The 196886-nt window shown below is 46.3% G+C and carries 143 protein-coding genes, 4 pseudogenes and 1 riboswitch; of the genes and pseudogenes, 89 read left to right on the top strand and 58 right to left on the bottom strand.

The window, feature by feature from the left end; genetic code table 11:
- From QUA02_RS02615 to QUA02_RS02580, 7 genes and pseudogenes are all read left to right on the top strand, one after another.
- Nucleotides 1–415 (top strand): annotated as a pseudogene (locus QUA02_RS02615) (ISKra4-like element ISMae18 family transposase); the annotation flags it as partial.
- A 173-nt stretch (nucleotides 416–588) separates the two neighbouring features.
- Entirely contained in the window at nucleotides 589–1395 is an 807-nt protein-coding gene (gene pstB, locus QUA02_RS02610; protein WP_333025096.1) for a phosphate ABC transporter ATP-binding protein PstB, read from the top strand.
- Between the two features lie 747 nt (nucleotides 1396–2142).
- Nucleotides 2143–2289, top strand: a riboswitch (cobalamin riboswitch).
- A 387-nt stretch (nucleotides 2290–2676) separates the two neighbouring features.
- Nucleotides 2677–4922, top strand: a pseudogene (gene metE / locus QUA02_RS33530) (5-methyltetrahydropteroyltriglutamate--homocysteine S-methyltransferase).
- Entirely contained in the window at nucleotides 4906–5346 is a 441-nt protein-coding gene (locus QUA02_RS02595; protein WP_333025093.1) for a hypothetical protein, read from the top strand. Before metE ends, QUA02_RS02595 begins: the two are co-directional and overlap by 17 nt.
- A gap of 74 nt (nucleotides 5347–5420) precedes the next feature.
- On the top strand, nucleotides 5421–5984 hold the full coding sequence (locus QUA02_RS02590) for a porphobilinogen synthase (RefSeq protein WP_333025092.1): 564 nt from the start codon (nucleotides 5421–5423) through the stop codon (nucleotides 5982–5984).
- Between the two features lie 168 nt (nucleotides 5985–6152).
- Nucleotides 6153–6458: a hypothetical protein gene (locus QUA02_RS02585; RefSeq protein ID WP_333025090.1), complete on the top strand. Its 306-nt coding sequence runs from the start codon at nucleotides 6153–6155 to the stop codon at nucleotides 6456–6458.
- A gap of 152 nt (nucleotides 6459–6610) precedes the next feature.
- On the top strand, nucleotides 6611–7180 hold the full coding sequence (locus tag QUA02_RS02580) for a Crp/Fnr family transcriptional regulator (protein WP_333025089.1): 570 nt from the start codon (nucleotides 6611–6613) through the stop codon (nucleotides 7178–7180).
- A gap of 249 nt (nucleotides 7181–7429) precedes the next feature.
- Here the strand turns inward: QUA02_RS02580 and QUA02_RS02575 are convergent, their stop codons facing one another.
- Nucleotides 7430–7921, bottom strand: a complete 492-nt coding sequence (locus tag QUA02_RS02575) for a calcium-binding protein (protein WP_333025087.1) — start codon at nucleotides 7919–7921, stop codon at nucleotides 7430–7432.
- Nucleotides 7922–8126: 205 nt separating this feature from the next.
- Here QUA02_RS02575 and QUA02_RS02570 point away from each other — a divergent pair, with 205 nt between their 5' ends.
- From QUA02_RS02570 to QUA02_RS02555, 4 genes are all read left to right on the top strand, one after another.
- On the top strand, nucleotides 8127–9035 hold the full coding sequence (locus tag QUA02_RS02570) for a vanadium-dependent haloperoxidase (RefSeq protein WP_333025086.1): 909 nt from the start codon (nucleotides 8127–8129) through the stop codon (nucleotides 9033–9035).
- A gap of 428 nt (nucleotides 9036–9463) precedes the next feature.
- On the top strand, nucleotides 9464–10210 hold the full coding sequence (locus QUA02_RS02565; RefSeq protein ID WP_333025107.1) for an acyltransferase family protein: 747 nt from the start codon (nucleotides 9464–9466) through the stop codon (nucleotides 10208–10210).
- Nucleotides 10211–10660: 450 nt separating this feature from the next.
- Nucleotides 10661–12103 carry a hypothetical protein gene (locus QUA02_RS02560; RefSeq protein WP_333025085.1) on the top strand — a complete coding sequence of 481 codons (1443 nt, stop codon included), beginning with the start codon at nucleotides 10661–10663 and terminating at the stop codon, nucleotides 12101–12103.
- 558 nt (nucleotides 12104–12661) lie between these two features.
- The gene (locus QUA02_RS02555; protein ID WP_333025084.1) at nucleotides 12662–18160 is read left to right on the top strand and encodes a response regulator; all 5499 of its coding nucleotides are present in this window, start codon (nucleotides 12662–12664) and stop codon (nucleotides 18158–18160) included.
- A gap of 166 nt (nucleotides 18161–18326) precedes the next feature.
- Here the strand turns inward: QUA02_RS02555 and QUA02_RS02550 are convergent, their stop codons facing one another.
- Nucleotides 18327–19034, bottom strand: coding sequence for an ABC transporter ATP-binding protein (locus QUA02_RS02550; protein WP_333025082.1), 708 nt, complete (start codon nucleotides 19032–19034; stop codon nucleotides 18327–18329).
- A gap of 320 nt (nucleotides 19035–19354) precedes the next feature.
- On the opposite strand from QUA02_RS02550, the gene QUA02_RS02545 reads away from it, so the two are divergent.
- Complete coding sequence (locus QUA02_RS02545; protein WP_333025080.1) at nucleotides 19355–20209, top strand: PEP-CTERM sorting domain-containing protein; 855 nt, start codon at nucleotides 19355–19357, stop codon at nucleotides 20207–20209.
- 85 nt (nucleotides 20210–20294) lie between these two features.
- On the opposite strand, the gene QUA02_RS02540 is transcribed toward QUA02_RS02545, so the two are convergent.
- The 3 genes from QUA02_RS02540 to QUA02_RS02530 form a co-directional block, all read right to left on the bottom strand.
- The gene (locus QUA02_RS02540) at nucleotides 20295–21074 is read right to left on the bottom strand and encodes an ABC transporter ATP-binding protein (protein WP_333025078.1); all 780 of its coding nucleotides are present in this window, start codon (nucleotides 21072–21074) and stop codon (nucleotides 20295–20297) included.
- A gap of 2 nt (nucleotides 21075–21076) precedes the next feature.
- The gene (locus tag QUA02_RS02535) at nucleotides 21077–21898 is read right to left on the bottom strand and encodes a class I SAM-dependent methyltransferase (protein WP_333025076.1); all 822 of its coding nucleotides are present in this window, start codon (nucleotides 21896–21898) and stop codon (nucleotides 21077–21079) included.
- A gap of 150 nt (nucleotides 21899–22048) precedes the next feature.
- Nucleotides 22049–23614 (bottom strand): ABC transporter permease subunit, encoded by a 1566-nt coding sequence (locus tag QUA02_RS02530; RefSeq protein WP_333025075.1) that lies wholly within the window; start codon nucleotides 23612–23614, stop codon nucleotides 22049–22051.
- 257 nt (nucleotides 23615–23871) lie between these two features.
- On the opposite strand from QUA02_RS02530, the gene QUA02_RS02525 reads away from it, so the two are divergent.
- On the top strand, nucleotides 23872–24444 hold the full coding sequence (locus tag QUA02_RS02525) for a Uma2 family endonuclease (protein WP_333025072.1): 573 nt from the start codon (nucleotides 23872–23874) through the stop codon (nucleotides 24442–24444).
- 340 nt (nucleotides 24445–24784) lie between these two features.
- Nucleotides 24785–26431, top strand: coding sequence for an ArnT family glycosyltransferase (locus tag QUA02_RS02520; protein WP_333025069.1), 1647 nt, complete (start codon nucleotides 24785–24787; stop codon nucleotides 26429–26431).
- Nucleotides 26432–26897: 466 nt separating this feature from the next.
- Here the strand turns inward: QUA02_RS02520 and QUA02_RS02515 are convergent.
- The 5 genes and pseudogenes from QUA02_RS02515 to QUA02_RS02495 all read right to left on the bottom strand — a co-directional run.
- Nucleotides 26898–27113, bottom strand: a pseudogene (locus QUA02_RS02515) (transposase); the annotation flags it as partial.
- A 113-nt stretch (nucleotides 27114–27226) separates the two neighbouring features.
- Nucleotides 27227–28303, bottom strand: coding sequence for a branched-chain amino acid ABC transporter permease (locus QUA02_RS02510; RefSeq protein WP_333025067.1), 1077 nt, complete (start codon nucleotides 28301–28303; stop codon nucleotides 27227–27229).
- 294 nt (nucleotides 28304–28597) lie between these two features.
- On the bottom strand, nucleotides 28598–29992 hold the full coding sequence (locus QUA02_RS02505) for a branched-chain amino acid ABC transporter substrate-binding protein (RefSeq protein ID WP_333025066.1): 1395 nt from the start codon (nucleotides 29990–29992) through the stop codon (nucleotides 28598–28600).
- Between the two features lie 157 nt (nucleotides 29993–30149).
- Nucleotides 30150–30506 carry a type II toxin-antitoxin system RelE family toxin gene (locus QUA02_RS02500; RefSeq protein ID WP_333025063.1) on the bottom strand — a complete coding sequence of 119 codons (357 nt, stop codon included), beginning with the start codon at nucleotides 30504–30506 and terminating at the stop codon, nucleotides 30150–30152.
- Nucleotides 30499–30753 carry a hypothetical protein gene (locus QUA02_RS02495; RefSeq protein WP_333025062.1) on the bottom strand — a complete coding sequence of 85 codons (255 nt, stop codon included), beginning with the start codon at nucleotides 30751–30753 and terminating at the stop codon, nucleotides 30499–30501. The genes QUA02_RS02500 and QUA02_RS02495 overlap by 8 nt, the downstream gene beginning before the upstream one ends.
- 165 nt (nucleotides 30754–30918) lie before the next feature.
- Here QUA02_RS02495 and QUA02_RS02490 point away from each other — a divergent pair, with 165 nt between their 5' ends.
- The 7 genes from QUA02_RS02490 (at nucleotide 30919) to QUA02_RS02460 (ending at nucleotide 35388) form a co-directional block, all read left to right on the top strand.
- On the top strand, nucleotides 30919–31866 hold the full coding sequence (locus QUA02_RS02490) for an NAD-dependent epimerase/dehydratase family protein (protein ID WP_333025061.1): 948 nt from the start codon (nucleotides 30919–30921) through the stop codon (nucleotides 31864–31866).
- A 59-nt stretch (nucleotides 31867–31925) separates the two neighbouring features.
- Nucleotides 31926–32336, top strand: coding sequence for a hypothetical protein (locus QUA02_RS02485; protein WP_333025059.1), 411 nt, complete (start codon nucleotides 31926–31928; stop codon nucleotides 32334–32336).
- Nucleotides 32333–33211, top strand: coding sequence for an RNA polymerase sigma-70 factor (locus QUA02_RS02480; RefSeq protein ID WP_333025057.1), 879 nt, complete (start codon nucleotides 32333–32335; stop codon nucleotides 33209–33211). Before QUA02_RS02485 ends, QUA02_RS02480 begins: the two co-directional genes overlap by 4 nt.
- Nucleotides 33212–33248: 37 nt before the next feature.
- Nucleotides 33249–33626 (top strand): hypothetical protein, encoded by a 378-nt coding sequence (locus QUA02_RS02475; protein WP_333025056.1) that lies wholly within the window; start codon nucleotides 33249–33251, stop codon nucleotides 33624–33626.
- A 51-nt stretch (nucleotides 33627–33677) separates the two neighbouring features.
- Nucleotides 33678–34211 (top strand): GMC family oxidoreductase, encoded by a 534-nt coding sequence (locus tag QUA02_RS02470; RefSeq protein ID WP_333025054.1) that lies wholly within the window; start codon nucleotides 33678–33680, stop codon nucleotides 34209–34211.
- 119 nt (nucleotides 34212–34330) lie between these two features.
- Nucleotides 34331–34813, top strand: a complete 483-nt coding sequence (locus tag QUA02_RS02465; RefSeq protein WP_333025053.1) for a transposase — start codon at nucleotides 34331–34333, stop codon at nucleotides 34811–34813.
- A gap of 227 nt (nucleotides 34814–35040) precedes the next feature.
- The gene (locus tag QUA02_RS02460; RefSeq protein ID WP_333025051.1) at nucleotides 35041–35388 is read left to right on the top strand and encodes a nucleotidyltransferase family protein; all 348 of its coding nucleotides are present in this window, start codon (nucleotides 35041–35043) and stop codon (nucleotides 35386–35388) included.
- Nucleotides 35389–35396: 8 nt separating this feature from the next.
- Here QUA02_RS02460 and QUA02_RS02455 read toward each other — a convergent pair whose 3' ends face one another.
- The 4 genes from QUA02_RS02455 to QUA02_RS02440 all read right to left on the bottom strand — a co-directional run bounded on the left by QUA02_RS02455 (nucleotide 35397) and on the right by QUA02_RS02440 (nucleotide 38931).
- On the bottom strand, nucleotides 35397–35885 hold the full coding sequence (locus QUA02_RS02455) for a hypothetical protein (RefSeq protein ID WP_333025048.1): 489 nt from the start codon (nucleotides 35883–35885) through the stop codon (nucleotides 35397–35399).
- A gap of 108 nt (nucleotides 35886–35993) precedes the next feature.
- The gene (locus QUA02_RS02450; RefSeq protein WP_333025046.1) at nucleotides 35994–37445 is read right to left on the bottom strand and encodes an NAD(P)/FAD-dependent oxidoreductase; all 1452 of its coding nucleotides are present in this window, start codon (nucleotides 37443–37445) and stop codon (nucleotides 35994–35996) included.
- Nucleotides 37446–37531: 86 nt separating this feature from the next.
- The gene (locus tag QUA02_RS02445) at nucleotides 37532–38602 is read right to left on the bottom strand and encodes a glycosyltransferase family 2 protein (RefSeq protein WP_333025105.1); all 1071 of its coding nucleotides are present in this window, start codon (nucleotides 38600–38602) and stop codon (nucleotides 37532–37534) included.
- A 176-nt stretch (nucleotides 38603–38778) separates the two neighbouring features.
- Nucleotides 38779–38931: a hypothetical protein gene (locus QUA02_RS02440; RefSeq protein ID WP_333025045.1), complete on the bottom strand. Its 153-nt coding sequence runs from the start codon at nucleotides 38929–38931 to the stop codon at nucleotides 38779–38781.
- Nucleotides 38932–39219: 288 nt separating this feature from the next.
- On the opposite strand from QUA02_RS02440, the gene QUA02_RS02435 reads away from it, so the two are divergent.
- Nucleotides 39220–40320 (top strand): glycosyltransferase family 2 protein, encoded by a 1101-nt coding sequence (locus QUA02_RS02435; RefSeq protein ID WP_333025043.1) that lies wholly within the window; start codon nucleotides 39220–39222, stop codon nucleotides 40318–40320.
- A gap of 179 nt (nucleotides 40321–40499) precedes the next feature.
- Here the strand turns inward: QUA02_RS02435 and QUA02_RS02430 are convergent, their stop codons facing one another.
- Nucleotides 40500–41039, bottom strand: a complete 540-nt coding sequence (locus tag QUA02_RS02430; RefSeq protein ID WP_333025041.1) for a Dps family protein — start codon at nucleotides 41037–41039, stop codon at nucleotides 40500–40502.
- Nucleotides 41040–41187: 148 nt separating this feature from the next.
- Between QUA02_RS02430 and QUA02_RS02425 the strand changes: the two genes are divergently transcribed.
- The 4 genes from QUA02_RS02425 (at nucleotide 41188) to QUA02_RS02410 (ending at nucleotide 46178) form a co-directional block, all read left to right on the top strand.
- Nucleotides 41188–43125: a sugar phosphate nucleotidyltransferase gene (locus tag QUA02_RS02425; RefSeq protein ID WP_333025040.1), complete on the top strand. Its 1938-nt coding sequence runs from the start codon at nucleotides 41188–41190 to the stop codon at nucleotides 43123–43125.
- Between the two features lie 590 nt (nucleotides 43126–43715).
- Nucleotides 43716–44066: a slr0373 family blue light stress response protein gene (locus tag QUA02_RS02420; RefSeq protein ID WP_332984167.1), complete on the top strand. Its 351-nt coding sequence runs from the start codon at nucleotides 43716–43718 to the stop codon at nucleotides 44064–44066.
- A gap of 107 nt (nucleotides 44067–44173) precedes the next feature.
- A complete protein-coding gene (gene ycf46, locus QUA02_RS02415) occupies nucleotides 44174–45694 on the top strand; it encodes a stress-responsive protein Ycf46 (RefSeq protein WP_333025104.1) in 1521 nt (506 codons plus the stop codon).
- Nucleotides 45695–45824: 130 nt separating this feature from the next.
- Nucleotides 45825–46178 (top strand): DUF1257 domain-containing protein, encoded by a 354-nt coding sequence (locus QUA02_RS02410; RefSeq protein ID WP_006635781.1) that lies wholly within the window; start codon nucleotides 45825–45827, stop codon nucleotides 46176–46178.
- A gap of 419 nt (nucleotides 46179–46597) precedes the next feature.
- On the opposite strand, the gene QUA02_RS02405 is transcribed toward QUA02_RS02410, so the two are convergent.
- Both QUA02_RS02405 and QUA02_RS02400 read right to left on the bottom strand, forming a co-directional pair.
- Nucleotides 46598–47899, bottom strand: a complete 1302-nt coding sequence (locus QUA02_RS02405; RefSeq protein ID WP_333025039.1) for a glycosyltransferase family 4 protein — start codon at nucleotides 47897–47899, stop codon at nucleotides 46598–46600.
- 331 nt (nucleotides 47900–48230) lie between these two features.
- Nucleotides 48231–49244: a glycosyltransferase family 2 protein gene (locus tag QUA02_RS02400; RefSeq protein ID WP_333025036.1), complete on the bottom strand. Its 1014-nt coding sequence runs from the start codon at nucleotides 49242–49244 to the stop codon at nucleotides 48231–48233.
- A 167-nt stretch (nucleotides 49245–49411) separates the two neighbouring features.
- Between QUA02_RS02400 and QUA02_RS02395 the strand changes: the two genes are divergently transcribed.
- On the top strand, nucleotides 49412–50560 hold the full coding sequence (locus QUA02_RS02395) for a glycosyltransferase family 4 protein (protein ID WP_333025035.1): 1149 nt from the start codon (nucleotides 49412–49414) through the stop codon (nucleotides 50558–50560).
- A 470-nt stretch (nucleotides 50561–51030) separates the two neighbouring features.
- On the opposite strand, the gene QUA02_RS02390 is transcribed toward QUA02_RS02395, so the two are convergent.
- The 6 genes from QUA02_RS02390 to QUA02_RS02365 form a co-directional block, all read right to left on the bottom strand.
- Entirely contained in the window at nucleotides 51031–51546 is a 516-nt protein-coding gene (locus tag QUA02_RS02390) for a serine O-acetyltransferase (RefSeq protein WP_333025033.1), read from the bottom strand.
- A 139-nt stretch (nucleotides 51547–51685) separates the two neighbouring features.
- Complete coding sequence (locus tag QUA02_RS02385; RefSeq protein ID WP_333025031.1) at nucleotides 51686–52117, bottom strand: hypothetical protein; 432 nt, start codon at nucleotides 52115–52117, stop codon at nucleotides 51686–51688.
- Between the two features lie 43 nt (nucleotides 52118–52160).
- A complete protein-coding gene (locus tag QUA02_RS02380; protein ID WP_333025029.1) occupies nucleotides 52161–52739 on the bottom strand; it encodes a serine O-acetyltransferase in 579 nt (192 codons plus the stop codon).
- 195 nt (nucleotides 52740–52934) lie between these two features.
- Nucleotides 52935–53945: a glycosyltransferase family 2 protein gene (locus QUA02_RS02375; RefSeq protein WP_333025026.1), complete on the bottom strand. Its 1011-nt coding sequence runs from the start codon at nucleotides 53943–53945 to the stop codon at nucleotides 52935–52937.
- 239 nt (nucleotides 53946–54184) lie between these two features.
- Nucleotides 54185–55471: a glycosyltransferase gene (locus tag QUA02_RS02370; RefSeq protein ID WP_333025025.1), complete on the bottom strand. Its 1287-nt coding sequence runs from the start codon at nucleotides 55469–55471 to the stop codon at nucleotides 54185–54187.
- A gap of 152 nt (nucleotides 55472–55623) precedes the next feature.
- A complete protein-coding gene (locus QUA02_RS02365) occupies nucleotides 55624–56541 on the bottom strand; it encodes a histone deacetylase family protein (protein ID WP_333025024.1) in 918 nt (305 codons plus the stop codon).
- 80 nt (nucleotides 56542–56621) lie between these two features.
- Here QUA02_RS02365 and QUA02_RS02360 point away from each other — a divergent pair, with 80 nt between their 5' ends.
- The 5 genes from QUA02_RS02360 to QUA02_RS02340 all read left to right on the top strand — a co-directional run bounded on the left by QUA02_RS02360 (nucleotide 56622) and on the right by QUA02_RS02340 (nucleotide 65674).
- Complete coding sequence (locus QUA02_RS02360) at nucleotides 56622–57131, top strand: hypothetical protein (RefSeq protein WP_333025022.1); 510 nt, start codon at nucleotides 56622–56624, stop codon at nucleotides 57129–57131.
- 561 nt (nucleotides 57132–57692) lie between these two features.
- A complete protein-coding gene (locus QUA02_RS02355; RefSeq protein ID WP_333025020.1) occupies nucleotides 57693–62396 on the top strand; it encodes a PAS domain S-box protein in 4704 nt (1567 codons plus the stop codon).
- The gene (locus QUA02_RS02350; protein WP_333025018.1) at nucleotides 62362–64389 is read left to right on the top strand and encodes an adenylate/guanylate cyclase domain-containing protein; all 2028 of its coding nucleotides are present in this window, start codon (nucleotides 62362–62364) and stop codon (nucleotides 64387–64389) included. Before QUA02_RS02355 ends, QUA02_RS02350 begins: the two co-directional genes overlap by 35 nt.
- 264 nt (nucleotides 64390–64653) lie before the next feature.
- On the top strand, nucleotides 64654–65544 hold the full coding sequence (locus QUA02_RS02345; protein WP_333025016.1) for an alpha/beta fold hydrolase: 891 nt from the start codon (nucleotides 64654–64656) through the stop codon (nucleotides 65542–65544).
- Nucleotides 65545–65551: 7 nt separating this feature from the next.
- Nucleotides 65552–65674 (top strand): hypothetical protein, encoded by a 123-nt coding sequence (locus tag QUA02_RS02340; protein WP_333025014.1) that lies wholly within the window; start codon nucleotides 65552–65554, stop codon nucleotides 65672–65674.
- Between the two features lie 512 nt (nucleotides 65675–66186).
- On the opposite strand, the gene QUA02_RS02335 is transcribed toward QUA02_RS02340, so the two are convergent.
- Nucleotides 66187–67065 carry a Cof-type HAD-IIB family hydrolase gene (locus tag QUA02_RS02335; protein WP_333025011.1) on the bottom strand — a complete coding sequence of 293 codons (879 nt, stop codon included), beginning with the start codon at nucleotides 67063–67065 and terminating at the stop codon, nucleotides 66187–66189.
- Nucleotides 67066–67554: 489 nt separating this feature from the next.
- On the opposite strand from QUA02_RS02335, the gene QUA02_RS02330 reads away from it, so the two are divergent.
- The 7 genes from QUA02_RS02330 (at nucleotide 67555) to clpP (ending at nucleotide 77384) form a co-directional block, all read left to right on the top strand.
- Nucleotides 67555–73038, top strand: coding sequence for a trifunctional serine/threonine-protein kinase/ATP-binding protein/sensor histidine kinase (locus QUA02_RS02330; protein ID WP_333025010.1), 5484 nt, complete (start codon nucleotides 67555–67557; stop codon nucleotides 73036–73038).
- Between the two features lie 45 nt (nucleotides 73039–73083).
- On the top strand, nucleotides 73084–74496 hold the full coding sequence (locus QUA02_RS02325; RefSeq protein WP_333025008.1) for an adenylate/guanylate cyclase domain-containing protein: 1413 nt from the start codon (nucleotides 73084–73086) through the stop codon (nucleotides 74494–74496).
- Nucleotides 74497–74586: 90 nt separating this feature from the next.
- Entirely contained in the window at nucleotides 74587–75720 is a 1134-nt protein-coding gene (locus QUA02_RS02320; protein ID WP_333025005.1) for an acyltransferase family protein, read from the top strand.
- Between the two features lie 110 nt (nucleotides 75721–75830).
- The gene (locus QUA02_RS02315) at nucleotides 75831–75953 is read left to right on the top strand and encodes a hypothetical protein (protein ID WP_333025003.1); all 123 of its coding nucleotides are present in this window, start codon (nucleotides 75831–75833) and stop codon (nucleotides 75951–75953) included.
- Nucleotides 75954–76018: 65 nt separating this feature from the next.
- Nucleotides 76019–76264, top strand: a complete 246-nt coding sequence (locus tag QUA02_RS02310) for a DUF433 domain-containing protein (RefSeq protein WP_193976708.1) — start codon at nucleotides 76019–76021, stop codon at nucleotides 76262–76264.
- Nucleotides 76265–76369: 105 nt separating this feature from the next.
- Entirely contained in the window at nucleotides 76370–76564 is a 195-nt protein-coding gene (locus tag QUA02_RS02305) for a hypothetical protein (protein WP_333025000.1), read from the top strand.
- 202 nt (nucleotides 76565–76766) lie between these two features.
- The gene (clpP, locus tag QUA02_RS02300) at nucleotides 76767–77384 is read left to right on the top strand and encodes an ATP-dependent Clp endopeptidase proteolytic subunit ClpP (RefSeq protein WP_333025102.1); all 618 of its coding nucleotides are present in this window, start codon (nucleotides 76767–76769) and stop codon (nucleotides 77382–77384) included.
- Nucleotides 77385–77722: 338 nt separating this feature from the next.
- Here the strand turns inward: clpP and QUA02_RS02295 are convergent, their stop codons facing one another.
- Nucleotides 77723–78715 (bottom strand): slr1353 family protein, encoded by a 993-nt coding sequence (locus tag QUA02_RS02295; protein ID WP_333024998.1) that lies wholly within the window; start codon nucleotides 78713–78715, stop codon nucleotides 77723–77725.
- Between the two features lie 197 nt (nucleotides 78716–78912).
- On the opposite strand from QUA02_RS02295, the gene QUA02_RS02290 reads away from it, so the two are divergent.
- The 5 genes from QUA02_RS02290 (at nucleotide 78913) to QUA02_RS02270 (ending at nucleotide 84797) form a co-directional block, all read left to right on the top strand.
- On the top strand, nucleotides 78913–79035 hold the full coding sequence (locus QUA02_RS02290) for a hypothetical protein (RefSeq protein WP_333024997.1): 123 nt from the start codon (nucleotides 78913–78915) through the stop codon (nucleotides 79033–79035).
- An 811-nt stretch (nucleotides 79036–79846) separates the two neighbouring features.
- Complete coding sequence (locus tag QUA02_RS02285; RefSeq protein WP_333024995.1) at nucleotides 79847–82213, top strand: ribonuclease R family protein; 2367 nt, start codon at nucleotides 79847–79849, stop codon at nucleotides 82211–82213.
- Between the two features lie 228 nt (nucleotides 82214–82441).
- The gene (locus tag QUA02_RS02280; RefSeq protein ID WP_333024993.1) at nucleotides 82442–83062 is read left to right on the top strand and encodes a flavin prenyltransferase UbiX; all 621 of its coding nucleotides are present in this window, start codon (nucleotides 82442–82444) and stop codon (nucleotides 83060–83062) included.
- Between the two features lie 279 nt (nucleotides 83063–83341).
- Nucleotides 83342–84223 (top strand): LapA family protein, encoded by an 882-nt coding sequence (locus QUA02_RS02275; RefSeq protein WP_333024992.1) that lies wholly within the window; start codon nucleotides 83342–83344, stop codon nucleotides 84221–84223.
- Between the two features lie 22 nt (nucleotides 84224–84245).
- Nucleotides 84246–84797, top strand: a complete 552-nt coding sequence (locus tag QUA02_RS02270; RefSeq protein ID WP_333024990.1) for a shikimate kinase — start codon at nucleotides 84246–84248, stop codon at nucleotides 84795–84797.
- A 927-nt stretch (nucleotides 84798–85724) separates the two neighbouring features.
- Here the strand turns inward: QUA02_RS02270 and QUA02_RS02265 are convergent.
- Nucleotides 85725–86168 (bottom strand): hypothetical protein, encoded by a 444-nt coding sequence (locus QUA02_RS02265; RefSeq protein WP_333024989.1) that lies wholly within the window; start codon nucleotides 86166–86168, stop codon nucleotides 85725–85727.
- Between the two features lie 104 nt (nucleotides 86169–86272).
- A complete protein-coding gene (locus tag QUA02_RS02260; protein ID WP_293126164.1) occupies nucleotides 86273–86677 on the bottom strand; it encodes an NIL domain-containing protein in 405 nt (134 codons plus the stop codon).
- Between the two features lie 178 nt (nucleotides 86678–86855).
- Between QUA02_RS02260 and QUA02_RS02255 the strand changes: the two genes are divergently transcribed.
- Nucleotides 86856–87458: a thioredoxin family protein gene (locus QUA02_RS02255; protein ID WP_333024988.1), complete on the top strand. Its 603-nt coding sequence runs from the start codon at nucleotides 86856–86858 to the stop codon at nucleotides 87456–87458.
- A 76-nt stretch (nucleotides 87459–87534) separates the two neighbouring features.
- Here QUA02_RS02255 and QUA02_RS02250 read toward each other — a convergent pair whose 3' ends face one another.
- Entirely contained in the window at nucleotides 87535–87852 is a 318-nt protein-coding gene (locus QUA02_RS02250) for a hypothetical protein (protein ID WP_333024987.1), read from the bottom strand.
- Between the two features lie 392 nt (nucleotides 87853–88244).
- Between QUA02_RS02250 and QUA02_RS02245 the strand changes: the two genes are divergently transcribed.
- Nucleotides 88245–91472, top strand: a complete 3228-nt coding sequence (locus QUA02_RS02245; RefSeq protein WP_333024985.1) for an efflux RND transporter permease subunit — start codon at nucleotides 88245–88247, stop codon at nucleotides 91470–91472.
- Nucleotides 91473–91829: 357 nt separating this feature from the next.
- Nucleotides 91830–92963, top strand: a complete 1134-nt coding sequence (locus tag QUA02_RS02240) for a hypothetical protein (protein WP_333024983.1) — start codon at nucleotides 91830–91832, stop codon at nucleotides 92961–92963.
- Here QUA02_RS02240 and QUA02_RS02235 read toward each other — a convergent pair.
- Nucleotides 92960–93232, bottom strand: a complete 273-nt coding sequence (locus QUA02_RS02235; protein WP_333024982.1) for a hypothetical protein — start codon at nucleotides 93230–93232, stop codon at nucleotides 92960–92962. The two genes, QUA02_RS02240 and QUA02_RS02235, sit on opposite strands and share 4 nt — an antisense overlap.
- Nucleotides 93233–93353: 121 nt before the next feature.
- Between QUA02_RS02235 and QUA02_RS02230 the strand changes: the two genes are divergently transcribed.
- On the top strand, nucleotides 93354–94535 hold the full coding sequence (locus tag QUA02_RS02230; protein ID WP_333024980.1) for an RtcB family protein: 1182 nt from the start codon (nucleotides 93354–93356) through the stop codon (nucleotides 94533–94535).
- A gap of 118 nt (nucleotides 94536–94653) precedes the next feature.
- Here QUA02_RS02230 and QUA02_RS02225 read toward each other — a convergent pair whose 3' ends face one another.
- Together QUA02_RS02225 and QUA02_RS02220 are read right to left on the bottom strand one after the other, a co-directional pair.
- A complete protein-coding gene (locus QUA02_RS02225) occupies nucleotides 94654–95025 on the bottom strand; it encodes a DUF4278 domain-containing protein (protein ID WP_333024977.1) in 372 nt (123 codons plus the stop codon).
- Nucleotides 95026–95369: 344 nt separating this feature from the next.
- The gene (locus tag QUA02_RS02220; protein WP_333024975.1) at nucleotides 95370–95714 is read right to left on the bottom strand and encodes a BON domain-containing protein; all 345 of its coding nucleotides are present in this window, start codon (nucleotides 95712–95714) and stop codon (nucleotides 95370–95372) included.
- Nucleotides 95715–95899: 185 nt separating this feature from the next.
- On the opposite strand from QUA02_RS02220, the gene QUA02_RS33525 reads away from it, so the two are divergent.
- On the top strand, nucleotides 95900–96025 hold the full coding sequence (locus QUA02_RS33525) for a chemotaxis protein CheW (RefSeq protein ID WP_445305109.1): 126 nt from the start codon (nucleotides 95900–95902) through the stop codon (nucleotides 96023–96025).
- A 445-nt stretch (nucleotides 96026–96470) separates the two neighbouring features.
- Here the strand turns inward: QUA02_RS33525 and QUA02_RS02215 are convergent, their stop codons facing one another.
- From QUA02_RS02215 to purC, 8 genes are all read right to left on the bottom strand, one after another.
- Nucleotides 96471–97733, bottom strand: a complete 1263-nt coding sequence (locus tag QUA02_RS02215; RefSeq protein WP_333024972.1) for a DNA cytosine methyltransferase — start codon at nucleotides 97731–97733, stop codon at nucleotides 96471–96473.
- A 136-nt stretch (nucleotides 97734–97869) separates the two neighbouring features.
- A complete protein-coding gene (lpxB, locus tag QUA02_RS02210; RefSeq protein ID WP_333024970.1) occupies nucleotides 97870–99042 on the bottom strand; it encodes a lipid-A-disaccharide synthase in 1173 nt (390 codons plus the stop codon).
- 9 nt (nucleotides 99043–99051) lie between these two features.
- Nucleotides 99052–99654, bottom strand: a complete 603-nt coding sequence (locus QUA02_RS02205) for a Uma2 family endonuclease (protein ID WP_333024967.1) — start codon at nucleotides 99652–99654, stop codon at nucleotides 99052–99054.
- A gap of 41 nt (nucleotides 99655–99695) precedes the next feature.
- Nucleotides 99696–100490, bottom strand: coding sequence for an acyl-ACP--UDP-N-acetylglucosamine O-acyltransferase (lpxA, locus tag QUA02_RS02200; RefSeq protein WP_333024965.1), 795 nt, complete (start codon nucleotides 100488–100490; stop codon nucleotides 99696–99698).
- 243 nt (nucleotides 100491–100733) lie between these two features.
- Nucleotides 100734–101255 (bottom strand): 3-hydroxyacyl-ACP dehydratase FabZ, encoded by a 522-nt coding sequence (gene fabZ, locus QUA02_RS02195; RefSeq protein WP_333025101.1) that lies wholly within the window; start codon nucleotides 101253–101255, stop codon nucleotides 100734–100736.
- Between the two features lie 86 nt (nucleotides 101256–101341).
- Nucleotides 101342–102202, bottom strand: a complete 861-nt coding sequence (lpxC, locus tag QUA02_RS02190) for a UDP-3-O-acyl-N-acetylglucosamine deacetylase (protein ID WP_333024964.1) — start codon at nucleotides 102200–102202, stop codon at nucleotides 101342–101344.
- A gap of 211 nt (nucleotides 102203–102413) precedes the next feature.
- Entirely contained in the window at nucleotides 102414–104843 is a 2430-nt protein-coding gene (locus tag QUA02_RS02185; RefSeq protein ID WP_333024962.1) for a BamA/TamA family outer membrane protein, read from the bottom strand.
- Nucleotides 104844–105017: 174 nt separating this feature from the next.
- The gene (gene purC, locus QUA02_RS02180; protein ID WP_333024959.1) at nucleotides 105018–105746 is read right to left on the bottom strand and encodes a phosphoribosylaminoimidazolesuccinocarboxamide synthase; all 729 of its coding nucleotides are present in this window, start codon (nucleotides 105744–105746) and stop codon (nucleotides 105018–105020) included.
- 134 nt (nucleotides 105747–105880) lie between these two features.
- On the opposite strand from purC, the pseudogene QUA02_RS02175 reads away from it, so the two are divergent.
- From QUA02_RS02175 to QUA02_RS02145, 7 genes and pseudogenes are all read left to right on the top strand, one after another.
- Nucleotides 105881–107081 (top strand): annotated as a pseudogene (locus tag QUA02_RS02175) (RNA-guided endonuclease InsQ/TnpB family protein).
- 266 nt (nucleotides 107082–107347) lie between these two features.
- Entirely contained in the window at nucleotides 107348–107779 is a 432-nt protein-coding gene (locus QUA02_RS02170) for a response regulator (protein WP_333024956.1), read from the top strand.
- A 119-nt stretch (nucleotides 107780–107898) separates the two neighbouring features.
- Entirely contained in the window at nucleotides 107899–111318 is a 3420-nt protein-coding gene (locus tag QUA02_RS02165) for a hybrid sensor histidine kinase/response regulator (protein WP_333024954.1), read from the top strand.
- Nucleotides 111319–111484: 166 nt separating this feature from the next.
- Nucleotides 111485–113779, top strand: coding sequence for a DNA phosphorothioation-associated putative methyltransferase (locus tag QUA02_RS02160; protein ID WP_333024952.1), 2295 nt, complete (start codon nucleotides 111485–111487; stop codon nucleotides 113777–113779).
- 2 nt (nucleotides 113780–113781) lie between these two features.
- On the top strand, nucleotides 113782–114441 hold the full coding sequence (locus QUA02_RS02155; RefSeq protein WP_333024951.1) for a transglutaminase-like domain-containing protein: 660 nt from the start codon (nucleotides 113782–113784) through the stop codon (nucleotides 114439–114441).
- Nucleotides 114442–114704: 263 nt separating this feature from the next.
- Complete coding sequence (locus QUA02_RS02150; RefSeq protein WP_333024948.1) at nucleotides 114705–115001, top strand: BrnT family toxin; 297 nt, start codon at nucleotides 114705–114707, stop codon at nucleotides 114999–115001.
- Nucleotides 114991–115284: a hypothetical protein gene (locus QUA02_RS02145; protein ID WP_333024945.1), complete on the top strand. Its 294-nt coding sequence runs from the start codon at nucleotides 114991–114993 to the stop codon at nucleotides 115282–115284. The genes QUA02_RS02150 and QUA02_RS02145 overlap by 11 nt, the downstream gene beginning before the upstream one ends.
- A 158-nt stretch (nucleotides 115285–115442) precedes the next feature.
- Here the strand turns inward: QUA02_RS02145 and QUA02_RS02140 are convergent, their stop codons facing one another.
- Nucleotides 115443–116615 carry a TRC40/GET3/ArsA family transport-energizing ATPase gene (locus QUA02_RS02140; RefSeq protein ID WP_333024944.1) on the bottom strand — a complete coding sequence of 391 codons (1173 nt, stop codon included), beginning with the start codon at nucleotides 116613–116615 and terminating at the stop codon, nucleotides 115443–115445.
- A gap of 167 nt (nucleotides 116616–116782) precedes the next feature.
- Complete coding sequence (locus QUA02_RS02135) at nucleotides 116783–117163, bottom strand: C6orf136 family protein (RefSeq protein WP_333024941.1); 381 nt, start codon at nucleotides 117161–117163, stop codon at nucleotides 116783–116785.
- A gap of 69 nt (nucleotides 117164–117232) precedes the next feature.
- Here QUA02_RS02135 and QUA02_RS02130 point away from each other — a divergent pair, with 69 nt between their 5' ends.
- Entirely contained in the window at nucleotides 117233–117841 is a 609-nt protein-coding gene (locus QUA02_RS02130; protein WP_333024938.1) for a glutathione S-transferase N-terminal domain-containing protein, read from the top strand.
- 171 nt (nucleotides 117842–118012) lie between these two features.
- On the opposite strand, the gene QUA02_RS02125 is transcribed toward QUA02_RS02130, so the two are convergent.
- The 7 genes from QUA02_RS02125 to QUA02_RS02095 all read right to left on the bottom strand — a co-directional run bounded on the left by QUA02_RS02125 (nucleotide 118013) and on the right by QUA02_RS02095 (nucleotide 125854).
- Nucleotides 118013–119437, bottom strand: a complete 1425-nt coding sequence (locus tag QUA02_RS02125; protein ID WP_333024936.1) for an NADP-dependent isocitrate dehydrogenase — start codon at nucleotides 119435–119437, stop codon at nucleotides 118013–118015.
- A gap of 312 nt (nucleotides 119438–119749) precedes the next feature.
- Nucleotides 119750–120364 (bottom strand): DedA family protein, encoded by a 615-nt coding sequence (locus QUA02_RS02120; RefSeq protein ID WP_333024934.1) that lies wholly within the window; start codon nucleotides 120362–120364, stop codon nucleotides 119750–119752.
- A 429-nt stretch (nucleotides 120365–120793) separates the two neighbouring features.
- Nucleotides 120794–122071 carry an adenosylhomocysteinase gene (ahcY, locus tag QUA02_RS02115; protein ID WP_333024931.1) on the bottom strand — a complete coding sequence of 426 codons (1278 nt, stop codon included), beginning with the start codon at nucleotides 122069–122071 and terminating at the stop codon, nucleotides 120794–120796.
- Between the two features lie 343 nt (nucleotides 122072–122414).
- Entirely contained in the window at nucleotides 122415–123026 is a 612-nt protein-coding gene (locus tag QUA02_RS02110; RefSeq protein WP_333024928.1) for a DedA family protein, read from the bottom strand.
- A gap of 774 nt (nucleotides 123027–123800) precedes the next feature.
- Nucleotides 123801–124505: a PEP-CTERM sorting domain-containing protein gene (locus QUA02_RS02105; protein WP_333024927.1), complete on the bottom strand. Its 705-nt coding sequence runs from the start codon at nucleotides 124503–124505 to the stop codon at nucleotides 123801–123803.
- A gap of 405 nt (nucleotides 124506–124910) precedes the next feature.
- Entirely contained in the window at nucleotides 124911–125054 is a 144-nt protein-coding gene (locus QUA02_RS02100; RefSeq protein WP_333024926.1) for a hypothetical protein, read from the bottom strand.
- Between the two features lie 200 nt (nucleotides 125055–125254).
- Nucleotides 125255–125854 carry a sulfite oxidase-like oxidoreductase gene (locus tag QUA02_RS02095; protein ID WP_333024925.1) on the bottom strand — a complete coding sequence of 200 codons (600 nt, stop codon included), beginning with the start codon at nucleotides 125852–125854 and terminating at the stop codon, nucleotides 125255–125257.
- A gap of 207 nt (nucleotides 125855–126061) precedes the next feature.
- Here QUA02_RS02095 and QUA02_RS02090 point away from each other — a divergent pair, with 207 nt between their 5' ends.
- The gene (locus QUA02_RS02090) at nucleotides 126062–126295 is read left to right on the top strand and encodes a hypothetical protein (RefSeq protein ID WP_333024923.1); all 234 of its coding nucleotides are present in this window, start codon (nucleotides 126062–126064) and stop codon (nucleotides 126293–126295) included.
- Between the two features lie 140 nt (nucleotides 126296–126435).
- On the opposite strand, the gene QUA02_RS02085 is transcribed toward QUA02_RS02090, so the two are convergent.
- The gene (locus QUA02_RS02085; protein ID WP_333024921.1) at nucleotides 126436–127131 is read right to left on the bottom strand and encodes a potassium channel family protein; all 696 of its coding nucleotides are present in this window, start codon (nucleotides 127129–127131) and stop codon (nucleotides 126436–126438) included.
- A 140-nt stretch (nucleotides 127132–127271) separates the two neighbouring features.
- Nucleotides 127272–128606, bottom strand: a complete 1335-nt coding sequence (locus QUA02_RS02080) for a TrkH family potassium uptake protein (protein ID WP_333024920.1) — start codon at nucleotides 128604–128606, stop codon at nucleotides 127272–127274.
- Between the two features lie 251 nt (nucleotides 128607–128857).
- Between QUA02_RS02080 and QUA02_RS02075 the strand changes: the two genes are divergently transcribed.
- The 3 genes from QUA02_RS02075 (at nucleotide 128858) to QUA02_RS02065 (ending at nucleotide 140951) form a co-directional block, all read left to right on the top strand.
- Nucleotides 128858–129811 carry a methyltransferase domain-containing protein gene (locus tag QUA02_RS02075; RefSeq protein ID WP_333024918.1) on the top strand — a complete coding sequence of 318 codons (954 nt, stop codon included), beginning with the start codon at nucleotides 128858–128860 and terminating at the stop codon, nucleotides 129809–129811.
- A 99-nt stretch (nucleotides 129812–129910) separates the two neighbouring features.
- Nucleotides 129911–130906 carry a homogentisate phytyltransferase gene (locus QUA02_RS02070; RefSeq protein WP_333024916.1) on the top strand — a complete coding sequence of 332 codons (996 nt, stop codon included), beginning with the start codon at nucleotides 129911–129913 and terminating at the stop codon, nucleotides 130904–130906.
- Nucleotides 130907–131120: 214 nt separating this feature from the next.
- On the top strand, nucleotides 131121–140951 hold the full coding sequence (locus tag QUA02_RS02065; protein WP_333024913.1) for a tetratricopeptide repeat protein: 9831 nt from the start codon (nucleotides 131121–131123) through the stop codon (nucleotides 140949–140951).
- Between the two features lie 69 nt (nucleotides 140952–141020).
- On the opposite strand, the gene QUA02_RS02060 is transcribed toward QUA02_RS02065, so the two are convergent.
- Nucleotides 141021–144224, bottom strand: coding sequence for a glycosyltransferase (locus QUA02_RS02060; protein ID WP_333024911.1), 3204 nt, complete (start codon nucleotides 144222–144224; stop codon nucleotides 141021–141023).
- Between the two features lie 189 nt (nucleotides 144225–144413).
- Between QUA02_RS02060 and cobA the strand changes: the two genes are divergently transcribed.
- From cobA to QUA02_RS02015, 9 genes are all read left to right on the top strand, one after another.
- Nucleotides 144414–145994, top strand: coding sequence for a uroporphyrinogen-III C-methyltransferase (gene cobA / locus QUA02_RS02055; RefSeq protein ID WP_333024909.1), 1581 nt, complete (start codon nucleotides 144414–144416; stop codon nucleotides 145992–145994).
- 135 nt (nucleotides 145995–146129) lie between these two features.
- Nucleotides 146130–146321, top strand: a complete 192-nt coding sequence (locus QUA02_RS02050; RefSeq protein WP_333024908.1) for a DUF2281 domain-containing protein — start codon at nucleotides 146130–146132, stop codon at nucleotides 146319–146321.
- Nucleotides 146308–146700: a type II toxin-antitoxin system death-on-curing family toxin gene (locus tag QUA02_RS02045; protein WP_333024906.1), complete on the top strand. Its 393-nt coding sequence runs from the start codon at nucleotides 146308–146310 to the stop codon at nucleotides 146698–146700. The genes QUA02_RS02050 and QUA02_RS02045 overlap by 14 nt, the downstream gene beginning before the upstream one ends.
- A gap of 272 nt (nucleotides 146701–146972) precedes the next feature.
- On the top strand, nucleotides 146973–148163 hold the full coding sequence (locus QUA02_RS02040) for a trypsin-like peptidase domain-containing protein (RefSeq protein ID WP_333024904.1): 1191 nt from the start codon (nucleotides 146973–146975) through the stop codon (nucleotides 148161–148163).
- A gap of 87 nt (nucleotides 148164–148250) precedes the next feature.
- Nucleotides 148251–148829 (top strand): Uma2 family endonuclease, encoded by a 579-nt coding sequence (locus QUA02_RS02035; RefSeq protein WP_333024902.1) that lies wholly within the window; start codon nucleotides 148251–148253, stop codon nucleotides 148827–148829.
- 39 nt (nucleotides 148830–148868) lie between these two features.
- On the top strand, nucleotides 148869–149447 hold the full coding sequence (locus tag QUA02_RS02030; protein ID WP_333024899.1) for a Uma2 family endonuclease: 579 nt from the start codon (nucleotides 148869–148871) through the stop codon (nucleotides 149445–149447).
- 91 nt (nucleotides 149448–149538) lie between these two features.
- Nucleotides 149539–150159 (top strand): hypothetical protein, encoded by a 621-nt coding sequence (locus QUA02_RS02025; RefSeq protein WP_333024897.1) that lies wholly within the window; start codon nucleotides 149539–149541, stop codon nucleotides 150157–150159.
- A 45-nt stretch (nucleotides 150160–150204) separates the two neighbouring features.
- Nucleotides 150205–150843, top strand: a complete 639-nt coding sequence (locus tag QUA02_RS02020) for a restriction endonuclease subunit R (protein WP_333024894.1) — start codon at nucleotides 150205–150207, stop codon at nucleotides 150841–150843.
- Nucleotides 150833–150988 (top strand): hypothetical protein, encoded by a 156-nt coding sequence (locus QUA02_RS02015; RefSeq protein WP_333024892.1) that lies wholly within the window; start codon nucleotides 150833–150835, stop codon nucleotides 150986–150988. Before QUA02_RS02020 ends, QUA02_RS02015 begins: the two co-directional genes overlap by 11 nt.
- 110 nt (nucleotides 150989–151098) lie before the next feature.
- Here the strand turns inward: QUA02_RS02015 and QUA02_RS02010 are convergent, their stop codons facing one another.
- A complete protein-coding gene (locus tag QUA02_RS02010; protein WP_333024890.1) occupies nucleotides 151099–156261 on the bottom strand; it encodes a CHAT domain-containing protein in 5163 nt (1720 codons plus the stop codon).
- Between the two features lie 206 nt (nucleotides 156262–156467).
- On the opposite strand from QUA02_RS02010, the gene coaE reads away from it, so the two are divergent.
- Together coaE and patX are read left to right on the top strand one after the other, a co-directional pair.
- Nucleotides 156468–157088 (top strand): dephospho-CoA kinase, encoded by a 621-nt coding sequence (gene coaE, locus QUA02_RS02005; protein WP_333024888.1) that lies wholly within the window; start codon nucleotides 156468–156470, stop codon nucleotides 157086–157088.
- Nucleotides 157089–157476: 388 nt separating this feature from the next.
- Nucleotides 157477–157677, top strand: coding sequence for a heterocyst-inhibiting protein PatX (gene patX, locus QUA02_RS02000; RefSeq protein WP_333024887.1), 201 nt, complete (start codon nucleotides 157477–157479; stop codon nucleotides 157675–157677).
- Nucleotides 157678–158120: 443 nt separating this feature from the next.
- On the opposite strand, the gene QUA02_RS01995 is transcribed toward patX, so the two are convergent.
- Nucleotides 158121–159527 carry a TldD/PmbA family protein gene (locus QUA02_RS01995; protein ID WP_333025099.1) on the bottom strand — a complete coding sequence of 469 codons (1407 nt, stop codon included), beginning with the start codon at nucleotides 159525–159527 and terminating at the stop codon, nucleotides 158121–158123.
- A gap of 278 nt (nucleotides 159528–159805) precedes the next feature.
- Between QUA02_RS01995 and QUA02_RS01990 the strand changes: the two genes are divergently transcribed.
- Complete coding sequence (locus QUA02_RS01990; protein ID WP_333024886.1) at nucleotides 159806–161425, top strand: sensor histidine kinase; 1620 nt, start codon at nucleotides 159806–159808, stop codon at nucleotides 161423–161425.
- A 185-nt stretch (nucleotides 161426–161610) separates the two neighbouring features.
- On the opposite strand, the gene QUA02_RS01985 is transcribed toward QUA02_RS01990, so the two are convergent.
- From QUA02_RS01985 to QUA02_RS01975, 3 genes are all read right to left on the bottom strand, one after another.
- The gene (locus tag QUA02_RS01985) at nucleotides 161611–167142 is read right to left on the bottom strand and encodes a trifunctional serine/threonine-protein kinase/ATP-binding protein/sensor histidine kinase (protein ID WP_333024885.1); all 5532 of its coding nucleotides are present in this window, start codon (nucleotides 167140–167142) and stop codon (nucleotides 161611–161613) included.
- A 169-nt stretch (nucleotides 167143–167311) separates the two neighbouring features.
- Nucleotides 167312–168871, bottom strand: coding sequence for a UDP-N-acetylmuramoyl-L-alanyl-D-glutamate--2,6-diaminopimelate ligase (locus QUA02_RS01980; protein WP_333024883.1), 1560 nt, complete (start codon nucleotides 168869–168871; stop codon nucleotides 167312–167314).
- A 330-nt stretch (nucleotides 168872–169201) separates the two neighbouring features.
- Nucleotides 169202–169507, bottom strand: coding sequence for a glutaredoxin family protein (locus QUA02_RS01975; protein WP_333025098.1), 306 nt, complete (start codon nucleotides 169505–169507; stop codon nucleotides 169202–169204).
- Nucleotides 169508–169861: 354 nt separating this feature from the next.
- Here QUA02_RS01975 and QUA02_RS01970 point away from each other — a divergent pair, with 354 nt between their 5' ends.
- From QUA02_RS01970 to sbcD, 3 genes are all read left to right on the top strand, one after another.
- Nucleotides 169862–171139, top strand: coding sequence for an ATP-dependent DNA ligase (locus QUA02_RS01970; protein ID WP_333024881.1), 1278 nt, complete (start codon nucleotides 169862–169864; stop codon nucleotides 171137–171139).
- A gap of 88 nt (nucleotides 171140–171227) precedes the next feature.
- A complete protein-coding gene (locus QUA02_RS01965) occupies nucleotides 171228–171803 on the top strand; it encodes a Uma2 family endonuclease (RefSeq protein WP_333024878.1) in 576 nt (191 codons plus the stop codon).
- Between the two features lie 109 nt (nucleotides 171804–171912).
- Complete coding sequence (sbcD, locus tag QUA02_RS01960) at nucleotides 171913–173154, top strand: exonuclease subunit SbcD (protein WP_333024877.1); 1242 nt, start codon at nucleotides 171913–171915, stop codon at nucleotides 173152–173154.
- 84 nt (nucleotides 173155–173238) lie between these two features.
- On the opposite strand, the gene fmt is transcribed toward sbcD, so the two are convergent.
- Both fmt and QUA02_RS01950 read right to left on the bottom strand, forming a co-directional pair.
- Nucleotides 173239–174237, bottom strand: coding sequence for a methionyl-tRNA formyltransferase (gene fmt, locus QUA02_RS01955; RefSeq protein ID WP_333024876.1), 999 nt, complete (start codon nucleotides 174235–174237; stop codon nucleotides 173239–173241).
- Between the two features lie 37 nt (nucleotides 174238–174274).
- Complete coding sequence (locus QUA02_RS01950) at nucleotides 174275–174853, bottom strand: Uma2 family endonuclease (protein WP_333024874.1); 579 nt, start codon at nucleotides 174851–174853, stop codon at nucleotides 174275–174277.
- 51 nt (nucleotides 174854–174904) lie between these two features.
- On the opposite strand from QUA02_RS01950, the gene QUA02_RS01945 reads away from it, so the two are divergent.
- The 13 genes from QUA02_RS01945 to QUA02_RS01885 all read left to right on the top strand — a co-directional run bounded on the left by QUA02_RS01945 (nucleotide 174905) and on the right by QUA02_RS01885 (nucleotide 196821).
- Complete coding sequence (locus QUA02_RS01945) at nucleotides 174905–175225, top strand: hypothetical protein (protein ID WP_333024872.1); 321 nt, start codon at nucleotides 174905–174907, stop codon at nucleotides 175223–175225.
- An 810-nt stretch (nucleotides 175226–176035) separates the two neighbouring features.
- Nucleotides 176036–177517, top strand: a complete 1482-nt coding sequence (locus QUA02_RS01940) for an ABC transporter substrate-binding protein (RefSeq protein ID WP_333024870.1) — start codon at nucleotides 176036–176038, stop codon at nucleotides 177515–177517.
- Nucleotides 177518–178210: 693 nt separating this feature from the next.
- Nucleotides 178211–180724, top strand: coding sequence for an MASE1 domain-containing protein (locus QUA02_RS01935; protein ID WP_333024868.1), 2514 nt, complete (start codon nucleotides 178211–178213; stop codon nucleotides 180722–180724).
- Between the two features lie 715 nt (nucleotides 180725–181439).
- Nucleotides 181440–185192, top strand: coding sequence for a response regulator (locus QUA02_RS01930; protein ID WP_333024866.1), 3753 nt, complete (start codon nucleotides 181440–181442; stop codon nucleotides 185190–185192).
- Nucleotides 185185–185559, top strand: a complete 375-nt coding sequence (locus tag QUA02_RS01925) for a response regulator (RefSeq protein ID WP_333024865.1) — start codon at nucleotides 185185–185187, stop codon at nucleotides 185557–185559. The genes QUA02_RS01930 and QUA02_RS01925 overlap by 8 nt, the downstream gene beginning before the upstream one ends.
- Nucleotides 185556–186614 carry an adenylate/guanylate cyclase domain-containing protein gene (locus QUA02_RS01920; protein WP_333024863.1) on the top strand — a complete coding sequence of 353 codons (1059 nt, stop codon included), beginning with the start codon at nucleotides 185556–185558 and terminating at the stop codon, nucleotides 186612–186614. The genes QUA02_RS01925 and QUA02_RS01920 overlap by 4 nt, the downstream gene beginning before the upstream one ends.
- A 140-nt stretch (nucleotides 186615–186754) precedes the next feature.
- Nucleotides 186755–187273, top strand: a complete 519-nt coding sequence (locus QUA02_RS01915) for a Ycf51 family protein (protein ID WP_333024861.1) — start codon at nucleotides 186755–186757, stop codon at nucleotides 187271–187273.
- A gap of 146 nt (nucleotides 187274–187419) precedes the next feature.
- Complete coding sequence (locus QUA02_RS01910; RefSeq protein ID WP_333024859.1) at nucleotides 187420–188763, top strand: ATP-binding protein; 1344 nt, start codon at nucleotides 187420–187422, stop codon at nucleotides 188761–188763.
- Nucleotides 188760–190850 (top strand): tetratricopeptide repeat protein, encoded by a 2091-nt coding sequence (locus QUA02_RS01905; protein ID WP_333024857.1) that lies wholly within the window; start codon nucleotides 188760–188762, stop codon nucleotides 190848–190850. Before QUA02_RS01910 ends, QUA02_RS01905 begins: the two co-directional genes overlap by 4 nt.
- Nucleotides 190851–191069: 219 nt before the next feature.
- Complete coding sequence (locus QUA02_RS01900) at nucleotides 191070–191750, top strand: Uma2 family endonuclease (protein ID WP_333024855.1); 681 nt, start codon at nucleotides 191070–191072, stop codon at nucleotides 191748–191750.
- A gap of 314 nt (nucleotides 191751–192064) precedes the next feature.
- Nucleotides 192065–193267 carry a tetratricopeptide repeat protein gene (locus tag QUA02_RS01895; protein WP_333024853.1) on the top strand — a complete coding sequence of 401 codons (1203 nt, stop codon included), beginning with the start codon at nucleotides 192065–192067 and terminating at the stop codon, nucleotides 193265–193267.
- A 79-nt stretch (nucleotides 193268–193346) separates the two neighbouring features.
- Nucleotides 193347–194870, top strand: a complete 1524-nt coding sequence (locus QUA02_RS01890; RefSeq protein WP_333025097.1) for a carboxypeptidase M32 — start codon at nucleotides 193347–193349, stop codon at nucleotides 194868–194870.
- A 130-nt stretch (nucleotides 194871–195000) separates the two neighbouring features.
- A complete protein-coding gene (locus QUA02_RS01885) occupies nucleotides 195001–196821 on the top strand; it encodes a sucrose synthase (RefSeq protein ID WP_333024851.1) in 1821 nt (606 codons plus the stop codon).
- The last annotated feature ends 65 nt before the right edge of the window (nucleotides 196822–196886 follow it).

The raw sequence follows: 196886 nt of genomic DNA, 5'->3' as shown, positions 1-196886 counted from the left end.
TCTGTTTAAGCAAATTGGGACTATTGAGAAAAGAAGAGAGGTACTCGATTGGTATCATTTGATAGAAAATCTACATAAAGTAGGGGGGTCACTCAAACGACTCCGAAGAGTCGAGAGCCAACTGTGGCAAGGGTCAACAGTAGAAGCTATAGCCGAATTTGTAGGAGTCAGAGGTAAAGAAAGTAAAAATTTCCAGAATTATCTGAGAAAACATCAGTCAAGAATCCCAGATTACCAGAATTATCAAAATCAGGGTATTGATATTGGTTCGGGAGCTGTAGAGTCTTTAATTAAACAGATTGGAGCAAGAATTAAGATTGTAGGTGCACAGTGGAACGAAAAAAATGTGCCTCAAATTTTAAGACTGAGATGTGCATATTTAAATAATGACATCAGGCTAGGTGTTTCTGCTTAGTCAAAAAGTGGGATGCTCCCGTCCTGAACCGGGGTTTGCCAGTGCAGCCGCAGCGACGATTATTGTGCTGATTCTTTTGATTTTGGCGCTCAATGCTGTCGCTATCTATCTGCGCCAACGCTATTCCAGCCATTAATTCACTTGAGTTGTCAACATTAAGGAAATCGTTCTAGATGACTAACACTAATACCCACCTCAACGCGGACAATAGCGTGTTTGAGGCAGAAGGCGTAAAGGTTTATTACAGTGGCTTTTTAGCTCTTGTCGATGTCTATATCAAAATTCCCCGTCAAAAAATTGTGGCCTTTATCGGTCCTTCAGGCTGTGGAAAAAGTACGTTACTGCGTTGCTTCAATCGCATGAATGATTTAATTCCGGGGGCAAAGGTGGAAGGGAAACTCATTTACCGCGATCGCAATATTTATGACCCGCAAGTGAATTCCGTCAAATTGCGGCGACAGGTGGGAATGGTGTTTCAAAGACCGAATCCTTTTCCCAAGAGCATTTATGAAAATATTGCCTATGCCCCCAGAACCAACGGTTATCAAGGAAATCTGGATGAATTAGTGGAATCTTCCCTCAGACAAGCAGCTATCTGGAATGAGGTCAAGGATAAACTGCAAGAGAAAGGAACGGCGTTATCCGGGGGACAACAACAACGGCTCTGTATTGCCCGCGCGATCGCCATGAAGCCCGATGTCTTGTTGATGGATGAACCTTGCTCTGCTCTCGACCCCATTTCTACCCGACAGGTCGAAGAATTGTGCTTAGAACTTAAGGAACGATACACAATTATTACGGTGACTCACAATATGCAGCAAGCGTCAAGAATCGCAGATGCGACGGCATTTTTCAATACAGAAACGGACGATAAAGGCAAACGACGGGGCAAATTAGTGGAGTTTGGCACCACTGAACAAATTTTCCGTTCTCCCCAAACTAAAGAAACCGAAGAGTACATTAGCGGACGATTTGGTTAAATGCAATTGTCAGATTTAGGCGTTACGCATTGTCAGCAATGACATTACCTTCTCTTCACTGTAGCAATTTTACTATTAAATTAATGACTCGCAGGCCCACTAATCCTGCGGGTCATTGTTTATGCGGTGGCGAGATCGTTAATCTTCATCTGTTGCTCGCGCGCGCAACTCCTTAAACAGTTCTCGGACACAACGAGCGATCGCTCAGGCGATCGCTATCGCTCTTTATTTTTGTGAGGCGATCGCGAAAATAGAAATTTAAAGAAATACCGATCGAAGGGCGATCTCTCTTTTTTTGAGCTATTCCTTTACTATATAACAGTCACCTATGGCAGGAGGGAATTCAATCACAAGAATTTCCAAAGGAGTCTCACCTTCGATTGCCTGGTGTTTAACTCCCGGTTCTATTTTAATAACATCGCCTTTTTTAATAGGCTGTATCTTCTTCGCGGTTCATTAAAGAGGTAGATTGTGATTTACCGTTAGTCTATATAATCCTGACAGCGATCGCGTCCAATTTAAAACAGTGCATTATGGAGCAAAAAAAGGATTTTAATCATAGGATATTTTATCTCCTGGTTTGATTTGGTTAAGGGTCCTAATCGAACCAATAAAAATCCTGATGTTGTGTTAGTCAGCATTTTGGATGAGTCTTTTAGTTGACATTAAATGATTTTTAATTGAAAGGCTTGTTCACAAGGCGATCGCCCTATTTGTCTGAGGGGGTTGCAAATTTTCGGAAATGTGGTATTGTCAGAAGTAATCGGTTCTGGTGGAGATCACCCACTAGAGGAAACGGGGAAAGTCCGGTGCGAACCCGGCGCTGTCCCGCAACTGTGATGAAGCGTACAATCGTTTCTTAGTCAGGATGCCCGCCGATTGTATCGTTTCATTTAACCCATCTGCGAGGTACGGATGTATTCAGCATTTTGTTTTCAATTCGATTCTCTTTCAGAGACGCTGCGCGATCGGCGATTATCCCCCTTAACCTGTGAGAAACCTGTGCTGGAATTGGTTTCTAGGGCGAGATAGCAAGTTTGAAAAACTAGCATGAACAGCATTATCTAGTTTCAGATGCAAGGAATCTTGCTGGGCATTTGCCTGCTGTAATTTCTAACAGCTTTTTTATAGCTTTGTTGGAAATTCAGATGGTTTTGCCTTTGATGCGCCCTGCAATCTAATGGCATTGCTGTCGGAAATTCGGCATCGGATACCTCTTGGTTTCCGACAGAGTTTCTATGGACTGATGAATCAATTGACAACCCCAACTTAGGAGCAATTATGTCAATTTTAACGGCAACTCTTGGATATCCCCGCATTGGTAAAAACCGTGAAATTAAGAAAGCTTTGGAAGGTTTTTGGAGTGGCAAATTAGAGGCAGATACTTTACTGTCTACTGTTCAAACTGTAGAAATAGAAAACTGGAAAACACAGCTACAGACAGGCATCGATCGCATCGGTGCAGGCGATACCACACTCTACGATTGTGTGCTTGACTGGACAATTCGTTTAGGTCTAATTCCCAAACGCTTTCAGGGGTTATCAGGACTCGATCGATACTTTGCAATGGCACGGGGCAAAGAAGGAATTCCGGCCCTAGAGATGACCAAATGGTTTGATAGCAACTATCACTACCTCGTGCCTGAAATTCCAACCCAACTGCAACCAGCAGATTTCAGCGATTTTCTGGAGACGGTGCAGCGGGCAAAAGCGACGTTAGGGGAGCGGGCAGTGCCGATCGTTCTTGGCCCCTGTACCCTACTGCGGTTGAGTCGGTTAGATGGCGCAATGGACGATTCTCTAGCGCAATTGCTGCCGCGCTACATCGAACTCTTGACGCAATTAAAAGCCCTTGGGGTTGCCGAAGTGCAGATACATGAACCTGCCTTAGTTCTGGGAGATGCAAACAACTTCAAAACACACTATCAAACTGCTTATCAAGCCTTTGCTAAAGTCGATTTACCGCTGCATCTTGTCACTTACTTTGATGACTTGGGTGAAGCTTATTCTTGGGTGATGGCATTGCCTGTTACCGCGATTAGTTTAGACTTCACTCGCGGACGCAATTTAGATTTACTCAAGCAATATGGATTTCCCCCAGATAAGCATCTGGGCGTTGGCATTGTGGATGCCCGCAACATCTGGCAAATCCGTCCAGAACAATTGCTGCAGTGCTGCAAGACATTCAGAGAATTACGCCTAATATCGTCATTCAGCCGTCGGCATCATTGCAGTTTGTTCCCTACGATGCCAAACGGGAAACAAAGTTGCCAGAACCTCTCCGCAATGTGTTTAGTTTTGCAGAACAAAAACTGCAAGCGGTAAAGTTTTTGGCACGCAGTTTAGCAGGAGAAGAAACTGAGAGCGAGCGCGCCAAGATTACCGATGCCTGGACAAAATTCGAGCAATTTAGTCCAGCCAATCCTGCCGTGCAGTCGCGAATGAAAAGCATTACGACAAATGACTTTCTACGGGAATTATCCTACGGTTTGCGGCTGTCAAAACAGATTTCTCTGCCCATTTTTCCCACCACAACGATCGGCTCATTTCCTCAAACATCAGAAGTGCGACAACTGCGAGTACGGTATAAAAAGGGTGAATTGAGTCAGCCAGAGTATGAAGCAGCTATTGATACTGAGATTGCCGACAGCATTAAACTCCAAGAAGAAATTGGGCTGGATGTGCTAGTGCATGGCGAATTTGAACGCACCGATATGGTGGAATACTTTGGACAACAGTTAGATGGATTTGCCTTCACGCAAAATGGCTGGGTGCAAAGCTATGGCAGTCGGTACGTGCGTCCGCCGATTATTTACGGTGATGTCTTTCGCACTGCCCCAATGACGGTACGCGAGTTTAAAGTAGCGCAATCATTGACGCAAAAACCAGTTAAAGGAATGCTAACAGCTCCCGTAACAATTTTAAATTGGTCATATCCGCGCACTGATATTTCTCGACAGGAACAAGCGTTTCAAATTGCGCTGGCATTGCGCGATGAAGTGGCAGATTTAGAAGCAGCAGGAGCGAAGGTAATTCAAGTAGATGAACCGGCATTACGCGAAGGTTTACCTCTGAAGCTAGAGCGCTGGAGTGAATACCTGTCTTGGGCAGTAGATGCGTTTCGTTTGGCAACCGCAGTTGCTCATCCCCAGACTCAAATTCACACGCATATGTGCTACTGCGAATTCGGCGACATTATCAAAGACATTGAACGGTTAGATGCCGATGTGATTTCGATTGAAAATAGTCGCAGCAACAACCAAACGCTGCATGAAATCATCGCCGCAGGCTACACCTATCAAGTGGGTAACGGCGTTTATGACATCCACAGTCCAGTAGTGCCAACAACAGAACAGATTTTGCAGCAGTTGCGAACTGGAATTGCCAATTTACTTGTGCAGCAAATTTGGGTGAATCCCGATTGCGGCCTGAAAACACGGCGTTGGGAAGAAGTAATTCCGGCACTGAAAAATATGGTGGAAGCTGCCAAAACGCTGCGGGAGGAAGTAAATGCGACCGGAAAATAGCATCTGGCAGGGAAACTTTGGCTACTGGCAACATGGCTTTATTCACACAAATCTGCTGATGATTGGTTATACAGGATGGAAGGGATTTCAGTCTTTTGGACGGGGAGTTGTGGTTTGTGATGTGGATACTAAAGTTATTCATTCTACAGTTATACATTTTGAACCAATTCCGTTCGCAATCCAATTTATCCCCTCGAATTTGATGGGGTTTTACTTGCGATCGCTATCCCTTGACTCATCGACTATTTCATCGGTTCAGGCAGCAGTTGCCACCTACAATCCCGAGCAAGATATTCTGCTGGTGCTGAAAGTTAACCGTCAAATCGAGGTCAATTTATTAAGAAAAATGGCGATCGCACCTGCTGATTGTTACGAACAAGTCTGTAGACGCTGGGACGAATTCTCACCAAGCCCAAGTTCCTGAAACTTACCCAATTCTCGCAATGCCTAAACCAAATCTCTGTTATCCAATCCAGCTTTGGCAGTTGTTAGAAAAAGATGGACAGTGAAATGAACGGTTACGATTGGCAGCAAGACTTTATTGCTACTAATTTATTGGCGTTGGGTTACAACGCCTGGATAGGTTACTTAGGAGGTGAACGCGGAGCAGTTATTTGCAGTCTTAATTCTCCACTTTTAGGAGTAGCAGGTGAAACATTTAACTCCTATTTTGTTCCGCGTTCCCGTCTCGCCCCATTCCTAAATGCGTGGCTGGCCGCTCCTGATACGGTGATCCTCCAGCATCATCACATGAATGCTCATATCCTTACGAAGATATTTGCAAAAATGAGATGCACCTGGGAATATGTCCGATCGCCCTTTTACCAGGAATCTCAGAAAGCAAAAAAGATGACACCTGCACCGAAAGCTAACCCAGAAGGATTAATTCAACAAACAGTCAAAGCTATTAAACAAAACATTCCCGAAATAGTAGTAATTACCGACGTAGCCCTCGATCTTTTCACTTCAGACGGACACATGGTTTTGGAGAACCGGGAAGTGAGGCTGATACTTATTAGAAAATACTGGTTGCTAATACCCGGACAATTGTCGAAGGTTTAGGTGGTAAATATACTCCGTTTAAGCCTTGATGAAGGACGGGAGTAAGGTTGGTGCTGATGAGCTTACCCCGGAGACTCCGCCGCCTGCGATCTCAAATTCGGTAGCATTGGAATTATTAATATTACCGAAATCAGGACACGGCAGTGCCGTTTCCCTACAATTCATCGGGTGGTACATTTCAAGAGCCGTGTCCTCGGTTACTATCATGTCGCTCGTGCAACCGGAATTGATATCATGCTCGATCGCGCGATCCGCGCTGATGCCAATATTTTGTTTTGCGGGCGATCGGGCAAGGCGTTTGAGTCTCAATTACAGCCAACTTTTATCAATAACTTGGCAACCACAATTGATTTTCAAGAGCCACCTGCAACCGTGTCTGCAACTGCACGAAGGGCGATGGAGGCGGGAATAATGTGGGGCGACTCAGCGATCGAGCAACTTATGCTCTCTACAACCCAGGCACAGATACCGTGAAGTTCCGAAACGCCTCTTACAGCAAGCGCAAAGGGTTTCAACCTTCTTGAGTCCCCAGTTGCAATTCCTTCTCAAGCTAGTTGACATAAATTATCAATTATTTTACACTGTACGTTGTATCCAAAGTAGCGGTGGCGCTAAACCTAAATCCTATGACTTTTTCAACCTACACTCCAGCCTTGTACCCTCATCTCAGACAGCAGACGTTCACCTGCCGTCAGTTGGTACCCATGCCATTTAACGGGTTACTGCGGATTGAACGGGGAGCCGTCCGAACCGTGACTTGGAGCGAACAGGGAACACCAATAACCCTCGGATATTGGGGAGTTGGAGACGTACTCGGTCACTCGCTGTCAGGCGTTCTACCTTATCAAATTGAGTGCAAGACTCATGTAGAACTTAGTTACATTCCTCAAAATTTGTGCGATCGATCCTTAGATGAAGTTTTCAGACACCTTCAGCAAACTCAAGCATTTTTCTGCATTGTTCGCAGCGAATCTCTGCGGGATAGATTGTTGCAACTATTAGTTTGGTTGGGACAAAAATTTGGTCGGGAGGTGGCACAAGGAGTGTTAATAGATTTGAGATTGACTCACCAGGAGCTTTCAGAGGCGATGGGAATTACGCGGATTACGGTAACGCGGCTGATGTGTCGGTTGGAGGAAGAGGGAATTATCGATCGCTCGCGCCCTCAATACATTGTTTTAACTTCCCGTGTGTAACATTTTAAAGTTACTATATTTAGATAATTTTTTAACCGCAGACAAACGCAGATAAACGCAGATAAACGCAGATATTTTTTGGATATTTCCTCGTCCCTAGGCCGTCGGGGGTTTCAACCCCTGCCTCATACGTTAACTGAACCAACGCCTGCTTCGAGAACTATTCGATCGCTACCATTGCCGAGGGAAACTTTATCATTGCCAGTTCCCGGTTCGATCGGGTTGTTGCCGTCGCCTGCGTTGATGTTGTCATCGCCAAGACCTGTGTAGAACTTGTTTGTTGTTGGCGCTACCTGCGGTGACGAAATCGTTGCCGCTAGCTGTAATTACCCGGTTGTTGCCTTTGCCGGAGAAGACGGTGTTGTTGCCTTCTCCGGCATTGATGATGTCGTTGCCTGCTTGGGCGTAGATGGTATCGTCGCCGGGGCTGCCGGTGATGGTTTTATTGCCTTCGCCAGCGAAGATGTTGCTTGCTGTTTCTCCGGCATTAATAATGTCTTTGCCTGTGTCTGCAAAAAGTGTGCCGCTGCCGTCGCCTGCGATCGGGCTGTCATCATTTTGGAAATTAATTGTCTGGCTGGCGGTTCTTTCTGCATTCAGGCTGCTGGGTGAGCCGATCGATTTTGACAAAGCATCCAACCGTGATAAGTCGCTGGATATTCCTAAGTCTGCCAGTGCGGTATTGGAAAATAGGGAAGATGATGTATTCGATGATGTATTCAGCAAGTTATCGGAAACCATTTAGAATTCCTTTGATATTTACGTTTGAGCAGTATTTGAGGGCGTGCAAAACGACACCCGGAAGTCATAGTTTTGGAGCAAGATTGATCCACAATATCGAAAAAACATGATGAAAATTTAGTCGATTTATTGACAAATCAACAATAGTTTACCTGGAATATTTTTGTCGGTTATTTGGCCGCAAAATTCTTAGTCCGCAGCAGCGATGGTTCACGCTGCGATTTACGATGCGGCAAATGCGATCGGCAAAACTCAAAAAGTATACAAAGTACAAGTAGAATCACCCGCCTGTGCCTCGGCGGAAGCAGCAGCAGTAGTAGTAGCAGCAGCACACCGCGTCTTAACAAATTTGTACCCAAAACAAACAGCAACTTTAGATGCAGCAAAAACAGCTTCTTTGGTGGCAATAGCTGAAGGGAAATCAAAAACAGACGGGGTGCAATTGGGAGAATTTGTAGCGAACAAAATCTTAGAATGGCGAAAAAATGACGGCGCGACTGTCGAAGTGAAATATACTCCCGTTAATCAACCCGGTTACTGGCCGCCTATACCGCCGGATTTGAAACCAGCTTCCATGCCGCAGTGGAAAAATGTCAAACCTTTTGCAATGACTAAAAGTTCGCAGTTCCAGATAGCGAAGATGCCGAGTTTGACCAGCGAAGAATATACAGCAGAGTTCAACAAACTCAAAGAATTAGGAGCAAAAAATAGTAAAATTCGCACAGCCGATAAAAGTGCGATCGCCAAAATTTGGCTGGATAGTGCAGGTACGATTACTCCTCCCGGACATTGGAACCAAATTGCCGCAGATGTGGCGGTGCGCCGCGGCAATACTTTCGAGCAAAACGTGCGTTTATTTGCAGTATTGAATATCGCCCTCGCTGATGCCAGCATCATTGACGGCGATCAAAAATACACGTTCAATCGGTGGCGGCCGCTTACTGGAATTCAACAAGCAGATAAAGACGGCAATCCCAAAACAACAACCGATGCAAATTGGACGCCGTTACTGAATACTCCTTCTTCTCCTTCTTCTGTTTCGGGACACAGTACCTTTGGCGGTGCAGCGGATGCAGTTTTGACCAAGAATTTCTTGATGGTACCCGCCACGTGATTTATCCGTGGAATCAATCGAAAGCATCTCAAATCTAAAATCCTCAAGCCCCCGAATTTATCCGTGGGGTCGCCTCCAAAATCCAAAATCTAAAATCTAAAATCGAATGACACTTATGACATAGACTAGAAGTAGTGACGAATCCTAGGAGCGATCGAGTACGTCCTAGGCTTGGCATCCTCACCGTCCTGGCTGTTGCTATAAGTTTGAGTTAAAAGGATATTTTTTTTTAGGAAGTCTAATCGGTTTCAAGAATTAGATATGATGAGAGGCTTTGCTGCCTGCTGGGTACTTGGGGTTCATTTTTGGTACTTCAATTTCCTCCCTCCCTTTTTTGGATACAGCCACTTTTTCGAGTATGCAAAAGCAGTGGATCCAGCCTCGACGATTGCTAAGTTTTTTCCCTACCCTTTAATAGTGTAGGCAATATAGTTTTTGATTTAGTTAATATATTTTTCTTGCTTGGATATCAGGGAGTTCATATTTTTTTCATTCTAAGTGGTTTTGGACTGGCTTATTCAAGAATTTTAAAACCTGATGAAAGCTGGATAAATTTTATGAGTAAAAAATTCTTCCGGCTCTACCCTACCTACTGGATACTTTTAGCTGTATCTTGGATAATTCCTCGGTTAAGATCAGATTTGTTTTTTGGCTATTTTGATTGGTGGTCATTTTGGAGAAGTTTGATAATTCTTGATAAAGCAATACCATTTTCTTGGTTTATGTTTCCACTGATTCAATTTTATTTGTGTTTTTTATTATTATTTAGGCTTTTAGATAAATTTTTGATTTCACAGTTTATTTTCACTTCTTTTTTTATTAAATTAATCTATACATTTTCAGTTTTAATGTTAGGCTTTAACCTATTTCAGCCAATATTAGGCGATCTCAATTATCCAGGCTATTTGGCAATTTCAAGGTTATTTGAGTTTTGTTTGGGAATGGCAATGGCAAAGGTTTATGCAACTAATCCTACTCTATTAATTAATTACCTAACTAAGCCTGTCACAATAGCCACAGCGATAATTTTTGAAATATTGGGTATTATGGGTTCGTTCAATTTTACTAATGACATAAAAGTTTTAGGCGCAATTTTACCTTTTGGACTTTCTTTTTATGATGCTTTCATTGGATTTGGCATATTTGTAATTATTTTAATATTTGTAGGAATTTAATTAATTTTTCTGACTTAACAGCGAGATTTTTAACATGGATTTCTCAGATTTCCTATGAACTATATTTAACGCAGTTTATAGCCTTAATTGTTATACCAAAATTTTTTACTGTGGTTGTTCGAGGTGAACCTTCACTTTTGACTGCTAGCCGTGCTATTTTACTTTATGTATTATTTATTGAAATTTGTATAGTTAATGCTTTTTTATTACAACAGCTAACAAACTCGATCGCAAGTCGAGTTAGATTAGCAAGGGGTCTCTTTACCTCGGGCGGAAAATAACATACAGCAGATTCCACATTTATGAAGCACACCCGCCTATAGTGAGCTTCCCCGTAGGGACACGGCACTGCCGTGTCCCTACACTTCACAAACCTGGAATACGCTGTATAATCCGGCTGTAGGGGAATAGTCCACAGTCAGCAGTCAGCCGTCAGCAGTTATTAACCCAGTGTTATCAAAAACTATAATTCTGAATTTTTTTCTCGCCCTTTTAATTGCCCTCGGCATAGAGTTGTTCAGCGGAACGACAACTTTTGCTCAAAACATCGAAACAATTAGAATTTCCGGCACTGCTGCGGGTGTTAGCACTCGCTACATCGGTGCTGTCGAAGGCAATATCAATTTTGACCTCAAAGATTTACAAGATTTGGGAATTAATACCTACCGCATTTACGGCGGTATGTCTCGATGGGAAGCTGAAGACGACGACGGTAAATACGGTTGGCCGTCTATTGACGAAATTAAGATTAATCCCAATATAATTAATTGGGCGCACTGGGATCGGATTATGACCGATCCGCCCCAGGGTAGCGATTATTGGTGGTCGGGAGAACCCGGCACTGTTTGGCAAGGCAATGCCAGGACTATTTTCAATACTCTAAAACAAGCAAATATTCGCCCGGTTGTCAGCATTCGCAATGTGGACAATACCTGGAATCCGTCCTGGGCGCTGCAACTGAATCCGCCGCGCAATCAAGAAGATTGGAACGAGTGGTGGGAACACGTTTTTGCTACGGTTTATTGGCTGAACGTACGCAATGACTACCGCGTTGATGATTGGGAAATTCACAACGAACCGGACAATCGCGATCAGGGTTGGGGAGGGAATAGGGCTGATTATTTTGAGTTGGTTAAGGTGTCTAAGGATGCGATCGACTTTGTTTACAAAACTTATTTGCCTTCGCGCACTTACCGCATCCACGGCCCGAAAACCGCAGGCGGCAGCAATTGGCCGGCTAGTGCTTTGCAGGAAATACCTACTTATTTCGATACAGTCAATGTCCACAACTACGATGCAGATATTTCTAACTACACCCGCAAAGTGCGCGGCTGGATGAACGGTACTGTCCGCGCCCCCTCCCAGCTTTGGGTAGGAGAATGGGGAACTTACGAAATTAGCTACGGCGATTTATCTTTAGCTTTAAATTTGATTAAGAATTTGATTCGAGGTTCCCAGCCGGGGGATAATTATATTTACGGCAGTCACATATTCTGTTTGTACGACTGGGGAAAGCGGGGACTGGCAGAAGGTTTGCTGGGGCCATCCGGCCAGCGGCGCGCGGGCTACTATGCTTTGCGGATGGGAATTAGGGCTTTGCAGGGCGGGAAAACTACCTTTTTTCCTATCACTAACAGTTCGGATTTAATGGCAGTTGCCACTCTTGATGCTAGCAAGAATGTTTACTTGCTGGTTGTCAATGACCGAGCAACATCTTACACTGTTAATGCTGATATTTCGGAGCTGATAAAAACTGGTAATGGCACGGTGCGGGAGTTCAGTTCTAAAACAATGGATGAGGTTGTTGGTAGTTTAAGGCTGAAGGGCGGCAATGCGAGTTTTGCGGTGGCGGGGAACAGCGCTATTCTCATCAAGTTCGATCGCCAAAATTGAAGCTCAAATCCTCGCGGTCAGAATTGGGATAAGATAGAATTAGTTATGCTCGGAATTATTTATTTTCTGCCTGTTTGGCCCTGGAACCCTGGAACCCTGGAACCCTCGAACCCCTAATTGCACAGTTGCCATACCTAAGTCGTCCTGTTGTGATTCCCCTCCTGTCGCTGGTAAATTGGTAGGGTGCAGGTATCTTGCCTCAAACAGAATCCGAGCGAGAGTTCCGTTGAGGGCGAGAAAGTAGGGTGCAGTCTAGACAATCGCAGAAATTCTTGCTCGTAAACCCGCAGCAGTTAGGCCAGCCGAGGAATTGCCTGCCAGCCAAAAGTCCGCCAAGATGGGAGATAGCATTGGTTCTGACTTTCAGAACCCGTCAATTGTCAGGATTTGGCACGGAATTAATTTTAAATGCCAAGATGCTGGAAGTAGGCAGTAGGCGTGAGTGTAATCGTACAGAAACTTTGAGCGCGCTTGGAAACCTCGCTGGCAAAGCCTCTCAATCAACCTGCTGCCCGCTTTTCGGGGTTTTTCCAACAAATATCACTTTTATGCCCCCTGATGTTTATTCCCTCCCTCGGTCAGGTCATCAACCGCAATCCCCTCACCGTCACGCCTCAGACGCCCGTAGAAAAGGCGATCGAGCTGATGAGCAGCACAGGAGCCAGTTACGTCCTCGTGGTAGAACCGCGCGGGAATTCTCAACTCGGAAATCCTACGAACGGGACTTCCCCGCACTCGCGGGAACACTCGGGTTTCTACAACGGCGTACCGCGTGCGGTACCGCCCGGAGCCAACGGGATCCGTTTCAACGGCTCAAAAGCTCCCTATGCGGACGGCCAGACGGTGCTGGGGATTTTTACAGCGCGAGATGTCGTACAGCTAAATTCGATCGGCGCTGCTTTGAGGGGATTTGCGATCGAGCAAATCATGATCAGAACCGTAACGGTAGCCCGAGAATCGGAAATTCCCGACTTTTTTGCCTTAGCAAATCTGCTGGAGAAAAATCAGATAGGCCATTTGCCAGTCGTCAGCGACGCTGAAGAACTTGTCGGTTTAATTAGCACTCAAAGCTTGGTGCAACTGTTGCAGGAAATGGGGGAATCGGCACAAAAACCAATTAGCAGCGCTTCGCCACCTGCGCCGCCCTTCGCGTTCCCTCCGCCGCTGCCAATTTTGCATCCGAAATTAGAGCTGCCAGCTCATTTAATTAAACTTTATCAAATCCCTCAAATCGCAGCATCGCGAATTATTCACGCTCCTGCTACTTCTTCGGTTCGCTATTTGGCGCAATTGATGTTCAGACACAATGTTAGCTATGTATTAATCACTGAAACCCCGGAACAAAACTCGACTGGTGGTGCTACAAATTCCAAATTTACAAATCCCAACATCCACAAACTGGTTGGGGTGGTAAGTTCGCGGGACATCGTGCAGTTGCAGGCGCTGGGAAGAGACTCGAACAAAATTAAAGCGGCAGCGATTTGCAGCAGTTCGCCGCCGCTGATCCGATCGCACTCTACCCTCGAAGCAGCCCTCGCCCTGCTGCAAAAACACTACTGCCAGTTGCCTTTATTAGTCATCAACGAAACCAATCACCCGATCGGGATTGTCAATCCTAAAACTATCCTTTTACAAGCGCTGGATTCAAAATCTCTGCATTCAGGCTTGATCGCTTTGCAGCGCCAGCTAGAATCTAGCAACGCGCAATACAAAAAACTCTCGGCAGAAGTACAGCTTCCGGCAGCAAATCGCCACCTCGCTGCTGAAATTTCTCCTCACAGTTTCGTGCAGCGCCCAAATGTCCCCGCAGCAGTCAACAATCAGGGGATTTGGGATTGGAACCTCGAAACTGATGAATTTTTTTATTCGGCGCGGTGGCAAGAAATGCTGGGCTACCAAGAAGGGGAAATCTCGAATCGCCGATCGGAATGGTGGAGTCGCATCCACCGAGATGACATTGACGGAGTAAAGGCAGCTTTAGAAGATCACTTCGCCCTTCATACAGCGGATTTTGCAGCAGAATATCGGATGTACTGCAAAGACGGCAGCACTGTCTGGGTGCTGAACCGGGGTCAAGTTTTGCGCAGCCCAGCGGGTAAACCGCTGCGCTTGGTCGGAACTCAGACAGATATTACTCCAAACAAGCAGTTAGAACTCAAAAACCGCGAGAACGATCGGGAACAATTCCAAGTATTTGACTCTTTGAAAGCAACAGTAATTTTTCAGATGGATGCGGCGGGGGTTTGGACATTTCTCAACCGCGCTTGGACAGAAATTACGGGTTTTTCGGTTGCCGAAAGTTTGCAAACTAATTTTTTAGATTGGATACATCCAGATGAGCGCCAGCAGTGTGCAAATTTATTGGATTCTTTGCTGTCGGGGAAGTCGGAATTTTCGCGGCGAGAACTGCGATTTAGGTACAAGTTGGACTCGGGCAAAAACGAATTGGGAATTCGCAGTAATTCGGGGTTTATTTCAGTTGAAATATTTGCCCAAGTTAGGCTGAATTCCCAAGGTGAAATAGCGGGGATTTTAGGGACTTTGCACGATGTCGGCAACCGCGTCGAAGGAGTTGAGGAACTGCGGGAAAGCGAGCGGGCAATTCGATTGTTCTACGAGGTAATAGTGGCATCGTCCGGCTCTTTTGACGAACGAACGGCCCGGTTGCTGGCAATGGGTTGCAGTCAGTTTGGGATGGATATCGGGCTGTTGGGCAGGGTTTTGGGCGATCGCTACGAAGTGATCGCGGCTTATGTACCGGAAGATTTTCCCTTTGGATTTGCTAAAGGAGACGGTTTTTCTTTGAGCAGAACCTTCGAGCGAGAGGTTTTGCGATCGAGCGAACCTATTTCTATCGAATCAGCCGGCACTACGGAGTGGCGGAATCACCCCGCTTACGCCGTGCGCAGGTTGGAGGCCTTTGTCGGCACGCGGGTAATAGTGCAAGGACGCGTTTTTGGCACTTTGAGCTTTACTTCCCGCACCGCTCAACCTGCTTTGAAACCGCTGAATTTTGAAATTTTAAAGTTGATGGGCAATTACATCGGCACTGAAATTGCCCGGGAAGAGCGAGATCGCACTTTGCAGCGGCAGTACCAGCGCGTTTTGCTGCTGAAACAAATTACTCAAAAAGTGCGATCGACCTTAGATACTCAAGAAATTTTTCAGACTACGGCTACCCAAATCGGTCGCGTATTCGGCGTCAATCGCTGTACAATTCACACCTATCTTTCCCAACCTTATCCCCACCTTCCTTGCGTCGCGGAATACTTAGAACCGGGTCACGAATCGGCTTTGGATTTAGAACTTTCTGTCACTTACAACCCCTACACAGAAAAACTGCTCGCTGAAGATATAGCCCTGGCATCTCCCGATGTGTTTGCCGATCCTTTGCTCGAATCTTCCGTGCCGATGTGCCGCCGCATCGGATTAAAATCTATGTTGGCGGTTCGCACTTCCTATCAAGGAAAACCGAATGGAATAATTACTTTGCACCAGTGCGATGCAACTCGCCAGTGGACTCCCGACGAAATTGAACTGTTAGAAGATGTTGCCGCTCAAGTCGGAATTACTTTAGCTCAAGCACAACTTTTGGAAACGGAAGTTCAGCGACAGCGACAGTTGGCAGACCAAAATGAAGCTTTGGATCAAGCGCGACAAGCGGCGGAAGTTGCTAACAGAGCTAAGAGCGAATTTTTAGCCACTATGAGTCACGAAATCCGCACCCCGATGAATGCGGTCATCGGGATGACGGGTTTGCTGCTGGATATGGAACTAACTCCTGAACAGCGGGATTTTGTGGAGACAATTCGCACCAGCGGCGATGCTTTGCTGACTATTATTAACGATATCCTCGACTTTTCCAAGATTGAATCGGGAAAAATGGATTTGGAATGCAGCCCCTTCGAGCTGCAAAACAGTATAGAAGAATCTCTGGAATTGCTGGCTCCGAGAGCGTCGGAAAAAGGTTTAGAGTTGGCTTATTTTATTGACGATTCTGTTCCGAAAAAGATTTTAGGAGATGTCACGAGGCTGCGCCAAATCTTGGTAAATTTGCTGGGCAATGCAGTTAAGTTTACAGAATCTGGAGAAATTGTTGTCTGCTGTACGGCTAGGAAAATCGAGCAGGTAGCTGCTAAGACTTCCCCGGCAACAATTAATATTCTAGAGCCGCAACCGCTAGCAATTAAGCAGGGACAGTTGGCAGGTAGCAGACAATACGAGATTCAATTTGCTGTCCAAGATACGGGAATTGGCATTCCGCCAGACCGGATCGATCGCCTGTTTAAAGCTTTTTCGCAGGTGGATGCTTCGACAACGAGACATTACGGCGGGACGGGTTTGGGACTGGCTATCAGCCAGCGTTTGAGCGATCTTATGGGGGGTAAAATGTGGGTGGTCAGTCAGGTTGGTCCGGGAAGTTCCCAGTCTAAACCGGCAGTTTCTGCGATCGGACAAAGTACGGCAGGAACGCCGCCTGCGGGATTTGCTGGGCCGTCGATATCGGGTTCGGGTTCGATTTTTTATTTCACGGTGATTGCTGAAGCGACCCAGAGCCTGGGTGAGGAAAAACTGCCGGAATTTGCTGCTGGTAAGCGTTTGTTAATTGTCGAGAATCATGCCATTAACCGGCAAGTTTTGATCCGGCAGGCTGAGTCTTGGGGAATGATACCCGTGGCTGTAACTTCGGGTGTTGAGGCTTTGGAAATCATCAAAGAAAACTCGGCGATCGATTTGGCTATTTTGGCGATGAATCTACCAGATATGGACGGTGTGGCTTTGGCTGTGGAGATTCGGAAATTTGAGCTGAGCAATTTGTCTGGCGGCGACGGGTTAAATCCGAATGTCATCAAAGTTAAAAGCCCTCGCAAAGTTCCCCTGCCTTTGGTGCTGTTTACTTATTTGAGCAAGGCGGAAGTTTGGAAAAAACTTGAAACTACAGAAGTACACTTTTCTGCTTTTTTAACTAAGCCTCTCAAACAGTCACAGTTTTATAATGTGTTGCTGCAAGTTTTTGGATATGTTACGGGCAAAAGCGGCAGGGGAGAAGTTTCAAATGTGGCGACTTTGACTTCGGGATTGAAATATTTTGAAAATTCTCAAGAACAGCACCGCGTGCAGCGGACGCCTGCGGTTTTAAGGCAGATTGCGAGCAATTCTGCCGGACAGGATGCAGCTAATTCTGGTCAGATTCGGATTTTGCTGGCCGAGGACAATGTGGTGAATCAAAAAGTCGCTACGCATTTGCTCGACAGGATAGGCTATCGGGCCGATATTGCGGCTAATGGGTTGGAGGTTTTGGAAGCGTGCAAGCGGCAATCTTACGATGTTGTGCTGATGGACGTGCAGATGCCGGAGATGGACGGGCTGGAAGCTACGCGCCGGATTTGTCAGGAATGGCCCGCTAATAAGAAGCCGAGAATTATTGCGATGACTGCTAATGCGATGCAGGGCGATCGCGAAAAGTGTCTGGAAGCAGGTATGGACGATTATATTACTAAGCCCGTGCGCCGGGAAGAGTTGGCGATCGCCCTGAGCAAGTGCCAACCTCTGAATCGGGATGAATTGGCTGCCGTTACTGAGCCGAAAAATCCAGATATTTCTGACAAACTTGACAGTGAGGCTGCTGGATATTCTAGCGTAAAAACGGAAGCAGATTCGCCGATTGATTATCATGTTTTGGAGAATCTCCGCGAGCTAGACGATGAGGAAGACCCGGATTTTTTGGGGGAGTTGATTAAGATATATTTGTTAGACGCCCCGCAGCATTTAGAAACAATTAAGGAGGCTATTTTTCTCGGCGATGCTGATAGTTTGAAGCTGGCTTCTCACACGCTGAAGTCGAGCAGCGCCAATTTAGGAGCAGTGTCTTTTTCTGAAGTTTGCAAGGAGTTGGAGTATATGGGCCGCGTGGCGGTTGAGTCTGGAGGGGAACAGGTTTTTGATGCGAGTACGGCGCGCGATCGCCTGTTGGAAGCCCAAGCGGAGTGGGAAAAGGTGCGGGCGGCTTTTGAAATTGAATTGGAAACCGGGAAGTTGCGATCGCAAATGGACTAATGGGTAATTGGCAATTGGTAATTGCCAATTGGTAATTGGTAAGTAATATCATGTCCGGTTAATCAGTTATCATTTGAGTGCGAGCGTCTCGCTCGCTCGCGCAGAAGCTCGCACTCGCAAATAAATATAAGCGATCGCTCGGACTTGATATAACCTGTATAACTATTTAACTTTCACCTAAATACGCTTTGCGAACAGTTTCATTTGATTGCAAATCGCTAGCAGTACCGGCGACTACAACCTCACCAGTTTGGATGACATAGCCGCGGTGGGCTACACTTAATGCCATGCGGGCGTTTTGTTCCACCAGTAAAATTGTTGTACCTTCAGCGTTAATGTCGCGGACGATCGCAAAAATTTGACTGACTAACATCGGTGCCAATCCCATACTGGGCTCGTCCAACAATAGCAAGCGGGGGCGCGACATTAAAGCCCGGGCGATCGCCAGCATTTGCTGTTCCCCCCCGCTGAGAGTTCCCCCTTTTTGACTAATTCTTTCTCGCAAACGGGGAAATAAATTTAAAGCTTTTTCCATATCCGACTTGATACCGAGAGTATCTTTGCGGAGATAAGCACCCATTTCCAGGTTTTCTTGCACCGTCATTCGCGGAAAAATCAGCCGCCCTTCTGGACTTTGAGAAATCCCCAAACGGACGATCGCCTCTGTAGACAGCGATTCCAAAGGCTTTCCCTCAAACAGTACAGTACCTTGGCGCGGGCGCAGCAGTCCTTGAATCGTGCGGAGAGTTGTAGTTTTCCCCGCCCCGTTGCTGCCGATTAATGTCACAACTTCTCCCTGCGAGACTTTTAGCGATACTCCTTTGAGGGCGTGGATATTTCCGTAGTAGGTGTGAATGTCTTTGATTTCCAACATAATTGCTTTTTCTACTTTGTCCTTTGTTATATTATCCCGACTAATTATAAATTTTTATTGCATTTTGTGAAAATCAACCTTTTTTATAGTAAATGGTAATTTCACTTAAATCCACACCCAGCGGTAGCTCCGACACCATGTATTTTTAGAAGTTGTTGCTGCCAACTTTACAGAACTTTTAATCAAACAAATGATTTCTTGACGGTAGCTTTACAAAAATCTCTAAGTAAATAGATAGTATTAATACGTAAGGGAAACCAACCGCTACAAATTACAAAAACAACAGCACTTAAAATTATGCAAATTTAAGGAGATTCACCATGAAATTAAATCACAGTACCGGAGCGATCGCATTTTTATTAGCAACTCCTTTAGTAACCGGCTTGACTGTAGGTATAGCGCCCAGCAGTGCTGCCACAATAGCAGGTTCTGCGGCAGAAGTAACCATTGACAACTTCAGTCACAGACCGACTGAGACAGGTACATCTACTAACACTAACACTCAGACAACAGCTTACAGCGGTTTTGTTACTAGCGAAACGACTGCTAATGCAGTTTTTATATCTAACTGTCACGAATTGCTTGCAGCAAATCTCTCGAAGAGTGAAGTCGCAGGCAGCGGCAGCAAATATTCCAGTTTAGCCCAAAGTGAAGCAGCAGTTATCGGCGATTTCGATATTGATGCCGAAGAAACTTTTTCATTCAATTTCCAGACAGTTTTACATCTTTTAACATCAGTTGACAACCGCCAATCCGAACGCGCCACAGTAAGTGGAAATATATCTTTCTGGTTAATTGACACCATTGCTAACATTCTTTTAGACTCTTTTCAACTTGCTAGCACCTTAGACTCTTCTGTGGGAATTTCTTTGAATTTATTCGCCAGCAACAATTTTACCCCCACAAATATTAATTTTGGTTTTCTGACTCAAGGTAGTGCAACAAGCATGAGCTTCGATACTTATGGAGTGTATTCGCGGACTTTTGACAGCGCCACTAACTTAAGATTAGTAGAAGTTAAGAACAACATCGCAGTGGCAAAATCGGAATTAGTTTCAGAAGCAGAAGCAGTTCCAGAACCTACTACTGTATTAGGCACTGTCATGTTTTTAGGTTTTATAGCCAAGGGGAGAAAAGTTAAGAATAAATTATGTGAAGTAAAATCAAAAGTTTAAGAACGATCCAAAACATCTAAGTAGGTCAACTATCGCTGTTAGATACCCGACTTCTTAAAGAAGTCAGGTATCTGGTTATTTTGTATTACCCATTGCCATCTTCTTCTTTCCCCAAATAAGCCTCAATCACCCGAGGATCGGCGCGAACTTCATCGGGAGTGCCCTCAGCAATTTTAGTACCGTACTCCATAACACTAACGCGATCGCTAATTCCCATCACCACTTTCATATCATGTTCAATCAGCAAAATACTCAAATCCAACTCATCGCGAATCCGGTAAATAAAGCGCGTTAAATCGGCAGTTTCATTCGGGTTCATTCCCGCCGTCGGTTCGTCCAAAAGCAGCACTTTCGGATCGGAAGCCAAGGCCCTGGCAATTTCCAATCTGCGCTGGTCGCCGTAGGAAAGGTTTTTTGCCAACTCCGGCGCTTTCTTCACGCCTAAACCGACAAAATCCAGCATACTCAAGGCTTTTTTATTAGCTTCCCGTTCCTCCAAAATCACAGCCGGAGGGCGGAGGATTGCACCCAACAAACCAGCTTTTAAGCGGCAATGTCTACCGACTAAAACATTATCCAGCACAGTCATGTTGTTGAACAATCGGATATTTTGAAAAGTTCTAGCAATGCCGAAAGTTGTCAGGCGATCGGGCGGTAAACCTGTGATATTCTTATTTTCAAGTACCAACTGACCGGCACTCGGTTTGTAGATACCTGTCAGCATATTAAAAAATGTGGTTTTCCCGGCACCGTTGGGGCCGATCAAACTGGCGATCGATCCTTTTTCTAAAGTTAAGCTGACCTGATTTACCGCAGTCAAACCGCCGAATCGCATGGTAAGTTGCTGTGCTTCTAATAGTGACATTTTTATGCTTCTATACCTTCTAATGTACAAACAAAGTAGAATTTTAAAAGATTAAATTCTAGCGAACGATGAGGGCGATATTGTTGGTGCAACTCAGCAGTTGAGAAGTTGTCAATAATTTTGAGCTTGAGATCCTCAGCCAAAGTCTCAATACTTTCAAACCCAGTCATCCACGGTGCATACATACTTTCGTATTTATCTATGTAATCATTGATATCTTGGTAGCCCGTTGTTCTCGCAATCACCTTTTCCGACATATAATCAAAGGACAACTTAAAATCCTTAAAATTGTCGCGAATTTGTTCTAATACAAATATTACATCTTTATTGGCAATTAAGGTAGTGTTACCTTCCCACAAAAAATATGTAGGTTGGTCGAAATCTAATTTACTCTGTCTCAGTAAAGCTATTAAACCATCTTGCACGTAATCGCCTGGAATGTAGCGGACATTTGCCGTAACTTTGTTAGCTTTGAGAGTTTCTGCTTTTAATTCCAGTGTCGCGCGATCGTCTATTTCAAAATAATCCACTCCTTGTCCATTCATTCTAGCAGCGCGAGTATCCAAACCAGATCCTAAAATAACGATTTGCTTGCAGCCTGCTAAAATTTGATTGGACAAAACATCATCAAAATATTTAGTCCGCAACTTAATCATTTCTTTAGCAGCAGGAGAGTTTTGAGCTATTTCGCTGGCAATTCTTTTTGTTTCCTCATTGAGCCATATTTTTACTACATTATCAGTGTAAAGAGGGTCTGTTTCTGCATTTTCTTCGGCTCTAAATTCTGCCACAATAAAAGCAGTCCCAGTTACATTATTACTCATCGCTGACTTTCCCCCTTATCTTAACTTTGTTTGACGACACTGTATGGTGCGTCAGTCTTGAGATTAGTGCGAAAAATTAAAGTTTTCTGACTGACGCACCATACCTTATGCGATGGTTTAGTCCCGTCTATTTAACCAGACATAATATTACTATTGACTTCTGGCATCTGCTAAAGATTCATTACTGACCTCAGCATCCTCATGCAATTCAGCTTGATGAATTCGATCGGGAATCAGCCCTTCCGGCCGCACGATCATCATGACAACTAGAGTTAGACCAAATAGAAATAAGCGCATTTGAATAGGGTCTAAACTGGTTGCTAGAAAGTCTGCCAACTGGGGGATTGCAATCCTGGGGAGTACAAAAGTATTTAGAAAACCTTTGAGGACTTGCGCGAGTTGGGGTAGATAAAGTCGATCGGCAGACATGATAATGATACCGCCCAAAATCACCCCGGTCATGTTGCCCAAACCGCCTAAAATCACCATACACAAGATGATTACCGACACCGAGAAATCGAAAACACTGGGAAAAATCGCGCTGATATAAGCGGCGTAAAACGCGCCGGCAAACCCCGAAAACGTCGCTCCCATCGCAAAAGCCGAAAGTTTGGTTTTGACGAGGTTAATGCCCATTGCACTAGCTGCTAATTCATCTTCGCGCAGGGCATTCCAGGCCCGACCCAAGCGGGAATCTCTCAGCCGCGAAATCATGAAGTAAGCGAAGACAACTAACAGTAAAATCAGGTAATACCAGGGAAAGTAGTTGCCCGTAGTAAAACTGCCGATGATGGGGAGAGATGGACGACCGATGGGGTTTATTCCCGCTTCGCCGCCGGTGAGGTTGAAAGGTCGATCGCACCCAACGAGACACAGCACCAACTCTGGTTTACCCAAAACAGCAGCAACAATCTTCGAGACTGGTTCATCGATCCGAATCGCGGTTAAATTCCTAAATACAACCGGGATAATTTCGCCAAAACCGAGGGTGACGATCGCCAAATAATCGCCCTTGAGCCGCAGTGTCGGAATACCGAGGATAACGCCAGATAGGCCAGCTACACCGGCCGCGATCGGCAAAACTATCCAAAAATTCCAAGCAATATTTACCTGTCCAGAAGATAGCAAAGCCGTGGTGTAAGCGCCGATCGCAAAAAACGCCGCATATCCCAAATCCAACAAACCCGCAAAACCCACAGTAATATTCAAACCCAGCGCCAACATAATAAAGATTTGAATCTGTACTACCGTAGCAATCCAGCCGGTCTGAGCTTGAATGTCGATAAACGGAAACAGAATTAGAATAAAAGCTAATGTCACCAAAGTTGCCAGCCGCTGGCGTTCCCCCTGCAAACCCTGCAAAGCCCCCATTAACGTAGCTGTCAAAATTGCGATCGCCAAACTGCAAATTCCGTACAGCAAAGTAGTCGGCAAATCCACAGCAGATTGACCCGAAAAAGGTCTAATTATCACTCCTTCGAGCACGCTAGCAACTAATAACCAAACGCCCAATCCCAATCCCGCCAAACTGCCGATTGTTGCACCCATTTTCGGGTTGTAAGTCTTCTGTTCCTGACAGGCGATAAAGCCCGCCGCCGTACCCATCAGCCAGCCGATGACAGTGCCGCTCCAACCGCCGAATAAGAGGACAGTCAAAGAGCCGATCGCACCTAAAATACCACTCGATTTAATTGCTTGGATTATTTTGTTTGACATAGTAAGAAGTTATTAGTCATTAGTCAGCAGTCAGTAGTTAGATGAAAGAATGCTAGAAATCGCAGTTATAGATGCGACTAACGCGGGCCGTGCCAAATTCTGCCTCAATGAATGCGATCGAGTGCTTATCGTGGAAACGGTCGATCGGGCTAGCTACAGTTTAGAGTCTTTTGAGTTCGATTATTGCACCAAAAGTGACGAAACTTCAAATATACTGGAACTGTTACCCCAACACACTTCAAACGGGCGATCGCGATATGGTACAAGCTCCTCAAAAAACTATCACCCTAGACGAGTTTTTGCAACTCCCAGAAACCAAACCCGCTAGCGAATACATCAAAGGTGCGATCGTACAAAAACCTATGCCGCAAGGAAAACACAGCAAACTACAAGGCCGACTCGTAACAGTCACCAACGACATCGCAGAGAAACCGCAAATTGCCCTAGCCCTACCAGAACTTCGCTGCACCTTTGGCGGACGTTCTATTGTCCCCGATGTCGCGATTTTTGTTTGGAATCGCATTCCCCTAGACGCTGACGGCGAAATTGCCAATACATTCAATGCTCACCCAGACTGGACAATAGAAATATTGTCCCCAGCCCAAAGCCAAACCAAAGTCACAAACAATATTTTGCACTGTTTGAATGCCGGTTGTCAGATGGGTTGGTTGCTAGATCCCGATGAAAAAAACATTTTAGCCTATCCCGCAAGGCAGCAGCCGATTTCACTGCAAGAACCGACAGATATACTACCGGTTCCCGAATTTATGGGGGAAATGCAGTTGACTTTAGGCGAAGTTTTTGGCTGGCTCAAACCAGGGAATATTTAAAACGTATAACTAAAACGTAAAACGCTATCGCTTGGGGAGAACCTTTCACATAGATGATAAAGCTGTTGACTCTTCCTATTTCTTTTTTGCAGTTATAAATAGAAATTTTTAAGCACAACTCGATATCAGACAATTAAAACAAGAATTACGCAGGAGAGAACCAGCAAAGAGGGGGAGCAGGCTGTGAAGGCTCCCCCTCTTTGCTGGTTAGCGTACTCCACTTGACCAAGATATCTTCCAAGGTGTAAAGTTAGTTAGCTATCGCTGCCCTTGTCTAGGTTCCACTACCTTACTGCCTAGCTTTACAGGTCAGATATTTTTTTATATCATCAGAGGCAAGATGAAAATTCCAATTTATAGGAACACCACTTATCTCCTGATATCAATTTTGGTAGTGGCCGCTATTGTGCGATTGATTCATATCAATCAGCCATTTATTGATAGCTTTAGTTGGCGTCAGTCAAGCACAGCCATGATGGCCGAAAATTTCTATCGCAGAAATGGGAATATCTTCTACCCTGAAGTTAGCTGGGATGGGCCAGGGCCTAGCTATAATGGACGCGAATTTCAAACAGTTACTTATATTACAGCCCTTCTCTATACTTTATTGGGACAGCATGATTGGGTGGGACGCAGCGTCGTTGTCCTGTTTAGCTTGTGGGGAATATTTGCCTTCTATCAGTTAGTTTCTCGTATTTGGGATCGGGATCGCGCTCTTATGAGTGCTGCAATTATCGCAATTTTTCCCGGAAATATATGTCTCGATCGGTCTTTCCTTCCAGACCCGGCAATGATTGCATTAGTTGTCACAAGTTTCTGGATGCTGGTTGCTTACCTACAAACTGACCGCTGGTACTATTTATTACTTGCCACCCTCTTTGCAATTTGGGGCTTTTTAACCAAACTACCAGGTTTAATGATTGGCATTCCGATGCTCTATACAATATTTGTTGTCCTGCGTCATCGAGGATTACTGCGCCCGAAAAAGCTGATAGTAATTGGAGTAGCTGCCATTTCCATCCTCCTGCCAGTAGCTGCCTATTATTTGTGGGCGAGGCATATTGCTCTCACCTATCCGCCTTACCACTTTGCTGGCAGCGGGAACTGGCTCTGGGATCCTGCTTCACGTGATTGGTCGCAACAAAAATATTTCTTTCCTCAAGTATATAATCATATTTATAACTGGCTTTGGACATATCCCATTATGCTCCTTGTTGCTATTGGTTTGTTCCTTCCTCCTGATTATAAACTTCCTACCAAGGAATCGGAGGATCAGTCAAGTAATGTAGCTGTACCAGTACCAGGGATGTTTCATGCGTGGATACTTGGTTTTGCCATTTATTACTTCATTGGCGCTCAACAGCTCGTCCTAAATCCCTCTAACTTAAATATTATCAACCCAGCAGCCGCAGCTCTAGCAGGAAATGGTTTGATAGCACTTGCTTCATTCGCCAAGCGAGTCGGAGGTTCATCTTCAGCATTAGCACTCATAACGGCAATACTACTAATAATTTCTGGAATTGGTTATACACAGTTAAACTTATGGTGCTATTATCCTTGGGCAAAAGATGGTTACGAACTAGGGATAGCTTTGCAGCAAATAACTCAACCAAGTGACCTTCTTGTTACTATAGCTAATCGTGGAGGTGGCGATCCCGTCGCTATCTATTATAGTCGCCGACGTGGCTGGGTTTTTCCTCCTTCTATTTATTCGGGTTTTCCTCCTTCTAGTCCTCAAGAGAGGATGAGAAAGAATAGTATTGATTGGAAATATCCCATAACAGATGATACTTTAATTGCCATCTTGAAAGATTTGATTACCCAGGGAGCCGATTGGATGGGAATTGTTAAATATGACAATAATCAAATTGCAAGAGATAACCCTAAATTAGTTGCATACATTAAAAAAACATTGGAACTCTATCAAGAAACACCCAACTGGGTGATTTATCGAATTCCTCCCAAACTTAAAAAAACCAAGCGCTAGAACCATGAGACTTTGGGGGCTTCTTTGTCGGGAGTAGATTGTTGAGATGGCATGAGTGAGTGGGTCACTGGACAATCCATATAAGCTGTTGTGCATTTAAACTGTGATACAAGCATTACCCATGAGGGGGTGACAACAAGAGTCAAAACATTTATATAATCAAGGACATAGCCCTCATACCCCTCTGAAAAAATCGTAGTTTATTGCGCCTAATTCCGATTAATGAGCGTAATAAAGTCTTGACTTGCTTTCCCTGCCAACTCCCTCCGCTTCGCTGCGCCCAACATTGACCATATAATCAAATTCAAAAACTACTAGGGCGACGTATCGAGCGCCAGTATTCAGTTAACCTACCCACCTATTTTTGAATTCCCATTGTCTTGATTTTTTGACCTTGAATCACAGCACAACTTTAAGCAATCGCTATCAATAATATCAAATTGCTGACGGGTTGACAACCGCGTCAGGGCGCGGCAGTTAAAAAATGGTGTAATTTGTGGTAAATTACTCCGACGGCGTTTGTCGCCATCTGCGAGAGGTTTTTTCGCTACCGAGCTCCCAATAATCCGCCTAAATAGTTCCTAAACTCCCGTTTTTGGGCTTGATGACCAAAGATATCGTCAAATCTTTGACACCATTTATCAAAGCAGGGGGGCATCGCGGCGGAGGTCGTCTCTTTCATTGCTCATTCTTTAACGTTATATGCTTGCTCTTCAAGCATTAGAACTGATTTAGCTCGTATTTTTTGTTTAAGTCCCGATAAATGTCTTTTGCCATTTTTTCAACCCAGCACCTTCAAACCTTCTCCTGAACGTTTTCGCCCAACAAACCCCCTGGCCGAAAAGCCAAAATCACCACCAAAACCCCAAACACCCAAGCATTAGTCCAGCGACTCGACAAATACTGGTCGCTCAAAGACGACAGCAACCCAATCAAAACCCCTCCTAACATCGCCCCGACAATATTACCAATCCCCCCCAAAACCGCCGCCGTAAAAGCCCTCAAACCCGCCGTAAACCCCATCGTAAAAACGATCGTATTGTTGTACAAACCCACCAAAATTCCCGCCGAACCAGCCAAAGCCCCACCAATCAAAAAAGTCAGAGCAATAATCTGATCGACATTAATCCCCATAATTTTAGCAGCATCGCGGCTTTGAGCAGTTGCCCGCATCGCCTTTCCCAGACGGGTGTACTGCACGAAAACATGAAGCAAAACCATCAATACTACAGCCACCACCAACACAATTAAATCTTTCGTAGTAAATACAATACTCGTTTGAATTCCCAAAAACTTGAGAATATCAACTCGCGGCAACAAATCGGGGAAGCTTTTCGGAGCGGCAGAATTAGAACCCATCACGGGAATAAAAGCTTTCAATCCTCCCCAAAATAACCCCATATTTTGGAAAATAAAAGAAACTCCGATCGCCGAAATTAAAGGAGCCAAACGGGGAGCATTTCGCAAAGGTCGATAAGCGTACTTTTCGACCACAATATTCAGTCCAGCACAAAACAGCGAACATACAACCAAAGCGACTAACATCACCGGTATTGCGATACCTAAAGGTGCGCCGTCTTGAATCCCAAAAGCTCCGAACACAGTGAGCGAAGCAAAAGCACCCAACATATACAAATCGCCGTGAGCAAAATTGATTAACTCAATAATGCCGTAAACCATCGTGTAACCCAAAGCAATAATTGCAATCAGCGCGCCGTTGACCAAACCCACTAACAATTGTTGAATCAGAACTTCGGGACTGCGGAATATTTCGCCAATAATTGTCGGCAAATCAAATCCTGCGATCGGCCCTAACAACAAAACTATATAAGCTACACCTAGATATAGAAGAATACTCGGCCAGTTTTTCATAATTTTCGGTAATTGGTAATCGGTAATCGGGAATTGTGCATCGAGGCAGAAACCGGGTTTTTTTCCGAAACAACTCGATCGAAACCTTAAATCCAGTAAAAACCCGGTTTCTTTAGTATGAATGCGTCCTAGACTGCGATCGGTAATCATATAGTGGGTAGTCGCCACTAATGAATCACCAATCACAACTGACAACTGACAACAGTCAACTGACAACTGACAACTGACAACAGTCAACTGACAACAGTCAACTGACAACAGTCAACTGACAACAGTCAACTGACAACAGACTAATTATTCAGTCTTGAGTGCGCTCACAAACTCCCACTTGCCACCTTTAACAACATTTCCTGACATTGTAGTCAAGCTCGTGTCGCCGTTGGCGTCAAAACTCCAAGTGCCGAGTACCCCGTTAAAATCTTTAGTTGCCAAAACAGCATCGCGGATCGCGGCGCGGTCATTTTTGCAGACCTTATTAATTGCGCCGATAATCACCTTAGCAGATTCAAAAGCATAAGCTGCATAAGCTTCTGGTTCAGCATTATATTTTGCCTTGTAGCTTTCGTACCACTTCGCGCCAGCTCCAGTCAATTCTTTAGGAGGCAAGCCACCAAAAGTAGCATAAACGCCTTCGGCATCTTTGCCTCCAGCATCAATTAAAGCTTGATCTTTAATGCCGTCCGGGCCCATTAATTTAACTGCATTAGCGGCCATTCCGACATTTCTCATGTCTTTAATTATTTGTCCGGCATTGCTTTGGGTAGTGCCCCCAAAGTAAATCATGTCTGGATTTAAAGCTTTAATCTTATTCATTAAAGCTTTGTAATCACTGGCTTTGATATCAATTCCCTCGCGACCGAGGACTTGAATTCCCAACTTTTTAGCAGTTGCTTCAAAAACGTCAGCAACGCCTTTGCCGTAGAGTTCTTGATCGTCGAGGATGTAGACTTTTTGGACTCCTAAAGATTTCGCCCAGTTGGCCGCTACAGCACCTTGGAGGTCGTCAGCGGGGACAACGCGGGTGAAATTGCGAGTGCCTGCGGGGTAATAAACATTGGGTTCTTTGGCTTCGCCTTTTCCTGGTTTGGTCAAGCCCGGATAGGTGTTTGCCGGACTGACCATCACTACATTAGCTTGGTTGAGTACCGGAATTGAAAGTTTGGCAGCGCCTGAGTTGTAGTGACCGATCGCAGCAACTACCGAACCGTCGGCGGCGACTTTGTTAGAGTTGGATGTTACCTGGCTTGGGTCCCATTTACCGGCCGCGGCGGTGGCGTCATCAAGAACTTCGTATTCAATTTTGATTTTGCCGTCGCAGGCTTTGGAGTCGGTTTCAGCAAGTGCTTGTTTGATGCCGTTGACCATTGTTTGAGATTGACCCAAGGCGCTACCTGTCATCGGCAGCATGGAGACTATTTTGACGGTATTTGGGTCTCCTGGGCTGCTGACTGCGACGGGAGAGGCTGCGGGACTGGTTCCGGGACTGGCTCCGGGAGTTGTGGCGGTGGGTGCTGGAGGATTTTGACAGCTAGCGCACAGAGATGCTATCCCGGCGGCGAGGAGTAATGTCCGCAGCCCTCCGGTGTTGAGATTTTGTGTTGGGTTGGTTTTTGTGGGTGTGGGACTTTTGCCCCCTGATTGCTGTGAAAAGTTCATAGCTTGGTTGGTTTGTTGCTGGCGTTTTTGCATATTTTTCACTCTAATCAGTATGTAGTCAAGAGTTAGCACAAGTTTAAAAAATTTGTGTCAACTCTCAAAGATACACTGCTGCCACAAGAAGGTCGGGACTTGGGCCATATGTGATATCAATGTCGGCGATATCCAAAGTTGAGATTTGAAAAATGGCTTATTCGCCTGGTTCTGCTTGGTATTGTGCGATCGCAGTTTGGATTTCCTCGGCCGAGACGTTTGCTTGTTCTGATTTCGAGTAAATCAGGTGTAAGACAACCTGAGTCGGTGATTCAACTTGATAAATCAAACGATAACCACCGCTCTTACCAACTTGGGCATCACTGTTTTTAGCCCGGACTTTGTAAACGGTGTATTGGGTTCCTGCTATCTGGTTTCCGATGAAGTTCCCTTGGATAATCTCATTGAGGACGGGCTGAACATCGGTTTGAATTTGACGATACTTTTTGGCGAGTCCCTTGAGGCGACGTTTGAAGAGTGCCGTGAATTTGAGTTGGACTGGCATATCAGACATTGATGCCGTCCCAGAGTTCCTCGATGGGGAAAGTTTGTCCAGCTTTGGCTTGGTGGAAGGAGGCTTTCAGGTCAGCGAGGATTTGGTCGTTGGAATCGGTGTCTGAATCAAAATCTGAGTCAAAGTCTGGGGCGAGATCGGTTTGTGTCCGACTGGTCAAAAATTCCAGGAATGTCAGGGTTTGCTCTAAAATCGATTCAGGAGTTCGATCGATCGCTTCTAGAAGGCGTTGTTTGATCGGCGACATAAGATGACCTCTAAATCTAGCTCCTCTGAATCTTATCAATAATTCTATGGCGTGTTTCCTATTGATAACCTGTTCGATCGCCCGCGATGCACGACTTGTCACAACTAACGATGCTCTTTCGTCTTATCTATAAATACCTCAAAGGCTTCAACAGGAGGTTCCTAGATGAGAATTTTTGTGGCAGGTGCAACGGGGGCGATCGGTCGTCCGCTGATCGCCCAATTGCACAGCGCAGGACATGATGTAGTTGCATTGACCCGCACTCCCGAAAAAGCACGGATTTTAGCAGAACAAGGTGTGGAACCTGCGATCGCAGATGTCTTCGATGCAGATGCTGTCAAAGCTGCTGTGATTCGCGCTCAACCGTCCGTTGTAATCGAACAACTCACCTCTCTGCCTAAAACCTACACCCCTGAGACAATGCAGGCGGCAGCAGCACTGAACGATCGCATCCGTCTCGAAGGAGGTGCAAATGTCCTAGCGGCAGCGCAAGCGGCTGGTGTGCGTCGTTACATCAGGCAATCGATCGCATTTTGGGCAATTCCCGGTACAGGATTGGCCGATGAAGAAACACCCCTAGCCTTAGATGCTTCGCCCGCAGTTGCAGACGGAACCCGCACCCTAAAAGAGATTGAACATCGCTTGCTAGGGAACCCCAATCTAGAAGCAATTGTCCTGCGTTACGGCTTCTTCTACGGGCCCGGCACTTGGTACGCAACCGATGGAGACGTTGCCGAACAGGTGCGGCAGCAACAATTCCCGATCGTCGGAAATGGCGAAGGTGTATGGTCTTGGGTTCACATTGAGGATGCGGCCTTGGCGACGGTTGCGGCAGTCGATCGGGGAAATCCCGGTATTTACTTGATTGCGGACGATCGGCCCTTAGAGGTGCGCGTGTGGCTTCCTGCTTATGCCCAGTGGCTCAATGCTCCACCGCCACCGCAGGTATCAGTTGAGGATGCTCTGCGAATCAGTGGTGCAGATGCTGTCTACTATGGCACCCAGATACGAGGTGTCTCCAATGGTAAGGCAAAACGCGAACTCAATTTTCAACCGCGATCGTTGGAATGGCTTGTTAAAACTGCCGTTGAAGAGGGCCAACTGACTATTTAATCTCGATCGGGCTAACACTAGGAGTTGTCTGGAAAGCTTTCTAATCAGGGAGAAATAAAATGAAGATTGCTCAATATGGAACAACGATCGCGGTCATCCATGCGATCGCAAACGGACTGCATGGTTTAGCGCATTTGCAAATCCCAATTCCCCTCTCTCTCCTTCAGAGTTTGTTTGTGGGTATTGTGATTTTTCTAATGCCCATCATTGCAGCCGTTTTGCTTTGGACACAGTTCTATCGCATTGGTAGCTGGCTCTTACTCAGTTCAATGGCTGGATCGCTCCTGTTTGGGCTTTACAATCATTTCATCGAGATCAGTCCCGATCATGTGTCTCAAGTTGCCTCTGAAGGCTGGGGTTTGGTGTTCCAAGTCACAGCCATCCTGATATTAATTGTGGATGGATTAGGATCTGGAATTGGCTTCTGGGCATTGAGAACTATTCAGCAACAAGAGCAGGGGGCTTTATGAGTTCTCTGGATGACTTTAACCACCATCGTCCGTTGCTGTTCTCGATCGCCTACCGAATGCTGGGAACTGTCACAGATGCCGAGGATATGGTACAAGAAACCTTTCTGCGCTGGCAACAGACGGCAAGCGAAACCGTGCGATCGGCAAAGACTTATCTAGCAACTATCATCACGCGCCTCTGCATCGATCATTTGCGATCGGCGCGTGTCCAACGAGAACAATACGTCGGTACCTGGCTACCAGAACCGATGTTAACGCCACAATCCGAAAATTCAACCGATATAATGGAATTAGCAGACTCGCTCTCGATCGCATTTTTAACTGTAATGGAGCGTTTATCTCCGATCGAACGGGCAGTATTTCTACTCCGCGATGTCTTTGACTACGACTATGACGAAATTGCTCAGATGGTTGGCAAGAGTTCCACTAATTGTCGCCAAATCCTGCGACGGGCGAAGCAGCATCTTGCCGACCAACGTCCTCGTTTCCCAGTTTCCAGGCCGCAGCAAGAGCAGATTACAGCCCAATTTTTAGATGCCTCCACCAAGGGCGATTTGCAAGACTTGTTGCTGTTACTGGCGAAGGATGTGACGTTTTGTTCAGATGGTGGAGGCAAAGTGATTGCAGCCATCAAGCCGATACACGGGGCAATGAAAGTAGCTCGAATGCTATTAGCTATTCGTCGCAAATGGATGCTCAATGCTGTATCTAGCTTAGCCGATATCAACGGACAACCCGGCATGATCCAATATCTGGATGGCCACATTCACAGTGTGATGACGTTTGAGATTTTTGATGGCTATATCCAGTCTATTTACAGTGTGCGGAATCCAGAAAAGCTAGAGCGGATTTGCCAGGATATATCTTTGGAGTAATAGCCTAAAACTAGCGGTTTCAACCCCCAAATTATCTATGAAAACACTACTGAAAAAATCCGCATTACTGCTTGCTCTACCAATCTGTGTCTTAGCTAATTTTTCCTTACCTGCATCTGCTGATTCTACTGCTGACCTCATACTCAGTATGAAATGCCAGGGTGGTTACAACATCAATCTTTGGAAAAAGAAGGCTTCAGGTGAACTGCTCTATCGCTCGATTAGTTCCAAGGGTAATTTAAGTTTGGGCGGAGGTACTAGCAAAGCGACAGAAGGCGTTCGAGTCTATAAGTTTCGGAAGGGTAATTATGAATATTGGGTGTGGGATGGCACGTTGGACAGTCAGCAGTCGGGAACTTTAGAAGTGTATAAAAACAACCGTATCTTGATGCAGAAATCTTGTAGGAAAAGTTGAATTCTCTAGCCTGACTAAATTAATCCATTACAGTTGATCTTCAGCCCTGTTGTGTTGACATTCCCTCCTAGTTCTGATTCGGGATTCACTGGTTTAGTATGTTTGATCCATCCTGAGAGTATTGGTAGTGTATCTTTACGATCGCCCGATCCGAAAGATGCACCAATGATTCGGATGAACTATCTCCAAAGTGAATCTGATATGCAAAAGGTGGTTGCAGGAATTAAATTACTCCGCAAAGTGTTTCAGACAAGTGCCTTTGATGAGTTTCGGGGTGATGAAGTCGCTCCCGGTGCCGGTGTTAACAGCGATAAAGCCCTCGAAGCCTACATCCGGGAAACGTGCAGTACGGTGTTTCATCCTGTCGGCACCTGCAAGATGGGAACTGACTCAATGGCGGTTGTAGACTCCGAATTACGGGTACATGGAGTTGAGGGATTGCGTGTGGTAGATGCGTCAATCATGCCAACAATCACCACAGGAAATACGAATGGGCCGATAATTGCGATCGGCGAAAAAGCAGCAGATTTAATTAAAGCCGCAGGTTGCGTTTCACAGCAAGTACAGGAAGCAATGGCAAATTAACAGGGAGTGCGATCGATTAAATAGCCTTGACTATTTTTTTTCAATTATGAGCTAGCTCATAGCAGTTGTTGATAAAAACTGTCAGAATAAAGGTAGTTCAAGGTTAGGAGGGGAGCGATATGACTCTCACAAAAGCAAACATAACCGCATTAAAAGTAGAAACTCTCGCCAAACTCTATTTGGAAAGTAAGCCAGCCGAAATTTCAGATCAAACCATCGCCCAACTCTGTGATTGGCTAATGGGTGAGTTCCAGCAATTGCCTTTAAATCTACAATTTTCAGATTATATCCGTTACGAAAACGCAGAAGAAATGTTTGCAGATATCAAACAAGGGCAACTTTGGGTATCTGCTGAAAGTTACGATTCTTCGGTTTATCCCAATCCTATTTACGGGTTTATTTTTCAGGGAATGCACGATTACGACCACTACTTGACGGATAGTGAATTCAGTTTGGAAGGGGAAATCGTGGCTTACAACTTCACTGCAAAACGTGCACCGAGTTTAGACATCCAAAAAATTCTCTATTCCGAAATTGTGCTGCGCTCGGCTGCCTATCTTTATTTAGGACATATGGCTGCTCCTAAAATAGTTTTTCCCTAATTAATTATATAGGTAAAAGAGAATGCAGGAATGTCCTTGTTGTTCTGAGCCATTGTTGCGGCACATTCACCAACAAAAAGTTTGCTGGTTTTGTCCCAAATGTCGGGTAATGATGCCAGCTATTTCCGAAGTAAAAGTTACTTCAAATATTAGTATTAGAATGTCAATCAGACCTGGGATGTTACAATTAAAAGACGTTAGCTACAAGATAGGAGGTTGGCTCGCGCATGGTTGAGTTGCAATCAGATTTAGAATATGTGGTGAACGATCGCCTAAAAGTCTCTCTAGATGCGATCGCACAATTTTGCCAGCGCTGGAACATTATCGAGTTTGCCCTGTTTGGCTCGGTGCTGCGGGATGATTTTCGCCCTGATAGTGATGTGGATGTATTAGTTACTTACGAACCCTCGCACCGCCTCACGCTGTCTCATTTATTGGGTATGCAGGAAGAGATAGAGAATTTATTTCACCGTCCTGTAGATTTGGTGGAAAAAAAGCTGTTAAAAAATCCCTATCGGCGATCGAACATTTTGAAAACACATCGAGTGATTTATGCAAGCGGGCGATCGGGATAGTGCTTCACTTACGCTAGGCGATCTAATTTTTGAGTAAGAATCGCTACAGCCACTTCGTAATCCTTTCCGAGGAGGTAAGCGAAATGATAATAGCTGGCAAGATAGAAATCGCAGCCAAACTTCTGGTAGCGATCGCAGATCGCCAGAAATCCATAACGGGCATCGCTGGGCTTTGTGAACCAATCGCGATGGTAAGAGTCCTGAAGAAACAGCGTGAGTGTCTGTCGATCGGCACTCGGAATCAATCGAATGGGATAAATACTGGCATGGTGCGATCGCGGCACTGGCAGCAGCAGGTTATACTCTTCAACTGTGAGGAAATCTGCCAGACTATCTTCGGTACGAGGAAAATAGGATTCCTCCGGTAACTTGAGAAAATGGTGCCACGCCATCCAAAATTCGTGTTTGCTGTCAAATCCTGGATCGATATCTAAACGCCACTGTTGATCTTGACATAAATCATCAAGAACATTTTGGGGTAAATCCGTAAGTTTCATAATAGTTTCCCTGATTGTAAATTATTAGATTCTTAGGGTTAGAGAGTGTTGAGCGATCGCCCGCAAACAAAAGATGGGTTTTCGCTTAATTGCCCGCATTGCAATATATCAACTAGACTGCGAAATCAAATCCGAATCCTTTTTTTCTTTCGATCGATCGACACTAAAATCTTCATAGTACGATCGCTCAGTATTCACATCCCACAAATCGTGCTTTTCGCCGAGAATATTTCTCACAGCCAGAATTCCAGTCAGCATGGAATGGTCTTGGTTGTTGTATCGGTGCATACCGTTTCGCCCGATCGTCTGCAAATTCTCCATTCCCTTCAAAAAATTTTCAAGTACCTGCAAGTGTCCGCGATATTCGGCATCATAAACTGGATAAGCTTTCGGTTGCCGTATGACAACTCCATCCTCAACATCCGCAATTTTTGCTAAACCCAAGCCAACCAACTCGCGAGTTGCTAATTCCACAAGTTCAGCGTCCGACATTTCCCAAACCTCGTCGCCTACGCTACAGAAATATTCCATTCCCAAACAACTTTTGCTGGCGTCGGGAACTAAAGCGGCACTCCAATTCTTAAAGTTTTGAATTCGTCCAACTTTGACTTCGGGGGAGTGAATGTAAATCCAGTTGTCTGGAAACAAATCCTTGCGATCGACAATCAGCGACACAATCAAAAAATCTCGATATTTGAGCGAGCTCGCGGCGTGCAACACCTCTTCTGGCGGCTGCGGTTTCAGTCTTGCTACCAGCGCCGATATCGGCATACTCGTAATAAAATTATCCGCCGAATATTGAACTAATTCTCCGTTATGCTCAGCAGTAATACTTTTAATTTTATTCCCTTCACGTTCAAAGCTAATCACTTTAGTATCGAGATAAACTTTGCCGTCTTTATTTTCCACAGCTTCCGCGAACTTTTCCCACATCATCCCCGGCCCCAAAGCCGGATAGTCAAACTCTTTGATTAATGTTTTAGTGTCGTTGCTGCCAAACAAAGCATTAATAATTGCTGTCGTCAGGGACAATCCTTTAATCCGCTGCGCCGCCCAATCTGCTTGAATTTCCGAACAGGGAATTCCCCAAACTTTTTCAGTGTAAGTCTTAAAAAATGTTTTATACAAGCGTTCCCCAAAACGATTGATCACCCACTGTTCAAAAGTTTTTTCTTCCTTAAGCGGCCAAATTCTAACTTTCAGATAACTCAAAATAATTAGCGTACTCTCAATTATGCCCAAATTAAAAAGAGTATTGAAGGCACTGATCGGATAGTTAAAAAATTTACCTCGATAAAAAATTCGCGACAATCGCGGCACTTTAATAAACTCATTTCCCAGTACCTCTTGCCACAACTGCTGCACGGCTGCAACTTTAGTATAAAAGCGGTGGCCGCCAATGTCGAAACGATAGCCTTTGTAGGTTTCGGTGCGAGCTATTCCCCCAACTTTATCACCTTTTTCTAGTACAACAGGGATGATGCCTTCCTTGACTAGCTCGTAGGCAGCAGTCAAGCCCGCAGGGCCTGCACCGACGATCGCAACAGGATAATGTTTCACTCAGCCTACCTCCAGCTTTTTTCTCAACTATACAATTATTTATAACTTCTAAAATTGATAGATGCACCCGCGAACACCCTAAGAAACTATCGATCGACCTGATGTTGAAGGATAATTTGCCTTGATTTATTCAGCGATACTGGCAAGCTAGCTTTGCCAGTCCAGGACTTTTTTTGGTATAAGTGGCGACCCGTGCCGATCGCAAACGCCAGTCCGCTGTAAAAGTAGAAAAGCCAGTGCCAGGGAATTGTTTTTAGGGCAAATAGGAGACCGTGTTTTTGCCTAAAGAATCGGTAAAGCGGTGCATTAATTGCTACTAGCGGTATTGCCAGCAAGCTAGCCAGTACCAGACAGCTCAGCGACCAGCACGTCCCCAAAATTGCCAGCAGCACTGCATAAGTTAAAATCACGCTGATGCGGTTTGAAACTTGCAAGTTGAGGTCGTTATTCAATTTGCGATCGCGCCAAATCAGTTCTGTCCAAGGCAGCGCTCGGTAGAAAAAGTCAGCTTTCACCATCCCCATCGGTTCCCAGCGCTTTAAATGCTTCACCTGCAATGTTTTGCACAGCAGAATTTTATAACCGGCTTGTTTCAAACGGTAGCCGAGCTCAATATCTTCGATCGAAGCTTGGCGGTAACTCTCATTAAATCCGCCCATCTGCAAAAAAATTTCCCGGCGAATCACTCCGCAAGCCCCCCAAAAAGTCGAAGCTTCTTCGTTACCTGTTTGGTGCACGTAGTGGTGCAGCAAGTTCCTGTACTGCGATAGAAAATCGGGATCTCCCGGAGCATCATCGTAAGAGCCAATGAAAGCAGCTAAGTAGGGATTATTTTTGAACACCGAGCTCGCATAACCCACAGCTTCAGGACAAATTGCCACATCAGCATCCACAAAAAATAGAATATCTCCCTTTGCGGCCTGGGCACCCAAATTCCTTGCCCGCGCTGGCCCCCCGCATTCGGGAATTCTGATGACTTTGGCGCCGAATTCTTTAGCCAGACGCCAAGAACCATCGCTTTCGCCATCGGCTACTACAATAATTTCCATCGGTCTCGGTACAGCTTGAGCCAGTTTTGACAAACAGGTGCGGAAGTAAGCGCCCCCGTTGTGGACTGGGATAATCACGGATACAGTCGGGTCGGCGGTAGAAATCATCACCTAAATTATTTAATAAATTTCCCGGGGACAAAATTGCTGGAATTTTACTGGTGCTACTTTACGAAGGGTAAAATCAGCTCTGCTTTTTTGTTTATAACCCGATTTCTGTTTCAATTCAACTAAATTTTTTGCTGGCATTCTCGACTGCATTTTTTCCCATTCCTACCTGTATTCTACGCCACATCTTCCTGAGACTGACCTGATGCAGACAACAGCTTTATTAAATCTTTAAATATATGATTGTTTTTGTAAACCTTAGAAAAAGCCCCACCAGCTATTGTGTCTGAAATTGTTCCACCGCACCCGACTTTGATTTTATCTTGCATAAGCAGTATAAAATCCAACCTATTTTCTTAGTATATACGGAGATACGCCGGCTGTCAGGACTTGGTCGGTACAGTTTCTTTTACAGAGTTCATCCGCGAGTGACTCCTGGACCAAGCCTGTATCCCTACTGCCCAGTCAATCCACATTTTATGAGTTTTGGCAATATATTTAAAATATACATCTTAAAATTTCCCACGGTGTACGATCGAGCTTTAGTGATTTGCTAACATAGCGTTAGCCCAGAGTCCTCGAACCCAAATTTTACACGCAACTGGCGATCGTCGTGCATGAACACCTCCCAAAACAATTTAAATCAGCCATTAGTTTCAGTCATTATACCAGCCTACAACGCTGAAAAATTTATCGCTAAAACATTAGAGTCCGTCTTATCTCAAACTTATCAAAACATAGAAGTTTTAGTAGTAGACGACGGCTCTACAGATACAACTGCCGAAATCGTCAAATCTTGTGCCAAAAAAGATAGCAGAGTAAGCTTATTGCAGCAATCAAATGCAGGCGTAGCCGCTGCTCGCAACCTAGCAATTGAAAAATCTAGCGGCGAATATATTGCTCCCATCGATGCCGACGATATTTGGTATCCACAAAACTTAGAAAAACAAGTGAAGTGCCTGACTTCCTCAGCACCATCTGTCGGAGTTGTCTATTCCTGGTCAGTTGATATAAATGAACAAGACTTGCTCACAGGTGGATTTTACAACTCCACCGTAGAAGGAGAAGTTTACACAGCATTAGTTTATAAATATTTTATAGGCAATGCCAGCTCATCTCTGATCCGCCGCCTTTGTTTTGGAAAACTCGGCGGTTACAACTGCAAATTAAAAGCAGAAAACGCTCAAGGCTGCGAAGACTGGGAACTTCACCTCCGCATCGCCGAACATTATCAATTTAAAGTAGTGCCAGAATATTTAGTTGGCTACCGGCAGATTGCCAGCAGTATGTCTTGTAACTTTGGAGAAATGGCAAAATCTCAGTCTTTGATTATGGCAGATGTTCGGCAGCAACACCCCGAAATTCCCAGCAGTATTTATCGCTGGTCTAGCAGCAATTTTTATATTTACTTAGCAGTTAAAAGCAACCGCAGCGGCAATCACCAGAGTACATTATCTTGGCTGTATCGAGCTTTCAAAGAAGATTTATTTATGGCCTTATTGCGGCACAATCTGTACTTGTTGTCAATAGAAAGTATATTAAAAATTATAGTTTTACCGCCCACTAAATCCGGCTTAGAATTAAAACAAACATCACAATCAAGTGAAGAAACGACACTTGCGACCATTGAGAGCAGGATGAAAATTCACAGAATGTTGCCGTCCCAAGTTTATGAAAGAATGCGATTCAACAGTTTAACAAATCGAAAATCTAAATAAACCCAACCTTGAAAAACCCGGTTTCTTGAAGAAACCGGGTTTTTGAGGAAGCTAGAGGGCGCTTAATTTTGCCTGGTTGCTCGATCGAGAATCAGGAAAGAGGGTTAAATAAAAAAATATAATTTTCCCTTCTTTTTTCTTCCTTCTTCCTTCTTCATTCTTCCTTCTACTTAATCTCTCTAAGCGTGAGAAGCTGTAGGAGTTTTAGCTTGTGGCTGCTGGCCGTCTGGCGAAAGGGATTCCCCTTCAATAAACGATCGAAGCATCCAAGCCATTTGTTCGTGCTGTTCCATTAAACCAGTCAAAAAGTCTGCGGTTCCATCATCCTTAAACTCTTCACCGCACTGTTCGACGTGTGTGCGGAGATTGCGGATCACCAACTCGTGATCGTCAACTAAACGCGACACCATCTCAGTCGCCAAAGGCAAATCGCCGATATGTTCTTTAATCGAACCATACTTCAGAAAACCCTCAGCAGTACCAATTGGATAGCCACCTAAAGTTCTCACCCGTTCAGCCATAGCATCGATATTTAGTGTTAACGCCTGATAGTGTTCTTCCCACAACTGGTGGAGCGATCGAAACTGCGGGCCCACTACATCCCAGTGATACTTTTTGGTTTTGATTAACAGCAGATAAGCATCTGACAGGTCGTGATTCAATAGTTCGATAACGCCTGCACGTTGCTCGTCAGATAGACCTATGTTTAACTTACGCATTGAAACTGTTCCCTTAACTCTCTGTTTACATTTATTAAAACAAATTTCCCCAGCCACTTACATCAACCCAGAGGACGATCGAACTTTAGTAAAATATCTGCATTTCAGGTTAAAGTAATCACAATATAGATACCTTTAGATAGATGCGATGAAACTTTTTATTCCTGGTCGCCTTTGTTTGTTTGGCGAACACAGCGATTGGGCCGCCGGTTATCGCCCGCTGAATCCCGCTATAGAAAAAGGCTGCACTCTGATTGCGAGTACAAATCAAGGAATTTATGCCGAAGTTAAGCAGCATCCCACACACTTGATTTTGCGGGCTGCTTTAAATGACGGCACAAAAATTGAAGCTGCACTCCCGATGGAAAAAAATGCTCTGCTTGCTGAGGCAGAAACAGGAAGTTTTTTCAGTTATGCAGCCGGTGTTGCGTATCAATTTCTCTCGCACTCCGGCGTGGGAGGACTAGAAATTGAAAATTATTTAACAGATTTGCCAATTCAGAAAGGCTTGTCTTCAAGTGCCGCAATTTGCGTGTTAGTAGCCCGCGCTTTCAATCGGTTATACGATTTAAAAATGAATGTCCGCGCCGAAATGGAAATGGCTTATCTAGGCGAGACTGCAACACCTTCGCGCTGCGGCCGCATGGATCAGGGTTGTGCCTATGGAAATCGCCCGATTCTGATGATTTTTGACGGCACTGACATAAATGTTGTTGAGCTAAAAGTTGCCAAAGATTTGTTTTTTGTAATCGTAGATTTGGGCGCTAGCAAAAATACTCAAGAAATCCTGGCAAGCCTCAATCAGGCTTACCCTTTTGCTGCGAATGAAGTTCAAGAAAACGTGCAGAAATATCTCGGTGCGATTAGTTATCAAATTACGCAAGATGCAGCCTCCGCTTTACAGCAGGGAGATGCGGTAAAAATCGGCGAGTTGATGAAAGTTGCCCAGAGGGAATTTGATAGGTATTTAATCCCGGCTTGTCCCGGGCAATTAAGTGCTCCAGTTTTGCACGAAATCCTGAATTATCAACCAATTGAGCCTTATATTTTGGGCGGTAAGGGAGTAGGTTCTCAAGGAGAAGGCACGGCGCAGTTTATCGTGAAGGATGAGGACAGCCAGCAGCAAGTTATCGATATTATCAACAGCGATTTTCCCCAGATGGAATGTCTGAAACTGACAATCGGTTCGCAGTACAAAGTCCGCAAAGCCGTTATTCCGGCTGCTGGTTTCGGCACTCGGATGTTTCCGGCTACTAAGGCAGTGAAGAAGGAATTCATGCCAATTATCGATCGCGAGGGTCGCGCTAAACCGATAATTTTGGCGATTGTTGAAGAAGCTTTGAGCGCGGGAATCGAAGAAGTTGGTATAGTTGTGCAAAAGGGCGATCGCACTTTTTTTGAAGATTTCTTTAAAACTCCCCCGTCTCCCGAACTTTTCCAAAAACTGTCTGGGCAAAATCAGGAATACAGCCAGTATTTACAAGATTTGGGACAGAAAGTTACAATTCTGACTCAAGATGTTCAGGAAGGATTCGGCCACGCGGTATTCTGTGCTAAAGAATGGGCTAACAGCGAGCCTTTTCTCCTGCTTTTGGGCGACCACATTTACTCGTCCCAAACTGAAAGCTCTTGCGCGCGCCAGCTATTGGATATTTACTCGCAAGTGCAGCAAAGCGTAATTGGTTTGAGAGTAACACAAGCTGAGGTAATTCATCACTACGGCTGTGCGGCGGGAGTTTGGCATAAAAAAGATTCTATTTTGTCTGTGACGCAACTTTACGAAAAGCCGAATATGGAGTATGCGCGGCAGAATTTAAGGGTAGAAGGAATGGCGGAGGATTTATTTTTATCGATTTTTGGAATGTATGTCCTTGAGCCTAAAATTTTTGATTATTTGGAAGAACATATTAATGGCAATTTTCGAGAAAGAGGCGAATTTCAGTTAACTTCGTGTTTGGATAAATTGGGCAAGGTAGAGGGAATTGCAGGTTATGTTGTGCGAGGGCGGTGTTTTGATACGGGATTGCCTGAGGTTTACCGGCAGACGCTGATTGATTTTGCCATATCTGGTGAGTCGATCGGCTAATCAGCCTTAAAATTGAGCCTGACACCTCGCCACTCTCAAAAATCCCCATATAAGCCTAATTTGGCGCTGCTGGGCGCCCAGACACCGGATTTTGACCCGCAACGCCATCAAAAAAGTCTAACCGTAGGGTGCGCCGTGCGTACCGAGACCCAGATGGCGGCTCAAAGGATTTGTTGGCCTTAGTCCTATATATGTGTTGTTCATAAGCTGTACTGCATTTAAATTGTAAATTTCAATCCGTATCAAAACTCCTCAAATCCTCTTCCCTCTCTCCCCTTGTGCCCCTCTCCCTCTCTCCCTCTCTCTCCCTCTCTCCCCGAATCCCCCTCTCCCCCTCGGACATCACAGACCATCTAGATGCGCAGCAGCTTATTTATAATTGGTCGATCGTCCTTGAGGCTACCCATAGCTGCCGCTGCACCGCTGCCTCATCAGCTACATCCCTCTTTTTTCCGTTGTTGACCGCCCCCAAATCACAATAATTGTAACGAAATATTACAAACTGACGCTAAAGCAGCATAGAGGCTTGACAGCAAAGAATTAAGTGGCTAATCTGATATACATACCCGGGTAAGTCAATTCACTGTCATATGCAAGAAAAGCAAAAAGTTACACTGTATCTTCCACCTGAACTGCATCGCCAGCTCAAAATCAAAGCCGCAGTCGAAACAGAACCGATGTCATCAATTGCAGAAAGGGCAATAGTCTTTTACCTAGGAAACCCCGAACTGGTTGACGAAGTAGAAGCCTCCTACGGACAAACCCATCGGGTATACAACTGTCCAGAATGCACGGGTTCTGTAGTAATGCGAGATGGAGAACTGGCATCCCTCAAAAGTCAGCCGAGCTTATTGGCTGAGCAGGATCTTCCAGTAAAGCAAGTGTCGGGCGTCAGTGCCAGCACAGCCCAACCGGGAGAGGAAGAATTGGTTCCCTGCTAAGAATGCCTTGCTTTCCCAAAAAGCCAGAACTGAAAATTTCAGCAAGATGGTTAATGGCAGCATTGAGATTCAGCAAAGATAGCACCGTCTCTAGTGGGTCGAGGAATATGCAAGAAGAGATCAGTATTCTAATCCAAGCTCAATATCCTCTGATCTACCTCGTGACATCCGAGGAAGAGCGGTGTGAGCAAGCAATTTCGACAATAGCTCAAGCCAAACCACAGCGACGAGTATTTATCTGGACTGTAACTCACGGCATTGTAGAGTACGGTCAACCCCGCACCACCACCCAGCACAACACAGTCTCGCCAGAGGCAGCAATTGAATGGGTGATCAGGCAGCGAGAACCCAACAGCAACGCTAGCATCTACATTTTCAAAGATTTGCATCCTTTTATAGATTCTCCTCCGGTAACGAGGTGGTTGCGCGATGCGATCGCCAACTTCAAAGGAACGCAAAAGACAATTATACTGATGTCTCCTTTGCAGCAAATTCCGATCGAGCTAGAAAAGGAAGTAGTGGTATTAGACTTCGCGCTCCCAGACATGAAGGAACTAAACCAAGTATTGTCTGGCCAGTTGGAGCAAACAAAATCGCGACGCATTACCACAGAAGCACGAGAAAAACTTTTAAAAGCAGCCTTGGGATTGACCAAGGACGAAGCTGAAAAAGTTTATCGCAAAGCCCAAGTTTCCACGGGGCGCTTGACGGAAGAGGAAGTAGATATCGTTCTTTCCGAGAAAAAGCAGCTAATTCGGCGCAACGGCATTCTAGAGTTCATCGAAGAAGACGAAACCCTGGATGCAGTCGGCGGTTTAGAAGAGCTGAAGCGGTGGCTCAGGCAGCGTTCCAACGCCTTTACAGAAAGGGCCAGAGAATACGGCCTGCCCCAACCAAAAGGGATGTTAATTCTCGGCGTACCCGGATGCGGAAAATCGCTGATTGCCAAGACTACCTCCCGCCTCTGGGGACTGCCCCTGCTGAGGCTAGATATGGGTAGAGTCTACGACGGCTCGATGGTGGGTCGATCGGAAGCTAACCTCCGCAACGCCCTCAAAACCGCAGAATCCATCTCTCCAGCCATCCTCTTCATCGACGAACTAGACAAAGCCTTTGCAGGAGGAACTGGTTCGGCCGACTCAGACGGAGGCACCTCCAGCCGGATTTTCGGTTCCTTCCTCACTTGGATGCAAGAAAAGACTTCCCCAGTCTTCGTAATGGCAACAGCCAACCGAATCGAGCGGTTGCCGGGGGAATTCTTGAGGAAAGGCCGATTCGACGAACTCTTCTTTGTTGACCTGCCTACAAAAGAAGAACGCCAAGATATATTCAAGATTCACCTGTCAAAGCGTCGTCGGGACATCTCTCGCTTCGATTTAGAGCAACTTTCCAACGTTTCCGACGGATTTTCAGGTGCAGAAATTGAGCAAGGGCTAGTAGCAGCAATGTACGAAGCCTTCGCTCAAGATAGAGAATTTACGCAGCTAGACATCATTGCGGCCATTAAATCTACATTGCCACTGTCTAAAACCATGACCGAACAGGTGACTGCCCTGCGGGATTGGGCTAGACAGCGCGCACGGCCCGCTGCGTCTTCCGTCGCTGAATACCAGCGAATGGAATTCTAAAAGCTTTCTCCTGGTCCAAACAGGAGCAAAGGCTAGCAACAGCTAGCAGTTCGATAGAAGAGCCGCCCAGCGGCACCGTTAAATCCAGACCGTTGTTGTTTCTCTCTCAGTTTTATTAGGAGGAAATCCAATGTCTCACTTTAGCACTCTGCGTACCAAAATCACCGATGCCGAAATCCTGAAAGCTTCCCTGCGCGACTTGGGCATTTCAGTCAAGTCCGAAGCTGATGTTCGTGGCTATAACGGTCAGCGCGTTCGCTCCGACATCGTGGCGATTCTGGAAGGCGAATACGACTTGGGTTGGTCTCGCAATAGCGACGGTTCTTTCGACCTGATTGCTGACTTGTGGGGCGTCGCCAAAAAGCACAATCAAACCGAGTTGATCAACTCGATCAACCAGAAATACGCAGTGAACAAGACCTTGGCAGCAGTCAAGCAGCGTGGTTTGCAAAACGCCAACGTTAAGCTGGTAGTGCAAAACTAATTGATCTGCGCGTTTCCAAGCTCGCGGGTTAACCTCATACGGGTTAACCCGTTTTTTGTTGGGAGATTTTTTACAGTCCCAATCAGCAACTTTCATGGGTTGAAACGCTGGGGGGTGACAAATATAGCTAGGAATCATGCCGCTCGCAAGCTTGCAACTGTGAGACCGCGTTGATAAAAGTGACGCTTATTACGAGTTAACTTCATTAAGTCTTCCACAGGTTTAGCATATTTTTCGAGATAATTAATGCATTGTATTATAGCCTCCTGTTTTACAATCACGAAACATTTCTTCGATACCCATCCGTTGCTTAATCGTTTACGGTTGTTTCTGAATGATTAAACCGCAGAGGGCGCTATTGGCGCAGAGGAAGAGAAGAGAGAGATGAATAATTCCCATACCAACGGATTTGATATGATTTAGTGATTGTTATGTTGAGAAACTTTTTTTTTGTCAAGCATTTTTTGGTAAATTTCAACAATTTTTTCTGCCTTTTTATCCCAGGCAAATTCTCTGGCTTTTTCGATCGCCTTAGCTGACATACTTTCCCGCAGCTTATCATCTTCGACCAACAGCTTAATTTTACTTGTCAACTCCTGGGTGAGATATTCTCTAGAATTTGGCTCGATCTTAAAACCAGTTTCTTCATTCACGTATTCACCAATACCGCCGTTATTGGCAACTATGCAGGGAAGTCCGCAAGCCATAGCTTCCATTACCACTGCGCCGCCAAACTCTCTGATCGAAGGGAAACAAAAAATATCTGCTTTCCTGTAATAATCCAGAGTTTCTTGTTGATTAACCCATCCTGCAAAGCTGACTATTTCGCTTAAATTAAGCTCCTTTACTCGGTTTTCCAAATTATTTCTTTCCGAGCCATCTCCTACGATTGTTAAGCGTATTTTACTTTGAATTGCCTGGTCTAATTTCCCAATAGACTCTATGACAATATCGGCGCATTTGTAAGGAACCAATCTTCCTACAAACAGTAGATTGATGTGGCTGGCATCTTTATTTTGGATATTTGTATGATTTAAAAATTCTTCAGAAATGCCATTTTCGTAAAACAAATCAATTCTTTGGTCGGGGATTGCAAACAAATCCTTTAGCATATTCAAAGTATAGGTTGAACCTGCTAATATTTTGTCGGCTTTTTTGTAAGTTTCTACATAACCTGGAATTAATGCGCGACCAACTGCTCTCAAAAAGTTGAATTGAGCAAATTCTTGTTTGGCCGTTTCTTGAAAGCCTGGTGGAAAGGGAATGCCCCCATTCACAGGCCCTAGAATAAAAGGAGTCTGCTGGCACACACTGACTACCTTAAACGGATACCGCGGCATCATCGGGGTAATTGCATGAACTATGTCATAATCTCCGTTGAGGATTTGTGAGTGAAATTTTTGATATACTTGCTGATTGAATTCTTCATAAATTGGGTAGCTCAGCGCATTATAAAGAGGCCAATTTACTCGCCCGTTTGCCGTAATCTTTGCGACTATTTTATAATATTGTTTGTTAAAATTTCCTTCCTCAAGGTAGAAAACTTTTTCGTATTCGGGGTGTTTTTCAAGCGCTGGTTTATTTCTAATATGGGTAACGAGTGTTGCATCAACTAAATTGTTGATTTTATGAAAAAAATTGTACCCCACTAAAGGTACAGATGCCCAGTCAGGATTGCACTGCTCTACAATTAGTAAAACTTTTAATTTTTTATTAGTCATTTGTTTGTTACCTGTGCTTGTGAGTTAATTTTAAGGTTGTGTTTACCAGAAGAAGGCGGGGGCTGTTACCAAATGATAGGATTCCACCGATATATCCTATAAAGTTGGCAGTAGGAATTGCTTTTCAAGCAACTCATACTGCCAACTTTTTCTTCCTGTCAATTTCGCTTCTAGTACCAACATGGATATTTCACTCAGGTGGAGAATTAATCATAACATTAACTCAAACAACATTATCAACCAAGTCTAAATTATCACTGCCCAGATCGGGGGCGCCTCATTTATCCCAACCCCGATCGGGGTTGGAATTTCTGGGACGTTAGCTATAATTCTAGCTTGCTGAATTAATAGAGTTGGTTGTTTTGTATTCGATTAGCTTGCTCTGCTGCCCCAGCAATCGGCGCTGGTGAAACTGGATTTGACCTTGTAGCTGGGGAAATTTGGCTAATACACATGACAAAGCGTAGATGGCAGCGTCTTTAGTTGTGAGATCCCGCTGCTTTGCATAATAGTTATATGTGCGATAGGTTGCTAAGGGGTAGCCAGTCAATAGTAACAGGCTCCAACCTTGTGTCGGCAATGCCATTGCCAAGGCTAGCACTGGCAAGATCAATCCCCACAGCCAGGTGCTTCGGGTTTCTTTGACCCAATGGCGTTCCGGTTCGCTTCCGTGCATCCAGGAACCCTCGGCGTAGGCGTAACCCGCTCTTTGGGCGCGCTTCCACCACTGAGCAAAACTGGTCATTTGCGCGTCGTGCAGGGTCATTTCTGCATCTAAACGGAGGATTTTCCAATTTTTTTGGCGCAACCGCACGCACATTTCTGGTTCTTCGCCGGCTATTAGTGCGGGATTGAAACCCTGGACTTGCTGAAATGCTGCGGCGCGCATCATGGAGTCGCCGCCGCAGGCTTTGGCTTCGCCGACGGGGGTGTCCCACTCGATGTCGCACAATTGGTTGTAGATGCTTGCTTCGGGGTATCGTTCGCGCCTCCGCCCGCATACTGCTGCTACGTTGGGTTTGGCTGCGAGTTCGCTGTAGGCCCGATCGAGCCAGCCGTCAACTACTTCACAGTCACCGTCTACAAATTGGACAAATTCGATGTCTGGAACTAATTGCAGCAAGCGGGCAAAGCCTTCATTTCTGGCGCGGGCGGCGGTAAAGGGTGTGGATAGGTCGAGTTCTACTGTATCTGCTCCGAGCGATCGGGCTAATTCCAAGCTGCCGTCTGTTGAGCCGGAATCAACATATACAACCAGAGCTATTTTTCCGATCGCCGATCGCAAGCACTGGCGAAGCCGTGAGCCTTCATTCCGCCCGATCGCGACTAATCCAACTTGTTTCAAGTTCTACCTCTTTTATTCGAGTGGCGAGCTGTTCTTTTAATATTTTACTAACACTCTAGGTAACTTCACAATATCTTTATATTATAACTTCAATTGAGTTCCGGTTTTCGGTGTTAAACTGCCGATAGCTTATGTAGCTTATTCTGTATTAAACCACACCAATCATTTTGAGTGAAGCTCGGTCAAAAATGCTGCATATAAGTTCTTTGTTCACATTTTACTGTGCCGATCGCGGAGTCAGCCATACATTTTTTTCACTCTGCCAACAGTGGAATTACCCAGACTCTCAAGTCCGCATGGTTGTTCCGAATTGCGAGCAGTCATGTCGCGGATCGAATCTTGTGGAAGCTATACCCCAATACCTCAAATGGCTGTATTACCGCAGCGCTGACAGACCTAGAGATTGTACAGAAAAGCGTTTCCTCAGAGATTTCAAGGATTTTGATGTAATTTACTTGTGGCCTAACACTTCGATCGAAACTTTTAGGAAAGTAAAGCAGGAGAACAAACCCATTTTTTTGGAGCGCATCAACTGCTATACAAAGGAGGCAAAATTTATTCTTGATGATGCTTACCGCCGCTTGGGAATCGCTCCGCAACACCAAATTAATGCTGGTATGATTCAGGAAGAGGATGCAGAAATTAGTTTGGCTGATTTCATTTTTTGTCCGGGTCCCGAAGTAAAAAAATCTTTTATAGAAGCGGGAGTTCCCGAACATAAACTGATCCTTACCAGTTACGGGTGGTCTCCCAAGCGCTTTCCGCCTTTTTCGATCGACAAGCCACTGTCAGACACGATTACTGTTGTTTTTGTGGGCAGCGTCTCTGTCAGAAAAGGAGCTCATTTGCTGTTGCGGGCTTGGGAAAAAGCGGGAATTAAAGGCAGACTGCTGCTTTACGGAACTATGGAGCCAGCAATTGCTGAAACTTGCAGCAGAATTTTAGGACGCTCAGATGTAATTCATCGGGATTACACTAGCGATATTGCCTTGGCTTATCGCGAAGCTGACTTTTTTGCCTTTCCCAGTCTAGAAGAAGGCAGTCCGCTGGTTACTTATGAAGCGATGGCTAACGGTTTGCCAGTTCTAACTTCGCCTATGGGAGCCGGCGCTGTTGTCCGAGATGGTCAAGATGGCATAATTGTTTCGCCCTATGATGAAGAAGCGCTAGTGACGGGCTTGCAACAGCTCGCTGGTTGTGCCGATTTGCGGCTTCGGATGAGTGATTCGGCACGCTCGCGGGCAGAGGAATTTACGTGGGAAAAAGTTGCACGGCGGCGCGCACAGTTGGTACTCGAAAGATTGAAACTAGCTTGAAAAGTGATATCAAATCAGGTTACATCGGAATGATAGTTGACTGTTGACTGTCAGGCAACTCTGGACACGGCAATGCCGTTTCCCTACCGCAAAATAATCGCAGCGCTCGAAGAGGGTTCGCCCGCCATCGCACTCGCACTTGCGATGTAACCATCGCCCGATTAATTGTAGGGAAACGGCTCTCGCGTAAGTCCTGATATCATGTCCGATCGAACGAAGATAATAAAATTAGTTTGTACTGAGGACTTTAGTCCGAAGCCGTCAAGGACTAAACTCCAGTCACTACAAACATTCTTTATTACAGGTAATAGATCGGACTTGATATGACTGTGGCTAATATCAATTCTGATGGCACCGGATTTGATAGGAGGGGAAAAATTTGAGGTTGTGGAGGCTGAGCAGTGCCTTTAATTTTTTAATAAAATTCAAGCTAATTTCATAATTTTTCTGCGACTTCTAGAAATAATTTTTCAGACTTCCTGAGTCTTTTTTTCGATGATTTTTGCCGGTATTCCCACCGCAGTTGCACCTGGTGGCACGTCACACATCACAACAGCATTAGCACCAATCAAAGCACGATCGCCGATAGTTACGGAGCGAATAATTTTCGCTCCTGCACCGATATCGACCTGACCGCCAATTTTGACATCAGCAACAATTGTCACCTGTTGAAGAATCAGACAGTTAGGACCAATGGAAGCAGTTGGATGAATGACAATGCCATTAGGATGAGGCATCAGCAGTCCTCCTTGTATTTGGGAGTTTAAAGGGATGTCTGTTGCAGTTACAACGCTCCAGAATCGATACTGAATGATGTTCAAACGGCATAAAAAATAGCCTAAAATCCCACCTTGCTGCCGCCACTTTTGATAATTGCGGATAGATTTGAGCAGTTGGCAACTGGGCTCCCACCACTTGCTAGGTTTTTCGCGGCTCCAGTCTGGTTCTGTAGCAGAAATGATTGGCTTAGTGATTGATTCAACCATTGTTTGTTAAATATTTTGATGATGTATACAATTGGGTCTTATTGTGCAGTTTACCTTAAGAGGACTCTCTAACTTGAGTAGGGAGATTGATTGAATCTGAGCATAGTTATAATTGAATTTTCAATCCAACATCCTAGGCTTAATTGTTATTTAATATGCTAGCCAGCCAATAATTGCGAATTTTGTTGCGCAAAGCTTGGGTTGAAAAAGAGTCGGCTAAGGCGGCTATTGTTTTAACTTTGTGTCGGATTGCCCCTTGAAAAATTTCTCTGATCGGGGTGTGCACAACTAAATGAGTAGGCTTTTGTTCTACTATCAAGCGCAGTAAGTTTTTAATCGGAACTGTACCTTGAAATCCGGCACCGATTGCTCGTACTCCATTTGCTAAAACTCGATCGTAAGGTTCTGCTGTTAAGCAACAAATAATTGTAACTTCCTCAATCAGCTTGCCTATTTCAGCAACTGCGTCAACCGAGTATTTTTGGGCATAGTATGCTTCTCCTTTATCTTCAGCAAAGCGTTCAAATGCTTCGCCGTAATCGCCAGCATATTGCACTATTAATAAACGCATTTTACTAGCCTTTCCTTGGAAACTGACTTGATTAATTTTAGCATTAAGTTTCGGAAATTTTAGTAGATTGAATAATTTTAGCAGGAATGCCGACTGCTGTTTTTCCTGCTGGAACGTCTGAGAGTACAACTGCATTTGCCCCGATATTTACATCGTCGCTCAAGGTAACACCTCCCAGGATTTTCGCGCCTGCGCCGACGTTAACCCGATCGCCCAATCGAGGCGCTTCTAGTGGCTTGTCCAAATAGCGGTTCCCCAGGGTGACGCCTTGGCGGAGCACGCAGTCGTCGCCGATCGTGCAATATCCGTGAATAATAATAGCACCTTGATGTTCAATTACCACGCGACGACCGAGCTTTACTGTATAAGGCAAATCTATACCGTAAGTATTGCGGATTTTGCGATAGAGCGATCGATAAATAATGCTCAAAGGAGCGCGAAGCAGTATCGGTTGAACTTGCATTCTCCAGACACCAAAGCGCTGAACTGCTACGGCTCGAAATCCCGGCTTTGTCCAATCTCCGCCGTGAGCAATCCAATCTTCTTTTATCTGCTGCCAAAGTCCAACTACAGGAGCTTCTACTCGATTTTCACTTGCTATTAAGTCCGGCTGCATTACCATAAGTTTTCTTTAACACACTGTTTTGTTTAATTGTTGTCCTATGCCCGCCATAAGAGGCTATTTATTGCTTTTTTGATTGATACTCAACCTGTTTTTTTTGAGCAAAAATATCAATTATTTGTCGAGTATCTGGCAATGCCTTCTTTGCCATAATTAACCGGGTTTCTGGAGCTTGGATTTGTTGACAAACACCGTTTAAAAGTTTTTGGAATTTTCAATCTCACCTCCTTTAAAAAATACACTATTGAGCATGAAATCCTTGAGATAGTTTGGCGGATCTCTGTCCGGCTTGCCTTGAAGTACGCGGCGCAACCTCCAGGCTGCAAAACCCGAAGCCCAGGATACATCAGTTAATGCTGTGTAAACCAAGCCGTAGTTTTTGAGAAAGTAGCGTCGCCGGGAATCAAACCAATACTGGGGCAGCCGCTTGGGGGCTGCTTTCGTGTCGGTGACGCCTGAGCTTTGACCTACTAGGTGGACAACGCGACTTTCGGGTACGTACCAGCAACTCCAGCCAGCTTTGTTCGCTTGCAGGCAAAAGTCCATTTCTTCGCAGTACATGAAATAAGCTTCATCCATCAAGCCAATCTTTTCAAATACTTCGCGGCGGACGATCATGCTGGCTCCAGCTACCCAATCAGTTTGGCAGATTTCTTGGGAAATAGGAGGCGCTGCGGCCCAGTTGGCTAATAATTTGGATATAAAACCTGTCCGCCAACCAAAATCGAGTTCGGTCAAGATGTTGTGGAACCGAAAAGCTGACTCCTGGGGGGTGCCGTCGGGGTCTTCTAAACGGCTGCCGGCGATTCCTGCTTCAGGATGAGTGTCCATGAAATCGACGAGAGCTTTGAAGGCACCGGGGCGAACTACGGTGTCTGGGTTGAGCAGCAGGAAGTAAGGGGGGGGATTGGTGGATTGCAGTACCGGACGGATGAGGGCGTTGTTGCCGAAGGCAAATCCGCCGTTGCGGTCTAGGGGCACGAAGGATGCCCATTCGCTCCAGCCTTCTGCTTCGATGGCGGCTGCAATTTCTGCGGCTGAGTTATCGCCTGAAGCGTTGTCGGCAATTGCAACGCGGGTATTTGGCAGCGATCGAATTTCGCCTACTAGAGAGTGCAAGCAGTCGATTGTCAGGCGGGGCGTCCTGTAATTAACAATGACTACGAGTAAGGAGTACGGCTGACTAGACGCACTTGCATTCGACATAAGGGCAATACTCTTTATTGACTTTTTTAGCTCAGCTTGTGGTTTTTGACAAGTCTCGGGCGATCGCTATTTTTAGCTCCGCCTCCTACTTTAGCAGCAGTAAAGGGACGTGCGGTAGATTTTGCAGTTTCGCATCAAAATTTTCGGCACGGACTGGAATACCCTGCCACCAACCGAACCCTGAACAAGATACAAAAACTAAAATTGAAAGTTGCACTCCTCAAAGCCACGAGCTAAATTCAAACTTTGGATGACTGCAACATCTTCAATAAAAGCTGCCACCGCGAACGGTGCATTTCTTGGTGCGTCATGCTGCGAGCCTGCTGGAGAGATGCCTTGCCCATACTTTGAAGAGTCGGCAAGTTTTGCGCCGACCATTCGATCGAATCTGCTAAGGCCGCAGGGTCGTTAGAATTGACCATTACACCTGTTTTGTGGTTTTGGATGCAGTCGCGCAGTCCGTCTGTGTTGCTTGCGAGTACCGGTACTGCTTGGGAATAAGCATCGTAAACAATCCGAGGCTGCTCGTCTGAAAGACTGGGAACTACAATAGCGTGATATTCTTGCAGCAACCGAAAGAATTCTTTGCCGTAAGCAACCGTTCCCAAAAATTGGATGTTAACCGATTTTTGCAGTTGATTGCTAAGTATTTTGCATTCGCTTAACAGTGTGCCATCGCCGAGTATATCGAGATTGACAGCAATGTTTTTATTGTCCAAAATTTTCATTGCTTCTAACAGAACTAACACGCCTTTACTGGACTCCACTCTGCCAGCAAATAGAAGTTTGAGTTTTTGGGTTGATGGGGATAATTTTTTGTGCCATATTTCCTCTGCATCGGCTTCAGAAATGATATTTTCTTCATCTATCCAGGAAGCGTGGATGACGTGACCTCGTTCTTGTCGCTTTGTCAATAAACTCTGCTGGTATTCCGATTGTGTGAAGATTGTCAGGTTAGCATTATTTACGCACCAGCGATTCACTATTTCCGATATGTAAGCGATGATTCTGTCTTTAATTTTTATGGTTTTGCCTGGTTCCAGACGCCACGGCGCGGACTCGACTACGAGTACGTAGAATTTTCCCTGAATCAGGGCTATTGGTGTCACCAACCACCCCATAGGAATGGGCCAGCCTGTTACGCAACTGTGTACAATATCTGCTTTGCCGATCGCACCCCAAAGTTTGGCAACTGTAGCAGGCAGCGTCAATATTGCCTCGGGGTAGCTGTTTGGGGAGGGAAGGTCAATGAATTCAACGTTAGAAAAGGATGGTTCGCCGGTGACGGCAGTTGCGTTTTTTGGGGATGTTTCTTGTTGGCTGGGAGTTGCTAAGGTGAAGTTTTTCAGATACCTGAAGTGTTCCGTTAGGTCTTTTGCCCACAGCGGATCGAGATACCTGTCACCTTTTTCATCGCAGGTGGATCTGATGTTAATGACCATCAAATAACGCTTGGTAATAGGTTCTAGAAACTCTAAATCCTGTGTTTTTCCTAGTTGTTCTGAGTTGTTTGAATTAACTTGCATACGTGACATCCTATTTATTGATTAAACTCTAGTCTATAATACAATATAAATTCTGTGGCTCCAAAATTTTTGCGCTCGCTCGCGCTGTATGCCGTTCATTTATGCGATTTTAACTAATTTTATCTAGATTTTTGTTGCAAAATTTACAAATCTTAAAGTTTATATTGCCTGTAGGCTTGACTTGCGGCTCGGTGCAGCAGAGAATGTCGGTAAACTAACCCATTCATGTCGTCGGAATAGCCACCGCCAATCACGCAGGCAACTGGATAGCCGCCAGCCAAACAGGCAATCAAAACTTGCATTTCCCGGCGAAATAAACCCGTATCAGTTAAAGCTAATTTTCCCAGTTTGTCGCCCAGATGAGGGTCTACTCCGGCATCGTACAAAACTAAATCTGGCTTGACATTTACCAGCAAATCTGGTAAGAATTTATCCAATGTTTGTAAATATTCGTCGTCCTCCATACCGACAGGCAAAGGTACATCTAAATCGCCCTTTTGTTTAGTACCGGGAAAATTCACCTCGCAGTGCATCGAGAAAGTAAAAACGCTGCTGTCATCTTGGAAAATTACGGCGGTTCCGTCTCCTTGGTGCACGTCTAAATCGACAATTAAAACTTTGCGAACTAAACCAATTTTTTGCAAAACGCGAGAGGCGATCGCCAAATCATTAAAAATACAAAAACCAGACCCAAAAGCAGGGAAGGCGTGATGAGTTCCGCCCGCAGTATTGCAAGCCAAACCGCACTCTAAAGCGAGCTTGGCAGTTAGTACCGTCCCTGCAACCGCAGTGCAAGTGCGGTTAGCAAGGGCTCGACTCCAAGGTAGACCAATTCGTCTCTGAGCTTTGTCATCGAGCGTTCCGTTGCAGTAAGCTTGAACGTAGCGGTGGTCGTGGACTAATTCAATCCATTCTTGAGGGGGAAGTTCGGGAGCGTGAAATTGGGATTTATCTGCTACCCCGTCCGCGAGCAGCATCTGGTAAAGCATCCGAAACTTTGCCATCGGGAAGCGGTGATCCGGCGGCAGGGGTGCCACGTAATCTTCGTGGTAAATAATTGGTAAGTCCATTAAGATTATTGTAGAACGAATGACTCTCCAATGGAAAGCCTGCAATCTCAAATTTAAATTCTTAGGAGAACCTGTATTATATGCAACCATTAAAAACAGTCTGGCAGTCCGGCAGCACCGACCCCGACAGTGCTGACAATCTCGATAATATCAGTCAGTGGTGGGGAAACCTCAACGGCAAAGAAATTAGCTGGGTACAGCGACTGATTCCGCAAATCGGTGGTCTGAGCGAAATTCACTGGCACCCCCAGCGTTTTGACGAAACATTTGTCATAGTCAATCCCGAAATTCGCGAGGAAACTCTCTATTGGTACAAACCCGATTCTCCTGTCCAACGTAACAACACAGTTCAAAAATTAGAACTAGACAACCTGCAACAGCAATTGTACATCTATCCTCAGTTGGAATCCGAACTGGTAATTCGCATTGGATTTCCCGAAGTTAAATATCAAACGCTTGAATTGAACAATCCCGAAATCGCCTTGGGCGAAGATAATATGCTGCTGCTGTGGGAGGCTGACCGAGAACTTGAAATTAAAATCTCCCTCAGCACTGAAAATATTGCTAAACTTAAGGAATTGCTTGCCTAGAAAAGACCGAGAAAAGAGTTTATACGGCAGGCATTGGGTGCGGGCCCGTCGATCTCTACTCTTAGTTACCTATAAATATCTGAAGACTTGCGCGCGGGTACGCCATCACCTTGGTTTTTTCACAGCAATACGCGTTGCAGCCCGGGACCAAGAGTAAAAACTCCCGTTTCTTCGTGTCGGGGTGCGTCGAAACCTGTATCTCTGCTAAAACACTTTGAAGGTGGCAGCAGAATGTCAAGAAGCTTGCGCCATCTTCCCCGGTTTCTTTGGTCTGGAGTGCCTGAGTCATGATTTTTTTTGCACATTTAATATTTCTACCGAATAATGGGATTTGTTTTTGCAATAAAATATGGCAAAAATGCGGTTTAGTTGAGTTGCGAATTTAAGACAAGCAGCCCAAAAAAAATTGAACCAATAAAAGCTGCGTTAGTCGATGAATCAATATTTAAAAATAATCCTCTGTTTGCTGAGGTTGAAAAGGTTTGATGAATGATTTGTGCGGGAAGACAATCGCTCGATTCCTTGAAATATTAATCTGCTGCGAACACTCTTAAATTCAAAATGGCTAAACAAAAGATGGCGATACACAAAGAAAGTATTCAGATTTTAATTATTGATTACCGGCCCAACAACCTCCGGTTTTTATCCAATATCTTGACGAAAGAGGGGTATAAAGTTCAGCGGGCGATTTCGGGAGAAATGGCGGTCAATGCTAAATTTACCGTTCTCCCAGACTTGATTTTGCTAGATATTGCCATGCCCAGAATGAATGGCTACGAAGTCTGCGAAAGACTGAAAGCTAACGAAAATACTCGGGAAATTCCGGTGATTTTCTTGAGCGTTTATAATGAAACTTTTCACAAAGTCAAAGCTTTTGAAGTCGGCGGTGTTGACTACATTACTAAGCCTTTTCAATTGGAAGAAGTTTTAGTGCGGATCGAAAGTCAACTGACGATACAACAGCTATCGAAACAATTAAAACACCAGAATGCGCAACTGCAACGAGAGGTAGAATTTCGCAAACGGACAGAACAAGCACTCCGAGAAAGCAAAGCGCTGTTGCAGAAATTGGCGGTCAATATACCTGGAGTTATTTATCAATTTATAAAAAAGCCCGATGGAAGTTTCAAATTTGAATATATCAGTTATGCTTGTCGGGAAATTTACGAAGTAGAGAGTGAGGAGATATTAAAAAATCCTGACTTGTGCTTCGATCAAAATCATCCAGATGACGGACAATATCTGGTAGAAAAAATTGCCTCTAGCGCTAGAAGTTTAGAAGCTTTTGCTTTTGAATGGCGGATTGTTACGCCGTCGGGGAAACTCAAATGGCTGCAATCTAATTCTAGACCAGAAATGCGCGATAATGGCGATATTGTTTGGTATGGTGTACTTTTTGATATCAGCGATCGCAAGCAAGCAGAAATAGAAATGGCCAGAACCAAAGCTGCTTTAGAACGGCAAGTTCAGGGAGAATTGCTGATTGCAAAAATAACTCAAGAAATTCGATCGAGCTTGCAGCCCGAACAAATATTTCAAACAGCCGCAACTCAAATCGGTCTGGCATTCTGCGTCAATCGCTGTTTGATTCATACTTACGTTACTAGCCCCCAAGTCGATATTCCTCTGGCGGCCGAGTATCTCGAACCCGAGTGCGAATCTATTTGGAACGTACCCCTTCCAATTTGGGGCAATCCTCACGTGGTACAAATGATGATACAAGATCGGGCGATCGCCTCCAACAATGTTTGCTCAGACCCTCTTTTGCAAGCTGTTCAACCGATGTGTCGCCTGGTTGGCTTGAAATCGATGCTGGCAATTCGCACTTCCTACCAAGGCAGGGCAAACGGCGCTATCTGCTTGCACCAGTGCGATCGCGAACGGGAATGGACGAAAGATGAAATCGACTTGTTAGAAGCTGTGGCGGCTCAACTAGGGATTGCGATCGCTCAAGCTAAACTGATCGATCGAGAAAAAAACCGGCTTGTGCAGCTCGATCGGCAAAATAAACTGCTGCAAGCAGAAATTCGCACCCGCATCTGCGCTGAGCAAGCTCTACAAGAATCCGAAGCAGAATTGCGGGCGATTTTTACCGCCATGACTGACATAGTTTTAGTGAGAAATGCAGAAGGGCGCTGCATCAAAATCGCCCCGACAGCAGCGGTCAATTTGGTGAAATCTCCCAGCGAAATGATTGGCAGAACCGCCCACGAAATCTTACCGGAACCTGCGGCAGATTTGGTATTAAATACCATCCAACAAGTTCTCAAAACGAAGCAAAGCATCAATATAGAATATAGCTATACAGTCGGAGAGCGCGAAGTTTGGCTCGACGCTAAAATTTCTGCGCTTTCTGCTGAATCAGTGATTGTGGTAGCGCGAGATATTAGCGATCGCAAACTAGCAGAATCTGCACTCCGAGAAAGCCAGCACTTCATTCAGGCGATCGCCGATTCCAATCCCAACCTATTGTACGTTTACGATTTAATTGAACAGCGGAATGTTTACACCAACCGCCAAATTGCGGTGATGCTCGGCTACACCTCCCAAGAAATACAAGATATGGGTACAGCAATGATGTCAACTCTGCTCAACCCCGACGATTTGCCAGAGTTTTTGGAAAGCGTCCAAAAAGTGGAGCGAGCCAAAGATGGCGATGTCATTGAATGTCAATACCGGATGAGGCACAAAAACGGCGAATGGCGGTGGATGCACAGTTGGGATACAGTATTTCTCAGAACAACTGACGGTAAACCCAAACAAATTATCGGCACGGCTAATGACTTCACAGACCGCAAATTAGCCGCCGAAAAACTGCTAGAATCGCAGCAAAGAATCTCATTTTTATTGCAGCAAACGCCGATCGCAATTATTGAATTAAATCTCAATTTAGAAATTATTACTTGGAATCCGGCTACCGAAAAACTTTTTGGCTACAGCAAAGAAGAAGTTCTCGGCCAGAATGTCCCGGATTTTATCGTTCCAAACAACTGCTACCACAAAATTTTTCAAATTTTAAGCAACAAGATTAATGCCGAGTCTGTTGCCAGTTGCACCACGTACAAAACTATTACAAAAAATGGTAGAAGTATCGTTTGCGAATGGTATAATACTCCGCTAATTAATGAAAACGGTAGAGCGATCGGCATCGCTTTAATGGCTGTAGATATTACCGAACGCAAGCAAGCAGAAACTGAACTGCAAGAAAGTGCTTTGCGGCAAAGGGCGATCGCCCGCATCATTGAAAGAATGCGGCAGACTTTAGATATCAGAGAAATTTTTCACGCCACAACCCGAGAATTGCGCCAAACCATGAAGTGCGATCGAGTCGCGATTTACCGTTTCAATCCAGACTGGAGTGGCGAATTTGTCGCCGAATCGCTTGACCGCAAGTGGGTTTCTTTCATCCAAGCACAAGAACTCGATTCTAACCTTACTGAAGGCACTTTAGACAACGAACTTTGCCGCGTCCAAAAATTCGATAGCACCTCACAAAAAGTACGCGATACCTATTTGCAAGAAACCGAAGGCGGAGCGTACAGCCGAGGTACAACTTACCTTTGTGTCCCAGACATTTACAAGCAAGGCTTCGATAATTGTTACATCCAACTCTTAGAAAGATTTCAAGCCAAATCCTACATTATTGTGCCTATTTTCTGCGGCGAAAAACTCTGGGGACTGCTAGCATCCTATCAAAATTCAGCTCCCCGCCAGTGGAGCGAAGCTGAAATCAACGTTGCAGTTCATGTAGGCACTCAGCTAGGAGTAGCATTGCAGCAGGCCGAATTGCTCGCCCGCACTCAAAGGCAGTCAATGGAACTGCTTAAATCCAAAGAAAACGCCGAAGTGGCCAACCGCGCCAAAAGCCAATTTCTCGCTTCTATGAGCCACGAACTGCGCACGCCTCTCAACGCGATTCTCGGTTTTTCCCAAGTCATGGCTCGCAACAGTTCTATCACGGAAGAACAAAAAGAATACATAGAAATTATCAACCGCAGCGGCGAACATTTGCTGGAACTTATCAATGATGTTTTGTCAATGTCCAAAATAGAAGCAGGTCAAATTACTATCAATGAAAGTCGCTTCAACCTTTATAACTTTCTCAACAGCCTCAGAGAAATGCTGCAACTAAAAGCCAACTCAAAAGGCTTGCGCCTAATCTTTGAAAATATCGGCTATTTGCCGCAGTACATTCAAACAGACGAAGCTAAATTGCGGCAAGTTTTAATTAATCTGATCGGCAATGCGATTAAATTTACTCAACAGGGAACCGTTACTTTGCGCGTCAGCAGCCCAGCCGAAAACAAATCCCAATTGTATTTTGAAATTGCCGACACGGGCCCCGGCATTTCTCCCTCGGAAATTCCCACATTATTCCAGCCCTTCGTACAAACAGAAACAGGTCGAAAATCCATGCAGGGAACAGGGCTTGGATTGCCGATCAGCCAACAGTTTGTCGGAATTATGGGAGGTGATATTGCTGTGGAAAGTCAACTCGATCGAGGCACAACTTTCAGTTTTAATATCCGCGTTAACTTAGTAACCGAAAGTGACGAACAAGAAGCATCATCGGTTAAACAAGTTATTGCTTTAGAAGCCGGACAGCCACCTTATCGTATATTAATAGTGGAAGATGTAGCGGAAAATCGCCAACTGCTGGTCAAGCTCCTCGTACCGCTGGGATTTGAAGTCTGCGAAGCAACTAACGGTGAAGAAGGAATTGCTTTGCAGTCAACTTGGAAGCCGCACTTGATCTTAATGGATATGCTGATGCCAGTGATGGACGGGTACGAAGCGACAAGACATATCAAGCAAACTCCAGAAGGTAGAGAAACAATAATTATTGCCCTGACTGCTAGTGCTTTTGACGAGCAGCGGCAAATAATTTTGTCGGCTGGTTGTAACGATTTGATCTGTAAACCGTTTCGGGAAGAGGTACTATTTGAAAAGATAGCACATCACCTGAACCTGCGTTATATTTATGAAGAAGAAAACTCATCTACTTCTTTGTCAGCACCGACACTGCTTAAAAGTTTGACCACCGAGGATTTGAGTGTAATGCCCACAGACTGGGTGGTCGATTTGCACCGATCGGCACTTTGCGTTGACGACAAGCGCATCCTCGAACTCATCGAGCAAATTCCCGAAACTGAGGCAAATCTCGCTAACGCTTTAACAGATTTAGTCGATAATTTTCGGATAGATATCATTATCGATTTAACTCAATTATATGATGAACGACCAGCCATTACCAGCGACTCCTAGAGATATTCTGATCGTTGACGATATGCCGGACAACTTGCGACTTTTATCCACTATGCTAGCATCCCACGGGTATCTAGTCAGGAAGGCTATTAACGGACAACTCGCTCTGCAAGGGGCGCAAATATCTCCTCCCGATCTAATTTTACTAGATATTAATATGCCAAAAATGAACGGCTATGAAGTTTGTGAGAAATTAAAGTTAAGTGAAAATACTAAAGATATTCCGGTGATTTTTATTAGTGCGCTAGATGATGTGCTGGAAAAAGTTAAAGCTTTTCAAGTAGGAGGAGTAGATTATATTACTAAGCCGTTTCAAGTAGAAGAAGTGTTGGCCCGCGTCGAAAACCAACTTTCCCTTCGTTCGCTGCAATCGAAATTGCAACAGCAAGCCCGGGAACTGCACGATCGCAATTCTAGATTGCAGGAAGAAATCGCAGAACGGCAGCGGGCTGAAGAATCAATCCGGTTTTTGCTGGAAACTACGCGGGCGATCGGCGAAGCTGTAGACTTTCACTCAGCTTTAGAAGTAATTCTGCACCAAGTTGGCGAAACAATCGGATGGGATGTAGGAGAAGCTTGGATTCCCGATGCAGAAGGAACTGTCCTGCAATCTGCCCGGGGCTGGTATGCCAGCAACGCGAGGATGGATGCGTTCCGCAGGCAAAGCGAACAACTGACATTTGCCATGAATATAGGGCTGCCGGGACGAGTTTGGGCATCCAAGCAACCGGAATGGGTAGAAGATATTGCTAGGGGCTACCCGCATTTTCTCCGAAGTCAAATAGCACTAGAACTCGGATTTAAAGCGGGTTTTGGGATACCGATTTTGGTAGGCGATGAAGTATTGGCAGTGCTAGTTTTCTTTAAAATTTCATCTGGTCGGAAAGACGCGCGATTTATAGACGTTTTTAATGCGGTCGGGACTCAATTAGGTTCTTTGATTCAGCGCAAACAAGCAGAAGAATTGCTGCGTATTGCTCAAGAAAAATATCACAGCATTGTAGAAAATGCGATGGAAGGCATTTTTCAAAGCACGCCTTCAGGAGGCTACCTCAGCGCTAATCCAGCTTTGGCAAAATTGTACGGTTACGACTCGCCAGAAGAACTGATGTCCGACATTAAAAATATTTCTCAGCAACTGTACGTTGACCCGGAACGCCGCCTCGAATTCGTGGCTGCTATGGATGCTGAAAATGCCGTTTCGGGGTTTGAATCTATGGTATTACGCAAAGACGGATGCCGGATTTGGATATCAGAAAATGTTCGGGCTGTTCGGGATTCAAAAGGTGCGTTAATGTACTATGAGGGTACTGTTTCTGACATTACAGAGCGGAAATTAGCGCAAGAAGAGCTGAAAATTCAACAGGAACAAAGCGAGAAGTTGCTGTTAAATATTTTACCCAAACCAATAGCAGAACGCTTGAAGGCCCAGCAAACTACAATTGCTGACAGTTTTGCCGAAGTAAGTGTTTTATTTGCTGATATTGTTGGCTTTACTGAACTGTCGGCGAGAATGTCTCCCACGGAGTTGGTAAAGCGATTGAACGTAATTTTTTCCCACTTCGATCAGTTAGCTGAAAAGTACGGTGTGGAGAAAATTAAGACTATTGGCGATGCTTACATGGTAGTCGGGGGATTGCCTACGCCGAGACATGACCACGCCGAGGCGATCGCCCAAATGGCCCTGGGAATGCAGGCAAAAATCGCAAAGTTGTCCGCCGACACAGGGGAAAAACTGGCAATTCGCGTCGGCATCAATTCCGGGCCTGTTGTTGCGGGAGTAATTGGTGTGAGCAAGTTCACCTATGATTTGTGGGGAGATACGGTGAATGTAGCGGCGAGGATGGAAGCTACGGGTTTTGCAGGCAGAATTCAAGTTACTGATGTTACTTATGAGCTTTTGAAAGATAAGTATTTGTTTGAGAGGCGAGGCGTGATTCCGGTAAAAGGTAAGGGGAATATGATGACTTATTGGTTGCTAGAAAAAAGGTAATCAATGGGAATTGGGCATTGGGCATGGGGCATTGGGCATGGGGCATTGGGCATGGGGTATTACAACAAATAACAAATAACAAATAACCAATAACCAATAACCAATAACCAATAACCAATAACCAATAACCAATAACCAATAACCAATAACCAATAATTCATGACTACTGACTACTGACTACTGACTACTGACTACTGACTACTGACTACTGACTTCTGACTTCTGCTATGATGAAAGTAGTTAACGAAACTTTACATAATAACCGTGACAGCACAACAATTAGTATCTGCAACCAGCTTTGAAAAATTAATTTGGACTTGGAAAGGTCACAAAATCCAATATACCGTCCAAGGAACCGGCCGCCCTCTGATCTTGATTCACGGATTTGGGGCTTCGATCGGACATTGGCGGCAAAATATCCCCGCACTCGCGGCCGGCGGCTATCGCGTATTTGCGCTGGACTTGCTGGGATTCGGCGCTTCCGCCAAACCGGCCCTCGATTACACTCTGGAATTGTGGGAAGAATTGCTGACAGATTTCTGGGCGGATCTGGTACAGGAACCGGCGGTATTTGTCGGGAATTCGATCGGCGCTTTGCTGAGTTTAATGGTAGTCGCCAACCATCCAGAAATATCAGCAGGCGGAGTCTTAATCAACTGTGCCGGCGGGCTCAACCACCGACCCGACGAACTGAATTTCCCGCTGCGAGTAGTGATGGGGACTTTTACTAAATTAGTTCGATCGCCCGTGATCGGCCCGTTTGTCTTCAACAACATCCGCCAAAAACACCGCATCCGCAACACCCTGCGCCAAGTCTACGGGAACCGCGAAGCCATCACCGACGAACTCGTAGAACTCCTCCACGCCCCCTCCTGCGAACCCGGAGCTCAACAGGTGTTTGCCTCGATTCTCACGGCCCCAGCAGGCCCTCAGCCGTCAGAATTGCTGCCAAAGGTCGATCGTCCGTTATTGGTACTTTGGGGCGCAGACGACCCCTGGACGCCGATCGCCGGCAGCCAGATTTATCAAGAATTGGCCGCCAACGATAAACCCGTGAAATTTGTCTCAATTCCCAACACGGGCCACTGTCCCCACGACGAGCGGCCGAGTGTAGTCAACGCTCTGATTTTGGACTGGCTGGTGGAAGTGAAGTAAAATTTTTATGGTGAATGCAATTCTTGGGCGATCGGCTAAACCCGTGCATTACAAAGGTTATACCTCGCTCCACCGCACCGGCACCCCGGCAGCAGCAGACTCAAAAAACTATTTTTGTAAAAAGTATTGACACAATTTACTGAGTCAGCTATATTGATGGACGTGTGAGGAGCGAACCAGAAGAAGCACCGAGACGAAACACGGCCAGTCGTCGGTGCTTTTTCTGTTGAAACCCATTTTTAAAATCTGAATTATACTGTAGTGCGATCGTCCCGCTCGCGAGCGAGACGCTCGCACTGCACTCGGAAAAATATCATTCCGATGCCAACCGAAACAATATTTCTTCTTCAATTCTTCCTTCGCGTTCTTCGCGTCTTCGCGGTTCGTTAAACAAATATTATTAGGCTTGTAGTGAGGACTTTAGTCCTTCATAAAATTCAGAGGACTGAAGTCCTCACTAAAAACGTTATAACCGTCGCTCCTGCGTTATATCCAATCCGGCTGTGCCGGAATGATAGGTCGGAAACGGCAGTGCCGTTTCCCTACCGTGATTAATTGTAGGGAAACGGCACTGCCGTGTCCCGATCTCAGGTAATATTAATTCCGATGCAACCGGATTTGATATTATTTTTGCTACAAATATCAGCAGCCCAAAACAAATTGTTCGATCGCAGCAGCCACCCCATCATCCTCCACATCCGGCGCCACCCAATTAGCAACAGCCTTCACGCCATCAGGAGCATTCCCCATCGCCACGCCCACACCCGCGTAGGAAATCATTTCTAGATCGTTAAAATTGTCGCCGATCGCCATCACATTCGCCGCCTGCAAACCCAAAATTTCCTCGGCTAAATACTGCACCGCATCTCCCTTATTCGCCGAAGGATGCGTAGCTTCAAAAAAAGTAGCAACCGATCGAGTTAAATAAAGTTCCGCAGGCGTGTAGCGCTCCCGCATACTGATGTGCAAGCCGTCGAGTACCGCCGGATTCTTGCACAAAGCCAAAACTTTCGTCGGTTCCCCCGGAATATCTCGCCGCAAATCTTTAATCACGATCGGTTCAATGCCCGATCGTTCGGCATAAATTCGGGTAGCTGCGGTAATTTCCGGCACGTAAAGTTTGTCGTCAATGTAGAAATGGATCGAAAGGAGCGGTCGCAAATCCGGTTCTTCAAAATAATCTAACAGTTGCAGAGCAGTTTGTTTCGACAGCGGCAAGTGTCGCAGCCGCTTTTGAGCAGCGATGTCTTGAATCCACGCGCCCTGGTAACAAATCAGCGGCAAAGTTGAGCCGATGTCCGAGTGAAAACGCAAAGCCGATCGGTACATCCTGCCCGTAGCGACGGCCACTTTCACCCCGCGCGACTCGGCCGCCAAAATTGCCTGCTTGACTGGTTCTCGGATGTCATTTGACAAACCTGCGATCGTGCCGTCGATATCCAGTACCAGTAGTTTAATGTCTGGGGTGCCAAAAGCGCGATCGGTCGCAGTCGCGGGACTTGAGGCAGTTATATTCTGCATGGTTTTTTGATTTTAGCTGTTGATTTGCACGCACCAGTTTATTTTGGCACTGCCGGGATAGCAAAGTGCGGCTTCTGATTTTTTGAATACTACAATATAGATAAGTGAGGAAACACAAAAAAAGTATCGAGCATCAGCCTTGGCGGGTTTGGCTAAGCTATATAATAAGCAGCCAATTTACTGCGGTAATAACCGCCTTATACCTGCGATCTTTATTTCCACTTACTTAATTAGGACTTACGCATGGGAGCCCAGAAACAGGTTTTTTTTACGAAACTACTTCGTTGCAGCCCGCAGATTCGGTAACAAACCCGGTTTCTTTGGTCTGAATACGTAAGTCCGGTTAATAATATGCGTTTAAAAAAAATGCGTCTGTAGGCCCGCAATCCAAACTCTTAGACGATCGTTCATTCCCACTTCTTGAATCTCAAATATAAAATTTAAAATCTAAAATTGTATAACCTCACCTTTAAAACACCCCGAAATAGCATGATTACCATCCCCGGATACCGCATTGACGGAGAACTTTATACAAACCCTCACACAGTTATTTATCGAGGGATGCAGCTTGACGAACAAAAACCAGTTATCCTCAAAACTCTCACGCCAACCTACCCTAACCCAGCCCAAATAGCGCAACTCCTGCACGAATCCGAAATTATTAAAAACTTGAATTTGCCTGGAATAGTCAAGTTTTACAAACTCGAAAAATACAATCACTTTCCTGTTTTAATTTTAGAAGATTTTGGCGGCATTTCCCTAAAAGAATTTCTCAGCAACGGCCCGCTAGAGTTACAACAATTTCTGCAAATTGCCATAAAATTAGCAGAAACTCTCGGGCAACTCCACGAACATCACATCATCCACAAAGATATTAAACCGAGCAATATTATTGTCAATATCGAGACAGGGGATGTCAAAATTGCTGATTTTGCGATCGCCTCCCTGCTACCGGGCGAAAACCCCGCCCTGGGCCATCCCAATTTACTCGAAGGAACCCTCGCCTATATGTCTCCCGAACAAACGGGACGCATGAATCGGGCGATCGATTACCTGAGCGATTTTTATTCTTTAGGCGTCACCTTTTATGAAATGCTCTGCGGCGAATTGCCTTTTAATGCCACCGATCCGATGGAATTAGTACACTGCCATATTGCCAAAACCCCAGTTTCTCCTTGTGAAAATAGAAAGCAGAAAATAGAAGGCAGAATCAATCAAGTAGAAAGCGAGGAGATTCCTCAAGTCGTTTCCAACCTCGTCATGAAACTATTAGCAAAAACCGCCGAAGACAGGTATCAAAGTGCTTTCGGACTTTTGTACGACTTAGAAACTTGTCTCGCTCAACTGCAAACAACAGGCAAAATTTCTCACATCACCCTCGGCCAGCAAGATCGGTCAAGTCACCTGCAAATTCCCCAAAAACTTTACGGGCGAGAAGCCGAAGTTAAGATGCTTCTCAGTACGTTCGATCGGATGAGGCGCGGCAATACAGAAATCGTGCTCATTTCCGGTTGTGCCGGTCTGGGCAAATCGTGGTTAGTATATGAAATTTACAAGCCGATTCGGCGGGAAAACGGGTATTTTATTGACAGCAAATGTGAGCAATTTAAGCGCGATATTCCCTACACTTTTTTGCTCCAAGCTTTTCAAGAGTTGTTGCGGGAAATCCTCACAGAAACAGCCGGCCAAGTCCAAGTTTGGAGACAAAAAATCTTAAATGCGCTCGGCGGCAACTGCCAAGTAATTATTGAAGTTATTCCCGAAGTAGAACTGATTGTCGGGCCGCAGCCCCCAGTGCCAGATTTAGGAGCAAGTGAATCTCAAAATCGCTTTAATTTAGTATTTCAAAAATTCATCCGCGTCTTTACTAAAAAAGAACACCCGCTGGTAATTTTCCTCGACGACTTGCAGTGGATCGATTCAGCATCGCTCAAGTTAATACAACTGCTAGCAACAGATATAGAAAGTCAATACTTATTAATAATTGGAGCATATCAAGAACAAGAAGTAGATGCCAATCATCCCGTAATGCTCGCGGCCAAAGCAATTAGAAAAGCAGGCGGGACTGTGAGCGCGATCGCCCTTTCGCCTTTAGATATCAACAGCGTCAATCAATTCGTTGCTGATACTCTCAACTGCGCACCAGAAAAATCGCTAAATTTAGCAGAGTTACTTTTTCAAAAAACCGCAGGAAATCCCTTTTTCTTAACTCAATTGCTGAAGTATATTTACTCAAAAAAATTTCTACAATTTAAATTTGAACCGTCAGAAAGTTCGGTCGAGCCGACCGAACCTCCCCTTTCTGACTTTGCCCGACAAATCACAGGCGAGTGGCAGTGGGATATCGAGCAAATACAACAAATGGAAATAACTCACAATGTTGTAGAATTAATGATAGACAACATTCAGAAACTTTCAGAGAATACGCAGGAACTGCTCAAATTAGCCGCTTGTATCGGCAACAGATTTGATTTGGGAATTCTCTCGATAATCGGCGAAAAACCTCTGGCGTTCGCAGCAACCGACCTCTGGGAAGCACTTCAGTCCGGTCTGATTGTGCCCGTGAATAACGCCTACAAAATTCCGATCGCGCTAGCAGCAACCACAGAAGTAACAGACAAAATATCTACAGACTTTACAGATGAATTTTCCCTACCAGTTGCTGATGCTGCTAGCACGAATTACGAATTTTTGCACGAGCGAGTACAGCAAGCAGCTTATGCTTTAATATCCCAATCTCAGAAACAAGAAACCCATCTCAAAATCGGCAGATATCTGCTGCAACACGCACCTCCCGAGCAATTAGAAGAGCATATTTTTGATACAGTCAACCAACTAAATGCAGCCCAACAAATCATTAGCAGCGAATTAGAAAAATTTCACTTATGCCAATTAAATTTAATTGCAGGCCGCAAAGCAAAAGCAAGTGCAGCTTACGAACTCGCCGTCAAATATTTCACCGCAGGTATTGAATTGCTTCCCCCGGAAAGTTGGCAAACTGACTACGACTTGACTCTTGCACTCTACGAGTCAGCCGCAGAAGCAGCTTACCTCAATACCGAGTTTGAACTAATGGAAAAATGGGCAGAAGTTGTCCTGCAACACGCAAAAAATGAACTAGACAAAATCAAAGTTTTTGAAATCAGAATCACAGCTTGTGCGATGCAAACCAAACTCCAAGAATCGGTAAAAATTGGTCTGGAAGCACTAAAAATGTTAGGAATCAACTTCCCAGAAGCGCCGATTCCCCTCCACATTCAGCAAGCACTAGCTAAAACCGCAGCTTATTTAACCGGGAAAAAAATAGAAGATTTAATTAACTTGCCGGTGATGACAAATCCGCGAAAATTAGCAACTATGCGCGTGCTTTCCAGTATGTTTTCAGCTACGTTTATAGTTGAACCTGTGCTGCAGCCGTTGATTGTGTGCGAGCAAGTTCATTTATCTATAAACTACGGAAACTCGGCTTTTTCTGCTTTCGGTTATGCTAATTACGGAGCAATTTTAAAAGGAATAGTTAGAGATATTGAATCCGGCGATCGCTTCGGTCAATTAGCTTTAAATTTGATCGCTAAACTCAATGCTTTAGAATTTAAAAGCAAGACGCTTAATTTAGTAGCATTCATTTTGATGCACGGAAAGCATCACGTTAAAGACACTTTACCGCTGTTAGAGGAAGCCTATCAAAGCGCGCTAGAGAATGGTGATTTAGAATGTGTCGGATATTCGGCTGTAAATATTTGCCAATCTTTGTATTTCATCGGTCAAGAATTGCCACAACTGGAACGAAAGATGGCAAATTACAACCATTTGCTGTCGCAACTCAAGCAAGAAACGGTATTGAGTTGGAATCAAATATATCGGCAAACAGTGTTGCACTTGATGGGAAACTTGCCAAGTTCCGACATTTTATTAGGTGAAGCTTACAGCGAAGAAAAATTGCTGCCTCTGCTGTTAAAAGCTAACGATCGGGTGGGACTCCAGCACTTTTATTTGCAAAAATTAATATTATCGTATTTATTTGGAGATGTCGAGCGAGCTCTAGAAAATGCAGCGCAAGCCGAAGTTTATTTAGACGGAGTTGCGGGCTTTATTAATGTTCCTGAATACCATTTTTACGATGCTCTCGCCCGACTAGCAGCATATCCATCTGCAACAAAAGAGGAACAAGAAGAGCATCTTTCTTCCGCAACCAGCAACCGAAAAAAGCTGCAAAAAAAAGCGCTTTCTGCGCCGATGAATTTTCAACATCAATGCGACTTAATTACCGCAGAAAAAGCGCGAGTCTTGGGCAATATTGTGAGAGCAATGGAATATTACGACTGGGCAATTCAAGGAGCACAACAAAACGGATACATACAGGTACAAGCACTCGCGGCCGAATTGGCAGGAGCATTTTATTTATCCATAGGAAGAGAAAAAATTGCTAAAACTTACTTGACAGAAGCGCGTTATTGCTATCAGCGTTGGGGAGCCAAAGCCAAAGCAGCGCATTTAGAATCAAAATACTCGCACTTGCTAGCTTCAGCCTCGATTTCAACTAATATCGAAACTCACAAATCTATCAGCAGCGCTTCCACTACCAGCAGCAGTGCAGGCGTGCTAGATTTGACAACAGCAGTCAAAGCATCGCAAGCCTTAGCTGGCGAAATAGTTCTAGACAAACTGCTGGCAAAAATGATGAAAATTGTTATTGAAAATGCCGGGGGGCAAATAGGGTTTTTAATACTAGAAAAATCCGGTCAATGGGTGATTGAAGCATCAGGATCTGTAGATGTCGATCGCGTTGCTGTCATGCAATCAATTCCCATAGATTTTGTAGCAGACGATCGAGAAGTAACTTTGCTGGCAGTTGCAGTTGTCAACTATGTCGCTCGCACCCAGGAAAGCGTAGTTTTAAACGATGCCGCCCGCGAAGGACAATTTACTCGCACACCCTATATAATTGCCGTTCAACCTAAATCAATTCTTTGCACTCCTTTAATCAATCAAGGCCAACTCTGCGGCATTCTATATTTAGAAAACAATCTGACTACAGGCGCTTTTACGCCAGACAGGTTAGAAATATTAAAACTGCTGTCTTCTCAAATTTCTATCTCGATCGAAAACGCCCAACTTTACGCCAATTTGCACGAATTCAATCAGAATCTCGAAAATTTAGTACAGCAGCGTACCTCCGAGCTCTCCCAAACTTTAGAAGATTTAAAATCTGCCCAAAATAAACTGGTAGAATCGGAAAAAATGGCTGCCCTCGGAGGGTTGGTTGCAGGTGTTGCACACGAAATCAATACTCCCATCGGTATCGGCATCACCGCCGCTTCTCTGCTCGCTGAAAAAGCCACAAAATTTTTTGAGCTTTACACCAACGGCAAAATTAAACGCTCCGAGTTAGAAAAGTTTCTGGATACCGCCGTGCAAAGCAGTAATATGATCTTATCCAACCTCACGCGGGCGGCGGACTTGATTCACAGTTTTAAAGAAGTAGCAGTAGATCAGTCGAGCGAATTCAAACGCACGTTTAACTTAAAAAACTATCTAGAGGAAATTTTGACATCCTTAACTGCCAAACTCAAAAGAACTAAACACAAAATAGAGATTAAGTGCGATGAAAATATTTTACTGAACAGTTACCCTGGCGTGCTGTCTCAAATTGTGACAAATCTGGTGTTGAATTCCCTAATTCACGCTTACGATAGAGAAGACGAAGGAATTCTGACCTTTGATTTCAAACTAGAGGACGATCGGCTAATATTTGAATATGCAGATAACGGCAAAGGAATTCCCCAGGAAAATCTCAGTAAAATCTTTGAACCGTTTTTTACCACCAAAAGAGGTCAGGGCGGCACAGGATTGGGACTGCACATTATTTACAACCTCGTCACGCAAAAACTAAAAGGCACAATTGGCTGTGAAAGTCAACTAGAGAAAGGCACAAAATTTACGATTGAATTTCCCGCTAAAATTGGCAATTAGTTATTATACTGCCAGTTTTAATAATTCTATTTAGGAGAACGATAAATGTCAGAAGCTAGTAAAAACCTGGTCGCTGCGTGCGATAACGAATTAATAGCGGCGGGCGACGATGAATTAATATTTGCCGAAGAAGACGAGGCGGAAAAAAAAACCATAGAAGCCAGTTGGAAAATATTAATTGTAGATGATGAAATAGAGATTCACAATATTACCAAACTCGCCTTAAATGATTTTACTTTTGAAAATAAACTCATCACATTTATCAGCGCTTTCTCAGGCAAAGAAGCCAAAGAAATGATCCAAGCTCATCCAGATATAGCATTGATTTTACTCGATGTAGTGATGGAAACAGAAGAGGCAGGCTTGGAAGTAGTAAAATACATCCGCGATATTTTAGACAATAAAATAGTGCGGATTATTTTGCGCACCGGACAGCCGGGACAAGTGCCAGAAGATGTAGTAATTGTCAGCTACGATATTAACGATTACAAAACTAAAACAGAACTGACAAACAAAAAGTTATTTACCACGGTAGTAACAGCGCTGAGAGCATTTCGCGCACTAACTCAAATCGAAGCCAGCAAAAGCGAACTCGAAAAAATTGCAACAGCTTCCGCCCGCTTTGTCCCCCGCGAATTTTTAAGATTTCTCAAAATTGAAAGCATTGTTGATGCTAGATTGGGAGACTCTGTACAGGCAGAAATGACGATTATGTTTGCCGACATTCGCTCATTTACAAGTTTGTCAGAAAGTATGTCTCCCCGAGAAAACTTTGAATTTCTAAACTCTTATTTAAGCCGAGTTGGCCCAGTTATCCGCCAGTACAACGGTTTTATAGATAAATACATAGGTGACGGGATTATGGCTTTGTTTCCTAACAGGGCTGAAGATGCTGTGCAAGCAGCAATTGAGATGCAGCAGCAAGTAAAAATTTATAACAGACACAGGCAAAATAGCGGCTATCAACCTATTTCGATCGGGATTGGTTTGCATACGGGAACTTTAATGTTGGGTACTATTGGCGAAGCGGAACGGATGGAAAGTACGGTAATTTCGGATGCTGTGAATTTAGCCGCCCGCGTGGAAGGATTGACAAAGCTTTACGGAGTTGGTATTCTAGCTAGCGTTCAAACACTTTGCCGAATCGACGATCCCCAACATTACAAGTGCAGGTTTCTCGATCGCGTTCAAGTAAAAGGAAAACAAACACCGGTTGCTGTATTTGAAATTTATGACGGCGACTCGGATATCATGATCGAACTAAAAGCACAAACGCAAACTTATTTTGAACAGGGAATTTTTTTTCACTACCAGCAGCAATTCGCGCAAGCAAGGCAAATGTTTCTGCGCGTCTTGCAAGTCAACAAGTATGATAAGGCAGCAGCTTTTTATGCAGAACGCTGCGATATGTTGATGAAGAATGCAGTCATAATGACTTTGGAAGGAATTGAAATTTAATTAATGATTAATGGGTAATGAGTAATGGGTAATTGGTAATTAGTAGTTTTTCTTTCTTCCCTCTTCATTCTCCCTTCTCCCTTCTCCCCTATGCGCTTAAAATCCCTTGATGTTTTTCGCGGAATTGCGATCGCCTCCATGATTCTAGTCAACAACCCCGGTAGTTGGAAACAGGTTTATCCGCCACTAGATCACGCAGAATGGCACGGTTGCACCCCGACAGACTTAGTATTTCCCTTTTTTCTGTTCATCGTTGGCTGCGCGATGTCCTTTTCTCTGTCAAAATATACCCAAACTACTACAAAAACAAACACAAATATTTACTGGCGAATTGTGCGCCGCGCAGCCATTCTATTTATATTAGGATTGCTGCTAAATACATCTTCGATCGCCCTTGACGTACTTCTCAACAGCGCCCCAGTGGAAAACTTCGGTAAAATCCGCATTATGGGAGTATTGCAGCGCATCGGCTTAGCTTATTTTATCAGTGCGATCGCCATTCTCAACCTTTCCCCCCGCAATCAAAAACTGCTCGCGGTTGTCGTATTATTCGGCTATTGGGCTGCATTAACCGCAGTGCCTGTAGGGGGGTACAGCGCCGGCCTCCTCACGCCAGAGGGGAATTTAGGAGGATATATCGATCGGCTAATTCTCGGCAGCCAACACCTGTACAAAGGTGGCCCCTTCGACCCCGAAGGATTGTTGAGCACCTTACCCGCAGTTGTAACAGTCCTGATCGGCTACTTTACAGGAGAATGGCTGCGAGTACAGCAAATCAAAACCCGTACCAGTATCAACTTAGCAATCGGCGGCCTAAGTTGCGTAGTAATCGGCCGTTTGTGGGGATTTTCCTTTCCGATCAACAAACAACTTTGGACGAGTTCCTATGTAATTTTTACCGCTGGTTGGGCGTTGCTATTACTAGCAGCTTGCTACGAAACAATTGAAGTACGAGGTTGGAAATGGGGGAAACCGTTTGAAATCATGGGATTGAATGCTATTTTCGTGTTTGTTGCTTCCGGGATTGTCGCCAGAATTTTGTTGAAAACTCATATCGGCAGCGGCGAAAGTGCTCCAACTACCTACACTTGGATTTACGAAAACTGGTTTTTGCCGTGGGCTGGCCCGCTGAATGGTTCTCTGGCATTTGGTGTGGCTGCGGTGTTATTTTGGTGGTTGATTTTGTATGGAATGTACCGCCGCGGTTGGGCGATAAAAATTTGAGTAGTTTGGTATGTAGTGGATATAATTTTTTTAACTATCTGAGATAAATGCGATCGCTCTTTCTAGCAAAACACCAGTTTAAGTTAAAATAGAAGGCAGGAGGATTTAGTATGCCAACTACTGCTCAAGAAATCTATATTCAAGTTGTCCGCACTTTGTCACCAACGGAGCGGCTACGCTTGGCAACTCCGATCCTCAACGAGTTATCAAATCAAAATGTCGCTCTCGTCTAGCCAAGTGATACCTGGACTGAGGACGATCGTCTCAGTGTAACAACCTTTTCTTTGCAATCAGATTCATGACTCCCCAAAATTTTTATACGATCTCCACACTACCTATCATTCATAGCGACCCCGACATTCTAGGGGGAACTCCTGTCTTTATGGGTACTCGCGTGCCGATGAAGACCCTGCTTGATTATCTCGAAGCTGGTGATTCGCTCAATGAGTTTCTAGACCATTTCCCTAGCGTCAAACGTGAGCAAGCGATTTCTGTTCTCGAATTGGCAAAGGAAATGCTGACTGCTTATGCGAATCCTGCTTGATGAGTGTGTCCCGCGACCTCTAAAACGTGAACTCACAGACTATGAGGTGCGAACTGTTGTAGAAATGGGATGGGCAGGTAAAAAAATGGTGAATTATTGAAACTCATGATGCAGGAGAGTTTCACCATTTTGCTGACTGCGGATCAGAATTTACGTTATCAGCAAAATTTGCAGCAGGCTGGAGTTGCAGTCATTGTGATGGTCGCGCCCACCAATCGTCTTCCCGATTTGCTTCCACTAATACCCAGCGTTTGTAGTGCGCTGATTAGGATCGCTCCGGGCGAAGCGATCGAAGTCTAATAAAAGATAGTCGCTGTGTTTTAATGTATCACCAGAAATTCGATCGCACCCGTTCAAGTTTTGACTGTGGACTCGACAATACCTCAATCCAGCCCAAATTAAGGATTTTGGCCGTAAAAGCCGATCGCCCGCCACCGAATCCCTAACTACAAATAAGCCCCACCCGCTAAAATTAAAAAATAGAGACGTAAATAGGCAGGCCCTGTCAATGATCCCAACAGTTATAGAACAATCCGGTCGCGGCGAACGCGCCTTTGACATTTACTCGCGACTCCTGCGCGATCGCATCGTCTTCTTGGGCCAACAGGTTGACTCTGACTTAGCCAACCTGATCGTTGCCCAACTGCTATTTTTAGATGCCGAAGACCCAGAGAAAGATATTTACCTCTATATCAACTCCCCTGGGGGTTCGGTAACAGCAGGTATGGGCATTTTTGACACGATGAACCACATCCGCCCCGACATTTGCACTATTTGTCTCGGTTTGGCCGCCAGCATGGGCGCTTTTCTGTTGAGTGCCGGCGCTAAAGGCAAGCGGATGAGTTTGCCTCACTCCCGGATTATGATCCACCAACCTCTAGGCGGTGCTCAAGGACAAGCAACCGATATTGAAATTCAGGCCAAAGAAATTTTGTACCACAAACGCCGCCTGAACGAACATCTTGCCAACCATACCGGTCAGCCGCTTTCCCGCATTGAAGAAGATACCGAACGGGATTTCTTCATGTCCGCTGAAGAAGCAAAGGACTACGGCTTAGTGGATCAAGTGATCGATCGCCGTCCTTCCGCCAGCCGCCCGATCGCCGCTGCCGTCGCGTAAATTAAAAGTTAAAAATCAAAAATGGGAAAATATTCTTCATTTTTGATTTTTAACTGTCATATAGCAGTCCTAAATCAGTCGCAAAATCGATCGAGATCAGAATCCTTGTAGTGCGAGCATCTTGCTCGCGTACTATTTTTCAAATCATTTAGGATTGCTATATAGCAGTTTTCAGTTGAGTGAAGTACAGATATCGGGCGCAGGCCACGGCAGTGCCCTGTCTAAAGCTGTATTTCATAGAATTGAAAACTGCTATATGTAGATCCCTCTACAAAAACATAACACCTAGAAACCCGGTTTTTGTAAGCGCGGTGCGCCGTGCGAACCCTACATAATTACTAGGGTAAAGATTCGAGATACTGCAGGAAGTCGAGCAATTGTTCTTGCTTTAAGAAATGCCGCGCTTCTTGACCGTAAGCTTGTTTGAGATAATCTTTTCCTTGGTTGGGAGTCCAGCCCAACCGCTTGATTTCCTCAGTGGTTCTGCTGTAGATTTCCAGATATTCTAGAAAATCTACTAACTGTTCGCTAGAAAGCTCTCTCTGCGACGACTTGCCGTAATTGTGTTCGAGACAGTCGCTTTCCTGTTTTTTCTTCCATTGCAGGCGTTTGAGGATGGCGTCTATTTGGGCGATCGTATCAGAATCATCCTCGATCGCATCGCTCGGAATTCCCACCGCGATCGGTTGCAATTCCCTGACGGAGGCAGCACCCTCCTGCAGTTCACTTTGGCTAGCAGTCGGCACATCCAGTTCCGCGATCGGTTCGCCGTAGCTTGAAGAAAGCCAAGCGTCCGAGTCTAACTCCTTCGATCCAAAACCAGTCGCAGCCCGATCGACCGTTGGCGGCAGCGGTTCCGGTACAGGTGCGATCGCCTCGGAATTTAATTTCGCTTCAGTATTGACAAAATTGCTTTGATATGGTATAGCAAATTTATCGGTAACAGGCATTTCTAAAACAGGAAGAGCAGCACTCGTCGGCGGAACCGGAACCGCAACAGCAGCAACCGGAGCCGGAACCGCAACAGCAGCAACCGGAACCGGAACCGCAACAGCAGCAACCGGAGCCGGAACCGCAACAGCAGCAACCGGAGCCGGAACCGCAACAGGCTCGATCGCCTCCTGCGGCGCAGCAAATGCCAGGACAGCGAGCGAGCGCAACCGGGCGCGGTCTTCAGCCTCCTCAACAGACTCAGCAGCCGACATACCAGTAGCGAGAGTTTTGCCGTCAACCTGAACCAGACAGCGAACCACAAACTTACCGTGATGAATAGTCAGCAACTCACAGATTAACTGTCCAGCGGGATAAAGGGCACGAAATTCAGCAAACATAGTTTTTTGACCCCGAAACCAGAAGGGGCTTATGACTTAAGTTTAGTACACGATCGCGCAATAGTTGCTTGATTCTTCAACATTTGTGGAAAACTGTAGGGCATCGCGTAAGCCCAGGCGCATCTCAATCAGAGAGTCAAGTTTGATGAAATTCTTGTGGGGTGGGTTCTTGTAGCCCGCCCAAAAATACAATTTAAATGCCCGACAGCTTAACAGAAAGCGACCGAGAGAGCTCGATCGTGCCAGAGAGCGCGAAAATTCAAAAAATTACCGTTCGTCACGCTTGGCTCAAAAGCAGCCCAGAGAAAACAATTTTCTGAAAGCACGTATTCAACGTACAATAAATCAAAGGTGAATCATCCGCGCAACCTTTCACGCCACTCAACCCTATCCCACATCCGGCCGTTTAAGCTAACCAGCACCGGGCGTCATTTCTACCTATAGGAGATGACACAGCAACTAGGCAAAAGTAGTAAAAGTCTCCGGTTTTGTGTACCTTGCACTTTCTACAGCACAGATTGCTCCCGACCCGCTCGTTGCACCTCTGTCCGCAAGGGCAGATCGCGTGCAAAAACAGGGGCATCGCAGCGGCGAGCTACTAGCAATTTTGCCTTGAGCCGGTAAATTCTTTGGCTTTAGCAAAAGGCAAGAGGCACTTCAAAAGGAAGAAGAAAGCAGGAAAAAGGCAGAAGGAAACAGGCAGGAGGCCCAAATGCAAATTTTCTCCCTCTGCATCGAGCCATCTCCTCATCCCCGACTCAACCGGTCGCTTTCAGCATTGAGCCATCTTTTAAGCACCGACAGGGGCTTTCTAATTCGCGAAGAGCTCGGCGCTGAAAGCGAAAAGCAAAGGAACCAACGCTAAAAAATTGTATTGGGGAATAGGGTGCGGGGAATTTGTCGGCACCGTCATCTGTCAGTTGCAGACAGACAGCAGACAATTAGCAAAGTCGCCGGTGTCGGGGAAAAATTTGAAAAAATCCCTGCGCACGGGTAGCACCGACTGTGCTCGCGTCTCCACCTACTAACCCGCGCATTTGTTGGGAAGCAGGCACTGCGAGGGTCCCAGAGGCTGCGGCTGATTTCGCCAAAATTAGACTAATTGCTGGAAACAAGAGGATCGATCGCTACATGGAATTTTCTATCGCTGCACTGCTGGCAAATTTTACAGAAGACAAATTAGTGGCTCCCAAAGCATTGGAGAAAAAACTCGATTGCAACGACGCCACCAGTCAACTCAAACTTCAAATCGCATTAGAAGCTCTAGAGAAAATTGGCATATTAGTCAAAGACAAAGGCCGCTACCGCCGAGTAGCTGAAGAGGACGTAGTAGAAGCAAAACTGCGCTGTTCGAGCAAAGGATTTTGCTTTGCAATTCAAGACGCCGAAGGCTCAGAAGACGTTTACGTGCGGGAAAGTCACCTCTCGACAGCTTGGAACGGCGATCGAGTCTTAGTCAAAATCATCAAAGAAGGCAGCCGCCGCCGATCGCCCGAAGGCGAAGTCATGCTCATCCTCGAACGCGCCAACCCTTCGGTACTCGCGCGAGTCAAGCAAACCGCCACCCCCACCGGCCGCGTCAGCTACAGAGCAATTCCCCTGGACGATCGCCTGCTGTTTGAACTAGACTTGCTCGCAAACGGCACCAACCTCCAAGAGGCGATCGACCACCTAGTACACGTCGAAGTCAAACGCTACCCCCTCGGCACCCACCGCCCAGTCGGCAAAGTAGTACAGGTACTCGGCTCCGACGCCGAAGCCGCTGACGACCTCGACATCGTATGCTGCAAGCACGACTTGCCGCGCTCCTTCCCGGCCGCCGTCATCAAAGCAGCCGAAAATTTGCCCAGCAAAGTCAAAAAAACCGACCTCAAAAAACGCCTAGATTTGCGTAACATCCTGACAGTTACCTTCAGCAAAAACGAACCCGGAACGACCAACAGCGAAAACGATGCTCCTCAAGCCCAAGAGGAAAATTTCTCCGAGGTCGGCGAAAACGAGTTCGACCCGACCTCATTCCTCTCCGATCCGCCATTGGAACGCGCTTTGTCGATCGAAACCCTGAAGTCCGGCGGCTGGCAAGTAGGAATCCACATCACCGACGCCGCCGAGTACGTGCAGCCAGAAACCCCGATCGACCGCGAAGCCCGCAAGCGAGGAACCGCTACCCATCTGGGAGAAAAAATCATCGCCGTACTGCCAGAACTCCTGAACGAGCGCTGCTCCCTGCTGCTAGATACCGAACGGCTGGCATTTAGCATACTGCTAACCCTAGACGAATCAGGAGAACTGCTGGAATACGAAATTCAAACCAGCGTCATTCAAATCGACTATCAGCTCAGCTATCCGCAAGCTCAAGCAATTCTCGAACCAGGCTCCGATGCCGAAGTTCACCCTTTGTCCTCCGCACTCCGTCCTTTCCTCGATCAAATATTAGCCGCCTCACAGGCTGCCAGACAGGCGAGGCTCAAGCGAGGAGCTTTTGAACTAAATTTGCCAGACGCTAACTCTCACTTCGACGACGAAGGCGAATTAGGAGCTTTTGCAACAGCTCCCGCCGCCCAGTCGGCTGTCTCCGAGTTGGTGGTACTCGCCAACCAAGCTGTCGCCACCCACCTGCAAGCCTTGGGAGTCCCAGCAATCTACCGCGTCCAGCCGATGCCAGACCCGGCAGACATTCAAGAGTTCATCAAACTCTCCAACAACCTCGGAGGCGAACTTTATCTCGAAACCGAAGAAGAAGTTCTGCCCTTTGACTTTCAGCGATTTACCCAGCAGTTTGCCGGTCTGAAGTCCGAAAGAGTTCTTACCTACCTGCTCGAAGACACCATGAAGCCCGCTGTTTACAGCACAACTCCCAAGCCGCACTTCGGTTTGGCGCTGCCAGAGGGTTACACCCGCTGCACTTCGCCGCTTTCCCGTTACGCCGATTTGCTGGTGCTGCGATTGTTGCAAGCAGTGTTCGAGCAGGGCCGCAGCAGCCGCACAACTCGGGCTAAGGAAAAAGTCAACCTGCACCATTCCTCCTGTCACGGCCAAATTACTTGGAACGTCCTCCCCCCAGACTTACACCACGAATTTGAGACGGAGTTTGCATCAGTAGTAGTACACCTGACGGAACGCGAAAGGGTTGCTGAAGATGCAGAAAGCGATTTGCAGGGATTGAAGAAAACTGGATTGATGAAAGAGCGCACCGGGCAAACCTTCCAGGGTTTGATTACAGGTGTACAATCTTACGGTTTCTTTGTGGAAATTGAGGTGCGGCCGCCTGAGAGCGACATTCTGCGAGTTGAAGGATTGGTGCACGTTTCTTCGCTGAAGGATGACTGGTACGAGTATCGATCGCGCCAGCAAACTCTGGTGGGCCGCAAAAACCGCAATCAGTACCGTTTGGGCGATCGGGTAGAAGTTCAAGTCAAGAGCGTTGACTACTACCGCCAGCAAATTGATTTAGTTGCAGTTGGTGGCGGCAGCCAAGCTTTTGATGATGATGAATAATCTGTTGACAGTTGACAGTTCACAGTTGACTGTTGACTGTTGACTGTTGACAGTTCACAGTTGACTGTTGACTGTTGACTGTTGGCTTTTCTCAATACTTAGTTGTCATTGTCTAGCAACTAAGTATTGAGAAGTGGTCTGCAAACTATACTCAGCAATCATTAAAAAATAATTAATGACTAACAACTAACAACAGTCAACAGACAACAGTCAACTAACAAATAACTAATGACCAATAACTACCCCCTAATCTTAGGAGTGACTGGAGCATCGGGACTGATTTACGCGGTGCGAACTCTGAAGTTTCTCTTGGAGGCCGATCGAGCTATTGAACTGGTGGCTTCCAAATCTACCTACATGGTTTGGCAAAGCGAACAGAACATCCGAATGCCCGCAGAACCGGCGCTTCAAGAGGAATTCTGGCGGGAACAAGCAGGAGTAGCCACAATGGGCAAACTCCGGTGCCATCCCTGGCAAGATGTTGGTGCTAATATTGCTAGTGGCTCGTTTCGCACCCAAGGAATGATTGTTATTCCGTGCAGCATGAGTACGCTGGGCAAATTGGCGGCTGGCTTGAGTTCGGATTTGCTCGAAAGAGCGGCCGATGTTCAGCTCAAGGAAGGGCGAAAATTGGTACTGGTACCCAGGGAAACGCCTTTTAGCTTGATTCACCTGCGGAATTTGACTGCGTTGGCAGAAGCTGGAGCTAGAATTGTGCCAGCGATTCCCGCTTGGTATCACAATCCCCAAACTATTGAAGATTTAGTAGACTTTGTGGTGGCTCGCGCTTTAGACCAGTTGGGGATTGATTGCGTTCCTCTCAAACGCTGGAAGGAAGAAGTCAGTTGACAGTTGACGGTTGACGGTTGACAGTTGACATTTGACGGTTGGTAGTCGTTATTTGTTAGTTTCATATCAAATCCGTTGGCATCGGAATTATGTAGTGCGAGCGTCCCGCTCGCTACCCAAATCGCGAGCGGGACGACGTGAGCGCTGACATCATCCAAATTATTCTTCCGATGCAACCGGAAATGATATCAATTATCAATTCCCAATTATCAATTCCTAATTCCCAATTCCCAATTCTAAATTCCCAATTTCCAATTCTAAATTCCCAATATTTTTAATATGCGTGCTGTATTTTTGCTAATAATTGTGGTAGGGCTGACTATTTTTGCCCTGCAAAATGTGGAGCCGGCATTATCGCTGGTATTTTTGGGAGTTCGATCGCCTGCTTTGGCTTTATCTATCTGGATTTTGCTCAGCATGGCGGTGGGAGCTCTCACATCTTTATTGATTTCTGGTTTGGTCGCTTTTTCCAATTACTTATCTCAAACACGAGAGCGCACCGGCCGATCCAGTCGCAGCCGTCCCGATACTTTCGCAGAGGACAGGAGAACGCCTTACACGCCGCCTCCCCCTCCTAGAAAACAGGAAATTGACCCGGATGTGAATAGGGAAAATAGCCAAACTCAGGCTGCTGCTTCCTATCGAACTGAGTACGGCACACCGGCGGGTTACAGTTCCCGGACTTTCCAGCAAGAAACTCCGAACCCTTCTGGGGCGAAGGATTACGCTCAAGCGGGGACTTATGCAGCGGCAGACGATGAGGACGATTGGGTTTCTGATGGCTCAAAATCCGTCTCTCAAGGTGGCGATGATGATTGGGGGGACGATCGCGATTTTCCCGCCGAACCTCCGGTAAATGACGTTGCAGGGGCAAATCCGAGGGATTACGAAGCTAAACAGGAACCGAAAAGCAAGTCTTGGGCTGGCTCGGTATACTCTTACGGCTATCGAGATCCAAACCAGTCTGGGGTGGGGCAAACTGAGTCTGTATACGATGCAGAGTATCGGGTGCTGGTTCCCCCGCAAGATGCGATACCTAAACCCGCTGATGAAGCACCGAAAAATCCTAGTGTAGAGGCAGAGGATGATTGGGGATTGGATGAAGATGATGTATTTGATGAGGACGATCGCCCCAGTGAACCGATTAACCTGAAAAAATAGAAAAATATGGGAGGATTTGGCAGTGGATTGGTTGAGGGGAGTGAATATCTATCTCGTCGGGATGATGGGTGCGGGAAAAACAACGGTGGGGCGAATTTTGGCAAGGGAATTAAAATACCGTTTTTTTGATACTGATGAACTGATTGTTCGAGTTGCTAATCAGTCAATTGCTGAGATTTTCGATCGAGAAGGGGAAGAGGCATTTCGGGAACTAGAAACTAAAGTCCTCGGCGAATTGTGTGCTTATAAAAATTCGGTGGTGGCTACGGGCGGCGGTATTGTTGCCCGATCGATGAATTGGGGTTACTTGCACTACGGTATAGTGGTTTGGCTGGATGTGCCTGTAGATCGACTGTACGATCGACTGGGTTCGGACACCGCTCGACCCCTACTGCGGGAGGGCGAGCTCAAATCTAAGCTGCAAAGCCTTTTGAACGAGCGAGAGCGTTTCTACACTCAAGCAGATGTCCGAGTTTGCATTCGTGGAGGCGAAAGGCCTGAAGAAGTGGCGCGTCGGGCGATCGAGGAAATCCAAAAAGTTATCAAATCAAAAACTGCACAGGATATCAATTGATACACTAACAAACCTGGCTGCTGGGAAACTCACAGGTTTCGGACAACTTTTGATATCATTTCCGGTTGCATCGGAATAATATTTTTGGATGATAGTAGTGCGAGTGTCTCGCTCGCGATCTGTAGCCGCGAGACGACGTGAGCGCGCTCATAATTCCGATGCTACCGGATTTGATATACCAGTTCGCAAAAACAATGCAACTGTAGGCAACCTCCAAACCCTCATTTCATCAGTCATTCCCAATTCTTCAATCTCAAATCTCAAATCTAAAATGTTATAAATTCCGTAAAAATACTGATTCCTGCTTGAGCGTGTCCGTTTAACTGCCCAATGTTTAGGAATCAACCGGGTTTCAATAGATGCGCCGCGTAAGTTTTATTAAGTGTAAGGAGTTGGCGGTGCGGAGATTTTGTGCAAAAACTAATGGCAGACTTGTCTGATGCGTTAAAGTCGGCTATTGAGTTCTCTCTAAAAATAAAATGGCCCCACCGCTGAAGGGCTGTAGGGCGCAAGGACAGTTAAACGCTAACTTGATTGTCGGGAAATTTAGCATCAATGCTAGCCTCCTATGTGACGATTTTACGATCGTCCATTCACTCATCAACTCTTCCGTATCAAAAAATGTAACCCAGCACCGATCGAATTTAAGCTGTCCTATTCTAAAAACAATACCTCATGCATTCTGACGAGCAGCTCCCGAAAGCTGCTTTTTTATTGCGATCGAGTTTTTGGCTGCCGGACTTGCGGACACTTGGGAATAATATTTTGAGCAACAGATATATTTGACCCGGAAAAATCAGGCATAAGCCTGATTTTTCTGTGTATGGCACAATCTTCCATGAAACGAGAACAGAAGATTCGGATAGTTTTCGGCTAAAGATCCGTTGCGAGTTGTATAATTTGGTTGGGTGAATTTCCTGTTCCCAATTAATATAATACGAGCCTGCCTGTTTTTAACAAAAATTCGATCGCTCCGCCCAACGCCACACCTGTTAAAGAAATGGTAGCTAATACCGCAAAAGCCCGCCAAGTTTTCCAACCAGATAGTTGAATATCGAGTCTTGCCAAAGCTGCGGCTGAAATCAAGACTAAACAAGTAGCAAAAAGGTGCATCCACGCAACTACTACCACAGCCACAAAAGCTCCTAAAATAATAGAAATAAAAGCACCCGCATCACTCGAAAACCACCGCATCATTAAGGCTTTTATGTCTTTCAGCGGGAACGACAAGGCGACAGCTAACAGTAAAATAGAAGCTACGGCTAAAAACCAAACAATGTGCGGGGGAACATCAAACTCAGATAATTTCCAGCCAAAGATGAAATAAGTAACAAAAAGTAGAGTTAGGGAAAGCCAAGAGTTTTTTTTCATCTTAACAGATCTGTGGAGTCAATCTCAAATCTCAAATCTCAAATCTCAAATCTCAAATCGACTGACGAATGCCTTTAGATGACCCCGATGAGTTTGTAGGCGGCCTAGAGGTTAGTAGAAATAGCTTGCACTGGACAAGTAGGGATGCACTGCTCGCACACGATACACCGCGATCGAGCAAAGGTTAGTTTAAAGCTTTCTGGGTCAAGGGTCAAGGCTTCGGTCGGGCAAACCCCCGTACACAAGCCGCAGTGAACACAGATATCTTCGTCTATGAGTATTTCCCTGCTGGCTAGGGAAACGCCGATATTTTGCGATCGCATCCAGTCGATCGCCGCTTCTAGTTGGTCGATGTCCCCTGATAACTCTAGCACCAGTTTGCCCACTTGATTCGGAGCCACCTGAGCGCGGATAATGTTGGCTGCAACATTAAAATCCTTTGCCAGCCGATAGGTGACAGGCATTTGGATCGATCGTTGGGGAAACGTCAGTGTTACCCGTTTTTTCACCGTGCAAGTCCTCGATAATTTACAAACAATCTTTGTTATCTTATGTTTTAGCGCACTCGGTCTAATTACTGACCTCAGCAAAAATTTTTATGAGATAGGTCTGATTATCTCAAAATGTGGTATAATCTGAATCTATTATTTAAAATAAAAACATAGAAATAAAACCGCAATTTATTTTATGACCCAGAATTCGCCAAACTCAACTGTTGCCCCCGCACCGAAAAATTCCGAAACAAAAGTCGCCGCGCGCCTGAGAAACTTATTGATCGTGTTAGCAGCGATCGCCCTTTCGGTATCTATTTTTTTCGGAGTGCGAACTCAAACGCCGTCAAGCAGTCTCACCGAAATGGCAAAAGCTTCGACGCCATTAGAAACAGCTTTGGTAAACGGCAAACCGACACTCATGGAATTTTATGCTAATTGGTGCGGTAGCTGTCAGGCAATGGCTAACGATCTGAGCGAAATCAAACAGAAATACGCCGAACCGCTAAATTTTGTGATGCTGAATGTGGACAATGACAAATGGCTGCCAGAAGTTTCAAAATATCGGGTAGACGGCATTCCGCACTTTGTTTATTTGAACGATAAAGGCAGCGCCGTTGCTGAAACGATGGGCGAAATGCCGCGCAGTATTATGGAAGCTAACTTAGAAGCTTTAATTGCAGGAAAACCTCTGCCAAACGTCCAAGCGGCCGGTCAAGTTTCTAATTTTACTCCCCCCACAGGGCCTGTGAAAACAAGTAGTTCCGACCCGCGCGCCCACGGATCTCAAGTACAGTGAAAGAAGTCAGCAGTCATTAGCGATCAGTCATTAGGAGCGGTTTGAGGGTAAAAATGGTGGTGTATACTCAGCAAGGTCAGAAACGTGAAACCCTGCTGAGTATATAAGCAACGGGAGGATCGGGCTTTATGACTGGTTCAGGACACTGATAGTGGAGAGTAATGCGCGATCGGTTAATGTGTATGTCAACTTCGCAGAAATGACCCAGAATTAACATTAAACCCCAAACTAGGGCAGCCCAAGCACTCAATCTGAGAATGGCTAATAAAAGATTAACAAAAAAAAGTAAAATGTTACCTTGATTTCGCACCCAAAAATACAAACATTTAACTCTAATTCTTAATACAAATATCCAAATATCCTCACAAATTTCTTTGAGCCGGCGATTGCCCATAGCAGTCTCCATTTAGCATGATTCTTACTCCCTCAGTAAGCTTTACAGAGATTTAGGCGTTCTAGCTACTGTTACAAGCCTAAGCCGTAAGCCGATATTTTACCGGAATTAGGGCTATTTTAAAAGTACGGTTGGCGATTGTGCTGAGTATAAACACATTTGCGCGATCGACTACCTCTAAAGGAATATTATAAAAAACATTTTTGACAATTTATTAAAATTTATTATACTACTTGTCAGGTGCGGATCGTAAATATTCGATCGCTCCCTATACAAAATAAAGCCTGACCGAAAACAATTTGGTCGCCAGCTCCGCGATACATTCCTTTGCAGGCTGACTGACTGGGTAAATTTTTCAATTCTTTAATCTAAAATCTAAAATCTAAAATCAAATGACCCCCGACAAACCCGGATTCAGCATTAGCGCGACCGCCATTCGCCGCCATATCGGCACCCTCATGCTGACACTTGCTATTATAATCGTGGGCTTTTTTTACATCACCCAACTGCCCGTTGACTTGCTACCATCCATCACATATCCCCGCATCGGCGTGCGCCTAGACGCCCCCGGCGTCTCCCCAGAAGTAGCAATAGACGAAGTTACCCGCCCCCTCGAACAAGGACTTTCCGCCACTGAAGGCGTCATGCAAGTTTTCTCCCGCACTCGCGAAGGACAAGTCAGCGTCGATTTATTCTTCAAACCGGGGGGCAACATCGACCAGGCCCTCAACGACGCCACCGCCGCTGTCAACCGCATCCGCAACCGACTTCCCGATACAGTTGAATCGCCCACTCTATCCAAAGTTGACCCTTCCCAGCAGCCGATTTACGAATTTGCCCTCACTTCCAACTCCTTGCAAGGAGTTGATTTGCGCGTATTTGCCGACGAAGAATTATCCAGGGAACTAAACGTAATTCCTGGAATAGCAGCAATTGACGTTGCCGGTGGCGTGCAAGAAGAAATTCAAGTAAATATTGACTTAAATCGCTTGCAATCTTTAGGGGTCAGTATTTCCGACGTTTTATCAGCCCTCGAAGCCCGCAACCTCGACACTTCTGGCGGGCGGCTGCGGCAAGAAGCAGCAGAACCTTTAACCCGCACCGTCGGGCGCTTTCAGAATGCGAAAGAAATTCAGGAAATTTCTTTTCAAGCATCGGGTTCCAATCCGCCAAAACGAGTGTTTTTGCGCGATTTTGCTCAGGTAATTGACGGTACAGAAGAAGAACGAGTTAAAGTATTTCTCAATCAGAAATCAGCCGTAAAAATTAGCATTCAAAAGCAGCCGGACGCGAATACAATTTCAGTTGTAGACGGCATCAAAAAGCGGCTAGAAGAATTAAAAGAATCCGGGGCAATTCCCGAAGGCACGACTATCGTCAATACCTTCGACGAGTCTAAGTTCATCCGCGATTCTATTAGCAATGTCCTATTTTCGGGTTTAACCGGGGCTGTTTTAGCCGGGGCATCTGTTTTGCTGTTCCTCGCTTCCCTTCGCCAAACTTTGATTATTGTCCTGGCAATTCCCCTCGCAACTTTAATGGCGATTATCCTGATGGGAGTTTTTGGCCTATCTCTGAACGTTTTCAGTTTGGGCGGTTTGGCGCTGGGTGTGGGAATTGTGGTCGATAACTCGATCGTGATGCTGGAGAATATTGTCGAAGGAACCAGCAATAAAAACAGTGGAAACGGCAAGCAGCGCTTAAGTAACAAGCAGTTGATGCAGCAAGCAGAAAAAAGCAGCAAAGAATTAGAATCAGCTTTATTTGCTTCCACCATCACTAACTTAGTTGCCGTACTGCCATTTTTGCTCATCGGCGGCTTAGTTTCCTTACTGTTCAACGAATTAATCCTCACCATCAGCTTTTCCGTCGCCGCCTCTCTGATTGTCGGATTGACAGTTGTACCGATGATGGCTTCTCGACTGCTAGCGCTGCGGGTATCCAGCGGTTTGAGCAACTTTTGGCCGCTGCTCGCATTCGATCGAGCTTTTACCAATGCTACCGCCGGTTACGGTAAATTTTTATCGGGCATAGTGCGGTGGCGGTTGATTATCATTGCAGTAGCGATTATTGGATTGGGCGGCGGCAGTTGGCTGATGGCCGGTCAAATCCCCCAGGAAATATTGCCGAGAATTAACACCGGTCAAGCGAGATTGTTTGCTTTGTTTCCTGCAGGCACAAATTTGGCAACCAACCAAAGAATTATGGCCGAAGCTGATAAAATTATCCTCAGCCAACCAGAAACTCAATACACTTTGACGACGGTGGGCGGGCTGTTGTTCGGCAACAACACGGTTGAGAATGTGCTGCGCGGCGGCTGCAACATTACGCTGAAACCTGGCACCAATACATTGGATTTTGTGCAGCGAGTTACGCAAGAATTGAATAAAAAAATTGATTTGCCCAAAAATACTCGTTTGCGCCTGAATCCAGAAAATGTGCGGGGTTTGATTTTAACTAATTCGCCAGTGCGCGGCGCTGAAGTTGATGTCCTGCTTCAGGGCGAAAACGAACAAATATTGCAGCAAGCCGGCCGCGAGATATTGGCAACTTTGGAGCAGAAGGTAAACTTAGCTACTTTTCGCCCGGATGCCGATCCGCAGCAGACGGAAGTGCAGATTCGCCCCAACTGGGAACAAGCGGAAATCTACGGGTTGAATGCGAGGCAAATTGGAGAGGTGATTCAGACAGCAATTCAAGGTTCTGTTCCCACACAATTGCAGCGGGGAAACCGTTTGGTTGATGTGCGGGTACAGTTCGATCGCGCTGCTGTTCAATCGATTTCCGCACTAAAATTTATCCCTTTAACTGCTAGGGATAACAGCATTATCCGCTTGAGCGATGTGGCGAATATTGAACTGGGAAAAGCGCCTGGGGAAATTCAAAGGCTTAACCAGCGCCAAGTTTTCATGATTGCTGGGAATATTAATAAGGGCGCGAGTTTGGGCGATGCTTTAAAACAAGTGGATGCAGTTTTGTCGGAAATCAAATTGCCGCCGGGAGTGCGAGTGATACCTAGTTCGGCGGCGGAAACTAACCGGGAATTGCAAAGTTCGCTGATTGTTTTGGGATCTTTGGCGGCGTTTTTGGTATTTGTGGTGATGGCGGTGCAGTACAATTCGCTTGTCGATCCGCTGGTGATTATGTTAACGGTGCCGCTGGCTTTGGCTGGGGGGATTTTCGGGCTGTATGCGACTAAAACTGCGATCGGCGCAACGGTGATTGTGGGGGCGATTTTGCTGGTGGGAATTGTGGTAAATAATGCGATTATTATGGTGGAGTTGGCGAACCAAATTCAGGAAGATGAAAAGGTCGATCGCACGACAGCAATTCTCAGGGCAGCACCTCAGCGTTTGCGTCCGATTTTGATGACAACTATTACCACAGTTTTGGGTTTATTCCCCCTAGCTTTGGGCATTGGAGACGGTTCGGAATTCTTGCAACCTTTGGGTGTGGTGGTGTTTTCCGGTTTGTCGCTGGCGACGCTGCTGACGCTGTTTATTATTCCGTGTTTTTACATTTTGCTGCACGATTTCTTCGGGATGTTTGCAGGGAATAAGAAACCGCAGGCGGTGGCTATTCCTGTGCAGAAGGTGGGGAGAAAGAATGCAAATTTGTGAAATGTAGCGTCAGCAGATACGCACTTTCCCGCAATCCGGCAGGGGTTTAAACCCCTGCCTCATAGCGAAAGTCGGTTAAAAACCGACTGTAGATTTTGAGGAAAAATACGATCTATTTCAGTCCTCTTTTAGAGGACTTTTGCTATGAGACAGGGAATTCATTCCCTGTCGGACTGTCGGATTTACAAGCAATATCGGTACTGCATTTGATGTTAAGTTGACGCGCCGATAATTAGTCGGTAAGGTGCGTCAGTAAACAGTCTCTGACTCCCCAAAGAAATTCCAGACTGACGCACCCTACGATAAATGCTGCAAGATTTCAGTTAAAATAGAGCTTATTTACGCTGAAATATCTTTATGCTGATTTTACCAAAATATGAAAGACAAATTGACTGGTCGTTCTCATATATAAATCAACGCACTGATTCCGAGTGGACGATTGCGACAAGTTGCGATCGCAAAAAAGTCACTTTAGTCGATCGTAACTTCTCCCCACAATACGAATACCAGCTTCCCGACGACGCAATTAGCTGTTTAGCCATCAGTCCCAAAGGCGATTTGCTGGCAGCAATTATGGCAAATGGCAATCATTTAGCAATTTTGACAGCAGAAAACCAGCTAGTTTTTGAAGAACAGCTACCTAACCCTCCTGTTGAGGTTTCACATTTGCATAACAAGAATGGATTTCAGGATTGCTGGTTTGATGCAGACGGCGTGCGTTTTTGGTGCATGAAATTAATTGAAGGCGAGGAAGTCGAGATTCAAATTCGCGATACCAGTTCGTGGCAAATTCAGCGACAACTTTTGCTCGAAGACCCTTTTGGATGGAGTTCCTTCTCGTTTCACCCGCACCCGGAAAATCAAATTTTAGCTCTTTGGGCTGCTGCCGGTCAGGACGGACAGCAAGTCTATTGGCTTTATGATGATGGTATCAAGATTCATGCTGTAGAGGTTGCGTGTTTGGCGGACACAATTCCTCCAGTATTTCACCCCGCAGGTAGCGAATTTTTGGTACTAGATGATTCTGAGAGAGAACTCAGTCGGTTCAGTTTTCCTGACTGCAATCTCCTCGGTCAATGCAAATGGCCTTGGCCTGATTCGGATGATGGTTTTGGGTATTGTATATGTTACCTATCAGACAATCGCATTCTGATTAGTACTAATGAAGGGATAATGTATCAAATCGATCTTGAAAAAATGGAGATATCAGATGAACTAATTTTAATCGGTCATGAACCGCGTTCGTCTAAAGAACTTTTTCCTAATCTCAAGGATGTTGAAGAAGGGCTTTGCGGCGACCTGGACTATTTCTATCGTTGGGATTCAGATAGCATTCTGTCCGTTCATTCACAAGTCCTGAGTCAAGAACCTCGCTCTAAACAGAAGACATTAGTTATCTTCGGGGGAAAAGAGCTGTTTGGTTCGCTGGCGAAGGTACAAGAATCGGCACCCTACAGTAAATTATTCATTCAATCTTTAGGCATTTCTTAAGGATTTTCAATTTTCAATAACAGGCTTTCCGGCCTGTTCCACAAAGAAAGAATCAGTTTTATTGTAGGGTGGGCATCCTGCCCGCCCCTAACGCGACTGATATCAAATCCGGTGGCATCGGAATTAACATTACCCACAATCAGGACACGGCAGTGCCGTTTCCCTACAATTAATCGGGCGATAGTTAAATCTCTGAGGTCGTGCTGATGATTATTTTGGAGTAGGGAAACGGCATTGCCGTGTCCTCCGTTGCCTATCATCTCGCTCATGAAACCGGAATTGATATGACGCACCCTACGAGAATTAGTCTGTCAGGTGTATTTGACATCATAAATTTTGTATGTTACAATATGTACTACACGCAAATTAGCAAAACAAACTTAAACAAAAATGCCCTACGAAAAATTAGACATATCAACCCCAAAACCCGTGCTATCTTGGGCAAATCACGCCCTAGGCGAAAAAGAAACCAAGATGGCCACAAACGTAGCATCTTTGCCCTTTGTATTCAAACACGTCGCACTGATGCCCGACGTACATTTAGGCAAAGGTGCTTTAGTCGGTTCAGTAATTGCTACAAAAGAAGCGATTATTCCGGCTGCGGTGGGCGTGGATATTGGTTGCGGGATGGCTGCGATTAAAATGCCTTTCACCGCCAACAAATTAGAAGGAAAACTCAAACAAATTCGCCTCGATATCGAAGCGGCAATCCCTGTGGGATTTGCGGAAAATAAAGAAGTAGAAAAAACTGTCACTAATTGGCAGAGATGGGGGGAGTTTAAGGAACTTCATCAAGGCGTGCAGCACCAAGACAATAAAGCCTTAAAACAAATGGGTTCCCTCGGTGGTGGCAATCATTTTATTGAGGTTTGCGTTGATACTGAAAACTTTGTTTGGCTGATGCTGCACTCCGGTTCTCGCGGCATTGGAAATTTGCTCGCACAGCAGCATATAGAGACTGCTAAAGATTTAGCTAAACTGGCAGAAATTAGTTTGGCTGACAAAGATTTGGCTTATTTTGTAGCGGGTACGCGGGAGTTTGCCGCTTACTGGCACGATTTGCAGTGGGCGCAAGATTATGCTCGTTTTAATCGCGACGTGATGATGAATCGGTTTAAGCGAATTGTGGAAAAGCACGTCGCGGGAGGCAAATCTGTTAAGCCGTTATTAGAGGTGAATTGCCACCACAATTACGCGGAAAAAGAGGTGCATTTTGGGGAAGATGTGTATGTGACTCGCAAGGGTGCCGTGCGCGCGGATGTTGAGGATTATGGGATTATTCCGGGTTCGATGGGGGCGAAATCTTTCATTGTTAAAGGGAAGGGAAATGCTGAAAGTTACTGTAGTTGCAGTCACGGTGCGGGGCGGTTGATGTCTCGCAATCAAGCGAAGAATGTATTCACTCTCGATGATTTGGTGCGGCAGACTGAGGGGGTTGAGTGCCGCAAAGATGAGCAATTTTTAGATGAAATTCCGGGGGCTTATAAGCCGATTGATGAGGTGATGAGTCAGCAGTCGGATTTGGTGGAAGTTGTGGCGACTTTGAAGCAGGTTGTTTGTGTCAAGGGGTGACAGAAACTGGTTTATTTGTACTTCACTTATCTGAAAAGTGCTGTATGGGAAGAGGGGGAAATCAAGCCGCTTTCGATTTCCCCCTCTTGACAAATATTCGACTTTCTGAGCTTTTTCTCTAACAGACCATCTGTCTAGACTCAATTTCTAGCAAGCGCAGGAGTCTTTCATCGCCATTGGCTTTGGCTGCTTGCGTTCTGCGATCGAGAATATTGCAAATATTCGCCCGGTGGACTTGCGCCACTTCCACAACTGTTGGGTAAGATTCCACCGCCGCTGGGGCGCTAGCTGCTGCGGTATCCCGATCGCCAGCTTGAGAATCTCCCTTTGTGGTATAGTTTGGGCCGCCGGATTTTGGTGGGGCGGGAATGTGTCTCGGATAGCGATAGTTCCAGTTTTGGCCCCGATATTTGCCCGCGACTTCGCCTTCGATCATATCTACTGTCGGAATGTCGTACTCGTAGTTTGCGCCGCGATAAGTGAGTTTCATATTTTTTGATCCTTATATGTATGGAGATAAAAAGGGCAGTCAGGTCAGGTTTGCTTTTTAGTCAGTAAAAACTTTTCACTTTCTGTATTGTATTTTACCATTTAATGAAATAACCAGTCAAGTTAAAAAAAATTAATATTTTAACGGTCAGAGGGCACAAAAAAGCCCGCTACAGCGGGATCTCAAGGTTTGCTGGGGGTCAAGTTCGATCGACTCCAGCAACTTAGTTATGGCTAAAAAACTTTCGATATCTAGTTTCCCAGCTTTGACAAGCCCCTGCATCCCCTCTCAACTCCCCTTAAACAGGGAAGTGAGGAGGGATAGCAGAAGTGAGCCAATAGGCTCTAGCCGACTGTCACCTGATCGGTTTGCACGCCTGCGGCACCTTCTTCAGCAGAGGCGATCGCCACCAACTTGTCGAGAATTTCCTGACTGGGAACTTGACCTTTGAGAACAACCGTGCCGCTGAGCTGAGCCACATAAACAGTCTCGATATCAGCAACTTCGGCATCGCCGTCAAAAGCTAAAGCAACCCGCTTCGCCAAGCCGCTTTCGTCAAAATTTCCGTCTGGGCCGACTTTAGCAGGAGCAATGGATTGCGCTTGGGCTGCTTGCTGTACTACTTGTGCCATCGGTTCAGCCGGGGCTTCAGGCTTTTCGAGTCCGAACAGTCTTTTAAACCAACCCATAGTAGTTGAGTCTCCTGAAAATACACTTTTTATACAATAGCTCTAGAATTCCAAAAGACTCGTAATTGTTGCAAAACTCAGCGAAATTTCTCAAAATGTTTTCCGGCAGAGTTTCACAATCTAAAATCTTAAATAGTATCTAGATGTTGATGTTGCTATTTGATGTATAGGACGATCGCTACGGTTTGGATAGCAGGCGCCTAATCGAAGTCGTTCCCACTCTCACCTTGAAAAAACTGCACCGCGCGCCGGAATACATTCCCGGTTTCTTTAACTACCGGGGACATCTCGTGCCTGTCATTCGATTTTAGATTTTAGATTTTAGATTTTAGATTGGCCCCACGGATAAATTCGGGGGCTTGAGGATTTTAGATTTTAGATTTTGGATTGATTCCACGGATAAATCACGTGGTGGGTACCATCAAGAAATTTTTGGTCATCGACCTGTGTCCACTGATACAAGGGACGGTGGCCCGCGCTTACTTGGGGGTAGTCCTGCACAAGTAGTGGTGCGATTTGATGTAACCCGCTCTGTATAAGGAGATGAAAGGCAAAAATCACTACTTGTTTACCAATTACCAATTAACAATTAGCAATTACCAATTCCCAATACTTCGGCTACGCGAGCGTACTTCCAATTCCCAATTCCCAATTCCCAATTACAGATAATTACAGCAGATTCCACATTTATGAAGTACACCCGCCTATCGTTAGCCCCCCGTAAGGACACGGCACTGCCGTGTCCCTACACTTCACTTAACCTTTTAGATAATATTGTTCTGCTTCCGACCAATTCAGTTGCAGCAACGAATCATCTCCCCATGTCAGCTTGAGACTCGGCTTAATTGCTTTCACGCCCAAAGCGCTAATAATCTGCGCTGCTACAACTTTCGCCAATAACGGCGGTACAGAATTTCCGACTTGGCGAAAACCGTGCCATTTTGTAACGTGAAATCTAAACCAGTCAGGATAGGAATGCAGCCGCGCAGCTTCTCTGACTGTAATGCACCGAGGCGCGATCGGGTGAATCGGTCTCGGCGAAGTATAAGCCCCCCTGGCCCTGTCGGTTCCGGCCCTGAGAGTGTTGCAAACTCCATTGGGATGCAGCTTGTAAAAACGGCTGATCGGCTCTTTTTCGCCGTGTTTGGCAGCACGAAACCTTTCCATACATTCCAGAGAATGTTTTGTTCGCAAACTACAAGAGAGGATTTGTCGATCGTACTCGCGATCGTAGGAATAATCATCATCCAAACCATCAATGCCGCGCATTATACTCGCATAAGTGCTGCACTTTCCGTACTCCGCCATTACCCAATCTCGGTGCAGCAACTCGCTGTAATTTTCAACTTCCGGCAAATCTCCAATCGCATCCCAAACTGTCGGGACAGCAGGTAAATTAACTTTTTTATAGCGTTTAGGAACTTTAATTTTCGGGAGTATAGTAGTTGGCTGAGGGTATTTGGGCAGCTCATAATCTTTTTTGCAGCCTATCAGAAACAATCGTTTGCGAGCTTGAGGCACTCCGTAGTGAACGGCGTTAAGAACTTGATATTTTTCTTCTACTTGATAGCCTGATTCCAGAAAAGAGCTAATTAAAAGCTTCAGGAGTTCTTTGTGTTCTCCTGATGCAATTCCCGGCACATTTTCCATTACGAAAAACTTGGGTTTTAGCTCCAAAACTAAGCGCTGAAAGTGAAAAATTAGAGAATTTCGCGGGTCGTCCACATCGCGCTTGCCCATCATCGAGAATCCTTGACAGGGCGAACCGCTGATTACTACGTCTATCTCGCGCCGCCCGATCGCCGATTTTTTCCGAATTTCCGATCCCGTAAGGTCTGCGACATCTTTGCACACAATAGAGCACAGCGGGAAATTAAACTGGTGTGTAGCGCAGTGAATTGGGTCAATCTCGACTGAGGCAAGTACATCAAAACCTGCTTGTTCAAAGCCCAGGGTCATGCCGCCCGCGCCTGCAAATAAATCAACAGCGATCGGTCGCTTTTTCCGATTGCTTGGCATAACATTTCAATAACAAAGTTGCTTTAATAGAAATTAAGGAAATCTATCGCGTTTCTGGTAATAAATCTTGGGTTTGTCAACGAGCCAGCCACAAAGGAACCAAGTTTATACATAACCTTTCAATACCAAAATTGCTTTAAGAAGCTGTATTTAATTTAACATTTTTCATTATTTCCGCAGCGGCCCGATCGCACACGCCCACATCTCCGAGACTTTCGCGCATTTCCCGATAACCTGCCTTCATTTGCTGGCGTCGATCGGCATTTTGCAGCAATTCCAGTGCGTGGTTCACTATATTTTCCGCAGTAGCGTCGTCTTGCAGCAACTCCGGGACGATCGGCTTCATTTGCACCAAATTGGGCGGAGACATAAAAGGAATCGAAAATTTCAGGAGGTGGCGAGCAATAATCGCCGTAATCGGACTGACGCGGTAGGCGACAACTTGCGGAACGTCGAGCAAAGCTAGCTCCAAATTAACAGTACCAGATTTAGCGATCGCCAGATCGGCAGCCGCCAAGATTTCCAGAGTTTGATTTTCCAACAAAGTAGCCCGCAAACCGTAATTCTCGATCGCCTGTTCGATTTTGCTGCGGAAAGCTTTGTTAGCAAGCGGAATCCAAAAATGAACTTCCGGCAATTTAGCTTGAATAATTTGAGCTGCCTCAAATATAACCGGCATCAGGTACTTGAGTTCTTGGTGTCTGGAAGCGGGAATTAGGGCGATCGACACCTGTTCCGGCACAATTCCCAAAGTTTTGCGGGCAACTTCCCGCCTGGGCGCAGATTGCATTCTATCCACCAAAGGATGACCAACCCAACTCACTTGGGCTCCTTTTTTTTGATAATAACAAGCTTCTTCGGGGAAAATTGCCAAAAGTTGGTCGCAAATATTGACAATCAGATCGGTATTGCGAGGAGAAATCGACCAAACCCATTCTTGAGGTGCGATGTACCAAACCACCGGCAAATCCGGCAAACAGCGGCGGATGTAGCTGCCAATGCCGAGATTTGGAGTCAAATAATCAATCAATACAACCGCATCGGGGCGAAAGTTTTTGAGATATTGTTTAGCTTTTTGCTGAACTACGATCGTCGGCCAAATATAGGGTACAGATTCTATAAGGCCCATAGAACCAATGCCCACAGTATCGCCTAAAATAGTAGCCCCAGCTTCTGCCATACGAGGGCCGCCCAATCCGACAATTTCTAACTCCAAACCAGCGGCGACAGCGTGACGTTTTAAGGCGGCAACTAACAAAGATCCTTGCAAATCGCCAGAAACCTCACCAGTGCTGATAAAAATTTTCATATTCTGACTTTATACAGGTGAGATGTTTGCTAATAACTCGGTAACAGCATCATATTGATCGGGCATATTAGCACAGCGTAGCAGAAATTCTAAGTCCAGATCGGGAAGGAATGTACTCCGGGCAATCTGCTCGTAATTTTCACCTGTTAAGTAATAGAGAGATAACTGACTATTTTGCCAAAACCAAACTTCCCGAACGCCCAATCTTTTGTATAATTCTAGAGTGTTTATCCCGCCACTGGTAATTACCACTTCAATAGCAATATCTGGGACTATTTTTTTGGTTCCTATATCATAGGAATCATCTGGCTCTTTTCTACCGCCTAATTCTCTGTCACCCAAAGTCGGCCCGCCCTTGCCGTAAAATCTAATCCCATTTGCTCTCATATATGCCTCTAGGAGCATACAGAGAGTTTTCTTGATTATTTGGTGTTCGGGCGAGACAGTCAGAATTTGCAGTTTTTGATCGAGATAGAAAAATTTCACACCTCTGACATCTTTAAAAGCTGCTTCTATCGCTTCAAATTGATCCCAACTAACATCTGAGAATCTAATGCTGCCATCTTGTTCTGTTTCAGGGGATGTAGATTTGACTGAAGTATATACATTCATAGGGCAACAGTCGCTTAGTTCATAGGTTTATTCTACCTCATTCATTTTTTCCCTGGAATCAAACCGCGCCGCCCTTTCGTTATAGACTGCTGCACAAATCTCCGCAGGTGCTGCAAATGGGGGTTTTCCTGCAACAAATCCAACTGTTCCAAAGCTTGATTGAGAGTGTAGCCAGAACGGTATAAAATACGAAAAGTTTTCTTCAAAACTAGCAAATCTTCTGCGGTAAAACCTGCGCGTTCGAGGCCTACTTTGTTGATTGCTCGCACTCTCGAAGGATTCCCCTCGACTAGCATATAAGGAGGCACGTCTCGATCGATCCTGCTCAAGCCGCCCACCATAGACAAGCGGCCGATGTGGACAAACTGGTGAACCCCCAAAACACCGCTCAATCGGGCTTGAGACTCGATTTTAACGTGTCCGGCCAAGGCTACAGCATTCGCGATAATTACTCGATCGGCGATCGCGCAATTGTGTCCCACATGAACATAAGCCATCAATAGATTATGATTGCCAATTGTCGTGCTTTCCCCCGCTCCAGTAGCGCGGTTAATTGTCACGTATTCCCGAATCTGATTGCTGTCGCCAATTTTCACCCTAGTCGGAGAACCCTCGTATTTCAAATCTTGAGGTTCCAAGCCAATCGCCGCACCGGGGAAAATTTGATTGCGAGCGCCTATTTCTGTTAGTCCGTCGATAATTGCATGAGCACCAATCTTAGTATCCGGCCCGATTTTCACTCTTTCCCCAATTACAGCATAAGCTCCCACTTCTACAGTCGGGTGAAGTTCAGCGCCGGGATGAATCACAGCAGTTGGGTGAATCAAAGTAAGCATTTGTCAGTTTTTTTGCTGGTAAGTGGGAAGGAAGTTCGGCAACGCGCAGTGTAAGGGATTTAACGTATTTAACGGATTTAACGGATGGATGTTGACGGAAGAAGGGAAAGGGAAGAGGGAAGAGGGAAGAAGGAATTTTTTAAATTTTAATATGGCTTTGTTCCGAGGAACGCTTCGCGGTTTTAATTTAAATTCAAAACTCACAAGTAAAAACTACCCGCAAGCCCTCACCAATTCCCAAATTTAATCTACCATCGAAAACATCAATTCTCCTTCACAAACTTTTTGTCCGTCTACTTCAGCCAGAGCCTGGATTTTTGCGAAGCGACGGCGTTTTACCCACAGCAATTCTACAGTCATCAGCAACCGATCGCCCGGTACAACCTGACGGCGGAACTTGACTTTATCAATTCCCGTAAACATCCACAATCCTTGCTCGATGTCAGGCAACTGAGCCAGAACAATACCGCCAACTTGAGCCATCGCTTCGACAATTAAGACCCCAGGCATAATCGGTCTTCCGGGAAAATGCCCTTGAAAATGCGGTTCGTTGAAAGTCACATTTTTAATTCCTACAGCCCGCACTCCCGGCACGTAATCAACAATCTTGTCTACCAGTGCAAAAGGATAGCGGTGAGGCAATAATTTCTGAATTTCTTCGAGAGTAAAAGTAGATTTAACCGCTGGAGAATCATCACCGTTTTCGGTGGGAACGGATTCAGAATTAGCAGTATTGAGGGTGTTAACTTCAGTCAGCGTGGACATTGCTTGAAGACTTTTGAGTGTGGTAGAAACGCGAGGGATCGCGTCTTGGGTTGTGAATTGTAACGGTGACTTGGCTGGCACCTTTTCTAACTTGTCTCCTTCACGACGGCCCAAGCTTGGGATTTCAGTGCTAAGGCGAGTTGGACGTGCAAGTTGTGACTGGCTTTGTAAGCCAAGTAGTGAGCTTTTGGCCAAGTTCCCAGCAGGCTGAGGTCGCCTACTAAGTCTAGGATTTTATGGCGCACCGGTTCGTTGGCAAATCTCAAAGGCGGGTTGAGCCAGCCGGATCGATCGCAAACTAGGGCGTTTTCTAGGGTACCACCTTTGATCAAACCTGCTTGTCGCAATTGGTCAACTTGGCGAGCAAGTCCAAAAGTGCGGGCTGGGGCGATCGCGCTAGCAAAACTTTCTGCCTCTGGCGACCAACTGTACCATTGATTGCCGATCGCCTGTTCCTCAAAATCAATTCCGTAACTGAACCGAGTTTCGGCTGACGGTAAAGCCGCTGCAAAAGCATCCCCGTGACGCACCCAAACTGGCTGTTCTAGGAGGCAGGAGGGAGTGGGGTCTTGCTTCGGTTCTTGAGGAACTAAGCCGGTACGGGCGATCGCCTCTACCCAAACCAGAGCCGAACCGTCTAGCAGCGGCAATTCCGGCCCATCAACCTCAATTCGAGCATTATCTGCTCCCATCCCCGCCAAAGCGCCTAATAGATGCTCTACAGTGCGAATTTGAGCATCGATACCTGCCAGTTCCGTTGAAAGTGCAGTTTGACAAACCGCCTCAATTTTTGCAGGAATTATCGGAGCACCAGGCAAGTCTATTCTGACAAAATAGCGACCTTCCCCAACCGCAGCAGGCAAAACTCGGACGCGAGTTTGTTCGCCGCTGTGCAAACCGGTTCCCGACAGTTCAAATTCAGATTTTAAGGTACGTTGAATAGTCATTAGTTAGTAGTCAGCAGTCAGTAGTCAGTAGTCAACTGTCAGCAGTCAGCAGTCAGCAGTCAGTAGTCAAATCTCAACTCTCAACTCTCAACTCTCAACTGTCAACTGCCAACTACCAACTGTCAACTGTCAACTGCCAACTGTCAACTGTCAACTGCCAACTGTCAACTGTCAACTGCCAACTGTCAACTGTCTACTGCCAACTGCCAACTTAGAATCGCTCGCCAATCCCAAAGTGAATTTGATTGTCGCCGCTGTCGTTGATACCGTAATCGATCCGGATCGGCCCTAAAGGAGATTGAATCCGCACGCCGAGGCCGTAACCGTAACCGCTACCGGGCTTGTTGCGGACACCGGCCGGGTCGCCCGGGACATCTTTGCCCGTGCCCAAGTCGGTGCCAGCATCCAAAAATAGCGCACCGCCGATAAACGAAATAATCGGGAAACGGTACTCAACGCTGGCTTCTAGGAAGCTGCGGCCGGCTCCGAGGTCGCCTTCGTTGTATCCGCGCACCGAGTTGGCGCCGCCCAAGGCAAAGGCTTCGTAGGGAGGCAAATCTCCGAATACTGTGCCGCCTCTAAAACTGAATGCCAGCGTTTGAGGGCCGGGGGTAAAGTTAGTGTACCTGACTGGTAGGTAAAAGCTGTAGCTGGCCCGCAGGCGGTTTAACAGGATGCTGCCGGAACCTACAGGAATCGATTGTTCCATCCCAAACCTGATCAGGGAACCGCTAGTGGGGCGGAGGGGGTCGTTGCGCCGATCGCGCACAACACCTGCTTGCAAAGTTGTCAAGTCATCGGAGCCCGAATCGCTAAAACTCAACTGGTTGCCGAGTTCGTCCTCGGACTCGCGACGGCCTTTGCGATCGGTAATTGAGACTCGCTGGTACTGCAAGCCGACTGAAGCAGTCCACTCAGAATCGGCAAAAGGATTGCGCGACAGGGGACGGGTAAAATTGAGGCCGAGACCGGTGCGGACGATGCGGGGTCGATCGTCGTTGGGCAGTCTGACTTCCTGTTCGCCGCCGTCAAAAATCACGCTGATCGATCGTCTTCTAAACGCATTAATCGTGTAAGAAGTCCGGTAAGGATCGCCCGCAATCCAGGGGTCAGTAAAACTCAGGTCAAACAGCGTTTGGCGTTCCCCGATTTGTACTTCAGCCCCCAATTTCTGGTTCCTACCGCCCAAGTTTTGCTGCTGGTAACTCACCGTACCGAACAAACCCGTCGCGGAACTCAAACCCGCACCCGCGGCCAGAGAACCAGTATTTTTCTCGATGACGTTGACAATTACCCTTGCCTTGCGGGGGTCTGTCGTTCCCGGTTCCAAGGCAAGTCGCACGTCTTCAAAAATTCCCAAACCAAACACCCGTCTCAAATCCCTTTCCGCCTTAGTGCGGTTAAAGATTTCTCCGGGCTTGAGTTCTACTTCGCGGGTGACGACAAAGCGCCTGGTATTGCCTCCGATCGGCTGACCGGTGGCATCTGTTGCCTCTCCCTCCTTGTTCAGGAAGCGGACATCAACGGATTCGATCTGGCCTTCTGCCACTACCAGGGTGACTGTGCCGTCCTCTCCTACTTGCGGGGCATCAGTGATTTGGCCCAAAACATAGCCGTTCTCTTGATACCACGCATTAATTTTTTTCACTCCCTCCTCAAAGCGGCGGAGGTTGAGAATTTGGCCGTACTGATCGCGGAAGCTTTCGTCAATTACGCTTTGGGGCAGCACTTGCTGGCCGGTGATTGTTACTCCCCGCAGCACCGGATTTGCCTGCACGATAAAAGTCACCCGGACGCCCAACGGGGTGTCTTCCGGTACTGCCCGCACGTTTCTGAAAAAGCCCGTGGCAAAAATAGCGTTGATGTCTTGTTGCAGTTGGCTGCGGTTGGTCGTGCGTCCCGGTTGGGTGCTGATGACTCGGTAAATCTCGCGCTCCAGGTCTCCCGTCGCCCCGGTGACGGTAACTTCTGCAACTAGCACTTGCGGTTCGGCCGCCCCGGCGGGTGCGGGGGTTTGTCTGGGCTGCGGTGCTGGGCCAGAGGGCAATGTGGGAACGGTGTTAGTCGGAGGGCTCGCCGGGGCCGGTCTGGCTGGGGCCGGTCTGGCTGGGGCCGGTCTGGCAGGCGCAGGTCTGGGGGTAACTTGGGGGTTTTGAGCGATCGCCCCGGATTCATCTGGTTTCCCTAGCTCTGCTGCGATCCAGGCGGGCGTTACAGCCGATCGATCGGGGGGGAGCGCGCTGCCCAGTTGCGATCGCCCGTGCAGGGCGTTTTGGCTGCTAGAGGCGGGGGAGGGGTTGGAGGCTAGCTCTGGTTTGAGTTGAAAGCCAGCAGGCGAAACCGGGGATGCCGGGTCTGTGACTCGGTTTGGGGGTTCGCGGTCGTCCTCTCCTCTGGCAGGGGCCGCCACTATTTTTAGGGCTTCGGCTTTGCTGGTTTTAGCGGCTTTGGGGTTTTGAGGAGGATTTTGGGTTAATTCTGGAACGGGGCGATCGGGTAATTCGATCGACGGGGCAGGGGTAACGGCGGCCAAAGTTTCCTCTGCTGATTCAGAGTAGGATGTTTGGCCGGAAGCCGAATTTGATAACCCGAATGTTGCTGAGGCAGTAAAAACTGCCACCAATACAGCAGATAAGCGCATTTTTGTTCACTTTTTTAGGCAATCCACACACCACATTAGCCATCAGCCATCAGTCATTAGTCATTAGTCATTAGTTATTGAGTCGGTTGAATTTGCCGCTGACTGCTAACTGTTGACTGCTGAGTGCTGAATGTCCGTGACAAACTGTGCAATTGTAGCTCATTGTTAAGGCCTCTAGACTTTCTGAGCTAAAACCCGCTGGAGAACTTGCTGGTAAGCACTTTCTACCGATCCCAAGTCGCGGCGGAATCGGTCTTTATCCATAACACGGGCATCGGGGTCAGTTTCTGTGTTGTCCCAGAGGCGGCAGGTGTCGGGACTGATTTCGTCGGCGAGGATCAGATTTTGATGTTGGTCGATACCGAATTCTAGTTTGAAGTCTACTAGGGTGATGCCGCACTCGGTGAAAAATTCTTTGAGTATTTCGTTAATTTCGCGGGCGGCGATTTCTAGTTGGTCTACTTGTTCGGGGGTGGCTAGCTGCATTAACTGGAGTCGGCCCCGGGTCAGCAGCGGGTCTCCCAAATCGTCGTTTTTGTAATAAAACTCGACCAGCGGTGGATTGACAATTGTGCCGAGGGCGAGTCCGGTTTGCTTGCAAAGACTACCGGCGGCAATGTTTCTGACGACGACTTCTAAGGGCAAGATTTGGACGCGGCAGACTCGCATTTGGTTGGGGGCTGGCGTGTCGATGAAGTGGGTGGGAATGCCTTTGGCTTCTAGCATCCGAAACAGGTGGGCTGATATGGCATTGTTGATTTCGCCTTTGCCGGCGATGCTGCCGCGTTTCTGGGCGTTAAAGGCTGTGGCGTCGTCTTTGAAGTGGGTCAGCAAAATTTCGCTGTCTTCGGTGGAGTAGAGGATTTTGGCTTTGCCTTCGTAGAGTTTGCGATCGGCTGACATGGCGATTAATAATAAGGTAGATGAGTTTTAGATTTTACCAAAATTAATGGGTCTAAAGCCTCCCCCTTCCAGGGGGACTTTTCTGGATTCTGTACCTGTGTTAGAATTATTTATGTCAGGTATGGCGACGTAAAATGCTGGTATTTGAAGCAAAACTTGAGGGAGAAAAACAACAGTATGAGCGGCTAGATGAAGCCATTCGTACTGCTCTTTTTATCCGCAATTCTTGCATCAGATACTGGATGGATAACCCGAAAATTGGACGGTATGAACTGAGCGCGTATTGTGCAGTTCTTGCCAAGGAATTTCCTTGGGCGAGCAAGCTCAACTCCATGGCTCGTCAGGCTTCTGCCGAAAGAGCATGGTCGGCTATCGCTCGGTTCTACGACAACTGTAAGAAGAAAGCAGCGTATATTGGTTTCCCACGCTTTAAAAAGCATCAAACACATGGTTCTGTAGAATACAAAACCTGTGGCTGGAAGCTGTCGGAGGATAGAAGAACCATCATTTTCACCGATGGGTTTAAAGCCGGAAGTTTCAAGTTGTGGGGAACCAGAAATTTGCACTTCTACCAGTTTAATCTGATTAAACGGGTTCGGGTTGTTCGTCGTGCAGACGGGTACTACGTTCAGTTTTGTCTTGATGTTGAGCGGGTCCAGAAGCGAGAACCAACGGGTAAAACTATCGGGTTGGATGTGGGTCTGACCCACTTCTATACCGATTCGGATGGGCAAACCGTTGAAAATCCCCGTCATTTGAGAAAGTCCGAGAAAGCGCTTAAACGCCTTAATCGTAGACTTTCTAAAACTCAGAAAGGCTCTAAAAACAGAGAAGCGGCGAGAAATCGCTTGAGTCGAAAACACCTCAAGGTAAGTAGGCAGCGTAAAGACTTTGCCATGAAGAAGGCATTGTGCGTCATCCAGTCTAACGACTTGGTCGCCTACGAGGACTTGCAGGTGCGGAACATGGTCAGAAACAGAAAACTTTCCAAGTCTATTTCCGATGCTGCATGGTCTACTTTCCGCCAATGGCTGGAATATTTTGGTAAGGTGTTCGGCGTGGTAACGGTTGCCGTTCCACCCCACTACAGAGCGTCAAGATTGTTCCAACTGTGGGGAAAAAGTCAAAAAGTCGTTGAGTACGAGAACTCATAAATGTCATCATTGTGGGTTTGTATTAGACCGAGACTGGAACGCGGCAATCAACATACTGGAATTAGCACTACGTACCGTGGGGCACACGGGAACTAACGCCTCTGGAGACATCGACCTCTGCATTGGTGAGGCAACTCCTCAATGCAAGCCGAGTCGTGGAAAGAGGAAACCCAAGAAGTAATTCTTGGAATCACCGTGGCGTTGACTCCCGGTGAGGATGTCAAAGTAGCTCTCTGAGGGCGTTATTGGCGAGTTTTTGGATCTCGGCTGCCCCGCTCGTGCCCTGACGGGGGAGTACGCCTGCGGATAGATACCGCCACCGGCTGAGGCATAAATGATTCTTGACAAAGGACAATAGAGATTAAACCTGCTGGGTTCGCGATGGGTGCTGACGAAACCTCCCCAAGGAGACTGGCGCTTAAAAAACATCTGCAAAGGGGCTAATTTATGCAAGACAGAAAAATTCATATCCTCTTGGTAGAAGATGATGAGGTTGATGTGATGAACGTCCGGCGAGCGTTCAAAAAAAATAACATCGTCAACCCCCTCTACATGGCTGCCAACGGATTAGAAGCTCTGGCTATATTGCGCGGAAAAGAAAAAATAGAGCCTGCAATGCCTCAAGCGCGCCGGTTGATATTGCTAGACTTGAATATGCCGAGAATGAACGGGATCGAGTTTTTGCGAGAATTGCGGCTGGATGAAAGTTTGAGGTCGATTCCGGTGATCGTCCTCACAACTTCTAATGAAGATAGAGATAAGGTAGAAGCTTATAATTTGAATGTAGCCGGCTATATTCTTAAACCTGTTACTTTTTCTAACTTTGTGGAAGTGATGGCTACCCTCAACAGGTACTGGATGCTGAGCGAAATTCCCTAAAATAGGGAAAATTTAACAGAAAATTTTTCAAGGTGGCTTGTGATTTTTCAGCAGTGCATTTGTTTTAATTCCTTTTTGCAGACCGCAGCTTTTTCGGAGTAATCCACAATTCGGTTGTTATGGACAAATTTCTCAAAATTCTGATAGTTGATGACGATGCAGTCGATCGGATGGCGGTCAAACGCTCGCTCAAGTCCGCTGGGGTTTCGGCAGAAGTTACTGAAGCAGAAGACTGTGCGGATGCCCGGGCCCAACTCTCGGTCAGCCAAAATTCTACCCCGGCGATCGCTCCACTCTCCAAACAAGATAAATCTCAACATTATTTAAGCGAGGTCGATCTGCCAGAAAATTCGCTGCTATTAAATCAGATATTTGAGTGCAAATTTGACTGCGTATTTCTAGACTACGGCTTGCCGGACGGAGACGGACTGACTTTGGTGCAAGAGGTACGGGAATCTGGGATAAAAGTTCCCTTAATTGTGCTCACTGGTCAAGGCGACGAACAAATTGCTGTGGAATTGATGAAGGCTGGAGCTTCGGATTATATAGCTAAAGGCAAGATGTCTCCCGACAGTTTGGCGCGCAGTTTGTACAATGCCCTTCGCGTTTACCGCGCCGAATCTCAAGCGTTTAATACCAGTCAAAAACTTAAGGAAAGCGAGGAACGGTACAGATTAGTTTTAGAGGGAGTGAACGACGGAATTTGGGATTGGGATTTAAGTAAAAATGAGGTTTATTGGAACGATCGCCTTTTGGAAATTATCGGTTTGCGGCGGGCTCAATTTGGCAGCACTATGGAAGCTCTCTACAACCGCCTGCACCCCGAGGACAAGGACGGAATCGTCCTGGCGATCGGCGCTCACTTGGAACAAGAAATAGACTACAATGTAGGATTCCGACTGCTGCACTCATCCGGTACTTACCGCTACTGCACTTCTCAGGGAAAAGCTCAGCGGAATTATCAGGGAAAACCGCTGCGGATGGCCGGTATGATTAGCGACATTACTGAGCGCAAACAGGCCGAAGATGCTCTAGAAAGGGAACGGCAGCAACTGAAACAAATTATTACTTGCGTGCCGGTAGCAATGGCGATGTTCGATAGGGAAATGCGCTATTTAGCTAATTCTCACAAATGGCTGACTCAATTTAATTTGGAATGGCAGTCCCTGACAAATTGTAGTCATTACGAATTGTTTCCCGATACGCCGAATCGCTGGAAAGTAATGTATCAAGAAGTTCTCAAAGGTAACGTAGTTTCTGTGAGCGAAGATGCTTGGGAACGGGCCGACGGCTCTGTTATGTACCTGCGCTGGGCCGCTCACCCTTGGTACGATCCCGAGGGCAAAGTGGGGGGAATTGTGATGGTGGCCGACAAGATTAATGAGTTGGTGGAAGCGCGGGAAACTGCCCTAGAAGCGAGCCGGGTGAAGTCGCAATTTTTGGCGAATATGAGTCACGAAATTCGCACTCCGATGAATGGGGTTTTGGGGATGGCTCAATTGCTGCTGCGCGCTCCTCTGGAACCGAAACAGCGGCAGTGCGCTCAGACTATTTACCGCAGTGCCGAACATTTGCTGAGCGTGATTAATGATATCCTCGATTTCTCTAAGATTGAAGCTGGAGAAATGCGGCTGGAAAAGGCTGATTTGGATTTGGATAGCTGCATGGAATCGGTGATAGAAATGCTGGCGCCTTTGGCAGAGGAAAAAGGTATTGAATTGAATATTTTAGTTGACTGTTCGGTGCCGAGAAAGTTGGTGGGCGACTCGGGCAGGTTGAAGCAAATCTTGCTGAATTTGACGGGAAATGCGATAAAATTTACCGATCGCGGTCAAGTTTTAGTTCACGTAAGTGTCAAGCGGGGCGATCGAACGACCGGAGGCCCACAAGCTGCCAAATTGCTATTTTCGGTGCGCGATACGGGGATTGGAATTTCGCCGGAAGGGCAGACAAAGCTGTTCCAATCTTTTTCTCAGGTAGACGATTCTCCTACTAGGCCTTACGGCGGGACGGGTTTGGGTTTGGCTATTTGCAAGCAGTTAGTGGAGATGATGGGAGGCGAAATAGGGGTTCGCAGTTTTCTCGGCAACGGTTCGACTTTTTGGTTTGCTGTACCTTTGGAAAAACAGTTGCAAGTTGATCCTCAGACTACCAAACTTGCGGGTAAGAAGCTGTTAGTAGTCTCTGCCAGCGTTTTGAGGAGTGGGGCGGTGCGATCGCTCGCTCAAAGTTGGGGTGCGCGCTGCGACGAGGCACAAACTGTTGCTGATGCTTTGAGTTGGTTGAAAAATGCCCGGGACCGGATTTCTCAGCATTCGGAGGAAGGGGAAAAAAGCTGCGATGCGGTGCTTGTGGACTTGCAAATGCCGGATTTGGATGCTGAGGAATTTGCTGGGCAAGTGCGATCGATGCAAGCAGTTGGCTCGTTAATCGCCATGACTGCTTTGCGGGAACAGCCCAAGGCTGAAGCGCTTTGCAGTGTGGGTTTTAACGGCTATGTGATCGAGCCGGTGCGGCCGAGTCGCCTGCTTGAGGCTTTGCTGGCCCCCGTTAAGGAAACGGGAGAGTTTGGGAGCTTGGAGGCTGCTAATACTTGCAAGTTGCCAGCAGTTAATTCTCAATCTGTTACTCCAAATTCGCCGTCATCGCTGAAAATTTTGCTGGCGGAAGACCACCCGATCAATCAACAAGTTATAGTCGCACAATTGGCAGTTTTAGGCTATCACGCTGACTGCGCTGCCAACGGTCAAGAAGCGCTGGATTTGCTGGCCGAAAAAAGCTATGATTTAGTGCTGATGGACTGTCAAATGCCTGTACTTGACGGTTACGAAACGGCGCAAAAGTTGAGGGAACGAGAAAAGGGCGACCGGCATACTTTTGTGATGGCTTTAACTGCTCATGCTATGCCGGGGGAACGAGAAAAGTGTCTCGCGGCGGGGATGGACGATTATCTCAGCAAACCTGTAGATTTAGATGCTTTGGCGGCGGCGCTGAAAAAGTATGAAGCCCGAAATGTTCAGTGTCAAAATAAGTATGGAGTTAAAAGTATTAATTCTGAAAATAAATTTCAATTAGCAACAAATTATACAGAAGTTGTGGAAAAAGCGCAGGTTGTGGCTGGGCCGGCACCAAGGGCGATCGCACTTCAAACTTGGGAACACGGAGACTGCGACGGACTGTTCGACAGGAGCAGATTGGAGCAACTCGGACGAGTTAATATTAAATTGCCCGAGCGACTTTTGCAAGCTTTTGTGGCAAACGCGCAAGCTGATGTGGCTGCTGCCAAAAGAGCCGTCGAAGCTAAAGATTGGCAAGCTGTGGAATATCAAGCACACCGTCTCAAGGGAACTTCTGCTAATGTGGGAGTTGCTCTGATGTCGGATTTGGCCGCACAATTGGAGCATCAAGCGCGAGGCTTTCAATCTGAACCACCAGGGGCGGAATTGTCAAATATTGAGAGGGTTGAGAACATATTAGTGAGTTTGTCCAGCCATTTAGCCCGGGTTCAAGAATTTGTGGAAACTCGAATGTTTGGTTAATATTTAAGTCTGTTTTTAGTTGTTTGATACGTCGGCGATTAAAATTGTGGCTGTATCAACTATCGTCCCTCTTTAAGAGACTAAGAAATAAATTATTTCTGTCTTTTTTCACTCTGTGTCCTCTGCGTTCTCTGCGGTTAATTAAAAAGAAATAATTAATTTAGCTATGAATTATGATACCAGTAAAAACACTATTTTAGATAGCGATTCATTAGAAAATAATGGAGAACTGCTAACGCCTTTGATGGCTTTTGCTCGGAAAGTTTTATTGTATGAAAACAAGGCTATTTCTGAGCAAGATTCAGTAAATACTGTGCCAGACCCGCCCGAGGAAATCAATAATTTTTGTGTTGACAATCTGGTGGCAAAAGTGGCTCGCTGCTGTCGGGAAAGCAAGGTAGGAAAAAAATTACCTACGGCTTTTTACGTTCATGTTTCTGCTTTACCGACACTCAACCCTGTCCTCGGAATCTACGAAAATTGTGCCAGACGCACTCTCGAAAATATTGATGCAGCAACTTTAATTAAATTTTCACTCCATCAACCTAAAATATCTTATCTTTTTTACCCTGATTTCGATACTGATGCTCATCCTGCTTTGCAAACCAGCATCCAAATTAATCTGGAAACAGGAGAAGTTAAATATTTCGATTACAGCAACAGCGAAAATCCTCCTGTTTTGCACCGCAAGGAAACTTTTGTAGCTGCGGATTATCCCAATTACGAAAAGTTTGCTCGACTGACTCGCTGCGAAGAAAAATGGGGGCTGCTTGACAATACTAGCGTTATCGGCACTCGCGAGGGTTGGCTCAAATACTTGGGATATTGCGGTGTGGAAATTCAAGATCATGCTGTTGTCGAGCGTTTGAAACAGGAGAATAGCGAGCTATCAATTCCCAAAATCGAGCGACACAAAGCTGCGATGGTACGCAACTCTCTTTCTAAACCTTTGCGTCTGGTTTTGGAAGCTGATTTATTTTTGGATGGGGCGACTTTTTTTGATTACGGTTGTGGCTACGGCGGGGATGTTAAATGTATTACTGAAGAGGGTTATGCTATTTCGGGTTGGGACCCATACTATCAGCCGGATACTCCGCGAACTTGTGCGGATATTGTGAATATTGGTTACGTGATTAATGTAATTGAATCTTTGGCGGAACGCCGAGAAGCTTTGCTGAATGCTTGGGAATTAACTAAGAATTTATTAGTTGTAGCGGCTCAGGTTTTGATTGATGATAGCGATCGAGGCCAAATTGCTTATGGGGATGGGGTGATTACTTCTCGGAATACTTTTCAGAAGTATTACGAACAAGAAGAGTTGAAGGTTTATATCGATCAAGTTTTGAGTGTTGATGCGATTCCTGTGGCTTTGGGGATTTATTTTGTGTTTCGGGATGCTGCGGAGGGTGAAGGTTTTCGTGCTTCTCGGTTTCGATCGCACTTATCGACTCCCAGGGTGCGATCGCAAGTTAAGCGGTTTGAGGATTATGCGGAAATGCTGGCTCCTTTGATGGCTTTTGTGAGCGATCGGGGCCGCCTTCCTGTTAAAGGCGAATTAGCTGAAGAATCGGTAATTAAGGGGGAATTCCACAGTTTTAATCGCGCTTGGAGGGTGATTTTGCAAGCAACGGATGCGGATGATTGGGAGACAATCGCCGACAAGCGCCGCCAGGATTTGCTAGTATATCTCGCTCTCAACGGTTTGGGCGATCGACCTTCGATGCGCCGACTCCCGGCTCAAATCCGCAACGACATCAAAGGTTTGTTTGACAATTATCAAAAAGCTTGCACTTTGGCTGATTTAATGCTATACAGTTTGGGCAAAGCTGATATTGTTGCTGACTGCTGCGAAGATAGTGCGATCGGCTACAAACAGCAGGGTTTCCTTTCAGTACACGTCTCTGCATTAGAAGAACTAGACCCTTTGCTGCGGCTCTACGAAGGCTGCGCCAACCGCACAATTGGCAGGCTTGACGGCGCTACAATCATCAAATTTCACGCTCGCAAACCTAAAATTTCCTATTTATTTTATCCCGATTTTGACACTAACCCGCATCCAGCCCTTCACACTTCTATGCACATAGATTTGCGGGACCTTTCTGTGAGCTATCAAGACTATTCTGATTTGTACAACCCACCAATTTTAGTTAGAAAAGAAGCTTTTGTTACTGCTAGTTATCCCCATTACGAAAAGTTTGCGAAACTCACCCGCCAAGAAGAAAAGTTAGGGATTCTCGATCGTGGCGCAGTTAAAAAGCATCGGGAATGGGTAAAGTGTTTGGAGGAAAATTGCGTTAAGATTAAGGATCATAAGTTGTTTTGGCGATCGAATGCTGACCCAGAAAGGTTGAAAATGCTGCAAAAAGCAGCGTCGGAACGCCAGCAGAAAAAGATTGAGGTTAATGTAGGAAAGAGTGAAGGAACCACAGAGGGCACAGAAGATGGAAAGGTTAGTAGCTAACAGTGTTGACATTTGTTGGTAAGGTGTTTACAATTGAGGCTGTAGCGTTCCTAGCGGTTGACATGGAAGAATACTTGAAAGAGAGTGAAGTTATTGATTGGCAGCATCCTGAAATTATGGAATGTGCTAAACAAATCGCATCGGGATATGAGACACCAACGGCGATAGCTAAGGCTTGCTTTGAGTGGGTGCGAGAAGAAATTCGTCACAGTTATGACTATCAAATGAGTCCTGTGACCTGTAGAGCTTCAGATGTACTTCAGCACAAAACAGGGTATTGCTATGCGAAAAGTCACTTGTTAGCAGCGTTACTAAGAGCAAATGAAATTCCAGCAGGTCTTTGCTACCAGCGGTTGAGTATTGATGACAAGGGTGCGCCGTATACTTTGCACGGTTTCAATGCCATCCATTTACCTGAATTTGGTTGGTATCGAGTTGATGCAAGAGGTAACAAAGAAGCAGTCAACGCTCAGTTCACTCCACCTCAAGAACAGTTAGCGTATAAGATTCAGTTTTCCGAAGAGGCAGATTTTCCAGCCATATTCTCAGAGCCGCTTCAAGTCGTTATAGAAGCGCTGCAAGCACAGAAGACATGGGATGATATGCTTCGTAATCTCCCAGACATTTCGTTGGAGTCTGCGAAGAGTTATGGTCTGCTATGATACACATCGAATCCTGGTTTGGGCAGGCGCAGCGTTTTGAATTGTTCACGGGCAAAAGAGCCGCAACATTCGTCTTTATCAGCGGCTCGGATACAAGCTATTCAAGAGTGAAAAAATAAACAAACCCCTGTCGTTCGTGTTCATGGAAAAACACAAGTGAAATGCCCAACAAGCAGCACAGGCTGTGGCAGTAGTTTGAAAACCATCGTTTTTTGTGAATAACGTATTGACATTGTAAATACATTTTACCTATACTAGGGAGCATGAATGTATACTTCGTGCTCAATGGCATTACCTTTGTATGGGATGACTCAAAAGCGCGGATACATCCCACAAATCATGATGGGGTTACTTTTCAACAAGCTGCTGAATGCTTCTTTGACCCATTTCTAGTTGTCGTTGATGCCAGCCTCAATGAGGAAGCGCGTGATGCTGTGATTGGGCTAGATAGTCGGTGGAATCTACTGTATGTGGTTCACGTTGAGCGTGAAGAAAATGTCATTCGGATTATTTCAGCACGTAAAGCAACTCGTCAGGAGAGGGCAGAGTATGAAGATTGAAGCATTAAAGCAGCGATTAAACCGCAACCGTCCAATGACTAGCGTGACGATTCGTATGCCCGAAGATGTTGTGGAAGACCTAAAGAAAGTTGCACCATTGTTGGGTTTTTCGGGTTATCAGCCATTAATTCGTGCTTATATCGGTCAAGGTTTGCGCGTTGATTTAGAACGATTTGAGAGCGATACAGTGACAGCCTTAGTAGCAAGTTTGAAGCGTCGAGGTGTCAGCGATGCAGTGATTGATGAGGCATTAAACGAAGTCGTTCACGCTAAATCCTGTTAATTGTATCTAGCAGTAACGGAGGACACGGCAATGCCGTTTCCCTACATCAAAATAATCGCAGCACGGGCAATGACTCCGGGCCATAATGCTCGCGAGAGATGTAACTACCGCCCGATTAATTGTAGGGACACGGCAATGCCGTGTCCTTACCCGTAGCATCAAGCAAACTTAATTTTCAAATAATCATCCTCCATCTTTGCCCCCGAAGGTTGCAGCGCGGCTAAAGCTTGCGGCAAAACCATATTGCGGCGGTGATTCCCAATCCGAACATTCAACTCATCTCCAGTTTTGCTCAACTGAATTTGATCCTTAGCAATTCCCGGCAAGTACAGTTCTAGAACATATTGATTATTGTCCTGAACAATCCTAATCGTATTTTCTGTGTAATAAACTTGACTGGGATCTTCATTGGCATAAAGCGTTTCTTTCAAGCGTTCCAACGCTGGCAAACCGCACATTTCTTCAGAATAAAGCGGCACTTCCTTAACTGGCAGCGGCATGAAATCTGCGTGAATTTCCTGACGGTACTGCTCCTGACTTTCTTTCCATCGTTTGAAAAATGGGTCGGTTACTTCTTCGGGAATAATCCGGTTAGCTACTACTAAATCAGTGGCTACATTGTACAAACTCAAATAGGCATGAGCGCGCAAAGACTCTTTAATTACCATTTTTTCGGGATTGGTAACTAACCTTACCGAAGTTACAGTATTGTCGGTTAAAATCTTTTCCAAAGCCTCAATTTGTTCGTAAAATTCGTAAGGTGCATCCATCACCTCTTTATCTGGCAAAGAAAAACCCGCAATTGGTCTAAAAATAGGTTCAACTAAAGGTCTAAGGGCGGCTGATATGCCTTGCAGCGGCTTGTAAAATTTTCTCATGTACCAGCCGCCAACTTCCGGCAAGCTTAGCAGTCTTAATGCTGTGCCAGTCGGAGCAGAATCGATAATTAAAACATCAAATTCGCCTTCGTCGTAATGCCGCTTCATTCGCACTAAACCGAAGATTTCATCCATTCCTGGCAAGATGGCTAATTCTTCAGCTTGCACCCCTTCGAGTCCCTGCGCTCGCAAGACTTGAGTAATGTAGCGCTTAACTGCTCCCCAATTGCCTTCTAATTCCCTGAGAGCGTCTAATTCTGCTCCCCACAAATTCGGTTTCACCAGCCGCGAATCGTGTCCGAGTTCCATGTCGAAGCTGTCGGCTAAGGAGTGAGCGGGATCTGTGCTCAGCACTAGGGTTTTGTATCCCAATTCGGCACACCGCAGCCCAGTCGCAGCGGCTACAGAGGTTTTGCCGACGCCGCCTTTTCCGGTCATTAATATTAAGCGCATTGATTGTTTAGCTCGCCTGAAAATTCTTTACTTCTTTATTGTAACGGAATGTAACGGAAATTAATTTAACAGGACTGATGCACAGGGGCCCTGCGGTAGGGTGCGGTATAAGCACCTTACTCAAAGGGGTTACTCTCATTCCCCATCTAAAATCTAAAATCTAAAATTTAAAATGGTATTACCAGTTGTTTGAGCACGTCTAGCCGCGAACAGTTCCAGTAATCGATGTGGGAAACGATTAAACCGTCATTGTTGACTTTAAGTTCGCTTCTACCAGCGATCGCCATTTTCGGTTTCCAAGGTAGCGGTGCGATCCAGCTCAGAGTCCAGCGAGTTTCGATAGTATCTCCCGACTGGGAAATGTTGTGCAAGTCGAGTTTAATTTGTTTAAAAACAGTCCCCATAAACCCGATCATTTTGCGGTAGCGATCGACTCCGGTAAATCGATTCACCGGGTCTTCAAAATAAACATCTTTTGCATAAATGCTGTAAGTCTGATTTTCGGGGAATCTTTGATAATCGTCTTTGAGAATTTCAATAATGTCCATTATGATTAGATATTTGCCTTAAATTATTATAATATAGTTTATACTTGCTTGAGAAAAGGCGGACAACTTATGATCGACCTCTACACTTTTACCACACCAAACGGCCGCAAAGTCTCGATCATGCTCGAAGAAATAGGTTTACCCTACAGCGTGCACGTCATTGACATCACAAAAAACGACCAATTTAGCCCCGAGTTCATCGCCATCAACCCCAACAGCAAAATTCCGGCGATAGTCGATCGAGATAACGGCATCACCGTCTTCGAGTCCGGCGCTATTCTGATCTATCTTGCCGAAAAAAGTGGTAGATTTCTGCCCACCGACAAACAAAAATACTTTCAAGTTATGGAGTGGCTGATGTTTCAAATGGCCAGCGTCGGCCCGATGTTCGGTCAACTAAACCACTTCAAACGCTTTGCACCCGAACAAATTCCCTATGCGATCGGGCGCTACGAAAAAGAAACATTGCGCCTCTACGGAGTATTAGACACTCAACTAGCAAAATACGAATACATCTGCGGCGACTATTCGATCGCCGACATGGCTACCTATCCCTGGGTTGCTATTTACGAATTTCAAGGATTAACCCTCGACAACCACCCCCACCTCAAACGCTGGGTAGAAACCTTGCAGAAGCGTCCCGCCGTTGAGCGCGGAATGGCAATTCCATCCTCATAAGCCCCGCGTCTAAATTGTATTTTCGGGCGGGCGGGACACCCCACAAGCAAGTTGACTTTTGTGGAACGGGCACGCGTGCCCGTTCTTAAGAAGTTGACTTTTTGTGGAACGGGCACGCTTGCCCGTTCTTAAGAAACAGCATTAATCTGGGGTTTGAAAAAGCCCTCAAACTCAATCAGCGAAATGCTTAATAATCGACTCAGCAAACTCCGAACACTTTAACTCCGGCACCGGCGGCTCCATCAACCTCGCCAAATCGTAGGTAACTTCACCATTAGAAATTGCCGCACCCAAACCCTTCTTAATCAAGTCGGCCGCTTCCTGCCATCCCATATATTCCAACATCATCACCCCAGACAAAATCAGCGAACCGGGATTGACTTTATCTAAACCGGCGTGTTTCGGTGCAGTGCCGTGAGTCGCCTCAAAAACTGCACATTCATCACCAATATTCGCGCCGGGGCCCATGCCCAATCCGCCGACAATGGCGGCCGCCGCATCGGACAAATAATCCCCGTTCAAATTCATGGTTGCCAAAATGGAATATTCGCCCGGTCGAGTTTGAATTTGTTGGAAAATACTGTCAGCAATTCGGTCGTTGACCATAATTTTTTCCTTCCACTGGCCGCTGCCGTGACTGTCCCAAATTGTAAATAGAACATCGGCGACTTCTTGACGAATTATGGCTTGTTTTTCAGGCGTCAAAGCATCGTATCCCGGATCTATTTGGCGGGCGTTTTCTTCCAAGCTAATGTCTGGATTTTGTTCTTTGTTGCCCAGAATCCAAGACTCTCTTTCAGTCACGCACTGAGCGCGATATTCGGTGGTTGCCAGCTCGTAACCCCAATCTCGGAAAGCTCCTTCGGTGTATTTCATGATGTTGCCTTTGTGCACCAAAGTCACTTGCTGCTTGTCTTTCGGCAACCGCAAAGCGTGGGCGAGCGCCCGTCGCACCAAACGCTGAGAACCTGTTTTGCTAATGGGTTTAATTCCGATGCCAGAATCGAGGCGAATTTGTTTTTTGCCGTGTTCTGGTGTGGCTGGAATTAACTCGTTATTGAGGAATTCAATCAATTTTTTGCCGATTTCGCTGCCTTTGGGCCATTCAATTCCTAGGTAAATATCTTCTGTATTTTCCCGGTAAATAATTACGTCTAGCAGTTCAGGAGTTTTGTGCAGCGATGGGGTTCCATCATAATATTTGCAGGGCCGCACGCAGGCGTAAAGGTCAAAGATTTGCCGCAAAGCTACGTTTAGCGATCGAATGCCGCCCCCAATTGGCGTTGTCAGCGGGCCTTTGATGGCGACTCCGTATTCTTTGATGGCGTCTAAGGAATCCTGGGGCAAATATTGGTAAGTACCGTAGACATCGCAAGCTTCGTCGCCTACATATATTTTGAACCAGTTGATTTTTCGTTCGCCGCCGTAAGCCTTTTCTACCGCAGCATCCATGACTTTCTGGGATGCCGGCCACAAGTCCACACCGGTACCGTCGCCGCGAATGAAGGGAATAATCGGGTCATTGGGGACGATCGGCGAACCGTCAGAGAAAGTAATTTTAGAACCAGTTGTCGGAGCTACAATCTTTTCGTACATATCTTAACAGTGCGGATAGCAATGTTCCCTATTTTGCCACGATTATCTGTCTAAACCTCAACCCATCATAAATATTTGTATAAATTTAAGTTAGATTTTTGGGCGATGGGCTGCCCCTCACTGCGATCGGGCGATCGTAAATTTAAAAGTAAATTTAAGAAAGTAGCAAAGATAGCAGAAGTTTAGATATAATATGCGCATCTCTATTTCAGCGCTACTGTTGGGAAGATGCTGGAAGCGAGTCCAAATGGCGATTGATTGTAGCAGCAGATGAACCCAGAGAAAGGCAGATTATTTTCATATAATTTGCGTTTATTTGCGATATTTTTCCTTCTGCATATTCTTTTTTACAACCCACAAAATAAACCCGATGACAATAATCACCACAACTATTTTGGAAACAGGGGCAAGATAATCATCTACAAGTGCATAATTTTCGCCTAGTTTATATCCGGCAAAAGTAAGTAAACTCACCCACAAAATAGTGCCGCCTGTTGAGTAGGTTAAAAACGGGATTAAAGCCATATTATTGATGCCAGCGGGCAGGGAAATTAGGGTACGAACTCCCGGTACGAGGCGACACAAAAACACGGCTTTGTTGCCGTGTCTGTTAAACCATCTATTCGCTTTGTCAATATCGGCGCCGGATACTGTTATCCATTTGCCGTATTTGTCAGCTAGCTTTTTTAAGCGTTCTTCGCTCAATAGTTTACCGGCATAGTACCAAGGAAGTGCTCCTAGAACTGTGCCGATTACTCCTGCTGCGATCGCCGGTGCCAACTGCATATCGCCCTTCGATGCCGTGAATCCTGCCAGCGGCATAATCAATTCTGAGGGGATGGGCGGGAAAAGGTTTTCCAAAAACATCAACAGCCCTATTCCCAGATAGCCCATAGACTGCATTGTGTTAGTTATCCATTCAACCATTTTGATTTAATAATTTGGTAATAGGTATAGCGGAAGGAAGAAGGAAGAAGGAAGAAGGAAGAAGGAAGAAGGAAGAAGGAAGAAGGAAGAAGGAAGAAGGAAGAAGGAATTGCTTGTTCTCAGGCTTTGCCAAAGGCTTAATACAGCGTATTCCAAGTATGAAGTAGGGACACGGCAATGCCCATTGGTGTCAACTTAACGTACAACCGATAGTCCGGCAGCGGTTAAAACCCCTGCCTCAAAGTAGAAGTCCTCTCAAAGAGGACTAATGAGCTATTCAGTCCTCTTTGAGAGGACTTTCGCTATGAGACAGGGAATTCATTCCCTGGCGGACTAGCGGGTGGGCGATAGGACTGACGGACTCAAAGCTTAAGTTGACACCTACGGACACGGCAATGCCGTGTCCCTACCGTAGGGATAGATGGATGATTAAGTGCCCGAAGTCCAAGAGTTAGTGTACTCAATTTGCTCGGCAGTCAAGGTATCAATGTAAATACCCATTGCTTCCAACTTGAGACGGGCAATTTCTTTGTCAACTTCCACGGGGATTGAGTGAATACCAGGCTCTAGTTTGCCTTTGTTCGCAACCAGATATTCGCAGGCTAAAGCTTGGTTAGCAAAGCTCATATCCATCACGGCGCTGGGGTGTCCTTCGGCTGCTGCCAAGTTGATCAAACGGCCTTCGCCCAACACAATAACCGACTTGCCATTATTGAGGTGATATTCTTGAGTGAAAGACCGGACTGTTTTCACGTCGGTGCTTTTTGCGCCGAGGGATTTGAGGTCGATTTCAATGTCGAAGTGACCGGAATTGCAAACAATTGCGCCGTCTTTCATGGTGTCGAAATGTTCGGCACGAATGACGTGTTTGTTGCCGGTAACGGTAATGAATATATCTCCGACTGTTGCTGCTTCGTCCATCGGCATGACGCGGAAACCGTCCATCACTGCTTCGATCGCCCGAATCGGATCGATTTCAGTGACAATTACGTTAGCGCCCATGCCGCGAGCCCGCAGTGCCGTGCCTTTGCCGCACCAACCGTAACCTGCAACTACAATATTTTTACCGGCTAACAAGATGTTGGTAGCGCGGATAATGCCGTCTAGGGTAGATTGACCGGTACCGTAGCGGTTGTCGAAGAAGTGCTTGGTGTCGGCGTCGTTGACGTTCATTGCGGGGAAAGTCAGCACACCGTCTTTCAACATTGCCCGCAGGCGGACGATGCCTGTGGTAGTTTCTTCGGTAGTTCCGATCAAGTCGGAAATTTGGTTGGGGCGGTGCTGGATCAGAGCAGCTACCACGTCGCTGCCGTCGTCGATGATAATATTGGGGCGGTGGTCTAGGGCTGTGTAGACGTGACGTTCGTAGGTAGCCGCGTCTTCTCCTTTGAGGGCGAAGACGGAAATCCCGTAGTCTTCAACTAAGCAAGCCGCTACGTCATCTTGAGTGCTCAAGGGGTTGCTGGCGATCAGTACGGCGTCGCCACCGCCGAGTTTGATGGCGATCGCCAAATGAGCGGTTTCTGTGGTTACGTGGCAGCAAGCAGCCAAGCGAATGCCAGCGAAAGGCTTTTCTTTAGCGAAGCGTTCTTGAATTTGCCGCAAAACGGGCATTTCCCGGCCTGCCCACTCGATGCGTTGCTTTCCCAAGGGGGCGAGGGACAAGTCTTTGACTTCGTGTTTAATCTTGACGGATGTAGCAACCATGTATGTTCTTTCCCAGAAATCATCAAACTTTGTTAGTTTTAGCAGATTAACCCCTCGGCGGGCAAGTGCTGTGATTTTAATCGCTTGGGGTGGGCGGTGCTAATCTTAAATTTTGATTGTGTTCGATCGACCAATTTGCGATCGGCACGGGGGAGTCACCCCCACCGCGAGAGTCATTCGATTTTAGATTTTAGATTTTGGATTTTGGATTGACCCCACGGATAAATTCGGGGGCTTGAGGATTTGAGATTTGAGATGCTTTCGATTGATTCCACGGATAAATCACGTGGCGGGTACCATCAACAAATTCTTGGTCAAAAATTCCTGTCGGGCGATCGCGAGCTCAATCTTTTTTGTTAGCGCGGCGTTCTTGAATTATATGAATAATAGAAGGCACAAAAGAAAATACAATTATTCCCAAAACAATCGGCAGTAAATATTCGTCAACTCGATCGGGAGGAATCATTTTTCCCAAATAATAACCCAGCAGCGTTATCCCCACCGTCCACACAAACCCGCCGACGAGGTTATAAAACATAAAAGTTTTGTATTTCATTGCCGCCACGCCCGCCACTATCGGCGCAAAAGTGCGGACAATTGGCATAAATCTCGCCAGTACAACTGCTTTTTGACCGTGTTTTTCGTAGAAGTTTTCGGTTTTTTCTAAATATTCTTTCTTAAACAGCCACGAATCTTCCTTCTGAAATAAGCGACGGCCCCAACGGTGTCCCGTTGCATAGCCAACATTATCGCCAGCCACCGCGCAGACAAAAGCCCCAAAAATTAGCGTCCAAATATTCAGAGAGTCGGGCCCAGCAGCCACAACTCCAGCAGCAAACAGCAAGCTGTCTCCCGGCAGAAAAAAACCGAACAGCAATCCAGATTCCGCGAACACAATACCCCAAATCCCCAAATAGCCGAAGGTTTTAATCAGTTCCTGCAAATCAAAATTCATCTTTCTGTTTTTCCGGGGAATGAACTAAGCAGTAGATAAATGACATCTATCACATCATTGTTTGTTGAATCTAGCATAAAACGAGGGTCTGGCGGGATCATCCCATTTTTGCTTTCAGACCGTGGACGGTTGCATCAGAATAATATATTTGGATAATATAGCGCGCTCACGTCGTCCATAGCGAACGACCTATGCCGTTCGCTATGGACGACGTGAGCGCTCCTAAAAAAGGCTTTTTACGAAATTGGGATGCTCCCGGTCTGGCAAAATAATAAGTGAGCCAGCGAGCGATTATTTGCCTAAAAATTTTTACTGGAAATTTAACAATTAGACTGCGATACCCAGCCCTCTCTAACAAGTGAAATTTTATTTGAAGCTATTTCCGAAGTAAAAGGCGTTTTGTCGCAACCAACGGCAGAAGTAGATATTTCAGGCCTTAAGATGGTTCATTGCATCTAATTGTCCGCTATTGGACGCTGCCGGAACTTGTCACTGGTGCGGCGGATAAAAACCCGGGTTGTGGTGGCGATTAAAGCCGGGTGCGATGAGCGGGCATTAAAATTCCTCAACCCGTATTGGTGAATTTGTACGGCTTGAACTCATCGAACAACTCTGCGTCAAATTCAGCTAGCGACGGATAATATCGAGATGTCCTTTTGTTGAAATCAAGTTGTTGAAATCAAGAAAAAGGCGAGCCGATTTCCCATCAGCGCGCCAGCAAATCCTATTCTTTTTTGTAAAAGGTAATTGAGCCGATCGTTCGGGTTAAAAAATTTAGGAAGCCGTCTTGCTAGCGCGGCGGCGGCGTGCTGCAACCAAGCCGCCGAAACCGAGAGCCAAACCAGTCATCGTAATCGGTTCGGGAACTGCTTCGGCGGTCACGGTGAAGTCTTGGAAGTCTGCGTCGTTGGCGTTACCGCGATCGTCAAAGGAGATTAGCGTGCCTCCCTTAGACAGAGAACCAGTTCCGTCTGTGAATTGTCCGGCAGCTTGGAAGATGTTCGTTGTTTCTTTGCCGAGTGCGTTCCACAGTGGCGACGCCCCGCCAAACACTGCTTGCTGGCTGCCGGCGTTCAAAGCTGAGGTCGAGTAGACAGTGCCCTGCGACGACCCCCAGAGATTGCTGCTGAGTCCCAAAGTGTAAACTTGATTTGCCAGGAATGTGAATACTGCCGAGCCAGAACCCTTGACAGTATTGCCCAGAGATCCTTTCCATTCGTTCTCGCCGCCGTTGTCTGAGGATTTAGTTTCCGAAAACAGGGTGCTAACTAGAGAGGTCGCCGAGTCCTTCACGCTGTAAATTCCCAAAGATGAAATGTACGCGCCGTGAGATTCTTGGAACTTAAAGTTGACACTTGTATCTTGCTCGAATGTGATGCCGCTGGTACCAAAGGAGAAGGCCTGAGCTGGAGCTCCAGCGCCAAACAGAGCTGTTGCGGTTGCGGTAGCTGCTAGGGCGAATAAGAGTTTGGTATTCATAACTTGTTCCTCTGTGCGACTATTTTAATAATTTGATTATGGAATACTTTCTTTGTGTTTTTCGCACTTTAGGTGAATTTTGACAGACTCTTTATCAAGCCTTTACAGCTCCTTCACAAATGCTGTCATCGAATAGGCTTGTGGGCGATCGCTCCCTAAGAATACACACAAAGTAATTATAAAAATTGTCGCTGAAAACCTTGTCTTGACTGGCATGGGAGCGCGGAGGGGCAAAACGGATTGCGGTCTGGCTCGTGCTAATTTTTGATTTTATTCCAAGTCTAAATTCTCAAAAGCAAACACTTAAGTATAAACACGGTGACACCAGGGCAAACTGACAGTTATAGGAGTTTTATATTAACCAGAAACTGCGAATATTTGTTTTTTAACACTTACGTAGGCGAGTTAAAGCAGTCGATCGAGCGGGTAAATTACGTACAAACTGCGATCGTTGGGTTGATGTCTTTTGGTTAAATTAGAGGGAGCCGGCGCCGTGACAGCTCCCAAAAATGCGATCGAGATGCGATTGAAGCAGATTGAAGCGGTCAAGCGATTTTAGATTTTAGATTTTAGATTTTAGAAAGCGACCCCACGGATAAATCCGGGGGCTTGTGATGAGGATTCCGAGCTCCACGGATGAATCCGGGGGCTTGTGACTAAATTGCTTGATTGTCAAAGAGCAGATTGCTCCTCAACAAATACCGTATATAGAAGCTCTGGGCAAGTCCGGGGGCTGGCGATCGACCCCATCAAAACAAACCGCTGTAGCGTTCCTCTGCCCAAGGTTCGCCCCGCCGGTGGTAGCCGTTGCGTTCCCAAAAACCGAGTTCTTCGGTTTCGGTAAACTCCAGGCCGTTAATCCATTTGGCGCTTTTCCAAGCGTACAAGTGCGGAACTACCAGCCGCATCGGGCCGCCGTGGTCTGGGGATAGGGGTTCGCCGAAGACGGTGTGGGCGAAAAAGTTTTCTTCTCGCAGGAAGTCGGCGCGAGCAATGTTAGTGGTGTAGCCGCCGTAGCAGTGTTCTAGGACGTGCAGAGCTTTCGGATCGACTTCTATGTAGTTCATAAAATCTGTGACTTTGACTCCAGTCCACTGCACGTCGAGTTTTGACCACCGGGTGACGCAGTGAAAATCGGCCGTAAAGTTACTTTGGGGCATGGCCTGGAAGTCCGACCAAGTGAAGGTTTTTGGTTTTGCCAATCCCCAGACTTTAAATTCCCAACTCTCAATGCTGACCGAGGGTGTATCGCCGTAGGTCAGCACGGGAAAGCCGTTGGCGAGGTGTTGACCCGGGGGGACGCGATCGCTGTTTTCTGATTCTGGCTTGCGAAAAAATTTTCCCAGCATTGATTCACGCTCTACAGTAACTGACTGCAATGCCCAGTATAACTTGCAGGGGGGGACGCAATTAAAAATTCAAAAAAGTTTGTGCCAGATTATTGATGACCTAACCTTAAATAATATCGTATTTAATCTCGCTTTTTAAAATTTTTAATGTACTGTTACAATATACCGATCTGCAATACATCCAAAATTTCTGATGGAGTAAAAACCATGCTCGCAAGTTGCTTGATTCCCTTAACCCTCTTTTTGATTGCTGCGGCGATTAGTACAGGGACTGACAGAAGAACCCTGGACGGAATTCCGCGTCCTATGGCGGCAATCATTGGGGTGGGTTGCTTGATTTGGTTTGTGGCGGCGTGTCCTTGGCCGATCGAACTCGGTCTGGTGCTAGTCGTGCTAGTTTGGGGCAAAGCTTACGTGCAAAATATCTTGAGATTGGGATGAATATTTAGAGCAGGCGCTGAAGAAGAGTTGCGATCGCGCGATCGTAGGGTGCTGATACAATTTTTAATCTAATAAATTTTCCAAGTTGGCAGGGTGCGCGGGCGCACCTTGCTCCTAGATGTGCGTAAAATAGCGAGCTGTTAAATTGGCAAGCGATTGATATCTTTATTAGAACCAATTACTACCATCACCTCGCCCTTTTTCAAGCGTTCGTTTGGCTGCGGATTGATCTCGAACTTGTCGGCGCGACCGACTGCTAGCAAGTTCAAACCATACCTGCGCCGGAGCTCCAAATCGGAGATGGTTTTACCGTCAAACTTTTCAGGAACGAGCAACTCAACTATGCTGTGATCGGGGTCGAGGTCAAAGCGTTCTAGAATGCTGGGTTTTGTAAGAATGCGGGCCAAAGAGTCGCCCATTTCTCGTTCTGGAAAAACCACATGATCGGCGCCGACTTTTTGCAAAATTTTCAAGTGAGTTTCCGAGGAAGCCTTAGCTATTACGTGAGTTACCCCGCCTTCCTTAAGATTTAGGGTGGTGGTAATGCTTTCTGCTAGGTAATTGCCGATCGCCACAATCACTGTTTCAAATTCAAATATACCTGCTCCTTTAAGAGCATTAGGTTCAGTAGAATCTAACTGCAAAACGTGAGCAGCAATGCGATCGTTCAAAGCTTGAGTTACTTTTTTTTCGTCGGTGTCAATTCCGAGGACTTCGTAACCCAAGCTGTGCAGAGTCGAACACACAGCTTTGCCGAAGCGTCCCAAACCAATAACTGCAAACTGCTTGTTTTCGGCGCGCAAACCGCGAAAAAAATTCAAAGATGACAGGTTCACTGAATATCCAGCGCTGGGCGTCTTGCTTTTAAAATTTTAGCAGAGACAGCGCCGCCTCCTTTTGATTTGTGACTAAATAGTAAAAGTTGATTTGGGTTGTTACCCATTGTTTAGATTATCAGCAACAAGGCAGGAATTTTTTATCCAACCAACAAACTTTCCTCAACATATTTAAAAGCTCTGGGTTTGGGGTCGCCGACAGCGGCACTCATCAGCAGGAGTACGCCAACCCGACCTACGTACATTGTAGCAATTAAAACCAGTTTTCCGACCAATGAAATCTTGGCTGTAATCCCTGTGGAAAGACCGACAGTGGCAAAAGCTGACACTGCTTCAAAAAGCACTTGGAGAAATTCTAGTTCGGGATTGGCTAGCTGAATGCAAATTGCAGATGCGAAGGCGACTAACAGGGAACCGAAGACTACGCTAATGGTTTTCAAAATCATTGCTGGCGGGATTTGGCGCTGATAGCACTGCACATCTTCTTGGCCTTCGAGAACTGCTGCGGTACAGCTAAACAAGATCCTAAAAGTTGTGGTTTTGATGCCGCCGCCGGTGCTGCCGGGACTGGCGCCGATAAACATCAGGGCGATCGTCATAAATAGCGCCGCGTCGCTCATTTTGCCAATGTCAATTGTATTAAATCCGGCGGTGCGGGGAGTAACAGATTGAAACCAAGCTGCCATCACTTTTTGCGGAAAATTTAGAGGGCCGAAAGTTGCTGGGTTGTTGTATTCCAGCACCAAAAAGATTAGCATCCCTAAAATTAAAAGGACAAAAGTTGTACTGGTAACGACTTTGAAGTTTAGGGAAAAAACTGTGCATACCGGGCTTTTGTTGAAGCGAGCGCGCAGCCACAGGTACATTTCCATAATTACTTGATAGCCGATGCCCCCCATTACGATCAAACCGCCGACTGTCAAGTTAATTACAGGCGAACTGGCGTAGCGGGTAAAACTATCTGAGTAGAGGCTGAAGCCGGCGTTGTTAAAAGCGTTAACGCTGTGAAATACGGCAGACCACACACCTTCTTTAAATCCGTATTCTGGGACGAAAACCGACATCAGCAAAAAGACTCCAGTTAATTCAAACAAAACGGTTGTTGCTAGAATTGACTTCACGAGTTGCACTACGCCGGCTAGCCCGGATTTGTCGAGAGATTGTTGCAGGGCAATTTTGTCTTTTAAGCCAAAACGGCGGCCTAATAACAGCAGCAAGAAAGTGGTGGCTGTCATGTAGCCCAAGCCTCCTATTTGCACGAGAAAAAGTAGGCACAGTTGCCCCCAAAAAGAGTAATATTTTCCGACATCCACAACCGACAAGCCGGTGACGCAGACAGCGGAAGTAGAGGTAAACAGTGCTGTTATTGGATCGCTCCAAGTTCCATCAATTGTGGAAAAGGGCATCATCAGTAATAGAGCACCTGCGGTGATGACGGCGAGAAATCCCAAGCAAATGGTTCGCGAGACAGTCATTCGATTTTAGATTTTAGATTTTAGATTTTAGATTGTTAGAGGGAAGCCACACATCGATTTGAGATTTGAGAGGGAACCCACAAATCGATTTTGGATTTGAGGTTTTAGACGCAACCCACAAATCGATCGTCGGGCTGGAAATCAGGACATCTCTGTCGGGCGAATGCCGGAGACCGATCGAACTAAATCGCAAAAGATGACAACATCGTGAAAATAACGGTAGAATTCCTTTAATAACTTGCGATCCGGCGATGACATCAACACTTTACCAGCAAATTCAGCAACTTTACGACGCTTCTAGCGGTTTGTGGGAGCAGGTGTGGGGCGAACATATGCACCACGGTTACTACGGCCCGGATGGCAATTTGAAAAAAGAGCGCCGACAGGCTCAGATAGATTTGATAGAAGAACTGCTGGGCTGGGCTGGAGTGCCGTCAGAGAAGGCACTCTGTGAACCTTACCGCATTCTCGATGTCGGTTGCGGGATCGGCGGCAGCACGCTGTATTTGACCGAAAAGTTTAGTTCGATCGCTCAAAATAATTTAAAGTTGGATGGCAGGGTCGATCGTGATTTTAGCTTTTCGCCCGAACCAAATAAAACGGGCGCTAGCGTTACAGCGACCGGGATTACTCTGAGTCCGGTACAAGCCAACAGAGCGACGGAACGCGCTAAAATTGCTGGGATCGAAAGCAATGTTAACTTTTTGGTAGCAGATGCTTTGAATATGCCTTTTCCTGACGAGTCCTTCGACTTGGTTTGGTCGCTCGAAAGCGGCGAACATATGCCCGACAAAATTAAGTTTTTGCAGGAATGCTGCCGCGTGCTCAAGCCGGGAGGAACTTTGATTTTGGCAACTTGGTGTCACCGCCCAGTGGGAGAAACGGCGGGAGAATTAACTGATGAAGAGAGAAAGGAGTTGGCAGAAATTTACCGGGTTTATGCTTTGCCTTACGTGATTTCTTTGCCGGAATACGAGGATATTGTCCGCAGTTTGCCTTTGACAAGTATTCGCAGCGCGGATTGGTCAAAAGCTGTTGCTCCTTTTTGGGATGTGGTGATCGATTCTGCTTTTACTCCGAGCGCGATTTGGGGTTTGCTGACGAGCGGTTGGACGACGATTCAAGCTGCACTTGCTCTCGGATTGATGAGTCGCGGATATCAGCGCGGATTGATTCGTTTCGGGCTGATTTGTGGTGTAAAATAACAGGGATCGATCGGAGAAGTTTTGAGTTTGGAGTTGATGAGTAAGGTGCGCATTGCGCACCCTACAGAATATTATTTGTTTGGTGCGTTTGTGTGATTTATGGGCAACGATTCGATTGGCAAGTCTTGGATTGATAAAAATGGCTCGGCTCCGCAAAGCTGGGTGAGGGCATTGTGGGAGTTTTCTCGACCCCACACAATTGTGGGAACTACGTTGAGCGTGCTGGCTTTGTACGCGATCGCCCAAAGCGCCCGGTTGTTTGTGAATCCTGTATTTTGGCCCCTAGCTTTTGCTTGGTTGTCCTGCATTTGCGGCAATATTTATATTGTGGGATTGAACCAATTAGAAGATGTGGAAATTGATAAAATCAATAAGCCGTATTTGCCTATCGCCTCGGGAGTGTTTTCTCAGAAAACGGGAGAATTAATTGTTGCCACTACGGGTATTATAGCAATTTTGACTGCTGTTTTGCAAGGCCCGTTTTTGCTGGCTACAGTTGGCATTAGTTTGGCGATCGGGACTGCTTATTCTCTGCCGCCAATTCGGCTCAAGCGGTTTCCTTTTTGGGCGGCGCTGTGCATTTTTACGGTGCGGGGCGCGATCGTAAATTTAGGGTTATTTTTGCACTTTAATTGGGTGTTGGGTTTGGGAAGGGCGAAAAGCGCTTTTTCGGGCTGGAGTTTGAAGAGTGTGTCTTTTGAGATTCCTGCGGAAGTTTGGGTGCTGACGGTTTTTGTTGTGGTGTTTACGTTTGCGATCGCCATTTTTAAAGATATCCCCGACATGGAGGGCGACAAGCAATACAATATTACTACGTTTACGATTGAGCTAGGCAAGCCGGCCGTCTTTAATTTATCTCGCTGGGTGTTGACGGTTTGCTATTTGGGCGCGACTTTAGCGGGAGCAGTCGTATTGTCTAATGTTAATTTAGTGTTTCTGGCAGTTTCTCATTTGGTGGCTTTGGGTTTGATGTGGTTTTGGAGTGTCAAAGTTGATTTGGACGATAAAATAGAAATTGCTGCATTTTATCAGTTTATCTGGAAGTTGTTTTTCTTAGAATATCTGATTTTTCCCGCAGCTTGTTTGTTGGGGTAGAAGGGAAGTTCGGCAACGAGCAATGTACGGGATGTAACGGATATCAGGAAGAAGGAAGAAGGAAGCGTCTCGATTTGGTAAAAAGTGTTTTTTAGGAGTGTGAGCGTCTCGCTCGCCAGCCTCTCCAGAAGGAAGAAGGAAGGAATAGTTAACAAATTAGAACCAGTTGGCAATTACAAGTTAGCGAACTCCCAAACAGCAAAGACAACTAACTATGGCTTCTCAAAAAAAATCTCGAAAAAATGCCGAAAAACTGAGTGCAGAAGACTCTTTGAAAGTAGCTTGGGAACATCACCAAGCGGGACGTTTGTTAGAAGCTGAAAATTTGTACCGGCAGATCGTAGAAGTGCAGCCGGAATCAGCAAACGTGCTGTGTTTGTTGGGAATAGCGGTTAGACAGCAGGGAAAAGTTGCGGAGGCGATCGGCTTTTACGAACGAGCGATCGCCCAAAATCCCGATTTTGTAGAAGCACATTTAAATAAGGCTCAGGTTTTGCTGGATACAGGCGAGTATCAAAGGGCGATCGTCAGTTACGAACAAATCATCAAAATACAGCCAAATTCCGCACTAGCTTACAATAATTTGGGCTGGATCAAACAGCAAATCGGCGAAATAGACTCGGCAATTTTATATTACCAAACAGCGCTCCGGCTCGACCCCAACCTGCACGAAACAGCGCACAATTTAGGACATTTATTTAAACAAAAAAATCACTTAAACGAGGCAGTCGCCTGTTACCGGCACGCTTTACAAATCAATCCAAAATTGACATATTCTCTGATGGGGTTGGGAACAGTTTTGCAACAGCAGGGTAAATTAGCCGAAGCTTTCAACTGCTACCAGCAAACTGTAGAACTAGAGCCAAATAATCCCGAAGCTCAGAACAATCTAGGAGCCTTTTATTACGAAAAAGGCAATACAAAAGCAGCAATTTCACACTACCAGCAAGCATTGCAACTGAAGCCGGATTTTGTGGAGGCTATTAACAACCTCGGACACGCTTTTGTCGATCGGGGGCAATTTCAAGAGGCTTTTTCTTGTCACTGTCGAGCCTTGGAATTGCAGCCCGACAACCCCACCGCACACCTGGAATTAGCTTTAACTTTGCTATTGTTCGGAGATTTTCAGCGCGGTTTTGCTGAATATGAGTGGCGGTGGCGCACTCGGCAACTAAAACCGAGGCAATTTAAACAGCCGATTTGGGATGGTTCGGATTTGCAGGGGAAAACTATTTTACTGCACGTAGAGCAAGGCTTCGGCGATGCGATTCAGTTTATTCGCTACGTGCCGATTCTTCGCAGCCGAGGCGCTAAAGTTATGGTGGCTTGCTATCGAGAACTTATGCGGTTGTTTGCGACAGTTGCTGACATTGAGTATCTATCAGTTAGTTTGGAAGGTTTGCCAGCATTTGACTTTCACGCACCGCTGATGAGTTTGCCGAGAATTGTGGGGACAACTCTGGAAACAATACCGGCTAATGTTCCTTATTTAGCTCCGCCTGGTGAGTGCAAGTTTGCGCTTTCTTCTGACGCAAAATTGAAGGTAGGGATTGTTTGGGCGGGGAATCCTAAACGGCGGAAAGACACTCAGCGTTCTTGCAGTTTAAGCGATTTTCTGCAATTTTTGGATGTTCAGGGAATTGCTTTTTATAGTTTACAAAAAGACTTGTCAGAGAGCGATCGCACTTTGTTGAACCAGCACTTAGTGCCGGATTTGAGCCCGCATTTGAGCGACTTTGCTGATACCGCTTCTGCTATATCTCAACTGGATTTAGTAATCAGCGTCGATACCTCTGTGGCGCACTTAGCCGGTGCTATGGGAAAACCGGTTTGGGTGCTGCTTTCTTTTGCTCCTGACTGGCGCTGGCTGCTCGATCGCGAAGACAATCCTTGGTATCCAACTGCAAGGCTTTTTCGCCAAAGTCAGCCGGAAAGTTGGCAAGAATTGTTTGAGGAAGTGCAGGCGGCTTTGAGTTTATTTGCGATCGCCAATACTGCTAGTTATTCCGAAGACTCGGCGCACGATCCGTGTGACTTCGTTTCGATCGCAATGACTGTTAATCATACGGCTTCCCTCGATTCAGTGGCGCTGCAAATGGCAGACGAAAGCCTGGTTGACGAGAGCAAACAAAAATTTGTCATTGCGGCGAGCGAAGCGTTAGCAAATTGCACCGCAGTCCACCAATCGCAGGGGATTGAGACATCTGTGGCGATCGCAGCGGTTGGCGAGAATTCGGTTGTTTTAGAGGATTTATTGCGGCAAGCAGAACATTTAATGGAAACAGGGGATAAGCAAGAGGCGATCGCTCTTTACGAACAAATCATATGTCTTGACCCAAATTGCGTGCAAGCGCGGATTAATTTTGGTTTTCTCAAGCAAGAAAATGGCGAGTTAGACGCAGCTATTCCGCATTACCGAGAAGCTTTAGCCCTCGATCCAAATATTCCTCAAACAGCTTACAATTTGGCACAGATTTTTGAAGAACAAGGTGAAGTGGAAGAGGCGATCGCGCATTACGAACAAGCTCTTGTCGCTCAACCAGATTTTGTGCCCGCACTGATTAATTTAGCGGTAGCGCTACAAGAAAAGGGCGAACTTTTAAGGGCGATCGAGCTGTACCGGCGGGCGCTGGAAATTCAGCCGCATAGCTGGGAAGCTTACAACAATCTGGCAACAGTGTTGCAAGAACAGGGCAATTTAGAAGATGCGTTGGAATATTATCACAAAGCTCTAGAATTGCTGCCGGATTTTGTGGAAGCTATCAACAATTTAGGCAGGACGTTTTTGGAAAAAGGCGCGGTAAAAGATGCGATATCCTGCTACAGACGGGCAATTTATTTAAGTCCAAATCACGCTAGCGCTCACCTGAATTTGTCCTTGGCTTTGCTGTTGGTGGGAGATTTGGAAAATGGTCTCGCCGAATACGAGTGGCGCTGGCAAATCAAAGAATTTCAAACTAATCATTCCTGTTTTTTGACTGGGCCGGAAAATACTGTTTCGGCGAGAGAATACCGGCCGCTGTGGGACGGTTCTGATTTGCAGGGAAAGACTATTTTGCTGCACGCCGAACAAGGTTTGGGCGATTCGATTCAGTTTATCCGCTACGCTGCGATCGTCAAAAATAAAGGCGGTAGAGTAATTGTTGGCTGTTACCCGCAATTGCACCGTTTGTTTGCAGCGGTTGACGGCATCGATTTGCTCATAGTTAGAGGTGAGCCGCTGCCGGAATTTGACGTGCAAGTGCCGATGTTGAGTTTGCCGTATGTTCTCGGTACAAAGTTGGAAACAATACCGGCAAATACTGCTTATTTGTCGCCGCCTGCGGGTGCTGAATTTGCGCTTTTGCCCGATCGCAATTTGAAAGTTGGGATTGTCTGGGCGGGGAATCCAAAACACCGCAAAAATATGCAGCGTTCTTGCAGTTTAAGTCAGTTTCTGCCGCTTTTGGACGTTTCGGGGGTAAGTTTTTACAGCTTGCAAAAAGAGGTTCCCGATGCCGATCGCGCGCTGTTGAATGGAACGCAGATCGTAGATTTGAGTCCGCATTTTGACGATTTGGCCGATACTGCTGCTGCGATCGCCAAACTGGATTTAGTCATTAGTGTCGATACCGCTGTCGCCCATTTGGCGGGGGCTTTGGGCAAACCAGTGTGGATTTTACTGGCGTTTTCGCCGGATTGGCGGTGGCTGCTGGAGCGCGAAGACAGTCCTTGGTATCCGACTGCGTGGCTGTTCCGCCAGCATCAGCGGGGCGACTGGGATGGTGTTTTCGCTCGGGTGGCTCAAGCTTTGGGCTGCCTGGTTTCCGCAGCATTTGTGCCGTCGGATTCGGCGGATGCAGAGTTTCGGTTGGGGCGAGATTTGCAGCAGCAAAGCCAGTTTCGCGGTGCGATCGAATGTTACGAGCGGGCGATCGCGATCGAACCCAATTACGCGGCCGCGCACAGCAATTTAGGTGTTGTCAAACAGCATACTGGCAAGCTCTCAGAGGCGATCGCGCACTACAGACAAGCCCTCTTCATCGACCGGAATGTGGCGGAAACGGCGAGCAATTTGGGCAGCGCGCTCGCGGAAGCAGGGGAGACTGAAGAGGCGATCGCAGAATACGAGCGGGCGCTCAATTTGAACCCGAATTGTGCGGAAGCGCTGATTAATTTGGGCCTGTTGCGGGAAGAGCAAGGAGATGTCGCGGAAGCTGTAAGGTTGTACGAGCAAGCGATTCAAGTCAATCCCAATTGCGCTGCTGCTTATTTGAATTTGGGAATTGCTTTGGAGGAACAAGGGGAGGAAGGGGAAGCGGGCGCGAATTACGAACGGGCGATCGCGAATTACGAACGCGCGATCGCGATCGAGCCAAATTATTTCGATGCCTTGCACAACTTAGCATACGCCTCGCTGCGACAAAGCCGAGTTGCAGATGCGATCGCCTACTACGAGCGAGCTCTGACGCTGCAACCGGATTTGACCCAAACCGATCTCGCGATCGGGAGTTGGCTGTCAAACCAAGATCGGTTAGATGAGGCTCTAGTTGTTTGCCAGCAAGCGATTCAGAAATTGCCAGCCTCTGCTGAGGCTCGCTGCAATCTGGGAATTGTCCTGTACAAACAGGGCAAAATTGAAGATGCGATCGCCTGCTACCAGCAAGCTTTGAGCCTGAAACCTGACTTTCCTGAAGCTTTAAACAATCTCGGCAAAGCTTTTGAGGAAGCGGGAAAAATGGCAGAGGCGATCGATTTTTACCGTCGGGCGATCGAACTCAAGCCCGGTTATCTCAATCCCCTCTACAGTTTGGCAAGTGCTTTGCACGATCGGGGACAATTTGCGGATGCTGTCACCTATTACAGCCAAGCAGTTAAATTCAATGTCGCTAGCCCCGAAGCTCACCTAAATTTAGGTTTAGCGTTGCTGCTGGCGGGAGATTTTCAGCGCGGTTTTTCCGAGTACGAATGGCGGCTGCTGGTGCAACAAAAACAGTTTCCGCGCCACAACTTTCAGCAGCCGGTTTGGAACGGCCAAGATTTGCAGGGAAAAACAATTTTGCTTTGCCCGGAACAGGGTTTAGGCGATGCAATTCAGTTTATCCGCTACGCAGATTTAGTCAAGCAGAAAGGCGGTAGGGTAATTGTTTGGTGTTTGCCGCACTTGCAGCGCTTGTTTGCACAAGTTGCGGGAATCGATGAGTTAATAGTTAATCCAGAGGATGCGCCGGATTTTCAAGTGCGCGCGCAGCTAATGAGTTTACCTCACCTTCTGGGAACAACTTTAGAAACTATACCGGCGAATGTTCCTTATTTAGCTCCGCCGCCCGGTTTGGAATGTACTATTCGCCAAACTGCTAATTTGAAAATAGGGATTGTGTGGTCTGGAAATTCTCAACATTCCCAAAATAAAGTGCGATCGTTACCGCTAAATTTGTTGTCCAAACTGTTAGATATTCCGGGTGCAGAATTTTACAGCTTGCAAAAGGAAATGACAGCAGGCGATAGCGCTTTGTTAGAGCAAATGCCCGTAACAGATTTAAGCTCTAAATTGTACGACATGGCCTATACCGCGGCTGTAATATCGGCTCTGGATTTAGTGATTTCTGTAGATACTTCTGTGGCGCACTTGGCCGGTGCTTTGGGTAAACCCGTGTGGATTTTGCTGTGTTTTGTACCGGATTGGCGGTGGATGTTGCAGCGCGAAGACAGTCCTTGGTATCCGACTGCGCGGCTGTTTCGCCAGTCTACAGCGGGGGATTGGGAAGGAGTTTTACAAGAAGCTGCTTTGGCGCTGAGAGAAAGAATTGGTCAGCATCAAGAAGGGCAGTCGCCAATAGAAACTCAGACCAATATTGAATTATCTCAAAAACAGTTCAATCGGGGAAATATTCTCAAAGCGCAAGGAAGATTTGCCGAGGCGATCGCTTATTTTAAAAATGCTTTAGTTTTGCAGCCGGATTCGATAGAAACTGCAACTAATTTGGCAGTGACGCTGCACCAAACAGGCGATTTAGCCCAAGCTGCCACGTATTATCAGCGCGCGATCGAAATCGACCCGAACTGCGCTCAAGCGCAAAATAACTTGGGCATTTTGCTGCAAGATCGAGGCAATATAGCCGAGGCTGTAACTTGTTTTCAAAAGGCGATCGCCCTGAATCCCCTGTACGTCAAAGCTCTCAACAACCTCGGCGCGACACTCCAGCAGCAGGGCGAGTTGCCGAATGCGATCGCGTATTTTCATCAAGCACTTTCCGTCAATTCTAATTACGTGCCAGCGCTGGTAAATTTGGGTGCGGCGATGCAAGCAAAATCTCAGCTAGATGAGGCAGAACGCCTTTACGAGCGTGCAATTGAAGCAGAACCAAACAATCCTGCTGGACACTATCATCTGGGAACATTATGCTTGCGTGCGGGCAAACTAGAACAGGCAATTTCTAGCTTGGAACTAGCCATATCTTTGCAGCCAAATTATGTAGAAGCTATTACTAATTTAGGCAGTGCTGTCGAACAATTAGGAGACGTAGATAGAGCAATTTTGTGTTACAGTAAAGCTATCGAAATTGATGCAAATTGTGTTAAAGCTCACTTCAATTTAAGCTTAGCCTTGCTGTTGACTGGGGACTTGCCGCGCGGTTTAGCAGAATACGAGTGGCGCTGGCAAACAGAACAGGCGAAAACAATGCAGCGGTTGAATTTTGATCGGCCGGTTTGGGATGGTTCAGAGTTGAACGGGCAAACTATTTTGCTCCGATCCGAACAAGGTTTGGGCGACGCAATTCAATTTGTGCGATACGCGGCAATTGTACAGCAAAAAGGCGGCAAAGTAATCATTTCTTGCTATCAAGAACTGAAGCGTTTATTTAAGCAGATTCCTGGCATCCAACAAGTGGCGGTTCGGATGGATGAATTGCCGGATTTCCAAGTGCAAGCACCGCTGATGAGTTTGCCGCATATTCTGGGAACAAATTTAGAAAGTATACCGGCAAATGTTCCTTATTTAGCTGCGCCGCCGAATTGGCAATTTTCCCTAAATTCCGTGAAGCGCAGCTATCCCGTAGGGAATCGCAACTTTAAAGTTGGGATCGTGTGGGCGGGAAGTTCGGAACATTTGAAGGATTTTGTGCGATCGAGCGATTTAAGCTATTTTCTGCAATTGTTAGATATTGCGGGTGTAAGTTTTTACAGTCTTCAAAAAGAAGTGTCGGCGGGCGATCGTACTTTGTTAACTCAAATTCGGGCGATCGATCTGAGCGACAATTTGAACGATTTTGCCGATACTGCGGCGGTGATATCGCAACTGGATTTAGTAATTTCTGTGGATACTGCTGTCGCGCACTTAGCGGGTGCTTTGGGTAAACCCGTATGGATTTTGCTGTCTTTTATGCCGGATTGGCGGTGGATGTTGGAGCGCGAAGATTCTCCTTGGTATCCGACGGCGCGGCTGTTTCGCCAGCAAACACCGGGCGATTGGGTGGGAGTTTGCGATCGGGTAAAAATAGCTTTGCAAGAGTTAACAAGCTCCTTGGTTATTGCGAGCGAAACAAATCAATCGCCCAGCCTCATCACTCCCAACGCAATCACAGAAATTGACGTGCAATTTCACATAGCAAATGCCTTAGAAAAACAAGGTAAAAAAGCAGACGCAGCCGCTCGCTACGAACAAGTAATTGCCGCCTCACCCCGCCACGCAGAAGCCCACAGTTATTTAGGTTATTTCAAACAGGAAAATGGGCAAATAGCCGAGGCAATTTCGCACTACCAACAAGCGCTAGAAACCAATCCAAACCTGAGCGAAACGAATTTATATTTAGGTTGCGCTCTCGAAGAACAAGGAAAAGTTATCGAGGCGATCGACTTCTACAATAAAGCAATTCAACTACGTCCCAACTCGCCAAATTGGCGCTTGAGACTAGCCTTAGCTTTGCTTTTAACTGGAAATTATGAGCCTGGTTTTGCGGAGTACGAATCGCGCTGGCAAACTCAAGAAATGGAACCCAGACATTTTGCCCAACCACTTTGGGACGGCTCTGATTTGCAGGGAAAAACAATTTTATTGCACCCTGAACAAGGTTTGGGCGATACGATACAGTTTATCCGCTACGCGCCTTTAGTTAAGCAAAAAGGCGGCAAAGTTATGGTGGCTTGTCATGTCTTGCTGAAGCGTTTATTTGAAGGAATTGCAGGAGTCGATCGAGTAGGAGTCCGGCCGAGCGATTTGGTAGATTTTCAAGTGCACGCCCCGCTGCTAAGTTTGCCTCGAATTCTGGGAACAACTTTGGAAAATATACCGGCAAATATTCCTTATTTAGCTCCGCCGCAGGATTTTAAATTTTCTCTAGAACCGAACAATCAACTAAAAGTAGGTATTGTGTGGGCGGGCGGCCCGCTGCACCGCAAGAATCATCAGCGATCGTGTAAATTGAGCGATTTTGTGCAATTTTTAGATGTTGCGGGAGCGACTTTTTACAGCCTTCAGAAAGATTTGTCAGCGGGCGATCGCACTTTATTAAATCAACAGCAAATTCAAGATTTGAGCGAACATTGCGTCGATTTTGCCGACACCGCAGCGATTATTTCGCAACTAGATTTAGTAATTTGCGTAGATACTTCTGTGGCGCACTTGGCTGGTGCTTTGGGCAAACCCGTCTGGATTTTGCTGTCTTTCATACCCGATTGGCGGTGGATGCTGGAGAGCGAAGACAGCCCTTGGTATCCGACTGTGCGGTTGTTTAGGCAGCAAAAAGCGGGTGATTGGGATGGAGTGTGCGATCGAATAAAAGCAGCCTTAGAACACTTAATCTCTACTCGTTTCCAGGCTCAGCCTGGTAACGCAGATTCTTATGCTCAGCCTCAAATCCAACCCCCACAAACACCCCCGCAAATTACAGGAATCGGCATTAGTTGGCCCCTCAGCATCACCAGCGGTTGGGGAATTTACGGCATGAATTTAACACTGCAACTACTGCGAAATCCCGCCTGGCAAGTTGCACTTTTAGTACCGCCATCCATCACCTCAGAATCCATCAATCCCCTGCACAAACCGCTGTTATTACCTGTAGTAGAAAAGCAGAAAACTTTTCAGGAATTAGTAACCGCAAATTCAGACAAACAGATTACCTGCAACTTTCCCATACTTTACGGTTTAGGCAATAATTTAGAATCGTCGGGAATCGAAAATCAAATTACCAGCGCTTGTCAAGTCGGAGTCATATTTTTTGAAGACACGCGAATCACAGCAGAAGCACTAGAAAAAGCCAAAAAATATAGCGCAATCGTCGCCGGTTCTAACTGGAATGCGGATGTTTTGAGAAGCTGCGGCTTGACGAATGTTGCGATGCTCAATCAAGGAATTGACCCGGCCATTTTCCATGCTGCACCCAAATCTAATCTATTTGGCGATCGCTTCGTCATTTTCTCTGGCGGCAAACTGGAATATCGCAAAGGCCAAGATATTGTAATTGCCGCTTTCAAACGATTTCGCGCCAAACATCCAGAGGCTTTGTTACTAACAACATGGCACAACTTCTGGCCTCAGTATATGTTGGGAATCGAACAAACCGGAAACGTTGCCGGACTTCCCAATATCAACCGCGACGGAAGTTTAGGAATTGCCCAATGGTTAGTGGCTAACGGTTTGCCGACTGACTCTTTTATCGACATCGGCTTAATTCCGAATCACCTCGCCGGACAAATTTTGCGAGAAGCCGACTGCGCTGTTTTCACCAATCGCTGCGAAGGCGGCACTAATTTAGTCGCAATGGAAAGTATGGCCTGCGGAATTCCTACTATTTTATCAGCAAATACCGGGCATTTAGATTTGATTTATAGCAACATTTGCTATCCTTTATCGAGTCAAGGACGAGTTAAACCGACCGATCATTTTTCCGGTGTAGAAGGTTGGGGAGAGTCTGAGGTTGAAGAAGTTGTCGAGGCTTTGGAACAAGTTTATACTAATCGCGAAGAATCAAAACGTCGCGGTTTAGCTGCGGCTAATTTTATGCTAGATTGGACTTGGGAAAAACAAGTTAAGCGCTTTCTTGATGTTATTGCGATATGTAGATAACACTAAAGTTCTGACTGCAAACTTTCGGAAAATTGTTAGTAGTAAAGACTTTAGTCCTTATAAAAAAGATTAATTTGCGATTGATTCCAATAGTTTGTTAGCACTGTTTACACTTTCAATATCGTATAGTTCTGGATTGTAAGAAACAATTTGTGCTACCAATTTATGATGGTAACTTTGAGCAGTTTCATTCCTAGAACCATGAACGTGACGATAATTAAGAACTATTTCTCTCGTTCCCAAAAAAGGAATGCTATGTTTGTGACAATTAACCCAAAATTCCCAATCCTCATAACCTTCTTTCATCTCTGCTTTATAACCATTGACCAAATTCCAAACTGATTTGTGATACAATGAAGACGTGCAAATCATATTAGATTGTTTGATCTTTTTTGGTGAATATAAATCATAACTGGGTATTGTGTGATTTTCATTGCCGCCAAAAAGTTGATAAGAACCAAATGCTATGCAAGGTACTTTGAATTTTAAACATATTTCTAAAAGACAAATCAAGGCATTTGGAGCTAAGATATCATCGGCATCTAAGGGCATTATGTATTCGCCGTTTGCTGCGGATATGCCAGTATTTCTAGCCATTGATATCCCTTGATTAGCTTGTTCTATTAGCCTAATTTGATGCTGGGGATTTGCTGCTATCAAATTTTTGGCTGCTGTGCTAGTAGTATCTAAGCTGCCATCATTGACAATGATTATTTCCCAATTTTTGTAAGTTTGATTGATAACGCTAGTTACTGCTTGCGACAAAAAATGAGATTGATTGTAGCAGGGAATAATCACAGATATTAAAGGCCGCTCTTCCAACTGCGGTGCTGCCACTTTTTTGACGTTTTCTGACTGTAATTTTTGGGCTAAATTTCGAGCCGCTTGTAAGCCGTAAAAATAAATCTTTGGATGAACAATCGCTAATAGATTTAAATCGGTATTTTGATACTCATTTACTAACCTCGGATATCCCGGCAAGTATTCTTGTTTAACAAAAATCAAGATATTCTGAGCGTACCAAGGCTCTACTTTGTCATTGTTCCATATTTTTTTTCTCAAGCAGTCAATAACTGCATAGCCCTTTTTCTGAAAGTAATAAACCCAATATTCTGGCCACTGTTCGTTAACGTGTTCGACGCCTCCTTGAAATGGTATCGCAGCCGAAAACAGAATCACCGGTGCTAGTTGAGTGAGAGAATTAACAAAGTTTTCGGCACAGGTAGCCGGCAAATTTTCCGCAACTTCTAGGGAAATTGCTAAGTCAAACTTTCTGTTTATTTGCAGCGGTTGCTTTAAATCGGCGGATTGGAACTGATTTAAAGGAATTTGTAAAAGAGTGCGATCGACATAATCGCCATCTATTCCCAAACAGTCCGCAATTCCCAACCTTTGAAAAGCAGCTAACCAACTTCCCGTACCGCAGCCTACATCAACAACGCTTTGAGGTACAGCAGGCTGCATCAATTCTAACAATAAAGGAACAATCTCTTTAGCAGAAGTGCGAGTGCCTTCTCCTATTAATTCGTAAAAATTTTTTGTATAAGATGACTGTTGGTTTTGATTGGCTTGGCTGGCTGTTTGAGAATTGCTGCTAACATCATAACCTTGCAAATGTGCTGGCAACTGCCAGGAAATATCGGGGTCGGGGTGATGTTTTACAGGCTCGACATTTCCCCGCCAAGCAGCACCCATAATTTGCATTGTTTGATAAATTACTGTATTCCATCCCCTTTCTTTCAAGTAATCTAAACCTTTAGCAACATCAGGAGCAACTAAATCGTGAAATAAAATTATCGCATCTGCCTCGGCAAATTTTTCACAAACAATTGCGTCATTTAACGGCCCCGATCCTCCGTGTTCTCCGTCAATAAAAATTAACGACCATTTGCGGTTGAATTGAGTGGCAAATTCTTCTACTCTTTGAGGGCTGTAGCCGGGTATTAGCTCGACTGATGTTTGAACGCCCGACGCATTTAGAGCACCTTGAATTGAATCGATTACACTTTGTCTGATATCTTCTCTTTCTAACAGCGGATCGACGACATCTAACTCAACTCCGGCGAGCGCTAAATGACAGGCTGACCAACCCAGCCAGCAACCTATTTCTAATGCTTTTTTACCTTTGAATTGCAGGGCTGTATTGTAAAGGATGTGGGCTTCGTCGCGATTCAAAAACCCGATGAATGGATAGCGCTTATCTGCATACCAATTATGCGGAACTTCCCGGCGCAAATAAGGCCAGTTACTCGTATTTGGATCGGCAATAATCATATTGGGGAAATAGGAGTCAGGTATAATTATTTGGAACCCTGGCGAGATATAATCCCCTGGATGTAATAAATTATTTTTGCTAATTTCAGGTTGTTGGTAAGTCATTTTGGGTTCTGGAAATATTTGTACTGCTTCCTGTTTTTTAGGTTGGTAACGGACGCTGATTTCCAGTATGTCGCCGTCAGTTGCCATCAATTTTACTCGGTCAAACTGCTGGCGTCCAGCTAAATGCAAAATACCGATCGCCTCCTGCGGCAAGTACGGCTCCACAAAACAGCCTCGCTGCTTGTCCCAAACCGGAAAACCGTTGAATATCCAATTGCACCAAGCTGGTAGCATTTCAGTGAGATTGAACAATTCCCCACTGTAAACAGCTAGGTTTAGGGCAAATTGATCTGTCATGACACAGCCCGATTTTTGCAATCCTTGATTGAGTTTTTCAGCCCATATTTGCCAGTGCAAAGCATCTTTTCGGAGGGCGAAAACTCCGGCATTTAATACCGGATAACTGTATAATTGATTGGCGACTTCTTCACCAAAGTTAGCTTCGTATTTTTTATAAACCCACTGCCAAAAATGAGGAAGTTGTCCGTACTGCTGCAAGCTTGCTCTGTGAACTTCGGGAACAATTGCCAGTCCCCGGCGGGATGCTCCTTCAACAAACAAATCAATGGCTCTCCAATCTTGAACCCAAGCATCTGCATCTATCCAAAGGTATATATCAAAATTGGGAAAGTATTTTCGCAAACAAGGTCTAACTAATAGCCCTTTTAAATGTTCGGGAGCTTCATTTCTGCCAGGAAAGTCAAAGTCCCAATCGGGCTTTTGAATGATATTAACTTGTGTTTCCAGCCACTGCAACTGTTCGCGAGTGCAGCCGAGATCGAAAAAGCCGATCGCCACATTAGCCCCCTCTGGTTTTTCTCGCACCGATAAAATAGTGCCTCGCACCAGTTCAAAGTAATTTGCATCGGCGGCCGTGATGATGATAATCTGCATAAATAGTAACGGGTGCATCTCGTTGGGTGGAGGCGCGTTTATTTAACCTGTTTGCACCGTTGAGGGGAAGGGTGAACCGGCCCCTACAGGTTGCTTGAAAAGTCTGATTAAATTATAGGGTAGGGTAGGGTGCGCCGAAGCACCGCAATATTCATAAAACTATACTATCGAGACGATCGAGGAGTAATTATGAAAAAAACAACAGGGAAAGTTTATCTAGTCGGTGCGGGGCCCGGAGATTGTGACTTGATGACAGTGCGATCGCAAAAACTGCTATCCCAAGCCGAAGTCTTAATCTACGACGCTCTCATCGACATCCCCCAACTCGAATTAATCCCAGCAAGTTGTCGGAAAATAGAAGTCGGCAAACGCGGCGGCAAACCATCGACTCAACAGCAAGAAATCAACCTTTTGCTAGTAGAACACTGTCACGGTGGCAAACAAGTAATCCGCCTTAAAAGTGGCGATCCGTTTATTTTTGGTCGCTCCAGTTCCGAAATTCAAGCATTGATCGCAGCGGGCTGCGAGTTTGAAGTAATACCCGGAATTTCATCAGCATTAGCCGCACCTTTACTAGCAGGAATTCCCCTGACAGATCCGGTAATGAGCCGCTGTTTTGCAGTGATGAGCGCCCACGAACCGGATGCTCTGGAATGGGAAGCATTAGTGCAGATAGAAACTTTGGTAATATTGATGGGAGGACGCAATTTAAGCGAGATTATCTGGCAATTGCAAAAGCACGGACGATCGCCCGAAACTCCGATCGCAATTATCCGAGATTGCGGCCGCCCCGAACAGCAAATTTGGCTCGGCACTCTCTCCAACATCGTACAGCAAACAGCAGGTCAATCTCTGTCGCCTTGCGTGATAATAATTGGGGAAGTAGTCAGATTGCGCGAATATTTAATTGGGTCAGAAAGCACAAATATGATGGATACACCAGTCACCGCTAACCACAGCCAATTGCCGCTAGCAGGAAAAACCATTTTAGTCACGCGATCGGTTTCTCAGTCTGCTGAATTTAGCGATCGACTCCAGCAACAAGGAGCCCGCGTTATCGAAATGCCCGCCTTGGTAATTGGGCCGCCGTCCACTTGGGAACCATTAGACAGCGCGATCGCACAATTGTCAAGCTTTCACTGGTTAATTCTAACTTCCCACAACGCTGTAGACTGCTTTTTTCAACGATTGCAAGCAAAGGGCAAAGACGCCCGCAGCTTGTTTGGTATTAAAATCGCAGTTGTCGGGAAAAAAACAGCAGAAAGTCTGCGATCGCACTCTCTACAACCCGATTTTATTCCCCCCAACTTTGTCGCCGATTCCCTAGTCGAAAACTTCCCCGACAACTTGCAAAACTGCAAGATTCTATTTCCCAGAGTAGAAAGCGGCGGTAGAGAAGTTTTAGTCAAAGAATTCACCGCCAAAGGAGCGCAAGTAATAGAAGTGCCAGCTTACCAATCTTGCTGTCCCGAAACTATCGCTCCGATCGCCCTAGCCGCACTCGAAAATCAAGCCGTAAATATCATAACATTTGCCAGTTCCAAAACCGTACAAAATTTTTGCAAGCTCATAGAACAAAGTCCGGAATTGTCGCGATATCAGGATTGGCTAAAAAATGTTTGCATCGCTTCCATCGGGCCGGAAACTTCTAAGAGTTGCTATAATTTGTTGGGTAAGTTAGATGTGGAAGCTAAGGAATATACCTTAGATGGATTGACTGAGGCGATCGTCGAATGGGTTGCAGAATATCAAAAATCACCCGGCGGTTGAAACCGCGCCATTTACGGGGACACTCAAAAATCACTCGGCGGTTGAAACCGCAGCTACAAAAACAAAGTCCGCGCAACGCGAGACTAAGAAGGGGAGATAAGTTGTAAACTGGTTGTAAGATAAGCAGAAAAAAATATGACGGCAAAAGAACAGCTTCTTCAAGAACTAGACCAAGTACCAGAACCTGTGCTGCTGAAATTGCTTGAATTTCTTCGTTCCTTAAAGACTGAAGAAGAACAACAAAAACTAGAAGCCAAAGCATGGCAAGCATATCTAGATTCAGAACGCGATAGAAAGGAGGTTTACCGTCGCCTTGCCAACTCCTAATTTTATCACCAAAAGTACGGTTCTCAGCATTCACGCCAGACAGATAGAGAGATTTGGCGGCACTCCCGGTGTCAGAGACGAAGGTTTGTTAGAGTCGGCTTTGGCTCAACCGCAAGCAACTTTTGGCGGTGAATATTTGCATCCGACAATTGCCGCGCAAGCTGCTGCTTATCTGTATCACATAGCGATGAATCATCCGTTTATTGACGGTAACAAGCGATCGGCATTTGCGGTGACGGATACCTTTTTGCGTTTGAATGGCTTCTATTTGAATCTGACGGACGATCGAGCATACGATCTAGTGATGCGAGTCGCACGGGGAAGTATCACTAAGGAAGAACTCAGTAGCCAGTTCGAGTTATGTATTATTGAGTTTTAATAAGTAAGTTGGGCAGCCTACGTTGAGATAAATTAAGGTGCGCGTCGGCGCACCCTAGGTTGAGATTAGTAATATCTGTAGGGAAACGGCATTGCCGTGTCCGGTGCCGGGAATCGAGGAACAAAAAAGCGAGTAAAATTATCACTAAAGAACAAAGCCGATCGCATCAAGCGTCAAATCACCAATAAAACTAAAAACAAAAAAAAGCACAAACCGCCGATCGCCCTTTCTCCCCCTAATTCCCGCTACCCAACTACAAATTACCAATAGCCATGAATATAAATTTTTCTCGTTACGACACCTTAACCACCCTGCTAGCAGGAACTACCGCAGCTTTAACCATAGTCATCAGCCAGCCCGCGATCGCCAAAACCCCCCAAGAAGTCGCCAGCATTGCCGGGCCGCTGACAGTACAAATTAACAGTTCCCTCGGAGACGGTTCTGGCGTAATTATTGCCAAAAAAGGCAAAACTTACACAGTTTTAACAGTCAATCACGTCGTAGAAAAAGCAGACGTGAAATACACCGTTCGCACGTCTATAGGCAAAAACTATCAAGCAACTGCAGTCACCCGCTTGCAAACAGCCACAACAGATCCGGATTTAGCCGTAGTCAAATTTGAAAGTCCCGAAGAATATCCAGTCGCGACGATCGCAGATTCCGATTTAGCCGTCATCGGCACTCAAATCTTCGTTTACGGCTATCCCGCTACCGGCGGACTTTTCGGCGCCGAACGAGAACCAGAACTCTCTCCCGGACTCGTTACCAGCCGCCCGCGCAACCGCCCGGAAGGTTACACTTTGCGGTATCAAGCCGTAACTTGGAGCGGCATGAGTGGCGGCCCAGTTTTTGACTCCGAAGGCCGAGTCATCGGTTTGCACGGACAAGGCGAATTCGGTTTTGCTCAAACCAGTTCCGGGGAAGTCGCCCCGATTAAAACCGGATTTAACGCAGCAGTTCCAATCAATACATTTATCGCAAAGCTAGTGGCGGCGGGAATAAACAAATCCGAGTTGAAAGTAGACAATACTCCCCCAACCAGCGGCCCGGTATCCACCGCCAATCCGCAAGACGCCCAAGCCTATTATTTTCGAGGACTTTCACTGTTAGATCGAGGAGATGCTTGGGAGGCGATCGCGGATTTCAACAGAGCACTCGCTTTCAAGCCCAAATATACCCCTGAATTGTATTTCAATATCGGTAATGCCCGCACTTTCATCACCGCCGGCTTGCCCCCACTCGAATCTACACGCGGTTCCACTGCTATTGAAGCATACACGCGGGCGATCGCAGCCAATCCCGGTTTTGCCGACGCTTACTACAACCGAGCTTTAGCTTACCTGGACAACCAAGACAAACCGAAAGCAATTGCCGACTTTCAGAAAGCTGCAGAACTTTACAAGCAAGGCGGAAGAACCAGCGCCTATCAAGACGCGCTCAGCAGAATCAAACAATTGCAGTAGAATTAGAAGTTAATAATTAAGAATTAAAAATGGGATTATACATTTTTAATTCTTAATCAACTTAATACAAACAGCAGGTAAATAACAATGACTGCTATCACCTTAAACCTCAATTCCCTTATCAAACTAACTTCCGAACAGTTTTATCTACTGTGCGAAGAAAACCCTGAATTGAAACTAGAACGCAGCGCCAACGGAGAATTAATTGTCATGCCGCCAACCGGAGGAGAAACGGGAAAAAGCAACTCAAAATTCAACTTACAGATTGGACTTTGGAACGAACAAACCGGACTCGGTGAAGCCTTTGATTCCTCCACAGGATTTACTCTGCCAAATGGGGCCGATCGCTCTCCCGATGCGTCTTGGGTAGAGAAATCGCGCTGGGAAGCTTTGACAACTCAACAAAGAGAAAAATTCATCCCGCTTTGTCCCGACTTTGCTGTAGAAATTCTTTCCCCGACGGACAGCTTGAAAAAAACTCAGGAAAAAATGCAAGAATATAGGGAAAATGGCTGCCGTTTGGGTTGGCTGATTAACCGCAAAAAACGGGAAGTTGAAATTTATCGCCCCGGTCAAGATGTGGAATTTTTACAATCTCCTCTCACCCTTTCTGGGGAAAATGTTTTGCCGGGATTTGTTCTAAATTTGCAAAAAATTTGGAATTAATTTGAGTTATCAATTGTTTTTAAATTTCAATAAAATGCTATGACTGCTATAACCTTAAATCTCAACTCCATAATTAAACTAACTTCCCAACAGTTTTACCAACTGTGCGAAGAAAACCCCGATTTAAAATTAGAACGCAGCGCCAACGGAGAATTAATCGCCATGCCGCCGACCGGAGGAGAAACAGGGAAACGCAATGTCAAATTGACTACACAATTGGATGTGTGGAACGAACAAACCGAACTCGGCGAAGTGTTTGATTCCTCCACAGGATTTACCCTTCCCAATAAAGCCGATCGCTCTCCCGATGCTTCTTGGGTAGAAAAATATCGCTGGGATGCTTTGACGCCCGAACAAAGAGAAAAATTCATCCCGCTTTGTCCCGATTTTGTCATTGAATTAGTCTCCCCCACCGACAGTTTGAAAAAAACCCAGGAAAAAATGCAAGAATACATCGAAAACGGCTGCCGTTTAGGTTGGCTGATTAACCGCAAAAAACCGGAAGTTGAAATTTACCGTCCCGGCAGAGATGTGGAAATTTTGCCATCTCCTCAAACCATTTCGGGAGAAGATGTTTTGCCGGGATTTGTGCTCAATTTGCAAAAAATCTGGAATTGATTTAACTGCTGTCAATTGTTTTTAATTTTGGAAAAGCACTAGGCTGCTGAGTAGCTACCGCCAATTACCAATTCCCCAAATATATTAAACTATGTCTTACAGCGAATTTAGCCTAGACAGAGTGGTGAAAACTTTTAACCTAACGACATCAGAAAAAATTAACTTATTTGCCAACTCTGCGGTCGCTCAATGCAGCGAAATCTTGATACAAACCCTCGAATACAACGTACCTTTAGCCCTAGCTATCAACACAGAAAAAGCGCGCTCGGAATTAATTATTGCTCCAATTTTGCTAGAACTGAGGAGGCAATTGCAAGATAGAATCAGTTTATTTTCAGGAACTGACTTTAATGTTGCACCTGAGTTGGGATTGAATGGAACTTGTGATTTTTTAATCAGCCAAGACTCTGAACTCTTGTTTATTCGATCGCCTGTTGTGACGCTAGTCGAAGCCAAGAAGGAAAATATTAACAGCGGTTTGGGACAGTGTGCAGCAGAAATGGTAGCAGCCCAATTATTTAACGAACAAGAAGGAAATAATATTCCCACGATTTACGGGGTTGTGACATCCGGCAACATTTGGAAATTCCTGAAGTTAGAAAAACAAGTTCTTAGCATCGATTTTATTGAATATTACTTGCAGAATATCCCCAAAATTTTAGGCATTTTATTGACAGAAATTTCTGCATCCTATGACAGCAATAATATCTGAATTTGCTATAATCGTAATTATACATAAGATTAGCCGGACTTAGTTATGGTTCAAACAATTCAAGCTAAAAATGTCACATTAGAAGAATTAAAAACACTTTTCGACCTGCAACTTGTCACAGACGACCAATTCTTCAGAGAATGGCAAGACGAGTTGCCAGAAATCACCGACTTTCAGAAACGCCAGCTAGATCAGATTAAAGCGGGTTACTTCAACTTGTTGGAGTATCCGCCGATGCTGGAAAAAACCATCAGTTTGTCGATCGTCTCTCCGCTGCTGTTCACCGGAGAATTTTACCTGCATCCATTTTATATTAAGCCGGAAAAATCAGTTGAAATTTCCGAAGAAGATGAAGGCGTTATCATCAAAGGCAGCATCGACACTTTAGTTTTAAAAGAGCACTTGTGGCTGATGGTAATAGAATCGAAACGAGTTTCGTTTTCGATCGAAGCGGGACTGGCGCAAATCTTAGCTTATATGCTAGCAAATCCCAATCCCGACAAACCTAGTTACGGCATGATTGCTACAGGTGGCAGTTTCATTTTTGTTAAATTAGTGAAAGGAGAATCACCTCGATATAGCACATCTAAGGGGTATCTCACCCGGAACCCCGGTAACGAACTTTATGATGTACTCCGAATCCTCAAACGCTTGAGTCAAATAGCAGCTAGCAATGAGTCATGAGTCATTAGTCATTAGTGAGTTTGGGCGATCGCCCCGATCGCCCTTTTCCTTCTTCCGACTTCCATCGGACTTCCATCCGTTATATCAATTCCGGCTGCACCGGAATGATATAGAGGACACGGCAGTGCCGTGTCCCTACAATTGATCGCGGTAGGGAGACGGCACTGCCGTGTCCTCCGTTTATATCATTCCGATGCTAACGGAATTGATATTACATCCGAAGAAAGCGAATCCGTTGCCGAACTTCCTTCAGAATTACCAAGGCGAACCGATCATTGTAAAAGCAGCCCAATAATAAGGATGCGACAAATTTCGATCGCCCCTGGCGGCCAACTCCGACGGCAAAGGCAGAGCTTGATTGTTGCCCGATCGCACCAAATAACCGTCTTGCAACCGCACTTCTCCCCGCAGCATCGCCAACTGCGCTTGCCGCAAAGCCTCAGCCTTAATCGGCGCCGTGCGCAACTGCTGGTAAAACTCAGTCATCAGCCCCAAAGTACCGACATCGCTGACATACCACAAACTCGCCAAAGCCGATTTTACCCCCGCGTGCACCGCCAACCCCGCAAACCCCAACTCAGCTTGTTCGTCTCCCACCGCCGTAGTACACGCACTCAAAACCAACAACTCCACCTGCGGGTTAGATAACTTCAACTGATCCAACTGATTCAACCGCAACTTAGTATCCCAAAACTGAATGTAAGAATTTTCCGCGCCCCCTGGCTGAAAATCGCCGTGAGTAGCTAAATGAATAATTTTGTATTGCGATTGATTGCGCTTCTCCTTCAAATTTGCCAAAGTAAAAGCTTCATTGAGAAAAGACGAACCCGGCCAAATCTTGCCCACAATTGTCGATATTTCCAGCGGCACCGCAGGCAAAGGATTTTGATCGTATTTGGCAGGAAAATTCGACGCACCCATCGCCAAAACTTCAGAACCCTTAACACCGGCATAGCGAGTATCAGTTAAACTCAAACTCGGAATCAGCCCCAAACTGTACTTTTCTACCAAAAACTGCTTGCCGTCGTAAAGAGCAGCCAAAGGCAAAGTTCGCAAACCGGCATCCATCGAAAACACCAAGGTGTCAATCTTGTTAGCATCCAATTCCGGTTGCAGCGGTGCAATTAACCACTCGTAAAGTTGTTTTGCTGGTTCCTGGTAATCAGAACCAGTCAATCTCCTGGGAGTTCTCACAGCATTAGTGAATTCTTTAGCAACTTGCAGCACTGTCTCGCGGCTAGCAGGCACGCTTTTAAAAACACTTTTGCCGTCTGGCAATAACAACACAAGTTCTAAATGTTTCTCTTTCGCCCACACGTAAACGATCGCGGGTTTAACTCCCGTCAAGCGATTGACGCTGCTGAGAGTATCTCGAATACTTTGCTGGGTGACTGACTTTTCAGTGAGATTGCCGCCAAAGTAACGTTCAAATTCCCGGCCCTGAACTCTATCCCTTTGCTGCACTGCGTCGATCGGATTTATTTGCCCGATCGAACTCGATCGAGAAATCTCAGGAACCCTCGCATTCCCGATACTTTCTGCTGTTACCGCACTCGCCGGCTTCTGTGCCGTTGCAGCAGCGCTGCCGTTTTCTGTCCCCACAGGCGCACCCTGATTGTCTTTGAACACCGACTGCGACAGCAGTACCGAGCCGGCCACAGTCTCGTTCGACCCCGCCTCAACAGACGCAGCAGCAGGTTCTGACGAGACATTTGCGGTACTGCCATGCGGCGCAGACGCGGAGGAGGCGAGACTGACCGGAGTCACAATTTGTTGAGAACTGCCTGTAGTTTTCAGTTCCACGCTGTTGGTAGTTGGTACCGCAGTCGGCACGCTCAGCAGTGGCCCGGTAGAAGTTGAGGAGGTGGCAGTGTTCGACTTTGAGTTTCCCGTCCCAACAGTCGCCGCCGTGCAGGTTCCCGACGAGCAAGTGCTTTGCAGCAGCGTCTGCGAACCCGATCGAACCAGCCCCTCTGTAGAAATGCTGACGCTGGCGCTAGAGGCAGCCGTTCCTGTTCCCGCAGCCCGAAACGCTCCCCCAGCCTCGATTGCCACATCGCCGCCCGTATTGCCGCGAGCTTTGATCGAAACAACTTCAACATCTTTCTGCCCGGTAATCTTGCTCGAACCGGCAGTTCCCGATTGCGAACTCGAGTTGATCACCCCTGTAACGATCGGGCCTGGCGCCGCAATCGAGATATCTCCCCCGCTTTTGGAACCGAAAGCATCGATGTTGCCCGCTTCTACCGAACCGGCGCTGCGGATGTTGATATCGCCCGCCGCCCCGGAAGCCGATCGAGATGAAACCGTACCAGCAGTCACGTTGCCTTGACTGCTAATGATGTTAATCCCCGCATTCGAGGTAACGTCTCCGACGGCTACAGTACCGCCCATCAGAGCGATTGTGGCGTTATCAGTTCCGACGATCGCACCCGTTGCCACGATCGCGCCGAGGCCATTGGGCGATCGAATCGTCGTCGAGTCTTGAAATGTCACCGCCGGGACTGGCGTTGAATTGGGCGTTGAATTGGGCGCTGTTGTTGCCCCAGCAATAGTTATCAGCCCGCTGCCGTCAGCGCGCCCGATCGCGATCGAACCAAAGCCGTTCCGCAGCGAGTTCAATTCCGCAGCAGTCAAATCCAAAGCCTCTGTCTCAGCAGCACCGGCAACAGTAATATTGCGAGCCGCATCTGTCGGTTGCAGCACCAGATTGCCGTTGCTGGCGATCGAATTATTGCCGCCCGTCAAGTCAATTTCGTTACCCGTCAGGGTAATATTTCCCCCCGTTTGCGAGCCGCCAGCTTGGATCGAGCCGGCAATAACCCCGCCGCGGCCAGTCAGCGTCACGTTGCCCGCGCGATCGCCCCTCGTGTCGATCGCCCCTGCACTCACCGTACCCTCTGCGGTAACGCTAACATCTCCCGCCTCCGAGCGTGCCACTTTGGAAGAATTGACAGAAGTGTTGATGCTGAGGGCAGTTCCAGTACGTAGCTGACCTGTTGTGACATTGCCCGCTGTACTGGCGATGCGAATTTCTTGATTGTTGGTAGTGATATTTCCGGTGCGGATATTGCCGTCACCTTTGAGAGTAATTGAGGCATTGTCGGCAAGAGTCAGGGAACTTGTGGTAGTGATTGTTCCCAAACCCGCCGGCGATTGAATAATTAGCGGGTCATAAAAGGTAAAATCGTTGGCAATCAGAATCGAACCGGTACCGTTGCTGCGGCCGATCGTAATTCCAGCAAACCCATTTTGCAAACTTCCGAGGTCGTTTGCCGTGAGATTCAAATAAATATTAGTGCCAACATCTCCAGAACCGCCTATCGCAATATTTTGACCGGGGTTCCAAGGTTGCAGTACCAAAAAGCCAGTGCCGCTGACTGAATTTTTGTTGCCTTTGAAATTAATTTCATTACCAGTCAAAGTAATGTTTCCCGAACCAAGGGCGACGAAGCTCACTCCCAGAACATTCTGAGCTGTCAAAGTTACATTTCCCGTCGCTTCCGGGCCGCTGGCATCAAGTTTTTGGGCCGTTACGTTCAGGCCTTCAAGCAAAATATTTCCGCTGCTGCCGGTGCTAGGATTCGATGAAGAAATATTGTTGGCAACGGTCGAACCCTGACTCGTTAAAATGACATTTCCGCCGTTGCTTGACAAATTGCCCGCAGTAATTTGATTTCCCGAAATGGCGATCGCACCGCCAGCCGTGCTAATTGTATCTCCAGAATTCATTGAAAAAACACCCGCGCCGCTGCGATCGGCATCTGCTCTCAATGTTACCGCTCCAGTAGTTGCTTGAAAGCTCAACTGATTGTCCGCCAAATCAGCAATTGTAATATCGTTGAGCGCTTCCAGAACCACATTTGACGTAGCCGACATACTTTCCAAAGCTCTAGCCGAAATAGTCAGCGAAGGCTCAGAATTGTTTGGCTGTCCTGGTGGCGTTCCTGTTGCCAAAATATTATTGTTAGCAATAATTGCCGCCTCGCCGGCACCTTCTGGGGAATCTGTAATTAAAATGTTCTCTGGATCTAGCAGCAAAGTCCCCAAACCGTTTGTCCCGGAGGTATCGACAGTACCGTTAAAAATCAATCTTTGCTTGCCCGAAATTTCCACAAACCCGCCCACACCTGCGGTTCCCGTTGCAGAAACGCCATTTGCGCTGATGCTGCCCAAAAAAGCTGTTGTGTTGTCAGCCCAGACAAAAACTCTGCCGCCGTTACCTGCGTTAGTTGCGTTGGCGGCGATCGAGCTTTTGCCATCCACGTAAGTCATTGTTGCATTCGGCACACTTCCCTCGCCTCGGTAATCTCCCCCGATCCGCACCGTTCCGCCGCCGTCGGGCCCCGAAGCCTCAATCTTCGCTCCAAACAGCCCTACCTTGTCGCCCAACACGTTGACGCTTCCTCCCGCGCCCCCCCTGGCAGACACGTCCGCATCACCCGATACCAGCGCAGTTCCAGCACCTACCGGCACTGTGATACCGCCCGTCAGCACGACTTCACCGCGATCGTTCGCAGTTATACCCGTAGCGTTAGCAACGCCTGGCCCCGAGAGCAGCCGAGGCAAACTCTGGGGAGAGAAGGGAACAGCTTCCGAGCCCGACACTCCCGCAGCCGGAGAAACTTCTAAATTCAGCAAAAGTCCGTTTTGACTCAACCGCACCAGATTTTCGCCTGGGACAGCGGCCACAGTAATCTGACCGCCAGGGGCTGAAAGTTGCCCCGTACTGATAACCGTGCCGCCCATCAAAGTCAAATTTTGCCCAGTTCCGACAGCCAAGTTACCGGCATTGACAATACTCCCGGACTGTGCGCCAAAAGCAAAAGCATTCGGCCCTCCGACTAAAGCCGCGTAGTCGTTCGCCCCAGTACCGTTAAACCAGCCGCTGTCAAAACCGATACCGGTAGCGGTGGTAGCAAAAAAAGACCCGGACACGTCGAGTCGGGCATTCGTTCCGAAAATAATCCCTGCGGGGTTCATGAGGAACAAGTTAGAATTGCCGCCGCTAACTTGAATTAGACCGTTAATTAAGGAAGCGTCGCCGCCGACAACGCGGCCGAGGATATTTTTAATGCTTGGGTTGGAGATGAAATTGGCAGTTTCGCCAGAATTCAGATTGAACCGAGTAAAACTGTGGAACAGATTTGCTCCGTCTCCCGAGGGAGTGCCGCCTTTAATGTCGTAGCGAGAGGGCGGCCCCGTGCGGGGCCCTGGGTTGACGGCGGTTCCGGTGCCGTCTGGGGCTGGAACAATAGATTGTGCCGCAGCAATTTGAGATTGGGGATAAATTGACAATATCACCCATCCGCTGCTGTTTTCTTTGAGGAAAACCAGGTTGGGGGAAAAATCTAATATCCAAAATCCGGCAATGGGAATTGCTGCCAGAATCGATCGCACAGCACGTTGAGCATTCATAAGTTTGCCTCGATCTAGACCTTGATTCGAGTTTAAAATTGAGATTTTAGGTAAAAAAGAGTCGATCGCACCCCAATGCTGACACTTCCTAACGCTAGTTCTCGCTCGCAAATTTCAAATTTTAAGTCTAATTTTGATTGTGTCACCAACATAGCAAAGACTGACAGCAAGTGTCGAAACACAGTTCCGTTTAAACAAAGAAAATTATGAGCGATCGAATTGTGCGTCTGATCGGTTTAACTGGGGGCATCGCCACCGGTAAAACCGCTATATCTAATTATCTGGCAGATGCCTGTGGATTTCCGATTTTAGATGCCGATATTTACGCCCGCGAAGCGGTGCACCCCGGTTCGCCAATACTCGACTCTATTGTAGAACGATACGGAGCCCTTATTTTGCTCCCCGACGGCACTTTAAATCGGTTCGAGTTGGGAAATATTATTTTTTGTAACGCAGCCGAACGGCAGTGGTTGGAACAACAGATTCACCCTTATGTGCGCCGCCGCTTAGTTGAGGCAACTCAAAGCTGGATTGCTGCATCGAGTTTGGACACGCAAAACACATTGACTGTGGTTTTGGTAGTGCCGCTGCTGTTTGAAGCTAACATGACTGACTTGTGTACAGAAATTTGGGTGGTGTACTGTTCGCCCCAAGTGCAGTTAGAACGGCTGATGCAGCGAGACGGCTTGAGTTGCGATCGAGCTCAGGCCCGTATTAACACTCAGTTGCCGCTAGCTCAAAAGTGTCAAAAAGCTGATTTTGTTTTGGATAACTCGTCAACCCTCGACTCGCTGTTTGTGCAGGTAAATGCGATTGTCGAGTCTTAAATAATTCAATGGGACTGTTGGGTTGAGCGAAAACGAAACCCAACCTAAGAGATATTCGCCAATCATAATTTGTTGCAATAGGAACAAATTATGAAGTTAATCTGAAGACTTAAAAAAAATTTACAAATTACGATAATCGTCCCACTTTTTTGAATATTTTTCAGGATTAAAGATGTTTAATCTTACCTGCTACCTGCTGGCGGGTGACTTGAACCTACAAGTTACTGGTTACTCAAATGGGGGGTAAAACCCCTCAGTTAGGAAATATTCCAAAATTGCCGATCGCATCAATTACCGATCGGTCATTTTGCAAAAATCTCAATTTTTTACCCTGATAGCAGGCTACAGGGTGCGTATCAAGAAGTGGAAACTACAAACACCGAACTTTATGATGCGCGTTTACTCTTCTATCCTGATGTCAAGCCTGTTACTGAGCGGCACCGCAGTTAAGGCTCAAAGCTTTGAAACTCGATCGACCTTTTTTGCTCAAGACAACTCTGCTCCAGACATTTTAACCGCTCTAGCCGACACTCAGACCTTTTACGATAACGATAAAGATACGCCGCCAGAACGAGGAAGCGGGAGATAAAGGCGAAAAAACCGATAATTGTCTCTTGGAAATTAGGTAATTACGGGAAAAATCGAAAATTGGGAGAAGAAGAGAAAACTTGAAGATTTCGATTCATTAATTCAGGACTTAGGTACTGCGTACCAAAAAACCTATTTTTTAGCGGTATTTGACGACTCAAAACATAATTTTTGGCTGTTCCGGTTTTTTTGCCAAGTATCCTCAAAATATCATATCAATTCCGGCTGCACCGGAATGATATAGAGGACACGGCAGTGCCGTGTCCCTACAATTGATCGCGGTAGGGAAACGGCACTGCCGTGTCCTCCGTTTATATCATTCCGATGCTAACGGATTTGATATCAGATGCCACAAACAGGCGCGAAATGTTGCACTCAAAAAATAAAGGTAAAGCGCGAGTAGGAATCTTGCGCTTTACCTTTATTTTTTAAACTTTTGAAACTTTAATCTTCTTCCGCAGCTTCGCCACCAACAACGACATCGCGAATCCGCAAACTCGGGCCGCCGCAGCCTACCGGCAAACCGCTTTGTCCTGCCTTGCCGCAGCCGCCGGATTCATCCCAGTAGAAATCGTCGCCGATCGCCTCAATATCGGCTAAAGTGCGGAAAACATTACCCGAAAGAGTAACATCCCGCACCGGATTTTCCAGTTTTCCGTCGCGGATCATCCAAGCTTCCCCAGCACCGAAAGTAAACATTTCGCCGTTAGTCATGCCGCCTTGCCAATTGCGCGCATAAACTCCTTCTTTGATACCAGAAAATAAGTCAGCAACCGGTGTGTCACCCCGTTCGATCCAAGTATTCGTCATGCGGACGATCGGCGGATAGTGATAATTCAAACAGCGAGCGTTACCGGTAGGCGTTTCTCCCAACTTGCCCGCCGTTTCCCGGGAGTGCAGCCGCCCGACTAAAGCGCCGTCTTTAATTAACTGAGTAGTAGTCGCGGGAGTGCCTTCATCGTCGTAGAAATAGCTGCCACGGTGTCCCTCTGGCGCTGCACCGTCGAAAATTTGCAAGTTTTTGGGGCCGAACTGGCGGCCGAGAGTCATTACCTCCATGATGTCGGGATTTTCGTAGGCCATGTCGGCTTCGGAAAGGTGTCCGAAGGCTTCGTGGACGAACAATCCGGTCAGAATCGGGTCGATGACGACGGTGTAGGTGTTGCCTTGGACGGGGGGTAAGGCTAGGGAATCTACGGCGCGCTGGGCGGCGCTGCGAACTTGAACATCGAGATCGGTTAAGTCTTCGTAGGCTTTGCGGGAACCGGTGGTTTCGCGACCGGTTTGTACGGTTTCCCCGCTGCGGGCGGTGGCGGCAAAGCGCATTTCCATGTCTGCCCAACCTTGTTCGAGCATGGTGCCTTCGGAGGTGGCGAGGATGATGCGCTGGGTGCTGTCGCCGTAGCGCACGGAGATGGTGGCGATGCGCGGGTCAATGCTGCGCAGGATGGCTGCGTAGCGATCGCACAATTGCTTTTTCTCAATTAAGGGAACCAGACGGGGGTCTGTTCCTGTCAGCGGCAGCAAGCAAATGTCCTGTACGGGAGCAACTGGTGCCAGAATCGTTTCTTCTTCGCCGATCAGTTTGGCCGCGGCGATGGCTTCTTCGATTCTTTCGGCGAGGGTGGAAAGTCGGTTAAAACTGGCAAAGCCCCAGCCGCCTTTGTGACAAGCTCGGACTTGGCCGCCAATTGAGACTCCTTCGCTGAGGGTTTCAATTTTTTCGCCCCGCAGCAGGATGTCGGTGCCTTCGGCTTCTTCGAGCCGAATTGCCAGATAATCTACTTGGTTGCGGTAGCGTGCCATTAAGTCTGACAGCAGATTTTTCGAGTCGGCGATCGAGGTGGGCATAAGGAAAGCACGGTGTTTAACTGACTTCATTTTGCACTTTTGTCAGGGCGATCGGGCTGGTTCGTCCAAAATATCGCCCCAAGCGCGGAGATTGCGACTTATTGGTACGGTTCTGCCAATGTCGTTGGTTGACAAATATGGATATCCTGTGAGTTAGGAGCAAGACGCAAGAAATTATGCAAGATTTTTTGATCCTGCTGGTGCTTGAATTCTAACTCCTGAACTTTCCTATAAATAAATACTTCATCCTTCATGCCTCCGAAGGTGGGTTTATAACTGTGAATACTTACTTTCTACCAACAATAAGCGAAATTTTAGCCTCCGAAGGCTCAGAAAATGACCTCAGTCCCAGGGACGCGAGGTTAGCAGCAGAAAAGAACCGCCCTAGGTGTCCTGCCAGCCGCGGGGCTTCCCGGCTGAAAGCCCAACAGGAATGGTACGGGGCGATCTCCGCTTTGAATCAAATGCTCGATCGGCAAAAACGAGGACAAACAACAGATTGTTTAGCAGCCAATTGTCGATCGACAATTCCCAATTCTTGTGAGGGATTGGTTTTGTCCGGCCCGTCTTCGGTTTTGACTGACCCCGCTTTAGCTTCTGGCTTTGCCAATTGGATTTTTACCAGTATTCCAGACAACGATGCAGCTTTGTGGTCTTTTCGGGCTCGACAAAGTTTAGCTTTGCTCCCAGCAGCGGCAGATGAGGAAATATCAGTGCCTGCGGCAGCGCCTGCGCTGGCTTTGGCAAGTGGCGATCCCTTGGCGAACGAGCAGTTTTGTTTGGTTTTAACTGCTAGTTTTAGCCTGGTGATGGTTTTGGGTGAAAATTCTGCGGGAATTCCAGCTTTTCTCTTTTCTTTCGACCCGCAAGTAGTCGCCAAAGCTTGGGAAGTTTTGCGGCGCAGGGTGACTGAAAGCGACAGTTTGCTTGCCAATTCTGACGGCTGCCTCAATTTGCCAGTTAGCCAATTAACTAATAATTCTACTAAATTAGACGCGCTGTTCGAGCAGTTTTCGCCTGTTGCTCCACATTATCAAACAGTGATGCAGTTCAGCCAGTTGCTGTTGAACAATTTGCCTGTTGGGAAAGAGGAAGCAGGCAGGGTAAAGGATGAAAGAGCCGATCGCGGTTTTAACCAGAGGCATCAAAAGTTATCGGCTACAGATATCAACTGCAAATCTCCAATTCCTCTCGCTACTAAAGAGGTGGAATTGCTACAGGCGATCGCCCACGAAGTCCGCACTCCTTTGGCAACTATTCGCACGCTGACTCGATTGTTGCTGAAACGTCCTAAACTTGAGCCTGTGGTGGTCAAGCGTTTGGAGATGATCGACGCTGAGTGTACCGCTCAGATCGATCGCTTCGGTTTAATTTTCCGCGCCGTGGAATTGGAAATGTCGCAAGCTAAAAATTCGGGCGTGCAGCTAACAGCAATGTCCCTCGGTGAAGTGCTACTTCATAGCATTCCGCGCTGGCAAAATGCGGCTCGTCAGCGCAACCATACTTTGGAAGTTATTGTGCCGAAAAAGTTGCCTGCGGTAGTCAGCGATCCGACGATGTTGGATCAGGTTTTAACTAATTTGATTGAGAATTTTACTCGAACTTTGCCCTCTGGGAGTCGCATTCAGGTGGAGGTGACTTTGGCCGGCGATCAGTTAAAGTTGCAGTTGGAATCGGAACACCTACCTGAAGGTAATGGCGCATCGACTTTTGCAGCTAAGGCGAATGCTCCTTTGCGCTCGATCGGGCCTTTGTTGATGGTGCAGCCGGAGACGGGAAGTTTGAGTTTAAATTTGAGCGTGACTAAGAATTTATTTCGGGCTGCTGGCGGGAAGTTGGTAATTCGCCAACGGCCTGAAAAGGGTGAGGTGATGACGGTATTTTTGCCGCTGCAATAGTCAGTTGTCAGTTGTTGGTTGTCAGTTGTCAGTTGTTGGTTGTTGGTTGTCGGTTGTCCTATCAATTCCGGTTGCATCGGAATGATTTAACCGCTCTTGACGCAGAGAACGCAGAGGAAGAGAAGAGAAGAGAGAGATCGATAATATCGGTCAACAACGGACAACTAACAACGGACAACTAATCTTTAATCAATTAAAATCTCAATGACAAACTCCGTTCCTTCTCCCGGTGCAGAAATACAACTCAGTTTTCCGCCGTGTTTTTCTTCTACAATTTGACGCGCGATCGCCAGTCCCAACCCAGTTCCTTTGCCCACGTCTTTAGTGGTAAATAGATGGTCAAAAATACGATTTTTCACCTCTTCCGGCATTCCGTTTCCGTTATCGGCGATGGCAATTTTTACCTGTTCACCTTCCACTTTCGTCCGAATAGTAATTTGATTGGGATGGGCTTCAATCTCGGCAAAATTCTTTCCTTGATTGGATTCTTCTAAGGCATCGATCGCATTCGCCAGCAGATTCATAAATACCTGGTTTAATTGTCCCAAATAACATTTTACTTTGGGAATCTTGCCGTACTTTTTAATGATTTGAATTTCAGGATGCTTTTCGTTCGCTTTCAGGCGATGGCGTAAAATCATCAAAGTGCTATCGAGTCCTTCGTGGATATTGGCCTCAACTTTATGGACCGTATCGGCCCGGGAGAAAGTGCGGAGGGAGGTGCTGATGTTTTTGATGCGATCGCACCCTATTTTCATGGAGGTCAACATCTTGGGTAAATCTTCTACTAGATAATCTAAATCTATTTCCTCTGCTTTCTCAATCAATTCTGCTCCCGATTGAGGAAACTTTTCTTGATAGAGATGCAAATAATCAATTAAATCTTGGACTCCAGCATTAGCTTCATTAAGGTTCCCGGCAATAAAACCAACGGGGTTATTGATTTCATGGGCAACCCCTGCCACTAGATTACCTAATGCTGACATCTTTTCACTTTGGATCATTTGGATCTGAGCTTGCTGAAGTTCATTCAAAGTCTGCTGCAATTGGTGATAGAGGCGGGCATTCTCCAGGGCGATCGCCGCTTGACTAGAGAGAAAATTCAGCACTAGGAGGCGATCGGGACTAAACACCCCACTGGTTATCCGATTTTCTAGATACAAAATGCCGACCAAATTCCCCTGATTTAGAATTGGCAAACCCAGCAAACTCTCCGGTGGGTGGTACTCTAAATAATCGTCAATCACAGGCAGATCAGTTTTGGCGCGATCGATGACAACTGCTGCTAGGGTGTTTTTAACATACTGGATTAATTTAACGGGAACGGTGGGATTGTTCTCTAGGGGTTCCGTGTCCAGGCTAATGTGTCCCCACGTAGCGATCGCCCGCACTTCCCATTGTCGATCTTGGCAGAGCATCAGTGCACAGCGATCGGCTCCAGAGTTTTGTAGCATGGTTTGGGTCACAATTTGCAGCAACTCATCCAGGTCGATCGTGCTGGAAATGACTTGGGAGATTTGCAGCAAAGTCGAAAAATCTAGAGCATGGTTGATGGAGGTGTTGGAGGTACTGTGGTGGGTGCTCGAATTAATGGAGTAAGTAGGATTGGTGAGGGTGGATAGGGTTTCTAAAATAGAGAGCGGTTGGGCGGACTGTTGTAAGATAGGGCGCAGCACATCGGGATAACGTTTTTCTAGGTCATCGGTTTTCGCTTTGGCTCCCCAGCGGGCGTAACAATAGTAGGCTTCCTGCATATAGCCTGCGGCGACTTTTTCTTTGCTCCAGTCGAGGTAGAATTTGGCGGCGAGTTCGTTGGCTAAGGCTTCTTCGTTGAGGAATTGGTTTTCTTTAGCGAGTTGAATGGCGCGATCGTAATAGTCGATCGCTTCTAGTTTTTGCCCCAGTACCCGATAACGTTCTGCTTCTACCAACAGAAACTTATGTTGGTAATTCATGGGGGCATAGTGCCCCCATTTCTTCAGCTTTTCCTGATTCGCGTTAATGCACTTGAGAATTTGCTGGCGTTGTGGAGAGGTTGCAGTCGCGTAAATTGCCAGTTGTGCCAGAGAATCGTAAAAGAAGTGCAGCACCGTTGGGAGCGACGAAACACAGTTTTCAAAGTAGGGTTTAGCAGCGTTTGACTTCTCAATTGCTGCGTCATACTGGCCGAACAAATAATTAAGATGCTGCTGACAAACGTAACTAAAAAATAACCCTGTACGATCGTTCGCAGCCACCTGTGCGGGAATATCTTCAGCCACCCGATAGCTTTCGCCGGACAAGCAACTCGGATCGATAGAATCACCCATAAGATTTAAGGTCGCTTGATGGTATATCTGGATGTAAAGAGAGCCGTTTTTTTGGTTGAAAGGAGCGATCGCCGTTATGAAAGAACGAATTGCTGCTTCTGCTTCCGTTAAGTTCTCCCCTGTCCAGTAGCGATTGTAAGAATGAACCAAAGCTGCCCAAGCAGCATATTCTACATCTCCCGTTTCTAAACCGCTCTGGTAAGCTGTTAACAGCGCTGGCATTGTATCTGCGATGCGATCGCGCCAATGGCTGATAAACGTATAAGTCATAAATAGCACTTTCGCTTTCAAATCCGTCGCGTTAAAACGCTCTAGTAATTGCAGAGAAAGTTGTCCAAACTGATAGCCTCCTTCGATATCCACGAGTATGCCGCAGAGGATCAGTCCGTACCAAGCATAGCCAAAAGCTGATAGGGCGGTATTGCCGTGCAGTACAGACAAATTAACCCGCTCAAATACCAGCAGCGGCATCAACTTCGGAGCACAAAGATAGGCAGCAGAAGCAGCACTAGAAAGAATTCGCATCGCTGCCAATTTGTTAGCATCTGTCATGTTTGGCAGATTCACAAGCTGTTCCGGTTTCTTGTTACCGAGAATCAACTTAGTTTTGGCTAAACCCAGCAATACTTGAGGCTGAGTCGGGTTTTTAGGAAGCCGAATCCCAAGCTGCCCGAGCACATCAATTGCTGTGTAAACGCCATCCTGGGGCTGGCCTTGGGCAAGGTAAGCGAGGATTTGAATCTCGTAAGCGCTAACTTTGTCAATCAGTTGGTTTGCTTGTTGCAAAATCGCAGTAATTAGCTGTTCCATCTGTTCAAATTCGCTGCACAAATACGCTGCTTCGGCTGCCAAATTGTGCAGCGCCAGCGTCAGAGTATATTGTTCTTGCCAGCTATCGGCTGGTAAGCTGCTAATACCTGTATTGACAAATATCAATGCCGCGTCAAAGGCTGCGGCAGCTTTTGCGGTTTTCCCAGCCTGCAAGTTGAGCGAGGCTAATTCATAACGTGCTGTTCGTTCGCAAATCAGCCCGCGGGCAAAGTTGAAATGACCGACAATATCAAAAATCCTTTCCTGACGTTGAGTTTCACTACTTTTTTGCAGCAACAGTTGCCCTATTTTCAGGTGAGTGGCTTGTTTTCGATCTTCTGGAATTAGGGAATAAGCCGCTTGTTGAATGCGATCGTGTAGAAATTTGTAGTTAGGTAATTGATCGGCGGTAGTTGGCAATATATCTGTTTTTTGACGAGGTTCTTTTCCTTGATAAAACTTGTAAATTTCACTGGTTGGTAAGATGAATCCTTCTTGCAATGATTTCCACAAATCCGCCGCAGTTTCTTCTGGCGACTTCTCGCTCACTACCGCCAATGTATTCAAATCAAACTGCGATCCAATGCACGCAGCCAACTTCAGCACATCCTGAGTTTCTGGCGGCAACTTCTGCAATTGCAGCGCCATAAACTCCACCACATCCGAAGTGATAGTTAGGGCTTTGACTTTGGCAATATCGCACTGCCACCCCCCTGTTACCCCCCTCTGTCCCCCGTTGGTAAGGGGGGATGAAAGGGGGGTGGAGTTAAATGCAATCAGCCCATCTTCCTGTAGCGATTTGAGAAATTGCGTGGCAAAAAAGGGATTTCCCTTGGTTTTTTGATAAACTAACTCGGTTAATGGCTGAGCCAAAGGGCGATCGCACGAGAGCGTATCTGCGATCAAATCGTTAATATCGGCTTGACTCAGCGGCTGCAAGGTAATAGTATTCACCACTGTTCCTGCTTTTTCCATTTCTGCTACCGCCAACATAAATGGATGAACGGGGGATACTTCGTTATCCCGATATGCCCCAATTACCAGCAAATTCTGACTATCTTTTTCGCTCATCAACACTTGCAAAAGCTTCAGGGATGCTGAATCTGACCACTGCAAATCATCCAAAAATATCACTAAGGGATGTTCTTTTGTAGCAAACACAGAGATGAATTTTTGAAACACTAAATTGAAGCGGTTTTCGGCGGCACTTCCCAAAAGTTCAGAGACAGGCTGTTGTTTGCCAATAATTCGTTCCAGTTCGGGAATTACTTCTACAATAACTTGACCGTTGTCGGCAACAGCATTCTGAATTTTTATTTGCCATTGCTGTAGCTGAACGTCGCTTTCTGAGAGTAATTGCTCCATCAATTCTCGGAAGGCTTGCACAAAAGCACTAAAGGGAATGTTGCGTTGAAATTGGTCGTATTTGCCTTTGATGAAATAACCGCGTTGGCGAACTATGGGTTTGTGAACTTCGTTGACTACAACGGTTTTACCAATGCCGGAAAATCCGGCAACTAGCATCATTTCCCTGCGGGATAAATTCGATTTCTCCCAACCGCCCTTAGTAAGGAGTGAGTCTTCTTTCCCCTCGTTTCTCTCGTTTCCAGGCTCTTCTGGAAAACGAAATTTAGAGGGGTTTGCTACTCGATCGAATGCTGCTAATAATTGGGCAACTTCGGTTTCTCTGCCGTAGAGTTTCTCTGGTATGATGAACCGATCGCACACATCGCGCCGCCCAATGGCAAAACTCTCAATTTTACCTGTCTCATTGAGTTGCTGCAAACAAGTTTCTAAATCGGCTTTTGTCCCTAATGCACTCTGATACCGATTTTCAGCATTTTTAGCCATCAATTTGCTGACAATCTCCGAGATCGCAAGGGGAATTTCGAGATTAATTTCACGTACAGAGGGCGGTTGCTTGGCAATATGACAGTGGATCAATTCCATCGGATCGTTGGATTGAAATGGCAATTTTCCTGTCAGCAATTCATAAAAAGTTACACCTAATGAATAAAAGTCTGTGCGGTAGTCAAGCCCGCGATTCATTCTTCCTGTTTGTTCGGGAGATAAATAGCTGAGTGTTCCTTCGAGCACGTTGGGACTCATCAGGGTTTGAGTTTCCCTTGGCAGCAAAGATGCAATACTAAAATCAATGAGTTTGACTTGTTTAGTCTCTGGATTAATTAGAATATTGGCGGGTTTAATATCTTTGTGAATAATGCGCTGGCGGCTAAGTATATCTAATGTATTGCAGAGGTCGATCGCTATTTGGAAAAATTCAACGAGAGAAGGAACTGTTTTCCCTTTCCCCGTCCATTCCTTCAGGGAAATTCCCCCAAAGTCTTCCACGATCAACGCATAGCCATTCTGGTACGCTTCCAGGCTGTAGGTTTGAATAATTCCGGGCAAATTCAGGTTTTTGGCGATCGTGTATTGATTGCGAAAATGCAAGAGTTCGCTGAAGGTGGGATACTCGTTCCGCAAGACTTTGATGGCGACAGGTTTTTGGTCCGAGAGGCGAGTTCCGCGATAAACTAGGGTGCGAGTGCCTGAGTAAATTCGATCGAGAATTTGATAGCCAGTTAGTTCTATCATAGCAATAATTATTTGGTCCCAAAAATATTTTGTCTTACTATTATAATCTAGTGCAAATCAGATTTTACCCTGGTATCAATACTTAAAAATACAACAAATTTCACAGCCCGCGAACAGCTAACCGTTAACAGTTAACCGAAGTCAGTTAACCGTTAACAGTTAACCGAATTCAGTTAACCGAATTCATTCTGGCTTTCAAGGCATCTCGCGCTTGTTCTCGATCGTCAAAATGGACTTTTTCGGTACCCAAAATTTGATAATCTTCGTGTCCCTTTCCTGCAATCAGCACGCCATCTCCCGGTTTAGCGTCCATAATAGCAGTGCGAATTGCAGCGGCTCGATCGCACATCACGATCGGCTTTACTGCGGCGGGAATTCCTGCTAAAACATCCTCTAAAATGCGATCTGGATTTTCAGTGCGCGGATTGTCGGAAGTAACAACAGTTAAATCGGCTAATTCTGCAACGATTTTACCCATAATCGGGCGTTTCGTGCGATCGCGATCGCCGCCGCAGCCAAACACGCAAATCATCTGACCGGGAATAAACGGCCGCGACGCTTTCAGCAAGTTCTCCAAACTGTCGGGAGTGTGCGCGTAATCGACAATAACGCTAATATCTTGTTCCGGGCTAATTTGCACCCGTTCCATCCGTCCCGGAACTCCCGAAAACTGAGATAATTTCTCCACAATTGCGGACAAATCTAAACCCAATTCTAAAACAGCACCGACAGCAGCCAACATATTTGATAAATTGAACTGACCGACTAAAGGCAAAACAAAAGCAGTTTCGCCCTTGGGAGTGTGCAGAATTCCCTTAACTCCATTCGGCTGATACTGCAAATCTGAAGCATACAAATCTGCCGTTTTGTCGCTAGTGCTATAACTCCAAACTTTTTCAGATTTAACGGTTTCAACTATCCGCTTTCCGTAGGGGTCGTCAATATTAATTACAGCGCGATTTTTGAGATAATTTTGACTGAACAAAAGCGATTTAGCCTCAAAATAATCTTCCATATCGCGGTGATAATCGAGATGGTCTTGAGTCAAGTTGGTAAACACAGCAACTTCAAAACTACAGCCCAAAACTCGCTGCTGCGCAAGGGCGTGGGAACTGACTTCCATCACGCCGTGTTTGCATCCGGCTGATACAGCTTCTGCTAATTGTTTTTGCAGGTCTACTGCAAAAGGTGTAGTGTAAAGTGCAGTTTGTTGGAAGCCCGGCCAGCGAGTGTAAAGCGTGCCAAAAATCGCCGTCGGCAACTGCATTTCATTGAGCAAAAATTCGATTAAATGAGTTGTTGTAGTTTTGCCGTTAGTCCCGGTAACGCCGACAAGTTTTAATTTGCTAGCTGGATTGCCGTAAAATGCGGTTGCTATTTGACCGCAAACTTGAGCCATATCGGCTGCTGCGATGACGCAGGGAATCTCTTCTAGCCCCTTGCTAAGGGGGGAAGGAACCTCTTCTAGCCCCCCCTTGCTAAGGGGGGGTTGGGGGGGTGTCTTCTCGGCTGCTTGGGTGGAAATTATGGCGGCAACTGCACCAGATTCGATCGCACTTTGCCAAAAATCTCCGCCATCTACCCGAGTTCCCGGCATTCCCAAAAATAAATCTCCCGCCTGACAAGCGTGGGAATTAGTGGATAAACCCTTGACTTCGGCATCGAGGGCAGGATGTTTGGCGTCAAAGGAAATGCTGGGAACTGCTGCTAATAATTCTCTCAATTTCATCTGAAAAACTCCTTACTTGGATGTCTTGAATATGACTTGCGCAACACATTTTTTGAGCCGCTATCTACAGGCTTTTGCTTTGGGCGGTGCAAACCCTACGGTTTTCTCTATGCGCGGTGTAAAATCTTTCGGCCTAGAGTAAGCTGCATACCGAGCACCCCGGGGCCAGGATTAAAACCTGAGTTTTTGCGTAAATCTCACATCTTGCACCATTCTCAATTACTTGTTTAGGAACAGGCTTTCCGGCCTGTTCCACAAGAAAACTCATTGTTTGTGGAACGGGCCGAAGAGCCCGTTCTTGACAATGGTGCAACATCTGAGTAAATCGTATTATTGTGATGGATCTATTTGCAAATATTTCTGTAACATTTGTTCTAATTGGGCGACACTACAGCGGGGAGAAGGACGGGGTAACAGTTGTTCAGGGGATAATGCAGCCTCGACAGCAGAATTCCTTGCCTGGGGCTGCACTTTAAACAAAACTGGAACTTCGTACTGATAAGCTTGAAACCAGTCATCGCGTTCGGTAATATCTCTGACTTCGAGTTGAAACTTGAGGCTTTCAATCTGTTCGAGTTTTTCTTGCAACCCTTCGCACAAGTGACATCCGGGTTTGCTGTACAAAATCAATCGCATCATAACAGTAAAATTAAACTCGATCTTAAATTCTTAAACGTCCGATCGCAAGTTGGCTAACCCAACGCGAGTAAGACGCAACTCACGGCTTTATTGGTCGCAATGCGCGATATAGGTTATATTAGCATTGGCGGCGAACCGATTACTGCAATTTGCCATCTAAATGCAACTACGAGCCGATCGCTCTCTTTCTTCTCTTCCTCTGTGCCCTCTGCGCCTCTGCGGTTAAAAAATAAATCTAGTTCACAAATGAAAGAGTTAAATTTATTCACACCACCTAATTGTAAATTTTAACTTGACTAATAAATCAAGCTTTAGTATAGTATATAAGTAGCCCTACAAAAAGGAGGCAGCATGGACTGCACCGAATACGCAGAAGCAAAGCGAAAAGCAGCTAAGAAAATTAGCGCCGACATTCGAGAACGCTGGAACAATCGCATCGTCACGCGAGGATTGCACTTGATGGGTGAAGCGGGGGCCGTGCAGTATTTGGCTGATTACGGGCGCGGCATCGGTACGGCAAAAGTTATTGGTTTTGCAATGTGTGCGGAGTCGGAAGGATACCCGGAAATGGCGATCGGCTTTTGGAAAAGAGCGTTTGAATTGGAAACCGGAGAAAAGCCGATCGCCCTGAATCCTCCAAACAACTCTAGCACCAATCTTGCTCCTGCTACAAAATCAACGATCGCTGCCAAAATAGAGACTGTCAACAATCCAACAGTTCCCGAATTGCCACCGCACTTGCAGCCGGGAAAAATTGTCACGATGCAGCCGGTTGATGCGCCGAGTGAACGTTCTTATTACATCGAAAATCCCGATTATTGGGGACAGCCAAAACGCGACGGCAATCGAGTGGTTGTCATTGCGACGCCAGAGCGAGTATACTACCAATCGCGATCGACTAACCTGCGGCAACAAGCATCAATTGAGATCGATCGCACATTAATCGACACAGCCGCTAAAATTGGCACCTTTGTTTTAGACGGCGAACTGTATTACAAAAGCTGTACCGGCAGCGAACACCGCACCGGCGCGCAAGCTGCTACAGTTAATATTGAAAGAGGCTTTCCCACAATCCAGCCCAGCGCAATTTATGCCATTTTTAAAAGTTTGTTTTTCAAAGGCAATGACTTAACTACCGTGGCAGAATCCGCACGAATTGCAGCGGGAGTTGAAGTTGGCGAAATGCTGGCGAATTTATCCCCAGCCTTTGAAATTGTACCGACATTTCGCACCGCAGCCGAAAAACTCGTGCTGGCAAATCAGCAAAAATCTGAAAATAGAGAAGGCGAAGTTTGGGTTTTGCATAACTGTCGGTATGTCGGCGGCAAAGATGTTAAGAAATTTTCGATGGTGAGGACTAAATACTGTCTGGAACACGATTTGTTTGTTGTCGGGTTGACGCCGACAAAAGTTGCGGGGCGGCCGTTTAGCGCGATTAAAGTTGCTCAAGAAATCGATGGCAAATTAGTACCGATAGGAACGGTGGGAACCGGGTTTAGCGGTGAGGAAATGCAGGAAATAGCCCGACGCTACGAGGCTAACCCTAAAAACGTCAAAATCAAAGTGCGATCGCAGGGTTTGACGGAAAGCGGCAAACTGTGGCACGCACGATTTCTGGAATTTTGTTAAATTTGTAGGGAAACGGCACTGCCGTTTCCAACCCTGGTATGCGATTATTAACCAATAGTGTCAAATAAAAATATCGGAGGAAACATCAATGTTTGTTAGCAAAAATAATTTCTACATCTCCCCAGAAGAGTACCTAGAAGGCGAACGAGTAAGCCCCATCAAACACGAATACAGACGCGGACACGTTTATGCAATGACGGGGGCAAAAAACCCTCATATTGTTATTTCTAGTAATCTAGTTCGCCTGTTGGGAAATCATCTTCTGAATACGCCATGCTTAGTTCTTACCTGTGATATCAAAGTTCGACTGGAAGAGGCAAATTGCTATTACTACCCTGACGTAGCGGTGACTTGCGACGAAAGAGATACAAGTTCAATGGAAGACTTCATTCTCTATCCATCTCTAATTATTGAGGTGCTATCTCCCTCAACTGCATCTTTTGACAGGGGCGATAAATTTGTAGATTACCAAACTTCTCCGAGTTTGCAAGAATACGTACTCATCACTCAATCTGAGATGAAAATTGAGTGTTTTCGGCTGAATGAGTCAGGAAATTGGGTTTCTCAGACTTACGGACAAGGAGATAGAGTAGAATTGGTTAGTGCGAATTTTAGTTGTGCAATTAGCGAAATCTATGAAAAAGTCCCCGGCATCATATTGTGATGTATGAAAAAAAACTTTCTTGGGTTCGCACTCAGGAATGCAAGTCCTTCTTCTGAGGAATTCAGTCCTCACTACGAACCGAAACGATAGCTAACAAATACAAAAAACAATGATTAAAATTCTTCACCTTTCAGACATTCACATGGGAAGCGGCTTTTCCCACGGGCGCGTCAACCCAGAAACTGGTTTAAATACGCGGCTGGAAGACTTCGCGGCGACGCTGAGCAAATGTATGGACAGAGCGATTTCTGAACCAGTAGATTTAGTCATATTCGGCGGCGATGCTTTCCCGGATTCTACGCCTCCACCGTTTGTAAAAGAGGCTTTTGCTCGCCAATTCAGCCGCTTGGTTGACGCGGAAATTCCGACGGTTTTGCTAATAGGAAATCACGACCAACATTCCCAGGGACAAGGCGGCGCGAGTTTGGGAATTTATCGGACTTTGGGTATACCTAAGTTTATTGTAGGCGATCGCCTGGAAACTCACCTGATTCAAACCCGCAGCGGCCCGGTACAGGTGGTAACATTGCCTTGGTTGACTCGATCGACTTTAATGACGCGTGCCGAGACTGAAAACCTTTCTGTGGGCGATGTTAACCAATTATTAACCGAAAAACTGACGATCGCAATGGAAGGCGAAATTCGCCGCCTAAACCCCGAAATACCAACCGTACTTTTAGCACATTTAATGGCAGATAAAGCAAGTTTGGGTGCAGAGCGTTTCTTAGCAGTTGGCAAAGGTTTTAACATTCCCGTTTCCATGCTAACTCGCCCTTGTTTTGATTACGTTGCTCTCGGCCACGTTCACAAACACCAAAATCTAAATTTATCCAACAATCCGCCCGTAATTTATCCCGGAAGTATCGAAAGAGTTGATTTTAGCGAAGAGAAAGAAGATAAAGGTTTTGTGTTAGTTAATTTGGAACGGGGGAAAGCTGAGTGGGAATTTTGCACTTTGCCCGTGCGAGTGTTTCAGACTATTAAAGTGAACGTTGCCGAATCAGAAAATCCGCAAGCTGAGCTGGTGAAAGCTATTAAGAAGAAGGAGCTCGCAGACGCGGTTGTGAGATTGATCTACCAATTGCGATCGGAACAATTAGACTTAATTGATAACGCAGAATTGCACGCACTTCTGGGCGAAGCGCACAGCTACACAATTCAACCGGAATTAGTCAGTCAGCTAGCAAGGCCGCGGTTGCCAGAATTGAATGCTAATAATAGTATAGAACCGTTAGACGCTTTGAAAACTTATCTGGCAAGTCGCGAAGATTTGAAAGATGTTGCTGAGAGTATGTTAGAGGCGGCGCAGGGTTTGTTGGGCGGCGCAGAGGAAGTTTTGGTAGAATTTTAGGTCAATTGTCGCGCATCTAATTACAGGAGGATTTTGCTTCCAAATATTGTATGGTGGGCATCCTGCCCGCCCTAAATATACAACTTAACCCCCAAAAACTTCCCCTACAACCAACCGAGTTCCGTTCGCAAAATCTACCCCAGACTGCACTTTTTTCCCCGCTAACTGCACTTCCCGCAATAATAACAAACCATCGCCAGTTTGGACGATCGCACCCAAGCCCTTCACAACCTTAACAACAGCCCCATTCTCCCCAGATAACCGATCCAAAACAGGCCATGCGCGTTCTAAAACCTTCAACTCAGACGGCATTTGCAGCCAATATTCCGGCCCCACGGGCACAGTAGCCATCACCTTCAAAGAATTACCGCGAAAACTGGTGGTACAATCCGGGAAAAAGCCCCTAACTTGATTGTGAAGCGCGATCGCACTTTTCGACCAATCCAACACAAAATCAGCACCCTTAATCATCGGCGCGTAAGTCGCCTCAGCATCATCTTGAGCAACCGCTTCAATTTTCCCATCCCTCAATTTCACCAAAGTTTCCACCAACAAATCTGCCCCAATTTCTGACAGCCTATCCCCCAAAGAATCAGCATTATCCAACAGCGAAATACCAGCAAAAGCCTTCAACAGCATCGCCCCAGTATCCATCCCCGCATCCATCAGCATCGTCGTAATTCCGGTTTCCTTTTCTCCCTCATAAATACACCGCTGAATCGGCGCCGCACCGCGATACTTCGGCAAAATTGAACCGTGAACGTTAACGCAAGCCAAACTAGGAATATCCAGAATTTCTTGAGAAAGAATTTGACCGTAAGCCACCACCACAAAAACATCAGCTTCCGCTTCCCGCAGTTTGGCAATTGTTTCGGCATCCTTCTTAATACGCTGCGGCTGCAAAACCGGGAGACTGTGATTTAAAGCCGCCATTTTGACAGGTGAAGGCATCAATTGATTGCCTCTTCCCCGGCGTTTATCTGGCTGAGTCACCACAGCCACCACCTCGAACTCTGGATGACTTAGCAAACTGGATAAAGTAGGAACAGCAAATTCGGGAGTGCCAAAAAAGACAATTTTCATAAATTTTTAGTGAGTTTTTAGAATAATAACAACAAAACTACGCCATTAATTCATCCACCGCCACGGTAAATCCTGGCAAAACAACCTGAGTTATCGCCACCTCACCAGGCTTAAATAAAACCACCTGACTTTGAGTAATTACTAACACCCAACTACTCTTAGGAAACAGCAGCCAAACTTCCAAACATCCCGATTCTAAATACTCCTGTGCCTTAGCAAAAACATCATCTGCAAAATCGCTAGGCGAAACAATCTCAGCTAGCAGCGGAAAACTCTGCGCCAAAACTGAAAACTCTCCAACTTGCGCCAACAGTTCAGGACTAATATAAGATACATCGGGTATTCGCCCTGTTTTCAGAGTTTGACAAGTGACTTCCACATAAACCTCGCCCCCTTGCCCGCTTGAGATCATGTAACTTCTCCAGTAATAATCTAGCTTTGATTGAATGCGGCGAGTCCTTGCAGTCATTCCCGGTTTCCCTACTACTTCTCCATTGACAAATTCTACAGGATGTTTGACTATAACTTTACCGTCCGCCCACTCCGTCCCGTCAGGAGGATTTTGCATCCATTCTTCCAAAGTTAAATCTAACTGTTCTACACTAGGAATTATCATCTGATTTACCTGGTTTACTGCTAATCTCAATCTTATCATATCTCCCGGAACATGGAAAACCCGTCGAATCTCCTGCTTAAACTCAGCCGCAGCTTATTTGCCGACACCGCCGAACAAGAAAAGTTTATTCATGCCGTCACCAATCCGCAACCTTTTAATCCCGCCATCTTGTGGCTGCAACCAAAACCAACAGAAAACCCCTTTTATGTCGAAAATCCGGTTTTTTGGCAACCGGAATTTGTAGATAGACTAGGATTGGAATCTAAGCCAGGAAAACATTCCTTACATCAAGCAGGACATTACTACTGTCTCGACTTTTCCTCAATCTTCGCAGCCTCCACTTTATTAACAATACCGCAGCCATCAAACTAATCTTAGATATGTGCGCCACCCCTGAAGGCGAAAGTGTATTTGCATGGAAAACATTAAACCCATAATTGCTCTTATGCAACGAAGTCACAGGCAAGCGCATGGGAATGCTAATTTCCAACTTAAAACGCTGCCAAATTAAACCATGCGCTGCCGCGAACCTCGATTCAAAAATACTCGCAGAAAAGATACCGCAAACTGCTAATTTATACCAATTCTCGCCTCCAGAAAGCAACAATGATGAGTGTGGGTTTGTTTGCGCTCACCCGCTCGTGTAAGGTGCGTTGCTCAAAGATTGTGGATATTCTTTAAGATTTTTGAGGGCGACGCACCCTACAGCTACTGTTGCATGAGTTTTGAGAATTAGTATTAGTAATAGCAGACTCCCCTTGTACGGTTCAATGATTCTTAGCCAAAGGAGACAAAGCACCTGGATGCTTCGATCGTGTTACCATCAAAAGCAATGCCAACCGCCAAAAAAAGAATCTTAGCTAATTCTGCTAAAATTGTCGCGCCGCAAGGTTATCTTGCTTACATGACCTGCGCCTATTAAACCGCAGAAAATGAACAAGTCAGCGAAGGGATTTTAAGCAAATTCCCCAAAGTTTCGACTGTTAGAGTTCCTTATTTAGAAAAATATCGATCGCACTTGACAGAAATTCCTTGCTCTCGGATGTGGCTACCAGATAAACTAGGAGCAGGAGCTTGCACAGTTTTGTTCCCAAAATACCTCGGAAGGAGAGACAAATCAGCTACCAGCAGATTTTCTAAATTTAGCTCGTTTCACCCTGTAATTATCCGCGTTGCTTGAAAATGATGTTATCTAAATTAGCCACAGCAATTCCGCAACAGCTACACAATGCGATCGTAGCAGTTTTCCCTTCTCTGAAATACAGTAGGGACACGGCAGTGCCGTCTCCCTACCCGATGAAATACAGTAGGGACACGGCAGTGCCGTCTCCCTACCCGATATCTGTACTTCACTATAGACTGCAAGCCAAACGTACAGCCTGCATTTTCCTAATTTTAAGCTTGCTAATATTAAGCGGCTGTCAAAACAGCACAGCACCCGCATCCAAAAACGGCGAACCAATAAAAATCACCCTGTGGCACGGCATCAATCCCCCGCCCAATCGCGACGTATTTAAAACCCTCACTGACAAATTCAATAAAACACATCCCAAAATCCAAGTAGAACAAATTTACATCGGTCAGCCAGACCAACAATTGCCAAAAATACTAACAGCAATAGTAGGAAATGCGCCGCCCGATTTGCTGTGGAATGTTCCCACAATTACCGGAAAACTCGCAGAACTCAACGCAATTCAACCCTTAGAAAAGTGGCTCGATAAATCGCCCCGGAAAGCCGAAATAGACCCGTCACTCTTCGAGTCAATGGAACTGGATGGACACACTTGGTCAATTCCCCTAGCGACAAACAACGCCGCCATATTTTACCGTCCCAGCTTATTTAAAGCCGCAGGAATCAAAGAAGTGCCACAGAATTGGGCGCAATTAAAGCAAGCAGCCCGATCGCTCACGCGAGACACCAACAGAGACGGCCGCACAGACCAACACGGCATAGTGCTCCCCCTAGGCAAAGGAGAATGGACAGTATTTACCTGGCTGCCATTCATGTTCAGCGCAGGCGGCGAACTCAAAGCCGAAACACCTCAAACTCCGGTACCCCAAATAGACAATCCCGGTTCTCGCGCCGCCTTAGAATTGTGGAGCGACTTGTTAAAAGAAGGTTCAGCAATACTGTCAGCACCCGAACGCGGTTACGAACTCGAAAACTTCATCGCCGGCAAAGTCGCCATGCAAATCACCGGGCCGTGGACGCTAGCACAATTGCAGCAAAGCCCGATCGACTACGCAGTGATGCCGATACCCGCCCGATCGCGCCCCGCAGCCGTCGTTGGGGGTGAAAACCTATTTTTAATGAAAACCTCCCCAGAACGAGAGCGAGCAGCCCTAGTATTCTTAGAATACGTTCTAGGTGAAGAATTCCAAACAGCATGGGCATTGGGAACAGGTTACTTGCCAATTAACTTAAAATCGAGACAGAGCCAAACTTATCAAAGCTTTGTGGAAAAAAACCCTGTTTTGCGAGTATTTTTAGAACAAATGAACTCGGCCCGATCGCGCCCCATTATCTCAGGTTACTCCCGCCTGTCAGAAAACCTCGGCCGCGCCATAGAAGCAACCCTTCTCGGCCGCAACCCCCAAGACGCCCTTAAAGAAGCTCAAGAGCGTTTGACACTAACCTTAGATGCAACAGCAAAAGGGAAATAGAGAAGGGAAAATCACAAATTTTTGCTGAAAATTCTCCGTTTTCACGCTTATTCGATCGCCCGACTTGAAACTTCGATTAATTGGTTAAAAATCCCGTTAAAATCGCTCCCGCCTGCACATCTAGTCATCATCTTGGTTTCTTGCCTCTGGCTTACCTGAAAGCTGAGATTTGGCGTCCCTGTTATCGGTTTTTTAGGTATTATTGAAAAATGTTCAAGATGTGAAGTTAAACTGATATATTGTACCATTTTCAACAGGCTTTTTACAGGCGGTATCTCCTGCCCACCACACAAGAAAATTTACTCTTTGTGGAACAGGCCGTCGGATCTCTTAAGCGAGAATGGTGCAATATCTTAGGTTAAATCGAGTTGCTACCCCCCGACGCGAAAAGACACTCGCTGTCGCTCGGTAATAAATCTTTAACAAAAACCCAAAATTAACAGACCGAATGCTTAGCCATGACAGATATATTGGCAAAAAAGGGATGCTCCCGAAATTCATGCACAGATGCGATCGCACAGCAAAAAAAAACCGAACCCTCAACACTGTCACAAAAAATTAGCTCAAAAGGTTCTCCCCCTATCTACCACTCATGACCTACCATCACTTCATAGAAACATTTTTCCTACCCTGTGCCTGTCGGGTGCCGCCTACTGAGACCCCAAGAACCGTCCACCTTTTCCCCAAACGACAATGCAGACAAAGTTCCTTAACGCAATCAAAGGACATTCCTGGCGGTACTTCCTCGCAGTAGGCGCGATCGCCCCGATCTACTATTTGGCGTCGCAATTCGCAATTTCCACCCTCACCCTCAGTTCAGAAATTTACCCCATGTGGCCGGCAGCAGGAATTGCCCAAGTCGCCCTGCTGTTGTTTGGGCGGCAACTGTGGCCGGGAATCGCGATCGGAGGCTTCCTGTTCAGCATGAGCGTACCGTCGGCCAACATCGGCACAGCCTTGATCTCGGCGAGCGCCAGAACCCTGCAAGCGTGGACGGGAACTTATCTGCTGCAAAACATTAACTTTAGCGCCGGGCTCGATCGGCTCAAAGACGTTTTAGGAATAGTCGTGCTAGCAGCATTAGGCTCTACCCTGATCAATTCCAGCATCGGCAGCATCCTCGTGTGCCTGACCGGTTTATCTAGCTGGAGCAATTTTGGCACGATTTGGGGGACTTGGTGGGTAGGAGACGCTATGGGAATTTTGCTCGTCGCCCCGCTACTGCTGACGTGGCGCAAATTGCCCAAAGTTCCTACCCGTCCCAAACAGATTGCGGAACGAGCGATTTGGCTGCTGCTGCTGCTAGCAGTCGGCTGGCTCGTCTTCTGCTCGCGCACCCGCGCCGCCTACGCCCGCTATCCCCTCGAATACTTACCATTTCCCCTAGTAGTTTGGGCTGCCTTTCGATTCGGCCAGCGCTACACGGCCCTCTCCAACTTCATCCTCTGCGGCTTCGCCATCTGGGGCATAGCCCGAGGCAGCGGCCCCTTTCTCAAACACGCCAGCAGCATCCCCCAAGCACTGTTATCCCTCCAAGCCTTCATCGCCGTCATCGCCGTCACCGGCTTAGTCTTAGCCGCCACCGTCGCCGAACGCCACCAAGCAGAAGCCTCCCTGCGCGCCAGCGAAGCCAGCCTCGCCAACGCCCAACGCATCGCCCAACTAGGCAACTGGGACTTAGACCGCAACACCCAGCAATTGCGGTGGTCAGAGGAAATTTATCGCATCCTGGGAGAGCGGCCGGGAACTTTTGAACCCACCCTCGAAGCCTTCTTGGAATACGTACACCCCGAAGACAGAGAATTAGTCAAAACCTCGATCGAAGCCGCTTTATTTCAGCAACAGCCTTACAGCATCGACTACAGGCTCGTACTCCCCGACGGCAGCCACCGCACAGTCTACGAACAAGCCGCCGTCAACTCGCTCTACATCACCAGCACCGTCCAAGACATCACAGACAGAAAGCAAGCCGAAGCCGCCCTGCGTTCTTCAGAAGAAAGATTTTCCAAGGCCTTTCACGCCTCCCCAGTCGGCATCAGCATCTGCACCCTCACAGACGGACGCTTCCTCGATGCCAACGAAAGCTTTTTGCGCTCATTAGGCTGGCTGCGGCACGAATTTATCGGCCGCACCGCCCGCGACTTACAAATGTGGATTAATTCAGAAGACGGGCGGCGGCTCGCCCAGATGTTACAGGAACAAAATTCGATCGGCAACCAAGAAATCAAAATTCGCACCAAAGCCGGCGAAGTGCGCGACTGGCTGCTGTCAGGGGAACTCATCGACCTCGGCAGCACTCAGTGCGTTTTAATCATGACCACCGACATCACCGAACGCTTGCGTTCCGAAGAATTCCGCCGGGCCGCATTAGCCGCCGAAGCTGCAAATAGATCCAAAAGCATTTTTCTCGCCAACATGAGTCACGAACTCAGAACCCCCCTCAACGCCATCATCGGCTACAGCGAGATCCTGCAAGAAGACGCCCGAGACCTCGGTGCCGAAGAGTTCATAGACGACCTCCAGAAAATTAACACCGCCGGCAAGCACCTACTAGACCTGATTAAAGATATTCTCGACTTGACCAAAATTGAAGCAGGCCACACCGACTTGCACGTCGAAACCTTCACCATTTTAAATTTGGTTGAGCAAGTAGTCGCCACGATCGCGCCGATGGCACACAAAAATAGCAATATCCTAGAAATACAATGCCCCGAGGATATTGGCTCGATGCAGACCGACTTGACTAAACTCCGGCAGTCCCTGCTCAACCTCCTGAGCAATGCCTCGAAGTTTACTTCCTCCGGCGCGATTGCGTTCGCCGTTACCCGCTCCGTCGAAACCCCCGCCGAGGCGGCATCGAGAGGCAAAAGACTTGGAGCGCATACAGGAGGTGGCAAAGCTGAAAATAGCTTGTCTCTCTTATCTTCCGCTCAAGATTGGATAGTTTTTACAGTCAAAGATACCGGCATTGGCATGAGTCCCGAACAGTTAGCCCGAATCTTCGAGCCTTTCACGCAAGCCGATTCCTCAACTACTAAGAAGTACGGCGGCACTGGTTTGGGGCTGACGATTACTAAGAAATTCTGCGAAATGATGGGCGGAGACATTACTGCATTCAGCGAGTTGGATAAAGGTTCTACTTTTACAATTCGGCTGCCAGCTATTTTCACCGACCTTTCGATCTCAACCGAAAAGTCTGATAAATAGCTATTTTTTACAGTTGTTATTGTCGTCGGAAACTGCCAAATTTATTAGCCTCCGCAATTTGCTGATTCTTTTGCTAACCGATATGGAGATTTTTAACCTCTAACAAAAGGAAGTTCGGCAACGAGCAATGTAGGGGATGTAACGGATGGAAGGCAGAATGCAGAAGGCAGAAGCAATATAATAACTCATCTTTTAGCCATTAAGAACGTCCTAACCTTCGGACACGGTTGCTATAATTTATCACATTTTATTAACTCATTTTTTTACTATTTTTTGGCTAAGATAGAGGTATGATATGATGTTGTGGTATCTAACCATAATTAAGTTTGCAGTAAGTACGAAAAGTCCTGAAATTGTTTCCGCTTCATCGGAATAATAATTTTTCCAGTACAGTGCGATCGTCCCGCGAGCGAGTGCAAGGCAGCAACCCAAGTTTTGAGTGTAAGTTCACTTGATAAGAGGATATTATTTTTGAGGGTGCTGCCGACATTCAGATTATTGATTTGTTGACAAGCCTTAAAAGTTCTGATAATCAATATAATTAGCGCAGTTGGAAAGATTTGGGATACCAGAGACGATCGATCGGCTTTTCGATAAAACCTGTGATTTGCTTTGCTCGCGTACCTTTACCTTTCCACTAACCCTATAGCTGCCTATATATATTATTAATTAAAAAGATATACTGTAGAAAGTTGCCTACAAAGCGCCAGAAAATATGCACCCCCACCTCCAGCGCCAACTCGAACAGCTTGGTTTAGCCGGCGAATCTCCCCCTCCTACTGCACAGCAGTGGCAGCTATTCTTAGAGCAGGTAAGTTGTAGCTATGACGGAGTTCCGAGTCAGCAAGAACTTCAGCAGCAGGATTGTTTGAACTCCGAGACGGGGGCGCTAAAAGATTTAACCCACTCGCGGCAGTCCCCTCAAGACTCTCCAGCAGCTTCAGAAATCGATCGACTGCGGGCAACTGTCAACAGTTTGGGGGCGGGATTGTGTATCCTTGACGCCAAGGGGTTTGTCCTCTCGGTGAATCCAGAGGCCGAACGCTTGCTGGGGTGGCGACAGTCGGAACTTGCAGGCGTTTCGCTGCTAGAACGCATCGGGAAGCAAAACAAAGGCAAGAAATCCCACGTTTTGACCGATCGAGTAAGTAAAAGTGAAGATAGGCCGATCGCACCTACACTATCTTTACAAGAGGCGATCGCCTCCGGTCAACCTTGCAGCAATTGGGACGACGGGTTTCTGTGCCGCGACGGCAAGATTTTACCAGTTTCCTATTTTTTCAATCCCGCAGTTGAGGGTGGCGAAATATCAGTCTTGGTGTTTTTTGACATTAGAGAACACAAGCGATCGATCTCGATGCTGCAAGCAGTTATAGAATCTACAGATGCTGGAATTCTCGCGGTTGACAGAAACGGCAATGTATGCAATTATAATCAGAAATTTGTCGAGATGTGGGGTTTGTCCGCGAGCCAAGGAAAGTTGAGCCGATCGACCTTCGGCACTGTCAAAAAACTGCTCGAAACAGGATTTCCCAACGCCCGGGAACAATTAAAAGACCCCCAAGGATTTCTCGAAAACGCGATGAAAGTGTCGGCAGATCCAGATACTCAAATCAGCGACTTATTAGAATTTAAAGACGGAAAAATTTTTGAATTAAATTCGTTACCCTCAAAAGTCGGAGCGAACACAGTCGGCCGAGTCTGGAGCTTTCGAGACGTTACCGATCGCCAAAAAGTAGCACGATCTTTGCAGTATCGAGTAGAATTCAATCAGTTGATTGCCAGTTTGTCAACCGATTTAATCGGCCAGCCCGGATCGGAAATAGACAAAAACATCGATCGAGTCTTGGAAGCAATCGCCACATTCCTCGGCTTTGACCGCAGTTACATCTACCTCTTATCTGAAGACAAAACCCGCGCCGACAAAACCTACGAGTGGTGCGCCGACGGCATTCCCGCAATAAAAAAAGACAGCGCAGACAAACAAATAGAGCTCGCACAAATCCCTTGGATCGCCCAAAAGCTCGATCGCGCCGAATGCCTCCACGTCCCCGAAATCGGCCTCCTCCCGCCCTCCGCCAAAGCCGAAATTGCCTGTTTGACAGGCAAAAATGCCGCAGAATTCCTGACAGACTCCCCATCCCTCTGGGCCAATCAAACAGCAACCGCCTCAACAGATTCGATCGCAAATTCCCCAAACACAGAATCAAACCAACCTCAAAAAAATCTGCAATCGCTGATAATTATTCCCCTAATTTGCAGTAAAAACCTCGTAGGATTTCTCGGATTCGACACTTGCAAACCCGCAGCAGGTCGTGAAGCGAAGCTATCCCGTTCCCCGCAGGAGTTCCCGAAGGGTAGGGAATCGATCGAAGAAATATCCACCGTGCTAAAAATAGTAGGAGAAACAATCGCCAATGCCCTAAAACGCCAAGAAGCAGAATTAGCCTTGAGACAAGCCGAAACAAAATACCGCAGCATCTTTGAAAACGCAGTCGAAGGCATATTCCAGACAACCCCGGAGGGACGCTACCTCAGCGCCAACTCCGCACTGGCCGAGATTTACGGCTACGAAACAGTCGGCCAAATGCTAGCCGAACTCACAGATATCAACCGCCAACTTTACGTTAACCCCAATCGGCGCGCCGAATTTGTGGCGCAATTGGCCGCGCGCCGCCAAGTGTCAAAATTTGAATCCCAAATATACCGCCTTGACGGCAGCACGATCTGGATTTCCGAAAACGCCCGCAGCATCTGCGACGAAAATGGCAGCGTTTTATACTACGAAGGCACTGTCACCGACATCACCGATCGCAAACAGGCAGAATCCGCCATGCAGTCGGCCCTAGAAGCAGCAGAATCAGCCAACCGGGCAAAAAGCACATTTCTCGCCAACATGAGCCACGAACTGCGTACGCCCCTCAACGCCATCATCGGCTACAGCGAAATGCTCAAAGAAGAAGCCGAAGAATTGGGCAGTTGCGAATCCGTCCCCGACCTCGAAAAAATCTGCAACGCAGGGAAACACCTGCTGTCCCTGATCGACGACATTCTAGATATCTCTAAAATTGAAGCAGGCCGAATGGATCTCTACTTAGAAACCTTCGACATCCATGCCTTAATTGAAAGCGCAGTCGCCACGGCGAGGCCGCTGGTCGAAAAAAACAGCAACACCCTAGAATTCTACTGTCCCGACAACCTCGGTACCATGCACGCGGACATGACCAAAGTCCGGCAAGTGCTGCTGAATCTGCTCAGCAACGCTGCCAAGTTTACCAAAAACGGGAGAATTGCGATCGGAGTCGAAACAATTAAAAATGAACAATTAAGAATGAAAAATCAAGAGGAATCTTCCCAAATTTTAATTTCCAACTCCGAATTTTTAAGTTTCCGCGTCGCCGACACCGGCATCGGCATGACACAAGAGCAATTGCAGCGAGTTTTCCAACCTTTCACCCAAGCTGACGCCTCGACTACCCGCAAGTACGGCGGCACCGGTTTGGGATTAGCTATCAGCCAGCGCTTCTGTCAGATGATGGGCGGCAGCATTGAGGCGAGCAGCACGCCGGGCTCCGGCACCACTTTCACCGTACTCTTACCCCGCGCCATCAAACACCCGGAAATCCCCAACAACGTCCGCGACAGCACTAGCTCTCCCTGCGCCTCCGGTGTCGGCACGGTGCTGGTAGTTGACGACGACCCGATCTCGCGGGATTTGATCCAGCGCGCCCTCGCTCGCCAAGGACTGCACGTAGAAGTCGCCGGCGGGGGCGAGCAAGCTCTCAGACTCGCTAAGCAACTGCGGCCGGACGCGATTACCCTCGATGTGATCATGCCCGGAATGGACGGGTGGGCTGTGCTTTCGGCCCTGAAGGCCGATCCTGACCTTGCCGACATTCCCGTAATCCTGCTATCCTTTGTTGGCAACAAAAGCCTCGGCTTTGCATTGGGCGCTTCGGACTACCTCACCAAACCAGTGGACGGCAAACGGCTGGCTGCCTTGTTGAACAAGTACCGACGCGACCAAGACGGCGTTGCGGCTAACAGCTTGCCCTGTCAGATATTAGTTGTGGAAGATGACGATACCACGCGCAAAATACTGCGGCGCATACTAGAAAAAAAAGGCTGGGCAGTGGCGGAAGCTGACAGCGGACGCGGTGCTCTCGAACAGCTAGAAGTTTCTCGCCCGCACCTCATCTTGCTGGATTTGATGCTGCCAGAAATGGATGGTTTTGAGTTGATCGCCGAACTTCGCAAGTCGCATTCTGGAGATCCTATACCGATTGTGGTGATTACTGCTAAAGACCTGACGACCGCCGAAAGCCAGCAGCTCAACGGCTATGTCGATCGAGTGCTGCAAAAGGGAGTCTACAGTTGCGATATTTTGCTGCGCGATGTTCGCTCTATAGTGAATGACAGGCTCGATCGCAGGTACGACTCGAAAGGCAAGGAGAACACCAATGGCTAAAATCCTGTTGGTCGAAGATAACGAAATGAATAGGGATATGCTTTCTAGGCGTCTGGCCCGCAAGGGACACGAGGTCTTTATTGCTGTTGACGGTGCTCAGGGGGTGTCGATGGCGCGATCGAAAGTACCGGATTTGATTCTGATGGATATGAGTCTGCCGGTTCTCGACGGGTGGCAAGCAACCCAGCAAATTAAGGCTGCTCCTGAAACTAGCACGATTCCGGTGATTGCCTTGACGGCTCACGCGATGGCGGGCGATCGTGAAAAGTGTCTGGCCGCCGGCTGCGACGACTACGACACCAAACCGGTCGAGTTTCCCCGACTTTTGGGTAAGATTGAAATGCTTCTAAAAGAGGCTATGACATGAAAGGTGACGAGGGCAGCGTGCTGGTTGTTGACGACAATGAGGTGAACCGCGATTTGCTGGCCCGCCGACTTCAGCGTCAAGGCCACGCGGTGAGTGTTGCTGAAGATGGTCTCCAAGCTCTGGAAATGATGCGAAGCGAGCCTTTTGATTTGGTTCTCCTCGACATTATGATGCCGCAAATGAACGGCTATCAAGTGCTCGAAAGTCTGAAGGCGGACGAGAATTTGCGCCACATCCCGGTGATTATGATTTCGGCAGTGGACGATATCGACAGTATTGTCCGCTGTATTGAATTGGGGGCGGAGGATTATCTTTCTAAACCTTTCAATCCGGTTTTGCTCAAGGCTCGGATTAGTGCTTGTCTGGAAAAGAAGCGGCTGCGGGATAAGGAGCAGACGTATTTACGGGAGTTGGCCGAGGAAAAGGAAAAGTCCGAGCGTTTGCTGCTGAATATTTTACCAGGCCCGATCGCGCAGCGCCTCAAACAAGGGGAAATTACGATCGCCGACAGTTTCGCTGATGTAACAGTGATGTTTGCCGATTTGGTCGGTTTTACCAAGCTTTCGGCTCATTTGTCGCCGGCCCAGTTGGTGGAGTTGCTCAACGAGATTTTTTCGGCTTTTGACGAGTTGGCCGATCGCTACGGACTTGAGAAAATTAAGACGATCGGCGATGCTTATATGGTGGTTGGCGGTTTGCCGAGGCCCAGCGACAACCACGCCGAGGCGATCGCAGAAATGGCGATCGACATTCAAGCGACAATTGCTAATATGCGCACTAAGGGCGATCGGTCACTCAGTATCCGCATCGGCATTCATACAGGCCCGGTGGAAGCTGGGGTAATCGGTACTAAAAAGTTTACCTACGATTTGTGGGGAGATACGGTAAATACAGCTTCCCGGATGGAATCTCAAGGCGTCCCCGGCGGCATTCAGGTGACAGTTGCTACCTACGAGCGGCTGCGGGATAAGTACGTTTTTGAGGAGCGCGGCGTGATTCCGGTGAAAGGCAAAGGCGATATGATGACTTATCTGCTTGTGGGCCGAAAGGCTTAATTAATCATTGGGCATTGGGCATTGGGCATTGGGCATTGGGCATCGGGTATCGATAACTAATATCAACAGTTAACAGTCAACAGTCAACAGTCAACAGTTAACAGTCAACAGTCAACAGTCAACAGTCAACAAATTATCAAATGAACGTAAATTCTAATCTTTTAATGTACGCCCAATGGGCGGGAATTCTGACAGCAGTCTTGGCTGTTGTGACAGTGCTGGCTTTTATCTTCAAATGGGGTTTTCGCTTCCGATTGGTAGGAGTGACAAGCTTTATGGGCGTAGTCGCTGCAAGTATATTCGGTCTGGGTTTGGGACTATTTACTCGCACAGAAATTCCGGGTGCGGTTCGCTATTCTTTAGTTTACGATACAGGCGGCGCTCAAACAGTAGTTACCGTGCCACCGACGATTACCGAATCCGAGTTAGAAGCAACGATGCAGCAAGTGGCTGCGGATTTGTACTCTCCAGGGCGATCGGGACGGGGAAGAGACTACATGACAATCCGGGTTCGTACAGTTGTACATCCTGAACCAGGGCTGTCGCAGCCGCTGTTTTTGGGCGAGGTGAGGCGATCGCTCGCGACTCGTTATGATGACAAAATGGCGATCGAAATCTTCCCCGAAAAAGTTGCTATTCTGAAAAAATATCAAGCTTAAAAGTAGTGATTGTTGGGTGCGCGATGTGCACCCAGCCTTTTGCATAGATTCGATCGCTCTTCTTATAATTATCTGGGTTTATCCGTGTTCATCTGCCTTAAATCTGCGGTTGAGCCTATAAAAAACCAAAAATACCAAAAAAAATTATGACTCAAAATACAGAACAACTACTAACAGACCTCACCGATGCCTTTAACCCATTTTATCCATTACCCGCAGGCGACCCGCAATATGTTGACTGTCAAGAAGTGCGAGGAGATGACAATATTACCCTAGACTTGGGCCGCAACATTCAGCGTTCCAAACAGATGACTTATCAGTATCAGTTATACGCCGGACACCGGGGGGCGGGAAAGTCAACCGAATTGCTGCGCCTAGAGGATCATCTAAAAAACCAAGGTTATTTTGTCGTTTATTTCGCTGCTGACGAACAAGATATCAATCCCGAAGATACAGAATATACAGATATTTTGCTCGCTTGCACCAGGCACTTTTTAGAAGCAATTAAAGATGCTGACCCAAAACCTTTGCGCGATTGGATGGAAAGCCGCTGGAACGATTTAAAAGATTTAGCCCTGTCAGAAGTATCTTTTGAAACATTGAACTTAGAGATGCAAATTTCTCAGTTTGCCAAACTGACGGCGAATGTGAGAAACGAACCGAGTTTGCGCCAAAAAATTCGAGAAAAAGTTAATCCCTACACATTAACGCTGATTGATGCGTTGAATGAGTTTATTGTCAATGCTAAAAATAAATTGCCCAGCAAATATTCAAAACTGGTTGTGATAGCCGATAATTTAGATCGGATTGTGCCGTTTTCCAAAGACCTAGGGGGACGTAGCAATCTCGATGAAATTTTCTTAGACCGCAGCGAACAACTCAAAGCTTTAAAATGTCACGTAGTTTACACCGTACCGATTTCGATGGTGCATTCTAACCGCGCTGCTGATTTAAGCAATAATTATAGCAATCCTCCCCAAGTGCTACCGATGATTATGGTACGCAAACCCGACGGTGAAGTTCACCCGCCGGGACTTGCTAAAATGAAAGAGTTGATTGAGAAGCGGGTAAAACAAGTTGATCCGCATTTATCTTTAGAAACAGATTTTTTTGACACCGCAGAAACTCTAGAAGGGCTGTGTTTGATGAGTGGAGGTCACGTCAGGAATTTGATGTTGATGATGCAAGAAGCTATCAAGAAGACGGATAATTTGCCCATTACTGCGAAAGCAGCGAAAAGGGCAATTACGAACCTGCGAGATGTCTACCGCAAAACTGCCGGACAAAATGAATGGTCTATTTTAGCAAAAGTATCTCTTTCTCGTCGGATACTGAATGACGAACAGCACCGCAATTTGCTATTTAGTCGCTGTATTTTGGAATACAGATACTATGACGATGAAGGAGAAATGCAGCCTTGGTATGATGTTCACCCGCTAATTAAAGGCATTCAGGAATTTAAGGAAGCAGTCGCACTACTTCAGCCATGAAACCAGAAGTAATTGATTGGGACGAAGATTTACCACCAGCAGAACCGGAGGAAGAATATCGAGATTTGGTACGCACTATCAAGCGGACAAAAGGCTTTAGCTTGTTATTTGTGGAGTGTTCGCCGGCGCAGGGAGAACGCTGGATTGCTAGAGTTAAAAGAGATATTCCGCAGCAAAAAATTGAGGTTTTGCGGCTGAAGGAATCGGTTTATGATTTTTACAATCTAATTGAAGAGTTGCCAAATCGCGATCGCATCAATGTCCTCTTTGTCCAAGGTTTAGAATATTCACTTTATGAATACGAACAAGAGAAAAAGGATATCGGCTGGGAAAGTAATGATATTTACTCTTACAGTTGGCGGGGAGTGCCGCCTGTTTTAATTAATTTAAACCAGCAGCGAGAACGATTTCGAGATAATTTTAAAATCTGTTTTGTTTTTCTGTTGCCTAAGTTTGCTATTGATTATTTTATTCAGCGGGCACCTGATTTCTTTGATTGGCGATCGAGTTTATTTAAGTTGTCAATGGATAAAGAACTGCTGCAACTAGAATCAATGCAAGCTTGTTGGGAAAGATGGAAGCAAGAAGATTATCTAGCTTTGACTCCCCAAGAACGGAAACGGGAACTGGTGAGGATTCAATCTTTAATTGATGAGGATGGGCAAACACCCGAACAACAAGCTGGATTGTTTTTTGAACAAGGTTTATTGCATGACTCTGCTGAAGAATACGCAAAAGCCCTCGCATCCTACGACAAAGCCTTAGAAATCAAACCAGATACAGACGCAGCCTGGAATAATCGGGGTCTTGCAATGTATAATTTAGGAAGATTGGAAGAAGCCCTCGCCTCATTCGACAAAGCCTTAGAATTAAAACCAAATTATTACGAAGCCTGGAACAATCGGGGCTCTGCAATGTATAATTTAGGAAGATTAGAAGCAGCCATAGCCTCCTTCGACAAAGCTTTAGAAATCAAACCAGATGACGACGCAGCCTGGAACAATCGGGGCAGTGCACTGGGTAACTTAGGAAGATTAGAAGCAGCGATAGCCTCCTTCGACAAAGCCTTAGAATTCAAACCAGAGGATCACGAAGCCTGGTACAATCTGGGCATTGCGCTGGGTAATTTAGGAAGGCTTGAAGAAGCGATAGCCTCCTTCGACAAAGCCTTAGAATTAAAAGCAGATTCATACGAAGCCTGGAACAATCGGGGCCCTGCACTGGGTAATTTAGGAAGATGGGAAGAAGCGATAGCCTCCTACGACAAAGCCTTAGAATTAAAAGCAGATTCATGCGAAGCCTGGAACAATCGGGGCTATGCACTGAGTAATTTAGGAAGATGGGAAGAAGCGATAGCCTCCTACGACAAAGCCTTAGAAATCAAACCAGATAAACAGGAAGCCTGGAACAATCGGGGTACGGCACTTGGTAATTTAGGAAGATGGGAAGAATCGATAGCCTCCTACGACAAAGCCTTAGAATTAAAAGCAGATTCATACGAAGCCTGGAACAATCGGGGCGTTGCACTGGATGATTTAGGAAGATGGGAAGAAGCGATAGCATCCTACGACAAAGCCTTAGAAATTAAACCTGATTTACAAGCAGCCTGGAACAATCGGGGCAATGTACTGGGTAATTTAGGAAGATTAGAAGAAGCGATAGCCTCCTACGACAAAGCCTTAGAAATTAAACCTGATTCATACGAAGCCTGGTACTATCGGGGCATTGCGCTGGGTAATTTAGGAAGATTGGAAGAAGCGATATCCTCCTTCGACAAAGCATTAGAAATTAAACCAAATTCTCACGAATCCTGGAACTATCGGGGCTATGCACTGGGTAATTTAGGAAGATTAGAAGCAGCCATCGCCTCCTTCTACAAAGCCTTAGAAATCAAACCAGATGATGACGCAACATTTTATAATAAAGCTTGCTGCTATGCGTTACATAGTCAGATTGACCAAGCGATTCAGAATTTGCAGCAAGCGATCAATCTGAATCCTGACAAATACCGAGAGATGGCAAAAACTGACTCGGATTTTGACAGCATTCGATCGCATACTCGGTTTCAAGCCTTGATTCAAGGATAGATAAACAGAGTCCAGATTTCCTGGCTAAATCTGGATTCTAAAAAGCTTACAAGCACTTTCAAAAATAGTACAATTAAACTTAAACGACTTACAGGCTCAGACGAAAGAAACCGGGTTTTTGCCGAATCTGGGAGTTGTAACGCGTCTTTTCGTAAAAAACCCGGTTTCTGGCCACTCATGCGTAAGTCCTGAATTAGATACTTCTCGGAGACAACTACTATGCAAGTCACAACCCAAGAAATCATTTATCCTTCCAGCGACGGTCAACCAATGGCAGAAAGCACAATTCAATACGAATTAATTGTCAAAATCAAAGAAGGTTGCGAATCGCTGTTTAAAGATGACCCAAACGTTTTTGTAGCCGCCGATTTACTCTGGTATCCCGTTGAGGGGAGACCAGATATTTCTCAAGCACCTGATACGATGGTGATATTTGGGAGGCCAAAGGGCGATCGCCTTTCCTACATACAATATCGAGAGGATAATATTGGCCCTCAAGTCGTCTTTGAGATTCGCTCCCACAACGACAGCAACACTAAAATGAATAAGAAACTTTCATTTTACCAGCGTCATGGAGTTGAGGAGTATTACCTTTACGATCCAGAAAGAAATGAGTTGGAAGGTTGGCAAAGAATTGAGGGAGATTTAGAAGTAATTGAGCCGATGGAGGGATGGATTAGTCCGAGATTAGGTGTGCGATTTGAGTTGGGAGAAGATGGGTTAGAAATTTATCGACCTAATGGAGAAAAGTTTCTTTCCTATGGGGAATTAGAAGAAGAGAGGTTATTAGATCGTCAGCGCCTACAACAAGCAGATCAAAGAGCCGAACAAGCAAATCAAATTGCTCAACGTTTAGCTGCTAAACTGCGCGAATTGAACATCGATCCAGATAGCATTTAACGAATAAATGCTAAGAAACTGGTTTGTTTGAGAAATCGGGTTTCTGGCGATCGCGGTTATTTGTGCTTTTAACGTAATCCTGTCAGCCCGATCGCCCTTTCCTCTTTTCTACGCAATCAGCCAAAAAAATAGTATTAATCTATACCTACAAATCCCTGCTCTAGAATTATAATGAAAAAAAATGAAAAAGTTCCCAAAATCCTGTAAAATTGCGATAAATAACCAAATAATATCGATCGAAAGCACTCACAGGCGAAAAAGATCGCATATAAAAAAGAAAAGAATCAATTTAACAGAAAATGAGGTAAAACCCCTTGCAAAAATTAGCTAGTATAGAAAAGCCGATCGCTCCTGGGGAAAAACCCATAGAACTCAACTCCCAAAACCCTCAAACTTGGTTCGATCGCGGCAACGCCCTAGAAGCAATGGGACGATTCCAAGCTGCGATCGAATCCTGGGAAAAAGCGATCGAACTCGAACCAACATTTTATGAAGCGCGGTACAACCAAGGCGTAGCCCTCCGAAAATTGGGACAGCTAGAAGAAGCGATCGCAGCCTACAACAAATCTATAAAAATTAAACCCAACCATCCAGAAGCGTGGTACAATCGCGCCAACGTTTTGCGGAAGCTCAACAGACTCTCAGAAGCGATCGCATCCTACGAAAAGGCGATCGAAATCAAGCCAGACTACCACGAAGCTTGGACGAACCGCGGCAACACCCTCGTCAGCTTAGAAAAATTCTCAGAAGCGATCGACTCCTACGAGAAAGCTATAGCCATCAAACCAGACTACTGCGAAGCTTGGTACAACAAAGCATTTACCCTCAGAAAATCCGACCAAAATACAGGGGCGATCGCATCCTACGACAAAGCGATCGAACTCAAACCAGACTTGCATCAAGCCTGGTACAACCGCGGCTTAGCCCTAGCCGACGAAAAACTCTACCCGGAAGCCGTCGCCTCTTACGACAAAACCCTGCAACTGCGGCCGAATTCCCCCGAAGCCTGGAACAAACGCGGCACGGCGATCGCACAAATGGGACAATTTGAAGCAGCGATCGCATCCTGGGACAAAGCCCTCGCACTCAAGCCAAACGACAGCGAAACCTGGTACAACCGCGGCTTAGCCTTCGCCAACTTACAACGCTTTGAAGAAGCAATTGCTTCTTGGGACAAAACCCTAGAGTTGGAGCCCGACAACACCGAAGCCTGGTACAACCGCGCCGTAGCCCTCAAAAAAATTCAACGATTTACCGAAGCCATCGCCTCCTACGATAAAATCATCGCACTCAACCCCGACGATCCAAACCTGTACTATCAAAAAGCTTGCGTTTACGCCCTGGAAAAACAAGCAGGCGATCGCACTCTTAGCCCCGAAGCCTTAGCAACCATCACCGACAAAGCGATCGAAAACCTGTCAAAGGCGATCGAACTCAATCCGAACAAATACCGGAAACTGTGCAAAAATGACTCGAAATTGCGTACAATACGGGAAGAAGTGCGGTTTTTAGCTTGATTTCAGGGTAGCAATGATTGATGGATACCGATGCCGCACTGCAACCTTTTTAGGAAAAACAGCACCACAAACCCCAATCATGCAAACCCTAGACAAAACTCAAGCAAAATTCGCTCAACTCGCAGCCCACCTCAGAGAAATTACCGACATCGAATCAGCCTCGTCCCTGCTGCACTGGGATCAAGCAACCTATATGCCCGCCAAAGGTGCAAGTGCCAGAGGCCGCCAGTTGGCCACACTCAAACAAATATCCCACGAAAAATTTACCGACCCCAAAATTGGCGAACTCCTAGAAGACTTGCGTTTCTACGAACAAACCCTCCCCTACGACTCCACCGCAGCCAGCCTGATCCGCATCGCCCGCAGAGACTACCATCGCGCCGCCAGAGTCCCCGCAGCCTTCATGTCCGCACTCTGCCGCCACCAAGCCGACTGCTACGAAGCTTGGGCTACAGCCAAAGCAGCCAACAACTTCGCAGCCGTCGAGCCCTATCTCGAAAAAACCCTAGAATTAAGCAGGCAGTACGCCGACTTTTTCCCCGGATACGAACATATCGCCGATCCTTTGATCGATCGCAGCGACTACGGCATGAAAGTATCTTTGCTGCGCCCGCTTTTCGCCCAACTGCGTCAAGAATTAGTGCCGATAGTCGAAGCCATCACCTCCCAACCTCCCGCCGACGACTCCTGCTTGCACCAAAACTTCCCAGAATCCCAACAACTAGAATTCACCCGCACAGTCGTAGAACGCATGGGGTACGACTTCCAGCGGGGACGGCAAGACACCACCCTGCACCCGTTCATGACCAACTTCTCCATAGACGACGTGCGCATCACCACCCGCGTCTACGAAGATCACCTGGATCAAGCACTCTTCAGCAGCATCCACGAAGCCGGACACGCCCTCTACGAACTCGGAAATTCCCCGGAATTTGAAGGCACGCTTCTGGCTGGCGGCATTTCCTCCGGCGTGCACGAAAGTCAGTCGCGACTTTGGGAAAATTTGGTCGGGCGCAGCCGCGGTTTTTGGGAATGTTTTTACCCGCAACTCCAAAGCCTATTTTCGCGGCAGTTGGGCGACGTATCCCCAGACGCATTTTACCGCGCAATTAACAAAGTCTCGCGATCGCTCGTCCGCACCGACGCTGACGAAGTAACCTACAACCTCCACGTCGCCATCCGCTTTGACCTCGAATTGGCAATGGTAGAAGGAAAACTAGCAGTGCGGGATCTCCCCGAAGCCTGGAACGAACGCTATAAAACTGACCTCGGCGTTGTCCCCGCCACCGACAGCGAAGGCGCTATGCAAGATGTTCACTGGTATGTCGGTACGATCGGCGGAATGTTCCAAGGTTACACCCTCGGCAACTTGATGAGCGCTCAATTCTACGAAACAGCAGTAAAAATCAATCCTGAAATTCCCGTAGAAATAGAACGTGGCAATTTTACCGTACTCCACGACTGGCTAAAACAAAATATCTATCAGCACGGCCGCAAATACACCGCCGTCGAATTGATCGATCGCGTTACCGGTTCACCTTTAAGTATCGATCCCTTTGTCCGTTACATTCGCCACAAATACGGAGAATTTTATGTCATTTGAGGGATAGCAAGTTCAGATTGCAGACTTTAAAATGACGTAAAAAAAGTAGCCCCCTAAAAAAATGGCGATACTGTTTGAGTATCGCCTAATTTCACAGCGCAAATCAAAAGTCTTAAATAAGGGAGTATGTATGTCGGAACTCTTTCAGGCTGTTATCGCCAGCGACGAAAAAACCGACTTGCGTCAGTTTGTCAGCGATTTACGCGCTGTGGGAAACAAATATTTACTGCGAAACGACATAGTTAACGCTTTTGCCGCCTACTGCACCAAATACGAAAAGCCCGAACAGTTCCATCAATCTTCTCTTTTAAGCAAACTGATTTACTACGTTCAGGAAATTATTCTCGAAGATGGCAGTCTTTGCGTCCTGCTGCGGCCAAAAATTGCTACAATGGAAATACTGCGAATTGCAGACGACTTGACTGTTGAGCAGATGACAGTGCAAGAATTGCTCGACGTGCGCGATCGCTTCGTCAACCATTTTCACCCCCAAGAAGGCGACATCCTCGAACTAGATTTCGGCCCGTTTTACGACTATTCCCCCTCCATTCGCGACCCCAAAAACATCGGCAAAGGAGTGCAATTCCTCAACCGATACCTGTCCAGCAAACTGTTTCAAGACCCCACACAATCGCAGGAAACTCTATTTAATTTCTTGGGCATTCACCGATACAACGGCGTACAATTACTAATTAACGATCGCATAAAATCCCAAGAACAACTTTCAGAACAAGTCAAAAAAGCCCTCACCTTAGTCAGCGAACTTTCTGAAGAAGAACCCTACGAAAGATTTCGATTAGTTCTGCAAATGATGGGTTTCGAGGCAGGTTGGGGAAATACCGCCGCCCGCGTGCATGAAACCCTAGGACTTCTTGACGAATTAATTGATTCCCCCGATCCGCAAACCCTAGAAGCATTTATTTCTCGCATCCCGATGATTTTCAACATTGTCCTAGTTTCTCCTCACGGCTGGTTCGGCCAAGAAGGAGTTTTGGGGCGGCCGGATACGGGAGGCCAGGTAGTTTATGTCCTCGATCAAGCTAAGAATCTAGAGAAACAATTGCAAGAAGACATTCATCTTGCCGGTCTCGATAGTTTAGGCGTAAAACCTAAAGTAATTATTCTCACCAGGTTAATTCCTAACAGCGACGGCACGCGCTGCAACGAACGTTTGGAAAAAGTTTACGGCACCGAAAATGCTTGGATTTTGCGGGTTCCCTTCCGCGAGTTCAATCCCAAACTGACTCAAAATTGGATTTCGAGATTCGAGATTTGGCCTTATTTGGAAACTTATGCGATCGATGCAGAGAAAGAACTGCTGGCTGAGTTTCATGGCAAGCCAGATTTAATTATTGGCAATTATTCCGACGGCAATTTAGTAGCATTTTTGCTATCGAGAAAGCTCAAAGTTACTCAGTGCAATATTGCCCACGCCCTGGAAAAATCTAAATATTTATTCAGCAATCTTTATTGGCAAGAATCTGAGGAAAAATACCATTTTGCACTGCAATTTACTGCGGATATAATTGCCATGAATGCGGCTAATTGTATTGTCAGTAGCACCTATCAAGAGATTGTGGGCAAAGCCGATAGTGTCGGGCAGTACGAATCTTACAATTGTTTTACCATGCCGGATTTGTACCACGTCGTCAACGGCATTGAACTGTTCAGCCCTAAATTCAACGTAGTGCCGCCGGGAGTTAACGAAAGCGTGTACTTTCCCTACACGCGGATAGAAGACAGGGTGCAAGGCGATCGCGATCGGCTCAACGAGTTACTTTTTACCCTGGAAGACCCCGAACAAGTCTTTGGAAAACTCGACGACCCGCAAAAGCGCCCTTTATTTTCGATGGCCAGGCTCGATCGCATTAAAAACCTGACAGGCTTAGCAGAATTGTTTGGAAAAAGCAAGGAATTGCAAGAAAAATGCAACTTAATTCGGCTCTCCTGAGTTTATGGTGTAAAATGTACCTACTAATACATTTACCGTTATGAGCTTCCATCTAGACTATCTAT

Origin of the sequence: Microcoleus pseudofavosus SVA1_A4 (assembly GCF_036700565.1) — a bacterium.
Lineage (GTDB): Bacteria > Cyanobacteriota > Cyanobacteriia > Cyanobacteriales > Microcoleaceae > Microcoleus.
The sequence above is the reverse complement of the archived record's forward strand: the minus strand, read 5'-3'. Positions and strand labels throughout refer to the sequence as shown.

Coding starts and splice junctions, on each gene's coding strand:
- QUA02_RS02555 (WP_333025084.1), top strand. CDS start 12,662: ATGTTTATTCCCTCCCTCGGTCAGGTCATCAACCGCAATCCCCTCACC.
- QUA02_RS02425 (WP_333025040.1), top strand. CDS start 41,188: ATGAAACTTTTTATTCCTGGTCGCCTTTGTTTGTTTGGCGAACACAGC.
- QUA02_RS02235 (WP_333024982.1), bottom strand. CDS start 93,232: ATGAGCGAGATGATAGGCAACGGAGGACACGGCAATGCCGTTTCCCTA.
- QUA02_RS02540 (WP_333025078.1), bottom strand. CDS start 21,074: ATGTCACTATTAGAAGCACAGCAACTTACCATGCGATTCGGCGGTTTG.
- QUA02_RS02455 (WP_333025048.1), bottom strand. CDS start 35,885: ATGAAACTTACGGATTTACCCCAAAATGTTCTTGATGATTTATGTCAA.
- QUA02_RS02550 (WP_333025082.1), bottom strand. CDS start 19,034: ATGTTGGAAATCAAAGACATTCACACCTACTACGGAAATATCCACGCC.
- QUA02_RS02095 (WP_333024925.1), bottom strand. CDS start 125,854: ATGCTGGGAAAATTTTTTCGCAAGCCAGAATCAGAAAACAGCGATCGC.
- QUA02_RS02430 (WP_333025041.1), bottom strand. CDS start 41,039: ATGCGTAAGTTAAACATAGGTCTATCTGACGAGCAACGTGCAGGCGTT.
- sbcD (WP_333024877.1), top strand. CDS start 171,913: ATGATTAAAATTCTTCACCTTTCAGACATTCACATGGGAAGCGGCTTT.
- ahcY (WP_333024931.1), bottom strand. CDS start 122,071: ATGGTTGCTACATCCGTCAAGATTAAACACGAAGTCAAAGACTTGTCC.
- QUA02_RS02170 (WP_333024956.1), top strand. CDS start 107,348: ATGCAAGACAGAAAAATTCATATCCTCTTGGTAGAAGATGATGAGGTT.
- QUA02_RS02380 (WP_333025029.1), bottom strand. CDS start 52,739: ATGGTAATGCAGCCGGACTTAATAGCAAGTGAAAATCGAGTAGAAGCT.
- QUA02_RS02480 (WP_333025057.1), top strand. CDS start 32,333: ATGAGTTCTCTGGATGACTTTAACCACCATCGTCCGTTGCTGTTCTCG.
- QUA02_RS02160 (WP_333024952.1), top strand. CDS start 111,485: ATGAATTATGATACCAGTAAAAACACTATTTTAGATAGCGATTCATTA.
- QUA02_RS02015 (WP_333024892.1), top strand. CDS start 150,833: ATGAGTCATGAGTCATTAGTCATTAGTGAGTTTGGGCGATCGCCCCGA.
- QUA02_RS02330 (WP_333025010.1), top strand. CDS start 67,555: ATGATTACCATCCCCGGATACCGCATTGACGGAGAACTTTATACAAAC.
- QUA02_RS02335 (WP_333025011.1), bottom strand. CDS start 67,065: ATGCAGAATATAACTGCCTCAAGTCCCGCGACTGCGACCGATCGCGCT.
- QUA02_RS02325 (WP_333025008.1), top strand. CDS start 73,084: ATGTCAGAAGCTAGTAAAAACCTGGTCGCTGCGTGCGATAACGAATTA.
- QUA02_RS02460 (WP_333025051.1), top strand. CDS start 35,041: ATGGTTGAGTTGCAATCAGATTTAGAATATGTGGTGAACGATCGCCTA.
- QUA02_RS02495 (WP_333025062.1), bottom strand. CDS start 30,753: ATGTCGCCGATCAAACAACGCCTTCTAGAAGCGATCGATCGAACTCCT.
- QUA02_RS02570 (WP_333025086.1), top strand. CDS start 8,127: ATGGTTCACGCTGCGATTTACGATGCGGCAAATGCGATCGGCAAAACT.
- QUA02_RS02350 (WP_333025018.1), top strand. CDS start 62,362: ATGATGAACGACCAGCCATTACCAGCGACTCCTAGAGATATTCTGATC.
- QUA02_RS02510 (WP_333025067.1), bottom strand. CDS start 28,303: ATGAAAAACTGGCCGAGTATTCTTCTATATCTAGGTGTAGCTTATATA.
- QUA02_RS02505 (WP_333025066.1), bottom strand. CDS start 29,992: ATGCAAAAACGCCAGCAACAAACCAACCAAGCTATGAACTTTTCACAG.
- QUA02_RS02255 (WP_333024988.1), top strand. CDS start 86,856: ATGACCCAGAATTCGCCAAACTCAACTGTTGCCCCCGCACCGAAAAAT.
- QUA02_RS02105 (WP_333024927.1), bottom strand. CDS start 124,505: ATGAATACCAAACTCTTATTCGCCCTAGCAGCTACCGCAACCGCAACA.
- QUA02_RS02520 (WP_333025069.1), top strand. CDS start 24,785: ATGAAAATTCCAATTTATAGGAACACCACTTATCTCCTGATATCAATT.
- QUA02_RS02240 (WP_333024983.1), top strand. CDS start 91,830: ATGCTGATTTTACCAAAATATGAAAGACAAATTGACTGGTCGTTCTCA.
- QUA02_RS02580 (WP_333025089.1), top strand. CDS start 6,611: ATGACTTTTTCAACCTACACTCCAGCCTTGTACCCTCATCTCAGACAG.
- QUA02_RS02370 (WP_333025025.1), bottom strand. CDS start 55,471: ATGCAAGTTAATTCAAACAACTCAGAACAACTAGGAAAAACACAGGAT.
- QUA02_RS02530 (WP_333025075.1), bottom strand. CDS start 23,614: ATGTCAAACAAAATAATCCAAGCAATTAAATCGAGTGGTATTTTAGGT.
- lpxC (WP_333024964.1), bottom strand. CDS start 102,202: ATGACTATTCAACGTACCTTAAAATCTGAATTTGAACTGTCGGGAACC.
- QUA02_RS02025 (WP_333024897.1), top strand. CDS start 149,539: ATGTCTTACAGCGAATTTAGCCTAGACAGAGTGGTGAAAACTTTTAAC.
- QUA02_RS02590 (WP_333025092.1), top strand. CDS start 5,421: ATGGACAGTGAAATGAACGGTTACGATTGGCAGCAAGACTTTATTGCT.
- QUA02_RS01985 (WP_333024885.1), bottom strand. CDS start 167,142: ATGATAGAACTAACTGGCTATCAAATTCTCGATCGAATTTACTCAGGC.
- QUA02_RS02375 (WP_333025026.1), bottom strand. CDS start 53,945: ATGTCGAATGCAAGTGCGTCTAGTCAGCCGTACTCCTTACTCGTAGTC.
- QUA02_RS02265 (WP_333024989.1), bottom strand. CDS start 86,168: ATGAAAAAAAACTCTTGGCTTTCCCTAACTCTACTTTTTGTTACTTAT.
- QUA02_RS02275 (WP_333024992.1), top strand. CDS start 83,342: ATGCGTGCTGTATTTTTGCTAATAATTGTGGTAGGGCTGACTATTTTT.
- QUA02_RS02130 (WP_333024938.1), top strand. CDS start 117,233: ATGATCGACCTCTACACTTTTACCACACCAAACGGCCGCAAAGTCTCG.
- QUA02_RS02010 (WP_333024890.1), bottom strand. CDS start 156,261: ATGAATGCTCAACGTGCTGTGCGATCGATTCTGGCAGCAATTCCCATT.
- QUA02_RS02205 (WP_333024967.1), bottom strand. CDS start 99,654: ATGAATGTATATACTTCAGTCAAATCTACATCCCCTGAAACAGAACAA.
- QUA02_RS02070 (WP_333024916.1), top strand. CDS start 129,911: ATGGGCAACGATTCGATTGGCAAGTCTTGGATTGATAAAAATGGCTCG.
- QUA02_RS02215 (WP_333024972.1), bottom strand. CDS start 97,733: ATGCCAAGCAATCGGAAAAAGCGACCGATCGCTGTTGATTTATTTGCA.
- QUA02_RS02440 (WP_333025045.1), bottom strand. CDS start 38,931: ATGCAAGATAAAATCAAAGTCGGGTGCGGTGGAACAATTTCAGACACA.
- QUA02_RS02060 (WP_333024911.1), bottom strand. CDS start 144,224: ATGCAGATTATCATCATCACGGCCGCCGATGCAAATTACTTTGAACTG.
- lpxA (WP_333024965.1), bottom strand. CDS start 100,490: ATGCTTACTTTGATTCACCCAACTGCTGTGATTCATCCCGGCGCTGAA.
- QUA02_RS02030 (WP_333024899.1), top strand. CDS start 148,869: ATGACTGCTATAACCTTAAATCTCAACTCCATAATTAAACTAACTTCC.
- QUA02_RS02245 (WP_333024985.1), top strand. CDS start 88,245: ATGACCCCCGACAAACCCGGATTCAGCATTAGCGCGACCGCCATTCGC.
- QUA02_RS01965 (WP_333024878.1), top strand. CDS start 171,228: ATGTTTGTTAGCAAAAATAATTTCTACATCTCCCCAGAAGAGTACCTA.
- QUA02_RS02040 (WP_333024904.1), top strand. CDS start 146,973: ATGAATATAAATTTTTCTCGTTACGACACCTTAACCACCCTGCTAGCA.
- QUA02_RS02225 (WP_333024977.1), bottom strand. CDS start 95,025: ATGAAACTCACTTATCGCGGCGCAAACTACGAGTACGACATTCCGACA.
- QUA02_RS01930 (WP_333024866.1), top strand. CDS start 181,440: ATGCACCCCCACCTCCAGCGCCAACTCGAACAGCTTGGTTTAGCCGGC.
- QUA02_RS02355 (WP_333025020.1), top strand. CDS start 57,693: ATGGCTAAACAAAAGATGGCGATACACAAAGAAAGTATTCAGATTTTA.
- QUA02_RS02435 (WP_333025043.1), top strand. CDS start 39,220: ATGAACACCTCCCAAAACAATTTAAATCAGCCATTAGTTTCAGTCATT.
- QUA02_RS02250 (WP_333024987.1), bottom strand. CDS start 87,852: ATGGGCAATCGCCGGCTCAAAGAAATTTGTGAGGATATTTGGATATTT.
- fmt (WP_333024876.1), bottom strand. CDS start 174,237: ATGAAAATTGTCTTTTTTGGCACTCCCGAATTTGCTGTTCCTACTTTA.
- QUA02_RS02065 (WP_333024913.1), top strand. CDS start 131,121: ATGGCTTCTCAAAAAAAATCTCGAAAAAATGCCGAAAAACTGAGTGCA.
- QUA02_RS01935 (WP_333024868.1), top strand. CDS start 178,211: ATGCAGACAAAGTTCCTTAACGCAATCAAAGGACATTCCTGGCGGTAC.
- fabZ (WP_333025101.1), bottom strand. CDS start 101,255: ATGTCCACGCTGACTGAAGTTAACACCCTCAATACTGCTAATTCTGAA.
- QUA02_RS02145 (WP_333024945.1), top strand. CDS start 114,991: ATGAAGATTGAAGCATTAAAGCAGCGATTAAACCGCAACCGTCCAATG.
- QUA02_RS02220 (WP_333024975.1), bottom strand. CDS start 95,714: ATGGGTTGGTTTAAAAGACTGTTCGGACTCGAAAAGCCTGAAGCCCCG.
- QUA02_RS02410 (WP_006635781.1), top strand. CDS start 45,825: ATGTCTCACTTTAGCACTCTGCGTACCAAAATCACCGATGCCGAAATC.
- QUA02_RS02575 (WP_333025087.1), bottom strand. CDS start 7,921: ATGGTTTCCGATAACTTGCTGAATACATCATCGAATACATCATCTTCC.
- QUA02_RS01950 (WP_333024874.1), bottom strand. CDS start 174,853: ATGATAATTCCTAGTGTAGAACAGTTAGATTTAACTTTGGAAGAATGG.
- pstB (WP_333025096.1), top strand. CDS start 589: ATGACTAACACTAATACCCACCTCAACGCGGACAATAGCGTGTTTGAG.
- QUA02_RS02490 (WP_333025061.1), top strand. CDS start 30,919: ATGAGAATTTTTGTGGCAGGTGCAACGGGGGCGATCGGTCGTCCGCTG.
- QUA02_RS01980 (WP_333024883.1), bottom strand. CDS start 168,871: ATGAAATTGAGAGAATTATTAGCAGCAGTTCCCAGCATTTCCTTTGAC.
- QUA02_RS02485 (WP_333025059.1), top strand. CDS start 31,926: ATGAAGATTGCTCAATATGGAACAACGATCGCGGTCATCCATGCGATC.
- QUA02_RS02020 (WP_333024894.1), top strand. CDS start 150,205: ATGGTTCAAACAATTCAAGCTAAAAATGTCACATTAGAAGAATTAAAA.
- QUA02_RS02090 (WP_333024923.1), top strand. CDS start 126,062: ATGCTCGCAAGTTGCTTGATTCCCTTAACCCTCTTTTTGATTGCTGCG.
- QUA02_RS02185 (WP_333024962.1), bottom strand. CDS start 104,843: ATGCGCTTATCTGCTGTATTGGTGGCAGTTTTTACTGCCTCAGCAACA.
- QUA02_RS02135 (WP_333024941.1), bottom strand. CDS start 117,163: ATGGACATTATTGAAATTCTCAAAGACGATTATCAAAGATTCCCCGAA.
- QUA02_RS02140 (WP_333024944.1), bottom strand. CDS start 116,615: ATGCGCTTAATATTAATGACCGGAAAAGGCGGCGTCGGCAAAACCTCT.
- QUA02_RS02545 (WP_333025080.1), top strand. CDS start 19,355: ATGAAATTAAATCACAGTACCGGAGCGATCGCATTTTTATTAGCAACT.
- QUA02_RS01995 (WP_333025099.1), bottom strand. CDS start 159,527: ATGCCCACCTCGATCGCCGACTCGAAAAATCTGCTGTCAGACTTAATG.
- QUA02_RS01920 (WP_333024863.1), top strand. CDS start 185,556: ATGAAAGGTGACGAGGGCAGCGTGCTGGTTGTTGACGACAATGAGGTG.
- QUA02_RS02120 (WP_333024934.1), bottom strand. CDS start 120,364: ATGGTTGAATGGATAACTAACACAATGCAGTCTATGGGCTATCTGGGA.
- QUA02_RS02315 (WP_333025003.1), top strand. CDS start 75,831: ATGCCAACTACTGCTCAAGAAATCTATATTCAAGTTGTCCGCACTTTG.
- QUA02_RS02150 (WP_333024948.1), top strand. CDS start 114,705: ATGAATGTATACTTCGTGCTCAATGGCATTACCTTTGTATGGGATGAC.
- QUA02_RS01975 (WP_333025098.1), bottom strand. CDS start 169,507: ATGCGATTGATTTTGTACAGCAAACCCGGATGTCACTTGTGCGAAGGG.
- QUA02_RS02035 (WP_333024902.1), top strand. CDS start 148,251: ATGACTGCTATCACCTTAAACCTCAATTCCCTTATCAAACTAACTTCC.
- QUA02_RS01885 (WP_333024851.1), top strand. CDS start 195,001: ATGTCGGAACTCTTTCAGGCTGTTATCGCCAGCGACGAAAAAACCGAC.
- ycf46 (WP_333025104.1), top strand. CDS start 44,174: ATGCAAGAAGAGATCAGTATTCTAATCCAAGCTCAATATCCTCTGATC.
- QUA02_RS02420 (WP_332984167.1), top strand. CDS start 43,716: ATGCAAGAAAAGCAAAAAGTTACACTGTATCTTCCACCTGAACTGCAT.
- patX (WP_333024887.1), top strand. CDS start 157,477: ATGATGCGCGTTTACTCTTCTATCCTGATGTCAAGCCTGTTACTGAGC.
- QUA02_RS01915 (WP_333024861.1), top strand. CDS start 186,755: ATGAACGTAAATTCTAATCTTTTAATGTACGCCCAATGGGCGGGAATT.
- QUA02_RS02075 (WP_333024918.1), top strand. CDS start 128,858: ATGACATCAACACTTTACCAGCAAATTCAGCAACTTTACGACGCTTCT.
- QUA02_RS01900 (WP_333024855.1), top strand. CDS start 191,070: ATGCAAGTCACAACCCAAGAAATCATTTATCCTTCCAGCGACGGTCAA.
- QUA02_RS02405 (WP_333025039.1), bottom strand. CDS start 47,899: ATGACTAATAAAAAATTAAAAGTTTTACTAATTGTAGAGCAGTGCAAT.
- QUA02_RS02595 (WP_333025093.1), top strand. CDS start 4,906: ATGCGACCGGAAAATAGCATCTGGCAGGGAAACTTTGGCTACTGGCAA.
- QUA02_RS02230 (WP_333024980.1), top strand. CDS start 93,354: ATGCCCTACGAAAAATTAGACATATCAACCCCAAAACCCGTGCTATCT.
- QUA02_RS02365 (WP_333025024.1), bottom strand. CDS start 56,541: ATGGACTTACCAATTATTTACCACGAAGATTACGTGGCACCCCTGCCG.
- QUA02_RS02080 (WP_333024920.1), bottom strand. CDS start 128,606: ATGACTGTCTCGCGAACCATTTGCTTGGGATTTCTCGCCGTCATCACC.
- QUA02_RS02465 (WP_333025053.1), top strand. CDS start 34,331: ATGACTCTCACAAAAGCAAACATAACCGCATTAAAAGTAGAAACTCTC.
- QUA02_RS02390 (WP_333025033.1), bottom strand. CDS start 51,546: ATGGTTGAATCAATCACTAAGCCAATCATTTCTGCTACAGAACCAGAC.
- QUA02_RS02340 (WP_333025014.1), top strand. CDS start 65,552: ATGGTGAATGCAATTCTTGGGCGATCGGCTAAACCCGTGCATTACAAA.
- lpxB (WP_333024970.1), bottom strand. CDS start 99,042: ATGAAAATTTTTATCAGCACTGGTGAGGTTTCTGGCGATTTGCAAGGA.
- QUA02_RS02280 (WP_333024993.1), top strand. CDS start 82,442: ATGACCAATAACTACCCCCTAATCTTAGGAGTGACTGGAGCATCGGGA.
- QUA02_RS01890 (WP_333025097.1), top strand. CDS start 193,347: ATGCAAACCCTAGACAAAACTCAAGCAAAATTCGCTCAACTCGCAGCC.
- cobA (WP_333024909.1), top strand. CDS start 144,414: ATGAAAAAAACAACAGGGAAAGTTTATCTAGTCGGTGCGGGGCCCGGA.
- QUA02_RS01970 (WP_333024881.1), top strand. CDS start 169,862: ATGGACTGCACCGAATACGCAGAAGCAAAGCGAAAAGCAGCTAAGAAA.
- QUA02_RS02310 (WP_193976708.1), top strand. CDS start 76,019: ATGACTCCCCAAAATTTTTATACGATCTCCACACTACCTATCATTCAT.
- QUA02_RS02290 (WP_333024997.1), top strand. CDS start 78,913: ATGCCCGACAGCTTAACAGAAAGCGACCGAGAGAGCTCGATCGTGCCA.
- QUA02_RS01940 (WP_333024870.1), top strand. CDS start 176,036: ATGATGTTATCTAAATTAGCCACAGCAATTCCGCAACAGCTACACAAT.
- purC (WP_333024959.1), bottom strand. CDS start 105,746: ATGTCAGCCGATCGCAAACTCTACGAAGGCAAAGCCAAAATCCTCTAC.
- coaE (WP_333024888.1), top strand. CDS start 156,468: ATGAGCGATCGAATTGTGCGTCTGATCGGTTTAACTGGGGGCATCGCC.
- QUA02_RS02385 (WP_333025031.1), bottom strand. CDS start 52,117: ATGCGTTTATTAATAGTGCAATATGCTGGCGATTACGGCGAAGCATTT.
- QUA02_RS02050 (WP_333024908.1), top strand. CDS start 146,130: ATGACGGCAAAAGAACAGCTTCTTCAAGAACTAGACCAAGTACCAGAA.
- QUA02_RS02305 (WP_333025000.1), top strand. CDS start 76,370: ATGATGCAGGAGAGTTTCACCATTTTGCTGACTGCGGATCAGAATTTA.
- QUA02_RS02500 (WP_333025063.1), bottom strand. CDS start 30,506: ATGTCTGATATGCCAGTCCAACTCAAATTCACGGCACTCTTCAAACGT.
- QUA02_RS02320 (WP_333025005.1), top strand. CDS start 74,587: ATGCGCTTAAAATCCCTTGATGTTTTTCGCGGAATTGCGATCGCCTCC.
- QUA02_RS02125 (WP_333024936.1), bottom strand. CDS start 119,437: ATGTACGAAAAGATTGTAGCTCCGACAACTGGTTCTAAAATTACTTTC.
- QUA02_RS02295 (WP_333024998.1), bottom strand. CDS start 78,715: ATGTTTGCTGAATTTCGTGCCCTTTATCCCGCTGGACAGTTAATCTGT.
- QUA02_RS02445 (WP_333025105.1), bottom strand. CDS start 38,602: ATGATTTCTACCGCCGACCCGACTGTATCCGTGATTATCCCAGTCCAC.
- QUA02_RS01905 (WP_333024857.1), top strand. CDS start 188,760: ATGAAACCAGAAGTAATTGATTGGGACGAAGATTTACCACCAGCAGAA.
- QUA02_RS01945 (WP_333024872.1), top strand. CDS start 174,905: ATGGAAAACCCGTCGAATCTCCTGCTTAAACTCAGCCGCAGCTTATTT.
- QUA02_RS01910 (WP_333024859.1), top strand. CDS start 187,420: ATGACTCAAAATACAGAACAACTACTAACAGACCTCACCGATGCCTTT.
- QUA02_RS02165 (WP_333024954.1), top strand. CDS start 107,899: ATGGACAAATTTCTCAAAATTCTGATAGTTGATGACGATGCAGTCGAT.
- QUA02_RS02360 (WP_333025022.1), top strand. CDS start 56,622: ATGCAACCATTAAAAACAGTCTGGCAGTCCGGCAGCACCGACCCCGAC.
- QUA02_RS01925 (WP_333024865.1), top strand. CDS start 185,185: ATGGCTAAAATCCTGTTGGTCGAAGATAACGAAATGAATAGGGATATG.
- QUA02_RS02285 (WP_333024995.1), top strand. CDS start 79,847: ATGGAATTTTCTATCGCTGCACTGCTGGCAAATTTTACAGAAGACAAA.
- QUA02_RS02525 (WP_333025072.1), top strand. CDS start 23,872: ATGGTACAAGCTCCTCAAAAAACTATCACCCTAGACGAGTTTTTGCAA.
- QUA02_RS02475 (WP_333025056.1), top strand. CDS start 33,249: ATGAAAACACTACTGAAAAAATCCGCATTACTGCTTGCTCTACCAATC.
- QUA02_RS02535 (WP_333025076.1), bottom strand. CDS start 21,898: ATGAGTAATAATGTAACTGGGACTGCTTTTATTGTGGCAGAATTTAGA.
- QUA02_RS02110 (WP_333024928.1), bottom strand. CDS start 123,026: ATGAATTTTGATTTGCAGGAACTGATTAAAACCTTCGGCTATTTGGGG.